Annotated in this window: 193 protein-coding genes, 1 rRNA gene, 1 pseudogene and 1 riboswitch (1 of these 196 cut by a window edge); of the genes and pseudogenes, 45 read left to right on the top strand and 150 right to left on the bottom strand. The window is 44.2% G+C overall.

Annotated elements, in window-relative coordinates:
* Positions 1 to 76 (bottom strand): 16S ribosomal RNA (locus J2Z69_RS13585); the annotation flags it as partial.
* Positions 77 to 546: 470 nt separating this feature from the next.
* On the opposite strand from J2Z69_RS13585, the gene J2Z69_RS13590 reads away from it, so the two are divergent.
* Entirely contained in the window at positions 547 to 1,809 is a 1,263-nt protein-coding gene (locus J2Z69_RS13590; protein WP_209863630.1) for a molybdopterin-dependent oxidoreductase, read from the top strand.
* A gap of 259 nt (positions 1,810 to 2,068) precedes the next feature.
* On the opposite strand, the gene ligA is transcribed toward J2Z69_RS13590, so the two are convergent.
* From ligA to uvrB, 11 genes are all read right to left on the bottom strand, one after another.
* Positions 2,069 to 4,084 carry an NAD-dependent DNA ligase LigA gene (gene ligA, locus J2Z69_RS13595; RefSeq protein ID WP_209863633.1) on the bottom strand — a complete coding sequence of 672 codons (2,016 nt, stop codon included), beginning with the start codon at positions 4,082 to 4,084 and terminating at the stop codon, positions 2,069 to 2,071.
* 67 nt (positions 4,085 to 4,151) lie between these two features.
* A complete protein-coding gene (gene pcrA / locus J2Z69_RS13600; protein ID WP_209863636.1) occupies positions 4,152 to 6,470 on the bottom strand; it encodes a DNA helicase PcrA in 2,319 nt (772 codons plus the stop codon).
* A 38-nt stretch (positions 6,471 to 6,508) separates the two neighbouring features.
* Positions 6,509 to 7,189: a heptaprenylglyceryl phosphate synthase gene (pcrB, locus tag J2Z69_RS13605; protein ID WP_209864330.1), complete on the bottom strand. Its 681-nt coding sequence runs from the start codon at positions 7,187 to 7,189 to the stop codon at positions 6,509 to 6,511.
* A 292-nt stretch (positions 7,190 to 7,481) separates the two neighbouring features.
* Entirely contained in the window at positions 7,482 to 8,363 is an 882-nt protein-coding gene (locus J2Z69_RS13610; protein ID WP_209863638.1) for a phosphatidylinositol-specific phospholipase C/glycerophosphodiester phosphodiesterase family protein, read from the bottom strand.
* 201 nt (positions 8,364 to 8,564) lie between these two features.
* Positions 8,565 to 9,323, bottom strand: a complete 759-nt coding sequence (locus J2Z69_RS13615; RefSeq protein WP_209863640.1) for a VCBS repeat-containing protein — start codon at positions 9,321 to 9,323, stop codon at positions 8,565 to 8,567.
* Positions 9,324 to 9,624: 301 nt separating this feature from the next.
* On the bottom strand, positions 9,625 to 12,138 hold the full coding sequence (locus J2Z69_RS13620) for a U32 family peptidase (RefSeq protein WP_209863642.1): 2,514 nt from the start codon (positions 12,136 to 12,138) through the stop codon (positions 9,625 to 9,627).
* A 221-nt stretch (positions 12,139 to 12,359) separates the two neighbouring features.
* Positions 12,360 to 14,333, bottom strand: coding sequence for a copper amine oxidase N-terminal domain-containing protein (locus J2Z69_RS13625; protein ID WP_209863644.1), 1,974 nt, complete (start codon positions 14,331 to 14,333; stop codon positions 12,360 to 12,362).
* Positions 14,334 to 14,374: 41 nt separating this feature from the next.
* Positions 14,375 to 15,544, bottom strand: coding sequence for a S1C family serine protease (locus J2Z69_RS13630; protein WP_209863646.1), 1,170 nt, complete (start codon positions 15,542 to 15,544; stop codon positions 14,375 to 14,377).
* 262 nt (positions 15,545 to 15,806) lie between these two features.
* Positions 15,807 to 16,019 (bottom strand): DUF2759 family protein, encoded by a 213-nt coding sequence (locus J2Z69_RS13635; protein WP_209863648.1) that lies wholly within the window; start codon positions 16,017 to 16,019, stop codon positions 15,807 to 15,809.
* Between the two features lie 169 nt (positions 16,020 to 16,188).
* On the bottom strand, positions 16,189 to 19,053 hold the full coding sequence (uvrA, locus tag J2Z69_RS13640) for an excinuclease ABC subunit UvrA (RefSeq protein ID WP_209863650.1): 2,865 nt from the start codon (positions 19,051 to 19,053) through the stop codon (positions 16,189 to 16,191).
* Between the two features lie 56 nt (positions 19,054 to 19,109).
* A complete protein-coding gene (gene uvrB, locus J2Z69_RS13645; RefSeq protein ID WP_209863653.1) occupies positions 19,110 to 21,101 on the bottom strand; it encodes an excinuclease ABC subunit UvrB in 1,992 nt (663 codons plus the stop codon).
* A 268-nt stretch (positions 21,102 to 21,369) separates the two neighbouring features.
* On the opposite strand from uvrB, the gene J2Z69_RS13650 reads away from it, so the two are divergent.
* Together J2Z69_RS13650 and J2Z69_RS13655 are read left to right on the top strand one after the other, a co-directional pair.
* Positions 21,370 to 22,167 (top strand): flagellar motor protein, encoded by a 798-nt coding sequence (locus J2Z69_RS13650; protein ID WP_209863656.1) that lies wholly within the window; start codon positions 21,370 to 21,372, stop codon positions 22,165 to 22,167.
* Positions 22,164 to 22,991 carry a flagellar motor protein MotB gene (locus tag J2Z69_RS13655; RefSeq protein WP_209863658.1) on the top strand — a complete coding sequence of 276 codons (828 nt, stop codon included), beginning with the start codon at positions 22,164 to 22,166 and terminating at the stop codon, positions 22,989 to 22,991. Before J2Z69_RS13650 ends, J2Z69_RS13655 begins: the two co-directional genes overlap by 4 nt.
* A gap of 113 nt (positions 22,992 to 23,104) precedes the next feature.
* Here J2Z69_RS13655 and J2Z69_RS13660 read toward each other — a convergent pair whose 3' ends face one another.
* From J2Z69_RS13660 to ftsE, 5 genes are all read right to left on the bottom strand, one after another.
* On the bottom strand, positions 23,105 to 24,397 hold the full coding sequence (locus J2Z69_RS13660) for a PDZ domain-containing protein (RefSeq protein WP_245339303.1): 1,293 nt from the start codon (positions 24,395 to 24,397) through the stop codon (positions 23,105 to 23,107).
* Positions 24,398 to 24,495: 98 nt separating this feature from the next.
* Entirely contained in the window at positions 24,496 to 25,950 is a 1,455-nt protein-coding gene (locus J2Z69_RS13665; protein WP_209863664.1) for a S41 family peptidase, read from the bottom strand.
* A gap of 153 nt (positions 25,951 to 26,103) precedes the next feature.
* Positions 26,104 to 27,417: a murein hydrolase activator EnvC family protein gene (locus J2Z69_RS13670; protein ID WP_209863667.1), complete on the bottom strand. Its 1,314-nt coding sequence runs from the start codon at positions 27,415 to 27,417 to the stop codon at positions 26,104 to 26,106.
* A 30-nt stretch (positions 27,418 to 27,447) separates the two neighbouring features.
* Positions 27,448 to 28,362 (bottom strand): permease-like cell division protein FtsX, encoded by a 915-nt coding sequence (gene ftsX / locus J2Z69_RS13675; protein WP_209863670.1) that lies wholly within the window; start codon positions 28,360 to 28,362, stop codon positions 27,448 to 27,450.
* Positions 28,352 to 29,038, bottom strand: coding sequence for a cell division ATP-binding protein FtsE (gene ftsE, locus J2Z69_RS13680; protein WP_209863673.1), 687 nt, complete (start codon positions 29,036 to 29,038; stop codon positions 28,352 to 28,354). Before ftsE ends, ftsX begins: the two co-directional genes overlap by 11 nt.
* A 286-nt stretch (positions 29,039 to 29,324) precedes the next feature.
* On the opposite strand from ftsE, the gene J2Z69_RS13685 reads away from it, so the two are divergent.
* A complete protein-coding gene (locus tag J2Z69_RS13685) occupies positions 29,325 to 30,746 on the top strand; it encodes a VanW family protein (RefSeq protein ID WP_209863676.1) in 1,422 nt (473 codons plus the stop codon).
* A 166-nt stretch (positions 30,747 to 30,912) separates the two neighbouring features.
* Positions 30,913 to 32,127 carry a CynX/NimT family MFS transporter gene (locus tag J2Z69_RS13690; protein ID WP_342591594.1) on the top strand — a complete coding sequence of 405 codons (1,215 nt, stop codon included), beginning with the start codon at positions 30,913 to 30,915 and terminating at the stop codon, positions 32,125 to 32,127.
* Between the two features lie 183 nt (positions 32,128 to 32,310).
* Here J2Z69_RS13690 and J2Z69_RS13695 read toward each other — a convergent pair whose 3' ends face one another.
* The 55 genes from J2Z69_RS13695 to spoIID form a co-directional block, all read right to left on the bottom strand.
* Positions 32,311 to 33,870, bottom strand: a complete 1,560-nt coding sequence (locus tag J2Z69_RS13695; protein WP_209863680.1) for an MDR family MFS transporter — start codon at positions 33,868 to 33,870, stop codon at positions 32,311 to 32,313.
* A 147-nt stretch (positions 33,871 to 34,017) separates the two neighbouring features.
* On the bottom strand, positions 34,018 to 34,740 hold the full coding sequence (locus tag J2Z69_RS13700; protein WP_209863683.1) for a polymer-forming cytoskeletal protein: 723 nt from the start codon (positions 34,738 to 34,740) through the stop codon (positions 34,018 to 34,020).
* Positions 34,737 to 35,378: a YhbD family protein gene (locus tag J2Z69_RS13705; protein ID WP_209863686.1), complete on the bottom strand. Its 642-nt coding sequence runs from the start codon at positions 35,376 to 35,378 to the stop codon at positions 34,737 to 34,739. Before J2Z69_RS13705 ends, J2Z69_RS13700 begins: the two co-directional genes overlap by 4 nt.
* A gap of 181 nt (positions 35,379 to 35,559) precedes the next feature.
* The gene (gene argH, locus J2Z69_RS13710; RefSeq protein ID WP_209863689.1) at positions 35,560 to 36,978 is read right to left on the bottom strand and encodes an argininosuccinate lyase; all 1,419 of its coding nucleotides are present in this window, start codon (positions 36,976 to 36,978) and stop codon (positions 35,560 to 35,562) included.
* Positions 36,979 to 37,130: 152 nt separating this feature from the next.
* Entirely contained in the window at positions 37,131 to 38,366 is a 1,236-nt protein-coding gene (locus J2Z69_RS13715) for an argininosuccinate synthase (protein WP_209863691.1), read from the bottom strand.
* Between the two features lie 114 nt (positions 38,367 to 38,480).
* Positions 38,481 to 39,437, bottom strand: a complete 957-nt coding sequence (gene argF, locus J2Z69_RS13720) for an ornithine carbamoyltransferase (protein ID WP_209863693.1) — start codon at positions 39,435 to 39,437, stop codon at positions 38,481 to 38,483.
* The gene (locus J2Z69_RS13725; RefSeq protein ID WP_245339304.1) at positions 39,434 to 40,669 is read right to left on the bottom strand and encodes an aspartate aminotransferase family protein; all 1,236 of its coding nucleotides are present in this window, start codon (positions 40,667 to 40,669) and stop codon (positions 39,434 to 39,436) included. Before J2Z69_RS13725 ends, argF begins: the two co-directional genes overlap by 4 nt.
* An 85-nt stretch (positions 40,670 to 40,754) precedes the next feature.
* On the bottom strand, positions 40,755 to 41,600 hold the full coding sequence (gene argB / locus J2Z69_RS13730; protein ID WP_209864338.1) for an acetylglutamate kinase: 846 nt from the start codon (positions 41,598 to 41,600) through the stop codon (positions 40,755 to 40,757).
* An 88-nt stretch (positions 41,601 to 41,688) separates the two neighbouring features.
* A complete protein-coding gene (argJ, locus tag J2Z69_RS13735) occupies positions 41,689 to 42,921 on the bottom strand; it encodes a bifunctional glutamate N-acetyltransferase/amino-acid acetyltransferase ArgJ (protein ID WP_209864340.1) in 1,233 nt (410 codons plus the stop codon).
* A 19-nt stretch (positions 42,922 to 42,940) separates the two neighbouring features.
* The gene (gene argC / locus J2Z69_RS13740) at positions 42,941 to 43,993 is read right to left on the bottom strand and encodes an N-acetyl-gamma-glutamyl-phosphate reductase (RefSeq protein ID WP_209863695.1); all 1,053 of its coding nucleotides are present in this window, start codon (positions 43,991 to 43,993) and stop codon (positions 42,941 to 42,943) included.
* A 382-nt stretch (positions 43,994 to 44,375) separates the two neighbouring features.
* Positions 44,376 to 45,437, bottom strand: a complete 1,062-nt coding sequence (locus J2Z69_RS13745; RefSeq protein ID WP_209863697.1) for a hypothetical protein — start codon at positions 45,435 to 45,437, stop codon at positions 44,376 to 44,378.
* Between the two features lie 497 nt (positions 45,438 to 45,934).
* Positions 45,935 to 46,822, bottom strand: a complete 888-nt coding sequence (locus J2Z69_RS13750; protein WP_209863700.1) for a YitT family protein — start codon at positions 46,820 to 46,822, stop codon at positions 45,935 to 45,937.
* Positions 46,823 to 46,914: 92 nt separating this feature from the next.
* Positions 46,915 to 48,028 (bottom strand): peptide chain release factor 2 gene (gene prfB / locus J2Z69_RS13755; RefSeq protein WP_209863703.1). Its coding sequence is split into 2 segments (ribosomal slippage): positions 46,915 to 47,955 and positions 47,957 to 48,028, totalling 1,113 coding nucleotides; the frame shifts between segments, so codons are not numbered across the junction.
* Between the two features lie 60 nt (positions 48,029 to 48,088).
* Positions 48,089 to 50,590, bottom strand: a complete 2,502-nt coding sequence (gene secA / locus J2Z69_RS13760; protein WP_209863707.1) for a preprotein translocase subunit SecA — start codon at positions 50,588 to 50,590, stop codon at positions 48,089 to 48,091.
* A gap of 178 nt (positions 50,591 to 50,768) precedes the next feature.
* Positions 50,769 to 51,338, bottom strand: a complete 570-nt coding sequence (gene hpf / locus J2Z69_RS13765; RefSeq protein ID WP_209863709.1) for a ribosome hibernation-promoting factor, HPF/YfiA family — start codon at positions 51,336 to 51,338, stop codon at positions 50,769 to 50,771.
* 419 nt (positions 51,339 to 51,757) lie between these two features.
* Positions 51,758 to 51,955: a cold shock domain-containing protein gene (locus tag J2Z69_RS13770; RefSeq protein ID WP_209863711.1), complete on the bottom strand. Its 198-nt coding sequence runs from the start codon at positions 51,953 to 51,955 to the stop codon at positions 51,758 to 51,760.
* 307 nt (positions 51,956 to 52,262) lie between these two features.
* Positions 52,263 to 52,598 (bottom strand): flagellar protein FliT, encoded by a 336-nt coding sequence (gene fliT / locus J2Z69_RS13775; RefSeq protein ID WP_209863714.1) that lies wholly within the window; start codon positions 52,596 to 52,598, stop codon positions 52,263 to 52,265.
* Positions 52,591 to 52,995: a flagellar export chaperone FliS gene (gene fliS, locus J2Z69_RS13780; RefSeq protein ID WP_209863717.1), complete on the bottom strand. Its 405-nt coding sequence runs from the start codon at positions 52,993 to 52,995 to the stop codon at positions 52,591 to 52,593. The genes fliT and fliS overlap by 8 nt, the downstream gene beginning before the upstream one ends.
* Positions 52,996 to 53,025: 30 nt before the next feature.
* A complete protein-coding gene (gene fliD / locus J2Z69_RS13785; protein WP_209863719.1) occupies positions 53,026 to 54,591 on the bottom strand; it encodes a flagellar filament capping protein FliD in 1,566 nt (521 codons plus the stop codon).
* Positions 54,592 to 54,607: 16 nt separating this feature from the next.
* Positions 54,608 to 54,991, bottom strand: a complete 384-nt coding sequence (locus tag J2Z69_RS13790; protein WP_209863721.1) for a flagellar protein FlaG — start codon at positions 54,989 to 54,991, stop codon at positions 54,608 to 54,610.
* 340 nt (positions 54,992 to 55,331) lie between these two features.
* Positions 55,332 to 56,963, bottom strand: a complete 1,632-nt coding sequence (locus J2Z69_RS13795; RefSeq protein WP_209863724.1) for a flagellin N-terminal helical domain-containing protein — start codon at positions 56,961 to 56,963, stop codon at positions 55,332 to 55,334.
* Between the two features lie 150 nt (positions 56,964 to 57,113).
* Positions 57,114 to 57,347, bottom strand: a complete 234-nt coding sequence (csrA, locus tag J2Z69_RS13800; protein WP_209863726.1) for a carbon storage regulator CsrA — start codon at positions 57,345 to 57,347, stop codon at positions 57,114 to 57,116.
* 2 nt (positions 57,348 to 57,349) lie between these two features.
* A complete protein-coding gene (locus J2Z69_RS13805; protein ID WP_209863728.1) occupies positions 57,350 to 57,802 on the bottom strand; it encodes a flagellar assembly protein FliW in 453 nt (150 codons plus the stop codon).
* Positions 57,803 to 57,865: 63 nt separating this feature from the next.
* Entirely contained in the window at positions 57,866 to 58,435 is a 570-nt protein-coding gene (locus J2Z69_RS13810; RefSeq protein ID WP_209863731.1) for a DUF6470 family protein, read from the bottom strand.
* Between the two features lie 18 nt (positions 58,436 to 58,453).
* On the bottom strand, positions 58,454 to 59,410 hold the full coding sequence (gene flgL / locus J2Z69_RS13815) for a flagellar hook-associated protein FlgL (protein ID WP_209863734.1): 957 nt from the start codon (positions 59,408 to 59,410) through the stop codon (positions 58,454 to 58,456).
* A gap of 22 nt (positions 59,411 to 59,432) precedes the next feature.
* Positions 59,433 to 60,992 (bottom strand): flagellar hook-associated protein FlgK, encoded by a 1,560-nt coding sequence (flgK, locus tag J2Z69_RS13820; protein WP_209863737.1) that lies wholly within the window; start codon positions 60,990 to 60,992, stop codon positions 59,433 to 59,435.
* Between the two features lie 21 nt (positions 60,993 to 61,013).
* Positions 61,014 to 61,514 (bottom strand): flagellar protein FlgN, encoded by a 501-nt coding sequence (locus tag J2Z69_RS13825; RefSeq protein WP_209863740.1) that lies wholly within the window; start codon positions 61,512 to 61,514, stop codon positions 61,014 to 61,016.
* A 9-nt stretch (positions 61,515 to 61,523) separates the two neighbouring features.
* A complete protein-coding gene (flgM, locus tag J2Z69_RS13830; RefSeq protein WP_209863743.1) occupies positions 61,524 to 61,817 on the bottom strand; it encodes a flagellar biosynthesis anti-sigma factor FlgM in 294 nt (97 codons plus the stop codon).
* A 100-nt stretch (positions 61,818 to 61,917) separates the two neighbouring features.
* Entirely contained in the window at positions 61,918 to 62,319 is a 402-nt protein-coding gene (locus J2Z69_RS13835; RefSeq protein WP_209863746.1) for a TIGR03826 family flagellar region protein, read from the bottom strand.
* A gap of 177 nt (positions 62,320 to 62,496) precedes the next feature.
* On the bottom strand, positions 62,497 to 63,042 hold the full coding sequence (locus J2Z69_RS13840; RefSeq protein ID WP_245339305.1) for a ComF family protein: 546 nt from the start codon (positions 63,040 to 63,042) through the stop codon (positions 62,497 to 62,499).
* Positions 63,043 to 63,302: 260 nt separating this feature from the next.
* A complete protein-coding gene (locus J2Z69_RS13845) occupies positions 63,303 to 65,420 on the bottom strand; it encodes an ATP-dependent helicase ComFA (protein ID WP_342591595.1) in 2,118 nt (705 codons plus the stop codon).
* Between the two features lie 132 nt (positions 65,421 to 65,552).
* Complete coding sequence (locus J2Z69_RS13850) at positions 65,553 to 65,963, bottom strand: hypothetical protein (protein WP_209863756.1); 411 nt, start codon at positions 65,961 to 65,963, stop codon at positions 65,553 to 65,555.
* A 117-nt stretch (positions 65,964 to 66,080) separates the two neighbouring features.
* Positions 66,081 to 66,809 carry a response regulator gene (locus tag J2Z69_RS13855; RefSeq protein WP_209863759.1) on the bottom strand — a complete coding sequence of 243 codons (729 nt, stop codon included), beginning with the start codon at positions 66,807 to 66,809 and terminating at the stop codon, positions 66,081 to 66,083.
* Position 66,810: 1 nt separating this feature from the next.
* Positions 66,811 to 67,974: a sensor histidine kinase gene (locus J2Z69_RS13860; protein WP_209863762.1), complete on the bottom strand. Its 1,164-nt coding sequence runs from the start codon at positions 67,972 to 67,974 to the stop codon at positions 66,811 to 66,813.
* Positions 67,975 to 68,025: 51 nt separating this feature from the next.
* On the bottom strand, positions 68,026 to 70,716 hold the full coding sequence (locus J2Z69_RS13865; RefSeq protein WP_209863765.1) for a stalk domain-containing protein: 2,691 nt from the start codon (positions 70,714 to 70,716) through the stop codon (positions 68,026 to 68,028).
* A 386-nt stretch (positions 70,717 to 71,102) separates the two neighbouring features.
* Positions 71,103 to 75,098, bottom strand: a complete 3,996-nt coding sequence (locus tag J2Z69_RS13870; protein ID WP_209863768.1) for an Ig-like domain-containing protein — start codon at positions 75,096 to 75,098, stop codon at positions 71,103 to 71,105.
* A 677-nt stretch (positions 75,099 to 75,775) separates the two neighbouring features.
* Positions 75,776 to 76,978 (bottom strand): methionine adenosyltransferase, encoded by a 1,203-nt coding sequence (gene metK, locus J2Z69_RS13875; protein WP_209863770.1) that lies wholly within the window; start codon positions 76,976 to 76,978, stop codon positions 75,776 to 75,778.
* 183 nt (positions 76,979 to 77,161) lie between these two features.
* On the bottom strand, positions 77,162 to 77,434 hold the full coding sequence (locus J2Z69_RS13880; protein ID WP_209863773.1) for an alpha/beta-type small acid-soluble spore protein: 273 nt from the start codon (positions 77,432 to 77,434) through the stop codon (positions 77,162 to 77,164).
* Between the two features lie 97 nt (positions 77,435 to 77,531).
* Positions 77,532 to 78,065, bottom strand: coding sequence for a hypothetical protein (locus J2Z69_RS13885; RefSeq protein WP_209863776.1), 534 nt, complete (start codon positions 78,063 to 78,065; stop codon positions 77,532 to 77,534).
* A 63-nt stretch (positions 78,066 to 78,128) separates the two neighbouring features.
* Positions 78,129 to 81,125 carry an S-layer homology domain-containing protein gene (locus tag J2Z69_RS13890; protein ID WP_209863779.1) on the bottom strand — a complete coding sequence of 999 codons (2,997 nt, stop codon included), beginning with the start codon at positions 81,123 to 81,125 and terminating at the stop codon, positions 78,129 to 78,131.
* Between the two features lie 499 nt (positions 81,126 to 81,624).
* Complete coding sequence (locus J2Z69_RS13895; RefSeq protein ID WP_209863782.1) at positions 81,625 to 81,966, bottom strand: hypothetical protein; 342 nt, start codon at positions 81,964 to 81,966, stop codon at positions 81,625 to 81,627.
* A 143-nt stretch (positions 81,967 to 82,109) separates the two neighbouring features.
* Complete coding sequence (locus tag J2Z69_RS13900; RefSeq protein ID WP_209863785.1) at positions 82,110 to 86,057, bottom strand: S-layer homology domain-containing protein; 3,948 nt, start codon at positions 86,055 to 86,057, stop codon at positions 82,110 to 82,112.
* A gap of 124 nt (positions 86,058 to 86,181) precedes the next feature.
* On the bottom strand, positions 86,182 to 87,306 hold the full coding sequence (locus J2Z69_RS13905) for a glycosyltransferase family 4 protein (RefSeq protein WP_209863787.1): 1,125 nt from the start codon (positions 87,304 to 87,306) through the stop codon (positions 86,182 to 86,184).
* Positions 87,307 to 87,418: 112 nt separating this feature from the next.
* Positions 87,419 to 88,177, bottom strand: coding sequence for a WecB/TagA/CpsF family glycosyltransferase (locus tag J2Z69_RS13910; RefSeq protein ID WP_209863790.1), 759 nt, complete (start codon positions 88,175 to 88,177; stop codon positions 87,419 to 87,421).
* Positions 88,178 to 88,189: 12 nt separating this feature from the next.
* Positions 88,190 to 89,311, bottom strand: a complete 1,122-nt coding sequence (csaB, locus tag J2Z69_RS13915; RefSeq protein ID WP_209863792.1) for a polysaccharide pyruvyl transferase CsaB — start codon at positions 89,309 to 89,311, stop codon at positions 88,190 to 88,192.
* Entirely contained in the window at positions 89,284 to 91,320 is a 2,037-nt protein-coding gene (locus tag J2Z69_RS13920; protein WP_209863795.1) for a DUF5693 family protein, read from the bottom strand. The genes csaB and J2Z69_RS13920 overlap by 28 nt, the downstream gene beginning before the upstream one ends.
* Before the next feature lie 144 nt (positions 91,321 to 91,464).
* Positions 91,465 to 93,186, bottom strand: a complete 1,722-nt coding sequence (locus tag J2Z69_RS13925; RefSeq protein ID WP_209863798.1) for a phospho-sugar mutase — start codon at positions 93,184 to 93,186, stop codon at positions 91,465 to 91,467.
* Between the two features lie 27 nt (positions 93,187 to 93,213).
* Positions 93,214 to 93,654, bottom strand: coding sequence for a 3-hydroxyacyl-ACP dehydratase FabZ (fabZ, locus tag J2Z69_RS13930; RefSeq protein ID WP_209863801.1), 441 nt, complete (start codon positions 93,652 to 93,654; stop codon positions 93,214 to 93,216).
* Positions 93,655 to 93,960: 306 nt separating this feature from the next.
* A complete protein-coding gene (locus J2Z69_RS13935; protein WP_209863804.1) occupies positions 93,961 to 94,164 on the bottom strand; it encodes a DNA-directed RNA polymerase subunit beta in 204 nt (67 codons plus the stop codon).
* A gap of 12 nt (positions 94,165 to 94,176) precedes the next feature.
* Positions 94,177 to 94,995: a flagellar hook-basal body protein gene (locus J2Z69_RS13940; RefSeq protein ID WP_209863807.1), complete on the bottom strand. Its 819-nt coding sequence runs from the start codon at positions 94,993 to 94,995 to the stop codon at positions 94,177 to 94,179.
* A gap of 10 nt (positions 94,996 to 95,005) precedes the next feature.
* Positions 95,006 to 95,878, bottom strand: coding sequence for a flagellar hook-basal body protein (locus J2Z69_RS13945; RefSeq protein ID WP_209863811.1), 873 nt, complete (start codon positions 95,876 to 95,878; stop codon positions 95,006 to 95,008).
* Positions 95,879 to 96,171: 293 nt separating this feature from the next.
* Positions 96,172 to 97,170 (bottom strand): rod shape-determining protein, encoded by a 999-nt coding sequence (gene mreB / locus J2Z69_RS13950; RefSeq protein WP_209863814.1) that lies wholly within the window; start codon positions 97,168 to 97,170, stop codon positions 96,172 to 96,174.
* A 214-nt stretch (positions 97,171 to 97,384) separates the two neighbouring features.
* Positions 97,385 to 97,669, bottom strand: coding sequence for a sporulation transcriptional regulator SpoIIID (gene spoIIID, locus J2Z69_RS13955; RefSeq protein WP_209863817.1), 285 nt, complete (start codon positions 97,667 to 97,669; stop codon positions 97,385 to 97,387).
* Positions 97,670 to 97,990: 321 nt separating this feature from the next.
* Complete coding sequence (locus J2Z69_RS13960; RefSeq protein ID WP_209863820.1) at positions 97,991 to 98,722, bottom strand: M23 family metallopeptidase; 732 nt, start codon at positions 98,720 to 98,722, stop codon at positions 97,991 to 97,993.
* A gap of 73 nt (positions 98,723 to 98,795) precedes the next feature.
* A complete protein-coding gene (gene spoIID, locus J2Z69_RS13965) occupies positions 98,796 to 100,517 on the bottom strand; it encodes a stage II sporulation protein D (RefSeq protein WP_342591596.1) in 1,722 nt (573 codons plus the stop codon).
* A 245-nt stretch (positions 100,518 to 100,762) separates the two neighbouring features.
* On the opposite strand from spoIID, the gene J2Z69_RS13970 reads away from it, so the two are divergent.
* Positions 100,763 to 101,146, top strand: a complete 384-nt coding sequence (locus J2Z69_RS13970; protein ID WP_209863823.1) for a DoxX family protein — start codon at positions 100,763 to 100,765, stop codon at positions 101,144 to 101,146.
* 78 nt (positions 101,147 to 101,224) lie between these two features.
* Here J2Z69_RS13970 and murA read toward each other — a convergent pair whose 3' ends face one another.
* The 3 genes from murA to J2Z69_RS13985 form a co-directional block, all read right to left on the bottom strand.
* Positions 101,225 to 102,574: a UDP-N-acetylglucosamine 1-carboxyvinyltransferase gene (gene murA, locus J2Z69_RS13975; RefSeq protein WP_209863826.1), complete on the bottom strand. Its 1,350-nt coding sequence runs from the start codon at positions 102,572 to 102,574 to the stop codon at positions 101,225 to 101,227.
* Between the two features lie 272 nt (positions 102,575 to 102,846).
* Positions 102,847 to 103,104 carry a DUF1146 family protein gene (locus tag J2Z69_RS13980; protein ID WP_425355012.1) on the bottom strand — a complete coding sequence of 86 codons (258 nt, stop codon included), beginning with the start codon at positions 103,102 to 103,104 and terminating at the stop codon, positions 102,847 to 102,849.
* 77 nt (positions 103,105 to 103,181) lie between these two features.
* On the bottom strand, positions 103,182 to 103,337 hold the full coding sequence (locus J2Z69_RS13985) for a hypothetical protein (protein ID WP_209863828.1): 156 nt from the start codon (positions 103,335 to 103,337) through the stop codon (positions 103,182 to 103,184).
* Positions 103,338 to 103,534: 197 nt separating this feature from the next.
* Here J2Z69_RS13985 and J2Z69_RS13990 point away from each other — a divergent pair, with 197 nt between their 5' ends.
* Positions 103,535 to 104,245 carry a copper homeostasis protein CutC gene (locus J2Z69_RS13990; RefSeq protein WP_209863831.1) on the top strand — a complete coding sequence of 237 codons (711 nt, stop codon included), beginning with the start codon at positions 103,535 to 103,537 and terminating at the stop codon, positions 104,243 to 104,245.
* A 100-nt stretch (positions 104,246 to 104,345) separates the two neighbouring features.
* Here J2Z69_RS13990 and J2Z69_RS13995 read toward each other — a convergent pair whose 3' ends face one another.
* From J2Z69_RS13995 to ychF, 23 genes are all read right to left on the bottom strand, one after another.
* Positions 104,346 to 104,759, bottom strand: a complete 414-nt coding sequence (locus J2Z69_RS13995) for a F0F1 ATP synthase subunit epsilon (protein WP_209863834.1) — start codon at positions 104,757 to 104,759, stop codon at positions 104,346 to 104,348.
* A 107-nt stretch (positions 104,760 to 104,866) separates the two neighbouring features.
* A complete protein-coding gene (gene atpD / locus J2Z69_RS14000) occupies positions 104,867 to 106,267 on the bottom strand; it encodes a F0F1 ATP synthase subunit beta (RefSeq protein ID WP_209863837.1) in 1,401 nt (466 codons plus the stop codon).
* Between the two features lie 96 nt (positions 106,268 to 106,363).
* Complete coding sequence (atpG, locus tag J2Z69_RS14005; RefSeq protein WP_209863840.1) at positions 106,364 to 107,230, bottom strand: ATP synthase F1 subunit gamma; 867 nt, start codon at positions 107,228 to 107,230, stop codon at positions 106,364 to 106,366.
* Between the two features lie 199 nt (positions 107,231 to 107,429).
* Complete coding sequence (atpA, locus tag J2Z69_RS14010) at positions 107,430 to 108,944, bottom strand: F0F1 ATP synthase subunit alpha (protein ID WP_209863843.1); 1,515 nt, start codon at positions 108,942 to 108,944, stop codon at positions 107,430 to 107,432.
* Positions 108,945 to 108,968: 24 nt separating this feature from the next.
* A complete protein-coding gene (locus J2Z69_RS14015; RefSeq protein ID WP_209863846.1) occupies positions 108,969 to 109,508 on the bottom strand; it encodes a F0F1 ATP synthase subunit delta in 540 nt (179 codons plus the stop codon).
* Entirely contained in the window at positions 109,505 to 109,993 is a 489-nt protein-coding gene (gene atpF, locus J2Z69_RS14020) for a F0F1 ATP synthase subunit B (protein WP_209863848.1), read from the bottom strand. The genes J2Z69_RS14015 and atpF overlap by 4 nt, the downstream gene beginning before the upstream one ends.
* A gap of 110 nt (positions 109,994 to 110,103) precedes the next feature.
* Positions 110,104 to 110,328, bottom strand: coding sequence for a F0F1 ATP synthase subunit C (atpE, locus tag J2Z69_RS14025; RefSeq protein WP_245339306.1), 225 nt, complete (start codon positions 110,326 to 110,328; stop codon positions 110,104 to 110,106).
* A 101-nt stretch (positions 110,329 to 110,429) separates the two neighbouring features.
* Positions 110,430 to 111,251, bottom strand: a complete 822-nt coding sequence (atpB, locus tag J2Z69_RS14030) for a F0F1 ATP synthase subunit A (RefSeq protein WP_209863851.1) — start codon at positions 111,249 to 111,251, stop codon at positions 110,430 to 110,432.
* A gap of 31 nt (positions 111,252 to 111,282) precedes the next feature.
* Complete coding sequence (locus J2Z69_RS14035) at positions 111,283 to 111,663, bottom strand: ATP synthase subunit I (protein WP_209863854.1); 381 nt, start codon at positions 111,661 to 111,663, stop codon at positions 111,283 to 111,285.
* Positions 111,656 to 111,910 carry an AtpZ/AtpI family protein gene (locus J2Z69_RS14040; RefSeq protein WP_209863858.1) on the bottom strand — a complete coding sequence of 85 codons (255 nt, stop codon included), beginning with the start codon at positions 111,908 to 111,910 and terminating at the stop codon, positions 111,656 to 111,658. Before J2Z69_RS14040 ends, J2Z69_RS14035 begins: the two co-directional genes overlap by 8 nt.
* A 180-nt stretch (positions 111,911 to 112,090) precedes the next feature.
* Positions 112,091 to 113,248: a non-hydrolyzing UDP-N-acetylglucosamine 2-epimerase gene (gene wecB, locus J2Z69_RS14045; protein WP_281069413.1), complete on the bottom strand. Its 1,158-nt coding sequence runs from the start codon at positions 113,246 to 113,248 to the stop codon at positions 112,091 to 112,093.
* A gap of 117 nt (positions 113,249 to 113,365) precedes the next feature.
* Entirely contained in the window at positions 113,366 to 113,995 is a 630-nt protein-coding gene (gene upp / locus J2Z69_RS14050) for a uracil phosphoribosyltransferase (RefSeq protein WP_209863861.1), read from the bottom strand.
* Between the two features lie 256 nt (positions 113,996 to 114,251).
* Positions 114,252 to 115,499, bottom strand: a complete 1,248-nt coding sequence (glyA, locus tag J2Z69_RS14055) for a serine hydroxymethyltransferase (protein ID WP_209863864.1) — start codon at positions 115,497 to 115,499, stop codon at positions 114,252 to 114,254.
* 59 nt (positions 115,500 to 115,558) lie between these two features.
* Positions 115,559 to 116,146 (bottom strand): TIGR01440 family protein, encoded by a 588-nt coding sequence (locus J2Z69_RS14060; protein ID WP_209863867.1) that lies wholly within the window; start codon positions 116,144 to 116,146, stop codon positions 115,559 to 115,561.
* Positions 116,147 to 116,343: 197 nt separating this feature from the next.
* A riboswitch (ZMP/ZTP riboswitch) is annotated at positions 116,344 to 116,426 on the bottom strand.
* A gap of 55 nt (positions 116,427 to 116,481) precedes the next feature.
* A complete protein-coding gene (locus J2Z69_RS14065) occupies positions 116,482 to 117,066 on the bottom strand; it encodes a low molecular weight protein arginine phosphatase (protein WP_425355013.1) in 585 nt (194 codons plus the stop codon).
* 53 nt (positions 117,067 to 117,119) lie between these two features.
* A complete protein-coding gene (locus J2Z69_RS14070; RefSeq protein ID WP_209863872.1) occupies positions 117,120 to 117,680 on the bottom strand; it encodes a manganese efflux pump MntP in 561 nt (186 codons plus the stop codon).
* 202 nt (positions 117,681 to 117,882) lie between these two features.
* Positions 117,883 to 118,740: a DUF72 domain-containing protein gene (locus J2Z69_RS14075; RefSeq protein WP_209863875.1), complete on the bottom strand. Its 858-nt coding sequence runs from the start codon at positions 118,738 to 118,740 to the stop codon at positions 117,883 to 117,885.
* Positions 118,741 to 118,781: 41 nt separating this feature from the next.
* Positions 118,782 to 119,972 carry an L-threonylcarbamoyladenylate synthase gene (locus J2Z69_RS14080; RefSeq protein ID WP_425355014.1) on the bottom strand — a complete coding sequence of 397 codons (1,191 nt, stop codon included), beginning with the start codon at positions 119,970 to 119,972 and terminating at the stop codon, positions 118,782 to 118,784.
* 293 nt (positions 119,973 to 120,265) lie between these two features.
* Positions 120,266 to 120,943 (bottom strand): stage II sporulation protein R, encoded by a 678-nt coding sequence (gene spoIIR, locus J2Z69_RS14085; RefSeq protein WP_209863881.1) that lies wholly within the window; start codon positions 120,941 to 120,943, stop codon positions 120,266 to 120,268.
* 231 nt (positions 120,944 to 121,174) lie between these two features.
* Positions 121,175 to 122,371 (bottom strand): FtsW/RodA/SpoVE family cell cycle protein, encoded by a 1,197-nt coding sequence (locus J2Z69_RS14090; protein WP_209863884.1) that lies wholly within the window; start codon positions 122,369 to 122,371, stop codon positions 121,175 to 121,177.
* A 547-nt stretch (positions 122,372 to 122,918) separates the two neighbouring features.
* A complete protein-coding gene (gene prmC, locus J2Z69_RS14095; RefSeq protein ID WP_209863887.1) occupies positions 122,919 to 123,782 on the bottom strand; it encodes a peptide chain release factor N(5)-glutamine methyltransferase in 864 nt (287 codons plus the stop codon).
* Between the two features lie 26 nt (positions 123,783 to 123,808).
* Entirely contained in the window at positions 123,809 to 124,876 is a 1,068-nt protein-coding gene (gene prfA / locus J2Z69_RS14100) for a peptide chain release factor 1 (protein WP_209863889.1), read from the bottom strand.
* 204 nt (positions 124,877 to 125,080) lie between these two features.
* Positions 125,081 to 126,181: a redox-regulated ATPase YchF gene (ychF, locus tag J2Z69_RS14105; protein WP_209863891.1), complete on the bottom strand. Its 1,101-nt coding sequence runs from the start codon at positions 126,179 to 126,181 to the stop codon at positions 125,081 to 125,083.
* A 788-nt stretch (positions 126,182 to 126,969) separates the two neighbouring features.
* Between ychF and J2Z69_RS14110 the strand changes: the two genes are divergently transcribed.
* Positions 126,970 to 127,668: a hypothetical protein gene (locus J2Z69_RS14110; protein WP_209863893.1), complete on the top strand. Its 699-nt coding sequence runs from the start codon at positions 126,970 to 126,972 to the stop codon at positions 127,666 to 127,668.
* Between the two features lie 107 nt (positions 127,669 to 127,775).
* On the opposite strand, the gene J2Z69_RS14115 is transcribed toward J2Z69_RS14110, so the two are convergent.
* The 4 genes from J2Z69_RS14115 to fni all read right to left on the bottom strand — a co-directional run bounded on the left by J2Z69_RS14115 (position 127,776) and on the right by fni (position 132,048).
* Positions 127,776 to 128,603 (bottom strand): energy-coupling factor transporter transmembrane component T family protein, encoded by an 828-nt coding sequence (locus J2Z69_RS14115; RefSeq protein ID WP_209863894.1) that lies wholly within the window; start codon positions 128,601 to 128,603, stop codon positions 127,776 to 127,778.
* A complete protein-coding gene (locus J2Z69_RS14120) occupies positions 128,600 to 130,303 on the bottom strand; it encodes an ABC transporter ATP-binding protein (protein WP_209863896.1) in 1,704 nt (567 codons plus the stop codon). Before J2Z69_RS14120 ends, J2Z69_RS14115 begins: the two co-directional genes overlap by 4 nt.
* 12 nt (positions 130,304 to 130,315) lie before the next feature.
* Positions 130,316 to 130,876, bottom strand: a complete 561-nt coding sequence (locus J2Z69_RS14125; RefSeq protein ID WP_245339307.1) for an ECF-type riboflavin transporter substrate-binding protein — start codon at positions 130,874 to 130,876, stop codon at positions 130,316 to 130,318.
* A gap of 134 nt (positions 130,877 to 131,010) precedes the next feature.
* Positions 131,011 to 132,048 (bottom strand): type 2 isopentenyl-diphosphate Delta-isomerase, encoded by a 1,038-nt coding sequence (gene fni / locus J2Z69_RS14130; RefSeq protein WP_209864356.1) that lies wholly within the window; start codon positions 132,046 to 132,048, stop codon positions 131,011 to 131,013.
* 362 nt (positions 132,049 to 132,410) lie between these two features.
* On the opposite strand from fni, the gene J2Z69_RS14135 reads away from it, so the two are divergent.
* Positions 132,411 to 133,946: a phospholipase D family protein gene (locus J2Z69_RS14135; protein ID WP_209863898.1), complete on the top strand. Its 1,536-nt coding sequence runs from the start codon at positions 132,411 to 132,413 to the stop codon at positions 133,944 to 133,946.
* A 66-nt stretch (positions 133,947 to 134,012) separates the two neighbouring features.
* Here the strand turns inward: J2Z69_RS14135 and cls are convergent, their stop codons facing one another.
* A complete protein-coding gene (gene cls / locus J2Z69_RS14140; RefSeq protein WP_209863900.1) occupies positions 134,013 to 135,521 on the bottom strand; it encodes a cardiolipin synthase in 1,509 nt (502 codons plus the stop codon).
* Between the two features lie 170 nt (positions 135,522 to 135,691).
* Between cls and J2Z69_RS14145 the strand changes: the two genes are divergently transcribed.
* The 6 genes from J2Z69_RS14145 to moaA all read left to right on the top strand — a co-directional run bounded on the left by J2Z69_RS14145 (position 135,692) and on the right by moaA (position 142,636).
* On the top strand, positions 135,692 to 136,273 hold the full coding sequence (locus J2Z69_RS14145) for a TetR/AcrR family transcriptional regulator (RefSeq protein WP_209863902.1): 582 nt from the start codon (positions 135,692 to 135,694) through the stop codon (positions 136,271 to 136,273).
* A 79-nt stretch (positions 136,274 to 136,352) separates the two neighbouring features.
* Positions 136,353 to 136,691, top strand: coding sequence for a DMT family transporter (locus J2Z69_RS14150; protein WP_209863904.1), 339 nt, complete (start codon positions 136,353 to 136,355; stop codon positions 136,689 to 136,691).
* Positions 136,691 to 137,008 (top strand): DMT family transporter, encoded by a 318-nt coding sequence (locus J2Z69_RS14155; RefSeq protein ID WP_209863907.1) that lies wholly within the window; start codon positions 136,691 to 136,693, stop codon positions 137,006 to 137,008. Before J2Z69_RS14150 ends, J2Z69_RS14155 begins: the two co-directional genes overlap by 1 nt.
* Before the next feature lie 108 nt (positions 137,009 to 137,116).
* Complete coding sequence (locus J2Z69_RS14160) at positions 137,117 to 138,022, top strand: TetR/AcrR family transcriptional regulator (RefSeq protein ID WP_209863910.1); 906 nt, start codon at positions 137,117 to 137,119, stop codon at positions 138,020 to 138,022.
* Positions 138,023 to 138,058: 36 nt separating this feature from the next.
* Positions 138,059 to 141,277, top strand: coding sequence for an efflux RND transporter permease subunit (locus J2Z69_RS14165; protein ID WP_209863912.1), 3,219 nt, complete (start codon positions 138,059 to 138,061; stop codon positions 141,275 to 141,277).
* 351 nt (positions 141,278 to 141,628) lie between these two features.
* The gene (moaA, locus tag J2Z69_RS14170; protein WP_425355015.1) at positions 141,629 to 142,636 is read left to right on the top strand and encodes a GTP 3',8-cyclase MoaA; all 1,008 of its coding nucleotides are present in this window, start codon (positions 141,629 to 141,631) and stop codon (positions 142,634 to 142,636) included.
* 62 nt (positions 142,637 to 142,698) lie between these two features.
* Here moaA and J2Z69_RS14175 read toward each other — a convergent pair whose 3' ends face one another.
* Positions 142,699 to 143,214 carry a DUF3231 family protein gene (locus tag J2Z69_RS14175; RefSeq protein WP_209863915.1) on the bottom strand — a complete coding sequence of 172 codons (516 nt, stop codon included), beginning with the start codon at positions 143,212 to 143,214 and terminating at the stop codon, positions 142,699 to 142,701.
* An 81-nt stretch (positions 143,215 to 143,295) separates the two neighbouring features.
* The gene (gene mobA / locus J2Z69_RS14180) at positions 143,296 to 143,940 is read right to left on the bottom strand and encodes a molybdenum cofactor guanylyltransferase (protein ID WP_209863918.1); all 645 of its coding nucleotides are present in this window, start codon (positions 143,938 to 143,940) and stop codon (positions 143,296 to 143,298) included.
* A gap of 120 nt (positions 143,941 to 144,060) precedes the next feature.
* Between mobA and J2Z69_RS14185 the strand changes: the two genes are divergently transcribed.
* The gene (locus tag J2Z69_RS14185) at positions 144,061 to 145,275 is read left to right on the top strand and encodes an MFS transporter (RefSeq protein ID WP_209863921.1); all 1,215 of its coding nucleotides are present in this window, start codon (positions 144,061 to 144,063) and stop codon (positions 145,273 to 145,275) included.
* 10 nt (positions 145,276 to 145,285) lie between these two features.
* Complete coding sequence (locus J2Z69_RS14190; RefSeq protein WP_245339308.1) at positions 145,286 to 145,732, top strand: GNAT family N-acetyltransferase; 447 nt, start codon at positions 145,286 to 145,288, stop codon at positions 145,730 to 145,732.
* Positions 145,733 to 145,944: 212 nt separating this feature from the next.
* Here J2Z69_RS14190 and J2Z69_RS14195 read toward each other — a convergent pair whose 3' ends face one another.
* From J2Z69_RS14195 to J2Z69_RS14250, 13 genes and pseudogenes are all read right to left on the bottom strand, one after another.
* Positions 145,945 to 146,553: a nitroreductase family protein gene (locus J2Z69_RS14195; RefSeq protein WP_209863927.1), complete on the bottom strand. Its 609-nt coding sequence runs from the start codon at positions 146,551 to 146,553 to the stop codon at positions 145,945 to 145,947.
* A gap of 169 nt (positions 146,554 to 146,722) precedes the next feature.
* A complete protein-coding gene (locus J2Z69_RS14200; protein WP_209863930.1) occupies positions 146,723 to 147,166 on the bottom strand; it encodes a hypothetical protein in 444 nt (147 codons plus the stop codon).
* Between the two features lie 19 nt (positions 147,167 to 147,185).
* Entirely contained in the window at positions 147,186 to 148,862 is a 1,677-nt protein-coding gene (locus J2Z69_RS14205) for a glutamine--tRNA ligase/YqeY domain fusion protein (RefSeq protein ID WP_209863934.1), read from the bottom strand.
* 165 nt (positions 148,863 to 149,027) lie between these two features.
* On the bottom strand, positions 149,028 to 149,498 hold the full coding sequence (locus tag J2Z69_RS19180) for an antibiotic biosynthesis monooxygenase (RefSeq protein WP_342591600.1): 471 nt from the start codon (positions 149,496 to 149,498) through the stop codon (positions 149,028 to 149,030).
* Positions 149,499 to 149,504: 6 nt separating this feature from the next.
* Positions 149,505 to 149,882 (bottom strand): annotated as a pseudogene (locus tag J2Z69_RS19185) (ankyrin repeat domain-containing protein); the annotation flags it as partial.
* 91 nt (positions 149,883 to 149,973) lie between these two features.
* The gene (locus J2Z69_RS14215; protein WP_209863940.1) at positions 149,974 to 150,777 is read right to left on the bottom strand and encodes an ABC transporter ATP-binding protein; all 804 of its coding nucleotides are present in this window, start codon (positions 150,775 to 150,777) and stop codon (positions 149,974 to 149,976) included.
* Complete coding sequence (locus J2Z69_RS14220; RefSeq protein WP_209864362.1) at positions 150,774 to 151,739, bottom strand: FecCD family ABC transporter permease; 966 nt, start codon at positions 151,737 to 151,739, stop codon at positions 150,774 to 150,776. Before J2Z69_RS14220 ends, J2Z69_RS14215 begins: the two co-directional genes overlap by 4 nt.
* Positions 151,740 to 151,811: 72 nt before the next feature.
* Positions 151,812 to 153,080, bottom strand: a complete 1,269-nt coding sequence (locus tag J2Z69_RS14225) for an ABC transporter substrate-binding protein (protein WP_209863944.1) — start codon at positions 153,078 to 153,080, stop codon at positions 151,812 to 151,814.
* Between the two features lie 247 nt (positions 153,081 to 153,327).
* Complete coding sequence (locus J2Z69_RS14230; protein WP_245339309.1) at positions 153,328 to 153,834, bottom strand: GNAT family N-acetyltransferase; 507 nt, start codon at positions 153,832 to 153,834, stop codon at positions 153,328 to 153,330.
* 51 nt (positions 153,835 to 153,885) lie between these two features.
* Complete coding sequence (locus tag J2Z69_RS14235) at positions 153,886 to 155,106, bottom strand: MFS transporter (protein ID WP_209863950.1); 1,221 nt, start codon at positions 155,104 to 155,106, stop codon at positions 153,886 to 153,888.
* An 85-nt stretch (positions 155,107 to 155,191) separates the two neighbouring features.
* Positions 155,192 to 157,264 carry a molybdopterin-containing oxidoreductase family protein gene (locus tag J2Z69_RS14240; RefSeq protein WP_209863953.1) on the bottom strand — a complete coding sequence of 691 codons (2,073 nt, stop codon included), beginning with the start codon at positions 157,262 to 157,264 and terminating at the stop codon, positions 155,192 to 155,194.
* Positions 157,265 to 157,612: 348 nt separating this feature from the next.
* Entirely contained in the window at positions 157,613 to 158,431 is an 819-nt protein-coding gene (locus J2Z69_RS14245; RefSeq protein ID WP_209863955.1) for a formate/nitrite transporter family protein, read from the bottom strand.
* 301 nt (positions 158,432 to 158,732) lie between these two features.
* Positions 158,733 to 160,097, bottom strand: a complete 1,365-nt coding sequence (locus tag J2Z69_RS14250) for an FAD-dependent oxidoreductase (RefSeq protein WP_209863958.1) — start codon at positions 160,095 to 160,097, stop codon at positions 158,733 to 158,735.
* A 399-nt stretch (positions 160,098 to 160,496) separates the two neighbouring features.
* On the opposite strand from J2Z69_RS14250, the gene J2Z69_RS14255 reads away from it, so the two are divergent.
* Positions 160,497 to 161,132, top strand: a complete 636-nt coding sequence (locus tag J2Z69_RS14255; RefSeq protein WP_209863960.1) for an SDR family oxidoreductase — start codon at positions 160,497 to 160,499, stop codon at positions 161,130 to 161,132.
* A 306-nt stretch (positions 161,133 to 161,438) separates the two neighbouring features.
* Here J2Z69_RS14255 and J2Z69_RS14260 read toward each other — a convergent pair whose 3' ends face one another.
* The 10 genes from J2Z69_RS14260 to J2Z69_RS14305 all read right to left on the bottom strand — a co-directional run bounded on the left by J2Z69_RS14260 (position 161,439) and on the right by J2Z69_RS14305 (position 172,011).
* The gene (locus tag J2Z69_RS14260) at positions 161,439 to 162,308 is read right to left on the bottom strand and encodes an ABC transporter ATP-binding protein (protein WP_209863963.1); all 870 of its coding nucleotides are present in this window, start codon (positions 162,306 to 162,308) and stop codon (positions 161,439 to 161,441) included.
* Between the two features lie 178 nt (positions 162,309 to 162,486).
* Positions 162,487 to 162,831 carry a DUF3243 family protein gene (locus J2Z69_RS14265; protein WP_209863966.1) on the bottom strand — a complete coding sequence of 115 codons (345 nt, stop codon included), beginning with the start codon at positions 162,829 to 162,831 and terminating at the stop codon, positions 162,487 to 162,489.
* A gap of 96 nt (positions 162,832 to 162,927) precedes the next feature.
* On the bottom strand, positions 162,928 to 163,818 hold the full coding sequence (locus J2Z69_RS14270) for a M15 family metallopeptidase (protein WP_209863968.1): 891 nt from the start codon (positions 163,816 to 163,818) through the stop codon (positions 162,928 to 162,930).
* A 66-nt stretch (positions 163,819 to 163,884) separates the two neighbouring features.
* Positions 163,885 to 165,462, bottom strand: coding sequence for a DEAD/DEAH box helicase (locus tag J2Z69_RS14275; protein ID WP_209863971.1), 1,578 nt, complete (start codon positions 165,460 to 165,462; stop codon positions 163,885 to 163,887).
* 207 nt (positions 165,463 to 165,669) lie between these two features.
* Positions 165,670 to 166,308, bottom strand: coding sequence for a ThuA domain-containing protein (locus J2Z69_RS14280; protein WP_209863974.1), 639 nt, complete (start codon positions 166,306 to 166,308; stop codon positions 165,670 to 165,672).
* A gap of 42 nt (positions 166,309 to 166,350) precedes the next feature.
* A complete protein-coding gene (locus tag J2Z69_RS14285) occupies positions 166,351 to 167,193 on the bottom strand; it encodes a uroporphyrinogen-III synthase (protein ID WP_209863976.1) in 843 nt (280 codons plus the stop codon).
* Positions 167,194 to 167,443: 250 nt separating this feature from the next.
* Positions 167,444 to 169,426 (bottom strand): methyl-accepting chemotaxis protein, encoded by a 1,983-nt coding sequence (locus tag J2Z69_RS14290; protein WP_209863978.1) that lies wholly within the window; start codon positions 169,424 to 169,426, stop codon positions 167,444 to 167,446.
* Positions 169,427 to 169,468: 42 nt separating this feature from the next.
* Positions 169,469 to 170,695, bottom strand: a complete 1,227-nt coding sequence (locus J2Z69_RS14295) for a methyl-accepting chemotaxis protein (protein ID WP_209863980.1) — start codon at positions 170,693 to 170,695, stop codon at positions 169,469 to 169,471.
* A 201-nt stretch (positions 170,696 to 170,896) separates the two neighbouring features.
* Entirely contained in the window at positions 170,897 to 171,640 is a 744-nt protein-coding gene (locus tag J2Z69_RS19435) for a winged helix-turn-helix transcriptional regulator (RefSeq protein ID WP_342591598.1), read from the bottom strand.
* The gene (locus tag J2Z69_RS14305; protein WP_209863984.1) at positions 171,622 to 172,011 is read right to left on the bottom strand and encodes a Fur family transcriptional regulator; all 390 of its coding nucleotides are present in this window, start codon (positions 172,009 to 172,011) and stop codon (positions 171,622 to 171,624) included. Before J2Z69_RS14305 ends, J2Z69_RS19435 begins: the two co-directional genes overlap by 19 nt.
* A gap of 128 nt (positions 172,012 to 172,139) precedes the next feature.
* Here J2Z69_RS14305 and J2Z69_RS14310 point away from each other — a divergent pair, with 128 nt between their 5' ends.
* A complete protein-coding gene (locus J2Z69_RS14310; protein WP_209863986.1) occupies positions 172,140 to 172,385 on the top strand; it encodes a YczF family membrane protein in 246 nt (81 codons plus the stop codon).
* On the opposite strand, the gene J2Z69_RS14315 is transcribed toward J2Z69_RS14310, so the two are convergent.
* From J2Z69_RS14315 to J2Z69_RS14325, 3 genes are read right to left on the bottom strand one after another with little or no spacing between them, the layout of a single operon-like run.
* The gene (locus tag J2Z69_RS14315; protein WP_209863990.1) at positions 172,358 to 173,479 is read right to left on the bottom strand and encodes a GerAB/ArcD/ProY family transporter; all 1,122 of its coding nucleotides are present in this window, start codon (positions 173,477 to 173,479) and stop codon (positions 172,358 to 172,360) included. The two genes, J2Z69_RS14310 and J2Z69_RS14315, sit on opposite strands and share 28 nt — an antisense overlap.
* A 10-nt stretch (positions 173,480 to 173,489) precedes the next feature.
* A complete protein-coding gene (locus tag J2Z69_RS14320; protein ID WP_209863993.1) occupies positions 173,490 to 174,698 on the bottom strand; it encodes a Ger(x)C family spore germination protein in 1,209 nt (402 codons plus the stop codon).
* The gene (locus J2Z69_RS14325) at positions 174,695 to 176,389 is read right to left on the bottom strand and encodes a spore germination protein (protein WP_209863997.1); all 1,695 of its coding nucleotides are present in this window, start codon (positions 176,387 to 176,389) and stop codon (positions 174,695 to 174,697) included. Before J2Z69_RS14325 ends, J2Z69_RS14320 begins: the two co-directional genes overlap by 4 nt.
* A 146-nt stretch (positions 176,390 to 176,535) precedes the next feature.
* Between J2Z69_RS14325 and J2Z69_RS14330 the strand changes: the two genes are divergently transcribed.
* From J2Z69_RS14330 to J2Z69_RS14340, 3 genes are all read left to right on the top strand, one after another.
* Complete coding sequence (locus tag J2Z69_RS14330; protein ID WP_209864000.1) at positions 176,536 to 178,089, top strand: FAD-dependent oxidoreductase; 1,554 nt, start codon at positions 176,536 to 176,538, stop codon at positions 178,087 to 178,089.
* A gap of 185 nt (positions 178,090 to 178,274) precedes the next feature.
* Entirely contained in the window at positions 178,275 to 179,120 is an 846-nt protein-coding gene (locus J2Z69_RS14335) for a DUF4097 family beta strand repeat-containing protein (protein ID WP_209864003.1), read from the top strand.
* Between the two features lie 23 nt (positions 179,121 to 179,143).
* Positions 179,144 to 179,458, top strand: coding sequence for an antibiotic biosynthesis monooxygenase (locus tag J2Z69_RS14340; RefSeq protein WP_209864004.1), 315 nt, complete (start codon positions 179,144 to 179,146; stop codon positions 179,456 to 179,458).
* 130 nt (positions 179,459 to 179,588) lie between these two features.
* Here J2Z69_RS14340 and J2Z69_RS14345 read toward each other — a convergent pair whose 3' ends face one another.
* Positions 179,589 to 180,002 (bottom strand): hypothetical protein, encoded by a 414-nt coding sequence (locus J2Z69_RS14345; protein WP_209864007.1) that lies wholly within the window; start codon positions 180,000 to 180,002, stop codon positions 179,589 to 179,591.
* A gap of 183 nt (positions 180,003 to 180,185) precedes the next feature.
* Here J2Z69_RS14345 and J2Z69_RS14350 point away from each other — a divergent pair, with 183 nt between their 5' ends.
* The 6 genes from J2Z69_RS14350 to J2Z69_RS14375 all read left to right on the top strand — a co-directional run bounded on the left by J2Z69_RS14350 (position 180,186) and on the right by J2Z69_RS14375 (position 184,106).
* Positions 180,186 to 180,716: a PadR family transcriptional regulator gene (locus J2Z69_RS14350; protein ID WP_209864010.1), complete on the top strand. Its 531-nt coding sequence runs from the start codon at positions 180,186 to 180,188 to the stop codon at positions 180,714 to 180,716.
* 300 nt (positions 180,717 to 181,016) lie between these two features.
* Complete coding sequence (locus J2Z69_RS14355) at positions 181,017 to 182,261, top strand: glycosyltransferase family 39 protein (protein ID WP_245339311.1); 1,245 nt, start codon at positions 181,017 to 181,019, stop codon at positions 182,259 to 182,261.
* Positions 182,258 to 182,968 carry a glycosyltransferase family 2 protein gene (locus J2Z69_RS14360; protein WP_209864014.1) on the top strand — a complete coding sequence of 237 codons (711 nt, stop codon included), beginning with the start codon at positions 182,258 to 182,260 and terminating at the stop codon, positions 182,966 to 182,968. The genes J2Z69_RS14355 and J2Z69_RS14360 overlap by 4 nt, the downstream gene beginning before the upstream one ends.
* Positions 182,965 to 183,312: a DUF2304 domain-containing protein gene (locus J2Z69_RS14365; protein WP_209864016.1), complete on the top strand. Its 348-nt coding sequence runs from the start codon at positions 182,965 to 182,967 to the stop codon at positions 183,310 to 183,312. Before J2Z69_RS14360 ends, J2Z69_RS14365 begins: the two co-directional genes overlap by 4 nt.
* A complete protein-coding gene (locus J2Z69_RS14370) occupies positions 183,296 to 183,652 on the top strand; it encodes an EamA family transporter (protein ID WP_209864018.1) in 357 nt (118 codons plus the stop codon). The genes J2Z69_RS14365 and J2Z69_RS14370 overlap by 17 nt, the downstream gene beginning before the upstream one ends.
* Before the next feature lie 169 nt (positions 183,653 to 183,821).
* On the top strand, positions 183,822 to 184,106 hold the full coding sequence (locus J2Z69_RS14375) for a hypothetical protein (protein ID WP_209864020.1): 285 nt from the start codon (positions 183,822 to 183,824) through the stop codon (positions 184,104 to 184,106).
* 102 nt (positions 184,107 to 184,208) lie between these two features.
* Here J2Z69_RS14375 and J2Z69_RS14380 read toward each other — a convergent pair whose 3' ends face one another.
* From J2Z69_RS14380 to pdaA, 5 genes are all read right to left on the bottom strand, one after another.
* On the bottom strand, positions 184,209 to 186,428 hold the full coding sequence (locus J2Z69_RS14380; RefSeq protein ID WP_209864023.1) for an MMPL family transporter: 2,220 nt from the start codon (positions 186,426 to 186,428) through the stop codon (positions 184,209 to 184,211).
* Positions 186,429 to 186,639: 211 nt separating this feature from the next.
* The gene (locus tag J2Z69_RS14385) at positions 186,640 to 188,541 is read right to left on the bottom strand and encodes an ABC transporter ATP-binding protein (RefSeq protein WP_209864026.1); all 1,902 of its coding nucleotides are present in this window, start codon (positions 188,539 to 188,541) and stop codon (positions 186,640 to 186,642) included.
* Positions 188,538 to 190,265: an ABC transporter ATP-binding protein gene (locus J2Z69_RS14390; RefSeq protein ID WP_209864029.1), complete on the bottom strand. Its 1,728-nt coding sequence runs from the start codon at positions 190,263 to 190,265 to the stop codon at positions 188,538 to 188,540. The genes J2Z69_RS14385 and J2Z69_RS14390 overlap by 4 nt, the downstream gene beginning before the upstream one ends.
* A 16-nt stretch (positions 190,266 to 190,281) precedes the next feature.
* Positions 190,282 to 190,743: a MarR family winged helix-turn-helix transcriptional regulator gene (locus J2Z69_RS14395; RefSeq protein WP_209864032.1), complete on the bottom strand. Its 462-nt coding sequence runs from the start codon at positions 190,741 to 190,743 to the stop codon at positions 190,282 to 190,284.
* Positions 190,744 to 190,953: 210 nt separating this feature from the next.
* On the bottom strand, positions 190,954 to 191,784 hold the full coding sequence (pdaA, locus tag J2Z69_RS14400; protein WP_209864035.1) for a delta-lactam-biosynthetic de-N-acetylase: 831 nt from the start codon (positions 191,782 to 191,784) through the stop codon (positions 190,954 to 190,956).
* Positions 191,785 to 191,939: 155 nt separating this feature from the next.
* Between pdaA and J2Z69_RS14405 the strand changes: the two genes are divergently transcribed.
* The 3 genes from J2Z69_RS14405 to J2Z69_RS14415 all read left to right on the top strand — a co-directional run bounded on the left by J2Z69_RS14405 (position 191,940) and on the right by J2Z69_RS14415 (position 194,668).
* Positions 191,940 to 192,998, top strand: a complete 1,059-nt coding sequence (locus tag J2Z69_RS14405) for a site-2 protease family protein (RefSeq protein WP_209864037.1) — start codon at positions 191,940 to 191,942, stop codon at positions 192,996 to 192,998.
* A 181-nt stretch (positions 192,999 to 193,179) separates the two neighbouring features.
* On the top strand, positions 193,180 to 193,677 hold the full coding sequence (locus J2Z69_RS14410) for an RNA polymerase sigma factor (RefSeq protein ID WP_209864040.1): 498 nt from the start codon (positions 193,180 to 193,182) through the stop codon (positions 193,675 to 193,677).
* Entirely contained in the window at positions 193,670 to 194,668 is a 999-nt protein-coding gene (locus tag J2Z69_RS14415; RefSeq protein ID WP_209864043.1) for an anti sigma factor C-terminal domain-containing protein, read from the top strand. The genes J2Z69_RS14410 and J2Z69_RS14415 overlap by 8 nt, the downstream gene beginning before the upstream one ends.
* Before the next feature lie 33 nt (positions 194,669 to 194,701).
* Here the strand turns inward: J2Z69_RS14415 and J2Z69_RS14420 are convergent, their stop codons facing one another.
* The 4 genes from J2Z69_RS14420 to cidR form a co-directional block, all read right to left on the bottom strand.
* Complete coding sequence (locus tag J2Z69_RS14420) at positions 194,702 to 195,526, bottom strand: methyltransferase domain-containing protein (protein WP_209864046.1); 825 nt, start codon at positions 195,524 to 195,526, stop codon at positions 194,702 to 194,704.
* A gap of 174 nt (positions 195,527 to 195,700) precedes the next feature.
* Positions 195,701 to 197,116, bottom strand: a complete 1,416-nt coding sequence (gene bcaP, locus J2Z69_RS14425; protein WP_209864050.1) for a branched-chain amino acid transporter BcaP — start codon at positions 197,114 to 197,116, stop codon at positions 195,701 to 195,703.
* Positions 197,117 to 197,304: 188 nt separating this feature from the next.
* Entirely contained in the window at positions 197,305 to 197,736 is a 432-nt protein-coding gene (locus tag J2Z69_RS14430; RefSeq protein ID WP_209864051.1) for an Rrf2 family transcriptional regulator, read from the bottom strand.
* Between the two features lie 64 nt (positions 197,737 to 197,800).
* Positions 197,801 to 198,697 (bottom strand): cidABC operon transcriptional activator CidR, encoded by an 897-nt coding sequence (gene cidR / locus J2Z69_RS14435; RefSeq protein WP_209864054.1) that lies wholly within the window; start codon positions 198,695 to 198,697, stop codon positions 197,801 to 197,803.
* Between the two features lie 122 nt (positions 198,698 to 198,819).
* Between cidR and J2Z69_RS14440 the strand changes: the two genes are divergently transcribed.
* The 8 genes from J2Z69_RS14440 to J2Z69_RS14475 all read left to right on the top strand — a co-directional run bounded on the left by J2Z69_RS14440 (position 198,820) and on the right by J2Z69_RS14475 (position 210,263).
* Complete coding sequence (locus tag J2Z69_RS14440) at positions 198,820 to 199,197, top strand: CidA/LrgA family protein (protein WP_209864057.1); 378 nt, start codon at positions 198,820 to 198,822, stop codon at positions 199,195 to 199,197.
* Positions 199,194 to 199,874 carry a CidB/LrgB family autolysis modulator gene (locus tag J2Z69_RS14445; protein WP_209864060.1) on the top strand — a complete coding sequence of 227 codons (681 nt, stop codon included), beginning with the start codon at positions 199,194 to 199,196 and terminating at the stop codon, positions 199,872 to 199,874. The genes J2Z69_RS14440 and J2Z69_RS14445 overlap by 4 nt, the downstream gene beginning before the upstream one ends.
* 268 nt (positions 199,875 to 200,142) lie before the next feature.
* A complete protein-coding gene (locus J2Z69_RS14450) occupies positions 200,143 to 200,778 on the top strand; it encodes an HlyD family efflux transporter periplasmic adaptor subunit (protein WP_209864064.1) in 636 nt (211 codons plus the stop codon).
* A 13-nt stretch (positions 200,779 to 200,791) separates the two neighbouring features.
* Positions 200,792 to 202,372 carry a DHA2 family efflux MFS transporter permease subunit gene (locus J2Z69_RS14455; RefSeq protein ID WP_209864066.1) on the top strand — a complete coding sequence of 527 codons (1,581 nt, stop codon included), beginning with the start codon at positions 200,792 to 200,794 and terminating at the stop codon, positions 202,370 to 202,372.
* 231 nt (positions 202,373 to 202,603) lie between these two features.
* Positions 202,604 to 203,110, top strand: a complete 507-nt coding sequence (locus tag J2Z69_RS14460) for a ferritin (RefSeq protein ID WP_209864364.1) — start codon at positions 202,604 to 202,606, stop codon at positions 203,108 to 203,110.
* 175 nt (positions 203,111 to 203,285) lie between these two features.
* Entirely contained in the window at positions 203,286 to 203,708 is a 423-nt protein-coding gene (locus J2Z69_RS14465) for an Rrf2 family transcriptional regulator (RefSeq protein ID WP_209864069.1), read from the top strand.
* A 221-nt stretch (positions 203,709 to 203,929) separates the two neighbouring features.
* Positions 203,930 to 204,577 carry a nitroreductase family protein gene (locus tag J2Z69_RS14470; protein WP_209864071.1) on the top strand — a complete coding sequence of 216 codons (648 nt, stop codon included), beginning with the start codon at positions 203,930 to 203,932 and terminating at the stop codon, positions 204,575 to 204,577.
* 235 nt (positions 204,578 to 204,812) lie between these two features.
* Complete coding sequence (locus J2Z69_RS14475; RefSeq protein ID WP_209864074.1) at positions 204,813 to 210,263, top strand: fibronectin type III domain-containing protein; 5,451 nt, start codon at positions 204,813 to 204,815, stop codon at positions 210,261 to 210,263.
* A gap of 124 nt (positions 210,264 to 210,387) precedes the next feature.
* Here the strand turns inward: J2Z69_RS14475 and J2Z69_RS14480 are convergent, their stop codons facing one another.
* A complete protein-coding gene (locus tag J2Z69_RS14480; RefSeq protein WP_209864077.1) occupies positions 210,388 to 211,341 on the bottom strand; it encodes a carbohydrate kinase family protein in 954 nt (317 codons plus the stop codon).
* Between the two features lie 390 nt (positions 211,342 to 211,731).
* On the opposite strand from J2Z69_RS14480, the gene J2Z69_RS14485 reads away from it, so the two are divergent.
* On the top strand, positions 211,732 to 211,887 hold the full coding sequence (locus J2Z69_RS14485) for a hypothetical protein (protein ID WP_209864080.1): 156 nt from the start codon (positions 211,732 to 211,734) through the stop codon (positions 211,885 to 211,887).
* Between the two features lie 573 nt (positions 211,888 to 212,460).
* Here J2Z69_RS14485 and J2Z69_RS14490 read toward each other — a convergent pair.
* Entirely contained in the window at positions 212,461 to 213,921 is a 1,461-nt protein-coding gene (locus J2Z69_RS14490; protein ID WP_209864084.1) for a catalase, read from the bottom strand.
* 357 nt (positions 213,922 to 214,278) lie between these two features.
* Between J2Z69_RS14490 and J2Z69_RS14495 the strand changes: the two genes are divergently transcribed.
* Positions 214,279 to 215,544 (top strand): ArnT family glycosyltransferase, encoded by a 1,266-nt coding sequence (locus tag J2Z69_RS14495; RefSeq protein WP_209864087.1) that lies wholly within the window; start codon positions 214,279 to 214,281, stop codon positions 215,542 to 215,544.
* A 101-nt stretch (positions 215,545 to 215,645) separates the two neighbouring features.
* The gene (locus J2Z69_RS14500; RefSeq protein ID WP_209864089.1) at positions 215,646 to 218,033 is read left to right on the top strand and encodes a copper amine oxidase N-terminal domain-containing protein; all 2,388 of its coding nucleotides are present in this window, start codon (positions 215,646 to 215,648) and stop codon (positions 218,031 to 218,033) included.
* A gap of 210 nt (positions 218,034 to 218,243) precedes the next feature.
* On the opposite strand, the gene J2Z69_RS14505 is transcribed toward J2Z69_RS14500, so the two are convergent.
* Positions 218,244 to 219,134 (bottom strand): LysR family transcriptional regulator, encoded by an 891-nt coding sequence (locus tag J2Z69_RS14505; RefSeq protein WP_209864092.1) that lies wholly within the window; start codon positions 219,132 to 219,134, stop codon positions 218,244 to 218,246.
* A gap of 137 nt (positions 219,135 to 219,271) precedes the next feature.
* Between J2Z69_RS14505 and J2Z69_RS14510 the strand changes: the two genes are divergently transcribed.
* Positions 219,272 to 220,324 (top strand): YeiH family protein, encoded by a 1,053-nt coding sequence (locus J2Z69_RS14510; RefSeq protein WP_209864095.1) that lies wholly within the window; start codon positions 219,272 to 219,274, stop codon positions 220,322 to 220,324.
* Between the two features lie 125 nt (positions 220,325 to 220,449).
* On the opposite strand, the gene J2Z69_RS14515 is transcribed toward J2Z69_RS14510, so the two are convergent.
* The 3 genes from J2Z69_RS14515 to J2Z69_RS14525 all read right to left on the bottom strand — a co-directional run bounded on the left by J2Z69_RS14515 (position 220,450) and on the right by J2Z69_RS14525 (position 222,562).
* Positions 220,450 to 220,629 carry a hypothetical protein gene (locus J2Z69_RS14515; RefSeq protein WP_209864097.1) on the bottom strand — a complete coding sequence of 60 codons (180 nt, stop codon included), beginning with the start codon at positions 220,627 to 220,629 and terminating at the stop codon, positions 220,450 to 220,452.
* A gap of 232 nt (positions 220,630 to 220,861) precedes the next feature.
* Positions 220,862 to 221,605, bottom strand: a complete 744-nt coding sequence (locus J2Z69_RS14520; RefSeq protein ID WP_209864100.1) for a DUF6081 family protein — start codon at positions 221,603 to 221,605, stop codon at positions 220,862 to 220,864.
* 33 nt (positions 221,606 to 221,638) lie between these two features.
* The gene (locus tag J2Z69_RS14525) at positions 221,639 to 222,562 is read right to left on the bottom strand and encodes a prenyltransferase (protein ID WP_209864103.1); all 924 of its coding nucleotides are present in this window, start codon (positions 222,560 to 222,562) and stop codon (positions 221,639 to 221,641) included.
* A 219-nt stretch (positions 222,563 to 222,781) separates the two neighbouring features.
* Here J2Z69_RS14525 and J2Z69_RS14530 point away from each other — a divergent pair, with 219 nt between their 5' ends.
* Entirely contained in the window at positions 222,782 to 223,246 is a 465-nt protein-coding gene (locus J2Z69_RS14530) for an acyl-CoA thioesterase (RefSeq protein ID WP_209864106.1), read from the top strand.
* A gap of 178 nt (positions 223,247 to 223,424) precedes the next feature.
* Complete coding sequence (locus tag J2Z69_RS14535) at positions 223,425 to 224,642, top strand: ArnT family glycosyltransferase (RefSeq protein WP_209864110.1); 1,218 nt, start codon at positions 223,425 to 223,427, stop codon at positions 224,640 to 224,642.
* Positions 224,643 to 224,759: 117 nt separating this feature from the next.
* On the opposite strand, the gene J2Z69_RS14540 is transcribed toward J2Z69_RS14535, so the two are convergent.
* From J2Z69_RS14540 to J2Z69_RS14550, 3 genes are all read right to left on the bottom strand, one after another.
* Positions 224,760 to 228,107: a GH36-type glycosyl hydrolase domain-containing protein gene (locus J2Z69_RS14540; RefSeq protein WP_209864366.1), complete on the bottom strand. Its 3,348-nt coding sequence runs from the start codon at positions 228,105 to 228,107 to the stop codon at positions 224,760 to 224,762.
* Positions 228,108 to 228,157: 50 nt separating this feature from the next.
* Complete coding sequence (locus tag J2Z69_RS14545; RefSeq protein WP_209864113.1) at positions 228,158 to 230,320, bottom strand: glycoside hydrolase family 3 N-terminal domain-containing protein; 2,163 nt, start codon at positions 230,318 to 230,320, stop codon at positions 228,158 to 228,160.
* 245 nt (positions 230,321 to 230,565) lie between these two features.
* A protein-coding gene (locus J2Z69_RS14550) for a LacI family DNA-binding transcriptional regulator (RefSeq protein ID WP_209864118.1) crosses the window boundary here: on the bottom strand, positions 230,566 to 230,686 show its final stretch. It continues 890 nt past the right edge of the window; only the last 121 of its 1,011 coding nucleotides appear in the window; the start codon falls outside the window, past its right edge; its stop codon occupies positions 230,566 to 230,568.

Below are 230,686 nucleotides of genomic sequence, written 5' to 3' on the forward strand. Positions count from 1 at the left end.
TTAAACTCCGCTCGACTTGCATGTATTAGGCATGCCGCCAGCGTTCGTCCTGAGCCAGGATCAAACTCTCCATTAAGGATTAAAAGGTTCTTCTCTGGAAGAGAAGATTTTTAATCAGGTGTTTGAATTGCTCATTTTGAAACTGACGATTCTTAATAAGAATCATTTATTTACGAGTTTCCATTTGTTCAGTTTTCAAAGAACTTGCTGTTCAATTAAGTTAGTTATTCTCAGTTGGTTATTCGTTGAACAGAACACTATCATAACTCGTCCCGCTCTAAATGTCAACAACATTTTTCAACAGCATTTTGTATTTTGTGCTAGTCAGCAAGTTAGCTTCCGAAGCGACAAGAAATAATTTATCATGGTTTCAACCTTTTGACAACCCCACAAAATATTACAATTCTGCACAACGTTATTTTATATGATTCATCGATGTGAAGATATGATTTATATATGTATGAACATAATGTATTTTCCAATGGTCCTTCAAATAAAGTATGATGGATAATAACTTAATATATCATAGGATCAAGGGGGTAATGTATGAGTGCTTGGTTAAAACAACTTCGTAAGGGTTATGGCAAGAAACTGGTATCTCTTCATGCCTGGAATGCTTGGATGGTCCTCTTTCTCTCTATAAGCGGACTCATTCTAATAAGTGGATATTGGCGCGAGATTCTTGGAGCTATACGCGTATGGATAAAGTGGCTACATATTGGAGTTGGCATAGCTCTACTAGTACCCGTGATTTACTATCTTGCCTTGGCGGCAAAACATTGGAAGCAATTGAAAGATCGACCCGCTCAGAAAGGTAATGTTATCGTCGTTCTCTCGCTTCTTACAGGATGGCTACTCTCTGGTGTTCTCTTATGGCTGCATCGATATATCCAGCCCTCTTGGGCTAATGGTGCTTTAGTTGTGCACGATCTGTTAACCTGGGTTGGCCTACCCTTTATAATCTATCACTCGTTGACTCGTACCAAATGGCTTAAGGAACCACATCGACGTGCACTACCTGTTGAAAAAAAATTGGACCCTGATGATACGCTTGATGAATTGAGACCCCTCTATGGAAGAAGATCGTTCCTGAAAGGCTCGATAGCGGTCGTACTAGCAGTTATTCTCGGCCCGTCTTTCTTCAGATGGATTGGACGTTCTCTTGGTGGAGGAACTTCCGTAGACGAACTCGTGCAAAAGGATGCTAATCGCCTAATTCCTGCACCAACCCCTCTTCCCGCATCATCCCCACCACGAGGCGGAGGCTCAAAAGGGGATTTCCGTGTCTATACGGTTACCGAAATTCCGGCTTTTAACAATCAGACATGGTCCTTTGAACTGGATGGCCTTGTAAATCATAAGCTTACATGGGGCTGGGAAGAATTCGTTAAGCTTGGTCGTAATGTACAGGTTAGTGATTTCCACTGTGTCACCGGTTGGTCCGTGTACAATAATACGTGGGAAGGTATTCCGCTAAAGACGCTACTTACACTAGCTGGAGTGAAGGCCGATGCTACTTTTGTAAAATTTTATTCTGGGGATGAGGTCTATACTGACTCTTTAACTTTGCAACAGGCTCAGATGGATGATGTAATGGTGGCCGTCATGCATGATGGCAAACCTATACCCAATGAACTTGGTGGGCCTGTCCGTCTAATCGTACCGCGCATGTATGCTTACAAGTCAGTAAAATGGCTAAACCGCATTGAATTAATTGCTCAAGATCACATTGGTTATTGGGAAGAGCGCGGTTATGATAAGGATGCATGGGTTCCCGGGGAAAATAAAACAAAACCTATGAATACTTAGCCCTGACAATGATATGGGTGGAGTGTTATCCCTAAAGCGAATAGATAGGTGTTATGAAAGATTGACAGTATAAGAATTGGAACAATCCTTAGATATAAGAAGCACAGACTGCGATTGGCTAATCTCATAAAAAGGACCTCCGTTTCCCTTAGGGGAATTGGGGGTCCTTTTACTTCATTGTAGGGAGATTCTAAAATATGTGTGAACCCGCAGGATTCAAGGTACATCAATACTTTTATTTATTCTCTTTTGTTAAAAGTTATGAATTTTGCAACAATCGAATCAATTCATTCTCGTCTTCGATGACTTGTATACCCAGCTCTCGCGCTTTGGTAAGCTTGCTTCCAGCCTTTTCTCCTGCTATAACGAGATCTGTTTTCTTAGAGACGCTCCCCGTAACCTTGGCGCCAAGAGCTTCAAGCCTCTCTGCGGCCTCTTCACGTGTGAGCTGATGGAGCGTACCTGTTAAGACAACTGTCTTCCCACTAAAATATGAATCGGTTGCTACTTGTAGCGGTTTGTCCGGGGCTTTGGCTTCTACACCCAAGGTACGCATTCGCACAATCCCCGCCTGAATAAAAGGATCTGCAAAAAATGTAACGATGCTCTCTGCTACAATCCCCCCGATATCAGGCAGTGCCGTTAACTCTTCCGCTGTTGCATTCATAATCCCATCCAAGTTGCCAAAATGATCAGCCAACACTTTGGTAGTGGACTTTCCTGTATTCGGAATTCCTAAAGCGAACAAGAATGCCGCCAGATCTCTTCCCTTGCTTTCTTCAATAGCAGCAAGTAGATTATTAGCTTTTTTCTCACCGAAACGTTCCAGCTTCACAAGCCCATCATAGTCTAGCTCATACAGATCCGCAGGTTCTCTAACGGCTAATTCATCATAGAGCTGCTCAGCCGTCTTATCGCTGAACGTCTCGATATCCATGGCATCTCTAGAAGCAAAATGAGTGATCCTCCCCACCGTCTGCGGCTTACAATCCAGTCGATTGTTACAGAATAAATGGGCGCCTCGCTGCTCTAAAGGAAACCCACAAGCGGGGCAATGTTCTGGGTAGATGATCTCTGCTCCATCATTATCTTCGGTAACTTTGCCGAGAATTTCTGGAATGACATCATTCGAACGACGAATGAACACACGTGATCCAATGGCAAACTTCAAATTTTTACGTTCAATATCCCCAACATTGTTGAGCGTACAGTTCTGTACGGTGACTCCTGCGAGCTCAACAGGTTCTACCCTAGCAAGTGGAGTGATTTTGCCCGTACGTCCGACGTTCCAGATCACAGACTGTAAAACTGTTGTCGTCTCTTCCGCTTCAAACTTAAAGGCTACTGCCCAACGTGGAAACTTATCTGTATAGCCAAGCACTTCTCTCGTGCGCATGTCGGTAATTTTGACGACCGCTCCATCAATTAGATAATCCAAAGATGCTCGCTTCTCTTGGATTTCATGAAGTTGACTCATCACTTGATCAAAACTGTCAAAGTACGCAATGAATGGATTCACTTTGAAAAAATTACTCTTAAGAAAGGCCATCATCTCCTGATGATTGTCAAACTGAATTTCTTCACCGTAGCCCACATTGTAGAAGAAAGCACTTAGCTTACGTCCGGCCGTAACCTTAGGGTTCAAATTGCGTAGCGCACCAGCCGCCGCATTTCTGGCATTCTTCAGCGGGTCTGCACCCGACTCATTATGCGCTGCTAGCACGGATAAATTCATGATGCCTTCACCTTGCACTTCAATCGTTCCTTCTTTGAAGGGAATGGTCAGAGGAACTGACTTGATCGTCTTCACTTGAGCTAATATCCCTTCACCCACTACCCCATTTCCTCGGGTAGAAGCCTGAACTAACTTACCATCCGTGTAGGTTAAGTTCAGTGTAAGACCGTCAAACTTCAGCTCTACCACATACGCGGGTGCTGGAAGCGGGGCATCCGGGTTTTTGCTATTGTAATCCTGAACAAGCTTGAGTACCCGATTATTCCAGCTTTGCAGATGCTCTTCGTTCTGAGCTTTGTCTAAACTCCACAAGGGTGTCAGATGACGATGAGGCTTAAAACCTTTCAGTAGCTCGCCCCCCACCCGCTGAGTAGGTGAATCTGGCAGCACCAATCCCGTCTCTACCTCAAGAGCGGTCAGCTTGTCGTAGAGCACATCATACTCCTTATCGCTGACCAACGGCTCGTCCAGCGTATAGTAATGATAATTATATTTGTTAAGCTCTTCTACAAGCTGTTCCATTGAATGCATTGGATCCATGCAGGGCCAACCTCCGTTTTTATATAGAAATCTTACGCTATGTTAAGTTATTCAAAAAAGTGTTAAGCTACTCCACTTTGGTAATCGGTGCAAAGCTTGCTAAAAGCGGCTTAAGTCCAATAGGAGCAGGGAAGGCGATTTGAAGCTGCGTATCATTGCCTGTACCTTTTACCGAAACGACGGTTCCGATTCCCCACTTTGCATGGGATACTTTATCGCCCGCTTTAAAGTCTGCGCCCCCCGCACCTCCTGAGTTAGGCGCGGCAGCTCCAGGCACGCCTGTAGTCATTGTAACTCTACCGGCACCTGCAGCTGCCGAGGAACGCGTAGCTAGACTATCCGCACGATGTCCAAAATTACCCCCACCTGTCCCCTTACCTGCAAATCCTCGACCACCATAAGCACCACCAACGTTAGCTCCACGACGATAACGATCTCGTGCTAAATCGGTGTCTTCTTTGTAGTCATCTGGAATCTCGGTCAAAAAGCGTGAAGGTGGATTGGCTGTCGTCTTACCGAATAACGTCCGCATTTGAGCGCAGCTTAGGAATAGTTGCTCTTCTGCACGAGTAATTCCTACATAAGCCAATCGCCGCTCTTCCTCCAGCTCCTCCTGATCTAGGAAAGCACGGCTATGCGGGAACACGCCTTCTTCCATCCCAATAATGAATACCACTGGGAATTCCAATCCTTTTGAACTGTGCATTGTCATAAGAACCACTGCATCACTTTGTTCTTCTTCGTCTTTATTCATGCTATCAATATCTGCAATTAAAGCTAGGTCCGTAAGGAAGGACACCAGGGACTTATCTTCATTATTCTTCTCAAATTCCATAGTAACGGATAAAAACTCTTCAATATTCTCTAACCGAGACCGAGATTCTATCGTGTTCTCATTTTGTAATTCGATCCGGTAATGGGTCAATTCGAGCAGTTGTTCCGTAAGCTCGGTCACAGACAAATACTCTACCATCCGGTGCAGACCTGCGATCATATCAAAAAACTCTACCAGTGCATTACGCGTACGCCCTGCGAATCCAAGATCGTCCACCACCTCAAGCACTCGATAAATTGAAGTTCCACGCTGCGCTGCGGCTGCAGCGAGTTTGGCTACCGTGGTGTCTCCCAGACCCCGCTTGGGAACATTAATTACTCTTACCAAGCTGATATCATCATCTGGATTGGAAAGGAGGCGCAGGTATCCTAAAATGTCCTTGATTTCTTTACGATCGTAGAACTTGATCCCGCCAACGATCTGGTAAGGAATATCGGACTTGATCAGAATTTCCTCGATAACCCGCGACTGTGCATTCGTGCGATATAAAATAGCATGATCGGCGTAAGGCTTACCTGTCTTCACATTTTTGTGAATCTCTGAAGTTACGAAATACCCTTCATCATGCTCCGAGTCGCCTCGAAAGACCTTAATTTTAGCCCCACCGTCTTTGTCCGTCCACAATTTCTTCGGCTTGCGGCCTGTATTCTGCCCAATCACTTCATTCGCTGCGTTCAATATATTCGAAGTGGAGCGGTAGTTCTGCTCGAGAAGAATGGTTCTAGCTTCAGGATAGTCCTCTTCAAAATTCAGGATATTGGTAATGTCCGCGCCGCGCCAGCGATAAATCGACTGGTCACTATCCCCGACTACACAAATACGATGATGGCTATCAGCAAGCATTTTACACAGCATGTATTGAGCCCGGTTCGTATCTTGATACTCATCGACATGAATGTATTGGAACTTGCGTTGATAGAAGTCCAGAACTTCGGGAACCTCTTTGAACAAATCAATTGTCTTCATAATTAAATCATCAAAATCCAGTGAATTGTTATGTCTCAGACGTTTTTGGTACATCGTATATACCTTAGCCACAATGCCTTCAAAATAGTCGCCTACCTTCTGCTCATACTGCTGAGGGCTGACCAGTTCATTTTTGGCATTGCTAATTACGGCTTGAACTGCCTTCGGTTCATATTTCTTCGGATCTATATTCAGTTCTTTCATGCTGCTTCGGATCACTGATAATTGATCCGTTGAATCTAAAATGGAGAAATTCGATGTGTAGCCAATCCGCTCAATATCTTTACGCAAAATGCGCACACACATAGAGTGGAATGTAGACACCCATACATCGCGACCTTCTGGTCCAATTAAGCGAGATACCCGATCTTGCATTTCCCGAGCGGCTTTATTCGTAAATGTAATCGCTAGAATACTCCATGGGGCAGCTTTGCGTGTGGAAATGAGATGAGCTATACGGTGCGTAAGCACCCGGGTCTTGCCCGAGCCTGCACCTGCCATAATAAGCAAAGGTTCATCTGTAGATAATGCCGCCTCCCGCTGCTGAGGATTGAGCTTGGTAATTGCTTGCTGTATATCAATCATATTTTAAAATCCTTTCTTTTTCGGGTCTGCTTGTTCGTTCAACCTTTGACAGCTTGAACCGTAGAGAGCGCGGACATAAGATCACTATATATAATGTTACCAACGATTATGGTGTCAGAGACAGAAGCAGCTAACTTTGCAGAAACGGCATCCATAATGCCGCCCCCGTAAAAAAGACGAGCTTTATCCAAGGAACGATACACGGTATCTACCAATTCCATATCCCCAAATGTACCGCTATATTCTACATACACGATGGGGAGTGAGAACAAGCGATCCGCCGTCTGCGCATAAGCAGCAGCGCCCGAAGCATCAAGTTCGGTATAAGCCCCGGTTAGACGGGCTACGGTAGAGTTCGCATGAAGTACGATATATCCTTCAGGTACAATCAGCTCCCATGGAATAAGGTAGCCATATTGCTCAATAGCTAATTGATGACGACCGAGTATCCACTCTGGACTTGCCGCATTGAGTACCATGGGAACCATATACAGATCGAAACCGGGAACTACCGCCTCAAGATCCGAAACTTCCAGCACACAAGGCACTTCATATTGGCGCACTCTAGAGAGAAGATTCACGGTATTCTCATAGGTAATTCCACTGGATCCTCCTATCATGACTGCATCTGTTCCAGACAAGCAAATACACTCTAAAGCCTCATCTGAAATTATACGATCGGGGTCCAGCTTAAATACGTGCTGCCACTCATATATCATTTGTCTCAATCGTATACCTCCAAAAACTTAATCCACTTCTCCTATTGCATAGTCAAATTACAACCATTCAAAATTCAAAAAACGGAGCTTCTCTGTACGAACGCTCCGCTCCTAATCATGGTTCTCCATCTATAAACAAAGCCATTAAGCTAATCTCATGAACGAAAATTTTTTTCTCTATTTCCAGTCTAAAATAGGAATAGATCAGTGTCAATGTTCGTATGAAAGGCGAACAGAAAAAAAGGACAGCCTTTCCTTTTTCTATAAAGGGAATGGCTTGTCCTGTATATATTTATTGCATATAAGCTGTAATCCAATTGGCTCCATCTACATCTTGGGTGGAAAGTGAGTCCGAGTAGAAACCGTACACGCCCATTCTTTTAAACTTTAAGATTTGCTTCACATCATTAACGGTATGCACATAACTCGGGATATTCATTTTATTCAATCCTGTTACTAATTCACTTGTAGCTCTACCACCAGACATGGTGACTGCTGCCAGTGAAGGATGCTGCTTAGCAAACGCTAACACCTCCGCGTCCGTATCGTCAGTCTCATACAATGTGTATATAACTTGCTTAAAAGGATAGATCGATTGAAGCTCGTCCCACATGGGCTGACTGTAAATTTGAGGTACTATACGATCCAGCACCGAAGGGTCTTTTTGACGAGCAGTAGAAACCATAGCTTCCATCACACGTCTGTATTCTTCGGGTTTGTTCTCTTTGGTATCCGTTATGATATAGATATCAGGATATTTCACTAATAAGTTCAGTACATCTTCCCATGCAAGAGGCTTATATAATCCATTTACATCGGTTCGCATGAATTGCTCGTAAGTAAGTCTACCTTGAATCCCCTGTGCCTTGAGTTGTTGATCTTGTCCTAAAAGCTTATTTAGCCCCTCACTCCAATCGTGCCGTCCTACTAAATGGCCGTCCGATGTAAAGGTGAAATCCATCTCGAAATTGCGTACACCTTTTTCATAGTTCGCTATAAAAGCTTCATAACTATTCGTAATGGTATGACCTTTAATCGCGCCCATGGCATGGGACACTACGCTGTGAGCACGAAGTCCTTCTGGAGAGGGGTCTGAATTAGAGGTACTTAGAAAAAAGGGTGTCATCATAGCAACTATGATTATCGTAATCAAAGATCTTTGATATGTTCTCATCTATATCACACTCCTACGAGTATCCGGTCAGAAGTTATCCTCAAGGATATTCCTTTATACTAAGACCTGAGTCTTTATATAAAGAGTTCCAACTAACCATATAGAACAATACCCCGCTGGGCTTGAAGCCAAACGGGGCAAAATGAGGTTGAAGTTAAATTCAAGAGAATCCTTATGCTATTAATTATTCAACATATAATTTTATTTTCCATCAGAACCTATTATAGAGAACCACTGCTGAAACAATTCCCAAGCTTGACCGTTCCACTTGAGTATGTTGGTCATATATCCGAAACGATCCGCATGATAGAGTCCACTTACGCCTTGTAGTGCCATTAATTCATACGTGCCATCACGGTCTATGTCTATGGGATATAATCCACTTAGAGGATCAGCAAACCCTTGCACAGGTTGCTTAAGAATACCCTGAGGCGTGTAGATCTGATTCAAGTACTCTTGGCCCCGAGAACTTATATCTATTGTAAAAAATTGACCTGATCGAGGACTCGTAATGCGTAGCTTATACCCATCCAAGTAATCAACTCTATAGTTCCACTCCTTATTGTACACATCCGAATCAAATAAAAGCTGAGGGTGCCCGCCCATAAAAGAGTATACATAATCGTATGTGGTTGCCCCAGATCCACCAGATTCAATGGATACCAAGACGTCCTTGGTATGCTCTCCAGTGAAGTCACCAAGAAATAAGGTGGGATGATACCCTTCATTGTTACGAAGAGGAACATTAATAACCTGATGTGTCTTTCCGTCCTGCACAGATAGCGTGATGCCCTTCGTAAAAGGGCTGCCCACCTCTGACGTATACCCTGTTAAATTAATAATATCTGGAATGCCATCACCGGTTACATCCCCCACCATGCGATCCAAGAGATGAGGTCGTTCAGAAGCATTGGCTCGGTAGGGAGGCGCAATGGGTGCTCTTACTCCGTATATATGCATAGCATCGATCTCCTTGATATAGGTATTTACCTATACATATGAACAGAACGGGGAAATGGTGAGTAGCAGTTAAAGCATAAAAACTGCCTTATGGAAAAAGAAGTGCGATTTCTATGAAAAAAAACATGAGGTTACATCGTGCTTGTGTCAAAGATAAGTGGTGAAGGGCCGGTAACGGTCTACTGGGAGATGTTCATACGTTCATGTAGTGAAATGCATGTAGTGAAAAAGCATTCCCTACCTCTAGCTGAGGGGGGGGAATGCTCTTACGATCTGAATGGCTAGGTGTCCTATGCTATTCCTATTTGACTAGCTGGCCTCTAGTTACACCTAGTTGATTTGTAGCTTTAAGCTTCTTCCAAACTTGCGTCCCGCTAATCTCACCTTGCAACGCTCGTGTATACAGATCTATAACTTCTAGCACCTGCTCCGACGATTCCTCTAGAAATTCCACACGATAATTCGGCACACCTAGTTCCATGAAGTGCTTCAGATACTCCGCACCGGATTGTTCGATTGCATTGTACACCGTATTCCGGCAGCCTTCATCTACACGCACAGGGTGCGACATTCCAATTCGGTCTTGCAGAGAAGCGCGGTGATCTTCACAAGGACGGCCACAGTTCGTGAAGTCTGTTCCTTCACTCATAAATGTGCAGTACACGCAGTGCTCCGTATGGAACATAGGCATATGCTGATGAATAACAATTTCCATATCCCCTGTGCGGCTCTTCTCCAACAAGTCTACCATCTGTTGAATGTTCAAGTCATACGAAGGCGTCACTTGATCCAAACCAGCTTCTAGGAACAACTCAACGGCTTTATGATTGGCTATATTTAAAGAGAAATCCCCAATTAGCTTAGGATGACTAGCAAGCGGATTTTCCAGGCGGTGGCGCAGATAGAAATACAGCGCCCCCGTGTTGCGCACCAGCACCGCATCGGGCTGTAAGCGCAAGATGTTATTATGATAGCCGTTCTCGCCAGGCATATGAATACGCGGCGTAGCCAGCGCAATCTGCTTGCCTGCTGCACGAGCGGCATCCACTGCTGCCGGGAACTGCTTAATAAATTCAAAGTCGGCATAAATTAAGTCGACGCCTGTAGTCACAGCAGCCTGTACTTGCTCCAGGCTGCGGCACAGCGCGGTCAGCTTCGCTTGACCGCGACCCACCGGCTGCGCAGGCTTCGCTGCGTCGCCGTAGATCTCTACCGCCCGCTTCACGTAGACGGGCGGTTTAGGCCGCTCGCCCGCCAGCAGCTCCACGGCGCGGCGGCGAATGCCGTTCAGCTCGCGCATCGGCACGATTACGTCGCCATGAAGCTCCGTATCCAGCTCCTCGAGCTGGAACACCGTGCCGCCGAGGCGGCCGAGCTGTTCTTCCAGAAGCGCATGGTCCATCGGACGCTTCTGAGCTACTTCCAGCTCCATTTCCGAATCCACGCGCACCGTTGTTCCCTTTTGGACATCCGTCCAGAAAGTGACGAGCGGCTGGCCCGCATGGCCAATTGCACGCACCCGTACCGGGAAGACGCGGTACGGCTTCTCAGTCTCAAACGTCTGACGCATCCGTTTGTCGAGCGCAGGGTCACTCGTCTTCCAGATTCGATCGCCTACATGCAGCTTGCGCAAATCCACGTCATTTCGACCTGGAACGATATCCAAGATCCAGCCCTCATCTGCTTCGCCTTCAATTTTCACACCTTTACGGCGAAGATCATAGATCCGTCCGCCTTCTTCCTTCTGCGTCGGATCTCCAGCATCAAATACAATCCCGTCTCCTCGCTTCACCGGAGCTTCGATACGGCATACCACGCCATCGCGAAGTATTTGCTCCACACGTCCAAGATAAACTCCACGGCTTTTGGGGAACGTTCCTTCAACCAGTTGCTTATTATTCGTTCCATCCAAGAAACCATGCGTGAATCCCCGTGAGAAGCTTTGCTGCAATTCACGAATTTCCTCCTTGGATACGCGCTCTTCATTGCCATCAAAATAGAGATCAATCGCTTTGCGATATTTGCTTACGACATTTGCAACATACTCTGGGCTTTTGAGACGGCCCTCGATTTTAAATGAAGTCACTCCCGCTTCAATCAGTTCTGGCATAATATCGACTGCAGCCAGATCCTTTGGTGACAAGAGATAAGCCACATCACCCATAGGCTTCTGCTCGCCATCGACCATCAGGTCATAAGGCAAGCGGCAAGCCTGAGCACATTCACCGCGGTTCGCAGAACGACCGCCCCACATTTCGGAAGTCAAACACTGACCAGAATAAGACACACATAGCGCCCCATGAACAAAGACTTCCATCGGAAGTTTGGCCTGCTCACCAATTTTTTGAATTTGCTTCAGGTTGTTCTCCCGTCCAAGTACAACGCGTTCCATGTTGAACGGCTTCGTGAACTCCACCGCTTCCGGGGAGGTAATGGTCATCTGCGTAGAACCATGAATCGGGAAGTCTGGAGAGAGTTCGCGAATCATTTTGACCATGCCCAAATCCTGTACGATCACCGCATCCACACCTGCATCAATACAAGCTTCAATCAATTCTTTGGCATCTGCTAATTCATTCTCAAAGACTAAAATATTAAACGTCAGAAACCCCTTCACGCCATAACTGTGAAGGAAAGCCATAATGTCTGGCAGTTCTGTCATTCTAAAATTGTTCGCCCTTGCTCTAGCATTAAATTTCTCCACGCCAAAAAATATAGCGTCTGCTCCATTAGCTACAGCTGCCCGCATGCAATCCCAATCGCCTGCCGGTGCCAATAACTCTACATCTTGTCTTGTAAGTCCTGTACTGCTCATGTATGTCCTCCTGGATTACGCAGCCGTGCATACGGCTGTGAATCGGTTATTTTCAAGGTATAGCTCACTGTATGATTTTGTTACGAGTCCCTCTTTAACCAATCTAGTATATCAAACATTATAGACATCCTCTACCCTCTGAAATCTGCCAGCAAGCAAAAAAACCTTACGCTCGTCTCAGGTCATTACAATCACCTAAGATGAGATAAGGTTCCGTGTCTCTAGTTCTTGAGCTTGAAAGAATCCAGCGCTTTAGTGATCGCCGCTTTTTGCTCCGCCGTATTATTCACGTCGCTAATGGAGGTCGTCAGTTTATATGCTATACCGTTTCGACTTAACAAGATGACCTGCTTCGTGGTAGAGATACCATTTGAAATCTGCCGTATATGGAATACCGTAGCCTCTTGTCCTGCAATTTTGGTAGAATCGACGCCGTCTAGAATGAATCCTTTTGTGGTACGAGCCGCTTCGGCATATAAACTTCGCAGCTGCCATATGGCCAGATCAGGATCCGTGGTTTTGTCTGCATTTAATTTGAAGCTTCCTCCGGTGAAGCTGTATTCCACTGTATTGGACTCGAACCGATCATTGACGGGTGTCCAGTAACGAGGGATGGCTATCGTATATTGATACGCATCTGAAGATTTCAGCGCTGTTACAGTAGTATCTGAAAGTAATTGATTATCCTCGATATGACCATAATTGGCTGCATTCCCTGCATAATCGATATCGAGCGAGTCGAGAAATATTTTGAATGTCTTGCTAGGTGTGTTAGGTGCTTGAGCATTTTCTGATAGTGTCTTGCTGGAACTTATTGAATTGCCCGTCCCCTTATCCATCTGGGTATCTGAAGAAATCACCTTAGGCTCTGTATAAGAGAAAAGATACCGATATCCTTTATTGATAATACTCACTCTTTGCTGAGTGAACCACGTCGCTCCATTTGTAAATTCTGCACTTTGAATGACTCCTGGGACCTTAGCAATCTGAATAGGTAAGGCCTTTCCTAAAGAATGATACGCACTTTCGATATATCTCTGCTGCATCCATTGTTCCACTTCTTGAGACCACTGCTCGGCTGACTGACCTTTCACGGCAGAAGATATACTCATCTGTAGAGATGTACCATCTTTCCCTTGGTAGGTAAGCTTACTATTATCCTTACTCCATTCGGCAGGTATCTTGAATGTCATACCGTAATCATCATTTGACTGCTCAATCAGGCCATCTTTGATCTGACTCAAATCTTTAATAGCCGGATCCTCTTTGTTGAACGAAGGTTGAAACGTATTAAGCAACTTATCATATGCATTTAAGTCTTTGTAGCTTTTTACGTTCATGACGGATAGATAAAGGGTATAAATACGACCATTTCCGTAATAGGCTCGCTCTTGCCAATAGACCCCTTCGTTGTCACGCGCTATAATTCGGGCAAAGGGAACTTTAGTATCGACCGAGATGCTTTGATCCAGCACCGTCTCCCCCCCATTACGGGCAGATGACAGCAATTGATCTAGTAAAGAAGCAGGGTCCTCTTCGGGCTGCGGCATACCGGCATGGACTTCGAAATAATAGGAGTTCGCCACGTCTGTAAATGTGGCTACGCTATCATCGTCTGATTGACCAGGAATGAGTCCACTTGGATATTGAAGAGTCCATCCATAATAGCTATTTCCCATCTTGGTTTTACCCGCTTCTGAGCCTAGTCCTTCAACTCCATCCTCATCGGTATCTTCTTGAGCATGGGTAACACGAATGTCCCCTTTCGAACCTACCGATACTGTGGCTCCTAGTCCGCTTGATATCATTCTTAAGGGAACCATTAGTGTACTGTGAAGCATAGCAGGTGCAACTTCGGATTTCATATTGTGTCCATCTACTCGAATTAATGGATTGCTAATGGTCAACAAGATGGTATGCTTCCCCAGACTCAATTTCACTTGATTCCCATCCTCTAGACGAATCTGAGCACCAAATGCTTTTTTGAATAAGCCCAGTGGAACCATGGTTACGCCTTTTATCTGATATGGACTGATGATGGCCTGGCTAGTTCCATTCACACTTGCGGTTCCAACCCCTACCTTAATACTGAACGATGCGTCTTGCTGTCCAGCAGCTTGTAACGTTCCTAATGCTCCCGAACATAGTAAGGACAACCCCAATATTAGTGTTGCCCCTTTACGCAATAATTCCATCCTCGTTCTCATCCTCTTCTATTAAAATACAAGGCCATAACCTATACAGCATCATCATTGGATGGCGCCTCATCGTCTATCTCAGACCCTATATTTCCTTGATCCTTAGATAATAGGAGCTTACGAGTGACGATATCGCCATCCGATTGCATCCACAATGTCACCGTCTGTCCAGGCAAAAAGGACTTGAGCAATTCATTCAAATCGACCACTGAAGTAATTCGTCTCCCATTGACCTTATAAAGGACATCCCCCTCTACAATCCCTGCAGCCTTTGCTTCTTTGGAGAAAATGTTCGTTACAGTTAAAGGATCATTGCCTGGTAGACCCATACTGGCAGACCAGCTTTCCTCAAGCTTCACACCTAACGAAGCTCTCCTAACTTCACCATATTTAAAAAGCTGATTTGTAATATAATTCACGGTCTCTACGGGTATGGAAAAACCCATGTTCTCTACGCCGACAGCCTCAAATTTCATAGAGTTGATTCCTATTACTTCGCCCTTTAGATTCAATAGAGGCCCTCCGCTATTGCCGGGATTAATGGCTGCATCGGTCTGAATCAATCGATAGGCCGCATTCACCGCTCGGTTCAGACCGCTTACAATTCCTGTAGTAGCCGAATTCCGAAGAGAGAAAGACACGGGTGTACCTAAAGCTATTACTGTTTCCCCTACCACTGTATTTTTAGAGGAAGCCGCAAAGGTTGCTGGGTGTAAGGATTTTGCAACTATTTTTATTAGGGCTAGATCGCTCATTTCATCCACGTAGCTCTCTGTAATACCATAAGTTTTCCCATCAGAAGTAACTACAATGGCATTACTTAGCCCAGAAACCACATGCGCATTCGTCACGATCCAGCCATCCGAGCGAAGGATGACACCAGTACCGTGTGCCAAATCATACAGGCTGGTCGATTGTTTCACTTGGGTAGATGAATCGTTCTCACTGGTCTGTCCGATAATTCCGACAACTGAGGGGGAGACTTTTTTAATAATTTGTGGAATGATATCGACTGTGGAAGGGGCTACATTCTTCTGAACTGGAGCTTTCACAGTACTCATCGTCTTTGAATTAGGCTTTGCTGTTGCAGTAACACTTTTTACAGGAACGGCTTGATGGGACCCTTGTGCTGACACGCTAAAACAACCACTAGAACCTAATACTGTCCCTATGAACAGCAAGGCCGCGGCTTTCCCCTGAATTGACATCCTCTTAACCGACCCTCTCTCCGTGCAGAAATATATCCCTTACGCTAGTCAAGGATGTAATCTAGCTATCTACTCTATATAATTGGTATGTTTTGGTAGAATTAATGTACCATAATTTTGCTGCTATCTCAATTCTCTACCATTACTAAGTTATCGCTGTAATCGTTAGATGAAATAATAAAAAAAGACACTTCATCGCTTAATATCGCGAAAAAGTGTCTTTCTAAATCCATTGCTGTTCAGTGTCTAACGAACAAATTTCTTAACCAGAAAACCAAGCGTTGACCATAGCGTAATCTGTCAATAAAAAGACTAACAAACTTACAATACTAAAACCGATAGCAAAAATATTTTTCTCTTTAGCTTTAAGTAGTCGAATAACTCCAATAAAAATCAGTACCGTGAACAAGATCATGAAAATATCAAACATATTAAAAGTGGATGTAGTCTCTCCGGCTTCTGCAAGCAGCCACATACGGGGGTCCTCCTCTAACTTCACGAAATTTACACATCTTCCTCTATGTTATCTTTTGACAGGAAGAGTTGCAAGCGAAATCATAAAATTAATTGGATATTTAATCATCTTTATGTACGGAAAGACCCTTCCAATAATTAGGAAAGGTCTTTCGGTCTAGAATCTTAAGTTAAACCATGCTCTGCTCTTGTAATTCGAGGCTACGCTGAGTATCTCTTTCCAGAATAGGTTTGAGATAACGGCCTGTGTAAGACCCCTTTACTTTGATCAGTTCTTCCGGTGTGCCCGTAGCTAGAATTGTTCCTCCGCCACTTCCACCCTCAGGTCCCAAATCAATCAGGTAGTCCGCCGTCTTAATTACATCTAAGTTGTGCTCAATAACGAGAACCGTCTCTCCCGATTCAACCAGTCGATGGAGAACTTTAAGCAGGCGATCGATATCATCCACATGCAGTCCTGTAGTAGGCTCGTCCAGAATATAAATGGTCTTGCCTGTACTTCGACGGTACAACTCTGAAGCTAATTTCACACGCTGTGCTTCTCCCCCAGAAAGGGTTGTGGCTGGTTGCCCCAAAGTGACATATCCCAGACCCACATCAAGCAATGTTTGAAGTTTGCGATGAATCTTCGGAATGTTCTGGAAGAACTCTACGGAATCTTCCACTGTCATCCCTAAAATATCCGAGATGCTCTTATCTTTGTACTTCACTTCTAACGTCTCCCGATTGTAACGCTTGCCTTTGCAAATTTCACAAGGGACATATACATCAGGAAGGAAGTGCATCTCAATCTTGATAATTCCATCACCACGGCATGCTTCACAGCGGCCTCCTTTGATGTTAAAGCTAAAACGTCCCTTCTTATAACCGCGAATCTTCGCTTCATTTGTCTGGGAGAATAAGTCACGAATATCGTCGAATACCCCTGTATAAGTAGCCGGATTTGAACGAGGCGTCCGTCCAATCGGAGATTGATCAATATCTACAACTTTCTCGATATGCTCAAGCCCCTTCATTTCTTTGTACTGTCCTGGGCGAACCTTAGCACGGTTAAGATCTCTAGCCAACGTCTTGTATAAAATCTCATTCACCAACGTAGATTTTCCTGAGCCAGATACCCCCGTCACTGCTGAGAAGACCCCAATCGGGAACTTCACATTCACATTCTTTAGGTTATTCTCTTTGGCGCCTCTCACTTCAATCCAACGTCCATCCGGCTTTCTACGTTCTGGATTCACTGGAATGAATTTGCGACCACTTAAATATTGTCCGGTTAGAGAATTAGCATCCTCCATAACTTGTTGGGGCGTACCTTGGGAGACTACATTCCCCCCATGAATTCCAGCACCCGGCCCAATATCAATAATATAGTCGGAAGCTAGCATTGTATCTTCATCATGTTCAACGACAATGAGTGTATTTCCCAAATCACGCATGTGCTTCAATGTCTCAATTAGGCGATCATTATCACGTTGATGCAGCCCAATACTAGGTTCATCTAGAATATACAGCACGCCCATAAGACTTGAGCCAATCTGAGTAGCCAATCGAATGCGCTGCGCCTCCCCCCCCGATAGGGTACCCGCTGCTCGGCTCATTGTAAGATAATCCAGCCCTACATTCACGAGAAACCCAAGTCGACTGTTAATCTCCTTCAGAATCATATGCGCGATTGTCCGTTCTTTCTCGCTAAGCTCGATCGTATCGAAGAAGTTCATTGCATCTCCAATGGAGAGTGAAGTTACAAAAGCCATATTCTCACCACTTACTGTAACCGCTAGACTCTCCTTTTTGAGCCGTTGCCCTTTGCATGTACCACATGGCTTCGCACTCATAAATCCTTCAATGAATTCTCGAATCCCTTCAGAAGAGGTGTCCCGATACCGACGTTCTAAGTTCGGAATAATTCCTTCGAAGGTAACGAACGCTTCCTTGCTTTGACCAAAATCATTCTGATATTTAAAACGAATGCGCTGAGATCCCGTACCATAAAGTAACTTGTCCATCTGATCCTTCGTCAGTTCTGATACAGGGATATCTTGAGGAATATGATAATGATCCGCTACCGACTTCAGGTATTGCGGATAATAATTAGAGGTACTTCCCGCCCAAGCCTCAAATGCACCACCTTCAATCGTTTTACGCGAATCCGATACCAGAAGATCTGGATCCACTACCATCTTAGCGCCAAGTCCATCGCATTCTGGACATGCCCCAAATGGACTATTGAAAGAGAACATTCGCGGAGCTAGCTCTTCAATACTGAATCCACAAATCGGGCAGGCAAAATTGGAACTGAATCGAAGCTCTTCTTGTCCGATAATATCGACGAGAATTTGTCCTCCCGACAGTTTGAGCGCAGTCTCAATGGAATCTGCCAATCTAGATTGAACATCTTCCTTGACTACAATACGGTCTACCACCACTTCGATGGTATGCTTCTTGTTCTTTTCAAGTTCGATGGTCTCGGACAAATCGCGAAGCTCTCCATTCACACGAACACGTACGAAACCTTGCTTACTAATCTCTGAAAAGAGACTTTTGTGCTCACCCTTTCGTCCTGAAATTACAGGCGCTAAGATTTGGAGGCGGGTCTTCTCTGGATAAAGCATAATCCGATCCACCATTTGTTCCACCGTCTGCGACGAAATTTCCACACCGTGCTCAGGACAATGAGGATGCCCAATTCGTGCGAATAATAATCTAAGATAGTCATAAATCTCAGTAACTGTACCCACTGTAGACCTCGGATTACGACTGGTTGTCTTCTGGTCAATCGAAATCGCTGGAGATAGTCCTTCGATAGAGTCGACATCGGGCTTCTCCATTTGACCTAGAAACTGGCGTGCATAAGCCGAAAGAGACTCTACATAACGGCGTTGTCCTTCTGCATAGATCGTATCGAAGGCAAGCGATGATTTCCCCGAACCACTTAGTCCTGTAAGCACAACAAATCGATCCCGGGGTATCGTAATATCTATATTTTTTAAATTATGTGCTCTCGCACCCTTAATTACTATATTATCTATGGGCATGGTTTCATCTCCTTAAAGTTCTGCATATGCAAAACTCACTCTCACATTCAAATGAGCTACTCCGCTTTCAATTCCATAATCGCGTCACGAAGCTCTGCGGCCCGTTCGAACTGAAGATTCTTAGCTGCATCCTTCATCTCTGCTTCTAGGCGACCAATGTAAGATTGACGATCTTTCTTCGACATCTTCTGAGCTCCGTCTGTAAGATAATCGGCTTTGCTCTCTGCCACTTTGGTCGCTTCAATGACATCGCGAATTCGCTTGCGAATCGTCTGCGGCGTGATTCCATGCTTTTCATTATACGCGATCTGGATTTCACGACGTCGCTCCGTCTCTTTTATTGCTTTAGCCATGGAATCCGTAATCTTGTCACCATACATAATGACACGGCCGTCTGAGTTCCGCGCAGCCCGTCCAATCGTCTGAATAAGAGAACGTTCTGAACGCAAGAAACCTTCTTTATCCGCATCCAGAATGGTAACCAATGATACCTCAGGTAGGTCGAGACCTTCCCGCAATAAGTTAATCCCAATCAGAACATGGAACGTCCCTAGACGAAGATCGCGCAAAATCTGCATCCGCTCAAGCGTCTTAATATCCGAGTGCAGGTATCTTACTTTGATACCAATCTCTTTCAAATAGTCAGTCAGGTCTTCGGACATTTTCTTAGTTAATGTCGTAACTAGCACACGTTCATCCTTGGCAATCCGGTCGTGAATTTCACCAATCATATCATCAATTTGTCCTTTTGTTGGACGAACTTCAATGATTGGATCTAGCAGTCCTGTTGGACGAATAATCTGCTGAATCATCGTATCCGTATGTTCAATCTCGAATGGACCCGGGGTTGCAGACACGTAAATAATTTCTTTGATCTTCTCTTCAAATTCTTCAAATTTCAGAGGGCGATTATCCAGCGCTGAGGGCAGGCGGAAACCATGGTCAACCAATACATTTTTACGAGCTTGGTCACCATTATACATCGCACGAATCTGTGGCAAGGTCACATGTGACTCATCAATCACAATCAACATATCATCCGGGAAATAATCCATTAAAGTATAAGGCGTAGCGCCGCGTTCACGGAACGTAAGCGGACCTGAGTAGTTCTCAATCCCCGAACAAAAGCCCACTTCTTTCATCATCTCGATATCATACCGAGTTCGCTGTTCTAAGCGCTGAGCTTCTAGCAGCTTGCCTTCAGCACGAAACTTCTCTAATTGCTCTTCGAGCTCACGTTCAATGTTGACCAAGGCTACACGCATCGTCTCTTCTTGGGTGACAAAGTGAGAAGCTGGGAAAATCGCAATGTGATCACGTTCCCCAATTAACTCGCCGGTTAAGACATCAATCTCAGTAATCCGTTCAATTTCATCACCAAAAAATTCGACACGAACTGCTTGTTCTCCCTTAGAAGCTGGGAAAATCTCAAGCACATCCCCACGCACACGGAAAGTTCCGCGCACAAAGTTGATATCATTCCGTTGATACTGAATGTCAACCAAACGGGCCAAAATTTGATTGCGAGGTTTCTCCATACCTACTCGAAGTGACAGCAGCAGATTACGATATTCTACAGGAGAACCAAGACCATATATACATGATACACTTGCTACAATAATGACATCCCGCCGTTCAAATAAAGAACTGGTTGCGGAATGTCGCAGTTTATCGATCTCTTCATTTATACTGGAATCTTTCTCTATATAAGTATCTGACGAAGGAATATAAGCTTCGGGCTGGTAGTAATCGTAATAACTCACAAAATAATCAACCGAATTATTCGGGAAGAAATCCTTAAATTCACTAGCCAATTGAGCAGCCAGTGTCTTATTGTGCGCGATGACTAAAGTTGGACGACCTAGCTTAGCAATTGCATTAGCTATCGTAAAGGTTTTGCCCGTTCCTGTTGCACCTAACAGAGTCTGATGCTTCTTGCCTCGAACAACACCCTGAATCAACTCCTCCACTGCAACAGGTTGATCTCCCTGAGGTGTGAAATCGGATACCAGTTCAAATTTCTGATTACTGACGACAATATCACTCATTGCCTAACATCACCCACGTCCTTTAAAATGAACATCTATGCATCTATAGCTCAACTATGACATAATGCGAAAGTAACAGTTTCTCTTATGAAAAAGAGGCATTACGCCTCATTTAATATATAAACCTGAAAACCGATATTTAATAAACATCTATATAAAAAGAGGAAATCCTTTGTATTCCATGAATAGGAATGCTTGTTCCCATAATATTATACCTTTTTCATGAAAGTGATGCAATGGAAAGTCCGACGTAGGAGTGATAAAAGCATTGGATATAACTACAGTACTTGGAATACTTATTGGTTTACTGGCTATTGTGGGTGGCTTTCTATGGGAAGGCGGCGAAATTCACGGCCTCATGCAGGTTACTTCCGCTTTGATTGTTTTTGGAGGTACCTTTGCCGCTGTAATGGTCAGCTTCCCTCCATCCAAGCTTCGCACCATTCCTCGGGCCCTTGGCATCGCCTTTTCCGCCAGAAAACAGAATCATCTGGAGATGATTGAAGATATCGTGAACATGGCGGTAACTGCTCGTAGATCAGGCCTTCTAGCTCTGGAACGACAAGTTTTAGATCATGAAGATCCTTTTCTAAAAGAAGGCATTCAACTTGTAGTCGATGGAACCGATCAACACCTCGTCAAACAGATTATGGAGCTGGAAATGGATGCCGTAGAGACGAGACATCAGGGATTCGCCAAAGTATTCGAAGCCGCTGGTGGGTATGCCCCTACAATGGGAATTATCGGCACAGTGATGGGACTTATTCATGTACTTGGAAGTTTATCCGATCCGTCAGCGCTTGGGCCTGCAATTGCGCTAGCTTTTACAGCTACGCTCTATGGGGTGGCAAGTGCCAATCTTATTTTTCTTCCCATTGCTACCAAAATCAAAACCCGGGGTGAAGATGAAATTCTACATTTGGAGATGCTTTTGTTCGGAATTCTCTCGGTGCAGAATGGGGACCATCCCCTACTTGTGCGCAAAAAATTAGAATCCTTTACCGCCGATCGCAGAACCCCGCGAGTTGAAAAAGATCTTTCCAATTCAACGGAGGCAGTTAAATGAGAAACTCACGCCGACGGGGAAAAGTGGAGACCTCTGATACAAAAGATCGCTGGATGATTACTTATGCCGATCTCATCACGCTATTGTTAATCTTTTTCGTCATTATGTATGCGATGAGTCGTCTAGATGCGGACAAGTACAAAGTAGTTACAGAGTCTCTTCAGCACACTTTTAAAAAAGGAGATTCCGTTCTAGAGATGGGATCTGGTGTCAATGGCAGCGCCGACAAGTACCGATCCAAGAACCCACCTTCTACAACACCGTCAGCGGTTACGAAGGCCGCAGGTTCGGGTTCTACATTGAGTAACAATTCTTCTAATTCACCGCTAAGTGAACGAGAAATCGCCTTTCGCAAACAGGAATCACAGCTTCAAGATTTGATGAGAGTCATTCAAAAGTATATCCAGGATAATAACTTGCAGGAACAGATTCGTGTATCGGATTTAGCCAAGGGAATCACGATTACACTTAGCGACCGCTTCTTATTTGATGCAGGAAGAGCTGATCTCAAAGCAGGCTCCAATCAGACCTTATCCAAGTTAGCTAGCTTGTTCACCAAGCTTGATACGGTAGTCAGTATTGAAGGGCATTCGGATAATCAGCCGATTACTCGGGCCTCTAGATACACAGATAATTGGGAGCTCTCTGGGGCAAGAGCACTTTCGGTCCTTAGATATTTCTTAAATAATCCGAATCTGGATAGCGACAAGTTCCAATACGCTGGATATGCGGACACTCATCCCACCGCAGACAACACTACGGAACAGGGTCGATCCAAAAATCGCCGCGTTGAAATTACGGTTCTACGCCAATTGCAGCAATAATATAAGAAAAAGCCTCAGCGCATATGATGCCGCTGAGGTTTTTAGTTTTTATAATTTAGCATTGTCACGTTATATAAGCAATGGCCAAAAGTGATTACCATCTATAGGCGACCTCAAGAGTCATTACTAATTGTCCTCTGATCCTCATGCCTTGTAGCCCCTCTACGTGGTGACAGAAGCTCCAATAAGGACAAGGACTTTACACGAAGGGCGACAGGTGCATCATCATCGGGTACAAGAATAACACCTAACTGGTGATGATCTCCGGCATATATTGCTCGTTGTAGGAATTTACTCTCCCCCTGCAAGTTGAGCACTTCCAATTTACAAAAGGCGGGGTTCATCCTTAACCCACGATGTAACTGTTCTTTATTGTCGACAGCCAAACCATTGATTTTGAACAACACTTCCCCAGCTTCAATTCCTAATTCTTCAGCGGGACTTCCGGGGAGAATCGCTAACACTTTCAGCCCTCGCCGAGGATGAACAAATATAGGGCTGCGATTTTGTTCATCCATTTTGCTATACAAGACGAGCCCTTCATGTAATATAAAAGCGGCCAATGCTGCGACTAACATAAGTGGACTCCACCAAGATGCACTCAGAGCCAATATAAAAAGGACTATACCGTAGATCAATAGTCGACTTGAGGTCAATCTAGCTTTGACTTTAGGAAGCTGACTTACAGTCATCTCCGTGAATCCAATAACGATAGGTAGGGCCAGAAATGTGAATCCTCCTTGCCAAGCCTCTCCCCCAAAAAAAGGAGTCCATGGTAACAAGCTGCCAGGTGTTTGAGCTGGAACGAGCAGAAATAGCGGTACAGGCCAGAAATTCTTCATTTGGTACCCACCGACCACTTTGCCTCGCTTCCCTTCATAAAACACAGGCCCCGCAAAGGATGCCCCCTGCCAGCGAATGAGTAATGCTTCGGCGATATGAAGCATGGCGACTAATGCAAGCAAAGCAGGAATGTTAAGCTCCCGAATTGTCTGTACGGATGAGTCCAGAATGCCTTGAAGATGAAAATTTGGGAACCACGATAATCCGAACTGAATTATACCTAAGAGGCCTACCGAATAAGCAAAACATAGATATCTCACGCGGAATAGCAGCAAAATCAGCGTAACCACCCAAATGCAAATTATGCCGTCAAAGGTAAGCGTCATCCCTAGCCATGCGCTTAGTAATGAGATGCCTATACCTGCAGCTAGCCCGCCCAGAATTGTTCTCCATGCTTGGTGTACCCAGCTATGAAGACGCACATGAAATAGCTTACGCTCGAGCGTAACCTGCCTTCTATATTGCAACACAATTAATAGAATTGAAATATAATAAAACGGCTGCATAAACAAACTTACTAACGCATCCGACCCTCTCCACAACCAATCAAGCCATATATTCAAGTATGGATCACTCTCCTTAGGTTCGTGCTGACTATCCTGCATACCCTGCTAAAACAGAAAAAAAGAAGGCTGGTAGACAGCCTCCTTTACTAATTCGCCTAGCGTGCCGTAATTTCCTTCTCGACCTCTGTGAAAGCGCGGTTTAGTTGCACATCATTTTTCGGATCCCGAATGTGGGTGATGAGATTCTTCTCCAGTGCTTCGGCTGTCTTACTGTCAATCTCACCTGTAACTGTTAGAGTATTGCTCTTCTGAAAGCTCTTCACTGCATTTAAGGTGTTGGTATCGAAGTAACCATCCTTACGTCCCGGAGCAAATCCTAGTCCGTCCAGCATAACTTGTGCATTTTTGATATTGTCATCATTCATATCATATTTCCAGGTTTTTTCTTTGTTGATGGGAGCTGCTGCAAAATACGCAGGTTGGGCTACCGCAATATCCGGTTTAATCCCCTTCTTATGAATCCATTCTCCTTTAGGCGTGAGCCATTTGGCAATGGTGATTTTTAGCAAACTTCCATCACCCAGCTCTTTTTCAAAGCTCGTCTGAACTGTGCCTTTTCCGTACGTCGTATCTCCGATTAACTTCGCATTGGCTGATTCTTGCAGCGCACCTGCTAAAATCTCTGAAGCACTGGCACTCCCTTTATTCGTTAAGACAGCTATCGGGTAATCTTTTGCCGTTCCTTTTGAGAGCGTCTTCTCCCGTTGCTGCTTCTTGTCCTCAACTTGAACAATAATCTTGTCTTTGCCAATCATACGCTGAGCCATGTCAATTACGACGGATAACACACCGCCTGGATTGTTACGAACATCTATCACAAGTCCCTTCATTCCCTGATTCTCCAAGCTTTCAAGTTCCTTCTTGAAACGTTCGCCTGTGTTCAATGAGAATTCCGTAATTTCAATGTATCCGATCTTATTCTTATCCATATGGGCATTGACCGTCTCCATCGCAATATCATCACGCTTGATAGCAAATTCAAGTACCGCACTGTTCCCTGCACGCTTCACTTTGACTTTAGCTATCGTGCCTTTCTTGCCGCGAATTTTAGCTACGGCTTCATTCAGTCCCAGTCCCTCAAAAGATTCTCCGTTCACCGAGAGCAAAATATCTTTGGCATGAATTCCTGCTTTCTCAGCGGGAGAGCCTTTGATTGGAGATACTACAACGACGTTGCCATTCTCCATAGATACTTCTGCACCGATTCCCGAAAAAGAGCCTTGAATCTGTGAGGTGAACTGTTCAGCAGTTGTTTTTCCCATATAAGAAGAGAACGGATCATCCAAGGCACCCATTATCCCATTGATGGCTCCATCCACTAACTTACTCTGGTCTACATTCTGAACGTAGTTATTCTTGACCAGATTGAGCGCTGTCTCGATCTTACTCATGTCTTCTTTCGAAGCCTGTCCTGCCGTAGAAGCATAACTTCCGCTACCCGCGACTCCACTTCTTGCGAAATTCCAGTTCCCTGTAAGGGTCATGGTCAAAATACTGCTAGCAAGTACGGCTACCACTACAAAAAGGGCAACTGTCCGTCCTTTGTACATTGCTCAATCACCGCCTTTCCTATTTCGGGCTGACTTGATGCAGACCTGTAATGTCCATCATAGTATATGTTTAGCTTGTACGGAATATTTATCTAGAAAAAAAGAGAAACGGGCAAGCCAATGCGCTGGCAGTACCCGTCTCTAACTATGCAACTACAAGTAAGGCATGGCATCCACAGGAGTACCATTCAGCCGCACTTCAAAGTGTAAATGCGGTCCCGTAGAAGCCCCTGTATTGCCTGATTCCGCAATTAGGCTTCCGCGCTGAACGTTATCCCCCTTCTGTACCTTAATCTCGGATAAGTGGCCATACAGTGTCCACACGTTATTACCATGGTCGATAATGACACAGTTCCCATAACCGCTCCACCACTCCGCAACGATGACTACGCCATTATCTGCTGCATGTACATCTGTTCCAATCCCTACTGCAAAATCCGTTCCCGTATGAAGCTTTTTCGCACCGGTAATTGGATGAATTCGATATCCGAAGGGAGAAGAAATTCTTGCGCCCGATACAGGTAGAGCCATGGAGCCTCCATTACCTGTAAAACCGCCGCCAGAACTTGAGTGGTCCTCCGATGAGTTCGAGCTCGAATCTGAGTTGGTTGAAGCTACTACTTTATGGGCATTTGCCGCGGCCTCAGCCTTGGCTTTCGCTTCAGCTTTTTTCTTCTGATTGTAAGCATAGATTTGCGCGGCCTTAATCTTGTTCTTCTCTTGCGCTAATTGCGCACGCTTAGAAGCAATGCTCACAAGCAACTTGTCTTGATCTGCACTGATGTCATCCGACTGCTCAATCTTATTTTGATAGCTCGCAATCAGCGACTCTTTTTCCTTCTCCTTCTGAGCTAAAGTTGCACGCCTACTTGCCGCTTGAGCGTACAGCAACTTAGCTCTGCTGTAAGAAGCCTGTAATTTCTTCTGTTCGACTTGAATAAGTGCCTTGTCTTTCTTGTGATCTTCAAGAATATTCTGATCTTGCTGTGCAATGGCTTGTAAGGAATCTGCACGATCAAGGAAATCCGTGAAGCTTGTAGACGATAAAAGAACATCAAGATAAGACACTACACCATCGGTGTACATTAGACGTATTCTAGAATCGAGCAGTTTTTCACGCTCATCAATGCGTTTTTGTGTCTGGTCAATTTGTTCAGCAGTCGTATGTAAATCTGACTCCGTCTTATCAATATCCGCTGAGATCTTTGACAGTTCTCCACTAACCGAATCAATTTGCTGCAATACCACCTGCAAGAAATTCGTTGCTTTATTTTTATAGTGCGCAGCATCCTGCTTGTCACTATCGGCTTGCTGCTGCTCCGTCTGGGCTTGTTTCGCCTGTTGCTGCAGAGCTCTTAATTCATGGTCGATTTGATCGACCGTTCGCTTTTTGGCATAGCTTTCACTTGGCACAAATAGTACCGAAGCCAGCGCAGTTACGACAACTACGGATAACCATTTCTTCAATGTGTTCTCTCCATTCTGATCTAAATCGTTCTATACTTTTAAGAATTTGCGTATCGATACCGTACTTCCCCAAATTCCTATTAACAGTCCAAGTCCAATCATTAAAGAGACTATGGGAAGACCAATATCACTCATCGGGATTAAATGAATAGGTAAGGAAATATCCTGACTCACAGACTCCACCATCTGCCGATAACCAAAAATTAATACAGCCGAAGTAACAAGAGAGCCTATAAGCCCAATTAAGCCACCTTCCACAAAGAAGGGCCAGCGGATGAAGAAATTCGTCGCTCCTACCAATTTCATGATTCCAATCTCACGGCGGCGTGCCAGAATCGTGACACGAATGGTATTTGAGATCAGGAACATGGCCATGATACCAAGTCCTACAACAAAGATGAAACCTACATTACGAATGGTGCGTGTAATTTTAAATAACTTCTCAATGGTTCCTTGTCCATAATTCACTTTAAAAATGGGTGCGTCTGTATATTTCTTATTCAGTGCTTCAATTTTGGAGGCTACAAAAGCTACTGTAGTAGGTTCAATCACTTCGACTTTGAGCGTGTCTGGAATAGGATTCGTCTCTTCCGTATACCCATCAAGAAGATCCTTACCGTTATCTCCGAGCTTACTCTTAAAATCTTTGAGCCCCTGATTTCTCGATACAAAATCAACTTTGCTCACCTCTGGCATCATGGCTATCTCATTACGAATCTTGTCTACTTCGGCCTGAGGCACTTTTGAATTCAAGAAAGCACTAATCTGAACTTGATTATCTGCGTCATCTGCGAATGCATTGACGTTAAGTACAAGGAGAATAAATACACCTAATATGAGTAAAGAAACAATGATTGACGTAATAGATGCGATGGACATCCAACCATTACGGAATACATTTTTAGTCCCTTCACGTAAGTGTCTAAGAAAGGTTCTAAAAGTCATATCCGTACTCCCCTCGAAGCTGGTCACGAACAATACTGCCCTCTTCTATAGCAATCACCCGTTTGCGCATGCTGTTCACAATATCCTTATTGTGAGTCGCCATAACAATCGTTGTTCCGCGGAAATTAATCTCATCAAGCAATTGCATAATGCCCCATGAGGTCTCAGGATCCAAATTCCCCGTCGGCTCATCGGCAATAATTACGGATGGATTATTCACAATGGCTCTAGCGATAGCCACACGCTGTTGCTCTCCTCCAGATAGCTGCGAGGGCTCTCGTCCTGCCTTACCTTTCAGTCCCACAAGGTCGAGCACTTCATTCACACGTTTCTTAATGATCTTCTTAGGCGCCTCGATGACTTCGAGGGCAAAGGCTACATTCTCATAGGCTGTGAGCCGTGGTAACAATCTGAAATCTTGGAAAACGACACCGATATTTCGGCGGACATAAGGAATTTTGCGAGGTTTGAGTTTGCCGATATTGAATCCATTTACAGAGATTTGACCCTTAGTAGGGACTTCCTCTCTGTAGATCAATTTCATAAACGTAGATTTGCCGGCACCTGATGGGCCCACGAGGTATACAAATTCATTTCGATCAATCTTTACGGACACGCCTTGAAGGGCATGAGCACCGTTGGGATACGTCTTCCATACATCTTGCATTTCAATCACAGAATCACTTCCTAAGCGTTATGTCTAGTCCTATCTTGGTCGGGGGTCTACGGTGTAATAAGGATGATTACCTAGGCTGTATTAGTTCGACACGTTCCAGCGAAATCCTTTAAAAGATGAGGAAATCCATCCCTTAGTCCCCTATTGTAACAAACTTGTAACCTTTTGAGTACCCGAAAGTTTTCCTGGGTCTTTGCATATACATGGTTGTACATGTAATTGGACTAACTCATCTTTCCTAAAAGGGGCGATAATTCTGAGAAAAGCTCATATTTTAACCATATGTTTGGCCATTATTATTCTCCTCTGGGCATTAGGATTCGGACTCCTTGAACTGTATGCCCACCGGGGCACTGTTCCCTCAGGTGTGAAGATCGGTTCTACCGAGATTGGCGGACTGCCTTTTGAAGAAGCTAAGCAGGCTGTAGAGCAAGAGCAGCAGCGAATTCGCGCAGGTCAAGTTAACTATTATGTTCCGGCCATCTCCGGGAATGCTCCCGCCCATATTCGCATGAACTGGGAGCAAAGTGGTGTTGATTATTCATCGGAAGAACTGGCTCAGGAATTAAGCAAATTAAACGGAGGTACGCTTTGGAATCGGGTTAAAACACGGTGGTATTTCCCAAAGCAGTGGCAATATACCGTACGCTGGGACCGAAAGAAACTAACTAGTGTACTAAGTCCATCCTGGGAAAAGAAACAATTCGGATCACCCATTAATGCACGCCGTATTCTGCTGGCTAATGATACGTTTCGTTATGAGGCAGGTTCTTCGGCAATTCGAATAGACTGGTCTACTTTGAACGAATCCTTTCGCAAGGCTATCCCAAAGACCTCTCAGGATGCTTTTCATGATAAGACCCTAGAAATCCCCCTATGGGATGCCCCCCCTGCTGTTACGCTCGACATTCTTAAGGAGCAAGGAATTGATCATAAATTGACGGAATTCCAGACACATCTAACCACCAGTACTGAAGGTAGAGTGCATAATGTAGAGGCTGCCTCGCAGATTATCGACGGGATGCTTTTGGCTCCTGGAGAAGTGTTTGATTATAGCAAGGTGGTTGAACGAGCTGAGCACACGTATGGTTTTCAGCCCGCCCCTGTTATTTTTCAAGGCAGACTTATCCCGGGTATTGGAGGAGGCATTTGTCAGGTATCCAGTACGTTATACGGGGCCGCTATACGAGCGGGGCTTCAGATTGTAGAGCGTCGTAATCACTCTCTGCCTGTAAGTTACCTGCCGAAAGGACAAGATGCTACGTTTGCAAAAGGATATATTAACTTTAAATTCCGAAATACTACATCACATTATGTACTTATTCACAGTCAGGTCGAGGATCTTAAGCTTAGCGTGAAACTTTTTGGAGATCTGCCTGAAGATGAGCATTATGAGATTACCTCCAAAGTTATTGAGGAAATTCAAGCCCAGAATAAGTATGTGGCGAATGCTGCGCTTCCTGCTGGGAGCAGTCAGCTTATTCAGCCAGGCAAACCAGGCTATATTGTAGAGACTTACCGTACGAAATGGATTCAAGGTAAACCTAAAGCTCCTGAGCGTATCTCTAGAGATACGTATCCTGCCCAGCCGAATCTCATCGGAGTCCATCATATCCCGACCGATCCGGGCAGTGAGAGTGTGCCACGTCCTAGTAAAGATCGTATTCTCGAAGATGGCGTCAGCAGCCTACTCATCCCATATAGTTGAAAATTTCCTAGTTATTAACACAAAGTGTTATTGCGCACACTGAGTCAACCAGCGTAGGACTGTAATCGCATACAAAATAATGACCCTTCCTTGAGCCTGTTCTTTGCTCTCAAACTGTGATATACCTGTATCAGAGCTTTGAAAACTTCACAGGACATGAAAGGAATTGATTGTCATTACATCCTCATCTTCAGCTACTACAAAACGAATGGCCCAAGCTGGACTCTGGACCCTTGTGCCCGGCATCATTTTGGTAGCGACTACACTTCGGGCGCCGATAACCGCGGTAGGCCCTTTAACGGATACCCTTCGTTCAGCTACTTCTCTGTCTCACACATTATTAGGTATGCTTACTACGCTTCCGTTGTTAGCATTTGCCTTGATCTCACCACTAGCACCCAAGCTTGGAAGACGTCTAGGCATGGAACGTACAATGTTTTTGGCATTAATCCTGCTTCTCTTCGGAATTCTTATTAGATCTTTACCTTCTACTATATTCCTTTTTTTGGGAACGGCCATGCTTGGAGCAGCTATTGCTGTGAACAATGTGTTACTTCCAAGCCTAATCAAACGGGAATTTACTACACAGGTAGGCACCATGACGGGGTTATACTCCTTCTCCATGAATTTGTTCGCCGCACTCTCATCCGGTCTTAGTATTCCACTATCGACCACATTAGGTCTAGGATGGCGCGGAGCACTAGGAATCTGGGCCATTTTGGCAGTGCTTGCTATGATTGCATGGATTCCGCAGCAGCGGGGACAACAACATAAAGCTCAAGTGGCCGCCACTCAGCCCGCTTCTACGTCAAGCTTATGGAAATCTCCTCTCGCGTGGACGATTACGCTATTGATGGGTTTTCAATCCGTTACATTTTATGTCGGCATCGCATGGATTCCAGAAATATTGCAGCAACGAGGATTATCGGCTTCATCAGCAGGCTGGATGCTGTCCCTGATGCAGTTCGTCAGTCTTCCTGGTTCATTTCTCATCCCGGTTATTGCCGGTCGCATGAAAAGTCAGCGCAGTATAAGTACAGGCGTAGCCATCCTCTATATCATTGGTTACACCGGGCTTCTCCTCAGCGGAAGCTCATGGCTTGCTTTATGGATGATTTTGATTGGTGTTGCGGGCGGATGTAGCTTCAGTCTAGTTATTATCCTATTCTCTTTACGTACACGAACGACGGAACAAGCTGCAGAACTTTCGGGAATGGCTCAATCATTTGGCTATTTATTAGCTGCTGCGGGTCCTCCGTTGTTCGGACTTATTCACGATATGACAGGAAGCTGGACCGCTCCATTAATCTTGCTCGTTGTTATTTCATGTATCATCTTGTTATGTGGTCTGAGTGCGGGACGCAATCGAGTCATATCCTAAGCCGTAGATCTGTATGTTGGGGATTAATTAACGGTATTGTCCCTAATTTTGAATATAAGAATATAAGTTGACTACAAACACCCTGTTTCCTAAATGGAAGCAGGGTGTTTGTTAGTTCTTGTTATGTTTTAAGCTGATATTGGATAGTGATACTGGATTGCAGAAGTAGCTCAGCTTCACTCCTTAATGAGTAGCTGTATACTCAGAGGAACTCTGCACACTCTCAGGCTCCATTTTATCACGACCCATGAAGAAGGCTGCTAGTAGTGCTAACCCTGCTGGAATGACAGCCCAGACGAAGGTATCTACAATGGAGGTAGACATCGAAGCCGTAATTTTATCGAGAATTTGAGGCGGAATCAATTTCCTTGCTTCAGGAGATAAAAGAGCATGTGGATCTTTAAGATCAAGCCCCGGAGGTAAAGCGATTGAACTCCCACCTTCTTCCGCCCCCGCAAAACTATCGGTTAATTTTCTAGTAAACAGATGACTTTGCACAATACCGAACACCGTAATGCCAAGTGTCATTCCAAGGGATCTTAAGAAATTCATCGTTGAACTTGCTGCACCACGCTCTCTTGGAGATACCGAGTTCATTGCCGCATTACTAAGAACCGAGAAGGAAGCTCCAATGCCTGAACCTATTAAGATCATATAAAAACGAACGGTCCAAAGAGATGTATTGCTATCTAGCGTAGTTAACAAGTAGAGGCCAATTAGCAATAGGGCAAGCGTAGGGATCATAATCGTCCGATATCGCACTTTGTTCATCAAAAATCCACCCATGGTAGCCGTTACTACAGAACCCAACATCATAGGAAGTAGGACTAGACCCGAGTTGGTTGGCTTGCCTCCAAGTACACCTTGTATAAAGATCGGAATGTAGACCGAAGCCGTAATGAACGCCGCACCACTAAAGATCCCAATCAGGTTACTTGACCAGTACACCTGTTTTTTGAACATGCCGAACGATATAATAGGCTCCTTGACTAAGCGTTCTACCAACACAAATATGATGGCTAAGACAGCGAATAGACCAAAGAGACTAAGAATTTGCCATGAATCCCACGCGAACTTTTTTCCACCAAGTTCCAAAGCAAACATCAAGCTAATTACTGCGCCTACCAGTGTAACAGCGCCAGTCCAGTCAATCTGCTGTTTCGAATGCTCATGAGATTCTCTATAGAAGAACGCAATGAACACAAAGGCAAGCAGACCGAGTGGCAAGTTAATATAAAAGATCCATTCCCACTGTGCATATTCTGTCAAATACGCTCCAAGTAAAGGTCCGAATATACTAGAGAGGCCAAAAACTGCTCCGAACAAGCCACCTAACTTTCCACGCATTTCCGCAGGAACAGCATCGAACATAATCGTAAAGGCAATTGGCACCAATGCCCCTCCGCCAATCCCTTGAATGGCCCGGTACATACTTAGCTGGACAATGGAAGTTGCCGTACCACAAAGAGCGGAACCAATCATAAATACAATAATTCCGAACACAAAAAACTTTTTGCGCCCGTACATATCTGACAATTTCCCAAAGATCGGCATACCGGCCATTTCTGCAACCATGTAGGCCGAAGTTACCCATACAAATTTATCCAGTCCTCCTAACTTACCAACAATATCCCCCATTGCTGTGGCAACGATTGTATTGTCCATGGAGGCCATCAGTATGCCTAGCAGCAGTCCAGCCAAGACAAGGCCCATATTTTTAGTTTTCTTTTGTGCGTGATCCATAAATTAAGTTATCCCTTCTCTCCATTTTTTGTGTGTCTCCCCTAATTCCAAAAACATACTCTACCGTTCATTTTGTCCCTGTTGCATCATCTATTATAGCGGCGCATAGTATTTCTACCATCCGCCTTGGGGCGGATATATCTAACGTTACACGCGAACTGCACGCGACACATCCGACTTAGGATCAGCCTCATAACTTTCCTTATACTCCACCAAATCGACCTCGCATCCCGCTCCAATTCGTATTCGATTCCCCCGAATCACTCGTGCTTTCGTGAACTCTACATCAATGTCATCTCCCTCAATGATATCTGTCTCTAAATAGGAGAATTTCCCTGTAATTTTACCTAGAATGCCATATAAGGAACCCCGTTTACGCACTGTAATTTGCTCTACACCAATTTCTCTAGCACTACATCCCCCATTGAGTTCCATATGGATCGTCCCTGCATTTAGTAATCCGCTTACTTTGAGACTACCGTGTACCTCAATGACTTCATACTGCATATCCCCTTGGACTTTGAGGGAGCCATTAACCTCTGCTTTCTCACCGTTTGCTCCCCGCAGTCCAGTCAGCATCCCATTAATATCAAGATGATCTATACGTATCTCATCGCGAACCTTCAGCATTCCATCTACACGAAGAGAACCTCCTTCTAAGCACCCATCTACGTTTCCTGATCCATTCACACTCATTTGATTCTTCACCTGTACATTCCTGAGCTTCACGGTACCATTGCACTCTATCTCTTCACAGATGAGGTTCCCGTTCACTCGGCCCACCCCATCGATACTAATAAGAGCATAATTCCCACCAGGATATGTTCCTACCCCACTAATTCGCAGATCGCCTAACGCTTGTTCTCTCATTCTTCTCTTCCTCCTTCATTTAATAGTAATTTAAGTTCTTCCGTTGCTTCGGCAAAGGGTATCCGTACCACTTCTTTGATTAAGTTATCGAAATATATCTCTTGATTCTGAGGAACCAGTAGACACATAGAGACACCCATTTTTCTAGTAAGGACAAGTTCATATTTCCCTTCAGAGCAGGTAAAAAAATGTGATTCTAAGGTCTCTATGATCATCGTCCCCTCTTGCAAGGAGATCATGCCACTGTGCAATAACTTATGCAGAATAAATATCCTCAACATCTGGTCAAAAGGAAAATTCCCTTCGTGCGAAACGATGGTCAGATATAATTCTAACGTAGAACTCGCAACAATGTTACGTTCTATTATTGCTCCTGCACTTAAGGAGATTTCAGTAAGCTGAGGGGAGAAGACATCGGCCAGTGCATCTAGGGATAATTCATCTTTCATGTTCAAAATTTTATCTATACGAGATAGAATCGAAGCTTTGGGGAAGAATGTCTCTTGACCTGTAAAGGATGACTTACGGATGAACCATTCCTCTGGGATTAGATTTTTTCGCTTCCACCTATATAGCTGTCCATAAGAAATTCCTGTAAGATCAAGCAATTCCTTTTTGGATATCAGTGGTTCTGTCATTTTACAACCTCCTTGATTATAAATATAATGTAACATAACATTGTTACGTTGTAAATAAAATATATTCTTTTTTAGCATGTATTCACACTTTGATTTCAAAATAAAAATAAAAAAGCACACACGGTCACAACTTTCGTTGTTCCATGCATGCTTCATTAACAACTAGCGCTTCTTTTCCGGCCTACTCTAAGCCAATGGATTCCATCTTCGCCAACCACTCACTCGTCTCTGCGAGCTTCGCTTCAGCGCGGGCAATCGCTGCCTTCACTTGAGGAGTTGCCGTACCCCCATACACATTACGTGCATCCACAACGGTCTCAGGTTGAAGAACTTGATAGATGCTATCGTCGAACAGGGTAGAGAACTGCTGGAATTCTTCCAAAGTTAAATCTAACAGATACTTTTGATTCTGAATGCAATAGAGCACAGTCTTTCCGATGACCTCATGTGCTTGACGGAAAGGTAAACCTTTGCCCACTAAGAAGTCGGCGATATCGGTCGCATTGGAAAAATCCTGATTGACCGCTTCACGCATCCGGCCTGTGTTGACCTTCATGGTAGCAATCATAGGAGCAAATAATTGCAAAGCTCCTTGCAACGTAGCCACCGTGTCGAACATGCCTTCCTTATCTTCCTGCATATCTTTGTTATACGCCAAAGGAAGAGACTTCAACACAGTTAATAGTCCAAATAAGTTACCATATACACGGCCCGTTTTGCCTCTTACCAGTTCGGCAACATCTGGATTTTTCTTCTGCGGCATAATACTGCTACCTGTACAGAACGCATCATCAAGTTCCACAAAACGGAATTCTGTGCTGCTCCAAAGGACGAGCTCTTCACTTAGACGAGATAGATGCATCATAATCGCCGAGCCATTCGATAAAAATTCCAAGATGAAATCTCGATCGCTTACAGCATCCAGACTATTTTCATAGACCGCATCAAAATGCAATTGCTCCGCCACATAATGGCGGTCAATCGGGAATGTCGTCCCGGCCAGCGCACCCGCACCCAAGGGGAGCACATTAATCCGCTTGTAACTGTCCTGCAAACGCTCAATATCCCGTCCGAACATAGAGACATACGCCATCAAGTGATGAGCAAAAAGAATCGGCTGAGCCCGCTGTAAATGGGTATAACCCGGTACAATCGTAGCTGTATGCGCCTGCGCTTGCGTAATCAAAGCTTCTTGAACCCGTTTGAGTAGCTCTACAAATTCAACAACCCGCTTACGTAAGTACAAATGCATATCGGTCGCTACTTGGTCGTTCCGACTGCGACCCGTATGAAGCTTTCCGCCCACAGGACCGATGGCTTCAATTAGATTCTTCTCAATATTCATATGGATATCTTCATCCGATACGGAATATTCCAATTCTCCACTGCGGATCTTATCCAATACTTGAAGCAATCCTTCTTTTATACGATCCACATCTTCTACTGGAACAATTCCGCATTTTCCAAGCATGGAAACATGGGCTAGACTGCCCTGAATATCCTCTTCTGCTAGCGCTTTATCGAAATGGATAGAGGCTGTATACTCCTCTACCAGCTTGTTAGTCTGCTTCGTGAAACGTCCACCCCAAAGCTTGCTCACCGAATTCACTCCCTAAGTTCTGATATCAGACTGCAGGCCGCCCTTATAGATTCAGAAGGAACGGCCGCAGATCATGACTATAGATGGATGACTTTTTATTAGTTATTAAAGGTTTAATTGTGTTAGTTCTGGTTCTTACAACTATACGCAGATTACTTCTGGTTCTGCTCTACCCCGGAGTTCACTTTCAAACGTAGCGCATTCAAGCGAATGAAGCCCGTTGCATCTCCTTGGTCATAAGCTTGCGTCGGATCGGCTTCCATCGTAGCAATCTCGGGATTGTACAAGCTCACAGGGCTCTTCACCCCAGCAGCGATGACATTGCCTTTATATAATTTCAGACGTACCGTACCGGACACATTACGCTGACTTTCGGTAACCAGAGCTTGCAAGGCAAGACGCTCAGGAGCGAACCAGAAGCCATTATATACAAGTGTACTGTAACGCGTAATTAAGCTGTCACGTAGATTCATAACTTCACGATCTAGCGTTAAGGATTCCATTTTACGATGAGCTGCAAAAAGGATTGCGCCTCCCGGTGTCTCATAGACGCCGCGGCTCTTCATGCCGACGAAACGGTTCTCTACCATATCGACACGTCCAATTCCATGCTTACCGCCCAGTTCATTCAACTGTTCCATCACTTCAAGGGGACTCAGTTCCTTGCCATTTATAGCAACCACATCGCCTTGTGCAAATTCAAGCTCAATCATCTCCGCTTGATCTGGTGCATCTTCTGGATCTACAGATAATAAGTACATCCCTTTGCTCTCTGCATCACTTGCATCGAACCAAGGATCTTCCAGTACACCACTCTCATAACTAATATGAAGCAAGTTGCGATCGGTTGAATACGGCTTAGCTGCCGAAGCAGTAACAGGAATTCCATGCTTCTCCGCAAAAGCAATCATCTCTGCGCGGCCTGGGAATTCCTCGCGGAACTCAGGCAGGCGCCAAGGGGCAATCACGGCAATTTCGGGTGCGAGAGCAGCCGCAGCTAACTCAAATCGAACCTGGTCATTCCCTTTACCTGTAGCACCATGAGCAATGGCTGTCGCGCCTTCAGCACGTGCAATCTCTACCATACGCTTAGCAATCAGTGGACGAGCAATGCTTGTCCCCAGAAGATATTGTCCTTCATATTGCGCTCCTGCTTGGAACATAGGATAAATGAAATCTTTTGCAAATTCATCACGCAGGTCATCAATATAGACTTTGGAAGCTCCGGTTGCGAGAGCCTTGGCTTCAAGACCATCCAACTCATCCTTTTGTCCGATATCTGCTGTAAACGCGATAATCTCTGCATCGTAAGTTTCTTTGAGCCATTTTAGTATAATAGATGTATCTAGGCCACCTGAATAGGCCAATACAATTTTTTCTTTAGCCATGATTGTTCAAGTCCTCCTTATTACTGTTCCTTTTTAGGGTCATCATTCTGCTGAGCAAGGTAGGACTGCCACATATGCTCGTATACCTACCTATATATGTTCATCAATCCTCTACTAGCCAATCAACGCGGCCATTAATGCCTTCTGAGCATGCAGGCGATTCTCGGCTTGATCGAAGATCAAAGAGTTGCGGCCATCAATTACGCCTTCACTTACCTCTTCGCCACGATGAGCAGGTAGACAGTGAAGGAACAAGTAGTCTGGCTTAGCCAGAGAGGCCAATGCTTCATTGACTTGATAGTCTTTGAACGCAGCTTCACGGATCTTCTGCTCTTCTTCAAATCCCATACTCGCCCATACATCCGTATAAATAATATCGGCATCCTGCACAGCTTCTGCTGCACTACGAACGAGCTCAATGCGTGCACCCGTCTCTTTGGCAATAGTGCGACTCTCAGCTACTACAGCAGCATCCGCTTCATACCCCTCTGGGCTAGCGATCCACACATCTACACCAAGCTTCGCACCGCCTATTAGTAGAGAGTTCGCCATATTGTTGCCGTCTCCTACGAATGCTAGCTTCAAGCCCTTAAGTGTGCCTTTATGTTCAAGCACAGTTTGGAAGTCCGCCAATACTTGGCAGGGGTGTGCAAGATCACTCAAGCCATTAATGACAGGAACCGTAGCATGCTTAGCCAGTTCGACTACATTCTCGTGACCGAACGTACGAATCATAATGCCGTCGAGATACCGAGACATGACTTGAGCAGTATCACTAATGGTCTCGCCGCGTCCCATTTGAATATCATTTTTGCTTAGGAACAGGGCATGCCCCCCTAATTGGTAAGTTCCAACTTCAAAAGAAACCCGAGTACGCGTCGAGGATTTTTCAAATATGAGTCCGACTGTCTTGCCTTTTAACGGTTGATACTCTTCTCCATTCTTATGCTTACGCTTAATTTCTATCGCAAAATCAAGCAGGTATTGTATTTCTTCCGAGCTGAAATCGGTAAGTTCAACACAGTCCCGCCCTTTTAAATTAAATTGTGTACCTAGTTCTGTTATGCTCATGACTGTGATGCCTCCTTTATTGAATGCTCTTGGATGAGCTGGACCACAATGGCTACAGCTTGATCTATTTCCTCATGGGTAACATAAAAGTTCGGTAAAAAGCGAATTACATTCGGCCCCGCCGTAACGAATAACAAATTCTTCTTTTGCCCTTGCAACACAAGCTCACCTACAGGACCATCACATTCGATACCGACAATCAGACCTCTACCTCGAATATCCTTCACCCAAGGCTCACTCGCAAGTTTCTCGGTCAGTTGTGCCATCAGATATTCTCCTGCTTCTTGTACACGCTGAGGTAAGTTATCCTCTTGCATCGTCTCAATTGTAGCTATGATTGTCGATGAGGCTAGTGGGGTTCCTCCGAAAGTAGTCGCGTGAGACCCTGGTGAGAAGGCTTCCCGCAAATACTCCTTGGCAAGCATTGCTCCTGCTGGGAATCCACTGGCAATTCCTTTAGCTAAAGTAAAGATGTCCGGTTCAATGCCATAATGTTGATGAGCGAACCATTTGCCGGTACGTCCCATTCCGGTCTGCACTTCATCCACAATCAGCAGGATTCCTTCTTGCTCACATAACTGCTGTACCTCTTGAAGAAACGCGGGTTCAACGAGATGAATGCCACCTTCCGCTAGCACCATTTCCATCATAATCGCTGCCGTGTGTGGCCCAATTGCAGCTTTGAGGGCGTTCACATCATGCAAAGGGACCGTCTTGAATCCCTCAGGAAGAGGCAAGAAGCCATCCTTCACTTTAGCTTGGCCTGTAGCGGTCAATGTGGCCAATGTGCGACCATGGAAGGACTGTTCAAACGTAATAATCTCATAGCGATCTTGTCCCTTTACCTTCTGATGGTACCGACGCGCAAGCTTGATAGCTGCTTCATTCGCTTCAGCGCCACTATTACAAAAGAATACGGCATCTCCACATCCAAGATTAGCTAGCATCTTAGCTGCTTGTTCCTGCTGAGGAATCTGGAAAAGGTTCGATACATGCCAAAGTTCATCGAGTTGATCCTTCAGCTTATTCTTCACTTTGTCCGGTGCATGCCCAAGGCTAGTAACTGCAAGGCCACTAAAAAAGTCCAAATATTTTGTCCCCTGATCATCCCAGACCCAGCTACCCTTACCTTTGACTAAAGAAATTGGAAATCTAGCATAGGTAGGAAATAGTGCACTTTTCTCTTCCGTTGTGGTTTGTGGATTTGCCATATCTATATTGGACTGTACCATCGTTGGGTTCACTCCTCGTCTATTTATCGTCTTATTATATAGTATAAAATGTTAATCATATTAAATGGCTAAAGGTAGCTGCTTCTTACTTCCTACTCGAGTTCATACGGACGATTCGGGTTCCGATCGCTTCGCCATCCATCACTCGGCTGAGCACATTCGGTTCACTTCCATTGACGATAATCACTTCATTTACTTTTCCATGGATACAAGCGATCGCCGCTCTTACCTTAGGGATCATCCCGCCATATATTTCACCCGTATGAATCATGTCCTCAATCTGTTGAACCGTAACGGTAGACAACACTTTTTTGGTGCCCCCGATAGTAGTCATAATGCCAGGAACATCCGTGACCACGACCATTTGCTGTACCCCAAGCTTAGAAGCCACCGCCCCTGCCGCCGTATCTGCATTAATGTTATATCGTTGTCCCGCTGCATCTACACCAACTGGAGCAATAATAGGCATATACCCTAATTCTACCACGCCTTGAATAATCGAAGATTTGACGTCGGTCACCTCTCCTACGAGCCCTACTTCCACGCTATTTGCAACAGGGCGTGCCTGAATCAAAAATCCATCTACACCGGAGAGCCCCAGTGCCTGACCGCCTAACTTCTGAATACGCCGAACAATCTGCTTATTAATAGTTCCAGATAGCACCATTTCCACCACATCTAATACTTCTTCTGAGGTATAGCGTAGGCCATTCACGAATTGGGTCTCGATACCCAGCCGTCCTAAGTTTTCTGAAATGGCTGGTCCCCCGCCATGAACAATGACGGGCTGAATCCCGCGCTTTTGTAAGCCAATCAAATCTTCAAAAAACGAATCAGGCAACTCATTCAGTGTGCTACCTCCGCATTTCATAACAAACGTTCGGCTAGCGAATCCTGACTTAAGCTCAGCCGGGTCCCCTTGCAATGACATATTAATCAAAATGGTTTCTTCCTTTCTGGAAGGTTGAGACTTGGGTTCAATACTCAAGTACTCAACCTCTTTATATGAAAGCCGCAATTTATGTCCTGTAAGCTGCATTAATTCTGACGTAATCATAAGTAAGATCACAGCCCCAAGCGGTAGCTGACCCCTTACCATTCTGAAGATCTACGCTAATAACAACCGTATCCCCTTTAAGATAGGCGAGTGCTTCCTCTTCGTCAAAAGCGATGGGTCTTGAACCCATAAGTACAGGTATAGTTCCCAGCTTTATATCAACCGTCTCTGGATTGACAGGTTCTCCTGCACGCCCCACCGCGGCAATAATTCGTCCCCAGTTCGCATCTGCACCAAAAACAGCCGACTTTACAAGACTGGATCCTACTATGGTCTTGGCAATCGTTCTAGCAGATAGATCACTGATGGCACCTGTGACTTCAACTTCCACAAGTCTGGTCGCTCCCTCTCCATCCCTTGCAATGGCCTGAGCAAGAATCTCGCAGACATGACGAAGTGCTGCCGCAAAGCTCTCCCAATCTGGATGCTGTGGCCCAAGTTCCCGATTCTCAGCGAGACCACTAGCCATCACGAGAAGCATATCGTTCGTACTGGTGTCCCCATCCACAGTGATCATATTAAAAGTCACATCAGTCGTCTCCCGAAGTAGCGATTGGAGCGCATCAGGATGAATTTTCGCATCCGTCGTTACAAAGCCTAGCATGGTAGCCATATTCGGATGAATCATGCCTGAGCCCTTGGCTGAACCCGCAATTTTCACTTCCTGATCATCAATCATGAGGGATACGCAGACTTCCTTTTTTACCAGATCTGTGGTGAGAATAGCTTGGGAGAACTGCTCTGATCCTGATCCCCCCGCAGCTAGACTCGCAGGCAACGCCGCAATTCCTGCTGTCACCTTATCCATTTTCAACAATTCACCAATCACACCCGTGGAGGCAACAGCTACTTCGTCCACTTGCACGCCCAGAACATGAGCTGCTTCTGCACGCATTGTATAGGCATCTTCTTCCCCTTGCTTACCTGTGCAAGCATTAGCGTTGCCACTGTTCACGATTACAGCACGAAGGGTATTCCCCTTCGCAAGACTTTCTCTAGTCACTTTAAGAGGTGCTGCTTGAAAAACATTGGTTGTATATACAGCCGCTGCTACAGCAGGTACTTCACATACAATTGCTCCTAAGTCATTTCTAGATGTTTTTTTTAGACCGCAGTGCAGTCCTCCTGCACGAAATCCTTTAGGGGCTGTCACGGATGCACCCTCGATGACCCGAAATAAACTCGCCACTCCCATGTTCTCTTCCGCCTCCGTATTATGGATATACCGGAGCATTACGCAGCCCCAATGTCTCATCCCAACCCATCATTAAATTCATATTCTGAATGGCCTGCCCAGCAGCACCCTTCACCACGTTATCAATAACTGATACAATCGTCACCCGCCCAGTACGGGAATCTACCGAGAAGCCAATATCACAATAGTTCGAACCTAGAACTTCCTTCGTCGCCGGCCATTGCCCTTCTGGGCGAATACGTACAAAGCGGCGTCCCTCATAATATTGTGTGTATAACTCTACAAGTTCCTTTTCTGTGTGGAAACCTGTTAACGTTGCATACATCGTGCTCATAATGCCCCGAGTCATCGGAACCAAATGAGTTGTAAAAGTAACCGTTACAGGTTGCTTTGCGATGCCCGCGAGCGTCTGCTCTATTTCAGGAATATGCTGATGCTTATTGATTTTGTACGCTTTAAAGTTCTCATTTATTTCCGCATAATGTACCGTTAGACTCGTGCCTCTTCCTGCACCGGATACCCCTGATTTTGCATCAATGATGATGGTTGAGGGATCGATCCAACCCGCCGATAAGGCTGGAATTAACCCTAACAAGGAAGCTGTAGAATAACACCCTGGGTTCGAAATCAATGACTGACCGACTACTTCATGCCCATAGATTTCGCTTAATCCATAGACCGCTTTCTCCAATAGATCCGCTTCCGGAGCCGTATGCTTATACCACTCTTCGTAAGTTGCTCCATCCTTCAATCTAAAGTCACCCGATAGATCAATAACTTTGAGTCCTGCCTCAACTAGCTGAGGAACCAGCTTGCTGCTCACACCCGATGGAGTTGCTGTAAATACAAGGTCTGCCTTTTTAGCAATCTCTTGAATATCTACTCCGTCTAAGTTCTGAACTACAATATTCGTTAAATGAGGAAATCCGTCTGTGATCGGTGCACCAGCGCTTGCCGAGGAAATTACAGATACAATCTCCACCTGAGGATGCTCCAACAAAAATCGAATGAGTTCAACCCCTCCATACCCGGTCGAACCCACAATCGCTACCTTAACCTGATGTCCGCTCAAATGTCTCCCTACTTTCTTTCTTCAGAATAAGATTATGCCAGCCGATGTGAAATATGTATTATTATACGATTATGCTAATATAAATACAACGATTATTTGTGCTTATTTCACCATGGCTGTTTCTGAGAAAGTGTTTCTGTTTAAGGAATCCCTTCTGCGTAACCGCTACAAAATTTATAGTCCGTATACATTCTCAACTATCTATAAAACATACTTAGCCCTCAACATATACAAATAAAAAAGGCCGATGCAGGCAATTTCCTGACCGGCCTTTCTATATTATGTGTAGTGCCTAATTTAGGTGCCTATCCTTCGCGTTCCATTAGAGGAAGTGTGGGGAAAAAAGCTGGCACTTAGTTTTGCAATATACGCTACCCTTTGTTTAATGCTTATCTATGTTCTTTTGCCGATGAACCCATCGGTTCACTTGTTCTGGAAGAGCAGCGACTCGTTCTTTGTACTGTGCATCTGTCCATCTGCCATCCTGCCGTTCTTGTTCAAGTTTGGCAGTACGTTCTTTTACAATGAGATCTATGACGCTTTGTACATCTACTTTATGCTCAGTAGCAACCGTGGCAAGGCTTTTGCCTGCATTGAGTTCTGTACGAAGCTGTTCTTGCGTTAGACCTAGTAGTTTGGCCACAGCTTCTGAGGAAAAGAATCTCCCCTCTTTCCGGTGTCCCTTACCATGGTGTTCCTGATTGAGCGGCTCATTCAAAAGCTGAGCGGCTAGCGTTGCCTGCTTGGCCTTATGACTATTGTATTCTTCTACCGTAATTTCACCTGCATCCAGTCGATCCTCTAGATGTTTGTTAAGCCGGGCGACTTCAAGGTCTATGACCTTTTGCGAATCTACATGATGATCGGTTGCAAGTTGAGCTAGAGTCTTCCCTGCTGCGATCTCTTTTTTCAATTCTTCAGTTGTAATACCGAATAATACTGCAAGTTCCTTGGAGTTTTGAGTACGCTCAACATGTCCGCCCTCTTTATGCTTGAATACGGCAAAGAGCTCTGAACCTTTTGCATCGATTACCTGATCTGCTAGAGCGGATAGCTCCGCCTCACTTTTCGCCTCACTAGAATGCTCATCTTCTCGGCTATCTTTTAGTTCTCGGCTGTCTTTTAGAAGAGATACGACCTCCGCTTTTAATGATGCAGTCGTAATGCCTTGAGCCGAAGCAATTTCTTTGAGAGATTCCGTCTTGTGTTTCTCTTCAAACGTCGTTTTGTCCATTTTCAAAAAAGTAATCAGCTTATTTTGCAGCGAATCCAGATGTCTAAGCTTGCTTCCTTTTCCATGTGAATTATCCGTTGTTGAATTTGTAATTTGCGTGTTAGAAGATGCGGCATGTACACTTCCTAATCTGACACCACCCGCACTCGCAGTTATCGCTAATGCAAGTACGCCCATTGCCAAAGCTTTCGTTGATCTTTTCTTTATCATTTGAAGCCCACCTTTCCTCCATTAGCATGTGAAATAGGTTATTACCTTTACCTCTATCAGCTTACCCAGACAACCTGAGTTCATAATGAAAAAAAGATTAAATTTCCATAAAAAAAGGAATCAATCTTCTGGATTGTCCCATTTTTTTGAATACGCATATTTGGTTACCCAGAACGTGGCGCCCATGATTCCTATAGCCACGATAATAATACATCCATACACTAAAGCCACGATGATCCCCCCTATCCTTATGAACTTATTGTAAGAGAGTTTCCTTATTTTTACTAGATGTGAAAACGGAGTTATAGGTGGTATGTAAGAGTATGGTTTCAAAAAAACTTTACACCTATATTTAGACGGAGGTGCTGACTCATTCAATTTAGATAAGACAGTCCACTGTTCTACGCATAAAAAAGAGAACCTTAACGATCGTCAAAGTTCTCTCTAATAAATAACTTGATACTTACATACCCTTACCTCATGTTCACTTCTGCCGTCTAGTTGTGCCGCTTGAACCCTTCTCCTAGCACTTCATGCGCATTTGAAATAATAACGAACGCCGTAGGTTCCAGTTGCTGCACTAAGGTCTTCAGACGTGTAACTTCACTTTGCCCGACTACAACCATGAGTACAGTTCGATCATCCCCGGTATAACCACCTCTAGCCGACAGCTTGGTAAGCCCCCGATCTAGATGGGTAAAGATAGCAGAGGATATTTCTTCCGTACGATCTGCGATAATATAAGCTACTTTAGTATAGTTGAGCCCAAGTTCAACCCCATCAATTATTTTACCCGTAATATACAGCCCAATTAGAGCATACAGAGCTTTCTCCGGAGAAAGAATGAACCCGGCTAAGGTAATTACCAAACCATCCATGAGAACTACGCATGTCGATAGACTTAGACCACTGTATTTTTGAATGATTTGAGCTAAGGTTGAGAAACCTCCTGTTGACCCACGGCCGCGGAAGACGATACCCAGTCCCAACCCCACACCGATTCCACCATACAGGGAAGCTAGTAGTGGATCCGTTGTTGGTACAGGTAATTCCTTAGTTAAATAAACAAACAACGGTAGAATTATAGTCCCCAGCAAAGATCGTATAGCATAGTTACGTCCCAAAAGGAAAAATCCCGCAGCAAATAGCGGAATATTCAGCGCCCACTGAACATAAGCAGGTTCAATGCCAAATAGAGAGTTCACAACGACGGATAGCCCTGAGACCCCGCCCGATGCGATGTGATTAGGAAGCAAAAACATATTAAAAGCTAAGGCGGTAATGAAAGACCCTACTACAATCATCAAACTGTCTAGCGCATGACGACCAGGTCCATGAACTGGAAAATATTCTTGTACTCTTTTTTTGCGGCTAATAGGCTGCATTCCACTACTCCTCTTTACTTCGTTGAAGCATTAGTGACCAAAAAAATTCCCACACAAGGTTAGCTTGTGCAGGAACATTAATTCTATAAGTATTATTCACTTTCCAGCTTAATCTGACTCCGAAGATAACCATCAATGAAAGGATCAATCTCCCCATCCATGACAGCACCTGTATTCCCCGTCTCTACTGAGGTCCTATGATCCTTCACCATACTGTAGGGATGGAATACATAAGAGCGAATCTGGCTACCCCATGCAATCTCTGATTGTTCGCCGCGAATCTCGTCCAGTTGCTTCTTCTGTTCCTCAATCTTCTTCTCATAGAGCTTGGAACGAAGCATAGTCATCGCTTGATCCCGGTTTTTAATCTGGGAGCGTTCATTTTGACAGGTAACTACAATACCCGAAGGTAGATGCGTAATCCGTACCGCAGAATCTGTGGTGTTAATATGTTGTCCACCCGCACCACTAGCACGGTAGGTATCAATCTTCAGATCTTCTGTACGAATCTCTACATCTACATCTTCGGTAATCTCAGGCACCACATCGCAGGATACAAAGGAAGTATGTCGACGTCCCGAAGAGTCGAAAGGAGAAATCCGAACGAGTCGGTGTACCCCTTTCTCCGCTTTAAGATAACCATAGGCATTATATCCTTTGATTAATAAGGTGACACTCTTAATTCCCGCTTCATCTCCTGGCAGATAGTCCATCACTTCTACCTTAAATCCGCGTTTCTCTGCCCAGCGTGTATACATCCGAAGCAGCATTTGGCCCCAGTCCTGAGACTCGGTACCTCCTGCACCCGGGTGCAACTCCAATATCGCATTCAGCTTATCATAAGGCTCACTAAGCAAAAGCTGGAGCTGAAAGTCATCTAGGCTCTTGATTAGACGAGCGACGGAAGCCTCAATCTCTACAAACAGTGATTCGTCCGCTTCTTCCTCAGCTAACTCAATCATAACTACAATATCGTCGTTCTCTGCCTGGAGCTTATTGTACTCATCTACAAAGGACTTGATCGCATTCATGTCCGCAATAAGCTTTTGAGCAGCATCACTATCATCCCAGAAATCGGGGGCTGCCATCTTCTCCTCGTAGTTAGCAATGATCTCTTGCTTATACGTTAAGTCAAAGAGACCCCCTGAGGTTGGATAATTTCTCGGCTATAACACGAAGGTCTTGCTTAATACTCGGATCCATCATAGCTGAAGCCACCTTTTCTACATTGTTACCTTGTTCTTACATATTTCATTGCTAGGAACCTTACTCCCCGTGGCAATGTTTGTATTTCTTGCCGCTACCGCACGGACAGTCGTCATTCCGACCAATTTGTTCGCCGCGCTGCACCGGATGCTTCTCGGCCGGTTCTCCGTTTGTCGAAATCTGGTTCTCTTCGATAACGGTCTGACGTTCCTGATTGCTCTCGATTTGAGCTTTCATAATATACGTAGCGACTTCCTCTTGGATACTCGCTGTCATTGCATTGAACATTTCGAAGCCTTCGAATTGATATTCACGCAGTGGATCGGTACCGCCATAAGCACGCAAGTGAATCCCTTGACGAAGCTGATCCATCGCATCGATATGATCCATCCATTTGCTATCGACTGCACGAAGCACGATAACTTTCTCGAACTCACGAATCATCTCAGATCCGATATGTTCTTCACGTGTATCATATTTCTCCTGCACTTTATTAAAGATGAATTCAGTAATTTCTTCTGGCTCTTTGCCCCACAGTTCATCTTTGGTCAGGCTACCTTCGTCCAGCAACTTATTGTTCACGTATTCTGCCACTTCTTCCAGTTCCCAGTTCTCTGGAATATCATCGCTACAATGCGCTTGAACAACACGGTCGATCACAGGCTTAATCATTTCCATAACAATCTGCTTAATGTTCTCAGACTCGAGAATCTCGCGGCGCTGCTTGTAAATAATCTCACGTTGTTGATTCATAACATCGTCGTATTGAAGAACCACTTTACGTACGTCAAAGTTGTTCCCTTCAACGCGCTTCTGAGCGGATTCAATGGCACGTGTAATCATTTTGCTCTCAATCGGTGAATCTTCATCAAAGCCTAGACGATCCATCATAGCAAGTACATTATCTGCACCAAAACGCTTCATAAGCTCATCGCCTAAGGATAGATAGAACTGCGTGGAACCGGGGTCCCCTTGACGACCCGCACGGCCGCGAAGCTGATTATCGATTCGGCGTGATTCATGACGTTCTGTACCAATGATGTGCAGACCTCCCACATCAGATACTCCATTACCTAGCAAAATGTCCGTTCCGCGTCCCGCCATGTTAGTAGCAATCGTTACAGAACCCGGCTCACCTGCGCGAGAAATAATCTCAGCTTCTTCCGCATGGTATTTGGCATTCAAGACTTTATGTGTAACACCCTTACGTTTTAACATTTCGTGAAGCAACTCGGAGTTCTCGATAGATACTGTACCTACAAGCACCGGTTGATTCGTTGCATGGCGGCTAACGATTTCTTCAACGACAGCTTTGAACTTACCCGCCTCACTTTTGTACACAACATCGGGATTATCCTGACGCTGATTCGGCCGGTTCGTCGGAACTTGAAGGACTTCAAGACCGTAGATTTTCTTGAATTCTTCTTCTTCTGTCTTCGCCGTACCCGTCATCCCACCTAACTTGCGGTACATCCGGAAGTAGTTCTGGAACGTAATCGTTGCAAGCGTCATGCTCTCGTTCTGAACTTCAATGCCTTCTTTAGCTTCAATCGCTTGGTGAAGACCATCCGAGTAACGACGACCCGCCATAAGGCGGCCTGTGAACTCATCTACAATTACCACTTCATCTTCGGTAACGACATAGTCCACATCTCGGCGCATGATCACATTCGCTTTCAAAGCTTGAACAATATGATGATTCATGGTTACATGAGCTTGATCATACAAATTTTCAAGTCCAAAGGCTTTCTCCGCTTTGGATACCCCTTTTTCAGTCAGGGCAACGGATTTGACTTTGATATCCACAGTGTAGTCCTCTTCCGCTTCCAGACGCTTTACAAAGCGATCTGCGGCGTAGTAGAGCTCTGTAGATTTCTGAGCTTGGCCTGAGATAATTAGCGGTGTACGAGCTTCGTCTACAAGAATGGAGTCCACTTCATCAATGATACAGAAATAGAGCGGACGCTGAACCATCTGCTCCTTATACAGCACCATGTTATCGCGCAAATAGTCAAAACCAAACTCATTGTTCGTTCCGTAAGTAACATCGCAGGCATAAGCTTCTTGTTTCTCTTCATGCTGCATCCCACTTAGGTTAATGCCTACAGTCATTCCTAGAAAATTATAGATTTGTCCCATTTCAGCACTATCCCGCTGAGCTAGATAGTCATTCACAGTTACTACATGCACACCTTTACCTGTAAGCGCATTTAAATAAACTGGAAGGGATCCGACCAATGTTTTGCCTTCTCCAGTCTTCATCTCCGCAATTCTACCTTCATGCAGAGCAATGCCGCCAACTAATTGAACATCATAATGACGTTTGCCAAGTACACGCTTGGAAGTTTCCCGCACCGTTGCAAAAGCTTCAGGTAGTAGGTCATCCAGACTTTCGCCTTTTTCCAAACGTTCTCTAAATTCTACAGTTTTATGTTGAAGCTGCTCGTCTGAGAGTTCCACAAATTTGGGTTCCAATGTATTAATCATGTCGACCGTCTTCATAAGACGCTTAACATCACGTTCATTCGTGTCGCCAAATATCTTTTTCACTAGTCCTAGCATGGTTTTCCCCTTTCACGCATAAACAGATGATTTGCCTAAATTGTAACAGTTTGTAGTGCAAGCCGCAACAAGCTGTGCCCTGACTGCGAAAGCCATTTTCTCTATATATGAATAAAGAGCCTTACCCGCAAAGCGGATAAAGCTCAATCTGTACCGTATAGGTTAGTTCAATTCCAATTTAAGTTTGTTCAATGAGTCCGTATTTCCCGTCATTTCGCTTGTATACCACGTTAACCTCTCGTGTATCTACATTTGAAAATACAAAGAATTCATGTCCAACCATGTTCATTTGTAGAATGGCTTCCTCTACATCCATCGGTTTAAAAGTAAAACGCTTCGTACGTACTACTTCCAAATCCTCATCGATGAGAGAATCATCATAATTATCGTCCACGAGCACATTGCCTTCTACAGCCTCTTCTACGAATAAAGTCTTCAAGCTGCCTTCTTGGCGGAATTTACGGTTTACTTTGGTCTTATGCTTGCGAATCTGACGTTCGAGCTTATCCACGACTGCATCAATAGATGCATACATGTCGTCACTCTTATCTTCCGCCCGGAGCATAAATCCTGTAAGTGGAATAGTAACCTCCACGGTGTGCAGTCCTCGAATCGCGTTCAGCGTTACGAACCCGTCTGAGGTGGGAGGTGCATCAAAGTACTTTTCAAGTCGGCTGAGTTTCTTGTCCACATAATCATGCAAGGCATCAGTCACGTCAATATGTTGTCCACGAATACTATAATTCATTGGGCACTCCTCCTTTGCCACTTTAGTATACCATATGTAAGCGCTGAGTTAAAATGTCTTGGTCGTGTAAAGGCGATTTATAAGGGAAAATGTGAATTTTTTGGGAAGTGTGTTTGGAGCAAAATTAACTGGTTAAATCATAGAGTTATACACTTATCATATAACTTGAAAACAAATTACTAAGAGATCAACTTAAGAGATCGAAAAGTAATCAAAAACAAGATAACAGATTGATAATAGATTGAATAGATTGAATAAATTGATAAGAAATTAATAACAGACCAATATTGATCAGAATAAACAAGAGACAGTTCAAACCTAATCAAAAAAGACCCTGGAATATTCCAGAGTCTGTTGCTAGCGAATTCCATGGTTAACCATCGTTACCGAATTATATGGGTCGGCAAGAGCCGGGATGATTATAGCTTGGTTACGTTAGCGGCTTGTGGTCCGCGTGCACCTTCTACGATATCGAATTCTACGCCTTGACCTTCTTCAAGCGTCTTAAATCCTTCAGTCTGAATTGCGGAGAAATGAACGAAAACATCTCCTCCATCTTCAGTCTCGATGAAACCATAACCCTTCTCAGCATTGAACCATTTAACTTTACCTTGCATGCCCTAACATTCCCTTCTTCGTCAAATAAAAGTGTGAGTGTACCTCACATTTCCGAATATACCATCCATAATTGAAGGGTGTCAATCGGAGAAAATGTAATATTTTGTTGCTTCATTTGTCTGATTTTGACATAATTCCCCCAGCTGTAATTCGACAAAAAAAGAGCCTCAGTGAGAGGCTCCTTCTGGAGGTTTGAATTTCATATTTCGCTTTAAACTAACCCTAAACTAACTTCGAAAAAACTGGATGCTCCTTATGCTGACTGGTTTTACTTTATAAAAATATAGTTATTTTACAAAAACTATTTTATTCTCTGCGATCCATGAGCATGCTATCGGGGGAATACGCAGCCTCATATGCATTACGTTGTGTTTTGGCTTGTCCACGGTTTTGAAGCCAATTTGAAGCTTCGTCCTTCAGCGTAGACATCCGATTAAGGATAAGAGAATCTTGCTCCACGATCTGATTCAAGCGTTCTACTTGGTCTGGAGTATATGGAGCCTCCTGTTTTAAGAAAGTGATTTCGCCTATAATCTGCTGACGTCTTTCCAAAAAAGCTTCTAAATCTTCTGATGATATATGTTGAAGGTGGCTAACTAGGGTTTCCGTTAACTCTTCCAACTTCGAGATTGCATTATCCATGCAACGTCTCTGAATTCTGACCTTGTCTAGCAACGATAAGTTTCGCTGCCTGGGCGAAAGTCTCCCTGAGGTCTGCTAGATATCCAAGCGCCTCGGTTGCAGGTTCTGTAGTTTTCTTGATGTTCGCTTCGACTAGCAGATGATTAATGTAATCGTACATGGAGGCGAGACCCTCAGATACATCATAGGATCTATCCAAAGAGGCGATTAACTCACCCACAATACTCTGAGCTTTTCCCAAATTGAGATTGGCTTTCCCAATATCTTTGCTTTGCAAGCCCTCAATCCCTAAGCGAATGAACCGGATCGCACCATCATAAAGCTTGAGCAACAATTGCCCGGGTGTTGACGTTTGAACGGATGACTGACGGTATTTTTCGTAAGGAGATGTAATCAAGTGCCTTCATCCTTTGCTTTTTAAAATCTGTTACGACGTACTTCCGAAGAGACTGGACGACTGAGATTGCAACTTGTTCATAGCAGTTTCCATAGCTGAGAATTGTTTGTAATAGCGCGTCTCAGCATCGTTAAGACGAGTAGTCATTGCAGCGATACGAGATGTATAGTCTTTTAAGGCTTTACCCATAACACTTTCACTTTTGAATGCACTGCTAAGATCCCCACTGAACTTATTCGTACCTGCCCGGTCTGAGAACTTCTTCATGGTTTCTGTCATTGCAGTGTTTAACTTGTTGAATATACCGCTACCTTGAAATACCTCTGTTGCCTGTTGAGGATTACTTTGTAGGGCTAATTTCAGCTTATCTTCATCAATATAAAGCTTTCCGCCCTCGTAATATTGCCCAGTAGTAATTCCCATTGAACTCAAGGGTCCTAGACTCTCATTGATAATTGAACGCATTGATGAAATAGTTCCTTTAAGTATATCATCGTTCTTAAGTAACCCGCTTTTAGCTTTAGCTTCCCAAGATGTAATTTCACTTTCCTTCATACTGGATCTCTGTTCATCCGTCAATGGAGAGAAATCACGATATTTCTCTTCATCCACCTTGGTATTCATAGTTTTCAGCAAGTCATTATAGTTTTGAACGAATGCTTTAATTGTATCTACTGCTTTGGTTGGATCGACTGTGGTAGCAATGGAGGTCGGACTACCCTTTGATTCCTTTAACAAGGTAATGGTTATACCGTTCACCGCCACTGTATTGTTCTTGGAATTGAACGTTACCGGGGTTGATGATGTACCATCTGAATTTAGCGTACTCACTTCAACTACTGAACCTTTAGCTGAGTTATTTTTACCTGATAGATTAGGATCGACATTCAAAAGTTGTAACATGGTAACATTCTTGGTTGGTGTACCTGTATAACTTTCAGATATGGCTATGTCAGTACTTCCAAAATCTTTGGCAGTGAAGGAAAATTCTCCACTAATCTCATTAAAGGAGGCAATTACCCCTGCTTGTGAGCTATTGATCTTACTAATTACAGTAGTAATAGAATCTGTACTGGCGAATTTCAAATCCGTTTTATTAATAGTTAACTGGAATTCTTCTGGCATATCAACGGCTGGTGGGGGAGTAGATACCTTATAAGCGCTTAATCCCGCTAAAGTAGTCGATAGGGAGGCGGTTTTTACTGGCGTAACTACCGCACCATTAGCATCTTTAACTTCAGCTGCTTCCATCTTGCCCTGTGGCTGTATATTAGCCTTGGTTGCCAATTGGGTTACGTTAACTGTCATCGACGCACCCGTTGCTCCTGCTGTTGCATCAGCCTTTATGGCATCGGTATTTCCTGTTAACACAGCTTGCCGAGTAGACATTGAAATAGACTTACCGAATGTATCTGTTAGCTTGTTCTGTTTGAAATCAAATATCTTACTGTTCAGCTCACGGTAGCTGTCACGTTGCCAGGAAAGGTATGTTTTCTGTTGATTAAGCTTGTCCAGAGGAATTCGCTTAGCTGTCATTAACTGCTTGACCATGCTGTCTACATCCATACCTGAAAATCCGTTAACTCGTAGTGTCATATCACTTGATTCCTCCTTACACCTTCTCGTCTATCATAATTCCGGCCAATTCCATCATTTTAGCTACTAGATCAAGCGTCTTCTCTGGGGGAACTTCGCGAATTACTTCTCCGGTGTCTTTATTAAGTACTTTGACCATAATTTGATGGGTTTTCTCATGAATGCTGATATCCAGCGTAGTCTGAGGTCCTTGTAATGATTTTACTGCGCGGTCAATGGTCCGGATTAGCTGTTCCTCACTAACTGGAATAGATACCCCTTGCTGTTCCTTTAAAGTTAAATCCTTAACATTACGTATGGATGATGCACTGTATGCTGAAGCTGCTGACTCAACGGGAACCGCTAATTCTGGCTTACTCTGAGATGCCGTACTCGCTGTTAGAGAGAATTGTACATTCATCCTAATAACCTCCGACGGAAATGATATATTCTATATTATCGGTCTATGGGCTGTCCAAATTTAGGGAAAGCAACAATATCATTTAATAAATAATTATGAGTATCCTTAGATTTTTTGTAGTTCATGAATTAGAAAGATTAATATACCGAGGTAGGCAATCCATTTCAATAGGGCTTTATAACTAGCAATAAATGCACATTCCAATTGCTGATATGAGTCTTCTTTAATTTAGAGAAAATTTGTTGAAGCTCGAATCAAATATTAACTAATAAGTATTAACTAATATGAAAACAAAAAAGAGATCCTAGAATATCTAGGATCTCTTGGTAACACCTTAAAATTAACGAAGCAATTGAAGAACGCCTTGTGGCTGTTGGTTCGCTTGAGCCAACATAGCTTGTGCAGCTTGTGCAAGGATGTTGTTCTTAGTTTGCTCCATCATTTCCTTAGCCATATCCACGTCACGTACACGGGATTCAGCAGCAGTCAAGTTCTCGGAAGATGTGTTCAAGTTGTTGATGGTGTGTTCCAAACGGTTTTGAACCGCACCAAGTTTAGCACGTTCGCTGGAAACTGAGCTGATTGCTTTGTCCAAAGAAGTGATAGCACCTGAAGCGCCCGCAGTTGTAGAAATATCTACTCCAGCAATACCTAGAGCAGCAGAACGCATGTCATTCACTCCGAAAGTAATGCTTTGGCCTTTGTTAGCACCGATTTGGAACGTAACTCCACCATTACCAGACGCATCAGTTTGCGCTTGGGACAACCCAAGGTCTTTAACAGTTGATTTACCTGCAAGATCTTCTAAATTAATTGGACCGCTCTCACTTACGATTTCAAAACGTCCATCAGACTGAGCATTTACTTTAACATTTTTGATATAACCGAAATCTCCATCTTTACTTGCTCCTGCTGCTACATTAGCAGCTGCAATAGCTGTGTTAATGTCCGTTTGTAATTGTGTTGCAGCATCTTTCATTGATTTCGTGTTATCAATATCACCTGTCAATACTGCTTGAAGTTTAGTATCTCCAATTTGGAAGTTGAATTTACTACCAGTTGCTACTGTAGTTCCATTGTAAGTGCTTGTTCCCAAATTCGTCGCAGCTGCACCCGCTGCACCTAAGAATTTACCTGCAATTGATGCAGTCGCACTTGCAGTTTTAATTTCGGAAGTAGTTCCTTTAGAACCACTTTCAAGTACTAGCTTATCGGCATCCACATAACCAGAAATATGCGCAACATTTGCACCTGATTTATCAATAGCATCATTAATTTTGCTAACAATTAATTCAGCCGCTGCTTTCATTCCCGTTGCAGTTGCACCTGTTCCTGTTCCTGCTGTAATTACATTTTGCTCGTCAGTTGACAGGTTTTGCCAATCAACTTTAATTTCAGTACCATCAATTTTAATTTTTTCACTTACAAAGTCATTTGTCCCAACCAATGCTGCTGATTTCATCGTAGCTGTTGCAGTTGCTACAGCAGCTGTTTGTTTGCCTACTGCTGTACCTGTAGTGGAATCAAGACCTACAGAAGCACCAGCAGTTTTCAAAGCACCGTTCAACAATTTTTTGGTATTGAACTCTGTAGTGTTACCGATGCGGTCGATTTCTTCTTTCAACTGACCTACTTCACTTTGTAGCGCTTTACGATCTTCTTCTGTGTTAGTGCCGTTAGAAGATTGAACGGAAAGTTCACGAACGCGTTGCAGAATGCTATGAGTTTCATTCAAAGCACCTTCAGCTGTTTGGATCAAAGAGATACCATCTTGTGCATTCTTGGAAGCCATATCCAAACCGCGGATTTGACCGCGCATTTTTTCGGAGATTGCTAGGCCCGCTGCGTCATCACCAGCACGGTTGATGCGAAGACCTGAAGATAGTTTCTCGATGTTCTTACTTGTTGCAGCAGAGTTAGAAGACAACTGACGGTGTGTGTTAAGTGCAGTAATATTGTGGTTGATAATCATTGTGTATTTCCTCCCTGAAATTAAGTTAGTTCCACATCCATGTGGTAAATGCTGACCCGTTAAGGTCGGCCGCCCTGCCGACTCAGCATCTAATATTTATATCGACACGTGTACCCGAACACTTTAGAGCTGAATAGTATTTTTTAATTTTTATTTTTGATTTCGGAGTCTTTGCATGAATGCTTCTAGCGTGGAAGGAGTAGGTGCGGCAGATTCTCGATTGCTCTCTTGAATAGACAAATAAACCTCTTTACGAAAAATATCGATATGTGCCGGTGCGGTGATGCCTACTTTTATCGTATCTCCCTCTACACTAAGTATGGACACTTCAATTTGGTCCTGGATAATGATCGATTCACCCTTTTTGCGGGACAATACGAGCATAATTATTCACCTTCCTTTACAGAAAGCACGGATGGTTCTTTCATCCATAAAGCGTGTTTTGTCTGGTAAGCCGAATTATGAAGCACAATTTGCTTGGCAACCCGCTTCTCGGGATTCAAGATAATTGGAGCCAACAGATTAATAGTGGAGTCTTCCAATGACTCTTTTAATGAGATCATACAGCGCACAAGAATGACTTGCTCACTCACTTCAAGCTCTTCCATGTCTACTGATGGCAGTTCAAATTCATAACTGGCATAGTATTCAAAAGGATCTACTAACAAGAATGCCAACTCATGTTCATTTAGGGATTGTAGACAAGAGAATGCGCCATCTTCTAACGAGATTAAAGCAAATGTCGTCTCCTCATCAAACCCCGGTAACCCTCTAGAAAAATGATAAATCTGTTCCTCGCTAATTTCGAGTTCTCCCCATGAAGACGTCTGTATTCTCACGGTCTATTCACTCCTTAATCAAATTTAAAATCAACAAAAGCACCTTACGGTGCCCTATATTCTTTACTTATGGATATCTATTTCTGGAGGAGTATACTTCACGGATGCATACTGCTGCATATAAATGTTAAGCTTTCCTCGCTTATACTCGATTTCAGGACGATGAATCTCTACTTGAATGTCCGTTTCAGCTTTATGAAACTTAATGTCTGGTGGTGTCACATTGAACCTAACCTCTACATTATCGCTAGAAGCAGGCGTACGAAATTCGGGCAAGCCTATCGGTTGCCAGTCTTCACCGTAGATCTCAGCAATCGTATTCCCTGAACCCTGGATGTATGCTGCACGATTTCCTTCTTCCACTCTTCTGGCTATGCCCTGTAAATAGAGGTCCTGAAAGCCCGAATAGATTCGAGCATTCATATCAATCATATTGCCACCTGTAAAAGCAGAACGAGCCATAGAAGAGTCCACTTGCAGCTCCGGCTGATATTGATGAATCTCCAGCTGTGCCGGCCGAGTATTCATACTTACTTCTGCCTTCGGTTGTTGAATCGAGAACTGACCCGGATCCGCATCGATACCTATTAGAGCAGGGGTTTGTTGTATTTGCAACATGGGCTGTATAGACACGAACCGGACCTCCTATCTCTATCTCAGAAAATCAACTAGGGTAGGTTGTATGATTTTAGAACCTGCGGATAGTGAAGCATTATAGATATTTTCCTGAATCTTGGACTTCATAATTAGCTCGGCATAGTCCGCATCTTCTGTCTTGGATTGAAGGTCTGTCAAATTTGTATTCAAATCCGAAAGTCTACCTTGCATTAACTCGATTCGGTTGGACTTGGCCCCAAGTTCCGCACGAGTCGTTAGAATCGTCTCCATGCGACTGTCGATTTTATCCAACTGTGCTGAAATGCCTGTAAAGTTCATACTCGTTAAATTCTGAGTTAAATCATCCATAATCTTAAAAATATTATCTGCATCGGTTCCGTTACCGAACACATCTGTGCCAGTCAAATTAATAGGAAGCTGCACACTGTCGCCAACTGAATAATTAATAAGTCCTTTATCCGTTTGAAGATTGGTAATGCCCGTCCCATTCGCTGTTCCATCTGTGTTCAAACCTGTTATATTCGAAGTACCATCCGCATTCTTAGGAAAATCATAAGGTTTCTTATCGTAAGATTCCCCATTAAAAATATATTTTCCGTTAAGCTTACTGTTAGCAATATCTATTAGTTGCTCCTTAAGTTGCCCAACCTCTTCCTTAATGCTATCCAAGGCAGACTGAGGGTTGCTTCCTGTCGCAGCCTGTACGGATAGATCACGCAACCGCTGAACTACCTGTCCCGTCTGACTCAGTACCGTATCATTAAAATCTAACCAAGATAAAGCCCCATCTACATTTTTTGTATATTGTTCATTGGAAGCTATTTCTCCGCGATAACGCAGCGAATATGTAATTCCCACAGGATCATCGGAAGGCTTGTTGAGCTTACGTCCGGTAGCTAGCTGATTTTGTGTAGTATTCATCGCTTGTGCATTGCGATTTAAATTGAGCATCAACTGAGAGCTCATCATATTCGAGGTGATTCTTAACATCTCAAGTAGCCTCCTTGTATCACTATCTACCTACAGTTCCTGTAGAATTTATCAATTTATCAAGTAATTCATCAAAAGTAGTCATGAATCTGGCCGCCGCATTATATGCATGTTGAAATTTAAGCATATTCGACATTTCTTCATCTAGAGAAACTCCGCTCACAGATTGTCGCTGGCTTTCTACTTGCTCAACAAGAATACTGGAATTATCCAATTGTCTCTTTGCCTCTTGGGATTGCACACCGAGCTGGCCTACCGATAAATTGTATAGCCCGTCTATCGTCGTCTTTTGAGAGCCCTGGGTAGAAGAAAAGTTCGTCTGCTTCAAACTAGACATCAGCAAAGCTAACGAGTTATTCCCTTTAATTACAGATTCCTTCGTTCCCGTATTCTCTGTACGCATCGATGTAGCAAGAAGATTTTCATTGGCTGCAATGCTGGAGTTCAAACTAATATTCGCAGCTGTGATCTCCGCACCACCTTTGGCTTCAAAAAATGGCAAGCCTCCTGTAGTGGTACCATCCATGGTATAGCCCAGCTGGTGCAGACCATTTATCCCTTTTACAGTGACTACTGTATCCTGGGTTACGTTACGACCCGTTACTCCTTGTACAGTCACACCTTCAGGAAGGATAGTGCCTTTAGGCAACGTAACTTGAATTTCACCATTCGCAAGGGTATTCGCAAGATTGTCCAATTGCTTTTGATAATCTTTGACGTAATTCTCTCGGGACGCTATCATTCCATACACTTCTCCACCGGTAAGGTTACCGGATGTATAAGCTGATTCTAAAAATGTCCCTTTGTCATCCGTACCGGTTCCATCCAAATCCACCTGAACTACCTTACCTTCTACTAGAACCTGAGAACCCATTGAAATGGTATAACCCTGATCCGTTTCCTGAACGTTGACATTAATTATATGAGATAGCTTATCTGTCAGTAAGTCCCGTTGATCTCTTAGATCATTCGCTTGATCACCTAATCCCTCAATGCGAGTTATAGTCTGATTCAGATCCGCAATGGAAGTTAAATAGTTCTGAACCTCACTTGCTTTTACACCAACGTTTGTTGTGAGATCCTTATTTAAATTAGTTAACTGTCCGCTTATATAGTTCATTGCATCCGTTAAAGCAGATGCATTTTCTTTTACGACTTTACGAGCTGAAGCGCTTTCGGGATCTTTGCTTAGATTTGACCAAGAATTCCAAAAATTGTTAAGCACTTTGCTGATGCCCGTATCCGATGGTTCATTAAAAACACCCTCAAGTTTGCTAAGCGTATCCGACTTAATATCCCAACTACCATTTGCTGTGTTCTCGCTACGGTATTGACTGTCTAAAAACTCTTGCCTAATGCGTTCTATTGATTGATACTCTACCCCGGTACCCAGCTGTCCTGGTGCGCTGGAGCGATTGAGTCCGTATGCTTCTATGGATAATGAGGGCTTCATCTTGACGGTCTGGCGTGTATACCCCTCCGTGTTTGCATTGGCGATGTTATGCCCTGTAGTGCTCAGAGCTGCAGTCTGTGTGAATAAACTACGTTTTACAGTTTCTATAGAATGAAATGTAGATGTCATGATTTCCTCCTCTAATGGGGCCTAAGCACGTGTATCGAAAATTCCAGGGCGTCTCACGCTACCCGGCTTATCCGCAGGATGTTGATAAGTCGCCGCTTCATCTGGTGCACCCACCAGCAAATCCAGTGAATATTCAAGAAATGTAAGAGACTGCTCAATTAGCTTCTGGTTCAAATCATTCAGCCGTTTCAAGTGTTGAAGCTTATCAGAGAGCTGCCGCTGCATATCGGTTAATAATTTTTTCTCATCTGGATCAAATACAAGCCTAGAAAGCTCTGTAATCGTCAATTTGAGTTGGGACTTAACACCCTTCTCTTTCAGAAAATGATAGCAGGTAGCGAGGCGTACATCTTCCAACTGCTCAATCCGCTTCAAAGTGCGAGACTCCTGATTCAATATCCCGATTAGGCCATCGACATCATTGTTCATAATAGCGGTCTGCTTCTCCCCAGCTAATTCAATCATATTGGCATGAGCTTGATCTAACTGGGATAGAGCTTCAATTAACTGATGTACGGCCATGTTGTCCTCCTAATTGTTATCACTATACGTCTTAAAGTAAGGAGCTAGTTTATCCGCTAACTTGCCCGCTTCTACCTCGTATGTTCCGCTAGACACCTGAGCTTTCAAATCTTGAATGCGCTGAACTCTTGCTGGATCCTGAGCCTTCTCTTGAGACTGAGCTTGCAAAAGTTCTTGAGCTGTTGCAGATATATATACTTCATCTTTACGTTTGGCTTTTTTGTCAGTCAGCTGACGCTGGTTGTCTAGTTGGCGTTGATACGAATTTATCGATCCAATTCTTCCGGACTCATTAATTTTCATAACCTACACCTTCTTTCTCAAAAATAAAAATACCGATAATCTTTACTAAGTTTATCGGCATCAAATGAAACATATTGAATAGTTATGGGGTCATGTTTTTCTAGTCCCTACGAAAACGTTCAACTGCCCCGTAAGCACCATTTCCTTCATTCTGTCCCGATTCTTTAGCCTCAGTTGCAGCCGAAAGATCCCTAGATAGACGACTTCGACAGTTATCACACATGTTCCCCGTAGTGATAGAAGTCCCGCATACTTCACATGGATACATTAATTCCGGATAATCTGCTATAGAGATTCTTCCCTCTTTAATAAACTTCATAATTTGCTTAGTCGAGACTCCCGTAGCTTCGGAAAGTTCATGAAGAGAGACTTTCTTATGCTCATACAAATAACTATGGCATATTTCGTATTCATTCTCGATGTCCTTGATACAAGCTGAGCACAAGTTCTTAAAGTTCTTGACGTATAGTTTACCACAACGAGGACAATTATCTAAGTTCATAAGGATTCTCTCCTCTTTCATATAATTCTACTGAGTATGTCCTACCGAATGAATGGCTCAATTAATAGGAACACTCTATGCCCTTCAGATTACCTTAATGGAGCTTCCAACGTCTATACTTCTTTCTAAACTATTAAATCGGTAAAAAGAATGGATGTGTATAGTCTCTAGACAAAACTAAGATCGCGCCCACGTTAAACTATACATTTGAGCAGAAATTCCTAAATCTGTGCAAGCTTGAAGCAGCGCAAGCGAACAATAATTCAGTGTACTCCCTGTGGTATAAACATCATCAATAAGCAAAATTTTAATTTCATTTTTTTTTGATAGAGTACGTCTTCTTGACAGAATTTGTTGAAAAACATCCGCAGCATGGGGTTGCAGTTGAAATGCGCTCTTCATATCACTTAGACGCTCACGACGCGTCTTGGAGCTCTGCTTCTGCGTGTCGCGTGTCCGCTCGAGTATGTCGATGAGCGGAGCCTTCGCTGCGGCGGCAGCTCCTATGGCCAATAGCTCCGCCTGGTTAAAGCCGCGCTCCCTAAGCCTGCTAGGGCTAAGCGGCACGTAGGTGACGGCGTCGATGTGCCAAGGGGATACCGCATGGGGTGGTCCCGATAGCTCCGACGCCATACGCTTGTAAGCTTGTCCCATCATCCGTTGAAAGATGGGAGTAAAGGCTTCTCGCCCACGGTACTTGTACTGGGCGAGCCATTCGCGCATGAGCGGGTCGTAAGCAACCGCACTGCGGTTGCAGGCGAAATGCCGCGATGCGGCAACGCCCGGACGCGTGCAGTCCGGGCAGCCTATGGACCGGCCGCATACCGCGCAGCGGGGCCGGATAATCCAAGGGATCTGTGCTACGCATGCGCGGCAGATTTCGGGGTAGCCTTGTGCGGCCTTTGTCATTCGTTTGCCACAAGCCAAACATGTAGGTATTGGCGGAGCTAGCAGTGCATGCAGGGGCGCTAGTATACGCTCTATCATAGGCGCGCTCTACTAGTGTTCAGTTCGTGCAAGTATCCTTTGCGCCGGGCTATTCTGTTCATCCGCCGAATCTGGCGTATCGCGCCGCGCTGGGCATTCGTCCACTCTGGCGAATAGAAGGTCACTTGTCCCGCAGGGTCGGATGCAGATCGGCCTGCTCGACCAGCCATTTGTACTAGAGAGGCTTCATCGAACAGACTACCATCTGCATCTAAAATGATGACATCGCTACGGGGTACGGTAACACCTCGCTCCAGTATCGTTGTTGTAATCAGAATTTGAATTTCTCCCGCTCGAAAAGCTAGTACCTTCTCCGCTCGCCTTTCATCTTTGGAAGAGGTGCCTTCTATACGGATATGTGGAGGGATAACTTGCCTTAATCGATTAACTAGAGATTCGATCTGATGAATGCGAGAGACAAAGATAAATAGCTGGGCTCCTCGCTCCGTAGATTTCTCTATAATCTTTCTAAGAACTACGGGAAGTTTAGCGTGTCTTAGACATTGTTGCAACGGTGGAATTTCAATTCGGGTTGGCACGGGTAACGGATGTCCATGATACCTAGCCGGAACTTTAACATGAGCAAGTGCGCCCCGTCTTACCGCAAGTTGCATCTGTACTGGAGGTGTAGCGGATAAGTAAATAAACTTACCCTGTGGCTTGCAGCTCTGCTCAGCGGCAAAAGCAAGCATAGGATCATTGTGATAAGGAAAAGCATCCAGCTCATCAATAATAACCAGATCAAAGGATTGATGAAAACGAAGAAGTTGATGGGTTGTCGCCAATACTAGGCGGCCTGCTGTCCATCGCTCAGGACTGCCGCCATACAAGACTACCGGCGGAGTATCTGGAAAAACTGCCGCAATACGCGGTGCCAGTTCAAGTACCACATCTCGCCTTGGCGTAGCGACCAAGGCCCTCCCTCCGCGCTGCAACACCGCACTCAGCAGCGGGAAGATCATCTCCGTCTTGCCTGCGCCTGTGACGGCCCAGAGCAAGAACCGCGCCGGAGTAACCCTCTCCTTCCGGCGCCTCCACCAAGAGCCCCCACCTACGGAAGGGGGCTCTTCAAGAAACCGCAGCGCGGCGCTAGCCGCCTCGCGCTGCGCAGGACTTAGCCCCCATCGGCCCATCGGGTCCGCATCAACAGGGGCTAAGTCCTGCCTGCCCCCGCTGCTAGGCGCAGCGAGAGCGCCATCTGCCGGGCACGCCCGGTGTGCGCCGCGCAGCAGCAGCGCACAAGACCGGCTCCGCCCCATAGCGAGGCAAGCCTCGCAGTAGGTGCACGCATCGCTTCCGCAAGATGCACAGCGTGTCGCCTTCATAGCCACACTACCGCAGCGGCGGCAGTGTGAACTAGCCGTGCGCCTCCGTAAACCTCCCCTTGAAGGTGGCGCAATCGAAGCCGTGAGATCTATACGGCCATTTAAATAAGCTAACTGAATCCCCGCTAGCCAGTTGCTTTCCTTTTCCAAGCCATGATGCTCCATATATACCATCCACTCGGATAACAATAGTGATCTGCCTTTTAACAGACTCGCCACTCGGCATGCTATCTCCTGTTGCATAGTATCTTCATATTTTTTCGTTCCTTTACTTCTAGACTCGGACTCCCTTCCTCCCCATTCATCACCGTTCCACGTTAACTGCTCCTCCGCATGTCTAACTATGTCTTGAGCCTTCTTCATCATAATTAAGCCTTTGTTCGTATAGCCCTGCGCTTGGCTCCATAATAAATAAGGTATATCACTAGGTATGTATTCTCTATTTGCTCTGCGCTTGGCTCCCTCCTCGATGAGACCTCCTTCTTCAATTACTACGGGGGATTTCCCTACCCATAACTGCTCGCTTGCTTTCCCCCATATTTTGGATAACACAATCTTCATCCCCGATTGCCACTCGCCAGCACTCCAATGATCCATTCTATTCTCAAGCATCCATAGATCTCTGAGACCTACAGCCAGACTCAGTGGCATCTGTTCTGACAATAGCCAGACTCTAGACCCATTATATTCCCCTGTCTGCGACCACCATGTTAGATCTGTGACTATATCCAGACTAATGTCCACCTTCCACCCCTCACTTCTTCGTATTGCATATACATGAATTCTCACTGTACAGCCTCCCATTCATTAAATTAATTAATAACAACGCAAAAAAGCACACCCCCAGGCCAATAGCCTAAGCGTGTGCTTCACACTGTACATCTTTCTATTATGTTAATTACCCTTTGAAAACGCTCTACACTAAACATATGGAATTTTAGCCGCCTCCATAGGTAGACGGAGATCGATGTAGCATGCCTTATGACCCTTAGTCCAGTCGGCTTGATTACGAATATCCTCACTCGGCTCAGCAGTTATACCAATAACTTGAAGTTCCATCTCGCTTGAGTCTCGCATCCGTTCCGTAATGGCTACTGTATCATCCTCTGATCCTTCATCCAATACCGTAATTCGACAATTCCGTCCTCGAATCTGGCCATACCAGCTAATAGCACGCAAGTACCATTCCATTTGCTGTCCATGATTATGAGTCACTAGAATAAAATGCTCGAACTGAGATTCAGCAGCCTGTCTGCGGATATAACCCACATGCACCCAGTGCACCACAAGCGTTGCTAATCCATAGCATGCAATAATCCATAACGGTACCATAAGAACTCCCCTCCTTATAGCGACAATATATGCCGCTATTCAGGCTTCGGTTCCTCTGGATCCGTGATACACACCTATATGCTAGACAGGCTCATGAAATTTTCTTACCACTATGTATTACAGGGTAACCCAACCATATTTAATCGCATTGATTACGGCTTGAGTCCGGTCGTCCACTTCCATCTTCTGAAGAATACTGCTTACATGGTTCTTAACCGTTTTCTCACTAATGAATAAGTGTTCGCCAATCATTTTGTTACTGCGTCCTTCCGCCATTAATCTTAATACTTCAGCTTCACGGCGAGTAAGCGGATTGTCATCGCCAGCTACAAATTTCACACCCGCTTCACGGATCGCTCCATCTTCAGCAATGGCCCCCGTTTCATTTAGATATTCCATACGTCTAAGCTGATTAATCAGCTTGCCGGTAACCTTAGGATGGATGAATGCGTGTCCTTCCGCAACGGAGCGAATCGCATTGATTAATGATTCTGCCTCCATATCTTTCAATAGATAACCTGTAGCTCCCTTACGAAGGGTCTCAAACACATAACTTTCATCATCATGAATCGATAGAATAATCACTTTTATTTCAGGAAGGGTTGCACGAAGTTTCTCTGTAGCATCTACTCCGTTCAGAATCGGCATATTGATATCCATTAGAACAATCTCTGGATTTACACGTTGGCACCAATCCAATACTTGACTGCCATCGCTGCATTCTCCGATGACCTCAATATCTTCTTCCATATTCAAAATCCGTTTCAGACCCTCCCGAAACAGCTGATGGTCATCAGCCAAAAGAACTTTAATCGTTTTCTTATTGCTACTAATTAGGTGATCCATTCTATTGCTCCTTTCTCTTTTCTACGTTAGTCGGGATATGAATGATGATTTTGGTACCCTGATTCTCGGCGGATTCTATCTCCATTCTGCCTTCCAGCAGCTCAACACGCTCACGCATACCAATCAGGCCGAAATGCGAATGTTCTTTTGTCCGCTGTTCCAGCGATTCTACCTTAAATCCAAGACCATTATCTTGCACGACTATTCGAATCATCTGAGCCTGATAAGTAATCTCAACACCGACAAACGTAGGGTAAGCATGCTTCGCCGCATTATTCAGCGCTTCCTGTATCAGACGGAAGACAGCTGCCTCCATGGCAGAGGATAGGCGTTGCTCTTTCCCCCGGGTCTCGAAAGTTGCACGAATTTTGGACTTCTCCTCAAAATCATGAACGTATTTACGAAGGGTGGGTATAAGTCCCAAATCGTCAAGCGCCATTGGCCGCAGATTGAAGATTACCTTTCTCATCTCTTCCAGGCTTGAACGCACCTGTCCCTTCAAATCTACTATTTCGTCTTGTACCATCTTAAATTCCTGCCTGACGAGCATTCTTTCCACAATTTCCGTCCTAAGAACTAGATTTGCTAGCAATTGGGCGGGACCATCGTGTATTTCTCTTGAAATCCGCTTTCTTTCCTCTTCTTGAGCCAAAATAATCTTCAAGCCGATGATCTGACGGTTCTTGGCAGACTCTAAAATTCGGGTAACTTGACCTAGTTCCCCTGATAGATATTCCAATACCACACCCATCTGGCTTCCAATGGTTTCCGCTCGTTCTACGGATTTCTCCACATTTTTCGCCCTTTTCTGAAGTTCATCTCTGCGGGCCTTGAGGTACATTTCTTTCTCCCTGTAGATCATAAGATCCAGTTGAAGCTGGGTGGCTACTTCATACGCCTGTTTGATGTCTTCTTCTTTGTACCGCACAAAATCCCGGCTGACTTCAGTCAGCCGGATTCGGGAGCGGCGGTAATTCAGTTCGAGTTGATCGACTTTCTCTACTGTTTCTGCCGTTTCCTTCATGATGTGCTGTACCTCTGTGTTAAGCGTCTTCAGTTCCGTGCGTGCGGCATCGAGAATTTCAATCATTTGCAGTTTGCTGGCTTCCATCACATTGATCGCATTTTTTATAACGCGGTCGATCGCGTCGGCTTGAAAATCCACGTGGGCAATTCTCCATTTCTTATCTTCCGTGTATATATCAAACCTATCATATCATGATTGCAAGGTGATCGACTTCGTGTTTTGTTCCCATTTTACGGATATTCCGAGCGTTTCCGACACCATTCGTAGCGGTACTAAAGTCCTATTTTGCATAATTAGAGGCGAAACGGCTGCTTGTTTGCGTAATCCGTTCAGAATGAAGTCTTTTTGACCCACCGTCAAATCAATCATCGTATTGCCTCGAAGAACGGTAATTTTCTGTGTCGCTCCATCCCAATTCGCTTGTCCTCCGAAGTAATCCAGAACATAACGAATGGGAACATAAGTAGTATCCCCTTTGATTATAGGTGCCACATCAAGAGCTACTTTTTTGCCACTTGCCGTTAAGCTCTTCTGACCTACAGTCATGACTACGGTAGAATTCAATTGCCCACTATTCGCTCCTGCCCCTGGAACCGTGAATCGGATGTTATCAAAGGCAATACTTCCTGTTAAAGCTCGCTCATCCTGTCCGTCTGCCAAGTTCACTACATAAAGGCGTTTTAATTTGGCATTGGCTCCTAGCCCCGATGAACTTAAGTCTACATTTAACGTTTTCCATCCTGTAAAATCTAATGGACGCGCCAGATCAGCATATACCGCCTTGCCATTTACATCGAACTCAGCTCGAAGCCAGTTCAGACTTGAATCCCCAAATACATCTACCGACATGGAAGAGGCTTTAGCTGGGATAGCTTTGCCTACTGAACCATTGAACTGAGCATACGCATATTTATTGCCTACTCCGCCCGTTAAATTATAATTCAGTTGAAGAACTTTGGAGCCTGCATGATCTCCACTCCCCGCGGTCACTTGAACGGTACCACTTGCCTCAGCCGGTAAGCCTGAGAATGTGAAAGGATACGACGTATTCTCGAAATCTTCCCACGTCTGCTGCCCAGCCTGACTCAGTACAATTACCGTGCTAAATCCATCATATCGTGCAATGGCATAGCCTACCTTTGCATTCGAATTGACCGAATTTACACTTAGTGTTCCATTCTTTACACTACCTTTGAACCCGATCATTTCCCAATTGAGCGCATCTGCAGGCACCTTAGCTGATCCACCATTCTTCAGCATGGCCGTGACTTGCACAGCTGCCGAAGTTCCTGCGGTCAAAGGTAACGACTGCACATTCGTACTTAGACTTGTGAGGTCGGCTCCCCCAAGCACATTTACTTTTACACTTGCAGAGGCCTGTCCGCTTGCGGCTGTAACATTTGTGGCTCCTGCTTTTACCGCCTTGAAGCTATTCCCTGTCCAGACGAGGCTTCCCGCACTTGATTTCCAGTTCGCATTAATACCTGATGCATCTACGGGGTTATAGAAATTATCATAGCCTTTCAACGTATACTTAGCCTCTTGGCCTATCAAAAGCGAATTCGTACCACTAACGATAAGGCCTTTGAGTGTCCCTTTAGGCGCTTCGGAATACACTCCTAGTCCACTAGCTACTAATCGCTGTGTTGTACTTCCATTGGAGGTAGTAAAAGAAAGCTGCGTACCGGTCTCTGCTAGCGGACGATTGACCATCGTTGTAGAGCCGCCGCCATCAAGATTCAGTCCTTTCCAGATCCCGATGCTGGTCATGAAATTTTGAAGTTCTGCAAGTGTCATTCCGCTGCTGCTAGCATTCTTTTGTGCTGTGATGAGGTAAGCCGTCTTTCCGTCCTTGGAATATCCAACGGCGGTACGAGCTACTCCACTTGCTCCGCTAATACTTGTAGTCGATCTGGTAAAGGAAGATACTTTCCCTTGTTCCACGAGCAACGTATGTCCGCCTACCATCATCTGCTGGTCTGCTGGATCTAATTTACTTCCGTTCGTAGCTGATACGAGCTGGTAATTGGCATCTAATTTTTGCCCAACACCCATATGCGTTGAAATATAAGTCGCTGCTGTGCCATGAGCTCGAAGAATGTATCCATCTGAAGGTACATCTCCTGCAATCGCCGCACCCGGCGAAATCTGCTGGATAACTCCATTACGAACAAGCACTTCTGTCGGCGTAGTACCGCTATCCTTAGGACGATCCGCAGATTTCCAAGCACTGGTGTAGATATACATAGCATTCACATGACTGTAGGATTTGCTTGGTTCTGTAAAATACGACTCTTTATTGATTCCCGCTAATGTGAATGTAGAGCCATCCTCTGCGCGAACCGTACCATCAAATATATATTGATCAATGGATGGTGTACCTTTTTTGCTCACAGAAAAAGCATACATTCCTTGAAGCTGAGAAGGACTTGTAATCATCGCGCCCTCCGATACAGAAGCTCCCATCGGTACCCCTTGACCATTTACATTGAAATAATCTGCGTTAATGCCAGCTACAGCTTTGGTCTCCTGAGCCATGCCCTGAACGGATTGTCGGGTCGTGACCTGGCCACCTTTACCTGTCATGACATCTAGCTTGACGTAAGGATTCGTAAGATCCACTTGAATGACATCCGCTAAAATTTTAGAAGCCCGCGGCGTAGTATACTGATAGTGCAGCAGCTTAGCGCCTGAAGTAATAATTTCTTCTCCAACTTTAACCGTAGGCGTAGATGCTGCATAGGCAGCCGATCCCGCTGTAATTGGACCTAGACTTATGACAGGCTGAATCCAGATCAGTCCTGCTAAAGAAAGTAGAGCTAACTGTCTCCCTCTACTTGCGGCTAATAATCTACTTTTGTCTTCCCATCTTCGTGTCATAATTGGTTAAAACGCTCCCATCTTCATATCCTTGATAACGAGTCTAGTAAATTCCTGTTAACTACCAATATAGGAAACCTTCATACTATTAATAGACTACGAAAATTAAGAAAAGTTACGAAATTGAGAGAATTTTCTCCAGTCTTTTATTCTAATTTCCATTAAATGTATTTAAAATGACATTTTAATAGATATACTGTTTTTTTCTACCTTTTTTTGAAAGATTCTATATTTATCCTGAGTCCGAGAAAAAAAAATAAAAAGAACACCCTCCCCCATCTTGAAGATGAAAGAAGGACGTTCTTTTTAGCTTTTCATATAAGGAGGAATTCGCTTCTTAGTCATTAAACAGAGATAATTCGTGTATGTCGAAGACTCCCTATTTCCTATAAGTATCCTAGTTTGCTCAATACCCGTTTGAGCATGACTGCCGCTTGTGCGCGAGTTGCATTACCTTTGGGATCAAATGTTGTCGTGCTTGTACCTTGAATTATCCCTTCTTGATAAGCTTTGGCTACAAGGTCTTGAGATGTGATTTTCTTTCCATCTTTGAATCCTTTTAACGTCTGGGCGGGCGTTGTGTTCAGCGTTATGGGAGAGCCCACTGCATTCAGCGCACGTACCATCATAATCGCCATTTGTTCCCGAGTAATGGGATGACTAGGCTGAAATGTTCCATCCGTATTTCCTGTGATAATTCCAGCTTTTGCTGCGGCTCCAATATAGCCCATCGCACTAGATGCTGTGGGTACATCTCGAAAGCGGCTTACGCTTGTGGACTCCGGTGTAAGCCCCAGACCTCTGGCAATCGCCACAGCGAACTCTGCACGGGTCATGTTCTGATTCGGTTGATAAGCGTACTGGGAGCGTCCTTCAATAATCATTTTGGTTGCTAGTTCAATCATGTCATTACGCGCCCAATGTGAACCAATATCAGAGAAGAAGGTGATTCCTGTTGCCGGTCCAGCGATTAGATTACCCATCGTTAATGAGGTGAAAATCGTGTAGTTCCCGCTTCTGCCCATTTTGGACGGAAGAAAGGATCCTGTATGCGCATTGATCTGGTATTTTATCAACGATGTCTGTGTAGAAGGAACACTCTTCGATGTACGGACCATAAGCTTACCACTGAGCGTAACAGCCTGTGTTCCCTGTGAGGTAGCTGATGTGGCACTAATGTAGATATCTACCGGTTCCTCAACGCCTACAGAAGAGGCTCCTATGGCAGAGATGGTCGTGCTCATTGAGGATGAGGGTACCCGTTCTAATTGGACAATGAGATAGGACGAGCTAAAGGTAGAAACTCCGAGTAATCTTGCCATATCGGTATATGAGATTTTTCCTAAGGGAATTTCATACAGCGTATCGCCATGTCTCACTACAAAGGACGGATTACCTCCCCGGTTATAGGCATCAAGTAGCGATTGAAGCGGAACAGCTACCTCTGCTGCCTTCTCAGCACTAGGCACTTCAAATCCTAATGTGCGATCTTGAGCAGATGTGGCTAGATAATTATAAGCTTCTGTGATCTTTGCGCTATCTAACGTGTATTTATTTATACTCTGTCCATATCTGGAACGATCCGTCGTTTTGCTTGCTGTATTTACACTTAGAAGATAAGATGATTTGCCGAAATCTGTTGTAGACAGAAGAGACAAATAGCTAGGAAGTCCGGATGTACCGGAAGAGCCATCCGCTATATTTTGCACGGCTAGACGACTGAATCCTGCAATGGGGTTACCTTGCGTATCGTAGATAGGTGTGGTGCCTTGCATGTAGGATACATCTACAATTTGACTACTCGTCACGGGCGAAGAAAGCTTAAGTGTAATCGTGCTCCCCTCAAGCGTCGCGGATACTACACCCTTGTTCTGATTGTCTGCATTCACGTAGAACAAATTATAAGGAATAGATCCTTGAGCATATCTCAGTGTCCCATTAAAATTTAACGTTACCGTGTCGCCTTTTACTGTAGCTGTCCGAATGACTTGGCCTGCGGTGGAGCTAAAACTTACATTTTCCAGATTGATATAGCCTGCTAGATTCCCATTCAGGTCACTAATTCCTCCTGAAGAAGGAACATAAGATACCGTAACTTTCTGATCCTGCGTGTAAGAAGAGGCAAGCGTCAACGTAACCTGATTCCCCGTGATGCCTAAGGCTGTAACATAGACCGGCATGTTATTCACCAAAATAGAAAATTGATTTTTCATAGGAAGTGCTGTTGTTTTCAGTGCCTCGTTATAAGTAAGGACGACTTTGTTCCCGCTACCTACAGCGCTAGAAAATAAAGGGGCTTTCGTGTCATACGTATTTCGAACAAAGAAATCACTGAACGCCGATATATTCTGACCTCGGTAATCCTGTATTGGATAAGAGGAGGGATTGTAAGATACCTTAACTACTTCCCCGTCGCCTACAGAACTAGACAGATATAAGTAGACTGTATTCCCACTTTGAGAAATGCTACTCACGGATTTGCTATACCCGTCGCTTGTCACCGTGAACTGACTTGCGGCATAAGTCGATACGCTCTTTAGCGAATCCTTGAATGTCAAAATCAACGTACTTCCTGACACATACCCATCTTGCGGCTTAGGCAAGGCAGAGTCTATACCATTGGATACTTCCCGCGCGGAAAAAGAAGCCGCCACGTTCCGGTACAGGTCCTGAATGGGACGGAGGGAGTTAGCCGTATAACTAATTCGTACATTCTGTCCTACGGCCACTCCTGTCTCTAAAACCACATAGACCGAATCCCCCGAGATATATGTACTGCTTACTTGGCGATTCTCCCCATTCACTAAAACTGAAAAAGTCGAATTCAAAATGTTATTCGTATTGTCCAGTGTCTCATTATATTGAAGACGTATAGTTGTATTGTTGTACAATTGCGAGGTTTGAATAATAGGGGACGTCGTATCCGCCGCACCCGTAGCGAAGCTCCAACTGGCCGCTCCACTAAGTCCGTTAAAGCCAATGCCATTTGTATCCTTGATGGCTCCTGCGGTAATATCCACATAGTAGGTAGCACCCAAATCTAGTGGAGATGAAGGCGTAATAGATAATGAGGTTCCATTTGCGCGAATTACTGCACTAGGAAGAATTGTAGTCCCTGCTTTACGCAGCGTTATTCCCTCTGTACCATTTGCAGCTTGATTATTTCCACTAGATAAAACAATATTTCGGTTAAACGTTACGATAGGTGTTGTGGCGATACTTACTGAACCGCTTTGATCTGTAGGTGATTTACTCACGACCGTTAGCGGAGTAGATGATGCGCTCATCGTAGAGAACGTCCAATTGGATATGGCGGATGACATCGTGCCTCCACTGTCTCTAAAGGCATTGGCAGGTACATTCACCGTATACTGCGCACCGGCTGTAAAAGCTGTAGTTGGCGTAATGGTGATTTCTCTCGTACCTCCTCCAGTTACGGCTGCTGAGGTGACGGGAATGCTGCTTTGTGATGAAGTCCCTTGTTGGATTGAAATCGCCCCGCTGTTCGGATATACCGGACGATTGAATGTTAATTTCAGACTGCTTCCTACAGCAACATTATTAGCGCTATTAGAAGGAGTTAGTGCTGGATTGGATAGGCTAGGGAGCGCAGCCCCGGCCACACTAAAGTTCCATACGGAAGTGGTACTAAACCCAGAAAAAGCTTGATTATCCTCATCCTGTACAATTCCAGCATCGATTAGGACATAATAACTCTCCCCTTGTTCCAGTCCACTCACGTCAAAGCTGACTGTGTTGCTACTAGAAACGCTGATACTACTTAAAGGTATCGTAATCGACGCGTTATTAGAGAACTTCTTAACGTAGATCGATCCATTTTGGCCTTTTGTAACCTTCTTATCAAATGTAATACTGAACGGTGTAGTTCCATATGAAGTTAACACCGAATTTGGATTCGGTACAATCGTTGAAATCTCAGGGGCTTTGCTAGCTGCAGCTTTGGTGGTGAACTCCCACTCTTTCAATGCTGAATCCACGTTGTTCTCGTCAGTGAACGTACCAGACGGCACAATTACTCTATACTTCGTCTGCTCCTCGAGTGACACCGCATTAAATATGAATGTTCGTCTGTAATCTAAAGCGGGTGAAGTAGCAACTTGGATTTCGACTGGAGATGCTGGCATGACTTGACCTGATGCATCTATTTTTGTGAAACGAATCGTTCCGTTACCCAGCTTCACCGGATTATCAAAATCAAGTTGTAATTGTACATTGTCCGCTACAATTCCCTTAGCATCTGCAGTAGGTATATTAGATGTAATGCTAGGCCCATTCGCACCAGCTACTGCTCCAACACTTACAGATAACAGGACATTCAATACCATAATGATACTAATCCATAAAGCTAATTTCTTTCTCACGCAAGTAACGTCTCCCTTCAGACTTTCCAACCTATCGTTGTTATGTAGTAACTGCATCAATCTACAGCCTCGATTTAGACTCAAATTTAGATTCAAATCTAGATTCAAATCTCAACCTAATTCTCGATATCCAGTATTCAAAAATTAACAATTAAAAATTTATCTTTAATACTCATTACGCATTACTCACTACTCGCTACTCACTACTCATTACTCACAGCTCATTAACTCATTACTCATTACTCATTACTCATTACTCATTACTCATTACTCATTACTCGTTACTCATTACTTAATACTCAATACTCAATACTCAATACTCAATCTAATGCTAATGCTACCAAAATTTAAAACATTCTATATGTATTAACGGCACATGAACAATGAATCTTTAGTTACTAGCACACAAGCAAGTATCTCCTGGTATTCATACCTTTTAGAATCCATTCATACGAGAATATTCACCTTGAATTTGATTATTAATTGATTACCTTTCATTGAGTTCGTTCATTAATTTGGTTCAATTTATTTAGTTCATTGAGTTAGTTCATTCGGTTGGTTTAATAATAAATTAAATTGCATTCCATATAAAAAAACAGGCGCTCCCTCATCCTAAGATGAAATAGAAGCACCTGCTTGATATTTATAGTAAAATATTTGATTTATAATTGATAAAATTACAGACCTGCTTGCTCTTTAAGCAGTTCAGCCTTGTCCACACGCTCCCAAGGAAGGTCGATGTCTGTACGGCCGAAGTGACCATATGCCGCTGTCTGATTGTAAATCGGGCGACGCAGATCTAGCATACGGATAATGCCTGCGGGACGAAGGTCAAAGTTGTTGCTTACTAAATCCACCAACTTCTCTTCGGATACGCGGCCCGTACCATACGTATCTACATTAATAGATACTGGAGTCGCTACACCTATAGCATAAGCGAGTTGAATTTCTACTTTGTCTGCAAGGCCAGCAGCTACTAAGTTCTTAGCTACATAACGAGCAGCATAAGCTGCGGAACGGTCTACTTTTGTTGGATCCTTACCAGAGAATGCACCCCCACCATGACGAGCATAACCACCGTATGTATCTACGATAATTTTACGTCCAGTTAAGCCTGCATCACCTTGAGGTCCACCAATAACGAAGCGTCCTGTAGGGTTAATGAAATATTTTGTATCGCCGTCTAGCAGTTCAGCAGGAACGACAGGAAGAATGACATGTTCTTTAATATCTTTTTGAATTTGTTCCAACGTAACTTCTTCAGCATGTTGAGTGGATACGACAATCGTATCTACCCGAGTCGGTTTCCCGTCTACATATTCAATTGTAACTTGAGTCTTACCATCCGGACGCAAGTAGTCCAATGTACCATCTTTGCGCACTTCAGCAAGGCGGCGAGCAATACGGTGAGATAGAGCAATCGGTAATGGCATAAGTTCAGGAGTCTCGTTGGTTGCAAAACCAAACATTAGACCTTGATCCCCTGCACCAATATCGGCTGTTTCTTTATCCATTTGAGCTGGGTCCCGATTTTCAATCGCAGCATTAACGCCTTGGGCGATATCTGCAGATTGCTCGTTGAGAGATGTCAATACAGCACATGTATTGTAGTCAAAACCATATTTTGCACGGGTATACCCAATATCCTTAATCGTCTTACGGACGATAGATGGAATATCTACGTATTCAGAACTCGTGCTGATTTCCCCAATGACTAGCACTAGGCCTGTAGCTACAGACACTTCACACGCTACGCGCGCGTTAGGGTCGTTCTCCAGGAACGCATCCAAAACCGCATCAGAGATTTGGTCACAGATTTTATCCGGGTGTCCTTCAGTTACGGACTCGGAAGTAAACAAATGTCGCCCTTTAATGGACATGAATTCTCAACCTCCCATATGGGATAGTATGGCTTAAGCCATCTGATCCTACACAAAAAATGAACCTTCTCCACAAGGGAAAAGGTTGTACAAGCCTCAAGTGCCATATTAACGTATTTACCCAGTTGTGTCAATCAAGGGAGTTAGCGAATAATGCCGTAAAATAAGGGTTTTTGTCTATTATTATAACGTAAAATGTTTCTCCGCATGTTGCACCAAGCGCTTCGTAATCTCCCCACCAACAGAACCATTCTCACGCGATGTAAGATGCCCCCAACTGCTAGTCGTATGTCCACTCACAATGCTTCCGAGCTCTCCAGCAAATTCAGTGTCGCCATAATTATTATTTGATGCACCGTAGCCTACAGGTAAACCGAATTCCTCTGCAATCTCATACTTCCATTGTCTAAGTACATCACGGCTTTGCGGGATAATTTGACGATTATTTCTAGCCATTCTTTAGCACCTCCTGAAGATTGGAATACATGTAGTATGCCGATCATCAAGGGTTGTAACCTGCTGAATGTTTGTTAAGGGAAGCATTTATTGGCTTCTACTTGATTACATATCCACCACGAACTAATACCGTAAGACTCATGGAAGAATTAGACTGCACCTGTATACCACGGCCTTCTCTTGGGAATGATAGTAGATGATTGGTGATTGCAGGAAGACCGTTTGTCACATCCTTACCATCTGTCAGATCTGCTACTCCATTGGAGTCATTGCTATAGATTACAGCTTTCCCACCACGAACTACAAATTCAGCTCCAGCTTTGGCGATTAACGTTTGTCCAGGCCTAAGGGTAACGACCTCAACTGTACTGGAATTTTCTCCACCTGTGGATGGAGTAGTGGGCTGTGTAGGCGTGGTTGGTGTTGGTGCAGGCGTGTTACCACCGGTGCTCCCATTTAGCGCCTTTTGGATTTGTTGGTCGACGTAACTCTTTGTCACTACAGGGTCATCGGATGTACCCGGTTGTCCCGTTGCGCTGGCGCCTTCTGCCTTCAAATTAAGTACAGAACCAGCCCAAAGCCCGCCGCATATAAGAACGGCCGCAGCCGCGATTTTCCATGTTCGGTTCATGATTGGACCTCCCTATTATAAAAAAAAGCCATCCTTTCGGATGGCCTTACTAGAAAAGGTAAATTAATTAGCAGCAGTAGCTACAGTTGTCAAGAAGAAATCAGCAGATGCATTACCAGCTTTGTCTGTTACAAATTTACCAGACGCATTATTTTCAAGGTAAACTTCTACACGATCTCCTACTTTCAAAGCAGCAGCATCAGCACTAAGTGTAAGTTGAACATTTTTCTCATCTGTACCTGCTTGTATAGCATTTCCAAGGGTTACAAGGTTTCCATTAACATATACTTTGAAGGCTTTTGGAGTAAAGTAAACATTTAGACTTTCTTGGTAAGCCACAGTTAGAACTTTTCCAGCTGGTGCTGAAAGTGCATCAGTAGTAACAATTGCTGGAGCAATTTTATCACTTAAGCTCTTGTTAGTGAATACTGCGATCTTACGACCGAAAGAATCACTAGTTTTGAGGTCAGAAGCTTTTGTTGATACAGTGATGTTTTTCGCATCGTTATTGAATACATCTTTGCTGAATGTGAATTCAACAGTTGTAACGCCGTTATCAACTGTTTGGTTAGATATATTTACAGTTGTGTTTTCAGGAAGAGTAGCAAAGACAAAGTCATTTTTATCAACTAAAGTCAGTTCGCCTTTGAATTGAATAGTTGCTTTGTTTTTAGCTATTGCTTTGAAACCATCATTTACAGCAGCGATCGTTGCTTTATTTTCTTGATCTAAATCAATCGGAGTCCCATCAACATAGTTACCATTCACATCTGAAACGTTAACTACACGGATTGCTTTTGCGGAATCAAGTGTATTAGCATCAGCTTTTGGAACAGAAATTTTTACTGTATTAGAGTTATATTGACTAATTACAGCAGAAGAAGTTGGGAACGGTGTGGATGTTGACTCTTTAGCAGCGCCATAGTTATATTTGTTAATATCAATAGCATTACCTGCACCAGATGTAGCAATTGTTTTGTTGAATTGTACATATACTGCATAGTTATCATCTTCAGATGCAACCCAAGCAGAGTTAGCTTTTACAGTTTCTGTATCCGTAACAGTAAATTCAACTTTTTGTGGAATCAAAGTGTTTCCAATCGCTGCACGATCACGAATACCAGAAATTTCTAAGCTGTATTTACCAGATGGAAGATTACCGATTGAGCTGATTACAACTTTTGAGTCGCTATTAGTAACGAATTTAGGAGCTACTACAGGATTACCTTTAGTTGTGAAACCAGTTCCTGCATAAACTTCACCTTTTTCGTTTCTCAACACATAGTTTTCTGTTTTCAAGGCATCTGTTTCATTAACGTTTTTAGAGAATTCTACTGTAATATCAGTGTTTTTAGTAGTAGAATTAGCTTTTGCAGTTGCGCCTACAACCGTTGGACGAGTTGTATCAAGCACTGGAGTTACTTTAACGTTACGATCTGCACTGTTATTGCTGTAATCTGTTACGCCATCCAAATAAATTGTAGATTCACCAAGACCTAAACGGTTAGGCTCAGAGAAAGTCAATGTTACTTTGTTGTCGTTGATTACATAAGTAGCAGGTCTGTTTGTAGATGTTTGGTAAGCTTTAGAAATGGATTTAACTGGTTCATTAAATACTACTTCTACCTTATAAAGATCAGTTGCAGTTACAGAAGCGATCTCTGGAGCTGCTTTATCTTCAGCAATTGTGAACTTAGTATCAGCAGTCGCTACTTTAAATGTACCGTCTGAGATATTAGAAACTGTTAATGTATGCTCACCAGCTGGAAGATCAGTAGTAATGAATGCAATGTTAGGATAAGTGTATTGGATATATCCAGATACAGCTTTTCCATCTACTTTGTAGTTAGCCAAGTTGCTTGCAGTAGCGGATGTTACTGGCTCAGAGAATACTACTTTAATTGCTTTTGTGCCCAATCCAGTTACTGATTGTACTGTAGGCTGAGTAGTATCAACTGCTGTGAATTTCACAGATTCATTGAATGTTTTTGTACCATCAGCATTTTTAACACCATTTACAGTAAGTGTTGCTTCTTTTTGGTTAGGAAGACTAGCACTATCTTCAGCAACCAACAAAGTTACAGACTTTTTGTCAGAAGACAATGTAGCAGAAGTGAAAGTAACTCCACTTACTTTATAGTTTTCAACTTTACCAGCTGTAGCTGTATCAACGTCACCGTCGAAGTTAACAACTAGTTGTTTGTAGTTAGTTGCAGTCGCAGATACCACTTTTGTTGCAGCAGTTACTACATAAGTTACATCAGTAGTGAAGCTGTTACCTTTGGAATCTTTGAAAGTTACGGAAGTTTTCACGTTAGCTACAAGAGCTTTGTCAAGTTTAACTTTAACAACTTCACCGTTAGACAATGTGAATTCAACATTGCTTGAATCAACAACTTTAGTACCAGTTACAGTCACGTTCATTTTTTGATCTACAGCATAAGCTGCTACGATCACTTGGGAACGGGATGCTGCACCTTGGAAGTTAGCGGTTTTCTCGATGTAACCAGCATTGATTGCTGCTTGAACATAACCTTTAGCCCAAGCTGTTGCAGTATTGTCAACTCCTGTAGTAGGAACTTCCAATTTCAATGCACGAACCAAGATTGTAGCCAATTCTTCTACAGAAACGTTACCGTTAAAGTCGAAGATTTTTTTAACAGAATCTTTACCGTTAACAATCTTAGCTGCAACAGCTGCTTCGATGTAAGGTACTGCCCAGTTTTTAGCATCATAATTTTTGTCTTTGAAAGAATATACACCAGTAACTTCTTTCAATCCCAATGTTTTTACGATAATTTTAGCAAGCTCACCGCGAGTAACTGTTTTTTCCAAATGGGATTGACCATCTGGGTAACCTACAACGATACCTTTAGCTTTCAAAGCATCAAATTTGTCTTGCGGGGATAGTTCAGCACCGAATGCTACAGATGCAAACATTGAGAATGCCATTGCTGTAGACAATGCTACGGATAAAATTTTCTTCATAACTTTTTTGTCTCCTCCTTGAATATGGTTCGTTTGAGAGTTTTCTTTAAATGTATAGCTCGTGTTACTCATTAGCCGATACACCCCCTTTCCCGAGTTGAGCGAATAACTATAAATTATGTCTGTGAACGGTGCCACAGAAACTTGTAAACTATGGAACACGTAAAAATAGACTAGTTTCCTAATCCTACCTAAACATTATACAATGGGTCTCTAGAGGCGTAAAGAAGATTTTTCTAGTATTTAGACAACTTTCCCCAAAAGGAACAACATGGAATGTCTAATTAAGTCACCATTGTTCATGTCATACATCTTAAACGCAATAGGAATCAAAAAGTTGCGGGTTTTATAAAAATAATTAAAGAAATGTTATAACTAGGAACTTTAACCCACATTTTTATTTTTAATCCATAACTGCATTTAATAGTAATTTTAATTATATGCCCTTATTTTACTAAGTTTAAATAATCTCCCCCTCTACTTATAACCTAAATATTCCCTGTTAAAACAAAATAAAAAAGAGATATCCTAATCGGACATCTCTCTTTTTAATATAGAAGAAATATGCTCTTTATCTTACTTTCATGGCCAATTCAATAATACGAGCACGCATTTGTGGATCAGTACTTAGATTAGCATACATGTTCTCAATCGGCTGCTTGTTCTCTTTGTAAGACTTCTCGTGCTTCATTGTAGTATGAGACCAATCAATCAATTCATTCTCTGCTACAGTCAGTTCATTAAAGGCTTCATGAAATCCTGTCTCCATGACAAGTCCTTCCATCACTTCTTGTGTAATCTCCTGTAGCTTCTGAGCTTCTTCAATGCGCTTCTCCAATACTTTTGCTCTATCCTCAAATTTCGTTTTTGCTTTCATATAAGCTAGTTGAGCTTTAGATAATAACGTTTTCATCTGCTAATATTCACCCTTTGTGCAAAAAATGTCTATTACTTTGTTATATTGTATCGCAAACTTACTAGAATTACAAAAAGATGTAATTGGTAATATAAATACCCACCTGCAGGAACATCCCCGCAGACGGGCAATGAATGGATCTAGCTTAAATTTTTAGGGAAGATCTTTGTACTCTTCTGGAAGAGTTGCACAGCAATTTTACCTGCTTCAGCACGCGTTAATGTGCCTTTAGGATTAAAAGCATACGTTGGCTTTTTCTGTCCAGGTGCTGTTGTAGGACTGCCTGCCATAATTTTTGCTTTAGATACTGCATCAATAGATGGCAAGGAATAGCTATCCATACTTCCTGAATCCGTAAATGCTTTAGCTAAATTGGCTTTTAGCTTATCATCAATCTTCGCTGTTTTTAATTTCAATGCTCTAGCAATCATTACTGCTGCTTGTTCCCTACTTAGCGGTTCGCCTGCTCCGAATATACCATCTGTTAGACCTGTGACAACCCCGGCACGTGCAGCTGTCTCAATGTATTTGAAATCCCAAGTTGCACTTGAATCGTTGACGCCTACATCGATAAAGGTTTGTTGGTTCACATCATATTTCAAAGGAAGGTTTAATCCCTTTACTAACAATGTGGCAAATTCACCACGCGTCGTTCGATCGTCCGCTCCAAAAGCATCTGCCCTAAGATTATTCATTATACCTTTAGCATATAGTGCATTAAGGTAATTTCTTGCCCAAGGATGATTGGTAATATCTTTGTATCCTAGACGCAGCTTCATTACAGTATAATAACCAAATTCATCAAATGGGACGGTAACGGTATGCGATTTAGTATCTACTTCTCCCCCTACGTTCTCCCATACACCCTGATCACTATAACGGAATACCGTAATCGTTGACCCTACCTCATCTACAATATTTGAATCAAAAGTAATTTTCATGGATCCTCTTTGCGAGGGTACTAACTTACGTTCCACATCGAATTTCGTGAAATTTCCTTCTATAGAATAGGGTGAAAGTCCATTGGTACTAGGCTTGTATCCTACATCAACTGAATTCCCCTTTTCACCAATGCCTCCATTTACCCAAAATATGTTGGATACTCGCGTAAAGTTTGCTGTATTTGCACCCGAATTAAATTTCAGTACAAGCAAATCATCTAAGGATATATTCGGCATCCCACTAGTCACGCCTGTATTTGGAATCCCCACCAGATTCCCATAATCATTTCTACGTTCAACTACACCATCTTTGGGATCAGCAATGCCAAATAATAGTTTGTTATCTGGATAGAACTTGGTTACTCTGTTGCCATCTTGGTTAGCCGTCTGTAGTACAGTTCCTTTAGGGAAAGATAGTTCTAATCCTTTATTAAACACACTGTATTTATTACTTATCTTCTCTACCATGTACTCTGAATCTACAGCCACTGTAGACGTATAGAATACTGATATGACATCTGTAGACGTTGTCCCATCTCTGGTTATTTGGAGCTTAATTGAATTTGCCTTATCCGGTTTTAGACCCACATAATCGTATAAGAAACGATTGCCTGAACCCAGATCTGTACGTTTGATCGCGGTTCCTCCACCAATGATAACTTTGGTTGCACCCTCAGCTTCAATGTCAAAATGCACAAAATTCTTATTTACAATATATTGTTTACCTACTGTCGGTTGAGGTGCCAGTATACGATATTGAGATACTTCGCGTACAACTTCCAGACGTTGATTCGCTCGAGCACCCGTGCTATTAATTAGTTCTAAATTGTATACATGACTTCCTGGCGCATCAAACTGAATGTTACGAATTCTTAAGATAAAGTCATCCTTGCTCCCTGCAAAATCGTACTCATATGTCTTACCTTTATAACTAAAGGTATCTGGCTTTTTACTTATATCTTTATCTGTCAATAAGTTATCGTTAGGCGTTGAGCTGGAACTCTGTGAACTGAAGAATAAATCCGTTCCGAGATACAAGTTCAATATAGTTGCTCCACTACCTCGAAGAACTAAATCGTATTTCTTTTGACTAGTTACATACTTTCCATCCTGATAATTAATCTCCGGGGATGGCGCAAGGATCATACTTACAGTATTGTCTGCAGCAATCTCACTAGTAAAAGGAGTGCGGGTATCACTAGCTTCTGTTGGAAGGAATGTGTTCACTGTAGATACATTCGTATCGATAATATAGACATGAATCTCCTTAGTTATTACTCTTCTATTGCCCGCAAGATCCATAGAGGTTGCTGTAAATACTATTTTGTTATCGCCATAGTAAAGCGGACCTTCAGCTTGAATGTTCAGATTAAGGTTGAAATCCGGTGAACTAGGAGATATAGGACTAGCTGTAGTCCCCAAGACTATGTCCGATCCATCTTTTGCACTTAATTTTGTTCCGGATATCCCATTTATGAAATATTCTGCACCTGAGATATTTTCAAATCCAATAAATTTACCCGTAATGCTCATGCTTTGTGCTTTACGCGAATCTAAATTAAAGGTCTGTCCATCTGAAAGATTATCAATATAAATATAATTCTTTGACACATAGGAAATATCCGCATTATACGAAGACTTTGAATTCTCATATAGGAAACGTACTTTTTGTTGCCCATTAGAAAATCCTACAACTTTATATATTTGCTGATGTTTGCCCACTTCTACTTCAATATTTGATTGAAGTTCCAATTGCAACGATTTCGTTCCCATAGGAAGATAGGATCCTGTAAGCTTCTTGGAACCAGGGTCGACGTTAGTCTCAACAAGGATATAATAATCTGACTTATCTACTGATGCACCATTAAGCGTTTGCTTGTTCAAATCTTCTACTTTCTGAACCATACCACTCGGAACAAATTTCTCTAGATATTTCATGTCCGTTATTACCACTTCATCAGGCAGGTACTGAAATTTGGCTGTGTATGCAGCAGTTAACGTTCCATAGGTTACCGCTATAGTAGCCACTTGATTACTAGCTACGGAACCCGCAGTATCTTTTTGCAAATCAAAAGGAGCTGTAGTGAAATCAATAAGTTTATAAGCCGGAGTTATCCCATCTGCGCCAGGTATAATCACTTCTTTATTCACAGTAAATGTAAGCGGAGTACCCCCATTGACTGTAATCACGCCCGTTTGTTGAAAATCATTAGATACATAGGGAAGGATTACTTGTGCTACAATATTTGCTTTTGTATTATCCTTTACAGTGAAGATCGGCTTAGCATTAAGAACTTTTTGTTGCTCGCCTCCAATCACAACATTTAAATTCGTATAGGGTTGATTAGCATCAAAATAATATACATTACGTGTAATATTCACCGAGTCTGAACCATTTTGAATACTAATTTTCATCTCATTTAATCCTGATTCTAGATTTAATGTGGGTGAGAAAAATGTTCCATCCGCTAATACTGTGCCTGTAAGTGCAGACCCATTGTTAATAGAGAATGTTACTTTTGAAGCATTTTGACCTTTACCCTTTAAGCTCACGGTCTTATTATCTACGACAACCTGTGTTCCTTCATTTAGAAGCATCGCACCTTGACTGCTACCATAAATCTTAAGTTCTTCTACATAGGGAACTTTATCGTATAAAACATAAAACGTATCTGAACGACTCACATTACCCTGCATACCAGAGAAAGTAATTCGGTTAAATCCAGGATACAGTGTTAAATCATTAGCATTAAAACGTTGAGTATTTGTAGGGTCTACTAAAACAGTGCTATTAGAATAATGGTTAGCATCTGGCAACCAACGTAATTTGCCTGTGTTACCTATCACTTCTGAATTTAACTGTTCAACTTTAACTTTCATCGTATCTTTTGCAACATAGGAATACAGACCATTTATTGTTAAGTTAGGACTATTTGTTGTGTAGACATTTGAGCGATTAATCTGTGGCATTACTCCTCCAGGCTCTGTACTAAGAAGGGCCGTTTGGCGGATACTGTTATTTTCGGGAATAAAATAAGTGGCAGCGCTTGAGGCTGCAGACGCTTGTCCAGCCAGATTGGCAGGGATCAATGAAACTACCATTGCGAGCAACATCAGCCAGATGAGTGGCTTTTTAACACGCTTCATGAAATTCTCTCCTTTTATGAGTCAGTTAACTTCTATATCGGTCAGTTTCGGCCATTTTTGAAGAAAATTGGTATAAAAAAACCGCTGCACCCGAAGGTGAGCGGTATCATATATTACTATATCGTTATTTAGAGCCTCGTTCTGTACTTGGCTTCGCTCGAAGTCTCCCCAGAAAGCTCAGAACAGGACGCTTCGTCTTATCAATTAGGCCAATCACTTCTGCACCAATTTGTAAGAAGAACACCATGATACAGATTACTACGAACGTTACCCAGTTCGCATTGTACAAGGCAGCTGATGATTGAATAATGGCCAACACTCCAAAGAATGCCGCAATCCCATAAATAATCAGTACCGTCTGACGATGACTAAATCCAAGTTCACGTAAGCAATGATGCAAATGTCCTTTGTCTGCCGAGAAGATCGGTTTCTTCTGCATCCAGCGCCGCACAATAGCAAACATCGTATCTGATAAAGGTACTCCAATCAGAATCAAAGGCGTTAAGAACGATACAATGGCTACTTGTTTGAATCCAAGCAGTGATAACATCGCTAGACTGAATCCCAAGAAGAGCGAACCTGAGTCACCCATAAAAATCTTGGCGGGGTGAAAGTTAAAGTATAGGAATCCGAGAATACTTCCTAGAAGGAGCAAACACAAGACAGCCGTAACTTCATTCCCCATAATAAATGCCATAACCGTAATAGTCCCAATCGCAATAGCTGAGACTCCAGCGGCTAGACCATCCAACCCATCAATCAAGTTGATAGCATTAGTTACTCCTACAATCCAAAGGATTGTGAACGGTACAGACATCCAAGTCTCTACAGAAGCATAGGAGGAGAAAGGAAAATTCACAAATTCTATTTTGATATCAAATCCAAACACTACAACACATGCTGCAGCAATTTGAATAAGTAATTTTAGTTTGGCTGAAAGATCAAATTTATCATCCAGTGCACCCATCACTACAATCATCGTTCCTCCAACTAAGAACGCCCAGATGAAGTCCATATTGTGAGATGTGAGATATTCATCCGGAATGAAAGGAAGAATGGCAAAAAGTCCGATTACAAAAGATAAATATATGCCCAATCCACCCATTCTCGGCATCACCCGAGTGTGCACTTTACGTGCATTCGGTACGTCTACAACACCCATCTTGATGGCGAATCTCTTCACGAGTGGTGTCAAGCCGAACGCCAGTCCGAGTGAGACGACGAACCCGATGATATAAATCATCAACATGTCAATTTCAACCCCCATTTTGTCTACCGAATGAATTATACTCCGAATGCAACCAAACTACCAAACCTGTATTTCAGCAATTTTCAGCTAATTTTCAGGATATTCAGCCTGTTTAGCGAACTTTTGTTAGGTTTTCTCCTTCACGCATCACTTTGAGGGTGAATTTCGGCAATGCAAGCATTCTACGGAGTCTAGTTGGTTCCCGGAGCAGACGGTAGAACCACTCCATATGCATCTTTTGCATAAATTTAGGTGCACGCTTGGTACGACCTGAGATGACATCAAAACTGCCACCAACGCCCATAATAACGGGAACGTTCAGTTGTTGTTTGTGCTTAGCGATCCAAGGCTCTTGCGTATCCGCACCACGAGCAACAAACAATAAATCCGGTTGCACATTCTGGATCTGACGTATAACTTCTTGGTCATCATTAGGCCCAAAAAACCCATCTCTTTGACCCACAATATTAACTCTCGGATACTGCAATTGTAACCGCGCCGATGCCTCCTGAATCACCTCGGAAGTAGAGCCAAGCAGAAAGACTTTCCATCCTCTAACCTCGCCCTGCTTCAGAAGTTCATGCATCAGATCAAATCCAGCTACACGCTCTTGCACTGGTTGGCCAGCTTTACGAGAAGCCCATACCACACCCGTTCCATCAGGAACAATTAAGTCCGCCTTCTGCATCATCGCTTTATATGAAGGATTCTCAATCGCTGCCATGACCATAATGGGGTTCGCTGTAATGATTTGGTGCGGCGCTCCCGATTCTACCGCTTGAACTAAATAGTTCACCGTATCTTGCATTCCCCACTTACATACAGGAATTCCAAATACCGATACCACAGGTACTGTCTGTGTGTTCGTCATTCCTTTACATCCTCATCTCTTAAAATAATCGACAATGCGTGCTGCAGGAAAACGTGCTTCCTGCTTCAGCACATCAATTCGTGCCGTATTCCGATTCCGCCATTCTTCACCTTCTATTAGAAGGTTACGAAGACCAGAAGCCACAATTTGAGGGTCTACTTCTTCGCTGGTCCCTACAGCCACAGTACCTAGGCGAGCTAGAAAATGATCAATTTTGGGATCATAAGATATACCCAGCATCGGTACATAGCGAGAAGCGGCATAAATTAGACTATGTAGCCGCATTCCCACTAAAGCATCGCAAGTATTTACTTCTGCAAGCATGGCTTGAGGATCCACAATTTCGGACGTGATGCTTACTTGGCTTCCTCCTGCATCCACCTGCATTTGATCCATAACGTAACGAGAGGCTTCATCATCCCCGGGGAAATGGAAAGGAAGAAACCGGAAATGCACTGGCATCATTTTGCCAAGTGCCGTAAGGCCATCTGCCAAACCTTTCAATTCGGTTCTAGATGAATTCCAAAAGCGGACCGAGATGCCAACTGTTGGCAGGGTATCTTTTCCATCCCATGCCACCGTAACATTCCCCTCCTTAAGAGGGAGCCCCATTACCGGATCAGGTACAACTTCTATTCTTTCCTTGGGTACACCCATCGAGCTTAACAGTTCGGCAGATTCGGTATCTCGCACCGATATGTAACTACTCTTACGGAAGATGGAAGCAATGAATGGACGGAACAAACCTTTGTTCACAGGTCCAACACCTTGTGCATAAATAAAAGTTGGCTTACGCATCCACTGCGCTATCTTTAGGATGCCCAAATAATAAGGAATCGTCTTCATTCCTGTAGCATCTTGTAGTAAACTTCCTCCGCCACTGATTAAGCCATCACTATTGCGAATAGCTTTGCGTACCTCAGCCATATTCATACGATGAACAGCTTCTACGCCATACATCGAAGTAGTCCATTCCGGATCGATGGATAATACAATGGGTGTTATCGTAATTCCCGCTAGATTCGCCTCTTGCTTCAAAGCTGTAAGGATGGATTTAAGCACCGCCTCATCCCCACTATTTTTAAAGCCGTAGTACCCCGATATAACTAATCTTTTAGCAGATGCGGTGACCATTTCTCCCAGCACCTTTCTACATAAATCCAGATAGCAATTGCAATCATACCAATGATAAGTCCCAAGCCAAGACCAAGTACACCACGAATTAACGAAATCATTACAGGTGTATGAATGTGTGCAAAGGTATCCACCATTGAAAGTTGGCCAATAGCTGCAACAATCAGGATATAAATTAATTTTGGATATCTAAGAGCAGCGAATATACCTACAACAAATAATGGATGGAAAATCAAGAATTCTTTGGTCCGCGGTCTAACTCCAATCGTATTCTCTAGGAAAGCTCTGAACGCAAGCTCGTAGGAAGAGACCGTACCCGCATTCCCTGTACGCGACAGATAATAATATCCTGCTCCTGCAACGACTATACCTGCTACAACCCATAACAAGGTTAGCGGCGTACGCAACCAGCGCTTCACTTCACTCCATACCGACTTACCTTGATACAGTAGTACATACACGCCGACTAAAAATACCGGAAGAACATGTAATAAACTTACACCACGGAACTGATTTAATACCAATGCATACGTGATACTGTTCAACAAAGCAATGATGAAAGGTACTGCACTCAACGAAATCAAAGAGGTCTTAATGAAAAGAACCAATGTATGCGTAAATCTCCGTCCTGCTGACATATATCCATGCTCTCTTTTGAGTTCTTGAATCTTACGAATCGCTAACAGCGTAGCAATAGTTGGTGCACTAATAGCAACAAACAAGCTAAGTACCTGCTCCATAAGATCCTGCTTGTGAATTAATACTAACCCAGCGCATCCTAACAACCCTAATAGGACAGTGGCAAGTGTGAGTGTTGGTAAGAAGAACGAAACAAGTAGGGCAACAAACGCTACGCCGCCTAACGTTACTAAGGCCTTAGCTACTTTGTCCCAAGAGTGCTGCACTACATCAAAAGCTTCTGCTTGTCCAAGCTGGAAACCATCTTTCTCGATGCGCTGTACTGCATTTCCTGGTGCTCCTAGGGTCTTCACAATATTCTCTACAGAATCTTTTACTGAGGCTGTTGACGTATCTCTAGAAGGGAGCGAATTAATGTAAATCATACGAATTTTGCGATCTTTAGCGGCTAATGAGAAACGATCAGCTAAAGTTTCGTTATCCAGCTTGGCATCTCTGTCATTCAGTGAATGTAATCGAACTACATTATAATTCAGTAGATAAGCTAGCTTATTAAAGCCTTGTTGTGGCTTCTTAAGACCTTCAATCGCGGCAATTCCGATCCCATGCTTCTTAAGCGAATCAGCAAATGTATTCAAGGTCTTCTTTTCTTGTTGATCTTTGAAACCTTTGACAGCATCACCGTCAAACAAAATGCGCTTCACACCATTTTGCTCAAATGTATCTAAAATAGCATCTACACTTGCTTGATCGTAAGCAAGGCTGTCACTAAGACGTGGTAAAATTTGAAATCCTTTATCCCTTAACATTTTCATGGCTATAGGGTCAGTACCTAGCGGCTTAATTACGGCATTAGCCGGAGACGTATTGATTCGGATCGCTGTAGCTGATGAAGATCCTTCCCAGTTCCAAGGAACTACATCGATATCAAGCTGACTGAATGTTTTTTCAATAACAGGTCTAAATGTTTTAGCGTTCTCTTCATTCGTAAACACAATGTACGTTGCATTATCTGTCTGACTAGCTGTTAGTGGTAATCTCTTCTGGTCAACTAAGTCTTGCGTACTAAATAGCATTAATCGGTGTGACTTGGTCAGTTCGTCGAGGTTACTCTCGTACATCGCAATCGTCCCAACGCCAACACCTTTCAGTTGTTCCAGTTGCTCCCCTATATATTGCTCAGGGTTCGGCTGATAGGAAGAGTTCTCTAATAAACTGCGATAATTAAATACAATTTCAACTTTTTTGGCTGTTGATTCGGTTTGTACACGGCCCACAATTAAGGGTAAGGAAGCGACTAAACCTACTATTACAAGAATCCAAAGCCATTTGCGTGAAACGTTGTTCCACTGTTGCCATCTTTGATACACGAAGGAACCTCCTCATAATAAACTCCGAAGCTCTCCAGAACCGCATCTTGCAGATTACTGGAAAACTTCGGAATACACTACTACTTATTTCTATTATTCCACAACATGGTGAACTTCATCAAATAACATTGCAGCCGCTATATTTTATAGAGCATCTACCCTTGCGAGTACTTCTTCTTGGAGACGTTCCAGCATTTCAAGCGCATTAGCATTGGAGGACCCTTGTACCGCAAAATAAACTTTGATCTTCGGCTCCGTACCTGATGGACGCAGACAGAACCATGATCCATCTTCCAAAATGAATTTAAGTACATTCTCCTTAGGAAGGCCATCCAAACCTAATGAATAATCCAAAACCTGACTGACTTTCGTGCCCACCACTTCTTGTGGAGGAAAATTACGCCAGTCATCCATTAACGCACCGATTTTCTCGAGCCCATCTTTTCCTTTGAGCGTACGGGAAGCTAATGCCTCACGATAGTATCCAAATTGACTATACAATTCTTCAAGTACATCAATGAGGGATTTACCTTGCGTCTTATAATAAGCCGCTGCTTCAGCGATTAAAGTAGCTGCAACAATCGCATCTTTATCCCTAGCATAGTTCCCTGCTAGGTACCCATAACTTTCTTCATATCCGAACAAATAAGTATATTTGCCCGTTGCTTCAAATTCGTTCATTAGTTCACCGATATATTTGAACCCTGTTAGGGTGTTGAAGACTTTGGCTCCATAGTGACGAGCGATAGCAGCTCCGAGTTCACTAGTAACAATGGTTTTTACTACTGCACCGTTCAAAGGCAATTTCCCAGAAGCTTGAAGCTGACTGAGCAAATAATGAACAAGAATAGCCCCAGATTGGTTCCCCGTGAGGACCTGATATTCTCCATTCGCATCTTTCACAACTGCGCCCATACGATCTGCATCTGGGTCTGTACCCATGAGAAGGTCCGCGTTAACTTTTTTACCTAGTTCAATGGCCAATGTGAAAGCCTCACGCTCTTCAGGATTTGGGGACTTCACTGTAGAGAATTCTGCATCCGGCGCTTCTTGTTCAGGAACTACGTGTACCTGCGTGAAGCCTAATTGATCTAGTACGCGGCGAACTGGCTGATTCCCTGTACCGTGAAGTGGTGTATAGACAATAACAATATCTTTGCCTGCTCCCGACGCAATCACTTCTGGATTCACACTAATCGAAGCCACTTGCTTCACGAATGCTTCATCCTCAGCTTCCCCTAGCCAAATCAGGAGACCCGCAGATTCTGCCTCTTCTTGCGTGATTCTCTTTACTTTAGAGAAAGAAGTAATCGCCTCAATATTATGAATTACTTTCTCCGCCTCATCCGGAACCAGCTGTCCACCGGATGCATTATAGACTTTGTATCCGTTGTATTCTGGTGGATTATGGCTTGCTGTTACGACAATCCCCCCTGTAGCTTTTAAGCTCCGAACTGTAAAAGATAGCTGTGGAGTTGGGCGCAAAGAACGATAGAGCTTCGCAACGATACCATTTCCGGCTAATACAAGTGCAGCCTCAAGAGCAAATTCTGGAGAGAAGTGACGGGAATCATGAGCGATGATTACAGAGGGACGCTCTTCTTTATTACCATGAGCCTGTACAATGAATTCTGCGAATCCTTGCGTAGCTTTGCCTACCGTGTAGCGATTCATTCGGTTGCTACCCGCACCAATGACCCCGCGCAGACCTCCTGTTCCAAACTCAAGCTCCTTGAAAAAGCGATCTTCAAGCTCTGCTGGATTGTTCTCTAGTTCTTTAAGCTCTTGCTTTGTTGTCTCATCAATAGACGGATCTTGAAGCCATTGTTGAACCTTATTCTGAATGGTCTGATTCATTTCACTCATGTTCATAGCCCCTATTCTTAAGTAATGTTATTGTAATTCTCCATCGGATAGCGCGAACATAATCTCGCCTTCAGCTACCACTTTGTCTTCGACTTTGGCAACAGCATGGCCTTTACCAATAGAGCCCTTCAGACGTATAATCTCTACTTCCAAACGAAGTGTATCCCCGGGTCTTACCATGCCACGGAATCTAAACCCATCCAGCCCTGCAAGGAAACCAATTTTTCCTTTGTTGCTCTCTAGTCCCAAAATAGCTACTGCTCCAACCTGAGCCAATGCCTCTGTAATCAATACGCCTGGCATGACTGGATATTCTGGAAAATGCCCAACGAAGAAAGGTTCATTAATCGTTACATTTTTAATGCCTACGGCACGTTTGCCTAGTTCTAATTCTAGAATCCGATCCACCAATAAAAATGGGGGACGGTGTGGAATAATCTCTTGGATCTGACGAATATCAAGCGTCATAGTGGTAGTGCCCCTTTCTCTCTCGTCTCGTAATTATCTTTAAACTCAAATATCCGTATAAAAACAGTAAACGAGGGCTACACTTTAATTATCCTTCGTCACTGCAGAGGCGGAAGGTTTAGATAAAGGGTGTATTCGAAGGCGGCCTGTGAGCCGCATAAGAATATAACCCTTTTGTTATGTACGGAACCATTTTGACCTATCACTAATTATAACCTCTCCCTCCACAAAAATAAAACTCCCGCATCGCGGGAGTTAGCACTAAGCTTGTCCTATTTAAGCTTAACCTGTTATTGAAGGAATATGTCAGGGTGCAAAAATGAGATCATAGACATGACGCCAAGTACTAAAATGAAAGACGTCACTGAAATTACCTTTGCCAAGAACTACATAACCTATAATCATTCCAATAAAAAGCATAACTATTAGAGCAACAATGATACACAGTATTAGCAATGACCTTCTAAGCCCTGTTCTTCTTGGGTGAACCGGAACGCTCTCTTCCGTCATGGAACATCCCACCTACCCGCGTAAGTTATTAACCAAACTTGACATTGTATCACTAGAAGTTAGTGCTTTAGCAGACAATTGATAAGCGCGCTGAACTTGCAACATTGTGGACATTTCCGTAGTAAGATCTACGTTAGATTGTTCCAGTGCTCCTTGACGAAGTGAAGCACGTTCACTAGCTGGAAGTGCATCCACAGCAGTAAGTACATCTTTTTCAGTAGCACCGGGTGCAAGGACATACAAGTTATCCGCACGTTGTTCTAACGCATCGGTCTTTATAGGAGCAGCCAACTGGATACGTCCGAGTGTCGCTGAGGTTGAACCAAGCTGCGCCTTTACAGTACCTGCACTATCGATCGAGAGCTTCGCACCTTTAGGTATAGATATTGGAGCTCCATTCGTATCTAATACATAGTATCCCTGAGCTGTTGTTAAATATGCCAGCTTTTCATTGGATGGATCTGGATGTATTTGAAAATCACCTTCACGCGTCCAAGCCTTCTGTCCATTCGCTTGAACAGCAAACAAGGCATTACCTTCTATAGCAAGATCCGTGGGGTTGTCAGTAACTTGAATAGGACCTTGAGCAAAATTGCGATTCACACCTGTCATCTTCGTACCATACGCTGCTTGAGTACCTAAAGGAGTACCACGACCCGTTAGACTCATGCCTTTCTGCTGTTTGACCACTTCAGTAAGGGTATCCTCAAAAGTAGCCCCTTTGCTCTTATAACCTGCGGTGTTCACATTCGCAATGTTGTCGGATATTATATCAAGCCGTTGCTGAATACTTCCCATAGATACGGCTGCGGTGATCATTGAATTATTCATCAGGCACCTCCTATACGCGGCCTACTTCGTTTACTGTTTTGTCCAGACTCTTGTCGTAGAATTGAATCATCTTCTGATTCGCTTCATAGGCCCGCTGTGCTGTCATTAAATCTACCATGGATTGCGCCGTATTGACATTGGAACCTTCCAAAGAGCCTTGATGTACCGAAGCAGCATCCGTTGTGGTTAAATTGCGAATTCCCGCCTTTTGCGGATCTACAGCCTCATATACACCATTGCCACGGCGTACCAACTCATAAGGCGACGTCGCCACGCTAACTTGAAGCTGTTGACCTGTAGGCTTACCTTGATATAGGAATTTTCCCTGTGCATCCACTTGCATGGAATCTAATGAACGATTCAGTACAAGAGGTTGTCCATCGCTTCCTAGTACTTTGAATCCTGTTGAGCTCAGCAGTTGCCCAGCAGCATTGACATGAAAACTCCCATCTCGGGTATACCGTACATTGCCATCATTGTCTTGGACAGTAAAAAAAGCCTGCGGTCGGTAGACTACACTACCGTCTGCTTTGACATATTTGCCTGATTCATCGAATGGATACGATTGACCTGTTGCAGGATCTTGGAGTTCAAGACTTGATTCCAGACCAAAGTCGGATTGAAGTCCCGTCTCTCTTAAATCCCCTTGAGTATAAGTAGACAAAGATTCTTCGGCAAATACACCGGTATTTAACTTGCCAATTTGCTGAGTTCCATCGGAACCGTTCATGAGCGAGATTAGCACTTCTGGAAAAGAATGAGCGACCTCGTTCACAGACTTATATCCTGGGGTGTTAACGTTGGCGATATTTTGCGTTACCGTATCGTGCATGCGCTGCTGAGTCATCATCCCCGCGGCTGCCGTATATAGTCCTCTTAACAAAGGGAAACCTCCTCACAAATCTTCGTTCCATGTATATACATATTATAAAAATTATATTTATGAACTAAAAGGCATCCGGTCAGGCCCTCTCCCCCTTGGAAAGGACCTGGCTCAAAGGACGCTACCAGCTTGGGTGTTGCTACGGAGCACGATTCTCTCCCTGACAAAGACTATGATATTAGACTGCGACGTACTTATCGGTGACCTATGATTACTTTCTAATAGCCTGGATAGTTGCAATCTAAGATGCGCTGCCCTCAGGGCAATGGAGTCCTATTCTTTATATCGGAGGATTAGAACTTTTTCTTAATAACTTTATCCAAATTATCCAGCATAATCCCCGTACCCTTAACTACACAATGCATAGGATCTTCAGCAATCAGCACAGGAACACGAAGTTCTTCTGCGAGCAGCTCGTCCAGTCCATTTAAAAGAGCGCCGCCCCCTGTCAAAATTACGCCACGATCTATGATATCTGCAGACAATTCCGGTGGAGTTCGCTCAAGTACAGATTTAGCTGCGGCCACGATAGAAGAGACCGGCTCCCATAGCGCTTCTTGAACCTCGGCAGAAGAAATCGTTACTGTAATCGGAAGACCAGAGACCATATCTCTACCTCGAATGTCCATTTCAGCTTGACGCCCGCCCGGGCGAACCGTTCCAATACCAATCTTGATATCTTCTGCCGTACGTTCTCCTATAAGTAGCTTGTACTTCGTCTTAATATATCTAATGATGGAGGAATCGAATTTATCCCCAGCCATCTTAATCGATTGAGCTGTAACAATATCGCCCATGGATAGAACGGCAACATCCGTTGTACCTCCTCCGATATCAACGACCATATTGCCACTTGGCTCATAAATATCCATACCGGCACCAATAGCTGCCGCTTTAGGCTCTTCTTCCAGATACACTTCTTTCGCTCCGCTCCGTTCAGCGGCTTCACGGATTGCCTTCTGCTCTACAGAAGTAATGTTAGTTGGGGCACAGATGAGGATTCTCGGATGACTATACCAGCTTTTGCCGCCGACCCGGTTAATGAAGTATTTCAACATCATTTCCGTAATTTCAAAATCAGCAATAACTCCGTCCTTTAGTGGACGAAGCGCTACAATATTCCCTGGAGTTCTACCCACCATTCTGCGGGCTTCTTCCCCCACAGCTAGCACACGTTTGGTATCACTTTCTATCGTGACCACTGAAGGTTCATCCAGGACGACACCTTTTCCTTTTACGTATATGAGCACATTCGCTGTGCCCAAGTCAATTCCGATATCCTTGCTCATCATTACAAAGCTCCCCCAAAGCGAATTTTAATGGTAAAAGAACCCCTCGTATATAACAGCCCAAATTCGACATAAACAACGATCATTAGCTAAAATTCGGGATAAATGGCTAAAATTCCTGCCTACTAATACCATGTTTTAAAATAGCATACTTTGGGGGACAGATTCAATCACAAAGCTGTCTTTTTTAAAGCCCTTTCAAGCGTTCCTTCTGTGTTTAATTCGCTGCTGAAATCACCTCGCGTTTGGAGGACGTATCTTTCTTATATTTTATTTTGGTGGCCTCGCCACCCCGCAGATGACGAATAGACTTGTGATATTCAAGAATATGCTTCACCTGGTCTGCAAGATCCGGGTTGATCTCCGGAAGCCGTTCGGTTAAATCCTTGTGAACCGTGCTTTTGGATACGCCAAATTCCTTGGCGATGGTTCGGACCGTATGCTTCGTCTCAACGATACAGCGGCCTATTTTAATGGTTCGCTCCTTGATGTAATCGTGCACGCTCCCGCCTCCCAACTCGAGATAGTTTGGTACATTATATGAGGAGCATGCCTATATATTCTTTGTTTCCAAGAGTGACAAGCCTTGAGAGCTACAATTATTTTCGGGAAAAGCTTAACCACTTTCATCTAAAAGTGCCTTTCGACCCAGGCGGAATAAGCATTTCTCACGCAAATGACAAGGACTTTTGTACCGACTATGTAATTCAAAATAAGGACAGCTGATATTAGGACAAGGTATTAAATTTAAAGTATTACACCCCTCTAACCAGAAAAAAAGGTAAGGAATCCGAAGATTCCTCACCTCATGAATTTCATGCATTTATTTTTGCGGAAGCAGGGTGGTAGGATTCACAGGTGTTCCATTCTCATAGATCGCAAAATGAACATGGTTGCCTAGGTCTTTTTCATATTCATTTCGACCTGCTGTACCTAATGTATCCCCTTGCTTTACTTGATCATTTTTCTTCACCTTCACATCTGTAAGACTCTCGTACACAGTCTTCAGATTGTTGGCATTGGTAACTTCAACAACGTATCCTAGCAACGTATGTTGCTGTATGCTGGTTACTGTACCACTCAGAGAAGCCACCACATTAAATGGGGCATTATCTTCGCGAGATAGATCGATTCCCGTATTCGGTATGAACTGGTCTTTGTATTGCACCACAGCAGCTACATGATCACTTTCCGAAGCTTCTTTATCGTAGAAAGGCTTTGCAACTTTGACATCTGCGGCATTTGCAACGGGCCAAGCTAAATTCTCAGGAACAGCTGTAGTTGGAACTGTCTTTCCATCTGGTGTAGTTGTCATTCCATCCTTTGTAGAATTTACAGAACTGACGACACCTGATGTAGTTTTGACTTGCGGCTTTTGGCTGGCGTTTTGGTAGACCCACACTAAAGTTAGTATGATTGCCGCTGTGGCCATGTAGGCTGCCGGGTAGACCCATTTCTTGGACAACATCCTTTTCCACGAGGATGCCTGTGGCTCTCCCAATCCATTTTTAGGAGATTCCTCATAGTTTTGATGCTTTTGATCTTGATTATTCATTGTTCATCACCTCAGTAACCATTGTTACCGCGGCAAACTCTTTTATACTTGCTCTATTCTTTTTTTTGGAAATTTATTTTCGATCTAGAAGTTTGGCATCCCCTTGCAGCTCAATTCCAGAGTAGTAGTGTTTGAGAATTTCGGAGGCGGTAAAGCCCGCACGGGCCATACCCTCAGCCCCCCACTGACTCATGCCTACCCCGTGACCATATCCATAGGTAGTGATCTCTATCTTATTTCCTTCTATGATTTTGAAATTAAATTGGCTACTACGCAGGCCTAGCCTCTCTCGAACCTGCCTTCCTGTAAAAGTAGACTCTCCTATACGCACTTGATTCACTCTATGACCTGTTGTATTGGACAGAATCGTATACCAACTCTTGGAGGTTCCTTTGGTTGTTCCTGAGACAGGCATAGATGGCTGAGAAATCCCTAATTTATTAAAAAATGTTGGTAATGAAAGAGTAACTTTCTTCTTATAGGAAGGGTCTAATTTTGCATCCCACGGACTAGACACACTGCGAAGGTACGGTATCCGCTGATTCCAATATTCTTCTGAATTTTCGGTATATCCGCTACTTGCAGAGAAAAAGGAAGCCGTAATCGGCTTACCTTGATAGGTCACAATCAGGCCCCGTGTCTCTTTCACAGCGCGTCTAATCTTAGCTAATTTCTCGCCTTCTCCAGAAGTATTCCACCCGTCTAACTTTTGGCGAGAGAGATAGGCTTGATGCATTACGGTATCTGTTACATTCGCCGCTTTACCTGGTACTCCGCTTTTATCCCCATCACTTAACCGACGGACGATAAAAGTACGCGCCGCAATCGCTTGTGCCTTCAAGGCTTCGAGATCGAAGCTAGCCGGCATCTCGGCCGCGAGTACGCCGCTTACGTATTCTTCAAGCGGCAAGGTCTCTACGGCTCCCGTATGCGATAAATATACGCGTACGGGAACGTTGCTGGCTTGTACCGGGGCCGTTACACTCGGCCGGGGCTTAGCCAGCGGCGTGGGCGCTGTGATCTTCGCCGGAACGGGCTCCGGCGTAGATCGCACCGCAGGGGCGTGGGGCCCGCGGCTGACCAGCAGCGCGGGCAAGAGCACGACAAGCGCCGCCGTGCCGAAGGCGGCGGCGATCCACCCAGCCGTTTTTCCGCTAGGAAAGCGGAAGAACGGCTGGGTGGTCTTGCCCGCCACGCGAACGCGTGTGGCGGGCGGGGTCCTTGGCGCCTCAGCCCAAGGGGCAGGCGCTGGGGCCGAAGGCACCTCGGCGGCGCGCACGAGGCGGGGCCGAGCGCCGCTTAGCGCGGTAGCCGGAGGCGATGGCTGCACTTTATGCGCAACATCGCCTGGCTTCTGCTGCGCTTCCACCTTAGGCATAGCCACAGACTCTACGATGTAAGCTTCCTCTCGCAGCGATAAGCGATTTTGCTTTGCTGCATCCATCTCCCTAGGAATAGAAGATGAAGGATGTGGATGTGTTAACGTTAAATTCAGTGCACCTTTTGGAACTATGGACATCACTACATTTCGTTCAGATTTGGTTGAAGTAGCGATCTTTAATCCTCTATTATAAATTTCTCCTTGATTCATTTCTTCTGTACATATTTTTTCTTTAGAAACCAAGGTAAGGTGTTCAGCAGGCTTAGAAATCAATCCGTTAAGACCTGAGGGTTCTTTGTCTCCTGATACTCCGCATAAATAGTCTGAATTTCTCGTATACTGTCGAAGGGTTTCCGAATCATTACGTTCAGGATTCACTATAATAGTTACTCTAGATTGATTACTCTTTGTCACAAATATACCCTCCATATTCATCTACAACAGCTAGTCACTCTAGCTTTTAGATGCTTATATCTTTTTTTCACTATAGTGAAAGATATGAGTTTTGAAGGTCTAGTAGAACTATGAGAACATATTCATAATAACATTAGTTAGTTATTTTTAGTTAGTAACATTACTATTGACAGTAACTTATTTTCATTATATATTGGATCGCGAAGGCACACTCTATACAAAATAAAATTAAAGGAATGATACACATGGCAGATTGGGGATTGCTTTTAATCCGTTTAGTTGTAGGTTTGATTTTTGCTGCACATGGTGCACAGAAAGTGTTTGGATGGTTTGGGGGACATGGACTTAAGAATACAGCGGGGTTCTTTGAATCGATGAATATCCGTCCCAGTCTCGCTATAGCATTAGCATCTGGTCTTTTTGAAATTCTAGGTGGATTATTGTTTGCTACGGGATTCTGGCTTCCTCTTGGTGCAGCTATGATTATTATTACTATGATTGGTGCAATTGTTACGGTTCATGGCAAAAATGGACTTTGGGCTACTTCTAATGGGTATGAATTGAACCTTCTGTATATTGTTACCGCATTAGGCGTTGCGCTTATAGGCCCCGGAACATTTAGTCTGTAAACGAAGTAACAAAAAGAAGCGAGGCCACATCGTGGCACTCGCTTCTTTTACATTTAACCCATTAGATCATAGGATAGATTAAGCCCATGTGGGTTGAATATTGAACAGGTTCACTTCTTCTACTACTTCATGTTTTACCTTTGGAGCTTCTTCAGCTACAGCATCTTCATCCATAGAAATCCTGAAGATATTTGCTCCTAGACCAGACAGCTTTTCAGCTAAGTTCACATACCCGCGATCAATATGGTGTGTTCCCCCGACTTCTGTCGTGCCCTCGGCTACCAATCCAGCCATAATCAGAGCAGCACCCGCACGTAAATCCGTAGCAACCACCTTCGCACCAGTAAGCTTTGCTGATCCAGTAATGATGGAACTACGTCCTTCTACCTTAATCTCCGCATTCATTAGAGCAAATTGCTCTACATGCATGAATCTGTTCTCGAACACCGTCTCTGTCACTACGCTCGTACCTTCAGATTTCAAAAGTAAAGCCATCATTTGAGACTGCATATCCGTTGGGAAACCAGGATAAGGAAGAGTCTTAACATCAACAGATTTCAGTGGTTTGTTGGCCGTTACTCGCACTCCATTTTCTTGAACATCGATCGTAATGCCCATTTCTTGAAGTTTGGAAATTACAGGGCCTAAGTGATCTGCAATGGCGCCTTCAACAAACACATCTCCACCTGTAATCGCAGCAGCCATCATATACGTACCTGCTTCTACTCGGTCAGGAATAACGGTATGTTCTACACCGCGAAGTTTGTCGACACCTTCAATGCGAATAACTCCTGTTCCAGCACCTCTGATATTCGCACCCATGCTGGTCAGGTAGTTAGCTAAATCCACAATTTCAGGTTCTTTTGCAGCATTCTCAATCAGTGTTGTTCCTTCCGCAAGTGTCGCAGCCATCATAATATTCTCGGTCGCTCCTACGCTGGCTACGTCCAAATAGATCTTAGCCCCACGAAGTCGTCCGTTTGATTTTGCTTCAATGTATCCTTGACCTAAGTTAATCTCAGCACCCATCGCTTCAAAACCTTTGAGATGCTGATCAATAGGACGTGTACCAATGGCACAGCCTCCAGGAAGAGAAATACGCGTATGTCCCATTCGAGCAAGGAGTGGGCCCATTACTAGGAAAGATGCCCGCATCTTACGTACCCATTCATATGGTGCTTCGCAGGACACGAGATTTTGTGCATCAACCCTAATCACTTCATCTTCGTATGTAACCCCAGCGCCTAAAAATTCTAAAACTTTGTTAATCGTCATGACATCATCTAGAGGCGGTGCATCACGAATGATGCTAACCCCTTCTTCACCCAATAAAGAAGCTGCAATAATGGGCAGCACTGAGTTCTTAGCACCGCTAACTTTGACGTTCCCGGTTAAGACATTGCCACCGCGGACGATAAATTTGCTCATTTTTGTTTCCCTCCGCGCGTTCATTTTCTCTTTTCTATTCAGAAAAAAGTTTTCCGCTAAATTCAAGTAAGTTAGTTTAAGACGTAATTCATTTACATAGCTTAAGGTTGTATTTGAAATTGAAATACCGGACGAGGGTGTTCCACCCTAAAGGGGGACAGAATAACCGAAGAATAGCTCCTTCTTCCCATTGTTGACACAATGATTTGATGTTATTCGACAAAACCACTCATTCATAATGCCTAAGAGAGATATAACCAAACCATCCCAGATCAAAACATATATCTTAGCATCTGGGTATAACCCCAATAGTCCAGTACAAAAGACGCAACAAAATGTCCAAGAATTACAGCTAAAAGGAGCTGAAGCAACTTGCCTTGTGGTCCTTTAGGATGACGTATAATCAGATCCAACTTGAGGTTCTGCAGCGCCCACCAAGCTATGGCAATACAGAACAAGGAAATGATAATAGCAACAAGACCGTTTACACCTACGGAGGACGAAATTTGATCGACCTGAGTCATATTCATCTATACTTCCTCCTTGTCATGTCTATAACTTATGCACTAGCCCATAAAACGGTTAATCACGCATAAAATTATATCGGTCATATCAACAGTAATGCATCCGTATTGCGATTTAATTCACGTTCATCTACGGATTCAAGAATGGAATCGGTGCCTATCCGAGTAAGTAGGAACAAATAACAAAGAACATATCGATCCATGCACGCAACAGAATATACATTTGCAGTACACTCCATGTACAACGTTAGCGTAATGTAAAAATCTAGACCTTCTATATCATACTTGCCAAGCACCCAATAATCCAGCTTTTTATCGCCTTTTTATAAATAAGATTCATGAAAGCGGTTAACTTTGACACAAATTATAACTCTGGCTCATTTTGAATTATAATGGTTCTGTAGGAAAAGCAACTTGTTATAACGGAGGAAAACACATGAAGCTTGAAGCCATAGCATACACTCTCTCAGATGCAAAATTAGCCTTGTCTGCAGGTGCTGATCGTATAGAGGTAATATCCGCTCCATCGGAAGGGGGGCTAACACCTAGTCTTGGGTTTGTAGAAGAATTGCGAGAACAGACGAGTAAAGATATTCGAATTATGATCCGCCCTCATAGTCGTCACTTCATCTATGATGCAGATGATGCATCCGTACTTATTCGTGATGCAGAGTTACTTCGTAATCGAGCCATTGATGGACTAGTGTTCGGAGCCCTAACACCGGAAGGACTGGTCGATGAATCTTTATTAGTAAAGATTCTCGAAGCTTCTGGGGGCTTACCTATCACGTTTCACCGAGCATTCGACGAGATAAAAGATCAGGAACATGCATTACGTACACTGTCACAGTATTCGGAAGTAACACATATTCTCACTTCTGGAGGACAGTCCTCTGCACTTAAAGCCATAGATCAGATCAAAAAGCTTCAAGAACTGGCTACTACCCTGGGTACAATCTCCATTTTGGCAGGAGCGGGTCTTACAGTTGAGGCATTACCTGAATTCATTCGGCAGACCGGCGTCGATGAAGTTCATCTCGGTTCAGGTATCCGTAGTGCATCGAACATACTGAATCCTATCGATTCGCGCCTTGTCTCTGCTGCACGTCTAATTCTGAACGAAGAGGAGCTTGCTCGTCTTACATAGATCCACCGTATTATTATGCGCTAGTTCTATACAGAGCATGAATATAAAAAAGGCTGCCCCTAAGTCGTAATGACTTCGTGGACAGCCTTTTTCATTTAAATTATTCTTTGCTATGGGAAGAGACGTTAATCCGAGTTACTGCTCTTTGCAAAGCAAGTTCTGCACGACGGTGATCGACTAGATCACGATTTCCTTGCGAGTTCAAGCGACGCTCGGCACGCTCTCTTGCAGCTTTGGCACGTTCCACATCGATATCCGTCGAACGTTCAGCGCCTTCAGCCAAAAGAATAACTTTATCTTTTTGTACTTCAAGAAATCCTCCATGTACCGCGAGTGTTGCACGTGTATTGCCACTCTTCACGCTAATAGGAGCTACTTTCAATGGGGTTACCAAAGGTACGTGACCCGCAAGTATGCCGAGTTCCCCTTCCTCTCCGCGAACGGACAGGCTTTCCACCTGTTCAGAGAACACGATACGTTCAGGTGTAACAATCTCTAATAAAAAGGTGTTCAATTGCAACCCTCCTCAAAGCCCTCTCAGAAGAGGAAACCATGACTTGAGGACATAACCAAGATGTATCTTCAAGCCTATGTTTCCCTCATTCAGAGATAAACTCTATATTACAGCGATTTTGCTTTTTCAACAGCTTCTTCAATTGGACCTACGAATAAGAAAGCTGCTTCTGGAAGATCGTCATGTTTGCCGTCCAGAATTTCTCTGAAACTGCGAACGGTATCTGCGATCGGTACATATTTACCAGGGAATCCGTTGAATTCTTCCGCAACGTGGAATGGTTGGGAAAGGAAACGTTGGATACGACGCGCACGGCCTACGATTTGCTTATCTTCTTCACTAAGCTCATCCATACCTAGAATGGCAATGATATCTTGAAGCTCTCTGTAACGAGCAAGAAGTTGTTTTACTCCTTGTGCTACATTGTAATGCTCTTCACCAACAACCTCAGGCGTTAAAATCCGGGAACTGGAAGCCAGTGGATCTACCGCTGGATAGATACCCATCTCAGAGATTTTACGCTCAAGGTTCGTTGTAGCATCCAAGTGAGCAAATGTTGTAGCTGGAGCTGGATCCGTATAGTCATCCGCTGGAACATAGATTGCTTGGATAGACGTAACTGAACCTGTTTTGGTAGAAGTAATACGCTCTTGCAATTGACCCATTTCTGTTGCCAAAGTAGGTTGGTAACCTACGGCAGAAGGCATACGTCCGAGCAATGCGGATACTTCTGAACCGGCTTGAGTGAAACGGAAGATGTTATCTACGAATAGAAGCACGTCACGGCCTTCTTTATCACGGAAATACTCAGCCATTGTCAAACCTGTCAATGCTACGCGAAGACGCGCACCTGGAGGCTCGTTCATTTGACCAAATACCATCGCCGTTTTTTGAATAACACCGGAATCTGTCATTTCATGATACAAGTCATTACCTTCACGAGTACGCTCACCTACACCGGCAAATACCGAGATACCGCCGTGCTCTTGAGCGATGTTGTGAATCAATTCTTGAATCGTAACGGTCTTACCAACACCGGCACCACCGAACAAACCAATCTTACCACCTTTAGCATAAGGAGCTAGAAGGTCGATAACCTTAATCCCTGTTTCCAGGATTTCAGATTGTGTGGACAATTCATCGAAAGCCGGGGGCTGACGGTGAATTGGGTTTCTTTCAGCAGTTGTTACCGCACCTTTATTGTCGATTGTCTCACCCAAAACGTTAAAAATACGTCCAAGTGTAGCCTCACCAACAGGTACGGAAATGGGAGCGCCTGTATCCAACACTTCTGTTCCGCGAATCAAACCGTCCGTGGAGGACATCGCGATACAACGAACCAGATTGTCACCTAAATGGTTGGAAACTTCGAGGACCAAGTTATGAACGTTACCTGCTTGGTCTTTCTTTTCGATTGTAATGGCATTGAAAATTTCAGGTAGTTGACCGCGTTCGAATTCAACGTCGACAACCGGGCCCGTAATACTGACAACGCGTCCTTTGCTCATCTTTCTTGTTTCCCTCCTCAAAGCCTGCGAATTTAACAACATAGAAAAAATCTCATGCTCATAGTCATCCGCAAACTATCATTGTAACCTGTTTATTTAATTTTGTGCGTTAGCTCCTGCTACAATCTCCGTAATTTCTTGAGTGATTGCAGCTTGACGTGCACGGTTATAAGTCAGTGTCAATTCGCCAATCAACTTGCTTGCGTTTTTGGTTGCATTGCCCATTGCCGTCATCTTAGAACCAAGCTCACTTGCCTTACCTTCGAGCATTGCCCCGTAAATGATGGTCTCCGCATATTTCGGTAGAAGCACTTTAAGTACTTCTTCTGGAGATGGTTCATACTCATAGCTGGCAGTTCCTTCAGATACCTTGGCTTCCGGTTGTTCAAACGGAAGAAGCTTTGTAATCGTAGGCTCTTGAGTAATGGCATTGATGAACTTGTTGTACGCAATGTACACTTCATCATATTGTTCATCCTCAAAACTACGTACAGCTGCATAAGCCAGAGACTTAATATCAGCAAAAGCAGGAGCATCTGGAAGTTCCGTGACCTCAGCTACAATCGGCAATTCCCGGCGTCTAAAGTAATCGCGGCCTTTACGTCCGATAACGAACAAACCGTAATCTGCCTTGGAAGCATGATTTGCCTTAATGGTATCCATCGTTGCACGAAGAATATTGGCGTTGTACCCACCAGCAAGACCAGCATCAGAAGTAATTACGATATATGCTGTTTTCTTCACAGGACGATGCACCATCATAGGATGCTTAATTCCCTGAGATCCTGCAGCAATACCATTTACGACTTCACGAAGCTTGTCAGCATACGGACGAGAAGCTTGTGCTTTCTCCTGCGCTCTTCTAAGCTTCGCAGCAGCAACCATCTCCATTGCCTTCGTAATCTGACGAGTGTTTTGGATACTTTTGATCTGACGCTTTATTTCGCGAATCCCTTTTGCCATGATTTCACCACCTTAAAGTTTTGGCGAAGCCAAAACTAACTTCGAAAGCATAAGCTTGTTTTGGCGAAGCCAAAACTAACCCTGAGTGCATATACTAAATGACGCTATACTGATCTAACTTGCAATTCCTTCTAGTACAGAGAGGATATCTCATGAAATTGGATGACGAATCGAATCAACATCCAATTTCACAGATGAATTAAGCTGATACAGCAAAGCCTTTTTTGAATTTCTCAATAACATCTTTCAAAGCGGATTCATTGTCAGCTGTCAAATCCTTAGTATCACGGATAGATTGCAAAACATCACCATGGTTAGCATCCACAAAGTTCAAGAATTCTTCTTCAAAACGACGAACATCAGCAACTGGAATTTCATCCAAATAACCTTTAACCGCCGTGTAAAGACTAACTACTTGCTTCTCAACTGGAAGAGGTTGATGTACACCTTGTTTCAAGATTTCCATCATACGTGCACCGCGGTCTAGGCGGGCTTTCGTAGATTTATCCAAATCCGATCCGAATTGGGAGAAGGCTTGAAGCTCGCGGTATTGAGCCAGATCCAGACGCAGGGAACCTGCTACCTTTTTCATCGCTTTGATTTGTGCGGAACCGCCGACACGAGATACCGAGATACCTACGTTGATCGCTGGGCGTTGACCTGCATAGAACAAGTCCGACTCCAAGAAGATCTGTCCATCGGTGATGGAAATTACGTTTGTCGGGATATAAGCAGATACGTCAGAAGCTTGAGTCTCAATAATTGGAAGGGCTGTGATGGAACCTCCACCTAACTCTGCGCTAAGCTTCGCTGCACGCTCTAGAAGACGGGAATGCAGATAGAATACGTCACCTGGGAACGCTTCCCGGCCCGGTGGACGACGAAGCAACAGGGACAACTCACGATAGGCTGCAGCTTGCTTGGACAAGTCATCATAGATAATGAGGACATGCTCACCTTTGTACATAAAGTACTCGGCCATAGCTACACCCGCATAAGGTGCGATATAAAGAAGTGGTGATGGATCGGAAGCGGCAGCAGTAACTACGATAGTGTAGTCCAAAGCACCGTGCTTACGAAGGGTTTCAACTACGTTAACAACCGTAGATTGTTTTTGTCCGATAGCTACATAGATACATTTTACGCCATTACCTTTTTGGTTAATGATCGTGTCAATTGCAATCGCTGTTCTACCTGTTTGACGGTCACCAATGATCAACTCACGTTGACCTCGGCCGATTGGAACCATAGCGTCGATAGCTTTAATCCCTGTTTGCATTGGCTCATGTACGGATTTACGATCGATAACACCTGGAGCGTTATTCTCTACAGGACGGAATTCCGTTGTATTGATCGGTCCTTTACCATCTACGGGTTGACCGAGCGGGTTAACTACGCGGCCTAGTAATGCGTCACCAGCAGGAACCTGCATGATTTCGCCTGTACGTTTAACTTGACTACCTTCACGGATCTCTTTGTAAGGTCCGAGAATAACGACACCGACATTGCTTTCCTCAAGGTTGAGGGCAAGACCGTATACGCCATTTTCAAATTCGAGTAGTTCGTTAGACATTGCGTTCTCAAGTCCGTGAACACGGGCAATACCATCACCCACTTGAATAACGGTTCCAACTTCGGCCACTTCGATTTCGGTTTTATATTGTTCGATTTGACTCTTGATCAGTGTGCTGATCTCTTCAGGTCTGATACTCAAGTATTTCACCCCTATCTTCAGTGCTTATCTTCGAAAAGACTTTTCAAGGCGTTCTAATTTGCCGGCAAGACTACCATCATAAAGCGTATCGCCAATCACAACTTTCATTCCGCCTAGCAATTTTGTGTCTACAATGTTGTGGACACGAATTTTTTTATGAACCAATTCCCCGAATTCCTTAGCAACGTTTTGCTGCTCTTGTTCATCTAGTGGGTAAGTGGTGTATACATCAGCATTCGCAAAACCTAATGCTTCGCTAGTAATCTTGATATAACTATCTCGAAGCTCCGGCAAAATATCTGCTCTTCCACGTTCGATAAGCAACTTGATAAGAGAGATTACGGACTCGGACAATTTACCTTTAAGACTGGTATCAATAATCTGCCATTTCGCTTCTTCAGAAATATTAGGTGATGTAATGAAAGCTACGATGTCTTTATCAGAAGTAAGTGCTTCAACTACAGCCGTCAATTCCTGTTCCACTTCTAGCGTGCGGCCATCCTGCGCGGCAGCTTCATACAACGCTTTGGCATACCGTTTGGCTACGACCGTTTCGCGGCTCATGATTTGCCACCGACTTCTTTGAGATACTGGTCAACCAGCTCTTCTTGCACGTTATCTTCTTTGACTTCTTTCTCAAGAAGCTTGGAAGCAATCTTCACGGAAGCGATACCCACTTCACTGCGAAGTTGTTCAACTGCTTTGTTCTTCTCGTTCTGGATATCGCGAACTGCATCGTCCTTGAGACGAGTAGCTTCGTTCTTAGCCAAGTCAACGATTTGAGCTGCTTGTTTGCCGCTCGTTTGTTTGGATTGCTCAATAATGTCATAGGCCTGCTGGCGTGCTTGTTGAAGGGCAGCCTTCTGCTCTTCGACATAACCAATCGCCTGCTCACGTGTATTCGATGCTTCAGTCAACTGTTGCTGGACGAGCTCGCGACGTTTCTCCATGATGGAGAACAGCGGATCGAACGCATACTTACTCAAGAGCCAATAAAGAATTGCAAATGCAATTAGCCCTAGTACGAGTGATTCCCAATGGAAAGACAATCCAGGTCAACCCCTTTCCGGTGCACGTTCATCTATATTGTTTGATGCTTTTGTTTCCTAAAAAGAAGGCGTGGAGGGCACTGCCTTCCCCGCCATTACGTATCTGTGACTTAAGCTGCTGCGTAGAAAATGAACGCAAGTACTACCCCGATAATCGGAAGTGCTTCTACCAAACCTACACCGATAAACATCAACGTTTGAAGCGTGGATTTAGCTTCTGGTTGACGAGCAACACCTTCAACTGTCTTACTGATAATCAAACCGTTACCGATACCTGCACCCAACGCGCCCAAACCAACTGCGATTGCAGCGGCAATATATGCCATAACTCCCATTTGTATAATCCTCCTCAGAATTGTGTAATAGATTTTTTTACTTATATTTAGTTCATCTCAGGAAAGATAGATAGCTATCTTCCTAAAACGAATTTAATAACTTAGTGCTCGTCATGCGTCTCCAAAGCTTGAGATAGATATACCATCGTAAGGATAGTAAATACAAAGGCTTGGATCGATCCGACAAATATACTGAAGCCTTGCCACACTACCAATCCTAACACTGAACCTATGGTTCCTACCACACCGAGTGCGCTTAATTTGATTAACACTGAAATTAAGACTTCTCCAGCAAAGATATTACCGAATAGACGCATTCCCTGTGTTAAAAGCTTCGAGAATTGTTCAATTAAGTTAATAGGCAGGAAGAATGGATACGGCTGCAAATAATGCTTGAAGTAGTTTCTTGGGTTCTTAATAATTCCAAGCCCGTTCGATAGAACGAATACCATCAGAGCAAGGCCCATAGCTACGGATGCATCAGCTGTAGGTGATTTCCACCAAGCTACGCCCACTTCAATATGCTCACCTCCCGGATTGCTTGCATGTGCTTTATCCAGCGCATCTACAACAGTAACAAGAGGATGTCCGAAGATTTGTGCTTTATCGACCTGTGAATATTCTGTTACTAAGCTAAATGGCAGGCCAAGCATATTACCTACAAAGATAAACATAATCAGTGTCATGCCCAGCTTAAGAAAAGGCTTACCTTTCTTCAAATCCATAGTACTTGAGATCAGCCCTAGTACGAATTCAACAACCCATTCCATAAAGTTCTGCATTTTCCCTGGATTTTCGACCGATAATCTTCTTGTTCCGAGTCGGGCAAGAACGAAGACGATCGTACAAGTAACGACCAACATTATTACGATTGCAAGGTCAATATTCAATCCACCCAGTTTAATAATCGGTGATTCATGCATGTTTTCTCACCCCTTTCTCGTCTGAGAAGTCTTAGCTATTACTCTTGGAGAAACGAATACCGATAAATAGGATAAGAAATTGAGCCAGAACCAAACTTCCCACAACTGCGAACACATTAAAATACATGGGTAACTTCACAGTCATCATAACGGCCAGAATACTTAATGCTGCGCGTACTCCGAACCCCATTCCCATTCGTCTAGCTGACTGCCCTGAAGCTGCTGCGTCTGTCACTTTCATGACTTTGTAACCTAAGTAATAAGCATTAATCCAGCTAACAACAGAACCTAGAATAAGTCCTTGTGGAACGCTTCGGTACGAAGGCATCAACGCCGCAAGCAATAAACATAGAGCAACAAAATACAATGTCAGCATGGTCAATACCTTACGGTATTTGGGTAGTTCACTCATGACTTTCCCCCATGACTGCTTTGATGATGGCGATGATCGATAGAGCCCCGATAAAAACGCCGAGCAAAACTCCGAAAGCGGTCCCAATTCCAGACAGACCCCAATTCTTGTCCATCCATGAACCAAGGTAAAAACCACCTAAGGTGCAAGCAGCTAGATCAATTCCAATCGCACTAACAAGCCCCATGGCTTTGAGAGCACCACTGCTATTTTCCTCGGATTTCTTCGACTTATCTTGTCTCTTCATTTCATCCCAACCTTATAATCCCAGTTAATTTTACTGAATGTCACAAGACTTTGTCAATTGGCGTATTTAGGCCCGTTTTGCTCCAATTTGGGGTTTTATCGGTTATCTCATGCTCATCAAAGCCACGTAATCCGTACAGTTGAACTGTATACTGTTGTGTTTGTTTAATTATACAGTAATTTAGGCCTTTGTGAACGTTCTGTGAAATTCTTTTGGACGATCTTTTAATCTCCCAAAATGATGCAAAATGGCTTGGGTAATTCTTGGTGAGGCTTGTCCATCCCCATAAGGGTTCGCGGCATGACTCATTGATTCATACACAGATTGATCTGTCAAAAGAACCCGGGTTCTTTCATACACATCCGCTTCTTCCGTACCCACAAGTTCCAGAGTCCCCGCTTCAATTCCTTCGGGACGTTCTGTCGTATCACGCAATACGAGTACCGGCACACCAAATGATGGCGCTTCTTCTTGTAGACCCCCGGAGTCCGTCAGAATCAAATGGGTATGGGGATAGAAATTATGCAAATCTACGACATCCAGAGGATCAATAAGCTTAATTCGAGGATGACCGCCCAAAATCTCATAAGCAGGCTCTCTAACTGCTGGGCTTGGATGCACAGGGTATACAATCGCAATATCTTCAAATTCATCAGCAATCCGCTTCACAGCATTAAAAATGTTGCGGTGTGGTTCTCCTTGTGATTCTCTACGATGTGCAGTCATCAAGATTAAACGTTTGCCTTCAGCCCACTCCAGAACAGGATGGGTGTAATCTGAACGAACTGTATACTGGAATACATCCGTAACCGTGTTGCCTGTAACATAGATATGAGACTCGTTCTTGTTTTCTTTACGCAGGTTCCCTGCCGACAATTCCGTTGGAGCAAAATGCATGTCCGCAATAACCCCTGTCAACTGACGATTCATCTCTTCGGGATAAGGAGAAAGCTTGTTCCAAGTCCGAAGGCCTGCTTCTACATGGCCCACTTGAATTTGTTGAAGAAACGCGGCATAACTTGCTAAAAATGTAGTAAGTGTATCTCCATGCACTAGGACGATATCTGGTTTCGCTTCCAAAAGCACCTGTTCCAATCCTTGAAGCACACGAATAGTTACTTCGTTCAAGGTCTGGCGTTCCTTCATCACATTGAGATCGAAATCAGGTTCGATCTGGAACACCTCTAAGACTTGGTCCAGCATTTCTCTATGTTGCGCCGTAACACATACTATCGATTCGATTTCTTCTGGATGCTTTTGTAGTTCAAGAATGAGTGGAGCCATTTTGATCGCTTCAGGTCTCACTCCAAAAATAGTCATCACTTTAATTTTGGACAAAATATGTTCCCCCTTATATAGGTCCCTCGCGGGAAAGCCGCTGCCCGGATACCTGATGCTCAGGAGCCAAGGCAGCGGCACTTATACATGATGCTATGCAAAGACTTATATCGCTTCTTACTTCGTACCGTACAGGCGATCTCCTGCATCCCCAAGTCCCGGAATAATATATCCATGCTCGTCTAAATGAGAATCCATCGCTGCCACGTAGATATCTACATCAGGATGAGCATCTTGAACTGCCTTAACCCCTTCGGGAGCCGCAATCAGATTCATCATCTTGATTTGAGAGCAACCGCGCTTCTTCAATGCATCAATAGCAGCAATGGCAGAACCTCCGGTAGCTAACATAGGATCAATGACAATAAGCTCACGCTCCTGCACATCAGTAGGTAGCTTAATATAGTATTCCACAGGCTGCAGTGTATCCGGATCACGGAAAAGGCCGACATGACCTACTTTAGCCGCGGGAAGAAGCTTTAGCACTCCATCTAACATTCCAAGTCCTGCACGCAAAATAGGAATGAGGCCAAGCATCCGGCCCGAAATTACTTTGGACTCTGTCTCTGCGACAGGGGTCTGAACCGTAATCGATTCAAGGGGAACATCTCTTGTAATTTCGTAAGCCATTAATGTGGCTACTTCATCCACCAATTCACGAAAGTCCTTGGTGTTGGTCCGCATGTCGCGGATAAATGTAAGTTTGTGCTGAATTAAAGGGTGATCACACACCACCAGTTTTGCCATGATTAGTCCCTCCGGTTGGTTACTTCGAGTCCTTACCTAGGCCTGTCCTCTCAGGGAAAAGGCCAAATCCTGTTTATTATATCATTACATGGTGGCATTTTCATCTTTGATTCCAATTGGAATTATTGCCTTCAAGTTACGATCACATTCACGCTTCTCATCCATCTGAACAGAACCCCTAAGCTATATATAAAAGAAAAGCCCCTATGATATACATAGGAGCTCTTCCTTGGCTTATCGGAACGATAACTATAAATTAGTATTTCAATTCAGGATATAGCGGGTATTGATCTGTTAACGCAGCTACACGCTTACTAGCTTCCGCCAATACTTGCTCATCCTTAGGAGATTTCAGGGTCAATGCAATAACACGACCGATTTCTTCCATCGCCGCTTCATCCATACCACGAGAAGTAGCTGCCGGAGTTCCTAGACGAATACCACTGGTTACAAAAGGACTGGTCGGATCAAATGGAATTGCGTTTTTATTGACCGTAATACCGATCGAATCCAAAATATGCTCTGCATCCCGACCTGTAATGTCCAAACCACGTGTATCCACCAACATCAAATGGTTGTCTGTTCCGCCTGATACAATGTTCAGCCCTTCTTCTACAAGGGTATCTGCTAATTTTTTGGCATTCTTCACTACGTTCTCTGCATAAGTCTTAAATGAAGGTTGGAGCGCTTCACCCAATGCAACAGCTTTGGCAGCAATGACGTGCATCAACGGTCCACCTTGTGTTCCTGGGAATACAGCTTTATCAATTGCAGCAGCCCAAGGCTTGCGGCAAAGAATCATCCCTCCACGAGGTCCACGAAGAGTCTTGTGCGTAGTTGTGGTAACAAAGTGTGCATGTGGCACTGGACTTGGATGCAATCCAGCCGCCACGAGTCCAGCAATATGTGCCATATCGACCATGAACAAAGCGCCTACATCATTCGCAATGGAAGCAATGGCTTCGAAATCAATGATACGGGGATAAGCACTTGCACCCGCTACGATCATTTTTGGACGATGTTTGAAAGCGGCTTTGCGAATCTCGTTATAATCTATAGTAAATGTATCTTCTTGAACGCCATAAGCCACAAAGTTGTACAACAGACCTGAAGCGTTAACGGGACTACCATGAGTTAAATGACCGCCATGAGCAAGATTCATACCAAGTACGGTGTCGCCTGGCTTGAGGGCTGCCAAGTACACAGCAAGGTTAGCTTGTGCGCCCGAGTGAGGCTGTACATTGGCATGTTCTGCACCAAACAACTCCTTAGCACGATCACGAGCGATATCTTCTACGATGTCCACATGCTCGCAACCCCCATAGAAACGTTTACCCGGGTAGCCTTCAGCATATTTGTTCGTAAGTACCGAACCCATGGCTTCAATAACTGCCTCGCTCACAATGTTCTCGGAGGCAATCAATTCAATATTGCTACGTTGACGACCTAGTTCCAAATTCATAGCCTCTAATACGGCCGGGTCTTGTTGTCTCAAATGATCCATTTTATTCATCCTCCCATGGTCTATTGCTTTAAATCTTGTGGCTTTACTTCCCGTTCTTTTTAGTCACAAAGGTTCGAATCTTGGACGGATTCTAGCTTGTACACAGCCCTTTCTCCGCCAACTAACTTTGGCCGACTCCATGCGGCGTTGACTCTTGCTTTGCCGATGTAACGAATGTGCGGCCGATAAGGTACGGCTACCCTGCGCAGATGCATTCCAATTAGAGTCTCCCCAATGTCGACACCTGCGTGAGCTTCAATGGTCTCAGCCAGACAAGGATTCTTCAACCTACGAAAAGCTCCAGCCGCCATAGAGCCCCCTGCCTTAGGGACGGGAATGGCGCTAACTTCAGAGAGACCTAGTCGCTCCAATAGTTCACGTTCCATGACCAGTGCACGATTCAAATGTTCACAGCACTGAAAGACAAGATCAAAACCATACTCTAATCGAACCTGATCTAAGCCCTCATACAACGCCGCTGCGGTATCCACTGCTCCATTCGTACCGATGTGACTTCCTGCAACTTCACTTGTACTCACGCCAATGACAACTACTTTACCAGGGCCTAAGTTCGCGGCCTCTGCCAATTCAGTCAGGACGCTAGCTGCCTGTTCACGGACAGACATCACTTCGTGATCTGAGTTCATCCTCACATACCTCCCTGTTCGATTACTAAGCATCTTTCGGTTCGTTATGCGGTTATGACAACACCAGACGCTTACGCTCCTTATCGAAAAACGTCATCTTCCGCCGATTACTGTCTTTATTATACCGAGTTCAGCCTCGGATATCGACAGAAGGAACGGAAAAAAAGAGCAGGACGCATTCAAAGAATGCGCACGTGCTCTTTTGCCCAGGCGACCGGCCGTATACTCCAATGCTCCATCGTGGTTTCATCCACTCTCGTCGCCAGTCACATCGGATCTGCTGTTTTTCAAATTCATCATATCGGAAGCCCGAGCGTTTTGCAACCAAAAATCGATTACATTCCACGTCCATTTTTGAGCTTGTCCATCAGCTTATCTAACGCAGTTCGAATCTCTGCAGCTGTGCGGTCATATTCTTCTCGCGATCCGCCATAAGGGTCCGAAATATCATAGACAGGAATCCGCTGCCTCAGTTCAATCATACGTTCCCCTTCTGAGGGTGTTAAGGATTGACCTAGCGAATTTTGAAGTGCTTTGGAAGCAAGGAGACTATCTAGTTCCGCTATATCTTGCAACACTTGAATATCATCTTCCACATATTCCTTAAGCGTGTAGGTCTTGCCTGCTCCGTTAGGAAAATGCTGTAGAACTTGACGCTTGTGGCCTTCCGTGAGCGTAAGAATTAAATCTGCCCACTCTACGGTATCCATACGGATGGGAGACGAAGTGATCTGGTCCTTGATATGATGATCTCGAAGCACACCTTCGGCATGATAAGAAATCTGTATTCCTTCTGCCGCAGCTACACCTGCTGAGCGCACGTCTAATTGCATCTGTTCCTGCTCTGCCATTTGACGGAGCAACCCTTCCGCCATAGGGCTCCGGCACGTATTTCCTGTACATACAAATAATATCCGCAAAACGTTCCACCTCCAGCTGGCACCTATCACACTCATGTTTTTCTTTCATTGTATCAAAAGATAAACATCAGTCCAAATGCCAAAAGAACGGCTCCTCCCGCAGCTTCTCCATAATCTCCAAGACTATGACTCACTTTACGCCCTAGCAGCAAGCCTAATACGGATAGAAGTCCACCAAAGAAACCAAAGGCAAGTACAGTGAGAATAAGATTGCTATGGAACATTCCTAACGATACGCCAACAGAAAAAGAATCTACACTTACACTCATAGCAAATAACATCATGCCCCAGAATGTACGAGGATTCACCGCCTGCAATCCCCCACCGCGAAGGGAACTAACGATCATATGCAGTCCAAGTAATATGAGTAGACCCCCAGATACATACCTAGCAACTTGACCGAGCAACATGCCCAGATATTCACCTGTCCATATACCTAGCAGTGGCATGAGAATATGAAAAAGCGCAATGACTGCACTAATACGTACCACTTCGCGAAGTCTTACCCCTTTCATGCCTATGCCGATCCCGAGGGAAAAAGCATCCATCCCCAGAGCTGCGGCCATCATCACAATCGTAGCAAGCTCTCCCAGCCACTTGGCTGCCTCGTGCATCGAATCTTCCCCCCATGTCCGCATTTCTTATTAACAAACTATGCGGACAAGGGTAAGTTGATGACAGCTTATCCCCTTGCCTAATGGAAAACTGAGACAAAACAGCTAGTTAGCTAGACAAAGGTCTCGATTCGGGGAATTGTATTATAGCACTGGAACGTATAGAAAATAGAAAAGACTTGCTAGAGAAGGAACGTATAGTTCATTCTCCGAACAAGTCTAATTGTTTAGGCGCACTAGCTACAGGAGTCATGCCGAGAAGCGACATCATTTCTTTGGCATTGTCTGCTGCATCTCCGCCAGAGTTATTGTTAAAAATCATAAAAATATCTCCTGCTCCTTTGGCTACTAGCTCTTCTACATATTCACGCCACTCTGAGAGTTCTGAAGTACTATAGCGATAGAGCGTACGGATCTCACGCCAATTTGGGGCGCTGCTCATTTTCCACCCCTCCGCATTCCTGCCGTGCAGACGAATAAAGGTTTTGCCTGGAGCACCTGGCTCTGCAACGATCGGTACAGAACCTTGTCCAATCTGAGGTTCATCACACACGACATGAAACCAACCTTCATCTTTCATAAACTCTAGCGTCCGCTGTCTCGTAGAAGGCTCAAACCAACTAGGGTTTCTAAATTCTATAGCCAGAGGAAGATCCCCCATCCACTTCCGAATCGCTTTCAACTGCCTCACGTTATCAACGGTGCAATCAAACCAAGGGGGAAATTGAAACAAAATGGCATTTAATTTGTCCGCTTGGAGCACCGGCTCAATAGAATGAAGAAAAGCATCGAACATCTCTCCCGGACCAGCATAAGGTTGAGGTTTGCCTCGGGAATGACCTGTCATCCCTTGATAAGCTTTAATCAAGAAAGAAAAATGCTCAGGTGTCTGTTCCACCCAGCGCTGATAATTATGCTGGGACTGAACCGCATAGAATGAGCTATCTATCTCTACTATAGGAAAGTGACGGCTATAGACTCGAAGCTTGTCTTTAGCAGACACCCCTTTTCCATAAAGCTCCGCGTGATCTCCCCACCCCGTAAGTCCTATTCGAATCATAGTAGGTTCCCTCCTTGCCGTTACCCGATGTTTAAACTCTATTAAACATCTATTACCTCATGGCCCGCCGCTTTAAGCAGGCGGTTCATCACGGCGATGCCAAGCCCTTCTTCCGGGCAGGCTTCCGCGACCATAAAGGTCGCTCCTGCCTCGTCGAATTGGCGCAGGCCCGCATAGAGTCGCTGCGCCGCGGTCTCCAGCGCCGCGATCGATCCCAGCGAGACCGGAACGTCCGCTGGGTAGTGGCTCAGGTGCTCGTCGAACGCGAGCACCCCGGTCACTTCGCCGCGCGCCTTAGCTGCGGCGAGTTCCGCTTGGACCCGGGCCGTGACGGCCGCCGGGTCTGTTCCACGCACTACGCGCAGGCTGCCGCGCGGCGCGTAGTGCGTGTACTTCATGCCCGGCGAGCGTGGCGCCGGGCTTAGGTCTTCCCGCCCGCCGGTAGGGAGGGCGGGCTCGGTGTGGACGCTGGCCTGCGCGGCGCGGGCCAGCGCATCGGCCGTGACCGATCCGGGGCGCAGCACGGTCACGGTGCCGTCCGTGGCCACTTCGGCCACAGTGGACTCGAGGCCCACACCCGTGGGCCCGCCGTCAACAATGCCGCCGATGAGGCCAGCAAGGTCCTCCTCTACGTGGCTTGCAAGCGTTGGACTCGGTCGGCCTGACCGATTGGCGCTTGGCGCAGCCACAGGACATTCAGCGGCTGCAATCAGGCGCAGTGCCAAAGAGTGAGCCGGCATGCGCACAGCTACGGTGGATAGCCCCGCCGTCACTTTGGGCGATACCGCGCCAGGACGAACGGGGAGTACCAAGGTCAAGGGCCCTGGCCAAAAGGCATCCATAAGGCGACTCGCCGTCTCGTGGACGTCCAGCACAAGATCATTCAGCTGTGACCGATCGGAAATGTGGACAATGAGGGGATTGTCCGAGGGCCTACCTTTTGCCACAAAAATCCGTTCTACCGCTGTAGTATTTCTAGCATCTGCTCCCAGTCCATAGACCGTTTCTGTAGGAAATGCAACCGTATCTCCCTTTCTCAAAAGCTGTGCAGCTTGCTGTATGAAGATATCATCCATAATTAAAGTTGAGTTAGTCGCTTCGATTTGATCGATTAAGTTATCTTCTACATTAGTGTCTGTTTGGGCTTCACAGCCTATTTTCCAATAAGCTGTTCTGCTCCTTCCGCCTTCACGGTCCATTAGATATCGCCAACTATCCTGTCTTCGATCCATCCTTTATCCCAATCTTTCTATATGATTTTTATAAATCAACCTAATTGCTATATAACTAACGAATACGGACCTGAATGCCAATCAAAATACCTATACAAACCACAGAACCAAAAAGTCCCCTCATGTCCTTGCAGATATCATTCTACAAAGAAAAGAGAGGCACTCCTAAACTGTCTAAATTTTATCATACTATTGGAGCCTTGACCAACGGTATTACTAGCTAATCTCAGAGAATACATACTTATAAAATCTATGATAATAGCATGAATATCAGATAAATAACTTTTGTGACTCTAAGCAAATAAGTTGCCAATCCATTGAAAAATAGTACAAAGAAAATCCCATAAAAAGAATCTAACTTCTGGTGCTTTCGCATCCTTCTGCGTATCCGAAGTAGCAGCTGATGCTGTTTTCACCTCGGCCCCGTTCTTCGCTACGGCATCCCCCGTCCCTGCATCAATGAAACATAATGGCGGAAAAAGAACACACCACCAATTTTGCCCTGAGCCTGCGCCTAGAGTGACACGAACTGCTTCGTAATCTCCAGCGGGATAGACGGCTCCTCCATACATTTTTGTAGGAAAAGGTACCACGCCAAGTTCAACATGATATCCGTAAGATTTCCCATTTTCTCTGAGCGTTTGACCTACTTCATCTTCAATCTCAGGCAGCTTTGCACGAATAACTTGCCTTGCCTCATCAAGGCTCTGGGGATGATCCAGCGTCTTGACCCACGCATTCATTTGCTCAACTACCGCATCGCGTACATGACGTTTCACCAATTGATCTTCGGGTAGGTCGGAATTGGCAAGGATACGTAGGCGAATGGAGTCCTTTGGGATAGATGTCTGCGCTATAGCAGCGTTCGTCTTTTGCCCTTCCCAAGACATTAGTAACACTGCCATGCTAAAACAGATCAAGGCCACACTGCGTACCCACTCCCGCTTTGACTCTCTACGCTTCCATACCATCCTTGTTTCCCCCTCACGATGATCCTGATGTAAATTAGTATGTCCGCGGCTTGAGGAGGCTAAACCTATGAATCTATTATAATATTAGATATTAATAGATTTTAAGCTTTCGCTAGAGGATTCTAGAGGAAATTCCTTTTTCTAATAAACTTCATGAAAAAAGAACCTGAACTAACGTAATTGTACTTTACGTCAGTTCAAGTTCTTGTTCAGGAAATACTTGCTATCCTTCTATGCCTTGCCTCGAGCTATAGCTTTCCCGCTACGTCCGACCGAAAGATCATCTTCATTCTGCTGACCATGCATCTTCACACTCATGGCAATCCCTAGACAGGCCATATTGATTAGCAGAGAGCTACCGCCATAACTAATGAATGGTAATGTAATCCCCGTGAGTGGAAGTATACCCATAAACATCCCTACATTTTCTAAAATCTGATAGAGCCACATCGATACAATTCCGACAATTAATAGAGGGCCTGCCCGATCTCTACATTCTAATGCAATTAAAATTAATCTATGGATCATAATGAAATAAATCAAAAGCATAATAGAACATCCGAAAAACCCAAATTCTTCAGCTGCTACTACAAAAATAGAATCGGCATACGTGTAAGGGACACGACCAGTCTGAGTATATGCCCCTTTCATATATCCTTGGCCAAACATTCCTCCTGAAGCAATGGCTATACTTGCGTTTTTCGTATGATAAACTGCTTTTTTAGAAGCTTTTTCAGGAAGTAGCCATGGGTCTATGCGGCTTAGCCAATGTTCTTTATTACTATTGCTTAAAGCTTTCTCAATCTGATCATGGTACGTTACGTAAGACTTAATGCCCACAGCCAAAGACACCGCAAGAATAATAAGAATGAAAAGTGTGTGTGAGTATTTCATTTTTCCTATCCACAGCATACCAAGTAAAATCACTAAATAACTTAATCCGTTTCCAATGTCATTTAAGGCCATAGCTAACGCAAAAGGTAGAAATGTAACTAAACTTAATGGAACAACATCTCGCAAGAATGTTAGTCTGAGTTTATATTTACGAAGAAGAAGTGCAGATAATGTAATAATCAAAATAAGTTTAAATAATTCCGCTGGTTGGACATCAAGCTTAATGACCGGTATAGTGACCCAACCTTGGGCACCATTAACCTCACCGCCAAAAAATTTCACGAAAAGTAATGATAATATTCCAGCACCAAAGATATATAGATAGAACTTAATTAGCACTCTATAATTGACAAATGCCATTCCGAAAAAAGCGATAAATCCTAATATATAGTTGATAACCATTTTTTTATCTAAATGTGCATATTTAGGTGGTGCAGTAGCAACAGCGCTATGAATTAATAGGATACTCATAACCATAAATGCCACTAATATTACAACAATGGACCAATCCATTTGTTTGAACTTCCTGAACATGAACAAGCTCCCTCCAGCATTCTATGATCCGTGTGATCTTACTTCACCGAATAAGGATCACGGACGTCTCACCGAATCCCGACCTTATCTAATGCCTATTAACTTTTTCTCTCTATAGTAATTCTCTATGGTATAACACGGCTTCTCTTCTTTCAAGGCCGACGACTTAGCAGGTTATAGCTTGTTACAACAGACAAGTGCTATCCTCTTTAACCTATTATGCCTAGCTCTACGGCTTCGTGCAAATAAGTTACTTCCCCCCTCTAATGTCTATGTAGGTAAGGCAAGCCTTCTACCTTGTATATTCAGTGGTATCCCCTAAAATTACCCTATTAGAATAAAAGTGAAAAGTAGACAAATGCGGAATCAAACTGCCTTTCGCATGTTTAAGTACATGTTTGATTAATACGCGGAAAAGCATTGGGCATATCTAACCCAAAACGAATTTTTCATTAGCAGAAAGGAAGACAAACAGACCTTTCAGAAACTCAAAAGCCTGTTCATCTGGAGTTTTGATACTTTATGGTCTAAATAGTTAGTTAAAGAATTATTTACGAACCCCTACTACATGACGCTCTATGCCAGCAAAGTCATTTATAATGTAAACCTCCGACCAGTGCCCTGCACTGCGCAGTAATTCCGCTACATCCTGAGCTTGGCCCATCCCGAGTTCAAAACCAATTAATCGAGGAATCGAAGCCAGCAAGGAGAGTTGATCCATCATCATGCGGTAGGGAGCCAGACCATCCGGTCCTCCATCTAAAGCAAGGCGCGGCTCGTAGTCTCGAACTTCAGGCTGCAATACTTCAATATCCGCCGCTGGAATATACGGTGGATTGGACACTAGGATATCCATTGTCTCTCCAGTAAAAGGCTTCAACAAGTCCCCTTGTCTGCACTCCACAGAAAGTCCAAGTCTCTCAAAATTAGACTTCGCTACTGCCAGTGCATCGCCTGACAGATCGCCCGCCGCCATGTGCCATGCCGGGCGCAGATGCTTCAAGGTCGCGGCAATGGCGCCGCTCCCTGTACCAATGTCCACCGCGCGGGGTGCCCCGCTCGGCCACAGCTTCTCGCCTTCGGCGGCAATGGCTTCCACCAGTAGCTCCGTCTCGGGCCGCGGGATCAACACCGACGGCGTGACCTCAAAGGTCAAGCCGTAGAACTCCTGCTCCCCCGTGATGTACTGCGCAGGCTCGCCCGCCGCCTTCCGGCGGATGGCTGCTTCCCATCGGGCGGATGCGCCCGCTGGGAAGGGCTCGCGCAGCGCCGCCCAATACGTGGCGCCGCTAAGATCCAGCACATGCCGTAGCAATAGCTCGGCGTTCGCATTCGGCTCCTGAATTCCCGCCGCCTCCAAAAAAGAAGAAGCCTCTAAAAAGGCTTCTCTTAACGACACTTGCTCAGACATGCTAAATTCCGCGGAATATAGCAACTTTATTCTCCCCGGTCCATCATATCCGCTTGCTCCGCAATGGTGAGGGCAGAGATGAACTCTTCGATTTCACCATTCATAATCTGATCCAGCTTATGAACAGTAAGACCAATACGGTGATCCGTTACACGGCTTTGCGGGAAGTTGTACGTACGAATTCGCTCACTGCGATCTCCTGTACCCACTTTGCTCTTCCGCTCTCCCGCATACTTCGCTTCTTCTTCTTGACGTTTCATATCAAAGATACGTGCGCGTAGCACTTGAAGAGCTTTATCTTTGTTGGAGTTCTGCGATTTGCCATCTTGACATGTAGCCACAATTCCCGTGGGAATGTGCGTAACACGAACCGCGGATTTGGTAGTATTTACAGACTGCCCACCCGCTCCACTGGAACAGAAGGTATCGACTCGAATATCTTTATCGTGAATTTCGATATCGAAATCCTCAACTTCTGGCATCACCGCAACGGTAGATGTAGACGTATGGATACGACCACCGGATTCCGTCGTCGGAATACGCTGAACTCGGTGTGCACCACTCTCGAATTTCATTTTGCTATACGCACCTTGGCCGTTGATCATGAAAATCACTTCTTTAAATCCGCCCAGATCGCTGGAGTTCACATCCATCACGTCAACGCGCCAGCCTTGGTTATCGGCATATCGAGTGTACATGCGATATAAATCAGCAGCGAATAAAGCGGCTTCATCTCCGCCTGCTGCTCCGCGAATTTCGACAATTACGTTCTTGTCATCATTCGGGTCCTTAGGTAGTAATAGCACATGTATTCTTTCCTCAAGCTGCGCTTGGCGGGTGGTGAGTTCTTCAATCTCCATTTTCACCATATCACGCATCTCATCATCGAGCTTCTCGGCTTGCATAGCTTTCGCTGCATCCAGTTCTTCCATCACGGTTCTGTATTCAGTAAACGCCTCATAGGAAGGCTGTAAGTCCGATTGTTCCTTAGAATAATCTCTTAATTTCTTCGTGTCACTGGCCACATTCGGATCACAGAGCAACTCGCTCAATTTGTCATAACGATCCGCAAGGGATTGTAATCTATCCAACAAGGGAAGTCACCTCTCTTGTATATAATAATATGCACGGTTTAATATGCATTCATAACGTTACATTTGCAAAGTAAAAAAACACAATATACGACTTTTTATTATATCATAGTCTATTCGATTTGAACAGAAATGTCCTTCCACCGAAATCATCAAAAAACCCCAATTGCTGTATGCAATCAGGGTCATCTGAATAGGATAATTACTCTACACGTTGAAACGGAAATGCATAATATCTCCGTCTTTTACAATGTACTCTTTGCCTTCGAGGCGAACTTGCCCACGTTCCTTAGCTACGTTCATGGTTCCAGCGGCTACGAGATCATCATAAGATACCACTTCCGCCCGAATAAATCCGCGTTCGAAATCCGTATGAATGACACCCGCGGCACCCGGTGCTTTCGTTCCTTTGCGAATCGTCCAAGCCCTTACTTCCTGTACACCTGCCGTGAAGTAAGTGTATAGACCAAGTAGGCGATAAGCAGCTTGAATCAAGCGGTCTAGACCTGAAGCATCTAAGCCCAGCTCTTCCAAAAACATCGCTTTGTCTTCTCCCTCTAACTCGGCAATTTCCGCTTCTACTTTGGCACTAATCGGTACCACTTCCGCATTCTCGGCTGCTGCAAATTCTCTAACTTGCTGCACAAATGGATTACTATCCGCTTCTGTGACTCCATCTTCACTTACATTCGCTGCATATAAAACCGGCTTAAGTGTGAGCAAATGGAGATCACGTACAATTTGACGCTCTTCTTCAGAAAGGTCAATGCTGCGTGCAGGCATATCGTTATAAAGGGCTTCCTTTACACGTTCAAGCACTTCTACTTCAAGCGAAGCCTGCTTGTTGCCACCCTTCATGTTCTTACGGGAGCGGTCAATCTTCTTCTCAACGCTATCGAGATCGGCGAGAATCAATTCAAGATTAATCGTCTGAATGTCACTGATCGGGTTGATTTTGCCATCCACATGGGTGATGTTCTCATCTTCAAAACAGCGCACGACATGCACGATCGCGTCTACCTCACGAATATGGGCCAAGAATTTGTTGCCTAGTCCTTCGCCCTTACTTGCACCACGAACCAGACCTGCAATATCAACAAATTCAAAAGCTGTAGGTACCGTTTTGTTCGGAACTACAAGTTCTGTAAGCTTATCCAGACGCTCATCGGGAACTTCTACTACGCCGACATTCGGGTCAATCGTACAAAATGGGTAGTTCGCGGATTCAGCCCCCGCCTGTGTAATTGCATTAAACAGTGTGGATTTACCAACGTTCGGGAGACCCACAATCCCTGCTTTTAAAGCCATATATGACAACTCCTCGTTATTTGTAATTGCTAATCATCTTCAACCATAGTACATATAGACCGCCAATAATTCAAGGAAAAGGGTGAAATTAGTAAGGCTAGAGCGAACGCTTAAGTTCGCTCTAGCCAGCCATTTCTAAGGGTACCTCATCCAACGAGTTATAAATACCTAAATATGTAGTCAGTTGAAGTCACCATACTGCTGCTCCATTAGAGCCCTGTAAACAGTCAAGGACGGCTCTGGCGCAGAGAACCTTTCTTAAAGAATTTCTTGCCGAATTGAAGCTCCGAATGTAATTCCCACTAAAAACCATAGTGCATAAATTAGGAGACACGAAGCTAATAAGAGAATTGAAAATCTAGTTATTGGAAGTATTAAAATTGAAATTGTGAGAGCAATTGTTAATGTAATAGCAATAGAACAGTATAATAAAAGTTTGTTCGTTTTCTGAAAGTAAACTTTTTGGTTAAGATTAAAGTTCATAATGAAACCTAAAAGTCTAAAATAAAAACCAAATAAAATCAGTGCCGCTATCGGATGTAGCAGAACAAATAACATATTATCCGTTGCTATTGCAAAATTACTAAATTGAATAAATAATCGAAGCGAATATAGTAACAAAATGAAAAACCCAATAACCAAAAGTGCTTGAGTAACAGTTTGCTTAAACACCTTTTTGACAACCCCTCTTTTAAAGATATAATACTTCAAAAAATAATTACCATAATAAGTAATTTATGGTAATATATTAGATGTTTCTATTATAACAAAAGGAGTGGAAGAAGAAAATGATTAAAAGAGGAGTTCTGGCGTTAGTATTAACACTACTATTAATGTTACCTACTCAATCTGAATCATCTGCTCAAGGCCTAAGTAATGAAAGTACGAAATCTCAACAACGAATCGCTTCCCTAGACGAGGTTAACAAAATTTTTAAACAGAACGGAAAAGCATTAATTACAGAGTCTCAAATTCCAACAATTGAACAAGTAAATGTAGCTCTTGCTAAATTGAAAGTTTCAAAAGGACATGCTCAACAAAGTATTGATTTAGGAAATGGCTTTTCTGTAGAAGCAAGTGTATCCGGATCAGTTAAGCAGGTAGCAGTACAGCCGACAGCTGAAGCGTCAGGAGCACCTATCACATATAGTGCTACTGCTCAGGGATCTTTTGGAGTAAAGGCACTTTACGTAACGATTTATACAATATCAATTAGCGATAACTACACGTATACAAATGCTACTAAAATTACTTCTTATCAAAATCCCCCAAGTGCTTCAGCAGAGGGAAATATCGGTTGGATAGGCAAAATCACTGGAACTCCTTCCGTACGCAACATTGATTCAACTGTTAAAGATGCAATAGCTGATGCTGAATACACATATATTAAGCTGGTAGGGAATTATTCCGGACATATTGAATTAAGATTTACTGCAACAGGAAATTGGTATATTCACGATACTTACATCGGGGATGCACATGCATAATATTTGTAAAGAAGTAGCTTCGAGAAAATTCTCGCAGCTACTTCTTTTTTTGCACTCAAACATTTAAGCTAATTAAGAAATTTCCATCTTCCTACCAACACAATGTTTCACAAAGGATACCAAAAACCTTTCAGTACACTCACCTTAAGGTAGATGGCAAGAGCCAATAGCAGCAAGATGAAGAGCAGCACCGTCTTGTCTACGCTAGACATTTTCATACCCATATACCAAGTCCGTTTCGGATGAGCTCCAAATCCCCGCAAGTCCATAGCATTGGAGACTGCGTCAATATGATGCAAGGATGACTGCAAAAGCGGAACAACGACTAGAGTGAGATTCTTCATACGCTGAGCTATCGTTCCATCTTCTTTTGTAATCCCCAGGCCCCGAGCAGACAGTGAATTCAAGATATGTTTGAACTCCTGTGTAAGATCTGGAATATAGCGAAAAGCAATACTTACCGCATAGGCGATCTTATAAGGAACACCGACTTTGTTCAGACTAGCAGCGAACCGACTTGGATGCGTCGTTAGAATAAAGACCAACGTAAGCGGAAGCAGTGTAATATATTTGGCTGATAACGTTAAGACATAGAACAAGGTCTCTTTATTAATTGTATTATACCCCAGTGGAATGAGAGGTGTGTTCGTACCCGTTAGTGTCGTTCCAAAAGTAGGTGTAATCAGTAGAATAAAGATAGCGTTCGTAAAAGTAAAAAAGATCAGAAACCAGAACAAAAATGCCATCTTGCGAAGTGGAATTCTAGCACTCCAAAGCAGAGCAACCCCAATCGCAATCATAACAGCGAATAGCCGCAGATCTAGGAACATAAACACAACGACTGTCCATATTAGCCATAAAATAAGCTTCACCGCACCATCTAACCGATGAACCCAAGAATCTCCAGCTACATAAATCCCCCCGCCTTTGCTCATGCTTGCATCCCTCTTTTCTCATAATCTACGAAGGCTTGCACGAAGCGTTCTGGGGCTTGCAGTTGCTGGGCTTTGGCAAAACGAGATAAAGATACTTCTCGCAGGTGCGCTTTCTTCGTCACAACGGGATTGGATAGCACGTTCGCCACGTGATTCGCAGCAATAATCTCGCCACCAGAAAGAACAACCGCACGGCTAGCATATTCCAGTGCCAAATGCATGTCATGCGTAATGAAAATAAAGGCCATTCCTTGCCCAGCAAGTTGATGAATAAAGTCCATAAATTCCTTATAATGCTTATAATCTTGTCCTGCTGTGGGCTCGTCCAAAATCATGATCTCAGGCTTTAATACGAGAATTGAAGCGATACTAAGCCTCTTTTTCTGTCCATAACTGAGCGCTGAGACAGGCCAGTTGCGATAAGGATACAGACCACAAGTACGTAATGCCTCATCTGTCTTCGCCGTCATCTCATCTCCAGTGATGCCGCGCGCCCGAAGACCAATAGATACCTCATCTCGGATCAGATGTTGCGTTATCATATGATTTGGATTCTGCATGACATAACCGATGGCAGCACCACGTTTACGGATAGACCATGAAGCTATAGATTCTCCTCGATAACGGATTTCCCCACGATCGGGCTTGTATATGCCCGTAATTAACCCGGATAAGGTAGACTTCCCCGCACCGTTATTTCCTAACAATGCCACGGTTTCTCCTCTACTTAGCGTCAGGGATACATCCTTTATTACCGGTCGGCTCTTATCATAACCAAAAGTAAGGTGATCCAGCTCTAATAACCTTTCACCCTCCACATGAGGTGGATCAAACGGAATTCCTGCTGCCCATGCGTTAAGCTCCTCTCCGATAGAGGGATGCACATTCCCCTCAGGGTCGCTTAAACCCTTCATTCCCCCCATAGTAATCCCTGCATACTTCATAGCTTGAAGATGTAAAGGTTGACGAAGTCCATACTTGGATAGAGCGCCCTCTGCAAGAAGCTGATCCGGGGTTTGATCCCGAACGATTTCCCCTTCACTCATCACAATAATCCTGTCAATCGGTTGTTGTAACACATCTTCCACACGGTGTTCAATAATAATAATCGTCTTCCCCGTAGACTGATGAATATGATCAATTAACTTCATCGCTCTCGCACCACTAGCGGGGTCGAGGTTGGCTAGAGGTTCATCAAATAATAAAATATCCGCTTCGGTAGATAGAATTCCAGCTAACGACACACTTTGCTTCTGTCCACCCGAAAGATCTTGTGGGCCTTGAGATTCGAATTCTTCCATCCCCACCTGTGTTAATGATGCATATACGTCTTGCTTCATTTGCGAATGAGGAACTTGCTCATTTTCCATTTGGAAAGCCACATCTTCCCCGACCGAAAGACCGACGAACTGTGCATCTTGGTCTTGAAGAATGGTGCCTACATGGCGGCTAAGCTCAAAGATACTTAACTTGGCCGCCTCCTTCCCTCCGACGTACAGAATCCCAGAAGATTCTCCACCGTAGGAAAAAGGAATTAGCCCATTGATGCAATGGGCTAAGGTTGATTTGCCGGAACCGCTGGGACCGGCAATCCATATTTTTTCGCCGGACTGGATATCTAGATTGATGTTACGCAGGGTAGGTTCCGACTGACTTTTATAACGAAAGGTATAATTTTGAAAAGAAATCACGGGCTGCATGTCTAGATGCTCCTATCTGTCTACGGATAAGTTCGTATTCTCCCGATTCCGCTTAGCGAATGCCCATACGGCTGGCAATCCGAGAACGAGGAAGACTAATATGTTAGCAGCAGAAGCTAAAGCTACCTGCGCTAGTATTTTATCGTTAGGTTCATTCATGACGTAAATATCAAATAATCCAGAGAATGTAAGGGACACCACAATTCCTACTAGACCATATACAGTGAATAATAACAGATGCTTGCGACTAACTTGTCCCTCTTGTGGATTAAAACCTTTGGATAAGAAGATGAGTCCCATAAAGGCTGCCGTAATCCCTGATCCTAGCGCCCAGCCCCACCATACAATTCCGCCTTGCACAAAGTCACTGATGATATGTCCAATAATTCCCGCAAGAAAGGCTACAACAGGACCAAACAAAGCACCGAAAATAGCCAACAAAGCAATAGCTGGACGTAGCTGAGTATCTGCTATTAAAGGAATCCCAATCCAACTAGTTGCGCCATATAATGCTGCTCCGATGCCAATGGTAACTACAGTACGGGTGTTGAATTTCCAGATCGATTGACGCAAATAAATCGCCTCCTATAATTAAATGTTAAATTTGACTATAAGGGCATGACCGAGTAACGTCAATATAATTCTCTGTAAACTAGTAGGAATTATCTGTTAATTACATTTTATTCCTTTAAAGGTAGGAGATGTGCTTATTTTTGAACAAGACGCTTCGTTGCTTGCAGTGCATTTATATTAATCGCCCCGATCCCAAACATGGCCGTACGCAGCTCAAATTCCACTTGTTCCAACAGATGGTCCAGCTTATTCTCGGATTCCACAGCGGGGGCGAGGAGCGCTCTACCAAAACCAGCTAAATCTGCTCCTAGGGCAATTGCTTTGGCTGCATCCACTCCCGTATGTAATCCCCCACTTCCGATGAGTGGCATGTCTGGAAGAGCCTGCCGAATATCTCGAATACATTCCGTTGTTGGATTTCCCCAGTCTGCAAAAGCTTCTGCGGCTGCTCTTCTTACCCCGTCCTTGCTGCGGAACTTCTCGACCTGACTCCAAGACGTACCCCCTGCCCCTGCTACATCCACGAACGTAACGCCCACCTCTTGTAAGCTCTTGGCTACACTGGCATCAATGCCCCAGCCTACCTCTTTGATTCCTACAGGGATAGGTAGTTCGCGACATAACTGCTCTATACGTTGCAGCAGTCCACCAAAAGATGTATTGCCTTCGGGCTGAAAGACTTCCTGAAGCCCATTCAGATGAAGTACGAGCATGTCTGCTTCGGCGATATCGACCGCCCGCTGACAATCTTCTACACCAAAACCATAATTCAGTTGTACCGCGCCCAGATTTGCAATAATCGGTATGGTAGGCGCCCATGAACGAACAGCAAAGGTAGAAGCTAATTCACTCTTTTCTACGGCAGCACGAATAGATCCTACTCCCATCGCCCAGCCTCGCCGCTCTGCCGCTTCCGCTAATCGTTCATTAATTCGGGCAGCAACCTGACTTCCTCCAGTCATCGAACTAATTAGTAAAGGTGTCCTCATCTCTTTCCCCATAAAATGAGTATCTAGATTAATCTCGTCAAAATCTAACTCGGGCAGGGCAAGATGTGTGAATCTATATCGCTCGAACCCACTGCTGATGCCATCTCCATTTACCTCTTCTTCTAAGCAGATTCGAATGTGTGCCGTCTTCCGTTCTGATGTTGCTCCTACTGCATCTGACATGCCCAAAGATGAATTTAAGTCTGCAAGTGGACTCCCTTCATGTGGAGAAGGAGTACTCGCGTAATTCTTTTGTTGGTTACGTGGTGTGAGCTGCCTTTTGAGGCGCTGAGTATATCGCATAATTTCCCTCCAATATCTATAAATAAAACAGCGTCTATTTTAGATATACCATCATTCTTTTTCTAACTTTTAATACTTCTTTTTCGTACTTTTAATACTTATAGTATAGCTGTATGTATCAATCAAGCCTATGCTTGTCCAAAATAAATCGAATTCTTCCACGTCTAACTCCAATTAGTATGCTTCAATTATGCCCGATTAACGTTATATAGGATTAGGTATCTAGAGGAGGAATTTATTTTATGTCGTCTCATGTTCAAACCACATCCCAGCCCCCACACTCTCGCCGAAAGAAACGTCGCCGTATTCTCTATGGCATATTGATCTTTCTTGTCTTGTGGTTGGTTGCCGTTATGCTTTACCAGACCCATAGAGATCTTCCACCGGGCGTATCTTATGAAGGTCCTGTATATGAAGTGGATGATGTAAAGTTCCTGTACGACCTGACCACGCCTGACGGAAAAGGCGCCTTTCACCAGCAAAGACAGATCTATGATCGCATGATGCAGATGATTGATGAAGCCCATGAATTTATCGTAATGGACTTGTTCTTGTTCAATAATTATGTACACAAAGACCAGACTTATCCAACGGTGAGTGAGACCATGACTCGCAAACTTATCGATCAGAAGAAAAAATATCCTAAGATGCAAATCGTCTTCGTAACAGATGAAATCAATACTAACTATGATTCAGCACCAAACCCCTTATTGGAACAATTGAAGAAAGCGGGCATTCAGATCACGATTACGAATGTGAATCCGCTGAGAGATTCCACGCCTGCCTATTCGGCGGTCTGGCGCACATTCTTCCAGTGGTTTGGTCAATCGGGCAAAGGATGGATTCCGAATCTTATGGCTTCAGATGGACCGAAGATCACAGCACGCTCCTATCTCAAACTACTGAATGTCAAAGCTAATCACCGTAAAGTGCTAGCCACCGAGAATAGTGCACTCATCTCCTCAGGAAATGTCCACAATGCTAGCGCCTACCACTCTAACATTGCCTTTGAAGTGAAAGGAAATATTATTGGAGATATTCTGAAGACTGAGCAAGCCGTAATGAATTTTTCGGGTGGCGCCACAGTACCTGAATTCCGAACGGCAGATCCGTCTTCTAACTCGGCACCTAACACGGTAGACACAGCCGCGGGGAACCCTACACCCCTCCCTAGTAGTAAGAAACTTCAGATCCGTTATCTCACGGAAGGTAAGATCTATGCCCACTTACTTGAGACCATTCAAAGTGCAGAGCCTGGAGACACGGTATGGATCGGAATGTTTTATATAGCTGATACGAAGGTTATGGATGAACTTGTGGCTGCCTCGAACCGTGGTGCTGAGGTCCGCCTGATTCTAGATCCGAACCAAAATGCATTTGGACAAGAAAAGATTGGTCTGCCCAATCGCCCCGTGGGTGCGGAACTGCTAGATCGAACTGACAATAAAATTAAAATCCGCTGGTATAACACGACCAAAGAACAGTACCATAGCAAGCTCATTTACCTAGCCAAGAAGGAGCAACCTAGCATTGTTATGGGAGGTTCAGCCAACTTCACATTGAGAAATCTAGATGATTTGAATCTGGAAAATGACCTGTGGGTATCTGCCCCAGCTGGAAGCAAGCTCACCAAAGATATGGATTCTTACTTCAATAAAATTTGGAGTAACACGGGGGAGTCCTACAGCTTAGATTTTGCAGCTTATAATGAGAAATCGGTATGGTTCAAAGATATTCTGTACCGGCTGCAGAAAATATTAGGCTTCACCACTTATTAGAGTACATTCGCATACAAAAGGACCGTCTATGGCGCAAGTGCGCTATTAGAGACGGTCCTTTTTATTTTAGAGTAATGGAGACATTAATCTCGCTGCCGATTCCATCATACGAACGACTACTCTTTTTTTCATGAATTCGCTGAGTTCGATCATCTTGGTAGATTGCAAATCTCGCTCAAAATCCTCGACAATCTTCTTCACACTATCTGCCTGTACGAGCAGTGCACTGACTTCAAAATTCAGATGGAAGCTACGCATATCCATGTTCGCCGTACCCAGAGAAGCCACTTCACCGTCCGCAATGAGAAGCTTGGAATGCAGAAATCCTTTTTCATATTCGTAGATTTTCACCCCTGCTTCTAGGAGCGATGGGAAATACGAATGGGAGGCTAGGAAGGGAAGCCATTTATCCGGCTTGGCTGGGAAAAGAATCCTTACATCTAAACCCGAAATCGCCGCTACTCTTAGCGCGGTAAGAAGATCCTCATCAGGAATGAAGTAAGGCGTAGCGAGCCAGATCGATTTTTTGGCCGATGTCATAATGGAGAAGAAGATGTCTTTTAGGGATCGACTTACATTGTCTGGACCACTCGGCACGATCTGCACCGCACCGCTACATCCTCGTTCGAGCTGAGGAGATAGATACTCTAGCCCAAAAATACTTTCGCCCGTTACGTATTTCCAATCCTGTAGGAAAATGATCTGAAGTGAACGCACAGCCTCTCCCTTGACCAGCATATGCGTATCTCGCCAGAAACCGTAAGTCTTGCTGCGACTTAAGTATTCATCCCCTACATTTAATCCGCCCATGAAGGCTGTATTCCCATCAATAACTACAATTTTGCGGTGATTCCTGTAGTTCACCCGACTAGAGAGGGCTAAGAACTTCACTTTGCCGTATACCCCAATCTGGATGCCTGCATCTCTCATTTCATTGAGAAACGTCTTAGACAACCCTAGACTACCTACAGCATCAAACATAAAGCGGATCTCTACGCCTTCGTTTGCTTTTTCAATGAGCGTCTTCTGTATTTCCCGTCCAATCTCATCTGCACGGTATATATAATACTCCATATGAATATGGTGTTTAGCCATTTTCAGTTCTTTCAGCAGGGAAGAGAAGGTCTCTTCGCCGTTGGTTAAGACCCGTGTGCGCGTTGCCATCGAGAATGGAGTGCGGGCAATTTTATGGGACAGCTTAAGCAATTTCTGTTGGCCAGGCGTAAACATGGATAAATCGAAAGAGGCCTGCATCGTATTGTTATCAATACGCTCGTAGGTTTTTTGATCGTTCGCTAGTTTCTTATCGAACTTTTTACGCTTGAAATAATTTTGCCCGAGCAGAAAATAAAGAATGAGTCCAACTACAGGGAGCAACACTAGTAAAAGTATCCAGGCTACTGTACTGGATGGGTTGCGATTCTCCATAAATATAGCCAAACCTACGGATATTACAGTAAGTGTCTGGAAAATACCAACGAGGGTACCTCCGAAATGACCAAAGAATCCAAAATTCAAAAAATAAAATAGGAACAGGATCAGCACAATCAGTGCAATTTGTAATCCGCGCCTCATGCCAATTCACCTTCTTTCAACACAACTATTCCTATTATACTACATGATTTTTAACTAACCTTATAGACTATGGCTAGTTCTCTCCTTTATATACCTATCTAACCAGTAACATTGACTTCCTATTACACATGTGAAAATATATAACTAACGATCGTTAGGAAGGTGATTAGATGTCTGAAGGAAAACGTAGGCTTCAAGAAGCTGCATTAGCGCATTTTGCTAGAGAGGGTTATGAAGGGGCTTCCCTACAGCATATTGCTACAGAAGCAGGAATGAAGAAGCCCTCTATATATGCACACTACCAAGGGAAACAGGACCTGTTCATGAACGTGCTTATTCGCGTACTTCGTGAAGAGAGGCACCGCATCATCCGCTATTTTATTACCAACCAAAACATACGCTTAGAGCAGCGATTACATGGCCTCATTCGTCTATTTCAGGATGAATATGAGTCTAACCAAGATACGGCGTTCCTACTTCGTATGATGTTCTTCCCCCCTCACGCGTTATCACAAGAGGTCATGCGGATTGTGTATCCCTTTTTGGATGCGATGGAGAACAAGCTCATTCACACGTTTGAAAAAGAGGTAACTCGCCCACTACGTGCTTCCATCTCCTCGGGGCAAGCGGCCGTCAGCTTCATGACGTTGATGGATGGCGTGATGGTAGAAATGTTATATGAGATGCCGGATCGATCTCGAAAAAGACTGGATGCCATATGGCCTATATATACACAGGGCATCTATGACTAATTATAAGTACTGCCTAGGTAATCGATTTTTTCTAGGATAATGAGCAATCTATCTCTACCAGTAAAAGGAGGACGTCAACATGAATCGCAACTGGTTATACGTATTTATAGGAGGACTCATTGAGATCATTTGGGTATCAGGACTAAAACATTCCTCCACATGGTGGGCTTGGCTAATTACTGTGTTAGCCATCTCTCTTAGCTTCTGGCTGATCATCGAAGCTTCTCGGCGTCTGCCTATTGGAACCGTCTATGCTGTATTTACCGGTATAGGCACGGCAGGGACCGTGATTACAGAAATGCTGGTGTTCGGAGAGCCCTTCCGTTGGTCCAAAACGGTACTGATTATGCTACTGCTTGCGGGGGTGATGGGACTGAAGCTCATTACGGATCAGAACGATAAGGAGGTGTCATCCTAATGGCTTGGATTGCTCTAATTATAGCCGGACTCGGAGAAGTGGTGGGTGTGATGGGAATCAAACAAGTTACATTACGCGGTAATATTGCTGCTTATCTTTTGCTAGGCATCGGGTTCTTAGGAAGCTTCTCCATGCTCACCTACGCTATGAACACCCTTCCTATGGGAACCGCGTATGCGGTCTGGACGGGGATCGGTACGGTGGGAAGCGCCTTGCTCGGAATGTTCCTATATGGCGAGACTAAAGATTGGCGTAGACTGGTTTGTATTGCCCTTATATTAGGCTCTGCGGCAGGGCTCAAATTAATTAGCAGTTGAGGATTTGCAAGTCCTCCCGCCCTTCGTATATAATCAAGCTTGACTGGTCGGTCAAAGATAGAACTATAAAGTCAGAAAGGAGTGGATTCTTCGTTGTCTGATACACCTATGGATAAGAGAACCTCCATCCTAAGAACGGCTATGCAACTGTTCTCCACCAAGGGTTCTTCCAATACGTCCATGCAAGAAATTGCGGAGCATTGCGGCATGTCCAAGGGTAGTCTATACCAACATTTTAAGTCCAAAGAAGAATTGGAACTTAGCTTGTATCAGTACTGCTTCCAAATGCTGCATGAGCAACTGCTTCGTGTGGAGGGAATACCCGGCCTGACCGCTCGTGCGCTTCTCATTCAGCAAATCGAAGTGTTGTTATCCTTCGTACTTGAACTTCGTGAATTCTTAATCATGCAGATCAAAGATTGGGTCAATCACGGGAAGAAGAATATGGAACCTCAGTATGTCAAAGACCATAACATGGCTTTGCTGAACTGGGCGAAGGAGAAACTTGAAGATGTGTATGGGCCAGAAATTGCTCCTTATTCATCCGATCTAACACTGCTAGTTCATGGAATGTTCGGCTGTTATATCCGACTTCTTTTTGATAGCAGACTAGATGTAAGTATCAAGAAGATGACCGAGCACCTCATGTTCATATTGGATCATCAGACCGAGAGTCTACTGCTGAAGAAGCCTGAGCCGCTCTTCTCTTCCGATACCTTAACGAATTGGGTACAGGAGGGTCTTAGTGGTGTACGTAATTCAAGACATCCTATTCAAATCGTGAAGCAATTGAAACAGCAAGTCAAGGAACTCGGCATGTCCTCTGATACAAAAAAAGATCTGCTGGATTCTCTGCATGTCCTTGAACAAGAACTTATTGAACCTGAGCCAAGACGAGCTATTCTCTTGGGCATGGCAAGAAATTGTGAAGACACATCCGTACCCGAAGTCGATGAACTGATGAAGGAATTACATGTAGCCCTTCATCCTTATGTACAACCCCCTAGCAAATGAATCAGAGAGATTGTGGAGAGGAGCCATTAATTAAGTATGAAAAGTATCATTAATTTCTCATTGCGTAACAAGTTCGCAGTCTGGCTGCTTACCTTAATCATTGTAGCCGCAGGTATCTATAGTGGCTTAACCATGAAGCAAGAGACCATTCCGAATATCAACGTCCCTTTCTTGAACATATCAGCAGTCTACCCAGGGGCAGCACCTGAAGGAGTGGTAGAAGATGTAACCAAGCCCATCGAGCAGAAGCTACGAAATATAGACGGAATTAAGACCATCACTTCCACATCCATGGAGAATGCTGCTTCCGTTTTGCTTGAATTCAATTATGGCGCGAACCTAGACAATGCTTCAGCAGCTGTCCGCGAAGCGCTCAATGATGTGAAGCTGCCTGATGGCGCACAAAAGCCTCAAATTACGCGGTTCAGCTTGAATTCTTTCCCGGTCATTTCCCTCAGTGTAGCGGCCAAAAATGGCGCTAGCCTAGAAGACCTCACTCACACTACAGTGAATGATATCCAACCTGCGTTAGAGAAGCTGGACGGTGTAGCTTCTGTGCAAGTAGCTGGTCAGTTCACCAATGAAGTTCAGCTTAAATTCAAACAAGATAAGTTAAAAGAACTCGGCTTAACCGAAGATACCGTAAAAAGTATCGTTCAAGCTTCGGCGGTTCGTGTCCCTCTAGGACTGTTCGAAATGGACAAGACACAAAAAGCCGTGGTAGTCGATGGTGCCATCACTACGGTAGAGGATCTGAAGAATGTAACCATTCCTCTTGCTCCTTCTGCAAGCGGTACTGCTGGATCGAACTCAAATGCATCCTCAGCTGCTGGGCTCACAGGTAACAGTGAGCAGGCTGCTCCAAGCGGAACTGCAACAGGATCCGTCGGGAGTCCTTCTACAGGTGCTGTAACTCCTACGGCTCCTACAGCTATTCCTACCGTCAAACTAACAGACGTTGCCGACATTCAGGTCATTGGCAAAGCCGAATCTATTTCCCGGACAAATGGTAAAGAGTCCTTAGGTATTCAAATCATCAAAGCTAATGATGCGAATACCGTCGATGTTGTAAATGAAGTCAAAGACAAAGTGGAAGAACTTCAGAAGCAATATAAAGATCTGGATATGACGGTTCTTCTAGATCAAGGGAAGCCGATCGAAGACTCGGTGAACACGATGCTGAGCAAAGCGCTCTTTGGTGCTATGTTCGCGGTCATCATTATTCTGATCTTCCTGCGCAATATTCGTTCGACGATCATTTCCATCATTTCCATCCCATTGTCCTTATTAATTGCCGTTCTCGCTCTAAGGCAGATGAACATAACTCTAAATATGATGACACTGGGTGCGATGACTGTAGCGATTGGACGGGTTGTCGATGACTCGATTGTAGTTATTGAGAACATCTACCGCAGACTCTCCCTAACGGGTGAGAAACTAAGTGGTGCGGAGCTCATCCGCGAGTCCACCCGTGAAATGTTCGTTCCGATTGCTTCCTCGACGATTGTTACGATTGCTGTATTCTTGCCGCTTGCCTTTGTTAGTGGTATGGTGGGCGAATTGTTCACTCCATTTGCCTTGACTATGGTATTCTCGTTGCTAGCCTCCTTGGTCGTAGCCGTCACGTTAGTGCCAGCGCTTGCACATACCTTGTTCCGTAAAGGCCTAAAAAACACACACAATCATGACGAAAAGCCAGGCCGTATGGCTCGTGGATATCAACGAATCCTAAATTGGTCCCTTTCTCACAAAATCATTACATTAGGTCTAGCTCTTCTATTGCTAGTCGGAAGCTTGTTCTTAACGCCACTAATTGGCACTAGCTTCCTGCCAGAGCAAACGGACAAATATACGATGATTACGTACTCTCCGGCTGCTGGAGATACACGTGAGGATGTAGAAAAACGGGCTTTAGTTGCTGAGAAATTCATTCTCGCTCAACCGAATCTGGATAAAATGCAGTATTCCGTAGGCGGAAGCAATCCGCTAAGCCAAGGTCCTTCCAACTCGGCACTCTTCTATGTCGTGTACAAAGATACAACGGAAGATTTCGAGAATATTAAAAAGAAACTAGTTGAAGATCTGCATGCCAAAATTCCAGAAGGCGAATTTAAAGAGCAATCCGGCATAAGCGGTGGACTCGGCGGCAGCAAACTCACTGTAAACATCTATGGAGATAACCTCAAACAAATCAAGCCTGTATCGGATCAATTACTGAAATGGGTTCAGGAAGACAAAACCAATTTTGAAAAAGGCGATACAACGCTTTCCAAAGCTTATGATCAGTACACACTTGTGGCCGATCAGCAGAAGCTAAGCTCTCTTGGACTTACTGCTGGACAACTAGCAATGAAGCTTAGTCCGCAAAGAGAACGTCCTGTGCTTACCGAAGTAGAAATTGATAACAAGTCGTATAAAGTTTATATTGAAACGGATAGTAAGACGTACACTTCACTAGAAGATATCGAAAATGAAACCCTCCTTTCCCCTTTGGGTAAAGAAGTAAAGATTAAAGATGTCGCTAAGGTTGAACAAGGAAGCTCCCCAAATTCTATCATGCGAATTGGTGGCAAAATGGTAGTAGGCGTTAATGCAGATATCATCTCGACGGATGTCAGCAGTGCTTCTAAGACGCTCCAAGACAAAGTAAATGGCTATAAGCTTCCGGATGGTGTAACCGTTGAATTCGGCGGGGTTACGGAACAAATTAATGATACCTTTACACAATTAGCTATTGCGATGGCCGCAGCTATTGCGATTGTATACTTTGTACTCGTTGTGACGTTTGGCGGGGGACTTGCACCGTTTGCGATCCTGTTCTCCTTGCCGTTCATCGTAATCGGCGCTCTCGTGGCACTCTTGATCAGCAAAGAAACCCTAAATGTATCTTCTCTTATGGGTGCACTGATGCTAATTGGTATCGTAGTCACGAATGCAATTGTATTAATCGACCGAGTTATTCATAAAGAACGTGAAGGACTGTCTACTCGCGAAGCCCTGCTGGAAGCAGGAGCTACACGACTTCGTCCGATCTTGATGACTGCACTCGCTACCATCGGAGCACTTCTCCCTCTCGTTGTAGGACTTGAAGAAACTGCAGGTATCATCTCAAAAGGTCTGGGTATCACAGTAATTGGGGGACTTATCAGTTCCACCCTTCTTACGTTAGTCATCGTACCTGTTGTGTATGAGCTCTTAATTGGTATGACTCGTAAAGGTAGACAACAAAAGAAACTAAGCAAGAAAACACCGTAACTCAAAATTAAAAAGGAATCCTTTAGCTTAAATCTAAAGGATTCCTTTTATTTAAGACTTATGTGGTCTAAAGTCTTCAACATAAAGAGAGACGCCCGTCCGAAGATGAGCGTCTCTCTTTGCATATACTCTCATACAGAACTATAGGGAATTCCGTACGACTGAAATCTATTATACACCTTTGGAAGCGCTTTACTAGTATTTGTTAACTCTTCATGTTAAGTTTTTTTAATTCCCTGCTTGGTGCAACCTTCTAATAGGATAAGGAATGGAAGCTTAGCTTGTTGACGTAGCCGCTGATAATCGTTAAAATTTCAACCATTACAGCTATGCATAGAAAGGATGAATCTGATGCAAAAGCTGCAGGACGCTTTCGGGCGAATTCATGATTACCTTCGGATCTCTGTCACCGATCGTTGCAATTTAAGATGCGTCTACTGTATGCCAGCTGAAGGAATGGTCTTCCAGCCTCAGCACGAGATTATGAGCTATGAGGAGATTGCCGAAGTTGTCCGTGCTCTAGCCCCTATGGGCTTAAGCAAAGTACGGATTACAGGTGGTGAACCTCTAGTACGCAAGGATCTCGAACAGCTCATTCAGATGCTATCCGAGATTGAAGGTATTGAAGATATCTCCATGACTACTAATGGAATGATGCTACCACAGAAGGCACACCTCTTAAAAAAAGCCGGTCTTAACCGGATTAATATCAGCCTTGACTCCTTGCAAGCGGATCGCTTTGCCACCATCACACGCGGAGGCGATGTGCATAAAGTACTTGAAGGAATTCAAGCTGCACATGAAGCTGGCCTTGATCCCATCAAGCTGAATGTAGTTCTAATGAAAGGCATGAATGAGGATGAAATCCGTGATTTCATAGCCCTTACTCTAGATCGACCGATTCATGTCCGCTTTATTGAATATATGCCGATTGGCAGTGCATCCGATAACTGGAGGGCGACTTATCTCCCTTTAGAAGCCGTAACCGCCGTGTGCCAAGAGAATGGCTGGCAGACTGAAGAGGCTCATCTTCCTAAAGGTAACGGCCCTTCACAAAATCGAAGAGTCCAAGGTGCGGTAGGCACCTATGGATTAATTCATCCCGTCAGCGAACACTTCTGCGACAATTGTAATCGGCTTCGCCTTACCGCAGACGGACATATCAAATCTTGCCTCTATTGGTCGGAAGAAGTGTCGGTCCGTGAGCTTACTGGAAAACATCAGCCCGAAGCCATACAGCAACTCTTCCTTCGCTCTCTGGGCACCAAGCCCAAAAATCATGAGATGGCCTTAGCCCTAGAGAAAAAAGCTCAAAGCAATACGCCAACTTCCCGAAAGATGTCTCAAATCGGGGGGTAGATCAAAAACGACCCAGCCTCTGTGGCAGGGTCGTTTTTTTAACGAAATAAACAAAATAAGTGTTAGTTAGTTGTCTCCGGTTTTTTCACTTGAAGCGGAGGGGGAATGAGCCAGCCCTTTTCTTTGTTCATTTTGAGAATCTTTGTTCCAAACTCTGTTTTGGTCAGATGATATTTCGCGAATAAGGCACCGATATCTTCCCGAATCGATTGACCCATGACCTGACTGCAAGCTACTAAGCCAAGTGCTACATCCGAGCTAATAATAGCCGCAATTTCAGGGTCTGTGAGTCTAGCTCCAACAGGAATTTCCTCTAGCTTAACCGGCGGTCTTTCTGCCATCATAGGTGCTGGCGTAATACACTGATCAAGCAGTAAAGCATCTAAATCTTTAATATCTGTCCGTGCTTCTTCCAGCAGATCGGACAGTATTTTCTTCAGATCTTTGTCCCCAGCGTGATTTAGGTACACTTGATATAACGAGACTGCTCCCTTAGCCGCTGTGGAAGCCATCCATATACTGAATATTTCGCCATAATGCATCGGTTCGTCTTTTGGATTACCGCTTAGAATACCCATAGTCATATACTCCCTTTTCATCTGATATTTACGAAAATAGTATATCCCAGGGCTTTGTTATCATGTATGAATTATTAATAGTCAAGCGAATTCATTCTTATTATAGATGGCTGCAGCCCGCTCATAATCTTCTGGGTAATTCATATTAAATGCTAGAAGGTCAGAGCTTACCTCCGTACCTTTTACCATATCTTCTACCTTGATCTCTGCATGGTACAGCCCGCGGGTCCAGTTCATGACACGCAGATTGTCTTCTGCCAAACGATGTGCCAAGTCCACACTTAATTCTCTTCGATACATGGCTAATAGGGGGAGCTCATTTCCTTCGGCACTCACGGGGAACACGGCATCATATCCCCTACCCTCAACGATTGGAGAGACATCGGTCACCCTTTCTGTGTATGTAATTAGCGTCTTGATATGTGGAGCAAGTACAAAAGGCATATCACAAGCCAATATCAGATTCCATGTTGTGGTGGAAGCCATTAATCCCGCATGAATACCTGCAAGTGGTCCTTTTCCGGGAAATTCATCTGATATGATTCTGTATCCCAATTCCTGATAAGGAGTGGCGTTGTTGGCAACAATGAGAACGTGAGACGTGATGGTTGCCAACATATGGACCGTACGCTCCATTAAGGAATGACCCCCAAACTTAAGTTCAGCCTTGTTCGTTCCCATTCTAGAAGATATCCCACCTGCGATCACAATGGCTGTGAACTCCATGTCCCTTCACCTACTCTTCTGTAAAATATTTGGACAATCTATAAAAAGTTGGTTTGTATCCCTTAGCATCACATGGTACATTGAATTTATTAACCAATGAGCCGAAAGGAATGGCGCCTTTTGCAGAATCAGGCAAGGCAACAAAGAAGCATGCTGCCCTTAGGGTTTTTGAACTTTTTTATCTACGGCATCATGGTTATTTTCGGAGGATTTTTTCAACTGTATCTGCAAGATATTGGTCTCGACAAACTAGAGATTGGAAGTCTGATTGCGATGGCTCCCGTGGTCTCCATTGCGGCACATCCTTTCTGGAAGTACTGTAATGAACGCCAGCAAAATGCAAAATACGTCCTAGTTATGACACTGACGGGCTTATTGGTAGCTAGTCTCCTAGTCTATCAGGCAACGACTTATACCAATCTGTATTGGATCATGATTGTATTTTATTTTTTTCAAACGACACTGCCTGCTCAGAACAATACACTTACCCTACACTATATTGAGCCTTCTCGGTATAAATTTGAGACGTTGCGTCAATGGGGATCTATCGGGACCGGTGTGATTGCCATCATCTCAGGCGTTATATTTTATGTCTATGACCAGATCGATCTTATCTTTGTTCTTATCGCTTGTCTTCTGCTGGCTATTGGATCCGCTTTCATATTACGTCCAGTTCCCTATGGGAATGAAGTGCTTAGACTAACTTCCAAAGAAATAAGGGGTAGTTTGCAGAGCAAGCACTTTATCGTCTTCGTCATTTTAGGCATGCTGATCGCCATTTCAAGTACGATGAATGCTATATTTATGCCCATTTTTCTCACGGAACTTGGTGGATCACGTCTAGATGTAGGTCTAGCTATTGCGCTGTCTGTGGTGGCTGAGACTGCCGTATATTTGGCCTTGCGGAGATACATCCGAAAAGACCTGACCTCACTCATGATCTGTATCGCTATAACGGCTTTACTGTTCAGCATTCGGTGGTATCTTATGTCTCAGACGACAAGCCCTGCTCAGGTTCTCTTGCTTCAATGCATGCACGCCATTACGCTCGGTGGATTTTATTATGTAGGAACACAGATTACAACGCTACTTCTGCCTAGACCTTTTCGTTCTTCGGGACAAGCTGTGTTAACCCTGGGCTGGGGAGGAGTATCCGGCGTTATCGCAGGATTGCTTGGCGGTTGGCTATATCAGACCTTTGGTGGAGTTACTATGTATAAAGCGGGGTTCACCTTTGCCTTTATCGGTATGCTAGGTTTCGCCTTCATGGGATATCGCATGTTCAAACGAGGTTATACACCTATAATTCACAATCCAGAGTATGATTCCGAGTAGGAGACCCAATATGATCGTGATCTTAGATGTTTCTCAGCCCTCTATAGCACAACAGATTTTGGATATACAGATCCCTGCTTATCAAATCGAAGCGAGGCTTATTGGATTTGAGGGAATTCCGGGCCTTACAGAAACGACTAATATGCTCGTAGACTCATCCGAGAATTTCCTCGGTTATCTCATTGAAGAACGTCTTGTCGGAGTGCTATCTTATGAGGAGACTGAAGAGGGGCTGCATATATGTCGGCTAATAGTTCATCCTGATTATTTTAGGCAGGGAATAGCTAGGCAGTTATTACGATACTTCTTGCACCAGCACAAATTAAAGCATCCCATTCTTGTAAGCACCGGATCATTAAATACGCCAGCCCTTCAGCTTTATAACTCTGAAGGATTTGAAGTCACAGGATATCTTGAAGTAGCTCAGGGTGTCATGATCACCAATTTGGCGATATAACTTAAGAACAATCCTTATGCATTGTCACGCCGATTCGTCACGCCAATGTCATAGGATTGCTCTATGGATTACTATAAAGTATGAAACGCATTTCAGAGCAAGCGCTTTCCAAAATCCACAACAATAACCCCCGATTGCGCTACCAGTAACTTAGGTCTGATGGCATCATCGGGGGATTTTGTTATTTTGCAGTATAAAATTTCATGATGATATTATTTAAATACTTTTACTCGCTCTTCCAAAGGTTGGAACTGTTTGTCGCCAGCAGGAGCTACAATTTTACCGAAAGGCATTTGCGCTCTGAGCCTCCAATTCTCAGGAATACCCCATTCGGAAGTAATTGCTTCATCAATAATCGGATTATAATGTTGCAGGGAAGCACCAAGTCCTTCAAGCTCAAGGGCAGTCCAAATCACAAATTGAAGCATACCAGAGGATTGCTCAGACCAGATCGGGAAATTATCTGCATAGGCTGCGAATTGCTGCTGCAAACCAGCTACGACATTCGTATCTTCGAAGAAAAGAATCGTACCATAACCGGCACGGAAAGATTCAATCTTTTCTGCTGTAGATTTGAAGTTCTCCTCATTATTTACTATTTTGCGCAAAATATCTTCTGTATGATTCCATAGTTTGTCATGGTTTTCGCCTAAAAGCACAACTACACGAGCACTTTGGGAGTTAAAAGAAGCAGGGGTGTGTTTAACAGCTTCATTTACAATTTCAGTAATTTTATCATCGGAGATGACCTGTTCTTTGCTGATTGCATAAATACTACGTCTGTTTTTCACCGCATCAAAAAATGAACTTGAATTCGACATTTGAATACCTACCTTCTTAAAGTTAGTAATTTACTTTTTAATTGTAACACACCTTTTGAGAGAATGACAATCCCGAATTTACTTTTCACTTTATAATTACCCCATCTATCCTACAGTATGCAAAAGAAGTGCACACCCCTATCCTATGATAGAGCCTGTACACTTCTTTTTAGTGCGAAATACGATAGACATTCTGCCCATCGGGACCTGCCGTAACAAGAGTTACCTTCCATGGTACCGCAACAAGTTGCTGTAGTTCAGTGGCCTCCTCAGTACGCAACTTCACACCGAGGAATTGATTCTCAACCATGTCATAATCCTGATTGGGCTGTAATCCCCATTTCATCAGTAGCAACGTACGAAGGCCACCTACAGTAACAAACTTAATAGTATAACCCTCTTGCAGAGCTTGTCGAAACAGCTTTGGTTGCTGCACAGCGAAAGCGATAAGTCCTTCCCATCCGCTGTCTTTGTCTCCATCTTCATCCCTAGGAAGGCCAGAAAAGTCCCCTTTTCTAGACATCTCCATTAGAGCCGTAGCAGGGATTCCAGTACGCAACGCCTCCTCCAATACTCTGGATTCCGGCATACTCAGACGAGCTCTCTCGGCCATGTATTCCTCTCCCTCGCCGTTATACCGATTTTGGTAGTTGGAACGAACTCTTGAGAGAGACAATCAAGTTAAATACTGGAGCGCCCGGTTTGGAATAGTGAGAGTCTACGTTGAAATAACCATGACGGAAAAATTGGAACTTGTCTTGCGGCTTAGCATCTTGAAGAGCGGGTTCCACGAAACCTTGCACAATCGTCACCGAATTCGGATTGATTTGATCCATGAATGTCTTCTCAGGTAGCGAATCCTCTTCCTCTTGAATATCCCCGATAAGCGGCTCATACAAGCGGAATTCAGCGGGAACCGCTGTGCTTGCATCCACCCAGTGAATCGTACCTTTGACTTTACGTCCCGTAAATCCACTCCCACTCTTCGTCTCTACATCATAGGTACAGTGAATTTCAACTACTTTACCTTCTTCATCCTTGATAACCTCATTACACTTGATGAAATAGGCATGCTTGAGACGAACTTCATTGCCCGGGAATAGACGGAAATATTTGTTCGGCGGATTCTCCATGAAGTCATCTTGCTCAATGTAAATTTCACGGGAAAATGGAATTTGACGATTACCCATATCTGGATTTTCGGTATTATTCTCCGCTTCTAGATATTCGATCTCCCCTTCAGGATAATTCGTGATGACGACCTTCAGCGGGTGAAGAACAGCCATAGTTCGCGGCGCCTTCAGTTTCAGATCTTCCCGGATAAAATGATCCAGCATCGCCGTCTCTACAATCCCTTGAGTCTTAGCTATACCTGTCTCGAACACAAAGTTCTTGATCGCTTCCGGTGTAAAGCCTCTGCGGCGTAATCCCGAGATGGTAGGCATTCTTGGATCATCCCAACCATCAACGACTCCTTCATCCACTAACATCTTGAGTTTCCTTTTACTAGTCACGGCGGAAGCTAGGTTCAACCGTCCAAATTCATATTGATGGGGCTCATTAGGAATGTCCGTCTCTGCGATGACCCAATCATAGAATGGACGTTGGTCTTCGAACTCAATGGAACATAGGGAGTGCGTTACGCCTTCAATGGCATCTTCCAGCGGATGTGCGAAAGTGTACATTGGATAAATACACCACGTATCCCCCGTATTATGATGTGTCACATGAGCAATCCGGTAAATGACAGGGTCCCGCAAATTGATATTAGGTGCAGTCATGTCGATTTTGGCACGAAGTACTTTCTCGCCGTTCTTGAACTCTCCATCTCGCATCCGAGTGAACAAGTCTACATTTTCTTCTATTGAACGCTCGCGATAAGGGCTATTCACGCCAGGCTCTGTTAAAGTACCGCGCTTCTCCCGAATTTCATCCGCACTCAAATCATCCACATAAGCTTTGCCTTTTTTGATCAGAACAAGAGCCCTGTTGTACATTTCCTCGAAATAATTGGAAGCAAAGCGAAGTTCACTCCATTCAAATCCAAGCCACTGTACATCTTCCTTAATAGAATTCACATATTCTATATCTTCTTTCACTGGGTTGGTATCGTCAAAACGAAGATTCGTTCGTCCCCCAAATTCCTGCGCCAGTGTAAAGTTGATCCAAATCGCTTTGGCGTGTCCAATATGAAGGTATCCGTTCGGCTCTGGAGGAAAGCGAGTGACTACTTCCTGTACCTTACCTGTACGTAAATCTTCTGAGATTATATTTTTAATAAAGTTAGGAGGGGTGCTCGCGTTAGACATCAGTGATCTCAACCTTTCCATTATGGTGATACATAGGTTCCCCATTTTTTTCTTCTTCTAAATATACCGATATCTCCGCAATAGTTCAATGCCATCCATTTATTAAGCAGGTAACGAAAAAGAAGGCATCCGCGCTCACAAGCGGATACCTTCTTGATTGGACCATCAAGTTAAGATGGAACTAACGTGGGCTTCAGAGGGAAGATGCGTGACTACGACCTGATGAATCGTCACACGATTTCCAGTAATGGGACCCGTAGATGGCTCACCATTTTTGGAATCCTTACCCGCGCCGTGTGCTCCATGTGCAGAGGTGGAGGTTACGGCTATATCTGAAGATTCACTTTGCTTAGCCTCAGCACGACGATTATGGGCATGTCGGAAAGAATCACTACTAGACCATGCGTGAAACGCCTCTTCATTCTCCCATGTCGTGCATACTCGAACCACTTCAGTCTCATCATTTAGCTTAGAATGGAGTACATCCATACGAACGAAACCTGGAAATGTGTGTACACTTTTTGGGGATTTGAATCGTTCCAAGACGAGGTCTGCTAATCCTGCCTTCACTTCAATGTAATTCTCCACAACGATCATTCCAGTGCCTCCCTCCTGTCTATTTAGTTCATGCGTCATTTTTTTCAGATAATTCACGACTTCTAGCGACGCTTCTCCGCCCATTAAGGCATGCTGTAGCAATGAAATCCCATGAGGACCTTTAGTATTCAGCATAGAAGGATACCGCTCTAGTGCGGACTGGACGATGGACAACTCACCTAGCATCGCCGCAGCAAATAAATCCATACGAGCTCCCTGAGCAATTAACCATTCCGCAATATCTCTGCGACCCACATGAGAAGCTGCACCTAGCGCCGTCTCCCAGTCATCTCCACCCCAATTCATGGCTGCATGGAGTAACCCGGGTTCATCATCTAGCAGTTGTTTTACTTTCTCGAGATCCATATGGGCCGAACCCACAAACTCCCGCACCTGTTCTTGATCTAAAGCTTTGCCAGCCATACTCTACTCCCCCTCCGTGTCTTCTATTATCCTCCCTATCCGGATCTTGCTTATGTCTGATCTATCTGCTCATATCTGATCTATGGGCTAATTAATGTGCTGATCCTGACTCTAAAGGGGATATCCCAGAAGGCATATATACCGGAACTCCGTTGTCATCAAAAATCCTTGCCTCTATGCCGAATACTTCTCGGAAAAATGAAGGCTGAAATATCTCGCTAGGTGTACCCTCTTGTACGATAGCCCCCTGCTTCACGGCGATCAGCCGATCACAGTAGCGTGCCGCTTGATTCAGATCATGGAGTACCATTACTACGGTAAGACCCTGATCTTGATTAAGCTGGCGTATCAGCTCCATAAGTTCCAGTTGGTGTGCAATGTCTAGGTACGTTGTCGGTTCATCCAGCAGCAAAATTTTGGGCGTCTGAGCCATCGCCATGGCTAGCCATGCTCGCTGCCTTTCACCACCAGATAACATCAGTAGAGATCGATGTTGCAACAACTCCATCTTCGTTACTTGAAGCGCCCAGTCTACAATATCTTCTTGCTCTCCCCTACATTCCTCATACCATTTGAGATGCGGGTGACGTCCTCGGCGAACCAGATCCCGCACCGTGATATCGAGTGCAGCTTCTTGTACTTGAGCCAGCATCGTCATTCTCTGAGCGATATGTTTAGTACTCAGTCTTTTCAGATTGTGCCCATCTAGCTGTACCTCCCCGCTTCGGGGTGAAGCCAGCCTTGCCAACATCCGGAGCACTGTAGATTTACCTGAACCATTGGGACCCACTATCCCTAGCCATTCTCCTTCGCGAACATCCAGACTTAGATCCTGCACGATAGATTCGGTTGTATACCCAAACGCTAGACGGGAAGCCGCTAGTGCTTCACTCATCCTCTCAGCCCCTTCCTAAGTAAATAGAGGAAGAATGGAGCCCCGAATAGGGCTAGTAAGATTCCCACAGGGAACTCAATCGGATCAAACCAAGTTCTTGCAGCAGTGTCTGCAGCTACCACTAGTGCCGCACCACCGATAGCGGATATTGGCAAAAGCATCTTGTAATTACCACCCACTAGCAATCTAACGATATGGGGGACTACAAGACCTACGAATCCGACCATTCCTACTTGACTGATCGCGGCTCCGGCTAGAAATGTAGACACTACAATAATGAGCAATCGACTTCGCTCCACACGGGTACCGAGTACTTTTGCTGCATCGTCTCCAAGCACTAACAAATTCACATGTTTGACTAAGAATAGGGAAGCCACAAGTCCAATAAGTGTATAAGGCAGTAACGTATCAAAATGCGGCCAACTCCGGCCATTCAAGCTGCCTGACATCCATGGTAAAACAGACTGTACTTTCTCACTGTTCAAAATCATGAGTGCAGTCATTGCCGCACCCAGTAAGGAATTTACGGCAACCCCAGCTAAAATCAAACGCACTGGCGATGCACCGCCCTTCCAAGCTAACAGATAGATCACTGCCGCCGCAGTTAAGGCTCCCAAGAACGAAGCCAGCGGTAAAAAGGCGATTTGAGCAGGATACAGAATCATGATGACTACAGCAGCAAGGCCCCCACCCGAAGATACCCCAATGATTCCCGGATCTGCTAAAGGATTTCGAAATATGCCTTGTAGAAAAGCTCCTGCCACCGCTAGGCACACGCCTACTAGTACACCCGTTAATACTCGGGGCAATCTAAGATTCCATACAATTTGGTAAGCCTCCGTATCCGTCGTAGTCGTAAGGGCAGTCCATACATCATAGGCTGGAATTTGAATAGCTCCGAACATGAGCCCCGAGAGTACGGCTAGCAGTAGGAGGCTCGAACTTCCCATGAGAACCACCATATGCTTGCCTATTCGGGGATTTACTACGCTTGTCTTGGCCTTACCATTCCCCAGAATAGTTGTCTCCATCTGCTATTTGACCTGTAGCAAAATCTGATTGATTTTGGCTATAGCACTAGGTGCACGAAGTCCAGGGTTCGCTGCGAACAATTCGGATGGCAACACTTCGAATTGATCCTTTTTCACCGCATTCAGGCTCTTCCAGGCTGGATTTGTCTCGAACTGCTTCTTAAAACTACTCTTTACTTGATTAGCATCGCCATGTGTAATAAGCAGGATAACATCCGGATTTGCTGCAATAATTCGCTCCAGACTGAGTTCCGCATATTGCGGCATCGTATCTACTTTAGGGAAATTGGCAGCTACATTCTTACCTCCCGCAAGTTCAAGAAAGTTCCCAGGATAGCTGGTAGGGAGGGCCACTACAAAACTGCCAGGCGCTCCGTATACAATCAAGGCTTTAGGCTGACTCGCTGGTTTCTTCAGCGCAGATACTTGACTATTCATTTTTTTGATCAGAGCATCTGCTTTGGTTTCATTCCCTAGGATCTGACCATATAGACGTATAGATTTTTGAATTTCAGCGTAGGTATTATGACTGTTGAACATCATTTGAGCACCCAGCTTCTCCACTGTGCCTTGTTGAGTCTTTAGCGCAGGGCTAGCAATGACAAGATCAGGTTTCAGGGTTGCTAATTTCTCAAACTGAATACTGTGAGAGCTGCCTACCTCAGGCACCGACTTGGCTTCCGCAGGATATACCGTGCTAATAGAGGTCTGACGGCCAACGACTTTGCCTCCTAAGGCATAGATGATTTCGGTGTCCGAAGAAGATAACGTTACGATTCGTTTAGGTTTCTTCTTCAAAGTAAAGCTTCCCGTACTCGTCTGAACCGTCAATGTCCGCGAAATAGCAATCGTCTGCGTAGCACTATTCCACTGTACAAATTTTCCGAATGCTTCTGAGACAAAGCGAAGTGGAACGAGCGTACGTCCATTTACTAACACAGGAGCCGCATCTAACTTAGTCAGAGTTCCATTCACATATGCATTAGCTGACCCGATGGTTAGCTTCACATTCACGCCTTCACTGCTAGCCGTTACTGTATGTGATTTGGCATCCCAAGCTGCCTTGCCACCTAGAGCTGAGATTATGCCGCTATAAGGCACAAGGGTTCTCCCATTTTTCACTTGTGGGGCTGCGCCTAAAGATAGAGTTTTTCCATCCAGGGTTACTTTCAGAGGTGCAGGCGCAGCTGTCACGTGTGAACCTAGCGTGAAGGCAGGTGCTACAGCAAGTGCAGCCACCAATAAACTATGTATAAAGACTTTCCGAAACATGAAATAACCTCCTAGTTAATAATGATAATCAATATCATTTACAACATTATTCTATTGATAACGATTATCATTGTCAACAGTTTATTTTTAAATTATTCCATTATTAATTTTGAATATGTACCAATAACTCAATATTTAAGCACAATTTTCCGTAGTCTACGTTGTTAAAAATAGAAAAAAACTCCACACCAGCTTTTAGATATCAAGCTAGTGCGAAGTTAAATGGATTTGAACTATTGTCTAACATTCATCTACTAGATACAGCTGGAACTAAGGGGAAATAGAGCAAAATGTCATCCACGTAAGTACCCTCTACATTGAATTCTTCTATTAACCTACCCTGTTCCAAAAAACCACAGGTCTGATAGAAACGAAGAGCTTGATCATTAGATGAGAGTACCCGAAGTGACAACTTTCGCTTCCCTAAGGCCAAGGCATGTAATTTTATTCGATCCATTAACGTCTGACCGATATGTCGCCTTTGCCACTGTGGATGAATTGCTATATAGATGTCTAAGACATGGGCGTTGCTCTTCATCGCCGTAGGGGTACAAAATCCTAAATATCCTACTATTCTCTCTCCATCAATCGCTACGAACTGCGAACCGGGGGGATTTCTATGCAAAAACTCTTCAGATGACACAGGCTCAAGTGAACCTGGGGAGTTGGTAGAATTCCATACTTCATTGTCTATATCCACCAACTGCATGGCATCTCTAAATTCAGATAATCTAACTGTAATAACTGAGCTCATCATTTTACTCCACCCTCAACTTTATAGGCTGTATATCACCTCACAGCTCAGCTATAAACTAAGCGGAAGCGAAGAGACCTTGTTCCTGTACATCCAAGCATGTACTACAAACATAGAAAGCGACAGTATTGCTACAATGACAGATAACCATGCTACCGGTACTAAACCCCCTTGATCGTAGAGAACCCCCATCGCATAAGGCCCCAGTACTCTTCCCCCTGCCGAAATTCCCCCAACTAATCCAAGATAAAATGGAGCTGCCTTTGCTGTATGATCGGAGATAAATGCTGGAATGGCTGGCGAGATCAGCATTTCTCCAAACGTAGTCAAGATCATCGCTCCTACAATAGCCGGATAAGTATGGACCGTAAGTATGCATATGTAGCCTGCTAGATAAAATACCGCACTTGCTGCCATCTGCGCTTGAGAAGAACCCGCACAGACTCGTTTGATCCAAGATACAACGGGCTGACCTACAAAAATCAGTATTCCGTTCAAAGTCCATAAAATACTATAGTGCCATTCAGGTGCACCTTTCGAAATCGTGTAGGGTGACACGCCATTGTTCCATATGGAATTTCCGAGCCATAAGAATAAAGAACCTAGTCCCATGAATAGATAAATACGATAATTCATAAGCAGCGTGGACACGCGGAGTCCTTGCGCCGCACTTTTTTTCTTATGAACATGTAGACCGCCTTCTTGCTGCTCTACCTTGTTCAAGTAGACGAAGAAGAATATTGCAAATACAAGACAAGTGAATCCGTTCATTACGAAGCTTAAATGATAGGATATCTGAGCCAACACTCCGCTGAGGGCTGTACCCAGCGCTACTCCAATATTGTTAGCTACATAGATAACATTGAACAATTGCCCACGCCGATCTGCGAACCGGAATCCGACAAATGCTTGAATCGCAGGCATCGACATCGCATTGCTGAATCCACCAAGAAGCAGTAATCCCATGAATAGATGCCAATTTTGACTGCCATAGGGTAATAACAGCAGGGCTAATGCATTTAAAATGAGCGAACCGACGATGAGCCGTTTTACACCTATACGGTGATAGAGTGCCCCGCCAAGTAATTGACCCACGATACCACCAAGTGAATGAATCATAATGGCAAGTCCTGCATCTGTCATCGTTCGTCCAAGCTCTTTGAAGATAAACATCGTAATCAGCGGCCACATCAACGCACTTCCCGCCGCATTAATTAGACTGGCAAGAAGGAAGACTTTGACCTCCTTCGGATAACTCGCTAACCATTTCATAACTAGTAGATACTCCTAACTTATATGCTAAATCTAACTTGATGTCTAAAAGTATCCTTCATTTCCCAGCACCGAGCAAGCACGTCTATTGCCGCTTTACATCAACAGTAGTAGAAAAGAAAACGGCTCCGCCGCCCATATCTGCCAGTCGATCCGGCGTGAGTACATTAGAGCGTTGAGGTTTGCCCGTCTCCTCATTCTCCCACCATAATCCTTGACTAATCACCGTCCCCGGGAGCATTTTGTCAAGTACGGCGGCGCGTACGCGATATTCACCTCGGTCATTCCATACGACAACCTCATCTCCATCTGCGATATGACGATGCAGTGCATCAGATGGATGAATTTGCAGCGTCGGTTCCTTTTCTAATGACGCTAACTTCTTCACATTGGCAAAAGTAGAATTCAAGAAACTATGATTCGGTGGCGAAATGAACATGAGCGGATATTTCGACTCTTTGCCGGGACGACGCTGACCATCATATCCTTCGATCAAAGGAATATAGGTAGGCAGAGGCGGAAGACCAATTTCCTCAAGGGCTTCACAGTACAGTTCGATTTTACCCGAAGGAGTCTTCAGCCGATCTAAATAGTGAATTCTCTCCTCCATATTCAGTTTCACAAAACGCTGCTCTTTCAGCGCATCATACGTGACTCCCTCTAAATAAGGATTGTCCGGGTAATCTAGCGCACTGCGAATCATCTGTTCCTCTGTCTCCCTAAAAGCATCCTCTTCAAAGCCCATCGCAGCGCTTAACAAGGTGAAGGTCTCTACATTCCCCTTACTCTCACCGACGGTTGGGATTATGGGTTCTTGTAGCTGGACATACGTGTGCCAATAGGAATTATAGATATCTGTAGTCTCAAAATTAGACGCTGCAGGTAGAACAATGTCTGCATACTTGGCTGTGTCCGTCAGGAACAGATCATGAACAACCGTGAACAAATCTTCGCGGCGAAGGCCTTCGTCCACCCGACTAGCATCGGGAGCCACCACCGCTGGATTCGCACAATATACAAATAACGCATGAATGGGTGGATCAAGTTCCAACAACACTTCGCCCAGCTGGTTCATACTGACCACTCTAGCATCGGGATTCGGCCTCAATTCCGGACGCTCTAGCGCATTACTGTTCAAACTGGCATAGGCTCCATTGGACTTGAAAGCTCCTCCTCCCCGCTTCAACCATGCACCCGTAAGCGCGGGTAGACAACTGATCGTTCGCACCGTCATTCCGCCGTTGTCATGATGCTGTAGTCCATTCCCTATATGAATATAAGCAGATGGACTTTCCCCATAAAGCTCAGCCAGCTTCACGATATCTTCAGCAGGCACACCTGTAATCGAAGAAACAAGCTCAGGTGTATAGGATTTTACATGCTCTCGAAGTTCTTCATGTCCGAGCGTATATTGCGCCATAAAAGACTCATTTACAAGGTCCCTTTCAAATAAAACATGCATGATGCCTAAAGCCAGCGCCCCATCGGTCCCCGGATACAGCGGAATGAACCAATCCGCACGATCTCCTGTACGGTTTTTGTGTACATCGATCACGATCAGCTTCGCTCCACGCTTGCGGGCCTTCTCGATAAGTGGCACCATATGCATACTTGTACTAACAATGTTCCCACCCCAGACGATAAAGAGTTCAGCGTGCGCCGCATCCTCAGGCACGGTACCTCCTCCGAAACCCATCGTATATTTAAAGCCTGAGCTCCCCGCAGCATTACAAATCCCTTGTTGAAGTATGGAAGATCCCAGCTTGTTAAAGAAACGACGATCCATCCCGTCTACACTCAATATTCCCATATTGCCATAGAAGCTATAGGGTAGAATCGATTCTGATCCATAGGCTGCAATCAGGTCCTTAAAGCGAGATGCGATCTCTTGAACAGCTTCCTCCCAAGAGATTCGTTCGAAGTTCCCCTCTCCTTTTGCTCCTACTCTTCTTAAAGGATACAGAACACGTTCTGGGTGATACACTCGCTCCGTCATGTTTCGGACCTTATTACAGATCGCACCTTGGGTTACAGGATGCTCGGGATTCCCCGTTACTTTTACAATTTTGCCTTCTTCTTTATATAAAAGCAGCCCACATGTATCTGGACAGTCCAGGGGACAGACAGCTGGAAATATGCCATTGGCTTGATTTTTCATTCTACATCCGCTCCTTTAGGGATAACCTTATTACTCTAATATATAAGCTGTCGCCTGAATAAGAAAGGGATTTATGCGGATCACTATATTGGTGTTTCATGTCTAAATCGAGCGGGTATGTAAAGAAGGAAGAACATTTGCCCAAGGAACGATAGATTTTTCTATAGCTCCGATTGGTATCCCGAATTCTCCGCTAGTAGGTATACTCCCCCTATACCTGCTAGCTTGAGAATATATATTTTACATAAGTAAAGCCTTTCCTTAGCCACTCGGGCTTTTGGAAAGGCTTTTTTATGATCTGATGATGGATAATCTGATGATTGAATCAGAACGCTCAGTTACAGCCTTTTAGTGGGAATCCAGAGGAATTGAGCTTGTGATTTTTTCTTGTTGAACATGCCCTTGATGTAGAAAAGCTACATAATATGCTCCGGCAACAAAGAGGCTTCCACCTACCAAGTTGCCTAGCCAAACAGGGATGAAGTTCATGAGATAATCCATCCACGTAAAGTGACCTGCAAAGATCGCGGCGGGAATCAAAAACATGTTCGCCACTACATGCTGAAAGCCAATGGCTACAAAAGCCATCGTCGGGAACCAAATGCCCAGCATTTTGCCGCTATACGAATCTGCTCCATAGGATAACCAAACCGCAAGCGCTACTAGCCAATTACATCCAATGCCAGATATAAAAGCTTGCAAAAAACTTGCCTCTAGCTTGTGCCCTGCTAATTGAGTCACCAAGGTTAGATAAGGCCCTTGCTCTGTAAGCCCTACAATGTGACCAAATAAATATGCTACAGCAATGGCCCCGGCAAAGTTGCTCACCGTAATGATGATTAGGTTGCGTAGAACAGCTAGCGAAGTTATTTTTCCTACAAATCTAGACAGGGGAACAGCCATCATATTACCTGTTAGGAGTTCGCCGCCTGCAAGCAGAACTAAGATGAGTCCTACGGGGAATACCGCTCCACCTATTAAAGACCCCAAGCTTCCCCAACTGGCTGGTAAGTTGGCAGTTACTCGAATATCCAACAGATAACCTATCGCAATAAAGGCGCCTGCCAGACCACCCAAAATCATCGATGATGCCAGAGAAAGTCCAACTTTATGCTTCCCGTAATCGGCTGTTATTTCAGCGATTTGCTGAGGTTTAAGATAAGCCATGAGATCTGCACTCCTTTGAAAAACGCTTTGATACTTCTACTATATCGAATAGTATTAGGAGATATTGTGATATATATCACATACATTAAAACAATGTTCACGCTACGTTAAAAGTTTGCTGTTTAGGCTCCTCGTTGGTTTGTGGAACTTGTTCCTGTATAGTTCGACTAACTTTATTATGTTCCTGTATTTAAAAAGATATAAAAAAAGGACAGCAGTCTCTGCTGTCCTTAGCTATTTAATTTCTGGTTTTGTATTTTTATCTTTCATAAGGACCCGTAGGCTAATTCTCTTATCTACTTTATACCTGCACGAACTGCTTCACACTAGGCACAGGAGGCAATGCTCCTAGACCCGCTGTATTTAAGAAATTCCATGGTTTGTTGTAATGCGGTTGGAAGAAGAAATCCACAAAGGCTAACTGTTCCATGGTCATTTTATTCTGAATACACACTGAAATGGTGTTAATGGATTGCGTGAGATCTGCCTTAGACATGAGCTGAGCACCCAGAATACGACGTGTGCCTTTCTCAAAGACGACTTTCAAGGTAACTAATTCATGGGTTGGCATGAACTCGGGACGGTAATTCTCCCGAATCGTCACGGCATCCGCATCTATTCCTTCTGCCTTCGCTGCAAGTTCCGTTAAACCCGTTGCTGCAATATTGTCTTCATAGATCTTAATTCCCGAAGTCCCTTGCGTACCCATATAGGACACTGTTGGCTTGATCAAGTTGCGAGCAACTAATGTACCCATCCGTACGGCATTTGTTGCAAGCGGGATATAGGCTGGTTTCTGTGTCGGATTGTAAAATACAGCACAGCTGTCTCCTGCCGCATAGACATCTTTTTTGCTGGTCTCCATATATTGATTAACAACAATGGCTCCGTTGGGCAGCATGTTGACTTGATCTTTGAGCAGTTCGGTGTTCGGACGGAATCCGATACAGAGAATGACTAAATCCGCTTCATATTCTCCGCCTGTAGTGACGACTTTGGTCACCTTGCCGTCTTTTCCTTCAAAACGTGTTACCTTCTCTTGCAGCGCAAGTCGAATGCCGTGATCTTGCAAATTCTTTTCCGTAGCTTCCGTAAATTCAACATCAAGATACTTGTTAAGAATACGTTCCTCAGCATCAATTAACGTAACTTGCTTCCCGTTCAACTGAAATGCTTCTACAAGTTCCACGCCAATGTATCCTGCGCCTACGACCACTACGTGTTTTGCTTTTTCAGCTTTTTCAATAATTGTATTAGAGTGATTGTAGTTCTTCGAGAGCAAAATGTTATCCAGTTCGCTGCCCTCGAATTTAGGAATAATAGGCCATGATCCGGTCGTTACAATGAGTTTGTCGAACGTGTCATCCATCTCTTCACCTGTAACTACATTGCGTGCCCGCAAAGTTTTGCGGTCTGTATCTACAGCAATAACTTCATGGCGCATCTTCGTATCCACACCTAGCTCAGCTAGTTGTTCCGGCGAAGAATAAAATAATTCCTGCGGATTCTGAACCATTCCCCCAACATATAATGCGATCCCACAAGATAAAAAAGAAATATTATCATTACGTTCATATACGGTAATCTGAGCTTCTGGGTATAATTTGGCGGTATTTACAATGGCTGCGGTTCCTGCATGAGTACATCCGATAACGGCTACTTTCATTTATAGTTCCTCCTCCAAAATAGTAAGCATTATTATGTGAAAAGTTTCACCTATAAACCTTTGATTTTGTGAATTAATTCACCTTATATTCTTATTATAGTGTGATATTTTTCACAATGCAACTGTTTTAAGCCCTTTTCTAATAATGTTCACATTTTTAACCTATATTCGTGGTAGAGGTCATCGAAAAAAATTCTTGCAGCCGCCTTCTAATATTTGGGGTGGTGGTTCGCCTAGGTAGTAATTTAATTTATGAAGCAAGTCGTTCAGGGCATACGAAATCCCTGCATGTAAAGTGTACCCTTGGCCTGCGCATCTTATCCTGCATAGAAGGATTTAAGTTAGGGTAATGCATAATTGAGTATGATATGCTATTCATTAATTAAAGGAGGCGATCATATGGATATCGTATTTGTCGCAGGAGCGCATGGGGGAACGGGTCAACGAATCGTACGTGAGCTACTTCATTGTGGATATAAGGTGCATGGACTGGTCCGTAATCAAGAGCAAGCGGATGTACTAGAGGCCATGGGAGCTAGGGCATTTGTAGGAGACTTGACAGGATCATTCTCAGCAGGGTTAAAAGAAGCGGATGCTGTCATTTGTGCGGTTGGTGCGGGAATGAAAGGAAGACCCGAGGAGGTCGACCACTTAGGAACTGTCAGACTCATTGAACAGTCTGTGATCGACGGCGTAGAACGTTTTGTGCTCATTAGTTCAATTGGAACTCTTTATCCTGAACACATGCCTGATATGCTGAAGCCTTTCTTGCTTGCCAAGCGTCAAGCTGAGAAAGTTCTGGAAGAAAGCACACTAGTTCATACGATTATCCGTCCGGGCGGTCTTACCAATGAAGAGGGTACGGGGAGAATTCATGCTACTGTTGAGCCTGGTCTAAACGGGATCATCTCTCGGGACGACGTAGCTAGAGCTGCTGTACTGTCTCTTACACAATCCAAAACGGATGATGCTGCCTTTGACCTTGTGGGCGGTGATACACCTGTCGCAGAAGCTTTAGCAGAACTCAAAGTGTAACGTGATTCGAATGTCACTTTTATGAGCATATTCATGATTGTGTTCGAACATATTAAGGGGACACCAATAGTAAAGTGGTAATCAGCCGTACACAATTCCACAATTATTTCAATATTTCTATACAATTCAGCATACTCCAGAATTATTGACAAAGAAAAACCACCCGCAAGGGTGGCTTTTTCGTGCAGTGCAGCTATTTGAATTCAGCCAAGCTGTTTTATTTAATCTATTCAGTAGGGGACATTTCCCACTTTTACATCTACAACTAATCTAATTGCCAAACTGTGGAGATTCACTTTAGTGTGACTACCGACTTCCAATTCCTGCGGAAACAACACTGTGATGGGTTTCCCGAACAGGTATTATGGCAGCCTGATGAACTTCGGCAGTCCGGGAAGCTAGATCATAGGGAAGACATAAGGGAACCCCACTACGTGGGTCCGTTACGATATCTGCCTCAATTCCAAATACTTCGCGCAGTACATTCGTCCTGACCACTTCCTCCGGGGAACCCGAAGCAATCGCGCGACCTTGCTTAATAGCAATTACATGATCCGCATAACGAGAAGCATGATTCAGATCGTGTACCACCATGATGATGGTTCGATTCTCTTCGGTATTCAGCCGTTCTAACAAATGCAGCACTTCAAGTTGATGAGCCATATCTAGGAATGTCGTGGGTTCATCCAAGAATAGGATATCCGTTTCTTGTGCAAGTGCCATCGCAATCCACGCGCGTTGACGTTGCCCGCCAGATAATTGATCAATTGGGCGATCTGTGAATTCCACCATTCCTGTAGCTTCAATAGCCCAAGAAATAACTTTCCGATCTTCAGCTCTCATCGCTCCGAATCCTTTTTGATACGGAAAACGCCCGTACGATACGAGTTCATGCACCGTGAGTCCCTCAGGAGCTGTTGGGTTCTGCGGCAATATCGCAAGCTGCTTCGCCACTTCACGCGTAGATTGTCTGTGAATGGATTTGCCATCAAGAAGTACGCTTCCAGCTTTGGGTTGCATAATCCGAGCCATGGTTTTGAGTATGGTTGATTTCCCAGAACCGTTTGCACCCACAAGCGCTGTAATCTGACCTTTAGGAATTTGAATGTTCAAATCTTCTACAATTAATCGATCTTCATAAGCTATGTCTAAATGGGAGGTCTGTAAAGACATCATCCTCATCTTCCTTTCCGAGTGGACATTAGGTATCTTAAAGATACTGATAATCATTATCATTTGTCAACCTTGAATTCAATCCATCTTTATGTACATGAGGATATTTAAAAATAGGCATAGCAAAAAGCAGCCTCCTTTTAGAAACTCAGGAATGCTGCTTGTTCATTGCTATATATGATTAATTAGCGGATTGAGCTAGACGAACTAACAGATGCGCTAATTTGTGGCGTTGATCTTGATCGCCAACTTTCCACAGTTCTTGAAGAAGTTTCTCTTCGCGATTGCGAGGTTCTTCGTTCTCAGCAAGATATCCAGCTACTTTTTCAGCCGTTTTTGCGAGCAACTCTTCGCTCAGTCCAAGACTTTGACCCAATTGAATTTTTTCCCCAAGATACTTCTTAAAGGATTCAAAATTGCTCAAAATCTCTTCTTTTTTCTCTCCATCCATGTGGCTGATTGCATTATCAACTTTGTTTAAAGTAAGTTCGCCTTCCTTGTTCACAACATGTTCTTGTTCTGACATGGTTGATTGCCTCCTTTAATTGAGTGAATACATAGTAACAGGTACGTCATAGTAACATAACCCGCCCGCCTCATGGATGAATCAAAAAATCATATTCTATTTACCCGATACAGGAATTACTTCGTAGTATTCTTCTAAAGTAATACCTTGACTCATAACCGTCTTCGCAATATCTTCCCCTACATAACGAATATGCCATGGTTCATACTTGTATCCTGTTACGCTATCCTTCCCTTTCGGGTAACGGATTACGAATCCATAGTCTGCAACGTGTGCCGCAAGCCATTTAGCTTCTGGTGTGCCCCCAAAGCAATCCTCTGCCGCACATCTCCCATTGCTTCCTGAGACGTCTATAGCCAGCCCCGTCTGGTGCTCACTGTGACCTGGAACGGCACTGTATGTCTTAGCTTTGGCTTCACCGTCACGCTTCACATAGCGGTTAAATAGAGCAATTTGTGTTTGCTCCGAGCGGTAAGCAGAGACGCCGGCCAAGTAAATCTTATCTTTTTTGGCAGCTGCAAAAAGCTTCTCTAACGCAGACGCTGCCTCTTTGCGCATCTTGCGCTTCTCTATCTTTTCTTTGAAAGTAAAAGGAACATTCGGATACACAAGATCCGTAGGTACATACCCGTCAGGTAGGGCGAATTTCTTATTCACCAACACCATTTCGCTCTTTGGATCTGCCCATGCTTGCTGGCTCGGCTTATCTTTTGAAGGCTTAGATGGATTTTTAATGGCCGCTACCGTTCCGCTGCTCCCCGAACTCGGGGTCTCCCCTTGAGCATCATCATTCGGAGCTGGTGCAGGATCGGTAATTGCGCTAGATGAGGAACTGGCTAGCTTGGACTCATTACCACAGCCTGTGACCAGCATAACTGTTGCAAGCAATACCGCCGTTGCTGCACCAGGCAAGCGCAGCAATCTCCAGCCACTACGGGTAACTTTTTTAGCATCAGTATTTAGGAACCTTAGGTTACGTAACTTCATTTGTGTCTCCTCTCCCTCTCAAAGATGATAGAAATTCAGCTCCCTTTATAGTAAAAAAGCTGAGATTTAACGCTTCCCGCCTTTACGGCTGCGGTCTGATGAGCCGCTATTACGGCCACCTGAACCCGGGAACTGCGGCCGGGAACCACTACTGCCTGTGCTACGTGAAGTGGAGCTAGCCCCGCGCCCCGTTGAACTAGAACTGCGGCGTCCATTTCCAGAGGCAGCTTCATACCCGCTACTGCGTTCACTGCGGCTAGTTCCGCTGCTGCGCTCACTACTGCTACGTTCACCACGTCCACCCATACTCCGCTCACCACGGCTACTGCTGCGTTCACCGCGTCCGCCTGCACTGCTACTCCGAGGGTTGCTGCTCCGTCCGCCGCTACGGCCACCACTTCGTCCACCTGTGCTATTCCGATCACTGCGACGTGAGGATGCGCCTGCATCTGAACCTTTGCCACGGCGAGGTCCGGCTTCTTCCTTAAGGGAAGTTGTCTTCTTGGATGGCGTAAATGCATGTTCACCTGCTTCGTACTTTTGGCGATCCAGACGCTGATCAATACCCCGCTCCAAGTTGCGCAGTTCATGTACATCATGCTGTGTTACGAAGGTTACGGCTACACCTTTACCTCCAGCACGCCCTGTACGTCCAATACGGTGAATATAACTTTCATGGTCATGCGGAAGGTCGTAGTTGAATACATGTGTAACACCCTCCACATCAATGCCCCGTGCTGCTACATCCGTTGCCACAAGCAGTTGAAGTTTCGCTTCACGGAAGGCACGCATGACTTGCTCCCGCTTAGCTTGGGACAGATCTCCATGAAGTTCATTGGATGCATAACCCTTTTCTTGTAGAGCTTCATTGAGCATCTTGGCTCTACGTTTAGTGCGGCAGAAAATGACAGCAAGATATGGACGATCTCGCTCTATCATATCGATTAGAGCATTTTCTTTATTTCGATCCGTACATTCAATGACAAGCTGGCGAATATGCTCTCTTGGAATTTCTGATTTCGTAGCAATCCGCACATCTCTAGGACTTTTCATATACGATTTCGCTAAATGTTTTACTTTCTCTGGCATCGTCGCTGAGAACAGCATCGTCTGACGACTCCGTGGTATCGATTGAATAATCGATTCGACCTCTGTCAGGAAACCCATGTTCAGCATTTGATCCGCTTCATCCAATACCAATTGTCTGACCTTATCAAGCTTGAGAGAGCCGCGGCGCATGTGATCTAGCAAACGACCGGGCGTTCCAATAATGATCTGACATCCCCCTTGAAGCTTGCGCAATTGACGCTCTACATCTTGCCCACCATAAGCCGCAAGAACAGAGATACCGGGTTTAGCTGTAACTAACTTCCGAGCTTCCGCCGTAATCTGAATAGCAAGCTCACGTGTAGGAGTAATAATTAACGCCTGTGCATTCGGGAGATCTGCGCGCAGGCGCTGCATGATAGGAAGTAGGAAAGCGAGCGTCTTTCCTGTTCCTGTTTGCGCTTGCGCAATCAAGTCTTCGCCAGCTAGGAGAAGCGGAATTGCCGCTTCTTGAACGGGCGTGGGCTTCACAATGCCCTGTTCTCTTAAAATAGGATATAAATCAGGGAGCAAGTCCCAATCTTGAAATGTAGTCAATAGTTTCACCTCATAGTTAGATAGCCTGTGTCTAGCAAGCCTCGATGCATCTGTTCATTGTACTTTGTTTCCTGTTATATCGGGTAACAATTCTTTTATTTCTATTCTGGTAGTTCGAACCATCCTACCATTGTACCAAGGATTCCCTCCACAAACAAAAGACCGGTCTGCCCACATTCGCGTGGCATTCCGGCCATTCCTTTGTGCTTAACCTGAAATTCTTGCGGCCCATTTGGCAGCTTGAAGTACCATTTTACGATACATGGGGTGCTGAAAAGCTGGTTGATCATTACCCGGCATGAGGTACACAACTCTTCCCAAACCATACGTATGCACCCAAGCAGCGGGAAGCCATTCTTCTCCGCTTTGATACTCTAACAATATCGTCTTATCTGTGAATGGATCAAATTCAAAACGGTAAGGCTCATCCTCAATCTCAAAGGATTCAATGCCTTCCATAATGACGTGCTGCGGATCTGCAACGCGCATGGAAAGCTTACTGCGTGCAGGATTCACACTATGTCTTGCACCCATTAGCTGAGCGATCTCATTACGCTTATCTATAATAATTCCGTTGTGCAGTACCAATAGACCTCCGCCGCCACTCACGAATGAGAGCAGTCCACCTGTCTGCTTCAGACTCAGCTTCTCAGACCACCGATCTAGGTATGATATGCACAAATCGTACGTGCCCAGATTACTGAATTCGAACATATTCTTGTTCTCAGAACACTGCACACTCATCCAGTCTTGCAGCGTATGTGTTATTTCAGCATCTACGCCTTGGAGTGGATGAAATTTAGGATGGGTGTAGTCCCCAATCAATAAAGCTTTCTTTTTATTCATAACTATTCCTCCTGAATTCAGGGATCAGGCATCACGAGCCGATTAGCCCATCTTCTTGAGTTCGTAGAAAGCCTCAGCCTCCCCGGCATAATAACGGGATAACTCGACCATCATACTTCCCATACGTTCTTCGCGAGGGGCTACGATTCGGGGTATACCCGCTTCAACTAATCCCTGCGCCGTGATTTTGCCAACCGCTACCGCGGTAACGGGTCCACTTAGAGCTTCGTTCAGCTCTTCTGCTTGCCCTTGTCTACGTGCAAATTCCATTAAAAATTTCACCTGAGGTGCGCTGGTGAAGGTTACGGCATCTACATGCCCTTGCAGTATATCTTGTAAAAGCAGTTCCAATGCTTCATCTGGAGGTGGCGTATGTTTGTAAGGTAGAATCTGTCTCGGTTCTGCGCCTTGCTCTTTCAACCAGTCCACAAGTTTAGGGGCGGGGTCTCCATGAAGCTGGATCATGACATTCTTTCCTAGTAAAGAATATGCTGAGAATGAGCGAATCAGGCCATCGGTACTTCCATCATCATCTCGAACGACCGGTTCTAGCTTTCTCTTTTTTAGCGCATTAACAGTCTTATATCCTCTAGCTGCAATGGGCGTCTTCTGTAGATTCTCCCAGAATGCTTCAGCTATCCCCATATCTTCCGCAATATCGAACAAAGCTTCAATTCCTACACCCGTTGTAAAGACAGCCCAGTCAGGAGGATGACTTATCCAGTCCACAAGACCATTTCGCAGCTCCAGATCATCCAAGAACACCGTGCCTTGTGCGGGACGAAACAGTGGAATGCCTCCCATATTTTCTACAAGTTTGCCTAATTCCTGTGCTTTTCTAGGTCCTGTTAGTGCAATGCGTTTTCCCTCAAGTCTTCTAGCCAAACGTATGCTCCCCCTCATGCCTTGATCCGTAGATTGCCTGCTCTCAGCTTATACGACTCTTTCAGCGATGTAAATGCTAAAAAAGACCCTTATTTCTCATCATTCAACTTCCCTCTAAAAAAGAGGGGAGACAGTCCACAGACTGTCCCCCTATAAAAAAATATGAAGGATACAAAAGCTCGAATTATCACATAAAAGCATGAAGCAGACTTATTATCTTCTCATCTGACTAAGATACATTTACAACCTTTTAGTCCACTTTAAAACGGCTGATCTGTAGCGATAAGTCTTCTGCCATACGGCTAAGCTCAGCAGCTGATGAGGCGATCTCTTCTACAGAAGCGAGCTGTTCTTCGGCCGCCGCTGAAATATTGTGCGTGAGTTCAGCCCCGCTCTCCGAGATGCTTCTCACCTGCTCAATGGATTCCGCTACCTCAGTAGCTCCTTGAGTTAAGTGTAGCGCAGCCTGAGTCATATCGACAATCTGCTTGGATGCCGATTGAACAGCCTCCCGAATGACGTTAAAGGATTGGCCCGAAATATCAACGGCCTGCGACCCTTCGTTCACTCGAATTCTCGCATTTTTCATGATAACCAAGGCTTCTTCCATCTCCGATCGAATGGTTGTGACCTGGTCTTGAATCTGAGATGCCGATTGCGATGAACCTTCTGCAAGCTTACGTACTTCCGACGCCACTACGGCAAATCCGCGTCCATGTTCACCAGCTCTAGCAGCTTCAATAGAAGCATTCAATGCCAATAGATTCGTTTGTTTTGCCATAGCTGCAATCCCTTGTACTGTACCTCCAATTTGCTCTACTCTATGGTTCAGATTCTGAATTGTAGTACTGAGCTCCTCGAAGGAAAGATGAATACCGTCCATTTTTTGCACAACGGTAGCTGATGTGGCGGTACCTCCTTCAGCTATGTGAGAAGCCTCCTGCATCACGTTAGTGACTTCCTGCATATGATCTGATATCGAACGGGCTTCTTGACTCATACTATCGATAATCTCCACACCTTGTTCTACACTATGAAGTTGCTGCTGACTTCCAGAAGCTACTTCCTGAATATTTACCGTAACATGCTCGATCGCGCGAGTCGTCTGCTCGGCTCCTGCTGACAGTTGCTCTGCGGAAGCAGTAACTCCATGAGATGTATCTCTAACCTGATCAATCATCTCTCTAAGACCTTTAACCATAATGCTGAAATTGACTGCGAGATCTCCGATTTCATCATTTTTATCCGGCACCACATTTACGGTCAGGTCTCCAGCACTCACTTTCTTCGTCTCCTGTTGCAGCTTGCGAATGGGACTAATAATAGAGCGAATGATAAAAGCTACAACCATTCCGCCAAGCAAAAGACAACCCACAAGAACGGCAATCGAAATATAGAAGCTTTTTGAGGCAATTTTGTTAATTTCTACTTGATCTCTAAACCCAGCAACAACCCAACCCGTCTTGGCATTCGTAATAGCTTGTAGCCTCAGAGCTTCATTCTTGTTCGTATATTTCAGACCTACAGGAGCCCCTTTGGACTGCATAAGCAGTGGAATAAAAGATTCTTTGGCTTCCTTAGCTGCTTGGTCTTTAGGCCCAATAACGTAATGCTTCTGCTGATCTACCACCAGTACATATCCTGACGTACCGAGCTTCATGTTCAGTTGGTTATTCAAATAATGTAAATCGAGCGTCATGACTACTACCCCAGAACCATCGGATAGTTTGCGGGAGATGAAAAGCACAGGCAGGTTATCTTTGGTCAAAGAGGCGTTACTTACTATAGTCTGATCGGGGTGTGCTAGCGCACTCGTGTACCACGACTCCTGCTTAGGATTGGCATAGACGTAAGCCGTTGACCCCTTTTTCCCTTGAATAGCAACGCCTTCATCCGTAACAATAAATACATTATCGATATCTTTGTTAAGTCCTAGATAATTAGATATATTTCCAACGATGACCGCTTCTCCCGCGGCACTCATCGGAACGGAAGCGAACTGCTTCGCAATAAAATCCGTATCATCCGTTTTGTCTTTTATTTTCTCCGTTAAGGTTTTATCTGCTAGTTTGACATTTTCCTGAATGTCTTGGACCAGCTCAGAAAAGAGTGAATCCGTTGATACACTGAAAATAATACCACCAATAATAAGACTGGGGATCACTAACAAGCAGGTAAAACTAACAATGAGGCGTTTGCGAATGGTATATCTTCTTTTTTCTCGTACTTTCAAGCGAATAGCTCCCCCTATGTCGGCACATGCCAATCTGTGATCTTAGATGTTAAATCTGTGAATGAGTTGCTTCAAATGATCTGCCGAGTCATGCAGCGAAGCAGAGAACGTCGCAATCTCCTCCACGGAGGCCAGTTGCTCTTCAGTTGCCGCAGACAACGTCTGTGTATCCACAGCCGATTGCTCAGCAGAAGCACGGATCTCCATCATTGAATCTGTGACTTCTCCTGCTCCTTCTGCCAATAAAGTGGCAGCTTGAGATACTTCCTCCATTTTCTTCGCCACGTCTCGCACAGCTCTACGAATTCGAGAGAAGCTCCGCCCTGTAGTATCCACGGCAAGAATTCCTTCTTCTACGCGGTGAACCGCATGGTCCATCTCACTAGCTGCCCGGTCCACTTCATGCTGAATACCCCGAACTATCCGAGCGATTTCACCAGCGGATTGTTCTGACCCTGAAGCCAGCTTCCGTACTTCGGAGGCTACGACAGCAAATCCTAGGCCATGCTCTCCGGCTCTAGCGGCTTCAATGGAAGCGTTCAGAGCAAGTAGATTCGTCTGCTGTGCAATATCTGTGATGACACTGACAATTCCCCCGATTCGTCCAGTGTGACTTTTTAGTTCGGATATAATTTGATTTAATTCTCCCACAGTCTCATGAATATTTTGGATCTTCTCTACGACAAGAATGACCGACTGATTGCCATCTTCCGCGCTTTGAAGGGTTTGTGCTACTTTGCCCGAGACCTCGTCTAGATGGCTTGAGATCAGCACGACTTTACCTGTCATGTCTTCTACTCGCCCTGTACTATGCTCAATGCTTCGAACTTGAAGTTCACTGCCCGCTGCAATATTCTGAATAGCTACAGATACATGTTGTAAAGCTTGGCTTGTCTGGTCTGCCCCTGCTGACATCTGCTTAGCGGAGTAGAACACTTGCCCCGTATTCTCTCCTAGTTCAGTTAAAGTATCTGTAAGATGATCCACGGTAAGCTGTACATGCCGGGCGATCTGTCCCCATTCATCTGTACGCTGCTGGCCAGCTACTTGCTGCTTCAAATCCCCCTCGCTAATCTGTACAATCGATTTGTCGAGCAGATGCAAAGGCTTCGTGATGCCCTGAATGGTTCCCCATGCAATAAGTGCACCTATCACAGCTGAAGTTATCCCTGCTCCTAAGCCTGAAAAAAAGCTGTACAAAAGAAGAGGTATAAGAATTACGGCGCCAAAGGCAATAATTAACCTGCGTTTTATCGAGATGCTAGTCATGATGCTTTGCCCCTTTCCTATTCATTTTTATAGCTTACAAAGAATAGACCCGAGTGAGCCGTATGTCAGTTCTTGGTGGCATTTCTATTTTTATATCGGTATTCTTCATCTCTTTCTCAAGTCAAATTGCAAACAATTTTGTGGTGCACACGAAAAAAAGCTGATCATAAGTATGACCAGCTTACACTCATATATATTTATTTAATCCGCCATCCGGTAGCCTACTCCACGAACCGTTGTAATATAGCTAGGTTCGGATGCGCGATCTCCAAGTTTTTTGCGCAGACTCTTGATATGCACATCCACTACATTACTTCCCCCTAGAAAAGAAGTCTCCCATATGTCGCTGAGCAAATCTTCACGAGTCTGCACAGCTCCTTCACTAAGTAGAAGCTTCACTAAGAGATCATATTCTGTCTTGGTTAGTTCAATCTTGGCTCCGCTCCGATAGACAGACATCTTCTTGCGATCAATCCACAAATCTTTGTATATGGCAGGCGAGGTTCCAGTTAAGAGCAGTGAAGAAGGAGCTTTCTGTTCACGGTTTCGAATAATGCGCTGCACGTGGTATAGCACCTCTTGGGATCTACCAGGCCACACCATTAATTCTTGTTGCTTCAGCTTGTCACCTAACTCAGACAGCATGGATTCTTTTATTAAAAATAGTGTCGGTACCCCAGAGAACTCTTGCTGCACCAATGTTTGTAGCGTGCTTTCTTCATCTGTGGTCCTTAATGAGGTCATATCAAAAATGAGTAAATCCGCAGATTGCGCATTTCGTAGCCCCTGATCCAGATGATGGAATACCATGACATCAAAACAACCATCCGACAAATCGCGAACTAGCTCATGAACGCCTCTAGGAAAGGCACTAATCAGAAGAACTCTTTGTGTTACAGGACAATAGTCTAGCTGTTCAATAGATGTTATTTCTTCAGTAGACACTGTGCACATACCCCCCCGAATACGACATGAGCGTGATGCACGTCATAACCCGTTTCGGCGGCCACATGGTGTGTCCAAGATTCCGGCACGGCAGACATGACTTCATCCACTCGCCCACATACTTCACATATAATATGCTGGTGATCGTCCATCTTGGCATCATATCGACTGGCCGCCTCACCTAGCTTTAATTCCCGTATCATTTCTTTATCTGTTAAATAACGAAGTGAATTATAGACCGTACCATAAGCGAAGCTGAATCCCTGCTCAACCAGCCGATTCATTACTTCGGCCGCCGTAGGGTGATCCTCCGAAGCCCGCACCACATCATATACGGCTTTACGTTGAACCGTAAGATTTAATGTTTTCACTATACTCATTCCCTTAATTGAATTTAGAATAAGTATAAATATAAGTGTATGCTTTGTCAATGGTAACCGCATGCTATTCCCGTTGTCATCACATAATATAAATCTAATCTAACCCAGGAGGAATGATGATGTTAAGAAAGTATGTGGTCATCTTGAGCCTCGCCATCTCTTCTTATGCCTATCTTGTGCTTATGGATGTAATTACGGGAATTGGATGGCAGTCCAGCTTTGTTAATGCTCCTTATCAATTATTTGCACTGAGCGAGAAGATTATGGCCTTAGTACTGCTTGGCTTTCTCGTGGTTCCTGATATCTATACCGTCATCCGCGCACGTAAAAACAAATCTCAATCTCCTGCTGACTCCTCTTCTTGAGGTTTCCCTCTGTTCCGCTTGCTATAGATCCACCCAGCTACGAAAAGAAGAAGAGGAAATACCACAAAAAACACAGGGGAAGCGGTATATAGAACCTTGGACCCTTCCTCTAAATGCTCAGGCATACTCTGGGCAACCACAAGGGAAAGACCCCAAATAATCAAAGCTACAGGATAAATTAACTTTCGATAAGGAATACCAGATAAGCTGGATGTTCCTATAAGCGCAGCAAAGAAATATATAGCTACTTTAAAGAAATCACCAATAATTAACGTCATGACAACCAGAATATCGTTACGCTGAATAAACTCTGTTATCGATGCCTTGCTGATCGTGGTCATTAGAGGTAATGGAGCCCGGCTAGCCATATCTACACCAAGTACCGCAATATTGATTGAAGATATAAAGCTTAAAACCAAGCCAGCGATAAGTATAGATAGATACCCGGCTTTAATTCCTAATTTTCCATGACTAAGAAAAGGTAGGATACTCGCAAAACACACAACTTCTCCAAAAGGAAATGCATAGTCTTGTTGAATGACTGCCTTCCACACAGGGCCAAATCCATCTTCCAGCATAGGCAGCAGGCGCTCCCAGTGAATGATATCCGAGAACACCAAGAGAGACAATGTGAATAGACCTATTATTAATTCGAGTACCATGAACAACAGTGCAGTTCGTGCCAGTACTTCAATTCCTTTGTGGAGGACATAAGCAACAGAGAGAATCATCAACGCATTAACTACGGATAACGGAGTCTGACGTAGGGTGGAAGACAGGATCAGAGTTCCTCCATCTCGTAGATCACGGCTCGCCACATAGATGAAGAAAACCATATAGAGCATACTTACTATCGTACCCGCTACTTTACCAAGTAGAATTTTATTGTAATCCGTTGGCAGCATCTCGGGGAACAAACGATACAAATAGCTAAAGCCCCAGAATATAAATAAACCAAAGACTGTACCCAGCAAAATTGCCATCCACGCATCTCTGCCCGCAGTTAATCCGAGGTTAACTACCAGTGCCGTACCAAATTGAAAGAGAATCATCAGCGAAAAAAATTGGTAGGGAGAACATTTTATTTTTTCCATAGGGTTCACCTCACTTCGTCTGATCTAACTTGTAATGATAGGATTTATTTCTCATCTCTGCACTACGAATCACTGTATGAACTTCACATGTAATCTTCGTTACTGGGAATAAATCTCCCCACTGCGCCCTTACTTTTTTCCACATTTTTGGGTTTTCTCGTTCTAGTAGATCTCCAAACTCAAATATATCCGTGTGTAGACGTTGAGCTTTTTTAATAGATGCCTCAATCATCTGCTGGATGTTCTGATCGACCTCATGCTGTAATTTTGTTAAATTATCTGCATTTGTGATATCCATAGAACAATCGAGTTCTCTTATGTTCGCTTGAGCACGGACATCCAGATGAATCTTAGGATGAGTGGGATCACCTAAGTCGCCCTTGCGCTTCGTAATCGATCGGATGATAGAGTAACTCACATTCCCTTTGAGCTTGGCACAACCCGTAACAAGAACGGTCTGCTTCATATGATTATTCGCCCAGGTCACACCTCGGCTCTGCTCGGTATCCAGCCACCCTACAAGCTTGTCCTTACGAAATGCAGCAATACCAGATAGAGCAAGAACGCTTGGCGTGTCTACCTGCTGAATGTTGGTGCTTTTGGAGGCGTCCTCAATGTTTCCTTCAATCTCTACCCCATTAATTACAGGGCCGCCACCGCTTGCCTGCATTCCACGAATAATATCGTCGATCTGTACCCGGTAGTTGTAGCCTAGTAGCTTAGAAGCAGCGTCAGCCTTCTGAAATAGATCACCGGATGGAATTTTGCCAAGTGGGGTTAATACACTCATAACATCTGAGGCTTGCTGCCCTCTTGCAATGAAGACAAGGGAAGTCGATCTGACTTGAGCATCTCTCTCTAAAAAATCGAGGAGATCTCGTATGCCATGGCGTGCCAAATCTTCTGAGATCACAATGGCTGAGATATGGCCCAAAGAAAGATATCGGGGCACTTTACGGGACGTATTACGAACCGCTTCAAAAATGGTCTTTCCCTCTCCTTCGTACACCGAGACCGGAGTGCCGCCACGGCTCGTCTTGCCTGAGATTTCATCCGCCACAATGACCTGAAGCGTAGCCTTGATTCGCTCTTCCTTTCCAGGAATAATATCCATAGCTACCCCGGATACCACCGCTCTACGGTTCAATTCAATACTGTCCCAACATCCTGTAATAAGGACAAGTAGACCTAGGGTGAGCAGCACACGTACATATTTCATGATTCAGATGTGCCTCCTTGCTGTTGAGGCTTAGGAGAAGCGGAGGAGTCCTCGTCTTTTCTTGTTCCCCATTGTCCGGGTGTGGTCTGATTCGACACATTGGAGGAATTCACATGTAACTTATTCTCCGCATTGCGTTCCCCCTGGATCTTGCTTGTCTTTTTCTTCTGTCCCTTGCTATTCAACATCCAATAAGGGAAGAGAAGCACCGCGTCTTTCTGACTAGATAATACAAAAGGACTAAATGGCGCCATATAGGGGATTCCAAAGGATCGGAGACTATTCATATGAGCGACCAATACAATAAGGCCCAAGGTGATGCCATAAAAGCCAAAAAGCCCAGATAGAACCATGAAGGCAAACCGAATAATGCGACCCGCAATCGCCAAGTTATAGGCCGGAACAGCGAAGCTTGCGATCCCAGTCAGCGAGACTACGATAACCATGACGGGCGTTATAATACCAGCTTGGACGACCGCCTCCCCCAAAATAAGTGCCCCTACAATAGATACCGTCTGTCCGATTGCTCTTGGCATCCTTACTCCCGCTTCCCTTAGAATTTCAAAGGCAATCTCCATAAGCATCGCTTCCACGAAGGCGGGGAACGGTACCCCTTCTCGCTGCGCCATTAAGCTAATTAGAAGCTGAGTAGGAATCATCTCGTAATGAAATGTGGTTAAGGCAATATAGACGGCCGGCCCAAGGAGCAAGACAATGAAACATAGATACCGTACTAACCGCATCAAGATGGCAATATCGTAACGCTGACTATAATCCTCCGCAGACTGAAAAAACTGCGCAAACACGACAGGCATAATCAGCACAAAAGGGGTGCCGTCTACAATCAGTACAACCCTTCCCTCCAAGAGATTACTAACCGCCGTATCCGGTCTCTCCGTATTAAATACGGTGGGGAATGGAGTGAACGTATGATCCTGAATAAATTCTTCAATGTAAGCCGATTCAAGGACTTCATTGATCTCAATGCTGCTCAAACGCCTGCGGACTTCATCTACCAGGCTCTGCTCCGCAATAGTATGTACATACAGCATTGCTACATCCGTCTGCGAGTTCTTCCCAATCTTAATTGTCTCTAACCAAAGATCAGGACTCTGTATACGGCGACGGACCAGCGATAGATTAATCGAGAGTGACTCCACGAAACTATCCTTTGCCCCCCGCACTACCAGCTGGGAAGTAGGTTCCGTGATGGTTCTATGCTCCCCTCCCCGAGTACCTACGACAATGCCATCTTGGCAATCTTCGATGAGGATAACGGTATCTCCCGATAAAATAGCCAAAATCATGTCCTTTACACTGTGGACAATGTTAGCCTCCCCCGTACTCAGTGCTCTGTTCATCAGGAAAGTCATCCAAGATTCTGGTGTAGATTGATCTGGATCTCCATGGCTATCACTTAATAGAGATCCTGCAACAAATTCATTTATACCGGGCTGATTAACCATCCCTTTCATATACATTATGGCTACATTTGTAGAAGCCTTTTGACCGATTTGGAACAGGCGCAGCGATAGATCAGGGCTATTGCCGAATTTTTGCATGATCTGGCCTGAAATCTCCCCAATCGTCCCTCCTATTGCTGATTCGGATTGCTTAGAATCTGAAGAAGAAGCTGGTTCAGCATTTGCTGTTAAAGACTGTTTTTTATGCTGAGACGTATAGCGTTTCATGTTGTGTTCTCCCGTCTTTCATTCTCATGACTTCCATTATTTACAGAGTCGGTTGTTTATATGCAGCGAATTCTCGTTTCTATTTCCCTGAACATGGTAATAATGAGACAAGACTATAATTAATCAATGGCAGGAGGATATCATCAATGTCAACGTCGCACTCACCCTATAGTGATCTCCCACAGTTTCCTGAATCGATGTGGAGAGATACTGCAAAACTTCCTACTTTTCCAGCACTGGATCAAGATATTCAGACAGAGGTAGCCGTAATTGGAGCAGGCATTACAGGAATAACGACAGCCTACTTGCTTGCTAGAGAAGGCTTCAAGGTGGTCTTGGCCGATATGAATCAAGTCCTTGAAGGCACTACAGGCTACACTACGGCCAAAGTTACAACGCAGCACGGGTTGGTCTACGATAAGCTGATTAAGCATTTCAGTGAAAAAGAAGCTCGGCTATACTATGAATCCAATCAAGAAGGTCTAGCTCTGATTCGCGAGCTGGTAGGAAAGCACAACATGGACTGCCAATTCAAAGAACAAGACGCCTATTTATATGCAGATAACGAGAAAGACCTTAAAGAACTACGGAAGGAATGGAAAGCCTACGAGAAGCTGAAACTTCCGGGTCAATGGGTAGAGAGCATCCCCCTTCCTATCCCTGTTCTCGGTGCCATTGTTGTGAAGAATCAGGCACAGTTCCATCCACTAGAATATTTAAAAGCCCTGTTAGAAGACTTTATAGCTCACGGAGGGACTGTCTATGAACATACAACGCTAGAAGATCAAGCCGATGACCACAATGGCAAGCTTGCTTTGAAAACGTTGGAAGGTCATACGATTACCTGTGATTACGCCGTGTCGGGATCGCACTTTCCTTTCTTCGATGGCGGAGAACTCTTCTTTACCAAACTGCATGCAGAGCGTTCCTACGTGGTAGCAGGCATCCCGGAGACATCCTATAGCGGGGGCATGTATCTTAGCTCCGGTTCAAATGTACGCTCGATTCGTTCGGCAGAATGGGATGGACAGACGGTGATTCTGTATGGAGGCGAAGGTCATAAGACCGGGCAAGGAATATGTACGATTAAGCACTATGAGAACCTGGAGCAATTCGGCGGGGAATTACTTGGGCTGAAATCTATCCCCTACCGCTGGTCTGCACAGGATTTATTCACTTTGGATGGTGTACCGTATATTGGACCTCTAAGTGATAAGCACCCTAATGTCTTCGTTGCTACAGGCTTCGGTAAGTGGGGGATGACGAACGGAACGTTAGCTGCGCTGATGATCCGAGATCAAATTCAGAACAAAGAGAATCGATATACCAATGTATATACTCCATCGAGATTCAAGCTAAATCCGAATAGTCTAAAAACGCTTGTAGTTCAAGGCGCGGATACGGCACAAGAACTCATCTCAGGCAAAATAGACATCCTGCACCGCAAAGCTGAAGAACTCAAACCGGATGAAGGTGCATTAGTTCGTTATGACGGAAAAAAAGCGGCAGCTTATCGTAATTCTGATGGAGAGCTGTACATTGTCGACGCAACCTGCACTCACATGGGCTGTGAAGTGGAGTGGAACGAAGGAGAACGTTCATGGGATTGCCCGTGTCATGGTTCTCGCTTTAATGTGCAAGGGGCTGTGTTGGAAGGTCCAGCTATTGAACCTCTTCCCAATGTGAAAAAATTCAGCTAGATGGATTATATATAAATAAGACGTCCCTTCCGAATTCCGAAGTGGACGTCTTTTTATAGGCTCTAAACTTTATTCCCTAATTGTTCCATAGGCATTGCATATCGCTATAATCCCATGTTAGGATTTTTCTGATACTCAGAACTATATATTATCTACTTATTCCAGAAGGAGATGGATACATAATTGTGAAGAAGTTCTTAGCCATCATTATTATACTTATCGTTGTGGGCGTAGCTGTGATGCTGGTGCAACAGTCCGGACATACTCAAAACTCTAACACATATACGAAAAAATGGACTTTTGATCCCGGCCAACTGCATGATCTGGTCGTCAAAAGTGATTACTCCGTTGATGTGGCTTGGATCAAGAGTACAGATGGAACGAACTATGTGGAAGCCTCTGGCCGCATGGCAGAGAAAACCATCGATCAACTTAAGCAAGCTGATGTTCATCAAGGAACACTCGATCTCAACCTTAAAGATGCATCCTCAATCCAATTTCTTAGTGTGAATTTCAGATCGGATACTCAGCGTATTGTCATCGCACTCTCTAATCTTCAGAATATCGAGAAAGTGCGGTTCGATTTAGCCGCAGCCAATGGTACTTTCCGTGATATGCAGGCCAACAATATTGAGATCTCAAGTGAATCGGGCAGCATTATGTTGAACGCCATTGCCTCTAATCATTTGAAGGTTAATGTAGAGTCAGGTAATATAACAGGTGAAGCTATCGCTTCAAACTTTGATTGGAAAGCGGAGTCCGGAGACATCAAGATCAACCGCTTGAGTGGGAATGGTTCAGCAGCTACGGAATCAGGTAATATCCGTATTACAGATCAAAATGCTTCTCAGCTTGAGCTATCTGCTGAATCGGGTAATATCTACGTGACCCCCAATCCTAATTTCCAAGGGATCTATGATGCCAAGGCTGATTCAGGAAGCGTGCAAGTTCCGAATTCACCGCAAATCACGCAGGACGTTATTAAGGCCCGCACAGACTCAGGAGATATCTCCATCCGTGCGAACAACTAATTTGTTATCGGGAGGGATTCATCATGCTCGTAGTAACCAATACGATTAAAGTTAAAGAAGGTTATGGACAACAAATTGCCACTAGATTCGCTGAGGCAAAAGGAGTTCAGACTATGCCCGGATTCATTAGGCTTGAAGTATGGCTTAATCAAGAGGCTAAGGATGGCGCTGAAGAACTCAAAGTTACTACGCTATGGGAGAATGAGGAATCATTCAAACAATGGACTTCTAGCGAAGCTTTTCGTGAATCACACCGTGGCGGCGGAGAATCTAGAGAATATATGCTTGGCGCATCTCTAGATAAATATGAACGTGTTGTCTCTCACACGGCTGAATAATATATAGTAGAAAGAGGAGATGCCCAGATTAGGCAATCTCCTCTTTATTTGTAAAATATGGTAAATAGGTAATTCAGACTTAATCCTTCATGGGTAAATGCTAGTGGAGACTTTTTTGTATAAAAGTAATCTATGCACTTTCCTGCTCAACCGCATCCCGGTAGGCTTGCAGAGATAAGTTCATCATCTCGGACATAATCCAAGGGTTTGCTTCAGGCAGTAGCTTAAAGGCATAAGCCCAAGCGTTCTCCTCAATGATTAAAGCAATTCGGTTGCGTACTAGCATATTGTCGCTTGATTCCAGCTGGTCTGACAATTCCGCAAGATGTGGATCGCAAGCATGACCGACTTCATGAGCACAAATAATTTGTAGCACCTCTTCATAGGTGTCTAATGAGCCAAATATTCTGAGGCACTGCTTGTGAATCTCTTCTACATATATCGTAATCTGGTGAAGATTCATACTATATTTACCGCCTACATTACGGCCCCCCGGAAAGCGGGTCTTCACCTGAATACTAGCGGTACAATGGGAACGCTCCATCAGCTGCAAACATAAATTTTCTGCTCTTCCTCTTTTCAATAGGCTCCCCTTATTTCTCAGAAATTAATATATTCTATAGAATCTACACTTTTGAAACTATATAATCACTATTATAAAGGTTTTTTTTTCGATTTAGAACAACCAAGCAAGGAATGACTATCTAATAACCGGAGTGATTAACGAATGAAGGTCCGACATGCCATACTGGGTTTACTCATGGAAGAGGCTAGGTCTGGTTACGAAATCAAGCAATATTTTGAGAACCGCCTGGCGTATTTTTATGATCCCAGCTACGGGACAATCTATCCAACTCTCAAAATTTTAGAGCAGGATGGTTTCCTTTCCAAGACGACCGTCACTCAGGAGGGCAAGCCAAATAAAAATGTATACACCATTACTGACACGGGAATTCAAGAATTTTTGGACTGTCTAAAATCTCCTTATGAACCAGATGTTGTTCGTTCGGATGTGTTGATGCGCTTGTTCTTTGGAACCTATGTAGATAACAGTCAGATCATGGAGTGGGTGGAAGACACACGCTTACAGGCCGATCACAATGTGAAGAATCTTCTCAAAATCAAAGAGCTGTATGGTTACCGTATGCCGTTTCCCCAATTGCTTTCGCTCGACTATGGTATTGCCCTGAATCGAAGTAAGTTAGAAATTGCAGAATCCTTCATGATTCGCCTGCACGAACGAGAATCTCAATCCTAGCTATGCCTCGCGTAACGAAGGCACGGATATATTTTCCGTAGCCTTTTTCAATTTAGCCCTATCTATTCAGACTCCGTACATAGTCAGGTGGGACATTCTGGCGAATATGCTCAGAAATTAGGCTTTTCGAGCCCCTACCGAGGGAATAAAAATTGGAACTTTCCCGAATTATGCGATAACATGTAGTTTGGACTGAAATAGGCTTTTCCTGACAATTTAGATTAAATAAGAGTGGAGTTGAACATGTTGTTCTCTTTAAAAGGTGTCAATAGAGCGGAAAGGCGGCTTTTGATACTATGTATGGCGGTTGTATTGGTAGTCTCTTGTGTTGTAGTTCTGTGCTATAATAACTACTTTCTCCTAGGTGACTTGGTCAAGAAAAACAATGATGACGTGAAATATATATACAGCGCCAAGCTAATTCTCAATGAAGGCACGCTTGCCTATAATTCCGGGGATCAGCCATCTGCATTCATTATGCCCGGAATGCCGTTATTGTTAGCAGGCGTGATGGCTATATTTGGACAAGATCTTACAGGCATTAATGCTTTTCGAATTCTCCAATGTCTATTACAAGTATTCTCCATTTATCTTATCTTTATCATTGGTCGCCGAGTGTTCAGTACGCGTATTGCGCTAATTACCTGTGTAATTTGTGTATTATACCCACCCGATTATTTCTCCTCTGGCAGTATTCTTACGGAGACGACCTATCGCACGATTCAACTACTTCTATTATGTGTAACATTTGTGGCTTTGGACAAGCGAAAGACTTCATGGTACGCCTTGTTGGGATTATTGATTGCAGCAGCAGCTTATTTCAAACCCCATGCGACATTATACCCTGTAGTCTTCCTCCTCCTTTGGTGGAGACAACGCACGACTTGGAAAGAAATGATTCGCTTTTCCGTAGCGATGGGGCTCGTATACATCGTATGCTTGCTTCCTTGGTGGATTCGTAACTTAATTACGTTCGATAAATTCATCATATTTACGAACTCTGGAGGTAGCCCGTTTCTTCTAGGCACCAAAATTCGTGGGACCTTGCCTCCGGATGGCTTTTTCGCACAGTATCCGCAATATGATCCCAAGACCATTTATGAGGGGTATGACAGTGCCGCAGTGGATAAAGGAATGGCCATTATTAAATATGGTTTCCAACATGAGCCTTTGAAATTCCTGTATTGGTATACCCTCGGACGCTGGGTGGAACTCTATTCCCATCCCTTTTATTCGCGCCCCTTCTGGCCCATTACCCGTCCTGTGATGAATGTCATTCAGTACATCATGATGCTGATGAGCGTTGTAGGACTTGTGTGGGCTTGGATCAAGCACCCTATGCAGCGGATGCTCCCGCTCCTTCTTATACTGGGTTACTTTACGCTAATTTATCAACCTTTTGTCACGTTTAACCGTTATGGATATCCTAATGAAATTTTATTATTTTTATTCCTAGCTTATGGTATTGATCGCCTATTTTATCGCAACAAACCAGAACAAGATTCATTGATTAATGGACATTGGGGAGGAACAGGAATCCGATGAAAACACTCATCATTATTCCGGCATATAACGAAGAGGGAAGTATTGTACGGGTCATTCAGGATATCAACGAACATGCGCCGGAAGCGGACATTGTTGTAGTGAATGACGGCTCTACAGACCGTACGGAAGCCCTTGCGCTTGCAGCAGGAGCCCATGTGCTTACCATGCCTTTTAACGTAGGAATTGGGGGCGGCATGCAGACCGGGTATATGTATGCTCGCAACAACGGCTATGACGTAGCCATCCAAATGGATGCGGACGGACAGCATGCCGCGGAAGAACTACCCAAACTAATCAGTCGGGCTTCAGAGTTCGATTTGGTTATTGGTTCACGCTTTGTAGAAGAAACTTCCTTTCGTTCTTCCGTAATGAGACGAATTGGTATTATCTTCTTTTCCAAACTTGTCACTCTTGTGACTCGGCAGAAATTCACAGATACCACCAGTGGATTTCGCGCAGCCGGCAAAAAAGTAATTGCGTTATACTCGGACTATTATCCGATGGATTATCCTGAAGTGGAATCAATCGTATACCTGATTCGTAAAGGATGCAAAATTACAGAAGTGGCTACAGAAATGCGGGCAAGAGAAACGGGCCGTTCTTCTATTACACCGCTGAAATCTGTATATTATATGATTAAAGTTACGCTTGCCGTCCTGATGAGTGCTACGCGTCAACACAAGCCGAAGGCGGGGGAAATGGGATGACCATCTATTTTCTGTCCGTAATTCTCTCGTTCTTATTCCTAGTCATCGTATTCGAACTGGTACGCTTGCAAAAACTTAAAGAACAGTATTCCTTACTCTGGATTCTGTTCGGCGTTATCTTGTTCATTATCTCGCTGAATGTGAAATTTATTGAGGCATTAGCCTCTTGGCTCGGCGTCAAATACGCACCCGCGATGCTATTCCTTTTTGGACTGTTATTCTGCTTCGCCTTCATTCTTCATCTAACTATGGTCGTGACCAAACTATCGAATCAGGTACTCCGGTTGACGCAGGAGCTTACCATTCGTAAGGAAAAGGAGTCTCGTCATGGACAAAATGATTAGTTATGTTTACTTGCTAGCCAACATTTTACTATTAGTTACAGGTCAAATGCTGTTCAAAATTGGCCTGTCCAAAAATGGGGGGCTCCAAGGCATCGGGCAATGGGCGAAATTAATATTCTCCCCAACGATTCTTGGCGGATTAGCCCTATATGGAATAGCTACCTTGCTCTGGTTCGCTGTATTGAACCGATTACCGTTAACCGTAGCTTATCCGATGCAAAGTCTGGCTTATGTCTTCGCCATGGTGGGCGCCTACTTCATCTTCGGTGAAATCATTACGGCTACCAAAATTGCAGGAGTGGCCGTCATTCTGGTAGGAGTATATTTGTTAGCCAAATAAACGGCTGGAATCAAATAGATTCATAACAAAGAGGCGCCTATTCGGGGGCCTTTTTGTTATAAATCTAGCTACAAATTAAAAATGTACATACTATCCCTGACAGATGACGTTACGAATCTAGCAAGCTATCATATATTAAGGTATCACTCAAAAAGGAGATGATATATGCATGGCTATCTTATTACCGAACCAAATCTTTAATCTGGGACCTAATGTAGGTAAATCGTTTTTTGAGGATTTGACAGGGGGAAGAGACGCGACCGTCACTGTAAATAATACAGGGGCCGTTCCCGTGAGTCTTGTTCTAACCCGTGTAAATGCACCAGTTATCACCTATGTAATCCCTCCTCAAAACAGCTTGACCCTAGCTGTTCATCGTTTGCTAGTCGCTGCCATTCTAGCAGGCACAGGTCCTTCTTCTGGCTCCATCGAAATCGCTTCAACCGATTTCTAAACAGATTCCTCACTCTATGTAACAATGAAAAAGCCTGAACCCCATCTATGGAGGTTCAGGCTTTTTCGTCTTATACTTTATCACCAGCTTTGCTAGTGAGAATTACATGTTATCTCGCACTTCTTCCTTAACCTCCACATGCTTAGCCGGCCAGAAAGCAACAGGCCCTAACAAGGTGGTTATTGCAGGTACTAGAAAAGGTCGTACGATAAAGGTATCCAACAAGACACCTACAGCAGTAATAGTCCCGAACTGTACAAGCACCTGAATAGGTAAGCTTGCGAGTACAGCGAACGTTCCCGCTAGAATAATCCCGGCGGATGTGATGACAGAACCTGTCTCACTCACGCCTTCGCGAATGGCTTGCTTGAGCGGCATATGTTTTCTCTTTTCCCATATGCTAGAGATCATGAAAATATTGTAGTCCTCACCTAGTGCAACTAAGAACACAAAGGAATAAAGCGGGATTGTACCTTGAATAGCATCGGTTCCCATCCCATAGTGCAAAATAATCCAACCTAGTCCAAGTGCGGAGAAGTAAGATAATATTACGGTAGCGACGAGATATACCGTAGCCACTACAGAGCGCAGATAGACGAGCAACAACAAGGTAATTAGCCCAATAACAACAGGAATGATGACGCGGGTATCACGCTCTCCTGTCAGCTTAGTGTCATACTGCGTTGCCGTCTGCCCGCTAATCCATACTGCTTGATCGGGTCTAGTTACGCCCGCGTCTTTGAGCGACTGCGCAGCTACCTGCTTCAAATCAGGGATGTGATTCATCGCTTCGATGGAGTAAGGATTGAGATTGTACTGAAGATCATAAGCTACGATCTGCGGGTTTTCTTTTCCCGCTTGGGGCTTGCTTACCTGATCGATATAACTAAGACCGGTTAATTTCTTGTCAAGATCGGTAGTCTTGCCTTTGGTATCTACAATTAATCGGACGGGTGCCAGTTCCCCTTTAGAGAACTGTTGTCCAATAAGATCGAAGCCCTCCCTAGAAGACATGTCTTCTGGGAACGAAGATAGGAGATCATAGGTGAACTTAATCTGTGGTGTAAAGGAAGCGAGTCCACCCAGAATAACAAGCGTAGTTACTAGAACCACCCAAGGGCGACGAACTACGATCGTACCGATACGCATTTTGCTTGTTTTTACTTTACGAACAGGCTTACCTTTAGCTGCAGCACGTTCTTGTTCCATTTGCGGAGTACGTGGTACAAACGGCCAGAACGAGGCACGGCCGATAATTGCGAGCAGGGCAGGGACAAGCGTCAGACTAGCGATGCCCATAATTAGAATAGCAATACTAAATGGAACTGCAAACCGTTGGTAGGTCCCATACTGTGCTAGAAGCAGGGTAAATAGGGACAATACCACGGTGAAACCACTCATAGCAATCGCGCCCGAGGTGCTCGTTATGGCTCGAAGCAGTGCCGCTCCTTTACTGCGATCTTCATGTAGATTCTGTCTGAACTTCGAGATGAGGAATAGGCAATAGTCCGTCCCGGCTCCGAACAAGAGTACCGTCATAATGGAAATGGACTGCGAATCTGCTACAATCCACCCTTTATGGGCCATGAAACCAAGTACGGGGCTCGTAACACCATAAGCGAAGCCTACGGCAATCAGCGGAATAATCGCCAGAATCGGCGAACGATAAATTAACAAGAGAATAACTAATACCAGAATAACGGTTGTAATTAACAGGGATACATCTGCATTCTTGAACAGCCCGACGGCATCGATAGAAATGCCCACCGGTCCTGTGACCCTTGCTGTCATCTCTCCGCTCTTCAGATTCGTAACGGCAAAGGGATCGCTGCCGAATTCTCCTGCGGAGTTCTTTTTGAATACGTCCACACTTTCCTTGAGTTGATCTGTCTCCGCATTCTTATCGAACATGATCGGAGCGGCGAGCGTGCTTCCATCTTTAGATAACTGAGCTTTCAGTGCAGGAAGAGGTACTTTATGTAAAGGAACGATAAATGTTTGCTCCGGCAAAGGGGATTTCTCCGTTTGTTCGGTCAGCTTCTGAATATGCGTGAGATCCTCATCTTTCAGTCCACCTTCCCGGTGCCACACGATAATCGCTGGAACCCCTTGTCCCGCCGGGAATTCTTTCTCTGAGAGCGCTTCTGCTTGAACGGAAGGCTTTTGATCGGATAGATTCGGACTGTTATTAATCTCCTCTTTGTTAATACCAGGCCATAAAATGGTGAGTAATGCTACCAATACAACCCAGACGCCCAAGGTGATCCATTTTCCTCTTGGACCGGCTACCCATGCTGCATAGCCCTTCTTTTGCTGTTCCACTTTCTCATCTCCTTGTATTCAATATCATCAACTTAGGGTAATTCAATATATAGGATGTTCCTATCTTAAAAAGAGTATAAATGACCCACCGGTCATTTACAAGTGAACAGTTAAAGAACTTTCTAACCTCATAGGTATTACCAATAAAAACCCCTTCTAAGCCTCTTAGAAGGGGTTTTACTCATGTAACTTTTATGGATAACTATCGTAATTATGCACTTTCTGTACTGAATTGGCTATTGTAAAGATCGGCATAGAAGCCTTGCTCCATCAGCAGTTCATGATGCGTTCCTTGCTCAATAACGGTACCATGATTCATAACCAGAATCAGATCTGCATCCCGTATGGTCGATAGACGGTGGGCGATTACAAAGCTTGTTCTGCCTTGCATCAGCTCATTCATTGCCTTCTGGATGAGCACTTCCGTACGCGTATCTACGCTACTTGTCGCTTCATCCAGTATAAGAATCGCTGGATCTGCCAGGATCGCACGTGCAATGGTGAGAAGCTGCTTTTGGCCTTGAGAAATATTCGAAGCTTCTTCATTCAAAATGGTATCATACCCCTCTGGAAGGGTCCGAATAAAATGATCAGCAAAGGCGGTCTTCGCTGCGTCCACTACCTCTTCCTCTGAAGCCCCTATGCGTCCATAAGCGATGTTGTCCCGGATGGTTCCATTGAATAGCCAAGTATCTTGCAAAACCATTCCAAACATCCCCCGAAGGTGAGCACGGGTCAGCTGAGTAATATCATTCCCATCAATGGTAATGCGTCCTGCATTCAACTCGTAAAAACGCATCAATAGATTAATAAGTGTCGTCTTCCCTGCACCTGTCGGGCCTACGATCGCAATAGTCTGGCCTTGCTTCACATTAATATTCATATCTTCAATTAACGTCTGGCCTTCCTTGTACCCGAACTTCACGTGTTCAAAAGCTACATTGCCGCGAACATCCACATTCGGTGCATCCGTGGCTCTTGCTTGTATGCCATTCGCTATTCTTGCTTCAGGCACTTCTTCTTCCTCATCCAGCAATTCAAATACACGTTCCGCTGAAGCCACTGTGGATTGAATAATATTTGCAATATTTGCAGTTTGAGTGATCGGCATTGTGAACTGACGAACATACTGGATGAAAGCCTGAATATCCCCAATCGTAATCGTATTTTTGGTCACCATAATGCCACCAATTACGCTGATCAATACATAACTGATGTTACCTATGAAACTCATCACAGGCATAATCATGCCCGAAATAAACTGCGCCTTCCAGCCTGATTCATACAGTCGCTCGTTAATCTCGTCGAATTTCTCAATAGATTTGTCTTCATGTCCAAAGGCCTTAATTATTTTATGCCCCGTATACATCTCTTCGACATGTCCATTCAGTTCGCCCAAATTGCGTTGTTGGCCGATAAAATGCTTCTGGGAACGTCCAGCAATTGCCTTAATACCTAGGAAGCTGAGTGGCAAGGAGACTAGCGCAATCAGCGTAAGCCAAGGGCTAATGGTCAGCATCATAACCAGAACCCCGATAATAGTAAGCACAGAAGTGATAAGCTGCGTTAAGCTCTGTTGCAGCGTCGTACTGATGTTATCCACATCGTTCACTGCACGGCTCAAAATTTCTCCATTGGTTCTGGAGTCAAAGTATTTCAGCGGCAGTCGGCCAAGCTTATCATTCACATCTCGGCGCAGATCATAGACGGTCTTTTGGGATACCCCGGCCATAAGAAACTGCTGAATGTAGGTGAACAAAGAGCTCAGCAGATACAGCCCTATTAAGATCATAATAATCTGCCAAATATAATCGAAATCGATATGGGCACCTGGAACGTGTTTCATTTTACCTATGAACCCTGTCAACAATTCTGTAGTAGCCTTCCCCATAATTTTAGGGCTGACAATACTGAAAATTGTACTGAGTACGGCCATCAAAATCACCAAAATAATCTGACCGCGGTGTGGACGAAGGTAGCCCATTAGACGTCTTAATGTACCTTTAAAATCTTTGGCTTTGTCCCCGGGCATTACCATCCCCGGTCCACCAGGGCCGTGCCCTCTTCCCATACCTCCGCCTGCTGGAGGTCCGGATTTGTGATTGTCACTCATGCGATCTCCTCCTCAGACAACTGGGATAATACAATCTCCCGGTATACGTTGCTCGTCTCCATTAATTCTTCATGTGTACCCATTCCCGCAATACGGCTGTGCTCCAGCACAATGATGCGATCGGCATCTTTGACTGTGCTTACGCGCTGAGCCACTATTAAGACCGTAGATTCCCCCGTCTCCTGCTTCAGGGCAGCGCGCAGTCTTGCATCTGTCTTAAAGTCCAGCGCGGAGAAGCTATCATCAAATATATAAATCTCGGGTTTACGAACTAACGCTCTAGCAATCGAAAGCCGCTGCTTCTGTCCACCAGATACATTGGATCCGCCTTGAGCCATGTGAGCATCGTATCCTTCTTCCATCTCTCCGATAAATTCAGCAGCTTGAGCAACCTTAGCCGCGTGAACAACCTCCTCTTCAGAAGCTTCCTGGTTACCATATCGAATATTATCGTTAATAGATCCAGAGAACAGCACGGCCTTCTGCGGCACAAAACCGATTCTCGAGCGAAGATCGGCCTGCGAGATTTCACGGATATCCTGACCGTCCACTTGAATCGAGCCGCTATCTACTTCATAAAAGCGGGGAATGAGGTGAATTAACGTTGTTTTCCCAGAACCCGTGCCTCCAATAATGGCGGTAACTTCGCCAGGATAAGCTTCAAATGTGATATCGGATAAGGCGGGTTCTTCTGCCCCTGGATAACTGAAGCTAACATTGTTAAAGGATACGTGTCCACGCTCAAGCGAAGCCTTCGCAGGCTCCACAGGATCTTTAATTACTGGAACCATATCAAGTACCTCATTAATCCGACTAGCAGAAGCAGCAGCTCTCGGAATCATGACGAACATGACGGATACCATGATGAACGAGAACATAATTTGCATCGCGTATTGGAGGAAGGCCATCAAATCACCAACCCCCATATAGCCCCCATCAATACGTTTTCCTCCGAACCAGATGATGGCAATCGATGAAATATTCAGAACCAACATCATTACGGGCATCATCGCCGCCATGATTCGGTTCACCTGAATACTGGTGTCTGTCAGGTCTTTATTGGCCTTTTTGAAGCGTCCTGCTTCATGTCCCGTCCGATTAAAAGCACGAATGACCCGAATTCCAGTGAGCCCTTCACGTAATACGAGATTAAGGCGGTCAATTCGCTTTTGTATAATTTTGAACAGAGGTATGCCCCGACTTGCAATCAAGAAGATTGCGCCCATTAGCACAGGAATAACCACTAGAAAAATAATGGATAACGTTTTGTCCTTGGACAAAGCCATAATAATTCCGCCAACTGCTAGGAGTGGTGCACTAACCATCATCCGCATCATCATTAACAGCACTTGCTGAATTTGGGTTATATCATTGGTCGTCCGCGTGATTAAAGAAGCCGTACCGATTTTATCGAACTCTTCTAGAGAGAAACGCTCCACATGGGAGAAAACGCTGCTTCTTAGTTTCTTCCCGAAGCCTGTTGCAACCTTGGAAGAGAAATAACTGGCCGCTACAGATGCCGCCATACCAATAATTGAGATACCTAGCATATACAAGCCAATTTTTTCAATATACCGAATGTCTCCCTTGACCACACCTCTATTTACGATGTCAGACAATAAGGTCGGTAAGTATAAATCAGCCATCGATTGAAGAAATACTAATAGAATCACGAACCCTACAAACAGTCGATAGGGTTTTAGGAATCGGAAAATCTTAATCACAATGCGCTCATCTCCTTCATTCAGCTTTGTCCGGTCGATTACTCATAAACTCCGCCACTTCTTCTAACAAATCTGCCAACTGCTCACTTCGCTGCGTACCCAGATGTTCGATGAGATCATCAAACCTTCCGAACAAGGCTTCCCTAGCCTTAGCAATAGAGGCATGCCCTTCATCGGTCAGAGTCACACGGACTACTCTACGATCATCTTGATCCATACGCCGCTCAACTAATCCTTGTGTCTCTAGGCTGTTGATGAGCTGAGTAACTGTAGGAGATGTAACCTCAAGCCCCGAACTTATCTCGGATATAGTCATGCCGAGTGCATTGAAAGACAAACCTCGCTTAACATAGAACAGCAATTTCATTTCACTCGGTCGATGGGATGCTTCGGCTCCCCGTCTCCAATTCGCTTTCCTCACACGATCAAAGGCACGGAATAAACGCTGACCGGTGGAATGTTGTTCATGAGAACTCAATTCAAGTCCCCCCTTTAGTTATACAGTATAATAATTAGGTAACCTAATATATTGTAAGGCTAATTATAAGAACACCGAATAGGAAAGTCAAGACGGGATTACTTACAAAAAATCCACACTTAAGTCCTCTTTAAAGGCTATAGTGTGGATCTCATATAGGCTTGGCGCAACAGTTACTCTTGACTCTGAATTAGAAAGAGAGCCGCCGTATCAAGGCTCTATAGGGGGAGCTACCTTCGTAGGAATTTGCTTGGCATCCTTGGCTTGATTTGGATTTCTATGGGGTAAATCATTTAGACTTTTGAACGTATATCCTTGTTTGCGTACATTATCAATAATCGCTCTGAGCACTTCTGCATTGTCCTTCGATACAGAATGAAGAAGGAGGACCGTACCCGGATGAAGTTGACCCATTACTTTCTGATACGCATATTCCCCACCCTTCTGATCTTTCGTGTCCCAATCTTTATAGGCCGCAGACCAGAATACACTTGTATAGCCTTCTTTGGCAGATACACGAAGCGTTCGATCATTAAAAATTCCTCGTGGAGGTCGTACAAAAGCCATTTCCTGCACCCCCGTTAAGTCTGCCACTCCCTTCTTCACTTGTGCTAGCTCACTTATGATCTTCTCATCGGATACGGTAGTCATATCGGGATGACTCCAAGAGTGATTGCCAATCAAATGACCTTCAGCGACCATACGTTTGATGAGTTCTGGCTGATCTTTGATGTAGTGACCTGTGACGAAAAAGATAGCGGGGACCTGTTTGGACTGGAGCGTATCAAGAATAGAAGCCGTGTACCCATTCTCATAACCATTATCAAAGGTTAAGTAGATTTCCTTTTGCTTGGTATCCCCGGTAAATATCGCACCATTCTTATCAATAATGTCTTTGAAGCCCTCTTCATTTATAGAAGGCATACTGCCCTTTACACTTTTCTTAAATCCGAAATGAAATGGCTGATCCGCAGATGTTGCCGCAGGTAAGGACATACTGATAGCACATGCCATGACCACAGATAAAAATATACGTCTCATCGGTTATCTCCCTTTCATGGTTTTCACTGTATATTCTTTAATGTCTGTCCGTATCCATGGTTCTATACATTCTATATCTCTGTCCATCTCGAAAAGATGATGAGCCTAGCCAAATATAGTATGATCAATGTTAGGAATAGAAAGGTAGGTAATGTATGGAGACGAACCCCAAACCCTCTGCTAAAAAAAATCCTTTATGGTATATCGGAGCCTTTGTGCTTCTCCAAGGTAAATACCTGCTAGCGCTACTTAAATTTAGCAAGTTAGGTGGCGTACTATTATCCATGGCGATTTCCGTTGGCGCCTATGCAATCATTTTCCCATGGAGCTTCTCTATAGGTCTCGTCTCACTCCTGCTCATTCATGAATTAGGTCATGTTATTGCTGCTAAGCAGAAGAAACTACCTGTATCTGCTCCCTTGTTCATTCCTTTTTTGGGTGCACTGATTACGATGAAGAGGAACCCAAGAGATGCTCAGACGGAGGCCTATATTGCTTTAGGCGGACCGATTTTGGGGAGTATAGGTGCCCTAGGATTTTTTATAGCTGGCTATATGCTCGATAATGAGCTTTTATATCACCTTGCCAATGTAGGATTCTTCTTGAATTTAATTAATTTGCTCCCGATTCAGCCGCTAGATGGTGGACGCATTGCTACTGCTGTCTCTAGATGGTTATGGGCTGTAGGATTAGTCGGGGGATTATTCGTCATTATCTATATGAGAGCTCCGATATTTATGGTCATCTGGGCCTTATTTGCTTGGGATCTGTATCAAAAGTACGGACGACGTCGGAAGAATGATCCGACTACCCACATCGGAGGAGCTTTTGATCTTTCGGTGGAGGAACTGCGCCTAACAGGCGCCATTATTCCAGGGACAGAACATCATAGGGAACTTCCCTTCACTACGTACAGTACACTCGATGGACAACAAGTCGTTTTAGCTACTTGGGATGCACTTCAGTTCGAAGGACTGATTCATGTGCCAAGACAGATGATCATTCATAAAGTAAAAGTGGTTGGCGTAGAACATCAACAGCAAGAAGATGGCCTCCATCTAAAAATCAAGTGCCAAGTGGAATGTTCACCTTATGAGAATGATCGATACTATGAGGTCCCTACCCATGTGCGCATCAAATTCGGCACAACGTATGCCCTCTTAGCCGTTGCTCTTGCCTACATGATGTGGTTTACACACACGATGACTACATGAAGCTTAGGCTTATTTCTTCTAATGTTAACAACCGCTCTCCATATGGGGAGCGGTTTTGTGTTTAATTTCAGCAGATTAGGAATACACCGTATGCTCATAACAGGTTGCTCACTTTTTTTATCAGCTACCTGTATACTTTTGTCCCCTAGAACCGTTATAGAAACGAAAGGAGGCCAAAGACGTGAGCTCCCAAGAAGAACAATGGACCCAGATTCACATGAATAAACTTTATCATTATCTAGTGAAACGGGGAGCATCTCGGGAAGATGCCAAAGATATCGTCCAAGAAGCATTTTACCGATCCTTCCTATATGCTTCAGGGATACCGATTGCTCAGCGTGCTGCTTGGATTTTCAAAGTAGCTCTTCATCTCCACTATGACATGCACCGTGTCTCGCATCGAACCAGAGCTTTCTCTCCAACGGAGGAAACCACCTCATCTGAGCGAACTCCCGAAGACCACTGCTTACACCAAGAATCCATCGAAGACTTACATAGAGTAATGAATACACTCTCCCCCACCTACAAGACGATGCTGCAACTAAGATACGATGAAGAACAAAGTTACCAAGAGATTAGCGATGCTATGAACATGACCCCTAGCACCGTTAAAACCTACTTAGCACGAGCAAAAAAACAGCTAGCCAAGCTGTATAGGAGGCTGAATAATCATGAATGAGCATGAGCATGAGCTTGAACAAGGACAGAAGGAATACCACAACTCAACCGATGACCCTTTTCAAAAAGGAACCGTCCAACGCATGTTCGTGCGGGCCAATCGCATAACCTTGTTAAGGAATATTTTTATTTCCACCCTAGTAAGTCTGATGCTACTTACAGGCATTTATCTGATCAATGAATATCTGCTTCGAAAGACGGGCTGGAACATCATTTCCCCATTAGAGCTCAACAAACGTATAACGGGACCCAACCTATACATGGATAAACCTCAGATTCATAAAGGCTTGCTTCGAGGTTCCGTAACCTTTCAAGAGTATAAAGTGATTGAGAACAGAGTTATCCCTTGGGACGATCATGATTTGCAGTATAATTTGTTGTTCTCTAGAAAAGCCGAGATTCTGAGCGGAAGTAGTGCGGAAGTTCGAATAGAGGAGGAAGGGCAGACTCGATTCATGAATGACAAAAGTGGCGAAAGGCAGATGCTCTTTTACCATCCAAGCCTGAAGTACAAGAACTACATGCAAGATCTTACCTTACTCAATCAGATACATGAAGACTCTTATATTGAGATGGGAATTTCCCTAGATAAAGGGTATACGCTGCAAGAAGTTGACCACATGCTCCCATCTGGAGTGCATCCAACTTGGTATTGGGTGGACAGCTATAACTCAGGGGATCTCGAGCTTATGAAAAATAACCCCTTACGTGCCGAAGAACTATACGGTTTTCAAGATTATTCGGATCGATTATCAAAAGGAACTCGAAATACGGAAGCCACTTTCCTAAAAGACGTTCAAAATGTGATGAAATGTTCTAATGTCTACTACGCTACGCAGGCAACAAAAGTATATCAAGCTGCCCAATCCCATCAACAACGTGGCATGATTATTGGCCTTGTCGTCACCGGGACTCGGGATCAGCTCACACAGCTACAGCGTATCCCCACCATCAAAGCTGCTGCGCTAGGAGCAACGGTGGATAAGTACTAAGTTGTCTTTTGAATTTTAACGGTCATCACCGAGTTATTCGGACATATTACGAGCAATAATCTTTGTCATAGCATGTTGATGCGGAATACCGGATGATGTACAGTCAAAAATAACCTCTGAACTGTCTATAATTTGCCAGTCTCTATAATGCGTGATGAGTTCGCCGGAGTGCCAAGCATAGGCGTTCTCTTCATGTTCTGGAGGCGGAGCGATAAACGGCTTGTCCACAAAAACATTCATAATATGCATCCCCTGTTTGTTAGTAAACTTTTTATAATTGTTGAGAATTTCAGTTCTGCTTTCTTGCGCTATGTAGTGAAGAACGCCACTTGAATAGATAATGTCATAAAAGGATTGTAACCGATAATCAAGGATATCGGCCTTATGAGTTTCGACTTTAACACCCCAACGATCTGCAAGCTTCCTCGTTTTGGAAATTCCTGCATCCGAGATATCCATAGCAGTAACATGGTACCCATTTCTTGCGAAAAAAACGGCATCTTTCCCCTCTCCACATCCTATATCCAACAGTCTGAGGTACCTAGAGGGTGGCATCCATTGTAGAACTTGATAACAAGCAGAGTTCGGCTCCATTCCCCAATAATACTCATCCGTCTTGTACACCTCTTCATAGATGCTAACCGGGCGATCCTCATACAGATATCCCAGCAATTTGTCTGTGCTTACTTTGAGAATTCTGGATAACTCAGGCAATAATGAGATATCAGGCATAGTCTGTGCATTCTCCCATTTCGATACCGCTTGAAAGGATATGCCAAGCATCTGTCCCAATTGTTCCTGCGTCAGGTTACTTTCCTTCCGATAGCGATATATATTTCGTGCTAATGTCTCTTTCATTGGATCACGCTCCTTTATAGGCTTCATTGTAGGGAGATTAGAAAAGCACTACAATAACCTACACTTTGAGATTTTTAACAACTCAACCTGAAGTTGAATTCTTGCATCCGCAAAGAATGAATTATACAAAAAAAGGGATGCTCCCTCAGGAAGCACCCCAAATTTGATTCAATTTTAACTATCTATTTCATCCTCAGCACCCGGTTGGGCCAATCTGCTCTTTTTCACACCATACGTGAAGTAAATTATTAGACCAAGCACCATCCAAATTAAAAAGGCTTCCCAGGTAACAGCCGGCAGGCTTACAAGCAGATATCCACAAGAAAGGATGGCTAAAATCGGAATGAGGGGAACTAAGGGCACCCGGAAAGAGCGACTCAAGTCTGGTCGAGTTCTACGCAGAATGATAATCCCCAGCGATACCGAAATGAACGCAAACAGAGTTCCGATGCTTACCAAATCCGATAGTTTGTCCAATGGGAGCACGCCTGCAAAAATCGCTACGATAATGCCTGTAGACCAAGTACTAATGGAAGGTGCCTGAGTCTTGGCATTCAACTTAGAAAGTCCTTTAGGCAGCAGACCATCGCGGCCGATCGAATACAGTAGACGGGTCTGTCCATAGAGCAACACGAATAGCACAGTTGTAATGCCTACGATTGCACCTAAGGAGATAAATCCAGCTACCCAGTCCTGATGAATGAATTGAATAGCGAATGCCACCGGATTTTTCACATTTAGCTCGGTATAAGGCACGATGCCTGTAAGCACCAGGGTCACTAGTACATATAGAATACCGCATACAATTAGAGAATAAATAATTCCTCGCGGCAAATCACGTTGCGGATTACGGACTTCTTCTGCTGCTGTAGCGACAACGTCAAATCCGATATAAGCAATAAAAGCAGTGGCTGCCCCTGTAATTACACCGCCGAATCCAAACGGCATAAATGGACTCCAATTCGAAGGTTTTACATAGAACACACCTACAACCAAAAAGAGCACAATAACCGCTATTTTGATAATAACCATAATGGCATTGAGCCTTGTAGATTCCTTCGCTCCTCTAGATACAATAAACGTAAGCAGAAGCGCGATTGCTACAGCAGGTAAATCGAAGTACGTTCCTGCTCCCGAATTATAGGCACTGGTCAGGGCTTTTGGTATATGAATGCCGACCCCGGACAATAACCCCTGAAAATAACCAGACCATCCGCTTGCTACCATCGCCGCAGCAAAACCATACTCTAGAATCAAGTCCCAGCCGAGAATCCACGCCACTAGCTCTCCAAATGTCGCATAGCTATACGTGTAGGCACTCCCTGATATAGGTACCATAGAAGCAAACTCTGCATAGCACAGCGCACAAAATGCACAGACAATACCCGCTATAATGAAGGATAATACCAGAGCCGGTCCAGCATGCTGGGCAGCGGCTACGCCAGTCATGACAAAAATTCCCGTTCCTACTACGCAACCTACACCAAGCATCGTAAGGTCGAAAGTGCCCAGCTCTTTTTTCAACGTACCGTCTTTGCTTTGACGCTGACGCATCATCGCTTGAATTGATTTTTTTCGCATCATATTCATAATTCAAAAAACCCCTGACTATCAAGTAATAGATGTCGCAGGCAACCAACAGTCTACGAACTCCTATTATACTCAATTATCAGAGGAAGCAAGAGGGCTTTAATGCCTAGAAGCGCTAAATAGTCCTTGTAATTATTTACAATCGTTATTTTTTAACCATCTATTGTAGTAGATTATATTATTTACGCCTAATCTGCCGCCATTCGACGAGACAGATCAGATACCACTTCGTCCATTGTAATCTGAGCCAGTTCCTTTTCCATAGCTTGTTGCGCCCGATGAAATGAGCTTTCTAGAGTACTTTGAATGTTACGCCCTACACCGCAGTCTGGATTAGGATTGCCATGAATGGAAAATAAATCGTCTGATATATCAATTTGCACTGCTTGGTATACTTCGAGCAGCGTGATATGGCTTAAGGGCCTGGTTAGCTTCGCCCCGGGTACACCAGGTGAGGTCGTGAGTAACTCAGCTCGGCTGAGCATCCCAATAATCCGGCGAATCACTACGGGATTCGTATTGACACTCCCCGCTATATATTCGGAAGTAATCCGTCCTTTTTCCAAATCAATTAGGGAAAGAATATGCACTGCTACGGAAAAACGGCTACTAATCGCCATACGGCTCGCCCCCACTCTCTATATCATGATGATTACTCATTCTATTATATCAACATCTGTCAGTCTATGGGGCGTCAATCCCCTTTAGCTCCTGTCTGGTATACCGAATCCATTCCCTTGCCGCAAAAGAAAGATAGCGATCTTCTCGCCAAATCATCCCTAAATTCCATGGAATCGAAGGGCTCGCAAGCTCTAAGATGGAGATGCGGCTCTGATCGACATCTCGGCAAATTGTCTCCGGCAGCAGGGCAATACCTAAATTAGCCGCGACCATCTCGCTAATCATATCCCACTGGGAACTTTCATAGATTACTCGGGGCTGGAATCCTTCCCGGGCGCAGGCCGCAATAATACGATCGTGAAGCACGAAATCCTCCCGAAAAAGAACAAAGGACTGCTGCTCTAACTCAGCCATCGATATGATTTTTTTGGATGCCAGAGGGTGTGAAGGATGGAGTAGTAGGTTCAGTTTTTCCTCCACAAAAGAAAAGGACTTCAGCCCTTCTACCTGCACAGGAAGGACCGCCACTCCTACGTCCAGCTCCCCGCTCGCCACATCTGCCTCCACTTTCTTCCCTCCATCTTCAAATAACTGAATCGTAATCTGAGGATATTGCGCGTGAAAGTCACCAATAACCTTAGGGAAAAAGCTAGCTCCTACCATAGGAGGGAGTCCAATTCTCAAATGTCCCTGCTTCAAATTCCTGAGATCATCCAATTCCGCGGACACATGCTGAAAGGCCGTAACAATTTGCTGCGCTTGCTTGACTAAAATGACCCCCGCATCCGTGAGTTCAATGCGCTTGCCCACTCGGTCAAAAAGCACAACGCCCAGCTCTTCCTCCATTTGGCGGATGGTCTTGCTAATGCTTGGCTGGGTTATATACAGCGCTTCAGCCGCTTTCGTGAAGCTCTGCTGACGAGCGACTTCAATAAGATACTGCATTTGACGAATATCCATGAACAAGCCTCTTTCACATAACCATTTGGAATGATAAGTATTCAATATATGCATTATACCTATGAAAAGAATAAGTGTAAACTTTCAGTAACGAATGAAATTACGGAAAAGAGGCCCTTCGGATGTTCAAATTCAAATCCCTGCTCATAGGGATCCTGCAAGTTGGTCTGCTGTTCCTGATCTCCATAGCTATGAACACATTGGTGGATTTGATGCACATTCCCATTCCCGGCAGTATTGTTGGCATTGTACTTATTTTTATCTTGCTTCAGACCCGTGTTATTCGCCTGGAATGGATTGAACGCGGGGCGAACTGGTTACTTGCTGAATTACTTCTATTCTTCATCCCTTCCGCAGTCGGAGTGATGAAATATATCCCTTTAATGGAGACCGATGGTCTGCGCATCCTGGTTGTTGTGATCTTCAGTACCTTTGCAGTTATGCTAAGTGCTGGACTTACAGCCTCTGGAATTACCCGTAGAAAGGAGAAGCGATTATGATTACCGGACTCCTCTGTCTGCTCATTACGATTAGCTTGTACTGTCTATGCAAAAAAGGGTATCGTCGCCGTCCGCGAATCTATCTTTCTCCCCTGCTAGTTACGCCTGTGGTGCTTGTCATCGGACTACTGGTCACTCATATTCCTTATGAGACCTATAATAATGGAGGACAATGGCTTAATCATCTCCTTCAGCCTGCAACGATTGCATTTGCCATTCCGTTATTCAAATACTATCAAGTTCTCAAAAAACATGTAGTTGTCATTCTAATTAGTGTCTTGTCAGGTTCCCTGATGGCCATGTTCTCTTCAGCCCTGTTAGCCCAAAGTATGCATTTGGACACTGCACTTGTGAACAGCCTAGTTCCTCGTTCCGTAACTACCCCCATTGCTATGAGTGTCTCCCAGGTTATTGGCGGTGTGCCGAATATGACTGCTGTATTTGTTATTATTACTGGCCTTCTCGGCACCATGATTGGCCCCCTTATTGTGAAATGGTTCCACATCGATAACGAAGTCGCTCGCGGCGTTCTTCTCGGTACGGGGGCTCACGGTACAGGGACTTCCAAAGCTTTCGAATTCAGTTCACTCACCGGAACGATCTCTAGTATTTCCATGATCATTGCCGCCCTGTTCACTTTAGGTGCCGCGCCTTTTATAATTTCATGGTTATTTTAATTTCATTGAATCTTCCAGCGCCCACAATTGGGAATGGTATCATTCTCATTTCAAGAACGCCTAATCCACAATTATTTTCAAATATTACAACTATGCAGTCAAAGCTTTCTTATAAAGAATGCATTGACTGTTTTTTTGCTATATCAACCCTTCCATTTCCCGCATAAACCAGTCCATATTGGGACAACCTCCACCTATATGGAATATGAAATGAACAGAAGTCAAGTTTATTTCTTCCAAGTACAGAAGGAAGTGGAGGAATTTCTCGATGAGTGCGCGCGCCATATGGATTAACGTGCTGGTTGTACTGATTGTTTTAGCCGGGGCTGGAGCAGGCATATACTACTACAATCAGAATGCTAACTTTGTAAAAACAGACAACGCTCAGGTAGGAGGCCAGACGATTAGTATTTACGCTCCGGTTGCTGGCAAGCTTACCACATGGAACGCCAAGGTGGGTCAAGCATATAGCGCCGGACAACGAATCGGATCGATTCAATCTGCGGCAGGTGCAACCGATATTACCATTCCACTTGCTGGAACAATTGTGCAGCAAAGTGGCGTTCCACATTCTTTTGTCGCTGCGGGTACTTCGCTCGGGCGAGCCTATGATTTTGATAATTTATGGGTTACTGCCAATATCGATGAGACGAGCATTCCGAACATTCAAGTGGGACAGACGGTCGATGTCTATGTCGATGCGTTTCCAAGTAATACACTAACGGGAAAAGTCGATAGTATTGGTCTAGCCACTTCCGGGACGTTTTCCTTACTGCCAACTTCCAACTCCAATGCGAATTATACAAAAGTAGCTCAAGTGATCCCTGTAGTGATTACCATTGAGGGATATAAAGGGCTGGGTCTAGTCCCAGGTATGAACGCCACAGTAAAAGTACACATTTAAAGGAGAACTCCTCATGGAAAATTTCTCGCTCGGGAGAATCCTATCCGTTCTGATGCTTGGCGCCTTCATTTCTATCTTGAATCAGACTCTGCTTAATGTAGCGATCCCCCATCTCATGAACGATTTTAATGTCTCGGCTACGACAGTTCAGTGGTTATCCACCGCTTATATGCTGGTGAATGGCGTGCTCATTCCCATTACGGCTTATCTGATTAACTCTTTTGGAACACGCTTTCTTTTCATTTCTGCCATGGTCTTGTTCGGGGCGGGTTCGGTAATCTGTGCTGGAAGCCCCACCTTCTCTATCATGCTCCTTGGACGGATTGTTCAAGCGAGTGGAGCCGGAATCATCATGCCTCTTGTGATGAACGTATTCCTAACTGTATTCCCTCCTGAGCGGCGCGGTGCAGCCATGGGAACGATGGGCATTGCAATGATGTTCGCACCCGCTATCGGCCCTACGCTATCAGGTTGGGTTGTTCAGAATTATACGTGGCGAATTTTATTTATCATGGTAATACCGCTTACGCTACTCGATATCGTGCTGGCTCTAATCTGGCTACGTAACGTGTCGAAGCTGTCTAAGAGCAAATTCGATACGCTTGGAGCCATGTTCTCTACTATTGGATTTGGCTCGCTGTTATATGGCTTCAGTTCTGCGGGGAGTAAAGGATGGGATAGTGCAGTCGTGGTTATTACGCTAGTGATTGGTGTGCTTTTCACCTTATTTTTTGTACTGAGGGAACTATCGATGAAGAATCCCATGCTGGAGTTCCGTGTCTTCAAATACGATATCTTCACGATTTCTACCTTCGTAGGTTCTGCCGTAAATATGGCCATGTTCGGTGCCATGCTTCTGCTCCCGATCTATTTACAGAACATACGCGGCTTCTCCCCGCTAGACTCTGGGCTGTTACTACTCCCCGGAGCGTTGTTGATGGGGATCATGTCTCCTATATCCGGTATTATTTTCGACCGAATTGGGGCTCGCCCCCTTGCTATTGTGGGGTTGACCATTACCGCTATCTCTACATTTGAATTCAGCAGATTAACCGGGGATACCCCTTACAGCCATATCATGATGCTATATACGGTACGAAGTTTTGGCATGTCCCTTCTGATGATGTCTGTGCAGACCGAAGGTCTTAACCAGCTTCCTGCACATCTTGGCAGTCACGGCACGGCCATGTCCAATACAGTACGACAAATCGCTGGCTCCATTGGGACAGCACTTCTTGTCACCATTATGACTAGCAAGACTAAAGTCCATTTTGCTGAATATGGCAACACCTTAACCACCGCAAACCCCATTGCCGTAGATAATATGAATGGACTAGGTCAAAGTCTAAGTGCTATGAGCGGAATTCCTCCAGCAACAGGGCAAGCCTTAGGCCTCCAAGTCATTTCAGGTTTGGCTAATAAGGAATCGACGATTCGCGGGATTAACGATGCCTTTGTCGTAGCCACTTGGTTCGCTGTGGCGGGACTGCTGTTGTCGTTCTTCTTACGTAGAGCAGTGCGCCCTAAGCGTATGAAAATTGCTGATACTGCATCACCTACAGAGCCGCAAGCTCAACTTCCTTATAGAGACTGATATGAGTAGAGAGTTGTCTATAATCGTGTTCATGCACTATAAGCTGCACTTCTCGTGAGATGCTGAACGAACAGCTCCTTCCTTTGCTATAGGAGGAGCTTGTTTTGCAATCATGATTATGTGTTTTTCGAATCATCTTGAACAAGCTGCATACTTATCGCCTCAGGATTGTGATAGGATAAAGGAAGAATTTGCCCTATATCTCTTCAAATCGGAAGGATTGTGAAACCCATGGTACAAGAGTCTCTATATGAAGCATTGAACGAGCAATTTAATTTTGAACTCCATTCTGCACATGTTTATTTAGCCATTGCGGGATACTGCTCCTCCATTAGTTGGGATGGATTTGCGAACTTCTTCTTAGTTCAATCCGATGAAGAACGTTATCATGCATCCAAACTATATAAGTTCCTCAATGACCGGGGCAGACGTGTTACTTTGAGCGCTTTGGAAGAGCCTAAGAACGACTACTCCTCCATTCTCGATGCCTTTGAACACGCTTATCAGCATGAAAAGCTAAATACACAGCGAATTTATCGTCTATCGGACATTGCACTGGATCAAAGGGAACATGCTACACTTCAATTTCTGAACTGGTTCGTTGAAGAGCAAGTGGAAGAAGAAGCACTCTTCGATGGAATTATCCAAAAGCTCAAACGCATTGATGTGAATAGCACAGCCTTCTTCGAATTGGATAAAGAGTTCTCCAATCGCTCGTTCACCGCACCTTCTAATTAAGATACAGTAAGCGACACCTAGTTAATCACAATAAGTATGATGATTACAATAAGCCATTAATACATCCCTCTCGAAAGGTAACTTTCGGAGGGATTTTATCTGCCAATAAACTGTGCTTGAATTTGTAACAGTTAAATTGTATACTGAGCATGTCATCAGAGAGGAGGGGTACATCATGAGCGAAGATAAGGTTCTAGGTTCCCCGAATTTTAAGTGGTTTGGGCTGGCTATACAGTCGCTAGTGGTACTCTCTAAGTGTCCGGAAAGCTGTCCTAGTGGCGAAATTGCAGCGCGAGTGAAGTCTGAGGCAACGATGCTACGTCGAATTCTGTCGAGACTCGCATGCCAAGGTATTTTGGAGACTAGGGAAGGCCGTGTGGGTGGATATCGACTGAAGCGAGCTCCTGAAGAGATTACGCTGGAAGAAGTCTATCTTGCACTTCAAGCAGGGGAATCATTTTGCAGTCCTATGTTAGAGACTACAGGGGATCATGCTTTTGGTCGTGAGATGCACGCTTCATTTTTCAATATTATTGGCGAAGTGAATGAGCATGTACTCATTGTGCTTCGAAAATATACGATTGCTGACTTGATGTAGAAGCCAACGGATCTTTTCTTCATACATGCTTCTGTATTAGATTTACCAACCACTTGATTGCTTTCCTTAATCTATATTGGCATTAACTGTGTATTATCTGACACAGTATGTATATGAATGAACCCATTTATTCTTCCAGCAGCTTAGCTTCTAGGGAGAGTGACGCTTTAAACTGTGCATATACTTGTCACAGTATACATCATATTTGGAGGTTGATATTTATGAGTAACCCAGTTCAATTCGAAACTAGTGATTTATTTACCCTGCTTGAAGAAAGACGTTCTGTAAGAGCCTATGATCCTAATCACCGCATTTCACGTGAGGAATTGACAGAAATCCTTGAACTTTCTTCCAAGGCTCCTTCCTCTTCCAATCTTCAACCTTGGCGGTTCCTTGTTATTGATGATCCTGCCATTCAAGAACAACTCTTACCCATTGCTAACAATCAGCAACAAGTCAAGGACGCTTCAGCTATCATCGCGGTACTCAGTGACCTTAAATCTTACGACAAAGCAGAGGCGATCTATGGGAAAGGTGTAGCTTCGGGACATCTAACCGAAGAAATCAAGACTACTATGGTAGAACGTATAGTTAATATGTACGGAAGTCTTCCAAAGGATAAATTACACAATATTAATTTATTGGATGCGGGTCTGGTGTCTATGCAATTGATGTTGATAGCTAAGGCAAAAGGTTATGACACGGTACCTATGGGCGGATTTAACGCAGAGAAATTCTCTGAATTCTTCACTCTGCCAGACACATTGGTCCCAGCTGTTCTGATTGCTGTTGGTAAAGCCGCTGGTCCTGCCCGTGCTACGGCTCGCTTGTCCGTTGAAGAGACTACATTTTGGAATAGCGTGAACTAACAACGACAACAAGGAAACTCACAAAAAAAAGCGTATGCTCTCCCTAGAGGCATACGCTTTTTAGCTGTTAATAATTATTTTCAACCCAGCCCCCCCTAATTAAATAGAACTCCGAGTGCTATAGCATAAAAGTCTAAGGAGATTATTGTAAAAAATTGCATTTACATGTATTTTACATTCCAGTATAATCCAAATGTTCTTCAGTCTATATGGATTTATAATTAGGGGGGATCTTATGAGAAAAATTTGGTTTGTCAGCTTCGGTCTATTGGTTTTAATGTCTGGATTATTATTCGGAAGTGCTTCATCAGCTGATGCAGATGAGAATGTACTAGCTGTTACACCAGGATCTGATTATGTACTTTATACTACGTCTGACGGAAATCTCTACATTAATGGAATTGCCATTGGTAATCAGTTAAAGTGGGAAAGAAACTATTATTTTAATTATCAAATAGCCTGTTCTGGTGATCCTGCTCATACATGTGGCGCCTATACTACTAGAAACCAGAGCATTGTTGGAAAAGTAGCTGATTTGGATAAAAAATCTATTAGATATGGTTCATATAGTTCTACTTATACAGGTGAGGTACCTCATGCCTTTGAAGTGATTGTAGATAGAGCCCTCTATTCATACTTTTATTCTCATTTTGAGGGAGGACCTAACACTATACACGAAATTGATCAAACCGATATTACAGGAAAAGGCACTCCAAGATACACAGATGCTTTTGATAGCTCTGTACGATTAATTATTAATGCAGATACAGGAACAGTTGTCGATTTTAGCTCCCCTTTAAATTTTTACTATGGGAAAAATATCGAGAGGTATTCTTCTAGTTTTCAACCAGTGAATGCCATGAACTTAGCGGTCCCTTTGACTCCTAATACAGTTTCAACTAATCCATCTGATAAAAAGATAACTATAAGCTGGGCTGGCTCACTTAATGCTACCAAATATGAGATTGAAAGCAACGGAACTATTATCGGTTCGACCAGTACTACGACATATGAACATGCAGGATTAAATACAAATACCGCATACTCCTACCGAGTAAGAGCAATCAATTCAAAGGGTACAAGTGAGTGGAGCGATCCTGTCTCTACCCAAACTTTATTAACCATCCCCTCTGTAACTGTAAGCTCGACTAATGATGCTATTCTACTAAAGTGGAATGCTATAGAAAATGCAAGCAATTATGAAATAGAAGTTGATGGATCCGTTATGAATAATGGAAATAATACTTCTTATAATCACACAAATTTAGCGCCAAATACGGCTCATACCTATAAAGTACGAGCTAAAAATGATACAAATGCAAGTAACTGGACACCTGAAATAAAACAGCAAACCAAAACTCAATTACCGACGAATTTGACAGCTGTTGCTACTAGTAGTGCCGTAACTTTAACTTGGAATGCAGCCATCGGAGCTACAGGTTACGACATTGAAGTGGATGGTACTCTTGTAACAACTAACGCTTTGACCTACACGAAAAGCGGATTAACTCCCAATACAAGTCATTCGTTTAGAATCCGAGCTAAAAATAATGGTGGCGTAACCGAATGGACACCAATGACCACCCTACCGACCCTACTGGCTACTCCAACATTAACGCCTTCTGCGACAACCAATTCAATTACAATAACATGGCCAGAAATTGCTGGTGCGTCAGGGTATGAGGTCGAAGCAGACGGCCAGGTGATTGACAATGGTTCGTATACAAGTTTTGCGTTCATGGATTTAGTTGCAAATACCAATCATACTTTTAAAGCCAGGGCTAAAAATGATAACAATACCAGCGCTTGGACAACAGTGATTACAAAGTCTACAGCCCCAGTTGTGCCAACTAATCTGTCAAACACGATGACAAATACTTCCGTAACTCTAAACTGGACAGCGGTTACTGGAGCGACAGGTTATGATGTGGAAGTTGACGGTGTCATCGGATCCACTAGCTCCTTAACCTATACTAAGAACGGACTTGCAGCAAATTCAAATCATACCTTCCGTATTCGTGCAAAAAATAGTGGAGGTGCAAGTGATTGGACCTCTGCATTAAACGTACAAACTTTGTTAAATACGCCTGTTATGAGTCTAGTATCAACAAGTGATAGCATTACGTTGACTTGGCCAGCGGTTACAGATGCTTCAGGATATGACGTGGAGATCGATGGTTCCGTTATGAATAACGGCACTGATACGAGTTACAGTCATAAAAATTTAACTGCTAGCACAGCTCATACTTATAGAGTTAGAGCCAAGACTGCTACGAATTTGAGTCAGTGGACAACGCTAACCACTAGATCTACAGCCCCGCTTATGCCTACAAATGTGACTTCTACAGCAACGAATACATCGTTGACTGTCACATGGCCTGCAGTTGCGGGTGCAGCTTATGATGTCGAAGTCGATGGCATTATCGCTACAGGTGTTGCAGTGCCCTATACGAAAACGGGGTTAGCAGCTAATACACCCCATACTTTCCGTGTACGTTCTAAAAATAACAGTGGTGCGAGTGAATGGACTACTACTATAAATGCTCTAACACTATTAAATACTCCTGTGGTTACTTCAGCATCCACAAGTGATGCTATGACGTTGACTTGGGCAGATGTTAAAGATGCTACAGGTTATGAGCTGGAATTCGACGGAGCCGTCATAAATAACGGTACAAGCACTAATTTTATACAAAATAACTTAACCGCTAATACTTCTCATACCTATAAGGTACGAGCGATTAGTTCTTCGAATGCAAGTGCTTGGACAAACTTAATTACGAAATATACAGCACCTATTACTCCTACTAAAGTGAGCTCTATTTCAACAAGCACCTACATTACCCTCTCATGGACCGCTGTACCTGGAGCGACAGGTTATGATGTGGAAGTGGATGGAATTATAAATGCTGTAAGTACAGCAGAATTTACGAAATATAATTTACCACCAAACACTACCCATACTTTCCGTGTACGTTCTAAGAATAGCGGTGGAGTTAGTGAGTGGACCAATTCTCTAAATGTTCTAACACCGTTAAGTACTCCTGTGGTGAACTCAACAGCTACGAGTGATGCTATTACATTGAATTGGGTCGATATTAAAGATGCTACAGGTTATGAGCTAGAATTCGACGGAGCCGTCATAAATAACGGTGCAAACACTAGTTTTATACAAAGTAACTTAACTGCTAATACTTCTCATACCTATAAGGTACGAGCGATTAGTTCTTCGAATGCAAGTGCTTGGACGACCTTAGTCACAAAATACACAGCACCCGTTGTTCCTACGAATGTTAACCTCGTAGCAACAAGCTCTTACGTTACTCTCTCTTGGACAGCTGTAAATGGAGCTACAGGATATGAGGCAGAATTTGATGGGGTTATAAATGCCGTGAGTTCAGCAAGCTTTACCAAAATTAATTTGCCAGATAACAGTACACATACTTTCCGTGTACGCTCTAAAAATACGGGTGGAGTTAGTGAGTGGACCAATTCAGTGAATGTTCAGACATTGTTAAACACTCCTGTTGTGAATTCCACAGCTACGAGCAATGCTATTATGCTGAATTGGGCAGATATTAAAGATGCTACAGGTTATGATATTGAGGTAGATGGAACTGTAATAGACAACGGAACAAATACCAACTATACACACAGTAATCTGACACCGAACACTACTCATACCTATAAAGTTAGGGCTAGAACCTCTTCAAATGCGAGTGTATGGACAACCATTCTTACTAAATACACCGCACCTATTGTGCCAACTAATCTATCGAATACTGCAACGAATATTTCAGTTAACCTTAGCTGGACAGCTGTCGCTGGTGCAACCGCTTATGACATAGAGATTGATGGCGTAGTAGTAAATGCAGGCTCTGCAGCCAACTATACCAAAACTAACTTGCTTGCAAACACGAGTCATACCTTCCGTATCCGTGCTAAGAACACAGGCGGTGTCAGTGACTGGACTAATCTTATGAACGTCCAAACTTTACTTAATACTCCTGTACTAAGTTCAACGGCTACAAGTACATCTATCTTCTTGAATTGGATTGAGATTAAAGATGCGACAAGTTATGAGGTGGAAGTAGATGGAACTATCATTGATAACAGTGTAAATACTACCTATACGCATAGTAATCTTACAGCCAGCACGGCACATAACTACAGAGTTAGAGCTAAATCAGCTTTCAATGCGAGTGCTTGGACAGCCATACTTGCGAAATATACAGCACCTTTAATTCCAACAAATCTAACGTATACGGCAACCAATACATCGGTCACCCTGAACTGGACAGCCGCCGCTGGTGCAACTGCTTATGAGGTTGAAGTTGATGGCTCTATCGTGAGTTCAAGTGCTTCCGTAAATTATACAAAAACCAATTTGATTGCAAACACGAGTCATACCTTCCGTATCCGTGCTAAGAACACAGGTGGTGTCAGTGAGTGGACCAATTTGGTCAATGCACAAACTTTGTTAAATACGCCTGTTATGAGTCTAGTATCAACAAGTGATAGCATTACGTTGACTTGGCCGTCTGTTACAGATGCTTCAGGATATGACATGGAGATCGATGGTTCCGTTATAGATAACGGCACGGATACGAGTTACAGCCATAAAAATTTAACTGCTAGCACAGCTCATACCTATAGAGTTAGAGCCAAGACTGCTACGAATCTCAGCCAGTGGACAACACTAACCACCAAATATACAGCCCCACTTATGCCAACAAATGTGACTTCTGCAACAACGAATACTTCGTTGACTCTCACATGGCCTGCAGTTGCGGGAGCAGCTAGTTATGAGGTGGATGTCGATGGCGTTATCGCTTCAGGAGTTACCACACCGTACACAAAAAGTGGATTAGTTGCTAACACTAGCCACACTTTCCGTATACGTTCTAAGAATAGCGGTGGATTCAGTGACTGGACTACTTCCATAAATGTCCTAACACTATTAAATAATCCTGTAGTTACCTCGGCAGCCACAAGTGATGCCATTACGTTGACTTGGGCAGATGTTAAAGATGCTACAGGTTATGAGGTGGAATTCGACGGAGCCGTCATAAATAACGGTGCAAGCACTAATTTTACGCAAAATAACTTAAATGCTAATACTTCTCATACCTATAGAGTTAGAGCGATTAGCTCTTCGAATACAGGTGCTTGGACAAACTTAATTACGAAATATACAGCACCTATTACTCCTACTAAAGTGAGCTCGACTTCAACTAGCACCAACATCACCCTCTCATGGACCGCTGTACCTGGAGCGACAGGGTATGAGGTGGAAGTAGATGGGATTATAAATGCTGTAAGTACAGCAGAATTTACGAAATATAATTTGCCTGCAAACACCTCACATACTTTCCGTGTACGTTCTAAAAATAATGGCGGAGTAAGTGAATGGACAACTGTTCAGAACTTCTCTACACTCTTAACTACACCAGTAGCAACAGTTACAGCAGCTAAAGACTCCATTACGTTAACTTGGGGCGCTATTGCGGATGCTACAAGCTATGAGATTGAGGTAGACGGTGTAGTCAATGATATTGGAACAGATACTAGTTATACACAACAAGGGCTTTCACCTAATACAACTCATAAATACCGGATTCGCGCTAAGGGTGGTATGAACTACAGTAACTGGACTTCAGTGATTTCAAAAAACACTCTGACTTAATGCAAATTCCATCTCTCTATAAAAATTAAAGTTAAAAAAGATGACTCCTGAATTTGCAGGAGTCATCTTTTTTAACTTTAACAATTCATATTGCAACACAGAATCTCAGACTATCCTCTGCTAATCACTTCATAGATGCCAGTACTTCTTCTAAAGTAGGCATCGCCGGAATTCCGCCCTTGCGCGTTGTCGCAAGAGCTCCAGTCGCATTAGCGAACCTAAGCAAACGTTCTAATTCACTGCTGGACCAATAATTTACTTTTCGACCATCCTCAAGTAGGCCATATAATAACCCACCGAAGAAAGCATCTCCCGCACCCGTAGTATCCACAGCCTGAACTAGATTTCCGGGAACCAAACCTACTAACTCCCCAGCTCGGTAGTAACTCCCCTTGTCTCCGAGAGTCACAAGCAATAGTTCCGTGGCGAAAGGTCCAGCGAGCAGACGACTTCCTTTCTCTAGATCCGTACTTCCAGTTAGGAATTCTAGCTCCTCTTCGGATACCTTCACAATATCCGCGTACTTCATTCCTTCCAGAATCCATTGTTTTGCCTCATCTAGACTTCCCCATAATGCAGAGCGAAGATTAGGATCATATGAGATTCGAAGCCCTTTCTGCCGTGCATACCGGACTGCTGCTAGCGTAGCTCCACGAGAAGGTTCATCCGACATGGAGACCGATCCGAAATGAACTATACTAGAAGCATCCAATATAGCGTAAGGAATTTCTTCCTCTCGTAACAATTGATCTGCTCCAGGATGACGATAAAAGGAGAAGGAACGATCTCCCTGATCATCCAAGTGAACGAAAGCCAATGTCGTATTTGCTTCCTTGGTTAGGATAAGCCCTGCTGTTCCAACTCCTCTTGCATCCAGCACAGATTTTAACCCTTGTCCGAAAGCATCATCACCTATTTTACCTATAAATTCAGCAGTTCGACCTAATTTCACAATAGCGGCTGCCACGTTAGCTGGGGCTCCTCCCGGATTTCTCTCAAATAAAGGTTGTCCAAGTTCAGATAGACCATAAGGTGTAAAGTCAACTAGTAGTTCTCCGATTGCTGTGATGTCAGGCATATTGCAAGTCCCTCCTAAATCAAATACCACTATTTTTGTGAATTTAAGTGTACTATACTCTTCTGACTTATGTTTCGTACATTGACCTTTTATTATCTCAGATCTAAATTTCTAGCTCTATAGCTGTTTGAAAAGCGCACAATTTCATAAATTGCCTCACTTTTTCAAATCATACTTTGCTCTGCTGCTGACCTAATGCATGTTTCATTACATAAGTACTGCCCCGTAGGCAATAATGATCCAGAACTTCTTTTAGTCATTTCTCTAATCCCGCTTGCAGAAACACTGCATTCTAAATTTATCGGACCTTATCGTTTTGTATAGCTCGCTTTAAGGGTAACTTAGTAGTATAAAAAAACATGTGCTTTAGAAAACAAGGAGGAATTTTAGATGAAAATTATTATTACGCAACAAGAAGCGATGCAAAAGGGAGTATGGAGCGAGGTAGCTCAAATGTTCGGCGTTCAAAAAGAGGATGAGACTTGGGCAAATGAACAGTACATTCTAACCGAAGAGCAAGCAAGACAACTTGGCTTCATTAGCTAATTCGTTAGAAAGCCCCCCTCATCCATTACAATTCATGAAAAGGGCCTCTAGCAACAGAGGCCACAGATTTGCACGGTTTTAACACATTTCACAGTTATTAATTCATCGTTCACATTAACCACTATGTCATAGCTAACCCGTCTATTTATACTAGCCATGATTACAATTCCACATTAAAAAAACAATGTATGCTTTATCCCCTAATCTTATGTCGAAAAACTACCTTCCACATCACCACATTCAATACAAACAGTACCAACATACATCTATATACACCCCAACTTAAGGTATTCACCCACAAATGCACAAGAACCATGCCTCCTAAAATCAGCATGAGTGGAATCGTAAATATGACTTCTCTCTTCCGTGTAGTGTGTAGAATGCACTTCTAATTCTCCTCTCCCAATTCGCTAAAATATTTATATTTCTAACATATATACTAATTAATTCCTTTAATTCAAACGATGTATCTCTTTTTTACACTTATTACAATAAAAAAGAGTCGGTCTTCGCCAGTTAGACAAAGATCGACTCCTTATGAATAGCTATGCGTCCATTATTATATGTCAATTACTACATGCTTGGCATGAATCCAGACACGTCTACTTCAAGTTCACGGGCAAGGCGCATTCCATACTCTATATCAGCACGCACGAAGTTACAGATTGCACGCAAGCGTACAGGTTCTGGAACCTGACGCAAATCTTGAACCACATTCGCAATCAGATGCTCCTTTTCCTCCGCTGTAAAGCTGCGATATAAAGCTCCCGCTTGGGTAAAGTCATCAGTCTTTGCAATTTTCGCTCTGGTGACCTGCTCTCCTTCAATTCGTACTCGGCTGTCAGCAAAATGAGTCGGTGCCTCAATAACGTTATCGTCAGCACTATTTGGTTCATAATTCACTGGGGATGGGTTCTGAGCTACATTCATTGCCCCATCTCGCTGATGGTTACGTACGGGAGCATAAGGACAATTCACTGGAATTTGCAGATAATTAGCTCCTAGACGATAGCGCTGTGTATCCGGATATGAAAATAATCGACCTTGCAAAAGTTTATCTTCCGAAGGTTCAATTCCTGCCACAAGCACACTTGGGGAGAATGCAGCTTGCTCCACTTCAGCAAAGAAATTCACAGGATTGCGGTTCAACGTCATGGTTCCCACCTTTTGCAGCGGATACGATAGTTCTGGCCATTCTTTCGTCGGATCTAACGGATCGAAGCTCCACCGGTTCATATCTTGAGCAGGCATGAGCTGAACATACAGACCCCAAGTTGGAAATTGTCCTTGATCGATATGTTCATGTAAATCCCTAGTGGCATGGTTGAAATCTTGACCTTGAACGTCCTTCGCCTGATCCGCAGACAGTGTTGCTACACCCTGATTGGTTCTCCATGTATATTTAACGTAAGTTACAGTGCCCTCCACATTGATCCATTTAAAAGCATGTACGCCGAAGCCATCCATTTGGCGATAATTCGCAGGCGTACCATGGTCTGAGAATAACCACGTCATCATATGCGTAGATTCAGGCGATAACGTCATAAAATCCCAATACCGTGCTGGATCTTGAATATTGGTAGCCGGAGATGGCTTAAGTGCGTGTACCATATCTGGAAATTTCATAGCATCCCTTATAAAAAACACTGGAAGGTGGTTACCCACAAGATCGTAGTTCCCTTCCTCCGTATAGAATTTCACTGCGAATCCCCGGGGATCTCTGGCTGTCTCTGGCGATCCCGTTCCATGAATAACCGTCGAGAACCGGACGAACACAGGCGTCTCCTGTCCCTCCGCTTGTAAGAAATGGGCGCGTGTATATTCACTCATACTTTTCTCCGTCTTGAAAACTCCGTGAGCCCCAGCTCCTCTTGCATGTACTACTCGCTCTGGGATTCGTTCCCGATCAAAATGACCAAGTTTCTCTAGCAAATGGTAATCTTCTAGCAAAGTAGGACCCCGTTGTCCTGCTGTACGAGAGTTCTGGTTATCCGCTATGGGAGCGCCTTGATTGGTAGTCATCCAATTATTCATATGGTATCACCCTTAATATTAGTATTTAGACTTGATCTAAGTTCTAATTAAATACTAACATGATATGCGCCTCTGAAGCATGAAGTTTGGATGATAAATGGGTGAAGAATTAGGATATAACTCTACTCATTTTAGAGGAATAGTCACTCGCTGGCTTATTGAACCTGGTAGCTTTATACTAGAATTTAAGAGGTACGTCTAGCAGATTGAGATAGATTTTAGTAACCAAATGCACAAAATCTATAGCAAATAGTCAAGCATTGACCTCGCTTGTTCACTTCCTTTGGAAAATTTAGCAACTTTTCATAGGTTCATAGCGTTTAAACTAGATAAGAGAAAAGGAGCGTATTCAACCTGATGGAATCTTCATTTTGGTCCAAGTCTTTTCGAGGTAACAAACCTGTTGTAATCATTCTGCTTCTAGTTATTTTTTTACTAGCTGCTTATTTGAGGGTTGATTTCTTGCGTTCCGTAACTCACCAAGTCTCTCATGATACGCAGTACTATGACAAAATGGTCAAGCAAGTCCTTGAACAGGGTGTCTACGGATATAAGAGTACGGAATCGAATGCACAGGTTACCCCGGGCTATCCCATGTTTATGGCTGCGATCTATGTCCTGATTGACTATAAGCATCACGATCCAGCTCCCTACATCCGATATAGTCAAGTTATTCTAAGTCTAATTACGCTTTATTTCATGTATCGACTAGCTCGGAAGCTGGGAGGAACGGCTGCTGGTCTACTTACAGCCCTTGTCGGCGCTGTGTATCCTTCATTTATTTGGAGTAATGGGGCTATTCTTACCGAAGTGCTATGTACGTTCTTCTTATTCTCTTACTTATATTTACAGATTGTAGCCTTCGAAAAGAAAACTTGGCTCTGGGCTGCGCTTAGCGGAGTCTTGCTCGGCTTAACGGTTCTTACACGTCCAGAATTTTTACCGCTTATTTTTGTCAGTCATGCTGTCTACTGGTTGTGGACTCGCAAATGGAAAGAAGCTTTGAAGCTGCTCGTAATCTCCTTGATCGGCGCAGGAGTCATTTTATCTCCTTGGCTCATTAGAAATGTGATTACATTACATCAATTCAATGTAGCTTCAACTCAGGTCAATCCATTCAAAGCCGGAACCTTCCCTTATCATAATTATGATGATGGACTGGTGGACACAAAACAGTACAACGGTGATCAGATGGCCGTTGCCAAGGCCCGACTCAAGAAGGGATTCACTGAACAACCGATGTATTTCCTCAAGTGGTATACCATTGGCAAACTCGACTATACCTACAGCAAAATGTATTTTGGAGCTGGCCACAAACCGTATTATTCCGTATTCCCTTATGCCATGCGGAATGTCCTTCACGTATCACTGATTTATTTCTTCTTGTTGGCGATGATCGCCTCTCTGATCCGTTACCGCAGAACCGAATTTTTACTAGTGGCCGTAGTTATTGTCATGTCGCTCCTTCGTCTGCTTTTCGTTCCGGAGTACAGGTATAACTACACGGTTATGCCCGTCATTATCATCGTGGACATCCTAGTTTTCTTAGCTATTATTCGCTGGGCTTATGCACGTTTCACCGGCAAATCTATTCCTGATCCGAACCCGAATCAAATTACCTAACGGGTGCACTCTCGATCAACAGGATTCGGACACATGATCCTACATCGTGTGTTCCTTTCCTATTGCCAAAAATCAAAGGTCAAAGGAGTTTAACCTCAACTATGAATTTGAAAAAAGCTACGCTGGTTACCGCTCTCATTATCTCTCAAGTCGCAGCCGCGGTGCCTGCAAGCGCAGAAGCTTCAGTTCAGACTTCTCCAACGTCCCAAATGGGCATGGATACTCAGTCTTCAGCCCCTACCCCCTTATCTAATACATCAAGTTCAATCAGCACAACACCGTCAACTACACCTTCTAAGACAGAGACTTCCCCAGCTACTGGAAGTAGTTCAACGTCTACGAATTCATCTACTCCAAGTTCAGGATCTGGAGCGAAAGATACCACTAGTAATCCTAGCCCTACAGCTCCTTCAACTGAGGCTGTTCCTGGGGTTACACAAACCAAGCCAACAAAGCCGGCTAGTACTCCTGCAACTCCAGTAACACCTGGAACTACAGAGACCCCTACAGATGATACCAAAGCAGCTGGGAATCCTAAGTTAGTCACTCCAACTACAACGAACACTACGGATGCTTCTAATCCCGTAGCGCCTGCAGCAGCTGCTGTCAATGGGCAGCTTATTCTTTTCATGGATAGCGCACGTATGGAGCAGAACGGCAGTATCTACACCGCTACTCACGCAATGACGGTTAAAAAAGGTGTATCTTATGTCGGAATTCGCTCCCTTGTCGACCGAGTAGGATACAAGATCGCTTACGATTCACGTACTAAAGAAACCCTTATCACATATGGCGGTAACGAGCTTCGTTTCAAACGTGGAAGTTCCATCTATCGCGTCAACGGGGTATCCAAGACGATGCGCGGAGCAGCTTATGAAGACAAAAACGTCTTCTTGGTTCCTTTGACAGCCATTACTCAAGCACTGGGAATTCCATATACGGTTAGTGGCAAAAGAGTCATTTTGCAGCTCTCTACGAAGCCATCAGCCTCTTTCACAGTACAAAGCGGGGATATTACTGCAGGAGAAACACGCGTCAATTTCCAGACCAAATCCTTTTCTCCGAATGGGCTCCAGATTGTCAATGAGAAATGGGAGGGTCGCCCGGATCAAGATATTTTCCCATCTGCAGGTTCGTACTCCGTCACGTATAGCGTCCAAGATTCCAGCGGTCAATGGAGTGATCCATATACACAGACGATTCAGGTCAGTAATCCCAATCTTCCACCTGTAGCTCAGTTTGCAACGAATAAGTCAGAATACAAAATCGGAGAGCCCGTAACCATTACAGACCAAAGTACAGATGAAGAAAATGCGATTGTTGATCGTCAGTGGCTGAACAACCGCCCTGCCTTTTTCACAGCGGGTCCTGTAACGATTAGCCTGACCGTCACGGATAAACATGGTGCTACATCTAAGATCGACAAGACCATCACAATTACGAATGAGACGCTCTATACCGAAGATCAGTTCTACAAACTATTCACTCCTGTCGGCCAAAATTTCCAGATCAATGGTGGAAACGTGCTAAATTACGATAAAATTCCATTCACGTATACAACTGAGCCCTATACTTTGTTCCGTGATAGCGGACCGGAATCTGTTACGAGTGAGGGCATTTTGTATCAAGATACGATCGTCGGCTTAACCCGCTTCATGATTCACCACCGTAACCGTCTAGGAGAAAAAGCTAAAGTCTATCTTGTAGCCAAAAATACAGATAGTACTCTGGCCAATATCGATATTCTTAGCTACGGCGTAGCGGGTCCTAACCAGCATCCCGAACTAACGGGCCGACTCTCGGTACAAAGATATTTTGAGAATTACCAGAGCGACAGCAAAAAGCAGCGCATTACTTTAGCGCCTGGAGAGAGCAAAGTTATCATGAACGATCTGAGTAATACCTCATTGAGCCAAGAGGACTGCATTTCTTTGCTGGGTGACCTGTATAGTGATGCTCGGGTTCAGTACACCGTATTGATCGTAAAAGAAAAACATGATCCCATCCAAGCCGTAACTACTGTCCCTTATCTGGATCCTAAGGAATCCATTATCCGCGGTACATTCGCTGATTCCACCCGCGTCTTCGAATATAATGAAGTTGTAGGTACGAAGGAACAACGCTTGAACTTAACGGACAACACAGCTGATCCATTCCAGACAGGAACAGATGGAATTCTTGGTACCTCAGCGCTTAACTCCGGTAACTATGGCGTCATGTACAAACTTAAGTTAAACCGTGTAGCTCCGAATACATTAATTACCTTTAACCCACGTGGAGGTCTCTATATGGGGGCAGCGATGGTTAACGGAAACGTAGTCAGCTTTTCTCATACAGGCGCTAACAATGTTAGCAATCAGACCAGCGTTCTATATCGTACTAAGGATTATGAAGAGAACGTAGAGATCTGGCTCAGTCCTTCAGCAGGAAGCAATATGCCATTTACCTTACTGCTCATGCCTATGCCTTCTGTAAAGCAACAGCCATAATTCATAGATCATTCTAATCTGAAAAAAGCCGCTTTGCCCCTCCCTAAAGAGGCTGCAAAGCGGCTTTTTTCACTTTTGCTTTTGTTTTTTCTTCTGCCTCTGCTTCTGCCTCTGCCTCTGCTTCTGCCTCTGCTTCTGCCTCTGCCTCTGCCTCTGCTTCTGCTTCTGCTTTTTACAATTACCTGTTCACTTATGCTTTATTACTAATTTCTAGATGTCACTAAGTTCCTTCTCTGTTAGCATTTCTAAAAATACCTCAACTGCTTTGGTCTTATACTCCGTATGCAGCATGACCCAAGAGAAATGACGAGCAATTCGCTGATTGTTCACCTGCAACATGCAAAGTGTACCTAGCCTGAGTTCCTTACGGACCGTCCACTGCGAAAGTAAAGCAATGCCCAGTCCCGCCTCCACGGATTCTTTAATAATTTGAGTACTCCCGAATTCGACTCGTTCCTTAGGTACAAAACCCAGCGTCTCAAAGAGCTTATCTGTTGCCTCACGCGTCCCTGATCCCGGCTCTCTTAGAATCCACAGGTCCTCCTTTAGTTCTTGCAAGTCAATCTCTTGTTGCTTCGCTAAGGAATGGTTGGCCGACACCATTACGTACATAACATCCTCGGCAAAAGGAACCACCTTCAGCTTCGTATGGCGTAGTTCCCCCTCAACAATGCCTATGTTTAATTGATGATTCAGCACTCCTTCAGCAATGTCTTTGGTATTGCCAATCTGAATAGTAGGCTGGATGAGCGGATACTGCTGCCGTAATAAAGCGAGATCATGTGGGAGAATATATTCACCATAAGTGTAGCTAGCCCCAATGGTTAATATTCCGCTCGCTCGATGCATATGATCGTCGATTAATCCTTGCATACTTGTGTATAGGCCCTGAATTTGACGAGCATGATCGTAGACAATTTTGCCTGATGCAGTTAAAGTCATAGATTTGTTGGTCCGTTCAAGCAATCTTGCACCGCTAGTTCGCTCCAACGCCTGAATGTGTTGGCTTACCGCGGGCTGAGTCATATGTAATTCCTCTGCGGCCCGAGTAAAATTCCCTTTGTCCACGACGGTAATAAACACAAGTAGAGTCTGATCCATCCACATTTCCTCCACCCTGCAGATTTATAATAAGTATTTACTTATGAATTAATTTAGAATAAGTTATTTTTCTTATTATAAAAGCTAGCATATGCTTAAAGCAATCCCATCACGAGATACACAGGAGGTTAACATCTATGCGATCTGATTCGACTTCATCTCATCATCATTTCTTTAACTTAACTCATAGGCATCCGTTCGATGGACCGCCATTTCAATCTATATTTCCAGGTGTACTGTTCACTGCACTGTTAGCCCTAATTGGCTTTGCTCTCAGCTATCTTCCCGGACTTGAGCGAATTGGTCCTCTTGCTTGCGCTATTCTTGTAGCCGTGCTGTATCGTCAAATTCTAGGCTATCCCCAAAAACTGGTTGCGGGTATCCAATTTACAAGCAAATATTTGTTACGTTCAGCCATCATTCTTTTTGGACTCAAACTCAACATTACAGATATCGTTCGGCATGGACCGGGTGTGCTGCTCCGGGATGCGATTGTTGTAGTATTCTCTATTGGACTCACCACATGGCTTGGTCGGAAATGGAAAGCTGATCGGTCACTCACCCTTCTCTTAGGTATTGGCACCGGCGTGTGCGGAGCGGCGGCAATTGCAGCAGTATCTCCCTTACTGGGCTCAAAGGATGAAGATACCGCTTCTGCGGTAGGCATTGTGGCTCTTACCGGAACGCTATTTGCTGTTGGATATACGCTGTTATATCCCTTTTTACCACTCAGTACCTATCAATATGGGATGTGGTCCGGCCTATCTTTACATGAGATTGCTCATACAGCGTTGGCTGCTGCACCTGCGGGTCAGGAGGCAATGAGCGCCGCTTTAATAGCTAAGCTTGGACGGGTCATGATGTTGATTCCATTAAGCCTAATTCTTTGGGTGCGCATCGGACGTAAGGGTCCACAGCAACCGGGTTCCCGGATTACCTTTCCTTATTTCCTCCTCGGCTTTCTAGGGATGAGTATTCTGGGTACATTACTTGCCGCACAAGGACATCCAATTACTGGTTCGACAAGCACGGTAATCTCTACGGTTACCCAAATTCTTTTAGCGATGGCTATGGTTAGTCTGGGACTAAACGTGTTTCTTGCAGAGCTAAAAAGTAAAGCGCTTCGCCCTTTTCTAGCTATGTTGGTCACATCCATTTTCCTCTCGTTTCTTACATGGATCATGTTGTAATTCCATTGTTCCAAAATTAAAAATGCACCCCTTCATGGCTTGGGCTGAACATAACCGTCCCCCGTCCCATCAAGAGGTGCATTTTCAACATTTATAAGGAGATCCTTTGCCCTAGATTTGTATACTCACTCTTCTTTAGCGATATTGGTATAAGCGTTAGGGATATCTCCTCCGTCTGGGTTAACATTCTTCTGAAGTGCTTTACGCCCCAGACCGATCTCACCACGTTTGTCTTCTTTGTCATCTTGGCCGTTATTGTCGCTGCCTTGATAATATTTGGGATCATTATCCTCCGGGTGTGTCATATGAGATGAACCTCCTCTTGAACTTAAGCTGATGTATTTAGAGTAGTATGGTTTGCTGTCTTACTAAACATACATTTTCCACATATAAAATAGACCCCCTGCAATGGATAGCAGAAGAGTCTTTATAACTACATCAATTCTGGATTTGATTTAGTCAAATTATTTTTGTTTATTTTATTTTTATTTTCTATTTGATTTTATTTTTCGATTTATTATTTTTAATTCCCGTTACCTAGTCCGTTATTGCTCGGTCTGTAGTTGTCACTGTTACAGGAGTCCACTCAGCTATAACGGTCTGCCCATGAACAGATACACTACCTTCTGGAGAAAGGTCTTTCTCTGTCATAATACCCAGCGCAATCGTGAACCGATTCAGTTTAACCGGAATTTCACGTTCGCGGCGTACTTCTTCATCATTGAGATAAAAAATAGCTTCGTCGTTAGCCCGATTATAGGTGATGCGGTACGTGTTGAATTCACGAGGTTTGAAATTAGTATCTTCCTTAAAGATACAGAAGTATTTCGTCTTGTCTGTAGTAGGAACGGTTACTCCAGGGAAAGGAAGGACTCCGTAGACCGTAGCATATTTATCATTCCCCGCAAAAAAGTCCAGTGCAGCACCTGTAGTAAAGTCAAGTAAGTTCAGGGATACATAGCCATCATATAGATCATTTGGAGCAGTTCCTTGCGTACGAGCACGGATCTGAAGCTCAAATGAGACTTCGCCCTCCTCAGGTACGGCCACATCCTCAACCGAGTAATACATATGCTTAGCATTGTCTAAAATTTGAATCTGATGATGCTCCCGGCTAAGCGGAGCACGCACATATAACACATCGTTACGCACGATGACTACGGCTTCCGGCTCACGATAGGACCAGAAGCTGCCATCCGGCAAGGGGAATCCTCCAATTTTCCATACATCATTATCCGACAAAATCGTATGAAAGTTTCCGAACACTTTTTGTTGCTCCATGTTGTAATCCCTCGCTTATTCAAAATTTATATGTTACTGAGCTATTAGACCTTGAATTAGCAATGCAGCACTCATAATGAGGCCACAACGAGTTGAAGCCTGTACCGAAGCCCCCATTAAAGGAAGATAAGCCTTAGATGGATTATGCTGACTCAGCCCGGTGTAGACTTTGTAGAGCGGGAATATAGTCAGTAATGACAGCAATCCGTAGACCGGAAGTGCTCCAATCAGTACGCACACAACAACTGAAATATAAGATAACCACAGTAACATTTTTGAGAAACGAAGTGCACGCTCTTCTCCCCAGACTACGACAAGTGTATTCTTTCCTGCTTGCCGATCGGCCTGCCAATGCAGAAAATGATGATTGAATAGAACTAGTGTCGTAAGCAGTCCAACAGGAAGACTCAGCATGATAGATAAGGCGCTAAGTTCCTGTGTCTGTACATAATACGTTCCCATGATAGGAAGCACACCGAACGATAGCAAAATAGCAATCTCACTAAGGCCTTTGCCCCGGTAACCGAATTGCAGGGGCGGAGCCACATAGAAGTAAGCAATTAGACCACCGAGACCACTGAATACAAGGACAGGCCATCCTGCAAACCAAGCTAACGTAATGCCGCATAATGCTGCGATTCCAAACAATGACCATGTCATCATCGCAAAGGTACGTTCCGACATGGTGCCATTAGCCAAAAACCCAGAATTTGTGGACACCACATCTGGTGTATCTCGGGCCGCTGTATCAGCCCCGCTTCGGTAGTCCCAAAGATCATTCACCATATTAGAGAAGAGATGGGCTGCGCCTGCTCCCACTAAAGTTAATATAAATAATACAGGGTGAAAAACACCCTTCCACACATAAGCCCCAAGTGCCCCTAGAATAACAGGTACCAGCATGACTGGTATGACTTGAAACCGGGATGCCTTCTTAAATAAGGTCCATTTGTTCATCCCGACGCTTCCCTCCCTAACTTATCAATAATTACTAAAGAATTTACACCTATTTATATTATACAGGATGACATCTGGATTGTAAGCGGAAAATAGGATCGCTATGACCATCGATGAGGCTAAGTTGTCAATCATTTCAAATAAAGTGTGTTATGTTGCGAATGTTGTCCGTAGAGCCTACAATATATGCATATACTTACATATGAAAGGGGCATTTCCATGAGCAAGGCCGCCTTTATCCAGCCTGATCCACAAGCTTGGCTTGAGAAGTTCCAATTCAGCATCCCTCTTAAAATTCGATATTGCGAGACAGATATGCTCGGTCACGTGAACAATGTGAGTTATTTCATGTATTTTGAACAGGGACGCATCGAATATTTTGAGAACCTCTGTCTTACCGATGAGCTATTTAGCGACAAACGCGTATCCATTGTTGCCGATCTAGAATGCCAGTACTTAGCCCAGATCTACTTGAGAGACCCCCTACAATTACATGTACGTGTAGCAAGGATAGGTAGATCATCTATGGATGTAGAATATGCTTTAGTGGCCCACGATAATCTCAAGGCTGCTGGGCGCGGAACCATCGTACTTGTAGATACCGCAACCAATAAGAGTACGCCTATTCCTGATCGGGCGCGTGAAGCAATTCGTGCACATGAAGGTAACGGACTATTGGAGTAGCTGGCCATATAATGAATTATTTTATCGCGGAGCAGATGTCCTAATGGATGTCTGCTCTTATTTTGCTGAAATGTATGAAATACCATCCAAGTACGTGAAATGTCCTTGCCTTTTATATTAAGAATATCCCATTGTGGGGATACTAGTAAGAATTACGCTCTTTAAAAGGATGGTCTATTTGTACACGCAACTATTATTACCCCGTTCTAAGGTGCTTGCTGCATTTTGGCTTCCTGCTATCTTTTTTCTTGCGCTTGGACTACGCTTCCTCTATGTATTTGTGCTAGGATCACAAAACCCCCTAGAGGGCGATGCTTCCGGCTACTTTAGCACGGTCCAACAGATGATAGAACGCAATGTCTACGCTTATGGACAAAGTGAACCTAATGCTAGGGTTACCCCGGGCTTCCCTCTTTTCGCTTATATCATCCTAAGCACTTTCTCTATGAGATTAGATGCTTTACTCTGGGCTCAAATTATAGTTGGTGCTGCTACAGTGCTACCTGCCTATGCCTATATTAGAGCGATAACAAATCACGGATGGGGACTACTTGCGGGACTTTTTGTCGCTATTTATCCCCCATTTATATATGGAACAGGAATATTAATCACAGAAACTTTGTTCATTTTCTTTCTTGCCTGCTTCTTTCTAAGCTGGCAATGGATGGTGGAGCGAACACATTTGACGACGGTCAGCTTGAGCGGATTCACTCTTACGTTAACCATCCTCACCCGCCCGACCATGTTTCCTGTGCTTGCTGTAGCTTTTATTTACTTCGCATGGAATGCTCGAATGAGAAGATGGTTACTCCCTTACCTCATTGTCACAGCCTGTTGCTTCTTGCCTTGGGTGCTTCGTAACGCCTTAGTGCTTGGCGAATTCACTTTGCTTGCATCGGACAGTGGGAATGCGCTACTAGCTGGTGCTTATCCCTATTTTCGAGAAGATGTGAATTATCGTGAGATGGCTAGCCTCGGCCTAAGCCAGACCGCATATGGTATTCGCGTGATTGTGAATGGGTTCATCGAACGTCCGCTTGAATTTCTAGGTTGGTTTTCTTTCGGTAAACTTTACTATACTTTTCGATCCATGTGGGTAAGCAGCACTCTTAATTTCCCGCAATTTTATATGTATGCGGGTGTGCTTTTACATTATTTAACTCTACTACTTAGCCTATTCGCACTTCCTTTGCTCATATGGAGACGTAGCTTCCTCGCAGTATCTTTCACAGCCATGCTCATGTTCCAGCTCATGTTCATCCCTACGGTAAGGTACGGCGCCCCCTTTATGTTACTTATGACCTTCATGGTCTGCCAAGCCGCTTTCCTAGTCAACTCTAGATATAATCCAAAGATCTTATCGAACAATCGCTTCTCCCCTTCTACTAAGCCCTAGTTAGCGCAAAAGGATAGCTTACCATCCCTATCACCTATCGACTTAGCTGTAGCTAATGAAGCCAAAAAAGACATTCCATCCTGCGCCTAAGCGAAGGGGGAATGCCTTTTTACGATACTAAATATAGATATCTACTATAGCTTCTTCATTGGAAGTTAACTTTTCAAATACGGCACGGTTAATGCGAAGACCTGCACCTCGGTAAGGATTGGTTAACGTTGTCGCTTGAGCTTCTTGCCCGTTCACATGAACCTTACGCACTTGACCATCGGTATAGTGATAGGTGAACGTTACGGGTACTCCCGCATACTCAAACGTAAACTGTAAGCCATTCTGACTTGCTGAGAGTACGGGGTCGATGACTAGATCGGTTCCCTCTGTACGGATGCCCAGCGCATTCGTAATCAACTGATTCATATAGATCCCCGGTCCACTGGAATAGATTCTCCATCCCCCTTTTACAGGAACCGCCCCTGTTCGCAGCTTATCAAAATGCTCTTGTGCTTCATATCGCGTAGCGAACTTGCCATCTGAACTGCTGAAATAAGCATTACTTTGACGCAGCTCTGCATTCGGTACAACATCTTGAATTCCAACAGGGTTAATAGCTTCAAGACCATGCCACACTTGCTCGGGTTTGCCCATTTTGGCCATAGCTTCAATATAGCGAATATGTGCATGCACATATTGAAGTCCAATTTCGCGCCCAAAATTCGCGGCTTGCTCTGCACGTTTGAAATGAGTGCTCACCCCACCAGCATACTGAGCGGGACGATTCATTAATCTTACACCATCTGGACAGAGCAGTTGATCTTGAATAATCTCGTAATGCGCCAAGGCTTGCTCAGGTGTGAGCAGCTCACTTATAATACTTCGCGTCATCGGAAGCAAGCGATACTGAATGCCTGTCTCCTCATCTGTAGGATGTACCATAAGCTTAGCGTGATCGGGGTCCTCTAAATAGACGAAGCCGGGAATGACATCGGTCTGAAGCATATACTGATTGAAATCGTGCTGAATTCCTTGAGCCAGCTCTGCGAGTTCCTTAGCAAATGCCGCATCTTGGTCCTGCAGCACCTCTGCTAACTGATGTACGGCTTGATAGGTAAGCGCAACGGTCCAGCTACTAACCATATATTGCTTAAGCTGCTCGTTAGCCGGTTGCAAGGTATCGTCCCAATCCCCATCTCCATAGGAAGATAGCTTCGTATCGTGAAGGAAATGATGCTTGATATATTCTAATTCTTTTAGCACATGTTCTCGGATCGCAAAGGTCTGTTCTGTAAAATCAAAATCATGCTTCCGCGTGTAAGGTACCTGTTGATCTAGAATAGCAAAATCATGACTAGCAGCCAAATAATCACCTATGATCTTCAGCGGCCAGACAATAATATCCCCATGGCTCTCTTCTTGCTGAATCTTCGTATAAGCATCGAACATGAACCACTGCGGCCAGTTCCCACTATCCTCATACTGATGGGAATAGACCTTCAGCAAGATATCGCGTACCTGATCGTACTTTTGCGTAGCCAAGAAATACTCTGTGGGTCCCTGACATACATCCCGCGTTCCCCATGCTGCTCCGCCATACTGTTCCAGACCATGCGGCATTGAATAATGGACCAGCATATTGTGCGTGTACCACCAAGCTAGCGCATTAACTTTAAATATATCCCCCTCAGCCTCAGCACTTCTGGACAGATGGAACCCATTCATCACCTGTTGGAAGAACTTACGATAAGATTCGGTCTCCACTTCAAATGTACGGTCTGTTACAGCAATTTCCACGCCATCTAGTAATCCTTGAAGCGTGATGGTCCATGTAGGTGCTGCATCCAGCATGAGGATATTCAGGCCCGCTTGAGAGGCATTCATTCCTTCAACGAGCCAAGATTCCTCCTCTAGCTGGAACTTCGTCCCCTCCATATGAAGACGATACGTTAGATTGGGGAATACCTCTGAACTGATCGAGGACGGATCGGCCCGGAAAGATAACACTTGTCCGTTCTGTTCAATACGATAAGGCATCTCATATTCTGCGACATTCATCGAGATTTGCTGGGTAACCATATAGCGATAAGACGCTCCGCTTAATGAGCGTACGTGCAGCCTAACCTCGGGAGAATCTACGGTGGTGTAGTTCGTAACGACGAGCATATCACCATCTGTCTTATAGATCCATCTCATATAATTAAAGCCCATTTCAAATGCAGCAGGCATCGTAAGCAAACGTAATTGTCCATCCAGTTCAACATAGATTCGTTGGCCCGAAGTTTTGGGAATATTCAGCGCACTACGTGCATTGGTCATCATTTTATTGAAATTGGTGTTACCTACTACAACCTGCGAGTTAAAAATACCGTACATATATGATGTCGTCGTCATTACACGATCGTTCAGTCTAGCATTGTCGCCACTCATTAATATCGACCCATGAGGACGCTCCACGCGAAGTTCTTTCTCCTTCAGAACCACATGTTCATACGTACCTGTGAAAAAAGAAAGTCTCGTTCCGCCATCCCATTCTTCTTGGAATCGTTGTGGATAGAGCAGGTCCATCTCTTCCTCTGTCAGGGAATCGGAACTCAAAGGCTCGCCTAATAGGGAAGAACGTTGTGTCGTCTGAACCGCTAATCCTACCAGACCCTTTTGGAATTGAGACTGCACGTCTTCCCAAGCTTGCTGAATCTCATCGATGAATTCAAGTTGCTCTACAGCTTCTGGATGATTCTCTTTGAACAGTCCATAGAATACAAATCGGGCTGAACCCTCCATATATACCTGTTCCGATTGCAGTGCAGTATAAGCAAATTCATATTGGTATATTTCATTAGCAAGCTTAGCTTTCGTAAGGATTTCTGGCTGATTTGTTGCCTTGTACGATAGTCCAAAGAATTGGAAACCATCCGTGGAGTATCCTATACTGCCTGTCATAGATCCTTGCTGTATATAGGGAAAAGACCCTGCCTGAGGCTGATTCTGACGGGAACAGATCACATAACCCTTCTGCTTATCTTCATATACAGAGTGATCTATATACTGAGATAGATAAGCTTCGTTGCTTCGTACGGCCCCGGAACTAGCGAGTCCTAGGTCCTGTCCATAGACAACATCAACTGTCATCCCCTTCCCTTCTACATCTACAGTCCAGAACCAGATTCCTTGTGCTGTCAGATGAAAGTGAATTGTATATTCAAGGTCACCGACAAGTCCAATCTCCTCAGCAGACAATCTACCTGTCCAGATCAACCCTTGATCGCTACTACTTAATCGACTGGTTGAAGCTATTCCCATTAATGGAAAGAAGCGAATTTCTTCTGCAAGGTACACTCTCAAATAGATATTATTTAAAGATCCATCGAGTTCATGGCTGAGTAGTTGATTCAGCATCGTCCCCGCGCCTAAAGCTTGATACAAATCCCCAGTCTTCAAAAATTCAAAAGATAAGTTCCCCCGTGACACCATCAGATGATTCGTAGCTGTTGCTACCACGTTTCCCACGCTCCTTTTCTCTATTATACAAGTCGGAATTCGGCGCCCTGAACATCCTGACTGCTGCTTCCTGTATATACCGTGAACTTACCTGCATCGCTTATATATTGTAAATCCGCATGATGATATCTCAATTGTTCCTCTGTAAGTGTAAAAGCAACTAGCTTTCGTTCCCCAGGGGCTAAGCGCACTTTACGGAAATCCTTGAGTTCTTTCACCGGTCTAACGACTTCACCGATATGATCTCGAACATAGAGCTGTACGATTTCTTCCCCCGACACAAGTCCTGTGTTCGTAACTTCCACGGTAATCTGAATAGACTCCCTTGCTGTCATGGTCTCAGAGGATAATACAGGCGGACCATAACTATAACAGGTATAACTAAGCCCGTATCCAAATGGCAACAGCGGCTCATTAGGAATATCCAGATACTGCGATACATATTTCACTTGAGCATCGGGTGCTCCTTGCGGACGCCCCGTATTGAAATGATTATAATAAACCGGAATTTGTCCCGTATGATAAGGGAAGGACATCGCGAGCTTCCCTGATGGATTGCTTCGTCCCGTTAACAGATCCGCAATTGCAGCTCCACCTTCACTACCTGGGAACCAAGCTTCTAGTACAGCATCCACCTGATCATACACGCCATGTAAATCTAACGGCCGACCATTAAATAACACAGCCACCATAGGTTTTCCTAAAGGACGCAGGCGGGCTATAAGCTCAAGTTGTGCTTGGGGCAACCGAATATCAGCCCGACAACCTGCTTCACCACTCATCTCAGAATCCTCGCCAAGCGCCAAGACTACTACATCGGCTTGTGCTGCTGCAGCTAACGCTTCTTGAACTTGGTCTTCACTTATGGAGTCAATACCGGAGCCCTCCGCACAACATACTTGCTGATCTCCATAAACATCCCGTAGAGCTTGATCTAAGCGAATAGCATCCTCCTGAGATCCTGTCCAGGACCAAGGTCCGAGGATATCTCCATTCCCTGCAAAAGGACCGATTAAAGCGATCCGTTGTTCCGATTTGAGCGGCAGTATGCCTTCATTCTTGAGCAACACGCAGGACTTGGTAGCCAGCTCTCGGGATGCCTTGCGATGTTCATCACTGAAGATAATCTCTTTCTCCGCAGCAGGGTCAGCTCCCCTCATGGGATGTTCAAATAACCCCAGTTTTTCTTTGAGAGTAAGAATTCGAGCGACTGCCTCATTAATCATCTGCTCATCTACTCGCCCTTCTTGGACAAGGCCTGACAGATGATGGACATACCCAGGGGTCATCATCTCAATATCCACACCCGCTTGCATGGCTAAATAAGCTGCTTCTTTTTCATCCTCTGCCACGCCATGGGCAATTAACTCCTTCACAGCTCCCCAGTCAGAGATCAGCACCCCATTAAAGCCCCATTCATCCCGAAGCAAATCACGCATAAGTCTACGATTGCCTGTTGCCGGAATACCATCCACCGTATTGAACGAGGTCATAACCATCTCGCAACCCTCATCAAGGGCTGCCTTATATGCAGGTAGATAGTATTCCCGCAGTTGTCTTTCCGACAGATCTACGGTGTTATAATCCCGGCCTCCCTCAGCAAGACCATACGCTGCAAAATGCTTCACACAAGCCGCTAATCGGTGAGGGTCATTGGCCAGATCATCTCCTTGGAAGCCACGAACAAAGGCCCGTGCAAACAAAGAATTAAGATACGGGTCCTCCCCCGTCGATTCCATAACTCGTCCCCAACGTGGATCTCTCACTAGATCGGCCATAGGTGCGAATGTCACATGTAGTCCAGATACAGCAGCTTCTTTCGCTGCGATCCCGGCACTCACTTCAGCTAACTCCACATCCCAGGAGCATCCTATCGCTAGCGGCACGGGGAATATCGTACGAAATCCATGTACAATATCTGCCATCATTAGAAGAGGTATGCCTAGTCGATTGTTCTTCAAATGAGCTTCTTGCACGGCAATCACTTCTTGCGCGCCTGCAAGGCCTAATACAGATCCGGCATTTTGAATACTTTGCGAAGTAATTCCTAGCGATTCCATCGGACCCGTAATCTGCCCATTACTCGAAGATCCCTCAAAAAAAGGAGCCGCTAGTTGAATCAATTGATCTATTTTTTCCTCTAGGGTCATTTGCGATATGAGTTGGTTCACGAACTCGGTAGTCATCTAGTCTCGCCTCCATCCAATTAAGTTATAAATTTCAGTATTGCGAATCGTTTCTCATTCCAATTAGTTATTATATATATGAAAAAATTAATCTTAAAAACAATAAATCGAAACGTTTCAATTAATGAATACACATGTACTTTTTCTTTCCAGCAAGAGACGTAGGGAACATAGACTTACAATTCTATAAGCTACGTTCCCGAGCCATTACTTTGTCACACGAACAAATTCATCTGAATTCAGGATTACTTCTCATTATTCATAGGAATAAGTTGTTGTACTGATGCACGCTCAATCAATTCGATTGTAAGCTTATACGCTTCATTTACTTCTTCCTTGTTGAGCATTTGGAACAAGAGATGACCC

Source organism: Paenibacillus shirakamiensis, from assembly GCF_017874255.1.
GTDB lineage: Bacteria > Bacillota > Bacilli > Paenibacillales > Paenibacillaceae > Fontibacillus > Fontibacillus shirakamiensis.

What these genes read in the sequence shown, in the direction of transcription:
- J2Z69_RS14480 (WP_209864077.1), bottom strand. Translation starts at nt 211,341, where the DNA reads ATGCCTGACATCACAGCAATCGGAGAACTACTAGTTGACTTTACACCT.
- J2Z69_RS14330 (WP_209864000.1), top strand. Translation starts at nt 176,536, where the DNA reads ATGTCAACGTCGCACTCACCCTATAGTGATCTCCCACAGTTTCCTGAA.
- glyA (WP_209863864.1), bottom strand. Translation starts at nt 115,499, where the DNA reads ATGGATCATTTGAGACAACAAGACCCGGCCGTATTAGAGGCTATGAAT.
- J2Z69_RS13655 (WP_209863658.1), top strand. Translation starts at nt 22,164, where the DNA reads ATGAGAAACTCACGCCGACGGGGAAAAGTGGAGACCTCTGATACAAAA.
- bcaP (WP_209864050.1), bottom strand. Translation starts at nt 197,116, where the DNA reads ATGAATATGATGCGAAAAAAATCAATTCAAGCGATGATGCGTCAGCGT.
- J2Z69_RS13790 (WP_209863721.1), bottom strand. Translation starts at nt 54,991, where the DNA reads ATGAATGTACAATTCTCTCTAACAGCGAGTACGGCATCTCAGAGTAAG.
- hpf (WP_209863709.1), bottom strand. Translation starts at nt 51,338, where the DNA reads ATGAATTATAGTATTCGTGGACAACATATTGACGTGACTGATGCCTTG.
- J2Z69_RS14405 (WP_209864037.1), top strand. Translation starts at nt 191,940, where the DNA reads ATGGAGACGAACCCCAAACCCTCTGCTAAAAAAAATCCTTTATGGTAT.
- J2Z69_RS14075 (WP_209863875.1), bottom strand. Translation starts at nt 118,740, where the DNA reads ATGATTCGAATAGGACTTACGGGGTGGGGAGATCACGCGGAGCTTTAT.
- J2Z69_RS13985 (WP_209863828.1), bottom strand. Translation starts at nt 103,337, where the DNA reads ATGGAGTGTACTGCAAATGTATATTCTGTTGCGTGCATGGATCGATAT.
- J2Z69_RS14150 (WP_209863904.1), top strand. Translation starts at nt 136,353, where the DNA reads ATGAATCGCAACTGGTTATACGTATTTATAGGAGGACTCATTGAGATC.
- J2Z69_RS14070 (WP_209863872.1), bottom strand. Translation starts at nt 117,680, where the DNA reads ATGCACGAGGCAGCCAAGTGGCTGGGAGAGCTTGCTACGATTGTGATG.
- J2Z69_RS13705 (WP_209863686.1), bottom strand. Translation starts at nt 35,378, where the DNA reads ATGACAGAACCACTGATATCCAAAAAGGAATTGCTTGATCTTACAGGA.
- J2Z69_RS13980 (WP_425355012.1), bottom strand. Translation starts at nt 103,104, where the DNA reads ATGAATATGACTCAGGTCGATCAAATTTCGTCCTCCGTAGGTGTAAAC.
- J2Z69_RS13620 (WP_209863642.1), bottom strand. Translation starts at nt 12,138, where the DNA reads ATGAGCAGTACAGGACTTACAAGACAAGATGTAGAGTTATTGGCACCG.
- argJ (WP_209864340.1), bottom strand. Translation starts at nt 42,921, where the DNA reads ATGGGAGTGGCGAGTTTATTTCGGGTCATCGAGGGTGCATCCGTGACA.
- mreB (WP_209863814.1), bottom strand. Translation starts at nt 97,170, where the DNA reads ATGATGAGCAAGGATATCGGAATTGACTTGGGCACAGCGAATGTGCTC.
- J2Z69_RS14530 (WP_209864106.1), top strand. Translation starts at nt 222,782, where the DNA reads ATGAGCAAGGCCGCCTTTATCCAGCCTGATCCACAAGCTTGGCTTGAG.
- J2Z69_RS14270 (WP_209863968.1), bottom strand. Translation starts at nt 163,818, where the DNA reads ATGAAGTTACGTAACCTAAGGTTCCTAAATACTGATGCTAAAAAAGTT.
- J2Z69_RS13590 (WP_209863630.1), top strand. Translation starts at nt 547, where the DNA reads ATGAGTGCTTGGTTAAAACAACTTCGTAAGGGTTATGGCAAGAAACTG.
- pdaA (WP_209864035.1), bottom strand. Translation starts at nt 191,784, where the DNA reads ATGAGACGTATATTTTTATCTGTGGTCATGGCATGTGCTATCAGTATG.
- J2Z69_RS13750 (WP_209863700.1), bottom strand. Translation starts at nt 46,822, where the DNA reads ATGCAGCCTATTAGCCGCAAAAAAAGAGTACAAGAATATTTTCCAGTT.
- J2Z69_RS14350 (WP_209864010.1), top strand. Translation starts at nt 180,186, where the DNA reads ATGAAGGTCCGACATGCCATACTGGGTTTACTCATGGAAGAGGCTAGG.
- J2Z69_RS14220 (WP_209864362.1), bottom strand. Translation starts at nt 151,739, where the DNA reads ATGGTGGTTCTCATGGGAAGTTCGAGCCTCCTACTGCTAGCCGTACTC.
- J2Z69_RS14280 (WP_209863974.1), bottom strand. Translation starts at nt 166,308, where the DNA reads ATGAATAAAAAGAAAGCTTTATTGATTGGGGACTACACCCATCCTAAA.
- J2Z69_RS14160 (WP_209863910.1), top strand. Translation starts at nt 137,117, where the DNA reads ATGGATAAGAGAACCTCCATCCTAAGAACGGCTATGCAACTGTTCTCC.
- metK (WP_209863770.1), bottom strand. Translation starts at nt 76,978, where the DNA reads ATGTCCATTAAAGGGCGACATTTGTTTACTTCCGAGTCCGTAACTGAA.
- J2Z69_RS14430 (WP_209864051.1), bottom strand. Translation starts at nt 197,736, where the DNA reads ATGGCGATTAGTAGCCGTTTTTCCGTAGCAGTGCATATTCTTTCCCTA.
- J2Z69_RS13865 (WP_209863765.1), bottom strand. Translation starts at nt 70,716, where the DNA reads ATGACACGAAGATGGGAAGACAAAAGTAGATTATTAGCCGCAAGTAGA.
- upp (WP_209863861.1), bottom strand. Translation starts at nt 113,995, where the DNA reads ATGGCAAAACTGGTGGTGTGTGATCACCCTTTAATTCAGCACAAACTT.
- J2Z69_RS14445 (WP_209864060.1), top strand. Translation starts at nt 199,194, where the DNA reads ATGATTACCGGACTCCTCTGTCTGCTCATTACGATTAGCTTGTACTGT.
- atpG (WP_209863840.1), bottom strand. Translation starts at nt 107,230, where the DNA reads ATGGCAAAAGGGATTCGCGAAATAAAGCGTCAGATCAAAAGTATCCAA.
- pcrA (WP_209863636.1), bottom strand. Translation starts at nt 6,470, where the DNA reads ATGATTGATATACAGCAAGCAATTACCAAGCTCAATCCTCAGCAGCGG.
- cls (WP_209863900.1), bottom strand. Translation starts at nt 135,521, where the DNA reads ATGAGGCGCGGATTACAAATTGCACTGATTGTGCTGATCCTGTTCCTA.
- J2Z69_RS14110 (WP_209863893.1), top strand. Translation starts at nt 126,970, where the DNA reads ATGATTAAAAGAGGAGTTCTGGCGTTAGTATTAACACTACTATTAATG.
- J2Z69_RS13615 (WP_209863640.1), bottom strand. Translation starts at nt 9,323, where the DNA reads ATGCATATATACGGAGTAAGAGCACCCATTGCGCCTCCCTACCGAGCC.
- J2Z69_RS14195 (WP_209863927.1), bottom strand. Translation starts at nt 146,553, where the DNA reads ATGTCGAATTCAAGTTCATTTTTTGATGCGGTGAAAAACAGACGTAGT.
- J2Z69_RS13895 (WP_209863782.1), bottom strand. Translation starts at nt 81,966, where the DNA reads ATGAAAACGTTATTATCTAAAGCTCAACTAGCTTATATGAAAGCAAAA.
- J2Z69_RS13630 (WP_209863646.1), bottom strand. Translation starts at nt 15,544, where the DNA reads ATGTCAATTCAGGGGAAAGCCGCGGCCTTGCTGTTCATAGGGACAGTA.
- J2Z69_RS13970 (WP_209863823.1), top strand. Translation starts at nt 100,763, where the DNA reads ATGGCAGATTGGGGATTGCTTTTAATCCGTTTAGTTGTAGGTTTGATT.
- J2Z69_RS14255 (WP_209863960.1), top strand. Translation starts at nt 160,497, where the DNA reads ATGGATATCGTATTTGTCGCAGGAGCGCATGGGGGAACGGGTCAACGA.
- atpB (WP_209863851.1), bottom strand. Translation starts at nt 111,251, where the DNA reads ATGCATGAATCACCGATTATTAAACTGGGTGGATTGAATATTGACCTT.
- J2Z69_RS13880 (WP_209863773.1), bottom strand. Translation starts at nt 77,434, where the DNA reads ATGGCTAGAAATAATCGTCAAATTATCCCGCAAAGCCGTGATGTACTT.
- J2Z69_RS14510 (WP_209864095.1), top strand. Translation starts at nt 219,272, where the DNA reads ATGCGATCTGATTCGACTTCATCTCATCATCATTTCTTTAACTTAACT.
- J2Z69_RS13625 (WP_209863644.1), bottom strand. Translation starts at nt 14,333, where the DNA reads ATGGAATTATTGCGTAAAGGGGCAACACTAATATTGGGGTTGTCCTTA.
- J2Z69_RS13840 (WP_245339305.1), bottom strand. Translation starts at nt 63,042, where the DNA reads ATGCGCGAATGGCTCGCCCAGTACAAGTACCGTGGGCGAGAAGCCTTT.
- J2Z69_RS14080 (WP_425355014.1), bottom strand. Translation starts at nt 119,972, where the DNA reads ATGGATCGAAGACAGGATAGTTGGCGATATCTAATGGACCGTGAAGGC.
- J2Z69_RS13795 (WP_209863724.1), bottom strand. Translation starts at nt 56,963, where the DNA reads ATGATTATCAACCACAATATTACTGCACTTAACACACACCGTCAGTTG.
- J2Z69_RS14215 (WP_209863940.1), bottom strand. Translation starts at nt 150,777, where the DNA reads ATGAGTGAAGCACTAGCGGCTTCCCGTCTAGCGTTTGGGTATACAACC.
- csrA (WP_209863726.1), bottom strand. Translation starts at nt 57,347, where the DNA reads ATGCTCGTATTGTCCCGCAAAAAGGGTGAATCGATCATTATCCAGGAC.
- J2Z69_RS14415 (WP_209864043.1), top strand. Translation starts at nt 193,670, where the DNA reads ATGAATGAGCATGAGCATGAGCTTGAACAAGGACAGAAGGAATACCAC.
- J2Z69_RS14060 (WP_209863867.1), bottom strand. Translation starts at nt 116,146, where the DNA reads ATGAACTCAGATCACGAAGTGATGTCTGTCCGTGAACAGGCAGCTAGC.
- J2Z69_RS13925 (WP_209863798.1), bottom strand. Translation starts at nt 93,186, where the DNA reads ATGAGTGAAATGAATCAGACCATTCAGAATAAGGTTCAACAATGGCTT.
- J2Z69_RS14515 (WP_209864097.1), bottom strand. Translation starts at nt 220,629, where the DNA reads ATGACACACCCGGAGGATAATGATCCCAAATATTATCAAGGCAGCGAC.
- J2Z69_RS14310 (WP_209863986.1), top strand. Translation starts at nt 172,140, where the DNA reads ATGTTAAGAAAGTATGTGGTCATCTTGAGCCTCGCCATCTCTTCTTAT.
- J2Z69_RS14460 (WP_209864364.1), top strand. Translation starts at nt 202,604, where the DNA reads ATGGTACAAGAGTCTCTATATGAAGCATTGAACGAGCAATTTAATTTT.
- J2Z69_RS14485 (WP_209864080.1), top strand. Translation starts at nt 211,732, where the DNA reads ATGAAAATTATTATTACGCAACAAGAAGCGATGCAAAAGGGAGTATGG.
- J2Z69_RS14370 (WP_209864018.1), top strand. Translation starts at nt 183,296, where the DNA reads ATGGACAAAATGATTAGTTATGTTTACTTGCTAGCCAACATTTTACTA.
- ftsX (WP_209863670.1), bottom strand. Translation starts at nt 28,362, where the DNA reads ATGACTTTTAGAACCTTTCTTAGACACTTACGTGAAGGGACTAAAAAT.
- J2Z69_RS13855 (WP_209863759.1), bottom strand. Translation starts at nt 66,809, where the DNA reads ATGGATCACCTAATTAGTAGCAATAAGAAAACGATTAAAGTTCTTTTG.
- J2Z69_RS14035 (WP_209863854.1), bottom strand. Translation starts at nt 111,663, where the DNA reads ATGAGTGAACTACCCAAATACCGTAAGGTATTGACCATGCTGACATTG.
- flgL (WP_209863734.1), bottom strand. Translation starts at nt 59,410, where the DNA reads ATGTTAAGAATCACCTCGAATATGATGAGCTCTCAGTTGATGCTCAAT.
- J2Z69_RS14495 (WP_209864087.1), top strand. Translation starts at nt 214,279, where the DNA reads ATGGAATCTTCATTTTGGTCCAAGTCTTTTCGAGGTAACAAACCTGTT.
- J2Z69_RS13770 (WP_209863711.1), bottom strand. Translation starts at nt 51,955, where the DNA reads ATGCAAGGTAAAGTTAAATGGTTCAATGCTGAGAAGGGTTATGGTTTC.
- J2Z69_RS14325 (WP_209863997.1), bottom strand. Translation starts at nt 176,389, where the DNA reads ATGAAACGCTATACGTCTCAGCATAAAAAACAGTCTTTAACAGCAAAT.
- ligA (WP_209863633.1), bottom strand. Translation starts at nt 4,084, where the DNA reads ATGGATCCAATGCATTCAATGGAACAGCTTGTAGAAGAGCTTAACAAA.
- J2Z69_RS14355 (WP_245339311.1), top strand. Translation starts at nt 181,017, where the DNA reads ATGGCGGTTGTATTGGTAGTCTCTTGTGTTGTAGTTCTGTGCTATAAT.
- J2Z69_RS14240 (WP_209863953.1), bottom strand. Translation starts at nt 157,264, where the DNA reads ATGAAAAATCAAGCCAATGGCATATTTCCAGCTGTCTGTCCCCTGGAC.
- J2Z69_RS14115 (WP_209863894.1), bottom strand. Translation starts at nt 128,603, where the DNA reads ATGAGCAAAGGCGGGGGGATTTATGTAGCTGGAGATTCTTGGGTTCAT.
- J2Z69_RS13835 (WP_209863746.1), bottom strand. Translation starts at nt 62,319, where the DNA reads ATGAACTTAGATAATTGTCCTCGTTGTGGTAAACTATACGTCAAGAAC.
- J2Z69_RS14505 (WP_209864092.1), bottom strand. Translation starts at nt 219,134, where the DNA reads ATGGATCAGACTCTACTTGTGTTTATTACCGTCGTGGACAAAGGGAAT.
- argB (WP_209864338.1), bottom strand. Translation starts at nt 41,600, where the DNA reads ATGTCATTGCAAGGGGACCCGGCTGAGCTTAAGTCAGGATTCGCTAGC.
- fliT (WP_209863714.1), bottom strand. Translation starts at nt 52,598, where the DNA reads ATGGATAATGCAATCTCGAAGTTGGAAGAGTTAACGGAAACCCTAGTT.
- cidR (WP_209864054.1), bottom strand. Translation starts at nt 198,697, where the DNA reads ATGGATATTCGTCAAATGCAGTATCTTATTGAAGTCGCTCGTCAGCAG.
- spoIIR (WP_209863881.1), bottom strand. Translation starts at nt 120,943, where the DNA reads ATGGTATGGAAGCGTAGAGAGTCAAAGCGGGAGTGGGTACGCAGTGTG.
- J2Z69_RS14155 (WP_209863907.1), top strand. Translation starts at nt 136,691, where the DNA reads ATGGCTTGGATTGCTCTAATTATAGCCGGACTCGGAGAAGTGGTGGGT.
- J2Z69_RS14545 (WP_209864113.1), bottom strand. Translation starts at nt 230,320, where the DNA reads ATGACTACCGAGTTCGTGAACCAACTCATATCGCAAATGACCCTAGAG.
- J2Z69_RS14450 (WP_209864064.1), top strand. Translation starts at nt 200,143, where the DNA reads ATGAGTGCGCGCGCCATATGGATTAACGTGCTGGTTGTACTGATTGTT.
- J2Z69_RS14265 (WP_209863966.1), bottom strand. Translation starts at nt 162,831, where the DNA reads ATGTCAGAACAAGAACATGTTGTGAACAAGGAAGGCGAACTTACTTTA.
- J2Z69_RS14120 (WP_209863896.1), bottom strand. Translation starts at nt 130,303, where the DNA reads ATGCAGCCCGTGATTTCTTTTCAAAATTATACCTTTCGTTATAAAAGT.
- pcrB (WP_209864330.1), bottom strand. Translation starts at nt 7,189, where the DNA reads ATGATATATGAGTGGCAGCACGTATTTAAGCTGGACCCCGATCGTATA.
- J2Z69_RS14440 (WP_209864057.1), top strand. Translation starts at nt 198,820, where the DNA reads ATGTTCAAATTCAAATCCCTGCTCATAGGGATCCTGCAAGTTGGTCTG.
- fni (WP_209864356.1), bottom strand. Translation starts at nt 132,048, where the DNA reads ATGTCAGATGCAGTAGGAGCAACATCAGAACGGAAGACGGCACACATT.
- J2Z69_RS13900 (WP_209863785.1), bottom strand. Translation starts at nt 86,057, where the DNA reads ATGAAGCGTGTTAAAAAGCCACTCATCTGGCTGATGTTGCTCGCAATG.
- J2Z69_RS14360 (WP_209864014.1), top strand. Translation starts at nt 182,258, where the DNA reads ATGAAAACACTCATCATTATTCCGGCATATAACGAAGAGGGAAGTATT.
- J2Z69_RS14230 (WP_245339309.1), bottom strand. Translation starts at nt 153,834, where the DNA reads ATGAGCTCAGTTATTACAGTTAGATTATCTGAATTTAGAGATGCCATG.
- prmC (WP_209863887.1), bottom strand. Translation starts at nt 123,782, where the DNA reads ATGTCTGAGCAAGTGTCGTTAAGAGAAGCCTTTTTAGAGGCTTCTTCT.
- J2Z69_RS14500 (WP_209864089.1), top strand. Translation starts at nt 215,646, where the DNA reads ATGAATTTGAAAAAAGCTACGCTGGTTACCGCTCTCATTATCTCTCAA.
- csaB (WP_209863792.1), bottom strand. Translation starts at nt 89,311, where the DNA reads ATGGTCACCGCATCTGCTAAAAGATTAGTTATATCGGGGTACTACGGC.
- J2Z69_RS14345 (WP_209864007.1), bottom strand. Translation starts at nt 180,002, where the DNA reads ATGGAGCGTTCCCATTGTACCGCTAGTATTCAGGTGAAGACCCGCTTT.
- J2Z69_RS14340 (WP_209864004.1), top strand. Translation starts at nt 179,144, where the DNA reads ATGCTCGTAGTAACCAATACGATTAAAGTTAAAGAAGGTTATGGACAA.
- J2Z69_RS14235 (WP_209863950.1), bottom strand. Translation starts at nt 155,106, where the DNA reads ATGAAATGGTTAGCGAGTTATCCGAAGGAGGTCAAAGTCTTCCTTCTT.
- J2Z69_RS14455 (WP_209864066.1), top strand. Translation starts at nt 200,792, where the DNA reads ATGGAAAATTTCTCGCTCGGGAGAATCCTATCCGTTCTGATGCTTGGC.
- J2Z69_RS14375 (WP_209864020.1), top strand. Translation starts at nt 183,822, where the DNA reads ATGGCTATCTTATTACCGAACCAAATCTTTAATCTGGGACCTAATGTA.
- J2Z69_RS14015 (WP_209863846.1), bottom strand. Translation starts at nt 109,508, where the DNA reads ATGAGCCGCGAAACGGTCGTAGCCAAACGGTATGCCAAAGCGTTGTAT.
- secA (WP_209863707.1), bottom strand. Translation starts at nt 50,590, where the DNA reads ATGCTAGGACTAGTGAAAAAGATATTTGGCGACACGAATGAACGTGAT.
- J2Z69_RS13665 (WP_209863664.1), bottom strand. Translation starts at nt 25,950, where the DNA reads ATGTACAAAGGACGGACAGTTGCCCTTTTTGTAGTGGTAGCCGTACTT.
- J2Z69_RS13850 (WP_209863756.1), bottom strand. Translation starts at nt 65,963, where the DNA reads ATGGTACCGTTATGGATTATTGCATGCTATGGATTAGCAACGCTTGTG.
- J2Z69_RS13825 (WP_209863740.1), bottom strand. Translation starts at nt 61,514, where the DNA reads ATGGCCGTACATCAGTTAATTGAAGCTCTATCCCAGTTAGATCAAGCT.
- fabZ (WP_209863801.1), bottom strand. Translation starts at nt 93,654, where the DNA reads ATGACGCTTGATATTCGTCAGATCCAAGAGATTATTCCACACCGTCCC.
- fliD (WP_209863719.1), bottom strand. Translation starts at nt 54,591, where the DNA reads ATGACACTACGAGTTAACGGATTTTCAGGTATGGATGTAGACAGCATG.
- mobA (WP_209863918.1), bottom strand. Translation starts at nt 143,940, where the DNA reads ATGGAGTTCACAGCCATTGTGATCGCAGGTGGGATATCTTCTAGAATG.
- J2Z69_RS14090 (WP_209863884.1), bottom strand. Translation starts at nt 122,371, where the DNA reads ATGTTCAGGAAGTTCAAACAAATGGATTGGTCCATTGTTGTAATATTA.
- ychF (WP_209863891.1), bottom strand. Translation starts at nt 126,181, where the DNA reads ATGGCTTTAAAAGCAGGGATTGTGGGTCTCCCGAACGTTGGTAAATCC.
- J2Z69_RS14320 (WP_209863993.1), bottom strand. Translation starts at nt 174,698, where the DNA reads ATGAAATATGTACGTGTGCTGCTCACCCTAGGTCTACTTGTCCTTATT.
- J2Z69_RS14165 (WP_209863912.1), top strand. Translation starts at nt 138,059, where the DNA reads ATGAAAAGTATCATTAATTTCTCATTGCGTAACAAGTTCGCAGTCTGG.
- J2Z69_RS14475 (WP_209864074.1), top strand. Translation starts at nt 204,813, where the DNA reads ATGAGAAAAATTTGGTTTGTCAGCTTCGGTCTATTGGTTTTAATGTCT.
- J2Z69_RS14200 (WP_209863930.1), bottom strand. Translation starts at nt 147,166, where the DNA reads ATGGCCGAGAGAGCTCGTCTGAGTATGCCGGAATCCAGAGTATTGGAG.
- J2Z69_RS14540 (WP_209864366.1), bottom strand. Translation starts at nt 228,107, where the DNA reads ATGGTGTCACGGGGGAACTTATCTTTTGAATTTTTGAAGACTGGGGAT.
- J2Z69_RS14225 (WP_209863944.1), bottom strand. Translation starts at nt 153,080, where the DNA reads ATGTTTCGGAAAGTCTTTATACATAGTTTATTGGTGGCTGCACTTGCT.
- J2Z69_RS13885 (WP_209863776.1), bottom strand. Translation starts at nt 78,065, where the DNA reads ATGAACCGAACATGGAAAATCGCGGCTGCGGCCGTTCTTATATGCGGC.
- atpD (WP_209863837.1), bottom strand. Translation starts at nt 106,267, where the DNA reads ATGAGCAAAGGACGCGTTGTCAGTATTACGGGCCCGGTTGTCGACGTT.
- J2Z69_RS14175 (WP_209863915.1), bottom strand. Translation starts at nt 143,214, where the DNA reads ATGGGTATTCTAAGCGGTAATCCAAAAGACGAACCGATGCATTATGGC.
- J2Z69_RS13610 (WP_209863638.1), bottom strand. Translation starts at nt 8,363, where the DNA reads ATGAGAACATATCAAAGATCTTTGATTACGATAATCATAGTTGCTATG.
- J2Z69_RS14145 (WP_209863902.1), top strand. Translation starts at nt 135,692, where the DNA reads ATGTCTGAAGGAAAACGTAGGCTTCAAGAAGCTGCATTAGCGCATTTT.
- J2Z69_RS14465 (WP_209864069.1), top strand. Translation starts at nt 203,286, where the DNA reads ATGAGCGAAGATAAGGTTCTAGGTTCCCCGAATTTTAAGTGGTTTGGG.
- moaA (WP_425355015.1), top strand. Translation starts at nt 141,629, where the DNA reads ATGCAAAAGCTGCAGGACGCTTTCGGGCGAATTCATGATTACCTTCGG.
- murA (WP_209863826.1), bottom strand. Translation starts at nt 102,574, where the DNA reads ATGAGCAAATTTATCGTCCGCGGTGGCAATGTCTTAACCGGGAACGTC.
- J2Z69_RS14490 (WP_209864084.1), bottom strand. Translation starts at nt 213,921, where the DNA reads ATGAATAATTGGATGACTACCAATCAAGGCGCTCCCATAGCGGATAAC.
- uvrB (WP_209863653.1), bottom strand. Translation starts at nt 21,101, where the DNA reads ATGAGTGATATTGTCGTCAGTAATCAGAAATTTGAACTGGTATCCGAT.
- J2Z69_RS14470 (WP_209864071.1), top strand. Translation starts at nt 203,930, where the DNA reads ATGAGTAACCCAGTTCAATTCGAAACTAGTGATTTATTTACCCTGCTT.
- J2Z69_RS13940 (WP_209863807.1), bottom strand. Translation starts at nt 94,995, where the DNA reads ATGAATAATTCAATGATCACCGCAGCCGTATCTATGGGAAGTATTCAG.
- uvrA (WP_209863650.1), bottom strand. Translation starts at nt 19,053, where the DNA reads ATGCCCATAGATAATATAGTAATTAAGGGTGCGAGAGCACATAATTTA.
- J2Z69_RS14245 (WP_209863955.1), bottom strand. Translation starts at nt 158,431, where the DNA reads ATGGCTTATCTTAAACCTCAGCAAATCGCTGAAATAACAGCCGATTAC.
- J2Z69_RS14525 (WP_209864103.1), bottom strand. Translation starts at nt 222,562, where the DNA reads ATGAACAAATGGACCTTATTTAAGAAGGCATCCCGGTTTCAAGTCATA.
- J2Z69_RS13935 (WP_209863804.1), bottom strand. Translation starts at nt 94,164, where the DNA reads ATGACGGAAGAGAGCGTTCCGGTTCACCCAAGAAGAACAGGGCTTAGA.
- atpE (WP_245339306.1), bottom strand. Translation starts at nt 110,328, where the DNA reads ATGGGAGTTATGGCATATATTGCCGCTGCAATCGCAGTTGGTTTGGGC.
- J2Z69_RS14315 (WP_209863990.1), bottom strand. Translation starts at nt 173,479, where the DNA reads ATGGAAAAAATAAAATGTTCTCCCTACCAATTTTTTTCGCTGATGATT.
- J2Z69_RS14260 (WP_209863963.1), bottom strand. Translation starts at nt 162,308, where the DNA reads ATGATGTCTTTACAGACCTCCCATTTAGACATAGCTTATGAAGATCGA.
- flgK (WP_209863737.1), bottom strand. Translation starts at nt 60,992, where the DNA reads ATGACATCTACATTTCATTCTATAGAAACTGTAAAACGTAGTTTATTC.
- J2Z69_RS14040 (WP_209863858.1), bottom strand. Translation starts at nt 111,910, where the DNA reads ATGAAGAGACAAGATAAGTCGAAGAAATCCGAGGAAAATAGCAGTGGT.
- J2Z69_RS13960 (WP_209863820.1), bottom strand. Translation starts at nt 98,722, where the DNA reads ATGAATAATCAAGATCAAAAGCATCAAAACTATGAGGAATCTCCTAAA.
- J2Z69_RS13990 (WP_209863831.1), top strand. Translation starts at nt 103,535, where the DNA reads ATGAAGCTTGAAGCCATAGCATACACTCTCTCAGATGCAAAATTAGCC.
- J2Z69_RS14520 (WP_209864100.1), bottom strand. Translation starts at nt 221,605, where the DNA reads ATGGAGCAACAAAAAGTGTTCGGAAACTTTCATACGATTTTGTCGGAT.
- J2Z69_RS14250 (WP_209863958.1), bottom strand. Translation starts at nt 160,097, where the DNA reads ATGAAAGTAGCCGTTATCGGATGTACTCATGCAGGAACCGCAGCCATT.
- J2Z69_RS14205 (WP_209863934.1), bottom strand. Translation starts at nt 148,862, where the DNA reads ATGTCTAACGCGAGCACCCCTCCTAACTTTATTAAAAATATAATCTCA.
- argF (WP_209863693.1), bottom strand. Translation starts at nt 39,437, where the DNA reads ATGAGCATAACAGAACTAGGTACACAATTTAATTTAAAAGGGCGGGAC.
- flgM (WP_209863743.1), bottom strand. Translation starts at nt 61,817, where the DNA reads ATGAAAATTAATGAGTCCGGAAGAATTGGATCGATAAATTCGTATCAA.
- J2Z69_RS14420 (WP_209864046.1), bottom strand. Translation starts at nt 195,526, where the DNA reads ATGAAAGAGACATTAGCACGAAATATATATCGCTATCGGAAGGAAAGT.
- J2Z69_RS14135 (WP_209863898.1), top strand. Translation starts at nt 132,411, where the DNA reads ATGTCGTCTCATGTTCAAACCACATCCCAGCCCCCACACTCTCGCCGA.
- J2Z69_RS13725 (WP_245339304.1), bottom strand. Translation starts at nt 40,669, where the DNA reads ATGGTACAGTCCAATATAGATATGGCAAATCCACAAACCACAACGGAA.
- J2Z69_RS14385 (WP_209864026.1), bottom strand. Translation starts at nt 188,541, where the DNA reads ATGAGTGACAATCACAAATCCGGACCTCCAGCAGGCGGAGGTATGGGA.
- J2Z69_RS14365 (WP_209864016.1), top strand. Translation starts at nt 182,965, where the DNA reads ATGACCATCTATTTTCTGTCCGTAATTCTCTCGTTCTTATTCCTAGTC.
- J2Z69_RS13695 (WP_209863680.1), bottom strand. Translation starts at nt 33,870, where the DNA reads ATGGATCACGCACAAAAGAAAACTAAAAATATGGGCCTTGTCTTGGCT.
- J2Z69_RS13635 (WP_209863648.1), bottom strand. Translation starts at nt 16,019, where the DNA reads ATGTGGCTGCTTGCAGAAGCCGGAGAGACTACATCCACTTTTAATATG.
- J2Z69_RS19180 (WP_342591600.1), bottom strand. Translation starts at nt 149,498, where the DNA reads ATGACGCATGAACTAAATAGACAGGAGGGAGGCACTGGAATGATCGTT.
- J2Z69_RS13910 (WP_209863790.1), bottom strand. Translation starts at nt 88,177, where the DNA reads ATGACGAACACACAGACAGTACCTGTGGTATCGGTATTTGGAATTCCT.
- J2Z69_RS13700 (WP_209863683.1), bottom strand. Translation starts at nt 34,740, where the DNA reads ATGAGAGAACAAGCGTTAGGCGATCTGCGAATTAGTGGGGTAGGAACA.
- J2Z69_RS14190 (WP_245339308.1), top strand. Translation starts at nt 145,286, where the DNA reads ATGATCGTGATCTTAGATGTTTCTCAGCCCTCTATAGCACAACAGATT.
- J2Z69_RS13715 (WP_209863691.1), bottom strand. Translation starts at nt 38,366, where the DNA reads ATGGCTAAAGAAAAAATTGTATTGGCCTATTCAGGTGGCCTAGATACA.
- J2Z69_RS14295 (WP_209863980.1), bottom strand. Translation starts at nt 170,695, where the DNA reads ATGACTAGCATCTCGATAAAACGCAGGTTAATTATTGCCTTTGGCGCC.
- J2Z69_RS13745 (WP_209863697.1), bottom strand. Translation starts at nt 45,437, where the DNA reads ATGATAAAGAAAAGATCAACGAAAGCTTTGGCAATGGGCGTACTTGCA.
- J2Z69_RS13905 (WP_209863787.1), bottom strand. Translation starts at nt 87,306, where the DNA reads ATGTTGATGATTTATATCATCGGGTTCGTCGTCTCACTCGGACTGGCG.
- J2Z69_RS13890 (WP_209863779.1), bottom strand. Translation starts at nt 81,125, where the DNA reads ATGAGTAACACGAGCTATACATTTAAAGAAAACTCTCAAACGAACCAT.